Consider the following 230,686-nt stretch of genomic DNA (forward strand, 5'->3'; position numbering starts at 1 on the left):
ACCCTTGGGGGTGATTTTAAAGTTCAGCAAATAAAGATAAATAATTAGAATTCAATTTATGAAGTTATAAGACAAACTGAACGCTCCGATACAAATGATAATTGAAGATTAAATTCAGTAGATAGGTTATAATAACTTTCCAATCTATTTATATTCTAACAAAATTAGAACCATTCATTAAATAAATCGCATTATAATAAGGTGGTTTGCTTAAAATCTTTTTTCTCAGGATAGTCTGTTGTAAAATGTAAACCCCGACTTTCTTTACGCATACTTGCAGATCGCGTAACTAAATATCCAATCGTAATTAAATTTCGAAGTTCACACAATGCCGCAGAAAGTGTTGTTGTATTATAAAGCTCCTCTGTTTCTGCAAATAATAAATGTAATCTGTTTAATGCACGGGTAATACGCACATTACTTCGCACAATACCAACATAATATGACATTACTTCTTTGAGCTCTTTGATACTTTGGGTAATTAGGACTAATTCTTTTGGATGTGCTGTACCTGCAGCATCCCATTCAGGAATTTCCAAATTAATTGTAATTGCATGAATACTTCTATCAATGTCAACAGCAATTCGATATCCAAAAACAGCGCCTTCCAATAATGAATTAGATGCTAACCGGTTGGCTCCATGTAATCCTGTGCAGGTGCATTCACCACAAGCATATAATTTTTGAATACTACTACGACCATATGCATCCACTTTAATACCTCCACACATATAATGACAGGCAGGTACCACAGGAATCATTTGTAACATTGGATCAATTCCTATGCTAATACATTTGCTATAAATTGTCGGAAAATGAAGTATAAAATCTTCTTTATTCAAATGTCGACAATCCAAACATACAAAATCTTCACCTCGGGCTTTTAATTCACTATCTATTGCACGAGCTACAATATCTCTGGGTGCTAAGGATTGTCGTTCATCATATTTATGCATAAATTCCTGGCCGTCTTTAGTTTTTAAAATACCACCAAAACCACGGACTGCTTCAGAAATTAGGAACGCTGGATTATCTCCGGTAGGATTATAGAGTGCCGTAGGATGAAATTGAACAAATTCCATATTTTCTACATGCCCCTTGGCACGATATAACATAGCAATGCCATCACCCGTTGCTATAATTGGATTTGTTGTAGTGCGATATATTTGTCCGGCACCTCCAGTTGCCAGTATGGTAATCTTTGCTAGGTGCGTTTCAACTTCCAGGTTTTGTAAATTCAGTAAATAGGCTCCATAACATTCAATGTCTTGCATAATACGCGTTACATTGTATCCTAAATGATGTTGCGTTATCACATCAATTGCATAATAATATTCAAGAATTTTAATGTTCGGAAATTCTTTGGTTTTCTCTAATAAAGCTCTTTCAATTTCTGCACCTGTTAAATCGCGGTAATGTAAAATCCGATGTTCTGAATGGCCTCCTTCTCGTGCCAAATCATACTCTGCGTCATTTTCTTTTTCCTTGTCAAAACGGGCTCCCCAATCAATCAATTCTTGCACTCGTTGCGGGCCCTCTTCCACAACTAATTTGACAATACTTTCATTTGACAAATCATCACCGGCATCCATGGTGTCCAGGATATGTTTTTGAAAATCATCTTTGATCCTGTCCCATACAGCAGCGATGCCACCTTGTGCATATCGCGTATTACTTTCTTCTTTATTGGTCTTACTCACAATTGTAATTGTAAGATCACTTCTTTTTTTAGCAATTTGAATCGCTGTAGTCAATCCTCCGATCCCTGTTCCAATTATTAATACATCCGATGTAAACACGATTCTTAATTTTATCTGGTGCAAAGGTAAGACAAAAACAAGAATAGATTTTCAGGCAGTTAGCAAGTAGCTATTTTAAAATATTTGAACCTTGGATGCTGTTTATAAACAAAATAGAAATAAAATTAAATAGAAGCTTTTTAAAATTTCCTAATTTCTCAACGTTGAATGACAAGCAATCTATTTTTCGTTTTTAAAAAATTAAAAGCCCATAATTAGGTACTTTGATTTCTTGAATTAATTTGAGTTGCTTTAAGTTGCAACTCTTTATTAATTTTGTAATTCATAATTAGTTTCAAATGAAAAGCTATAACTGGGGTGAATTTATAATCCGAATTCCAATCCATTCAACAGCAGAGAAGATTTATCAGTCGTTTGCTACTCAACAGGGTATGGAATCCTGGTTTCTAAGATTAAGCGAATATTCAAAAGCGGATTTTAGTAAATACAATCCTGAAGAATTTGTGGAACCTGGCGCTAATTATCATTGGATGTGGCATGGTTGGCCGGATTCTATAGCTGAATCAGGTAAAATATTAAAAGCAAATGGTCAGGATATTTTTTCATTTACTTTTACAGGCAACGCGGAAAATGACATGGCTGTTGAAATTATTGTTACGAAAGAAAAAGGTTTCCAAGTTGTAAACCTAAGGCAGTATAATATTCCACTAGATGATTTTGGAAAATCCAATTTTCATCTTGGTTGTTCCAAAGGCTGGACCTTTTATTTAACAAATTTAAAATCCATACTAGAGGGTGGTTTAGACCTAAGAAATAAAGATTTGGAATTAAAATCAATGATTAATTGTTAAAAGAACTCCTTGAATTAGAAATTGCGGATTAATATTCGTCCTCCATGGATAGATTAAATTGTATTTCCAGTAGTTCAACTTTTAGTTTTTAGGGTCTTCAAATTGTCTCAAATGATGGTCCATATGTTTGTACATCGCAAGAGCCCATTCATCTGGTGTTAGAAATCCAAAAAACGAATGTGGAAGTGTGGTACATTTTTCTGCGCCCCCCTCATGAAATTGTCTCATGATATTCTTAAGGTTTGTTTTTTCAGCTTCAAAATTTCTAAGATCCCGAATGAGAAAGTATGGATGGGTAGGACTGTTTTTTTCAAAAGGCTCATTACTAACATATTTCTTCTTTATGAATCTGCCAATAAGTTTGCCCAAGAAGCTACGTCCTAATTTCTTTTGTCCGGTTGCCATTTCAAATGTACGAGTACAATGAGCCATCATTTGGGCAGCATTCATTTTACCCCAGTTTGGATTCCTATCCGGTACTATTTGATCTATTCGATTTAAAATAGATTGATAATTATTTACATCAAAAAGATTATCCAAATTTTCAAGTTTTGGCAAATTTAGTCAATATGGCATTTAAATCAATTTTATAGCTGAAATTTTAGCATAAAATCGGTTATTTTGACATAGAAATTCAATTGGATTTAGATTTGCAGTAAGAATTAAACAAATACAATTTATGACTTACGAAAATTTCACTATAAAAGCACAGGATGCCATTTTAAAAGCGCAACAAATAGCGGCAGGACTAGATCAGCAAGTAGTAGATACCAGTCATTTGTGTAAAGCCATTATTGAAACAGATGAAAAACTAGTTGATTTTATGGTTGCAAAACTAGGCGCCAATCTTCAAAAAATTAAATTTGAACTGGATACTGAAATGCGCAAACTTCCAAGAGTACAGGATGCCCAGAAACAATATTTATCGAATGATGCAAACAACTCTTTAATCAATGCAAAAACGATCAGCAAAGAATTTGGTGACGACTATATTTCTCTAGATTCCATGTTACTTTCAATCGTTAAATCCAATGATGCCGCTGCTAAAATTTTAAAAAGCAATAACATAACTGCAGAAGGTTTAAAAGCTGCTATTGTCGATCTGAGGAAAGGAAAAAATATTACCGATACAGGTGGTGACGAATCCTTTAATGCTTTAAATAAATATGCTATTAATTTAAATGCATCTGCAGAAAGCGGAAAATTAGATCCTATTATTGGCAGAGATGAAGAGATTCGCAGAATTTTACATATCTTATCCAGGAGAAAGAAAAATAATCCAATTCTATTAGGTGAAGCCGGTGTAGGCAAAACTGCCATCGTAGAAGGAATTGCCTGGAGAATTGTAAAAAATGATGTACCTGAAAATTTACGTACCAAAAAAATATTTTCATTAGATCTCTCTGCATTGATCGCAGGGGCAAAATACAAAGGTGAATTTGAAGAGCGTTTAAAAGCTGTTGTTAAAGAAGTACATGAGTCCAATGGTAATATTATTTTATTCATTGATGAAATCCATACTTTAATTGGAGCGGGTGGTGGTCAAGGTGCTATAGATGCAGCAAATATTTTGAAACCCGCTTTGGCCAGAGGAGATTTACATACGATTGGCGCAACAACATTGGATGAATATCAAAAATATTTTGAAAATGACAAAGCTTTAGTCCGAAGATTTCAGACTGTAATGATAGACGAACCTTCAGTAGAAGACACCATTTCAATTCTAAGAGGTGTGCAAGATAAATATGAAGTGTTTCATAAAATTGCTATTCAGGATGAAGCATTAATTGCTGCTGCAGAATTATCACACCGATATATTTCTGATCGTCAACTTCCAGATAAGGCCATTGACTTAATTGATGAAGCTGCGGCAAAATTGAGACTAGAACTTGACAGCGTACCAGATGAAATTGATGAAAAAGAGCGTAAAGTTCGACAATTAGAAATTGAACGCGAAGCGGTTAAGCGTGAAAAAGATGATAAAAAAATAAAATTAATTGAAGGGCAGTTGGCAAATGCAAAAGAAAACCTTGAATCCATTAAAGCATCCTGGAAAGCAGAAAAAGAAATTGTAGATTCAATACAAGCGATTAAAAAGAAAATGGATGAAATTAACATTCAAGCCGACAAAGCAGAACGGGAAAGTGATTTTGGTTTAGTTGCAAAATTAAAATATGGAGATCTTAAAGAACAGGAACAATTATTAAAACTAGCAGAAGAGAAATTGAATACTTTACCAGAAGAAACACGGTTCACTTCAGATACTGTTACAGAAAATGATATTGCGATAATTGTCAGTAAATGGACTGGAATACCACTTCAGAAAATGATGCAAAGTGAAAAAGAAAAACTATTACATCTTGAAGAAGAATTAGGCAAACGCGTAATCGGACAAAAAGAAGCTGTAGGTGCTGTAGCGGATGCTGTGAGAAGATCTCGTGCCGGTTTACAAGATCCCAATAGGCCCATCGGTTCGTTTATCTTTTTAGGTCCGACAGGAGTTGGAAAGACGGAATTAGCTAAAGCATTGGCCGAAGTCATGTTTGATGATGAAAAAGCCATGACCCGCATTGACATGAGTGAATATATGGAATCTCATGCTGTGAGTAGACTTGTAGGGGCACCTCCGGGTTATGTTGGATATGATGAAGGAGGACAACTTACGGAAGCAGTACGCGTAAAACCTTATTCGATTATTCTATTGGATGAAATTGAAAAAGCGCATCCCGATACGTTTAATATTTTATTACAAGTCTTGGATGATGGAAGACTTACCGATAATAAAGGTCGCGTTGCAAATTTTAAAAATACCATTATTATTATGACAAGTAATATGGGTTCAGATCTGATTTTGGAAAATTTTGAAGATCTTGAAGTTGTAGGTGATAAACATCGCGCAGAAATTATTGAAACTACAAAAATTGAAGTTTTTGAAAAATTAAAAGAAAATCTACGTCCTGAATTCTTAAATCGGATTGATGAAAAGATTATGTTTCTTCCATTAAATAAAGAAGAAATTAAAAAGATTGCAAAAATTCAATTAAAAGGCCTTACTAAAAATTTATTAGACCAGGGGATCACCTTAGATGTAACTGATAATGCTTTAACTTTAATAGCAGATTTAGGTTACGAACCACAATTTGGTGCCAGACCATTAAAACGAATTATTCAAAAAGAAGTTGTCAATGAATTAGCAAAGATGATGTTGGCCAGTGATGTTGGAAGTGATTCTAAAATTAGCATTGATACGGATGCCAAAGGATTTACATTTAATGGAAAATCTTCAGGAAATACATTAGAAATTCCTTCTGAACGACAGAAAAAAATCAATGAATTAACAAATGCTGCAAAAAATGTAGAGGATGCAACTAAGAAACTAAAAGATAAAGCATCGGATAATTAAAAATATGTATTTTAGCATTGTTTATTTCCAATTCTAAAGGCGAATGGTTGCTAAAAACGCTTTGTTACTTTTGTTAATTTTAAAAAACTTAGGATAATTTATCCCTTTGCGTTTCAATTTTTTAATATTAATCTGAAATCAAACGATGGAAGTTAAAGATAATAATGGTAACATCTTACAAGCTGGAGATTCTATAATACTAATTCAAAATCTAAAAGTAAAAGAATTTACCAAAGATCTTAAAAGAGCTACAGTAGTAAAAAATATAAGACTGAAAGAGGATGCAGAAGCTATTGAAGGAAAGGTTGAAGGAAGTGTGCTTGTTTTAAAAACCTGTTATTTAAAAAAGAAGTAAAACAACCAAAGGTTGCGTTAAAATTTCATGTAATTTATTATTTTCTTTTAGTTTTTAATGGTCGGCCATAAATAACATAATAAATCATTGCTACAAAAACACTACCTCCAATCAGGTTTCCTAAAATAACAGCTACTAGATTTTTTATAAAACCTATCCAACTAATAAATTCTACATTCAAAACACCTGTATGTTGCGTTTTTAAAAGTATAGCCATTGGAACTATATACATATTTGCAATACTATGTTCGAATCCACAAGCTACAAATGCAGAAACAGGAAAGACAATAACAATAACTTTATCAATGATACTTCTACCAGCCTGCGCCATCCAAACTGCCAGACAAACGAAAATATTACACAATATGCCACTAAAAAAAGCCTGTTGAAAAGAAATTGTACATTTTACGGAGGCAATTTTTATGTAATTTAACGCTACTTCCCCACCATTCATATCTGAATGTTTCGATACATAAACCAGGATTGCTAATCCGCTAGCCCCTAAAAAATTGGATAAACAAATGATAATCCAATTCCGAAATACTTCTCCGATTGTTAATTTACCATCTGCCCAGGCCATTACAAGCAAATTATTGCCGGTAAACAATTCAGCACCAGCCACAATTACAAGTATTAAGCCCAATGAAAACACCAAGCCTCCAAGCAATCTTGCAATTCCAAAACTTAAATTTAAATCTGAACTTACCAAAACATAAAACATTGCTCCTAATCCAATAAAGACACCAGCTAATACCCCAAGCATAATCATCGACAAAATTGGTAGCCTTGCCTTTACAACACCGACAGATTCTATTCTCGCAGCAATTTCATTAGGAGAAAACGCATCAAAACCAAAGATTTCTTTCATAACACCGCTTTGAAAATTTATGCATATTTTAATTAATACGGAAACTATACAACATATTTAGAATTCAAACTTAAATTTACATGAATTTTGAATCCAAATTCTAATTAATAATGACCCATACAGATAGAATCGACTGGAAAAGGATCTTTGCATTTCATTCCTTACTTTTTATGTGCTTGGGAGTCTTTTTTGCAGCGATTGCCTTTAAAGGATTTATGATTCCAAATCGATTTCTGGATGGAGGTGTTACCGGATTGTCTATTCTGTTTCATGAATTATTTCATATAGATATTTCTATTTTATTGATAGTATTAAATCTTCCGTTCATCTATATTGGCTATCATAAAATTGGAAAAACATTTGCCATTCAAACCTTTATGGCAATTATCTTATTAGTGATTACCATTCAATTTTTGCATATAGAACCGATCACAAAAGATAAAGTTTTAATTGCACTTTTCGGTGGTTTTTTTATTGGTTTAGGAATTGGTTTTGTAATTAAAGCAGGTGGAGTTATTGATGGAATGGAGGTAATCGCAGATTATACTAATAAAAAATGGGGCTTTTCGACTAGTGAAATTGTCATGTTTATAAATTCTGCAATAATTTTAACGGCAGCTTATAGCTTTGGACTTGAAGTCGGGATGTATTCTATCTTAACTTACTTTACTGCCATGAAAACATCTGACTATATAGTAGATGGATTTGAAGAATATACTGCGATGACCATTATTTCTCCAAAATTTGAAGAAATTAAATCTTGTATAGTAAATGATTTTGATAAAGCGATTTCTGTTTATAAAGGAGAGCGCGGTTACCTTCCTGGCAATTTTGAAATCAAACACGATTGTGATATCATCGTCACAATAATTACCCGTTTGGAAATCCATCGCATCAAAACGGCAATTATGGATATAGATCCAAATGCTTTTCTGTATATCTCAAGTATAAAAGAAGTAAAAGGCGGTGTTATTAAGCAAAAGATCCGCCGGTAATCGCGTTTTTCGTATTTAAAAGAACTTTTTCCCTCCTGGAATCAGTTCTCAGGCTTTACAGGCATTGTATATAATTGTGTTCTATCCGAATTTATTATATTTACCAAACTTTAAAGTAAGTCCTATTTTTTAGACTATTATGGATCATAAGATTACACATCAAGATATTATTAATTACTACGATGATTGTGAAGGGGATTATCGCTTGTTATGGCATCTCAATGAACAATCCGCTATGCATTATGGCTATTGGAAAGAAGATACAAAGCTCCTTCGGGATGCTTTAAAAAACATGAATGATTATGTTTTTAGTGTTTTAAATTTAAATTCAGGAGAGCGTTACCTCGATGCAGGTTGTGGAATTGGCGGCTCCTCCATGTATGCAGCTTCTAAAATAGACTGCGAAGTTTATGGCATTAGCCTCAGCGAAAAACAGATATCTACAGCTACACAAAAATCAGCTCAAAAAATGAAAATGGGGATTACACAGTTCACTGTTCAAAATTATTGCAATACAAATTTTCAGGATGGATTTTTTGATGGCATTTTCGGAATTGAAAGCATCTGCCATGCAAACCCGAAATCTGATTTTCTGTTAGAAGCTTCCAGGCTTTTAAAAACAGGCGGTAGACTTGTCGTAGCCGATTTTTTTAAATCAAAAAATCAACATCCACCGGAAGCAGAAACTTTATTATTAAATTGGGCGAATTCCTGGGCAGTACCTTCTTTTGAATATTCTGGTAGTTTTATTGACCAGGCAGCACAATTTGGCCTTAAACTTGTAGAAAATAATACCATTACCTCTGCAATCCAAAGGTCTGCTAAACGACTTTATTGGTGTTTTTACCCAGGTTTAATTTGTCATGGATTTTTATCACTTTTCGGTCTAAGAAATCAAATCCAGGGGACAAATGTTTGGTCTACTTATTACCAATATAAAAGCTTAAAACAAGGACTTTGGGACTATAGAGTCCTTAAATTTATCAAAATATAGACACATTATGTCAAAATTTGAACTTCCACAAAATCCAAAATTCGAGACCTATTCTTGTAAATTTTACGAAGTATCTCCGCCAGGTTTTGAAAACAAAATACTGGCACAGGTACTAAAAGAAATTTACCCTACTTTGGATGATATGGTATATCTCAAAAATGATTTTGAGTTAACCCAAAGTTTATCAACAACGGGTACACTCAAATCCTATGAGATGGTTCGTACCAACACCGGTTTTGTAATTTATAAAGAATATTTTGATGGTATCCCTTTAGAAAAATATTTATTAAATAAAGAATTTAGTGTTCCTCTTTTTCTACAACTAGCTATTCGATTAACAAGTTTATTAAAAGAGTTACACAATAAAAAAATTATCGTAAAAGAATTTACATTAGAAAATATTCTTATTTCTCCAGAAACGCATGAATTAAAAATATGTTCTCTTGGCTCAGCAACGAAGCTTACTCGTGAAAGACCAGAGTTTAGTTCGGAATTTAATTATTATGGTCCACTCTGGCATATCGCACCAGAACAAACAGGTAGAATCGGAAGAACTGTAGATTATAGAGCAGATTACTATTCTTTAGGAGTGATTTTTTATCAATTATTATGTTGGAGAAAACCATTTAATTATACAGATTCTCTGGAATTAATTCATGCGCACATTGCTAAAAATCCGGTTGAACCTAAAACAATAAAACAAAATCTACCTGCACCTGTAAATGATGTGGTCATGAAACTCATGTCCAAAAATGCAGAAGATCGTTATCAAAGTGAAGAAGGCATCGTCGAAGATCTTGAACAGTGTATTCGCAAATGGCAATTAAATGGTACCATAGATTCATTTGCGCTTGGTATGAAAGATCATTCCAGCATTTTTACCTTATCAGAAAAAATGTATGGCCGTAAAAATGAACTCAATCAACTCCTGAATACCTGGGAGCATATTAAACAAAATCCAATTGAGTTATTTTTGGTTACAGGATATTCCGGAATTGGAAAAACCAGACTGATAAATGAAATCCGAAAACCTGTTTTGGAATGTAATGCTTATTTTATCAATGGTAAATTTGATCAGTTTAATCGTGAAAATCCATATAGCGCTTTTGGAATTGCATTCAATGAATTATTATCCCAAATGTTATCTGAACAAGATGAACAAATTCAGATTTGGAAACAAGCAATTGAGCAAACTCTGGGTGAAAATGCATCCTTACTTATCGGAGTCATACCAGAATTGGAAAAACTTATTGGAACACAAGCAAAAGTATATGAAATCGGACCTGTGGAAGGTAAAAAACGATTTTTTAATGCCTTTATTCAGTTCCTGGCGATCTTGGATCATGCAGAAAAACCGCTGGTCATATTTGTAGACGACTTACAATGGGCAGATTCCGGATCCCTTGATTTAATTAGTGCTATCATGAATAGCCAATTGAAAAATATTCTCTTAATTGGAGCTTTTCGCGATAACGAAGTGGATGAATCACATCCGCTTATAATGACCATACATGCACTTAAAAAAGAAATATCGAATCGAATTCACACCCTGAAACTTTCCCCTATAACGGCTAAAGATGTCAATGATTTAATTGCAGATTCATTGCATTTAAATGTGAAGAATACTCAAGGTTTATCCGATTTAGTAATGACAAAAACCAGAGGAAATCCATTTTTTGTAAAACAATTTATGGAAAAACTTGTAGATGAAAAACGGATATACTTTGATCGGGATATTTTAAGCTGGATGTGGGATTTAAAATCTATCAATAGTTTAGAATTAACAGACTATGTAGTGGATTTAATTTTATCGAAGTTAAAAAAATTATCAGGTCCGGCACAGGAAGCAATAAGTTTAGCAGCTTGTATTGGAAACACATTTGACCTGGAAACATTAGCAATTATTTCAGAAAGATCAGAAAATGAATTAGCAGATTTGCTATGGGAAAATGTAAACGCTGATTTTATTAATCCCATTGGTAAATGGGTAAAATATCATCAGGACGTACTCTGGAATGAAATGATTTTAACTGAAAAATCAAATACTAATTTTCCTTTTCGCTTTCAACATGATAGAATACAGCAGGCGGCGTATGCTATGATTGAAGAAAAAGACCGCAATGCTACCCATTTAAAAATTGGACGGACCTTATTGTCAAAAATGTCTAATGAAGAATTCGAAGAAAACTTATTTGATGTACTCAATCATATCAATGCAGGCAGAGAACTTATTATCTCTCCAACTGAAAAGAAAGAACTTGCTTCTTTAAATCTACGCGCTGCAAAAAAAGCCTTCAGAAATAATGCTATTCGTCCAGCTTTAAATCATTTTGCTATTGGTATGGATTTGATTGATCAGGATAAGGATCCAGAGATTTTCAAAGATCTCTTAATTGGTAGATCTGAAAGTGAATATATTTTAGGAAATTTTAAAGCTTCTGAAGATTTATTTAATCAGGCATTAATTAATTCTAATTCGAAAATAAATAAAGCAGATATTTTATGTCGTAAAATGGCCTTATATGAAAATACACAACGACATGAAAAAGCATTGGAAGCTGCCCAGCAAGGTTTGAAATTACTTGGCATCCATTTACCATTAAATGCAAACGCATTGCATGTAATGAAAGAACTTTTGACGGTAAAGTTTTTATTGCGAAACAAATCCACTTCAGATTTGCTAAATAATAAAAATATGGAATCACCCGAAAAGATTCTTGTCATGAAAATACTGATGAATCTTTGGGGTCCCGTCTACTTATTACAAAAGCAAAATTTACTGGCATTCAAAATTTTGCGAATGGTCAATTTATCCATTCGGTATGGAAACTCTATTGAATCTGCCTTAGCATATGCATTTTATGGCTATGTTATTAGCGCCCAGCTGAAAGATTATACAGCAGGTTACGAATTTGCCAAATTGGGAATGGCGCTCAATGATAAATTTAAAGACAAAAGTTTACGTTCTAAAGTTTTAGTTATTTCTGATGGTTGTGTCGCACATTGGAAACTTCCATTTCATAGCTATTTGCAAAATCTACGGGAAGCACATCATGTTGGTGTAGAGTCCAATGATATTATTTATGCTGGATATGCCGTAACGTTTGTAAACAGGAGTCAATTTATAATGGGCGATGACCTTAACCGGGTGTATGAAAAATTATTAGGGTATATTCAATTTGCAAATAAAATTCATTCCATAATTTCATTGCATCAAATGATGCCTTGGGCTCGTGTTATTGTAGATCTTCTCGATATTACACCCACCGAAATGGTGTTTGGAGAATTTCTAAAAGAAAGTGACCAACTCAACTATATTGAAAAACTAACAGTTGATAACAAATTGTATTTGCCTCTTGTAAATTATTGTATTGCAAAATCCATTTATAATTATATCCTGGCAGATTATGAAAGTTCCTGCAAATATTCAGAAAAGGCAGAACCCATATTGGCTTCTGTTTTAGGATTACCAGAATGGGGAGAGCATTTTGTATTTACCACCTTATCTACTCTGGCATTACAATTAAATGGTACACAAATTGACAACAAGCAACTTAAACGATTTAAAAATGCATTTGCACTTCTGAAACTATGGGCGAAAGAATCTCCATCCAACTATGAATCCAAATATCTGTTAGCCCTTGCTGAACAATATTTATTAAACAATAAAATAAGTGAAGCCAGAAGTTTTTATATCCAGGCCCTTAAGTCCTCTCAAAATGCAGAGATGAAATATATGTCTGCAGCTATATATGAACGCATGGCTTTTATGAATTTCCGCTTAAAAGAAACGGAACAAGCAGAACGCAATTTACATTTAGCACTTATTGAATATCAGCAATGGGGTGCAAAAAAGAAAGTCAATGCCTTGCTTAAGAAATTCACATTTTTGGAAAGCACCAGTTCATCAAAAGAAAGTTCTAAAAAAGGGATTAGTTCATCTTCATTAGATCTACAAAGTGTTTTGCGCGCAGCATCCTCCTTATCTGGCGAAGTAGTATTGGAAAAATTATTAGAAAAATTACTCCTTATCGTAATCGAAAATGCAGGTGCGCAAAATGGTTATCTATTTAGAATTCGGAATAATAAGATTTATTTGGATGCTAACAGTAAACTAATCAATGGAAATACCTGCGAAATTAAGTCATACCCTATTGAAGACGTAAAATCTGTTTCCCGGGCTATTGTTAGAAAAGTAAACAATACGAAAGAAACGGTCATAGTTGATGATGTCAAATTAGACCTTTTGTATGCAGGCGACCATGACTTACAAGCTTTGACAAGCAAATCTGTATTATGCATGCCCATTTTAAGTAAAGGTCAAATGACTGCCATCTTATATTTAGATAATGATGTTAGTACCCATGTATTTACCAGAAACCGATTAGAAATCCTAAACTTACTGAGTGGTCAAATGGCTGTCTCAATTGAAAATGCGCAACTCTATCAAAATCTTGAACAAAAAGTTATTGAAAGAACATCTACAATTGAAAAACAAAAAATAGAACTTGAACAAGAAAAACATAAAACGGATTCCCTTTTGTTAAACATTCTTCCAGAAGAAATCGCTGAAGAATTAAAATCAAATGGCAATTCTAAACCAAGACGTCACGAAAGTGTGACCATCATGTTTACGGATTTTGAAAAATTTACAATGATGTCTGAGAAACTGACACCAGAAGAAATCGTAGAAATCGTAGATCATCATTATAAAGCCTTCGATCAGATTATTGAAAAACACAATATTGAAAAAATAAAAACTATGGGCGATGCCTATATGTGCGTAAGTGGTTTACCCAGATTCAATGAAGAACATGCAGTAAATGCTATAAAAGCGGCACTTGAAATACGTCAATTTGTAAAAACATACAATGCCTACCGGGATGAAAATGGATTGCCTTTTTGCAATATTCGAATCGGAATACATACCGGTCCTGTAGTCGCCGGAGTGGTCGGTTTAAATAAATTTGCATATGATATTTGGGGAGACTCTGTAAATACTGCATCCAGAATGCAAAGTGTGAGTGAACCTGGTAAAATCAACATTTCAAATACCACTTTTGAGCTTATTAAAAACAGATTTGAATGTTTACATCGCGGAAAAATTAAAGTAAAATACAAAGAGGATATTGATATGTATTTTATTAATACTCCCGACGAAATAATTTAAGCTATACTCGTAAAATTCAAACTTTATAAACAATAAAAACCAATTAATTTATGACAGAAACTAAATGGACCGATGCTTTTCTGGATGAAATGCGTTTAACCGGAGATCCTATTGCAGATCGCGCAGCTAAATTATTATGGGAAAACAAGAATAACAGTGAAATTATTGAAGATCTGAAATTAATTAGTAAGAATCATAATTTAGATCCTAAGAAATATCCACGAGAATTAATAGAATACTTTCAAACTACAGAAATTGTTGAGGTCACAAATAAGGACCTTGAATATTTTAAATTGTCTGCGAATATTTTTAATAATTATGGCTATCGATTTTGCGGATTATTATTTTTTAAAGCATTGCCTACTGGTTATATGTGTCCAAAACCCGGACATGTTCTTGAAAGTACTAAATTGCTCGTAAATTTTGCAGCGCGTCGCGTTATGGAAACCGCACAGTTTGTATTTATGGTAAATACAGACGACTGGTATAAACCTGGAAATCCAGGATTAGAAGCCATTCAAAAAGTGCGTTTAATGCATGCTGGAATGCGCATTGCACTTTTAAATGACAAAAGACCTGGCAAAGATTGGAAAATGATAAGAGGCATTCCTATAAATCAAGAAGATGTAGCTCTTACGAATCATTTATTTTCATTAGCAATGATAGATGGCTTAGACCAAATGGGTATCCATTTAACGCAAGCCGAACGAGAAGCGGTTTTTCATACCTGGCAAAAAATTGGACAAGCTATGGGTATCTGTAAAGAACTTATGGTCACAGATTTTAAAGATGGAATGGAGCAGTATAAGAAAATATTTCATCGTCAATCTGATGTTATAAATCACGACGGACCAAAACTTACAAATGCTTTATTGGAAAGTATGAAAGACCTATTGAAAAATAAAATTTCTTTACATAGTCTTGAAGATTTGACCAATTACTTTTTAGATGATCCTAGAACATGGAAATCTTTAGGTTTACACAAGCCTTCCATTTGGGACAACATTTTTGATAAAGTTGTACATTTTCTTACCTCACTTAAAATTTGGCAAAAACTATTTAATCATGATAACTCTGTAATTAAAGGGGGCTTTTTTACAAGATTTATCAATTATATTCTATCCAAAAGATTTAATCTTGAGGAGCATCTTAGTAAATACCCAAAGGTTAGTTTATTAGAGTCCGTTACTAAAATTATATTGGCCGAATTATCCAAAAGGGATTTACAAACCTTCAATGATTCTAGTACATTAGACCATCAAAAACAATTTTTTCTGAGTTCTACTTTATATAATGAGTGGGATCTCGGTAGTTTTGAATTGGATGTTCCTGTCGAAGAAATAGAGAAGAAATAGGTAGTTTGGCTTTTAAATGATATGTTTAGCAAGTAAATTTATTCCATCAAATAAATAACATCAGATGTCATTCAGAAAATTAAAATTATTTCTGATCACAAAATTAAAAAGTGATTTACCAGCCAATCTTACCTATCATGGCTTGCATCACACATTGGAAGTTTTGGCTGTCTGTAATCAATATATTAAAAGATTAAATATTAATAAACAGGATGCTCGTTTATTGAGAACTGCTGCATTGATTCACGATATCGGTATTATCTGGCAATATTTTGGGCATGAAGAAGCGGCTGTAGAATACGCCTATGAAATTCTTCCAAATTTTGATTATAGCATGGATGAAATTAAAATCATAGATGGTATTATCATGGCCACGAAGATACCCCAACAACCAAAAACGATCCTGGAAATGATTTTATGTGATGCTGACCTGGATTATCTTGGCACAAATAAATTTTTTAGTACCGGGGATACCCTTTATAAAGAATTTTTGGCATATAATGTGGTACAAGACGAAGTTGGTTGGAACCAATTGCAAATTAAATTTTTAAGCAATCATAGCTACCATACCGAGTTTGCTATAAAAAACCGGGAGCCAAAAAAGAAAAAATATTTGAAAGAACTCATGCTGAAATGGAATTAATAAAAAGTGTGTGGAGCTTATGTATGCATTTTTGGGTTGTACTTATTTTCCAAAAACATTTGAAAATATTTTCTTTGGACCCTGAATTATATAACGCTTGTTTGAATCATTACGCTCGTAATAATTTTTAAATTTTCATTTAAACCATTATTAATTTTATTTAAGAAAAAAAAAAGAGCCGAACAGTTTATGGTTCGGCTCAAATTTTATAAGCGTAATAATGGTATGTCAAAAACCGATTAAAGCTTTACTAATTTATAGGTATATTGTTTGTTGTTTACAAGAATAGTTGCAGAATATACACCCGTATTCATTAATGTAATTTTATGCTTATTTTTTCCAGTTGACAAATCAAGTCGACCAGAATGATAAACTGTTTTACCTTGTGTATTGGAGATAATAATTTCAACATTGGAATTTTCAATTAGATCTATTTGAATCGTAGTATACAAATCGAAGGGATTTGGATAGATTGAAATATTTGATTTTTCTAAATTGACTTTAGAACTTGAAACCGGAATTCCCAAATTATCCTTTCTTGCTATAACAAGTGCAGTACTTTTATTAAAACGAATATCTATACCAGAGGCATCTTTTAATACTACTGAATTTGCAGAAGAAGGTTCTTGTATTGAAATAAACATGTATTTATAATCTGGTGAAAAAGTCATACCCGTAGGTTCTGATCCAATAGGTGTTTGCATAAATATTTCCACTTTAGGATTAGCCTGCGTATGGTCTGGTCTAATTACCCAAACAAAATTAGAACCTCCATCTTGTAATACCCAAAGATTACCTCTATCATCAAAAGTAAGATTATCATTTCCTTGACCCCATTCTTCAGATACTACATTCTCATTTGAAGTTATCCGGTAAGAATTACCACCTACAAATGTTTCAAAGCCTTTTACTGTAGTTCCTTCATCAAGGAATCGGTAAACTCTACCAAAACCTTTTACTGCAAAATAGAGCATTCCATTAATAGGATTAATTTCTACATCCTCCACACCTGCAAATGCTGTAGCACCATTTTGTTTGGCCCATAATTTTACATCATTGCGTTCTTGTTTTGTAGAATTTGGAACTTCTAACCAAACACCTTTAGAATCTGTTGCTTCTCCATTTTGAATAGTACCATCTAATTTTAAAACATATAATTTACCTTTTGACAAATTAGTTTCCTGATCTGCAACAAATTTATAAACATTTCCATCCGGAGCATCTTCTCCTTGATATAAGGTTTTACGATCATTTTTTATAACAACATTCTCATGGCTCATACATCCTAAAGCCCATAATTTTTCTTGTCCGTTTCCATAATCTTTTACCAATCTTGTTTTAGGATCGATCTCAACATTCCAACCCAAATCTCTGTAACCATCATTATTTGCATCCAGCGGAAAATCTGTTTCTTCACAGGTAATAATCGTGTTCCAGGGTGTTACCGTGCCAGAACAATTTGCTGCAGTCATTACAACCGGCGAAAAGTCAACGGCATCAGATGCCGTGATTTGCCAAAGCTTTGTAGTAGGATTAAATTGTAGATCAAAAATTGAAACACCTCCTGGTTCTGTTTCATGATTAATCGATAAGTGACCATTCGTACTGCTTCCATTAATGGGAACAAATCCTGTAAAATCAAAATTTGTAGAAACCTTTCCATTGCTTCCAACATATGGATCATTTGCAGAAACGATGCTCTGAAATGTATGTGTTGAAGGGATTTCAATCGATTGATTCTGATTTCTAGGTAATAAACTCGTGAAACAGGCTATGTGTTGATCATTATTACCTATACAACCAAGATCTGTTGGATTACTTTGAAATTTTTGATTTAGTATTTGAAGATCAAATGACAAGTCAGAACTAAAACCTTCCCATTGATGAATTTCAGCAGCTATTATATTATTACCCTGGACAAAATATGATTTTGGAATATCCAGAACATAATAATAAAGCTCTTCATTACCTACAATTCGTTTAATTGCTTTCGTAGATGAATCCACTGCCGTTCCAGGCATATTTGATCTAAATGCTTCGACGCCGTTTATATATAATACGATACCATCATCGGCTCTTACATTAAATTCGATTTGATTTGTTAGTGAATTTGAATCTGCAATAGAAATCTTTTTTCTAAAATACGCTGTCAATATCTTATTATTATTATCTACACCAAAATTAATTTTTGTAGCAATAAAAGGATCTCCATAACCTAAAGGTGCTGAACCTGAATTCCAATTTTTATCTTGAAAACTTAAAGTATTCCAATCCTTTGGTGGTGCTTCCGCACGATCCCAATAATACCAATCCGCTTTGCGATTTAATGGGTAGGCGGTTATTGGCAGTTCAGGTTTTTCAGATTGTAAATATTCAATCACCAGTTTAACTGCATCTGCTGGTGAACCGTCATGTGATTCAGCTTCTCTTAAGCCGGAACCTTTTATAAATAATGAAATCGGATTCCCTGGATTCCAGTTTGCCTGTGCTAAAATATTATTTAATAACAATGTAATATCTGCACTTTGTTGATCCGTCGATTTTTGACCTATCGCTGTCCAACTTCCAACCGGAATATTCCAAATAATGGAATCATTGAAAACCGGTCTTTTCGTCAGATTAAACGGATCATTTGAATTATAAGACAAAGGATTTTCAGATTTTTCAGCCCAAATAGTCAAATTACATGGATCCGTATTTTTATTAGTATTATCAACCGTGAATTGCAAATACGCTTTATGAATAATTGCTTCTTTTGGAATATTGACATTTGTAAATCGCATCCCAATATATAAAGGATCAATATTATCCTTTGTTTCCATACCCAGCTCTAGATCAGAACTTCCAGCATCCATAGAACCTACCACCTTAGTTTGGTTTGCTCCCGGTAAATATTCTTCAAGATCATCTTCTGGAGTAGTTATAGAAAAGATTGATTTGGCAATCGGTATATATTCAATAATTAATTGCGGAGCATCGGCAGGAGATCCATCGTAAGATTCAGCTTCTTTAAGTCCGGTACCTTTTATAAATAAGGCCAATGCATTCCCAGAATTCCAATTAGTCTGATTTACGAGTTTTTGAACAAGGGAAGAAATATCAGTACTTTTTTGGTCTACAGATTTTTGACCAATAACAGTCCAGGAACCTGTTGGGATATTCCAGGATACAGAATCTGAAAATACAGGACGTTTTGTTAAATTAAAAGGATCGCTAGCATTAAATGCATTTGCATTTTCTGATTGTTCAGCATAAATATGAAGATTCGTTGGATCTGTATTTTTATTCGTATTGTCGACTGTAAACTGAATATAAGCAGATTTTATTAATGCGTCTTTAGGAATTAAAATATTCGTAAATCGCATGCCAACATATTGTGGATCTACATTATTGATCGTTTCCATTCCAAGTTCCAAATCTGAACTACCAACATCCATGGCACCAGGTACTTTCGTTTGATTAGGCGCTGGCAAATATTCTTCTAAATCATCTTCCGGCGTTTGAATTCTTTGAGTAAAATTTAATGCCGGGATAAATTCTATAATTAAAAGTGGTGCATCTGCCGGTGAACCATCAAAGGATTCAGCTTCTCTCAAGCCACTTCCTTTAATGAATAAAGACAAGGCATTTCCTCCATTCCAACTTTCCTGATCAACGATTCTTTGAATTAAAATGGATACATCTGTACTTTGTTGATCTAACGATTTTTGACCAATCGTTGTCCAGCTACCAACCGGAATATTCCACTCAACAGAATCATTGAAGAAATTTCTTTTTGATAAATTAAATGGTTGACTGCCGTCGAAAGAAATTGAATTTGAAGTAGACTCTGCATAAATAAATAAATTACATGGATCTGTATTTTTATTAGTGTTATCTACTGTAAATTGTAAGTAAGCTTTGGATATTAAAGAACCTTTAGGAATTGCTATATTTGTAAACCGCAAACCAATTAACATCGGATCTACATTATCTTTTGTTTCCATTCCAAGTTCAAGATCTGAACTACCAATATCCATGGATCCAAGAATTTTTGTTTGATTTGCTCCAGGAATGTATTCTTCAAGATCATCCTCTGGTGTAGAAATTCTGACAGACAAGGTTTGTTGTGAAAAGGAATCCTGTAGTTTTAATAATAGCAATGCAAAAATTAGTAAATTTAATTTCATAATTTAATTTTTGCTCAAACATAGATCATTAAACTGCCTCGCAAGTTAAATTAATATTATACTTGTTTTATGTTATCATATCCTAATTGTAAATTAATAATTTATAAATCATTAATTTAAAAATAATAATTCAACAAGTTTTTATTTATAAATTGCAAAGTATATTTTTTTAACTCAAACCTGGCTATTGAAATTATAGTATGATAATTCATAATTTAAACTAAAAAATGAAGCATTATAAATCATACATAAAATTTACCGGAAATCTTATCCATTGGCTTACAATTCAAGCATTTCGGATTAAAGAACTACTTTTGTAGCTCAAATTAATGGATCCTATTTATTTAAACCTTAAATTTATAAAATCCCAACATCCATGGAGTTAAACAACAGTAAAATATTGGTAATAGGAGGTGCAGGATTTATAGGCAGCTTTGTAGTAGAAGAATTGCTTAAGCATGCAGTTTCTGAAGTAGTAATATATGACAACTTTACAAGAGGGAAAAAAGAATATTTAGAACAGGTTTTAAAAGATCCCAGGTGTAGCATTTTCCCATTTGGAGGCGACATTCGGGATCTGGACATCCTCGATGCAGCCATGAAAGACAAAGACTATGTAATTAGTTTAGCAGCAATGTGGTTATTGCATTGCAAAGATTATCCCAGGACTGCTTTTGAAGTGAATATCACCGGTACGTTTAATATTCTCGAGGCCTGTGTACGCAATAAAATTAAAAAATTAGTCTGGTCTTCTTCTGCATCCGTTTATGGAGATGCCGTTGAGATTCCAATGACAGAATCGCATCCTTATAATAACAAAAACTTTTATGGGGCTACTAAAATTGCCGGAGAAGCAATGTGCACGGCCTATAATGATCGATATGGATTGCAAGTAATTGGATTGAGATATATGAATGTTTATGGTCCTCATCAAGATCAAACAGCGGCCTATACTGGTGTCATTCCAATCATGCTAAATAAGATTGATGCAAACGAGCAACCTATTATTAATGGAGATGGTTCTCAAGCCTATGATTTTATCTATGTAGAAGATGTAGCCAGGGCGAATTTATGTGCAATTACTTCAAATGTGGAGTTTGGATTTTATAATGTTGGGACTGAAGTTCAAACTTCCATTCGTGTTTTATGTGATACCATACTTCAATTAAAGAATTCCAATTTAACAGTACAGTACAAACCTTATTCAGCAGATGATGCCCGTGCATTAGTACAAAACCGGATAGGCTCTAGAGCAAAGGCAGAACAGGAATTAGGTTTTTTATTCAAATACTCTTTGGAAGAAGGTCTCTTAAAATTGATTGCCTGGAGAGAATCTGGTGTTTCTTAAGACTTTAAATTCCATGAATTAGGGTCTTCAATTGCTAATTTGCATAGTATAAATAATTGAATTTTAATATAGTTTGTTGATTATCAATGCGCTTTAATGTGCTTTATAGACAATAAATCAAGTCATAAGTTGACTTTTAGTATTTATAGGATAGCTATTGATTTATTTAAAATGTCTATTCTTTCATTAGTTTTCAACCGGATTCACTGTTTTTGATCAAAGGTCTTATACTTTTGTCTACGAATTATGTGTGGATTAACGGGTATTTTTCATTTTGATGGGCGAGAAGTTTCTTTAGAACTTTTAAAGAAAATGACATCACAACTAGTGCATCGGGGACCAGATGGTGAAGGATATTATAATAATGGTCAAATCGGACTTGGTCATCGGAGACTTTCTATTTTAGATTTAAGTGAAAATGGAAAGCAACCTATGTATTCTAAAGATGGAAAATGGGTTTTGGTTTTCAATGGTTGCATCTACAATTATCAAACCTTAAAGCTTAGTTTGCAAGAAAAAGGCCATCAGTTTATAAGTACCTGCGATACCGAAGTAATCTGTGAAGGTTTGGCTTCGGAAGGACCCGATTTTATAAAGAAAATGGATGGTATGTTTGCAATTGCAGCATGGAATATTCCGCAAAAAAAATTATGGCTTTCAAGAGATCGTTTTGGGGTAAAGCCCTTGTATTATTTTCAACATAACAGAACCCTGCTTTTTGCATCCGAAATTAAAGCATTTTTAGTACATCCGGAATTTAAAGTGAAAGTGCAAGCAGAAGCCTTGAACGAATACTTTACCTTTCAAAACTTATTTTCATTTAAAACTTTATTTGAAGGCGTTTATATGATACCTCCTGCAAATACAATTTGCATTGAATCGAATAAAGAACTTTTACACAATTCCTGGTGGGATTATGATTTTTCAAATCCGGATACCAAAATTAGTATGGAAGATTCAATTGAAGAAACAAAGCGCTTATTGGATTGTGCCGTAAAAAAACAAATGATATCGGATGTTCCAGTGGGATCTTATTTAAGTGGTGGAATGGACAGTGGTTCCATAAGTGTATTGGCAAGTCAAAAAGTAAATCGTTTATATACGTTTACTGCTGGATTTGAAATGAGTGAAGTATTTGGCAATGAAGTAGGATTTGATGAACGACTAGATGCAGAAATTACCGCCAATTTTATAAAAAGCGAACATTACGAACAAGTCATCAATGCAGGTGATATTAAATGGAGTTTACCAAAAGTAGTTTGGCATCTTGAAGACCTAAAAGTTGGCATGAGTTATCCAAATTATTACATTAGTAGGTTGGCTTCTAAATTTGTAAAAGTTTGTTTACAAGGTACCGGTGGAGATGAGATTTTTGGAGGTTATCCCTGGAGATATTACAGAGTTTTTAAATCCTTAAATCGCTCTGAATATTTTCAAAACTATTATGGTTTTTGGCAACGATTGGTTTCAGATGAATCAAAAGCTACGCTTTTTCAAAAAAGAATTCAAGCAGAGATGGATTTTGAATCGCCCCGTCGCATTTTTGAACGGGTGTTTTTATTTAATTCAAAACTAAAATACGATACACCTGAAGAACATATTCAGAATAGCTTATATTTTGAAAGCAAAACATTTTTACCCGGATTATTATTGGTTGGTGATAAATTAGCAATGGCCAACGGACTTGAAGAACGCTTTCCTTTTTTAGACAATGAATTAGTAAATTTTGCGCAGAAAATTCCGATCCGTTATAAGCTTGGAAATTTGGAACATATGAAACGGATTGATGAAAATACAGCCGGCAATAAGCGCGCTTTATATAGTGAATTTGATGATGGTAAAAATGTTTTAAGACAGGCCATGAAAGATATAATACCAGAAAAAATTGTCAACCGCAAAAAACAAGGATTTAGTTCGCCGGATGAATCCTGGTATCGCGGAGAAAATGCAGCCTATGTAAAAGATTTATTACTCGGTAAGAATATTGCCTGTCATGAATTTATAGAGCCTGAATTTATAAAAAATATTATTCATGAACATTGTGATAAAAGAATTAATCATCGACTTTTGATATGGAGTTTTTTATGTTTTGAATGGTGGTGTCGAATTTTTTTAAAAGGAGAGCATGAGTCCGGTTTAAAAAGTGGCTAATTCAATTTTGACTGAGCACTTCGTTCTTACGAATAAGCTTGAATCAAAAGCAATTTAATAGAATGTATGCTATCTCCACCGAGCAAATATTAGAAAAAATAATTGTGCATATTTCAAAGACTCCAAAACGATTAATTAAAAATTAATTTAAATCTATACAGGCGGATAATCTCCGCCTGCAATTTTTTAATATGAGCAAACTGAATAATATTTTAATTGCATATCTAGTTGTCTTTTCATTGAAGGCGCAAAGTACATTTAATATTACATTAAAAACAGATTTCAATAATATAGATGGAATTTATCATCCTATAATAGAATTAAATAAAGGCAGGTTAATTTCTATTACACATACTGAATACTTAAATAAATATAATAGTGGATCTCATATTACAATGCTAAGTCTAGAATGCAAAACCTAAAAAGTTGATAGTTTCATTAGCACTGCAAACGCTCCATTAATTAGTGATGCAAAAATTCTAAATAATTGCAATTATTTGTAAGGTGCAAAATTTTTAGATATTAATACTTCAATCAGAAGAGTATTGATAGAAAACACAGAAGAAGTGTCTTAACGTAAAGCAATGGATGAAAAGAAAATTGTTTTGGTAAATTTATCCAAAGGACATGTAGGAGCGGATGCATAGCATATACCTGGAGCTTTAAGTATTACCTCAATAGCTTCTGCTGCATTTAACCGAGTTGATACTCCTGAAGTAAACCGAATTCCGTTCATGGTATACATGGATGAATTTCACAACTTCACTACCTTATCATTAGTCAATATGTTTTCCGAATTAAGAAAATTCAAGGTAGGAATGACATTAGATACGTGATTCAACTCGATGACGACATTAAAAGCCCAGCGCTTGGTAATGCTGGAACTAATATTTCATTTAGAATCGGAACCGAAGATGCAATGTATAACAGAGCGTTTCCGCAAATAGGCAGCTGGAGCACGATAGTGCTGCAAATGATGGAACAGTGTGAACTGCGATAAATTAAGCTAATCAAAATGTATCCTGAATTTGATGTTGAAGATTTTATCAATCTTTCAAACTACAAGATATATTTGAAGCTTTTGATTGATGGTAAACCCAGCAGGCCATTTAGTGCATACTCTATAAAACTTAATTAAAAGATCATAGCTTTAATTTAAAATTAAAGAAAGATCTTATTCTTTTATAAACTTATCAGTCCAATAGTTTCCTTTCTGGTCTATTATTTGAATAATAAACATGCCTGGTTGTAAACCTTGTATGGGAATTTTAATTTCTTCTTGGATTAAATTGTATTGCTGAGTTAAAAGAACTTTTCCATTAAGATCTGTTAGGCGCAAACTAAATTGAGAATTAATTTTGCCTTTGAGGTCGTGTATAAATAAAACTGTACTTACAGGATTTGGATAAATTATTATATCTAAGTCTTTAAATTTATATTCATTGTCAACTGCCGTATTAAGTGGAAACGAGATGGTGCTATCACAGGGATATGGATCATCTACCCTATAATGAGGAAAATTAGGAATTGCAAAACTATTGCGTGTTGGAAGTTTTAAACCACGATTAACTAAATTACATTCTTTTCCTTTCTTATTAGGTTCCATAATAACATGTAAATATCGATTGCCTCCGTAGGTTGAAATATATATTCTACAATCTGGTGCCAGTGCCATTTGCAAATAAGTAGTAGGATAAGGATCAAAAAAGTTATCAAAAACTCCAACAGTATCTATTGAAAGACTAGGATTTTGTTCTAAAAGATCTACTTGTAAAACTTCAGTAGGATTACTAATGTATACAAAACGTGAATTTGGAGAAAAGGAACATCCACTTATAACATTTTGAGAATAAGTTAAAAAATAATGATGAAAATTACTTAGAACACCGGTACTTCTGTCGAAATCGAAAACTTGAAGTCCATTTGAACGTGTATAAATAGCATATTTTTTACCATCTGGTGAAAAAACACCTTGCCCCCCACCGTTTGAGATACTATCATTTTTGACTCCAATTTGTTGATCCAATGCTTTTTCAATACCATTTTTCGTATACAATAAAATCCAAAAACGATTAACATCTTTTTGAGGTGCGATTAACCACCAAGATAAATAGTCCTTGTTTGGAATTGAAGTAAATCCATGACCAATCAATCTGCTATATAAAATTATTTTGTTTTTTGATAAAACCGAATTAGTTCTCAAATCTATCTTTGACTCAAGGATTGCCTTTCTATTTACCTTAGGTTCAATTCCGATGGTGTCTATTATTGTATGTAGAAAAATTATTTGATCCGAATCATTCAAAAAATTTATGAATGTTCCTGCTTGAACACTAGGAAGATATTTTGGACAAGCTACAGGCCAAACTTTGCCATAACTGATAGAATCTCCTCCATTTAATATATCTGCATCTTTGTCAGCAATTGAGCATCCATTAGACATATATAATAGTTCCCCTGTATTTTTTGAAAAACTATTTGATTGATAGTTAAATTCAAATAAACGCGCTTGAGGAATAAAGCTAATTCTACCGTTTTGAAATGACATAATGACTCCTCCAAATGGATTTGTGCTATCTGGTATCCCGGTGCCATAACCAAATAACCAATTATAATCAAAATGCTTTTGGGCTTGCATTCCAAACACAATCCCAATTAGCAATATAAATGCTATGCTTAATTTTAATTTTGAATGAAAACTTTGGTTGACCATTGAGGATTATGATTAATCGAAATGATAAACATCCCTGGATCTAAAGCAAATATAGGAAGTTCGTACGTATTACTTAAACTAAATTCTTTGAGAATTTTACCATTCAGTTCAATTAATTTTCCAGAATATATTTTATTTTCCTTGGCTCCAATTAAAAATATTTTAAAGCTACTATTTGAAGGGTTAAGATAAATTAAAATCTCTTCTTTCAATGAAGTGTTGTTATGTTTATATTCGCGTATACTGCATATAATATGGTATCCATATTTATTAAGTCCTTAAATTTATTTGTAATCTGTTAAAGCCCGGAAAAAATTCAAACACTATAAATTACTAAATTTTTATTATAAACACCTGCACTTAGCTAAAATAATCCGATTCTAAAAGGCAATAAATTATAGAATCCAGAAATACTCCATTATAATAATAATTTTCGCGAAAATGCGCTTCTTTTACGAAATGATGTTTTTCTAAAATTTTCCTGGAAGCTGTATTTGCAATATTTACATTTGCTTCAATAGAATGAATTTTCAAAGTCTTAAAACCATAATGGATAATTGCTTTGATGGCTTCATCCATAATTCCTTGTCGATGATATTCCGGAAGTAACATGTATCCGATTTCTGTTCTATGGTTTGGAAAATCAAATCTCCAAAAACCTATAGTTCCAATCATAGAGCTTTCGTTTCTCAAACAAATTGCCCAGGTAATACCCTCATTGTTTATTAAAGATTCATTTACTTTATCAATAAGTAATATTACATCATTTACATCTTGTGCCATTGGACGATCAATATAACGCATCACAGTAGTATTGGATCGCAATCTGAATAGTATATCAGCATCTGTTTCTACTATTTTTCTAAGCAACAATTTATCCGTGGTAATTTCTGGAAATGGATCAAAGTTTACTTCTAGCATACCATTAATTTTTAATGAATTCAATTTATATAACGAATCCAGGTAAAAGAAAAGCCTTTACTTTCGATACCATTTTTGTATAATTTGTTCGGCTTGTTTACCCTGTGGTGTATAGTCCTTTTCAATATATCCTTCATGCCCTTCTCCATTTGGGAACCACTTCCATAAAAATCCTCCAGCCCACCATTTTTTATTCCACAAGGATTCATACATCGCTTCATAAGCATTGGCTTGCGTTTGTTGATTTATAGCATATTGTTCAATTTGCTTTTCAATCTCCCAACCCTTTCCAGCACTTCCATCAACACTTAAATACCCATATTCTGTAAAAATTATCTTCTTATTGAGTCTATTTGAATGTTTTTCCATGTCAGGAATGAAATTCTTCCATTTTTGTTTCAAATAATTTACTTCCGGCGTTTTTTCCTCCGTCAATGGAAAATAAGCACTGATTCCTATATAATCTAAAGCATCCCAAAATGGCACTTCCAGGTAATGATCCCAATTCGCACTATAGCACAATTTACCTTTATAGATTTTCCGTATATCCGAAATTAATTTTCTAAAAAAGGCTTCTCGTTTTATCACTGCAATATTATATTCAGTAGCTATGCAAACCATTTCCACCTGGGTTTCAATCGCTATTTGTATAAATTGATTTAGATAGGCTGCATATTCTTTTTCCCAAATCTGCCAATCCGCTTCCGTTGTAAAATCCATACTTCCGACCCAGGATTTATGAATGTAAACCTGCGGTTTCAATAATACTTGAATGCCTTTTTCTTTTGCAAGTCGAATACTTTCACGTATTCCTTCCGGACGTTCTCCCCACCACTGCCAATTGTTTGGTTCATATTGGACTGCTGGTTTGCCAAAGGATGAAAACGCATAAGGAATCAATGCAATCCAATTTGCACCTGTATTTGTAATTGGTTCAATCGGATTTTTTGGAAATGGATTTGGCGGAGCAACCAGAGTAATTCCTTTAATTTTTTCATTTGTGTAAAATAAATTAAAAATCCTGTCTTTATTAAAGAACAAACTTATACTTAGTAAGCCAAAAATCGATAAGGATATAAATTTCAAAATTTTTATTTCAAAGATAAACAAGCTTTTCGAATCCTATGTTTTCAAATTCAATGTTCGATATTTAATTTAATCCTATTTTTATACTCTTTTTATGTTTGTTTCTATGTTGCTCCCTAAATCTTATTTTCAAAATCAGGATGTCTTGTTTTTAGCGAAAGACTTACTTGGTAAAGTTTTAATTACAAACATTGAAGGGCAAATCTGCAGCGGGATCATCGTTGAAACGGAAGCTTATAGAGCACCCGATGATAAAGCTTGTCATGCTTATAATAATCGAAAGACAGAACGCACGAAAACGATGTTTTTGGATGGAGGACATGCATATATCTATCTGTGTTATGGTATGCATCATTTATTGAATGTTGTTACTGCAACGGAAGGGAAAGCGCAGGCTGTATTAATTCGTGCGATCGAACCTTTGGATGGAATAGAACAAATGAAAATTCGCAGAAAAACCCCGGCGTTTAATTTAAGCTTAACAAAAGGACCTGGAAACCTTACAAAAGCATTTGGAATCGATAAACGCCTCAATGAAACCAAATTTTATGAAGCTGAAAGTGCAATTCAAATCTATGATGAAAACAAACACTATAGTTTAGAGCAAATTGCTATTTCAAAACGAATTGGTGTAGATTATGCAGAAGAATGTGCACACTGGCTCTGGCGGTACTATGTAAAAGAGAATCCGTATGTGAGTTAATCCAGCTGTTTTATTCGAAATTGCAAACGATGAATAATGCAAACAAAGGCAATAATAAAACGGATGCTGATTTAGTAAATGGTTTTAAATACCCCTTCGAATCCTTATTCTAAAAAAATAGTTTTCGGTTTAGATAATACTATTTTGTGCTTGCAAACTATGGAATACAAAAATTAATAAAACCGGAATGAATTTCAAAAACGAATGAAAGCTGCTGCTTAAAATCCTGGTAAACAGGCAAGCATAAAATTTTCAAAGTAAAACCAAAAAATAAATATTAGACTTCTTTTTCAGGTTCTTTTTCTACGATCGGTTTTTCATCAGAAACATGCTGACCACTATGCGGTACAGGTTCTGAAGATTTGTCTTTATGAAAAGGAGAAGGACCAATCAATCGCTCTACATCCGATTTATGCAACACTTCTTTTTCAATAATTCGTGTGCAATAATTTCCAACTCATTTCTTTTTCTTTTAATAATTCTTGTGCTCTGCTATATTGTGCTTCTATGACAATTCTTACTTCTTCATCCATAATCCTTGCCGTTTCATCACTGTAAGGTCTTTGGAAAGCTTCTTGTGATAATCCGTAATAGGAAACGTTCCCAACTTTATCATTTAATCCAAAAACACTGATCATGCTATATGCCATTTTTGTAACATGATCTAAATCACTTTGAGCACCTGTTGAAATTTTATCAAAAACTATTTTTTCTGATGCCCGTCCGCCCATAGTCATACACATTCTATCCAAAAGTGCTTCTGTTCGGGTAATATATTCTTCCTTTGGTAAATACTGGGCATAACCCAAGGTTCCTAAACCTCTTGGCACAATGGTAACTTTTACTAAAGGCGAAGCATATTTTAAATACCAACCAATGATGGTGTGACCTGCTTCGTGATATGCTATGATTTCTTTTTCTTCAGGAGAGATTAATTTATTTTTCTTTTCCAAACCTCCGATTACCCGATCTAAAGCATAATTGAAATCATCTATATCAATTTCCTTTTTATCTCTTCTTGCAGCGACTAAAGCAGCTTCATTACAAACATTTGCAATATCTGCACCTGCAAAACCAGGTGTCATTTCAGCTAAAGCTTCAGGCGTTACGGTATTAGAAAGTTTTAAAACTTTTAAATGCACTTTAAAGATTTCTGCACGACCTTTTAAATCCGGAGGATCAATTCCAATTTGTCGGTCAAAACGACCTGGTCGCAACAAGGCTGAATCTAAAACATCCGGTCTGTTTGTTGCAGCCATTAGAATAACTCCGGCGTCTGTACTAAATCCATCCATTTCTACTAAAAGTTGGTTTAGTGTATTTTCACGTTCATCATTTCCTCCTTGTAGTGTATTTCTACCACGCGCTCTACCCACAGCATCAATTTCATCTATAAATACGATACAGGGCGCTTTTTCACGAGCCTGTCTAAATAGATCGCGGACTCTCGAAGCACCAACACCGACAAACATTTCAACAAAATCAGAACCTGAAATTGTAAAAAATGGTACACCTGCTTCGCCAGCTACCGCTTTCGCAAGCAGTGTTTTACCCGTTCCCGGAGGCCCAACTAAGAGCACCCCTTTAGGTATTTTACCTCCAAGGGAAGTATATTTTTAGGATTTTTTAGAAAATCTACGACTTCCATTACTTCTTCCTTCGCTTCTTCCAAACCTGCAACATCAGCAAAAGTTACATTGGTATTTTGATTTTTTCAAATAAGGTAGCTTTTGATTTACCAATATTAAAAATTTGTGATCCTGGTCCTGAACCACCACCACCTACCCGACGCATCAGAAACATCCAGATTGCGAGAATTATTAAAAATGGAACCACAAAGGAAAGTATCGGACCTAACCAATTTTGTTTTTCTTCGTAACTAATATTTATTTTATTCGTTAATTGATCATTGTACTTATCTATTTTTTCCTGAAATTTTTCTGCAGGTCCTATATTAAAATAATAGTTTGGTCTTACACCCAGGGACGAGGTCATTTTATCTTTATATTCATCTCTGTTTACAGCATCTTTTGAAAGATAAACATAGGCTTGTTTCATATTGACAACTTCTATCTTTTCAATATCTCCTTTAGAAGCCATTTCATTAAAACGAAGGGAGCTGATATTTCCTTTACCAGGAGATACCATATAAAATAAATTTACTCCTATGATTACTAAAAGTATAATGCCATAGATCCAATATGCATTAAATCCTTCATTACTTTTTTTAGGATTATTATTTGATGGTGGTGGTGTTTCCATAAATTTATTAATTTTCGGTAATAGAATTAAAATAACGAATAAAAGCTAAAAGAAGTTGCAAAGATTAGATATTCTTATATTCTGTAAACTTCGCATCACTCCATAAATCCTCCAGTTCATAGTATTTCCTGGTATCCTTATCGAATATATGTACGACTACATCAAAAAAATCAACTAATACCCAACGAGCGCCTATTTGGCCTTCAGAATGTGCTAATTCACCTGTTTCTTCTTTAACTCTTCGCTCTAAATTTCCAGCGATAGCTTTAATTTGTGTGCTGCTTTCACCTTCACAGATGACGAAAAAACTAGCGGGTGCATCTGGTAAATGCCTTAAGTCAAGTTGGACTATATTTTTACCTTTGATATCCTGGATACTGTCGATGACAAGTGCTAAGAATTCCGAATTTTTTTTGGCTAAAGGGGCAGTGTTTGCTTTTGTACGTGGCAATGGAATGAATAAATGGTGAAGTAAATATATAAATTTTCTTTAATATAATATAATTTTTATAGAATTCATGGATTTTGATTTTCCATATCTCTACTTACCAGAAACAGAATCAACCAATCAACTGGCTATAGATATGATATCAAAAACCAATCCAGCTGATGGTTTTATGCTAATAACTGACTATCAGACAGCAGGAAGGGGACAATATGGCAGAATTTGGCAAAGTAAAGCCGGAAAAAACTTATTAGTCAGTTTCATTTTCTACCCTAAAAACATCCCAATAAATAAGATATTCCGATTAAATCTTGCGGCAAGTCTTGCTATTATCCGTTGCCTAAAGACTTTTGATATAGCCGAATTAAGCATAAAATGGCCCAATGATATTTATATCCAGAATCAAAAAATAGCAGGTATCCTGATTCAAAATATTTTGAAAGCTTCAGAAATACAAGCTGCTGTAATCGGTATTGGCTTAAATGTAAATCAAGAATACTTTTCAACAGAACTTTCTGCAAGCTCACTTCAGAATATCCTGGGAAAAGAAATGGATATCAAAAAAATAGCATCCGACATCAGAGCGCAGTTGCTAACTTTATTAAAAACAAGGAGTACAGAAGACTGGAGCTTATTATTAGCAGAATACAATGAGGTGCTTTATAAAAAAAATAAAAAACACGTATTTAATACGGCTGCTATAAATCCAATGCTTGCAAGTATACAATATGTTACAGAAGATGGAAAAATCCATTTGTTAACTGAAAATCAAGAAATCATTTCTTTTACATTTGGGGAATTAAATTACAAATAAATTATATCCATAGATGGAATCAAATGCAGGCTATTATGCGGTTATTTTTACCAGTGTTTTATCAGAAGACACTGCCGGTTATCAGGAAATGTCACAACGAATGCTTGAATTGGCAATGCAGCAGGAAGGGTATTTAGGACACGAAACAGCGCGTTCTGAAATCGGCATCACCATAAGTTATTGGAAGAGTTTGGAAGCCATAAAAATTTGGAAACAAAATGAAGAACATCTTTTTGCTCAAGCACAAGGTAGAAAACGCTGGTATCAATCCTATCATTTAAAAATTTGTAAAGTGGAACGGGAATATAGTTTTAACAATAACTTCTAAATGTATATTCAATTTGAAATACCCTTTCGAATTCTGTTTTGATCTTTATCTGCGAATATTGAATTAAAATGAAAATACAAGATTTAAAAATTGAGATAAGTTTATAACCGACCATATATTTGATTATGAATGCAGAACAAAAACCACTTTCAAAATCTATTTTTTCGATTCCAGTCCTCGTAGCAGCATTAGGCTATTTTGTAGATATTTATGATTTACAATTATTTAATATTGTTGGAAAAGAATCTTTAGAAAAAGGTTTAAAATTAGCCCCCGAAGCCATTGCACAATATGACTATCAATTATTTCTCTGGCAGATGGGTGGCATGTTGTTGGGTGGAATTGTATTTGGAATTTTGGGTGATAAATTAGGTCGAAAATCCGTTTTGTTTTCTTCTATTTTAATTTATTCATTAGCCAATATTGCAAATGCTTTTGTAACGGATATTCATCAATACCAAATAGTGCGTTTAATCGCAGGCTTTGGATTAAGTGGAGAACTCGGAGCTGCGATTACTTTAATTTCTGAAATTATCGATAAAGAACGCCGCGGATGGGGTACTATGATCGTTGTATCGGCCGGTGCTTTGGGTGCTGTTGCCGGAAACTTAATTGCAAAGCAAACAGATTGGCAGGTATCGTATATCGTAGGGGGCGTTTTAGGTTTAGTTTTATTAGCATTTCGCGTAGGCACTTTTGAAAGTGGCATGTTTGATCGATTAAAAACGAAAGCAATTCAAAAAGGAAACTTTTTTATGTTGTTTCGGGAGCGATCGACCTTTATAAAATATATGTGTTGCATTATGGTTGGACTTCCGGTTTGGTTTGTCATAGGAATTCTGGTAAAATTTTCAGGAAAATATGCAATGTATTTAGGAATCGAAGGTCCGATTTCAACGGGCGATGCGATTATGTATTCTTATATTGGATTGTCCATTGGAGATCTGGCTAGTGGCTGGTTAAGTCAGGTGTGGAGAAGCAGAAGAAAAGTGGTATTTACCTATTTAATATTCACTTGTATACTTACCGTCATTTATTTATATGCAAGAGGCATCAGTGTCACGGCATTTTATTTTTTAAGTTTTGGTTTAGGATTTGCTACTGGCTTTTGGGCATTATTTGTAAGTATCGCTTCTGAACAATTTGGAACCAATATCAGAGCTACGGTAACGACCACAGTGCCTAATTTTGTTCGGGGTGCTGTTATTCCAATTACCTTATCCTTTAATTATTTATTGAATTTGTATGAAATTCAAACTGCTACCTGGATTGTTGGAGGTGTATGTTTATTTTTAAGTGGTATTTCTACCTATATATTAAAAGAAACTTTTGCAAAAGATCTGGATTATTATGAGACCAGTTAGTTTTTGTTGGAATGTATTAAAAAAAATTATTGAAAATTTGTAATAAATTATCCTTTGGATAAATAATAAATGAGATCAGGCTAGTTGTTTTCAATATTTTATTCCGCGAGTACAAGTATTTTATCTGCATGAAATCTTTAGGCATTTGTGCTATGTGTTTTTATTCAGCGGTATTAAAATTGGTAATTAATAAAAGAGATTAAACTCAATTCTAAAAACGGAGTATTACATTTGCAAAAATTTAATCTGTGTCTGAAGATAAAATACAGCCTGCTTTATTGTCTGCCGAACATGTTGAGCAGTGTATTTCTTTACTGCAATATTTATGTGAACATGGAGATCAATTGGTAAACATACCAGAAGATCAACAGATCGCATTGATGAAAGCTGCAGGTTTATTTTCAAGACCAGATCGCAAGGAACTTAAAAAGAGAAATAAAGGATTAAATAAACATATAAATCAGAAAATACAAGCCCATAATAAAGAAGCGAAAGCGAGCAGTGGAATTCGAAAAGTGCGAACAGAATCTATCTTTATTGCACCCCAACAATTGGCAGCAGAAACATTGCAGAATCAATCGGAAAAACAATATTTGAGTTCGCCCAGAAATTGTTATATCTGTAAAGCCGAATACCAGGAGATACATCATTTTTATGATGCGATGTGTATTTCTTGTGGCGATTATAATTATGCCAAACGATTTCAACATTGTGATTTGCGAAATCAGGTAGCATTAATTACGGGTTCCAGATTAAAAATAGGATTTCATGCCGCATTAAAAATGTTGCGTTCCGGAGCCACTGTAATTGCGACTACCCGATTTCCGATTGATTCTGCTATACGATATTCAAAAGAAACAGATTTTGAAGAATGGAAAGACAGATTGCATATTTATGGTTTGGATTTGCGACATATCCCAAGTGTTGAATTATTTTGTTCGCATATTTTAAATCATTTTTCCAGACTAGATATACTTATAAATAATGCAGCACAAACAGTGCGAAGGCCACCTGGATTTTTTAGTTATCTGATGGAATTAGAAACAACCCCATTAGAGCGATTGCCAATGGCAGCACAAACGATACTTCAGAATTATAAAAATATTGTCGATCAGATCAAACAAATTAATGTTGAAGAGCGGGGTCTTCAAAATTTGCCGGCATCCTGGGAAATCAGAGAACCCGGTATAGGAATTAGTGCTTCGGCGGCATTATCGCAGATCCCATATAAATTTGACAATACCAATGATGGAAAGCAATTATTTCCGACTGGACAGTTGGATGCAGATTTGCAGCAAGTTGATTTAAGAAAAACCAATAGTTGGCGATTAAAATTAGGAGAAATAGAAACGCCGGAAATGATTGAAGTTCAATTGGTAAATGCTATTGCGCCTTTTGTTTTAAACAACCGTTTAATTGCTTTAATGAAGCGGGAGTATACAGGACAAAAGCATATTGTAAATGTAACGGCGATGGAAGGTAAATTTTATCGGTTTACTAAATCTTCGAGACATCCGCATACGAATATGGCAAAAGCTGCTCTTAATATGATGACGCATACAGCTGCTCCCGAGCTAGCAAAAGAAGGAATTTATATGAATGCTGTAGATACTGGTTGGGTAACCGATGAAGATCCATTTGAACTAGCACAATTAAAAACCGAACTACATGATTTTCAACCCCCTTTGGATATTGTAGATGGTGCTGCCAGAATTTGTGATCCTTTTATTGATGGAATTATAACCGGGAAACACTGGTGTGGTAAATTTTTAAAAGATTATATGCCAATTGATTGGTGACTGAACGCTTCGCTACCGCGAATAAGAGTGCCAACAGGCACTCTTAAGTAAAGGAACTGCGAGCTCCCCGCGAGCAGCTAGTAAAATGTTTCTTCGCTACCGCGAATAAGAGTGCCAGCAGGCACTCTTAAGTGATGACTGACCATTTCGCTACTGCGAATAAGAGTGCCTGCTGGCACTCTTACGGGAAGGAACTGCGAGCTCCGCGAGCAGCTAGTAGGATTATATTAGGATCATGTTAATTCATCCAGAACATTTCACCCCCGCGAGCAGCTAGTAGGAAGTAATTATTGTTTTGACAGATCATTTCACCCCCGCGAGCAGCTAGTAGGATTATAGTAGGATCATGTTAATTCATTCTGTTCATTTCATCTCTCCACGAGCAGCTAGTAGGATTATATTAGGATCATATTAATTTATTCAGACCATTTCACCCCCGCGAGCAGCTTCTAAAATATTTCTTTTTTAAATATGCTAAGCTTTGCAGAAAGTATTTATTCTTACAAGATAAAATCTAATTCGAGTCAAGTTCAAAATTTGACCTTAAATTTTTTATGATCGAGGAAGACGTTCAAAATACAGCGCAAGGTGAACATTTTTCAAAGCCAAACTTTTGGAGATTCTTCTATAAAATAAACGAACGCTGTAACACCATAAAACCAAAGGCCATAGAAGAAAAATGCGATTGACAGCGATTTAAAGCAGCTGCATTAAATTTAAGAATTTGTGATCCATAAAGGAATGCTTACTTTTAAGGATTCTATTAAATTTTTAAATTTTATGATAAATACAAATATCCAACCTGCATTATTAAAACAGCTTTTTTTAATCCTGTTAATCATAGGCGTTGGTGCTGTTTTATTTTGGGAATTAAGAAGTTTTTTACCTAAGCAGTACTTGGTGCTTATACCCTGTATATATTAATGCGAAAATGGATGATCCATCTTACTAAAAAGTTAGCTGGTAGAAAGGCTGTTGCAGCCATCTTATTAATGCTTTTATCTTTTATTATTATTTTGGTACCGATAAATGCATTAATCGGGATCCTGACATCAAAAATATTACCTTATATAGAGCAATCAAAAAATTTATGGCAAAGTCTGGAAACCTGGGTGCATACCCGGAAGTTAAATATCAGGTAACAATTATTACAAAAGACAATTTAGAAAACTTAGGAAAATGGGGTGTCCAGGAGTTGCGTTTGGTATTAGGAGCAACCTTTAATAGTATTGTCACGGTGGTGGTGATGTATTTTATCTTATTTTTTATGTTGATTTCTACCCTTCAGATTGAAAAAAATCTTTATAACTGGATACCCTTGAGTGATGGCAATTCAAGGTTATTAAAAAAGCATTTAAATAATTTAATTTATTCAAATGCGATTGGCATTCCTCTGGTCGGATTATTTCAGGGATTGGTGGCCTTGATTGGATATTGGATAGTAGGTGTAGACGAACCCATTATTTGGTTTGTAGCAACCTGTATTGCGGCCATTATTCCCATTGTAGGATCTATGGTAATTTATATTCCATTATCCATCGTATTATTTACGCAGGGCGCCATCTGGCAATCTGTTTTTTTATTTTTATATGGATTTTTAATTATCGGATCGGTGGATAATTTCTTTCGCTTTTGGTTACAGCGCAAAATTGGAGATACCCATCCTTTGATTACTGTTTTTGGAGTTATCATTGGCTTAAATCTCTTTGGTTTTATCGGATTAATCTTTGGGCCAATTTTAATCTCCTTATTTCTCGTTCTGATTAGTTTGTATTCAAAGGAGTTTAATTTAGAAGCTGAACATACTCCCACTTCAAATAATTCAGATTAATACAAGATCTTATAGACAGGTGGTTTTGAAATCCACCTCAAGGGGCTGGAATCATTAGGCACTTCATTTGAAGAATAGATTTCTACCAATCTATATTCAAATTATTATAACTGGACAATAATTTTTTATAATTGCTATAATTTTGATCTGCTCTGCCATAAATACACCGCTTAATTTTTTGAGCGGGGCTCATCGGTTCTTCCTGCCACCATTCGGGATGTATCAATAATTGTAAATTCTTAATTTCTGGGTTTTTAATATACTCTGACAAACGATTATATTTCCAATAGCCATTACTATCAGAACAATAATTTACCTCATTTTGAAAATATGCGGAATATGTATTTATTAAATCAGCATAGGAATCCTTTTTACAAGTCATAATAAATGGATTTGTATTATGAAATGAAAAACAATTAATATTTACATTAAATAAATTTTCTAAAATCTGCTTTTCTAACAGAAGAATTTTTGTGATTTTATCTTCCGAATCAATATTATAGAAATGTGTATCAAAATGTATTCCTAGTTCATGCCCCATATTTAAAATCTGTACAAAGGTTTCGAAAATTCCTTTTTCAAAAATATTATAATATTCACTATGTAAATGTATAAAATAAGTAGACCGTATTCCTTCTTTATATTCAATATTTGCTATTCTTAATGCTCTTTGAGGAGAAAAATCTATATCATGTCTTAATACAACAAACTTATCTTTCTTATTGTAGGAATGAAATAGACTTACATTAAAATTAATTTTTAATACTTTTAATATTTCTTTATATTTACTAATTGTGAAATCATTAAAGTGATATTTATTATAATTATTTTGCATTATCGTTGCATTTTAAATTTTTATGGTTTTTCAATATTATCTTCCAACCACCTTGCTTCCATCGGGATATGATTTATTTATAAAACTATGAGCACCTATAATACAGCCATTCCCCAGGCTTACACCTTTTGCTATGACTGTATGAGGACCTATAAAACAATTATTTCCAATCACTACAGGAGCATATTCATAAGGCGCGACGCCGCCGCTTACAGCCCATTGTACGGTATCATGACTATAAATATGCACCGCTGCAGAAATAGAACAGTTATCTCCAATTTTTAGCCCGCCACTACCATCAAGAATTACAAAAGGTCCAATCCAGGTATTTTTTCCAACTGTAACATCTCCATACACCAAGGCGCTGTCATAAATGCTGCTTTTTTCTCCAAAACCTAAATATCTTGCTTTCTCCCAGCGGTCACTAAATAATTCATTGACCGATAAAACCCGTTTATAAGATTGGCGAAGTGCTTCGCGTTTTTTTCTAATGAACCATTGAATAAGGGTATTTAACATAAGCTTTTTTTAGGAGGCATTAGAAATTGCTTTTATCTTATTAGCTATATATTCAAAATCTTCTTGTTTCATAAGATTATGCAAAGGGATAGACATCGATTGCTGGTCGGCAATTTTGGCTATTGGATAATCCTCTGATTTAATATTATAAGTACGGCGATAATAATCGAGCATATGCACAGCATGGGTGCCCGGCCGGGTAGCGATTCCTTGTTCTTGCAAATACTCCATCAAAGCATTTCTGGATACCGGAGACCGGGATTCATCAATCCAAAGGACATAGGATTGCCAACCATGTTTCATGTTGGCTGGAAGACCGGGTGTCCGTATCCAGTTAATATCTTTTAGTGCCTGGTCATAATATTGGGCCCACTGATTGCGGTATGTTATAAAAGATTCAAGTTTTTTTAATTGTACCAAGCCTACAGCTCCCTGTAAATCAGTCATCCGGTAATTATAACCTACCATGGTAAATTCTGGTAGTATATAAGGTTTTGGACCTTTATGCCGTTGCTCTTCAGACAAGGAAGCGCCATGATTGCGAAGTTTATTTAGATGTTCAGCCAGTGCATCATCCTGTGTAGTTAACATACCACCTTCTCCGGTAGTTACCGATTTGCGGGGATGAAATGAAAAGCAAGCGATATCACCTAATCCACCGGCAGGTCTTGATTTATAATGAGCTCCGGCAGCGCAAGCACCATCTTCAATAATCTTAATACCCGGAGCTACTAATTTTATGGCGTCTATATCCGCACAAAGCCCAAATAAATGCACCGGTATGATAGCTTTTGTACGCGGGGTGATTTTCTTTTGAAGTTCTTTGACATCCATATTAAAACTTTCCAGGTCGATGTCTACAAACACTGGATGGGCACCGCAATAAATCACGGCATTAGCAGTAGAAACCCAGGTAAAAGCTGGAACGATGACTTCGTCACCAGGACCAACACCGGCGGCAATCAATGCCAGATGCAATGCGGTAGTGCAGTTTGATACTGCAATTGCATGTTTTACCTGGTGAATTTCAGCAAACAACTTTTCAAATGCAGCTACTTGTGGTCCCTGTGTCATCCAGCCTGAAAAAATAGGTGCTTTGCAGGCTTCCCATTCTTCCTGTCCCATGGAGGGTTGTGATATTTGTATATATTTTTTTGGATTCAATATTTTTGAGTTTTATATTTTTTCAATTCTTAAAGGAATAAAGGTATCTGAATTTAACAAAATCTCAAAATTAGCTATGGATTAAACTGCAGTATAAATCTAATTACTTTTTAAGTTCAATGATTGTCTATAAATATACAATGGCTACCTATATATAAATTTTTACAGCCTTAAGATGATTTAATAAACTTCAAACCATTAGCCATTCAAATGAAATATTTTTAAATAGAAGCTTCAATAAAATTACAATAATTTGTTTGTAAGTATTGTTAGTTTTCTTTGAAATAACAAATTAAGGTGTAAACTCTACCTGTACTTGGATTTAAAATATATCCATATTTTAAGCTGAAACAGGAAGGCATAATTGGCTTATTTGTTTAACATTTAGTCTTGATAATGATTTCAGGAATATTTATATTTGCAATAAGTATAAACAGATAAGAAATTGCTATCAATTTTGTTCAAAATGGAGCAAATTAAAATATTTAAAGTAGTTTTACTTGTTGTATTAGAGCGTTATGCCCTATGCTAATATTGCTTTCTAGATCAAATTATTCCAATTTTTAAAAACCAAATTTTTCTTAGTATATTTGCTTTCTAAATTAATTGCGCCACAATGAAAACTATAGACGTTGATACTACTCTTATAGAAGGTTATTCAAAAATGTTGGACAATTTAAGTCCTAGCAATAAACTTGACCTTATTTCTAAATTAACTCTTTCTGTTAAAACTGATATTACAGATAGGAAGAAATCCTTTTATAAAGCTTTTGGCGCATGGAAGTCAAAGCAATCGGCTGACAATATTATTAAAGACATTCGCAACAGCAGAACTTTTAACAGACAAACTGAACAGTTTTGAGAAAATTTCTCCTTGATACCAATATCTGTATCTATTATATAAAAGGCAAGTTTGACCTTAAGAAATATTTTGAAGAAGCCGATCCTGAAAATTGTTTCATTTCAGAAATTACACTGGCCGAATTAAAGTTTGGAGTTGAAAATAGTGAGAACAAAGAAAAAAATCAAAATACACTAGATAGTTTTCTAACAGCAATCAAAATTATTCCAATTTATCATTCACTTGACTTTTATGCTAAAGAAAAAGCAAGACTAAGAAAGTCAGGAACTCCCATCGATGATTTTGATCTTTTAATTGGAGTGACTTCTGTTACTCATAATTTAATAATGGTAACCAGTAATACTGAACATTTCAAACGAATAAAAGGAATTACATTGGAAGATTGGACTAAAAAATAAATCCTACATACCAACAAGAATAAAAAAGCATAGGGCATAACCCGACTTAGACTCTGCACCGCCAAGCATCCTATATCATTCTCTCCCGCAGTGCGGGATCTTCGCTTCGCTTCGATCTTAATTTTTTTGGTAATTAAAAATTAAATTTTTATTTTTGGCTGCTATTGAATTGGCGTTGCAGCGACTATGCCAAATCCGTTGAAATCTTAAATACTTTTACTTAACTCAGTTATTATGCGAATCTTAATAAAAAAAACCATGACTATAAAATATAATTGTATTTGCATTTCAACGATAATGCAGTTATTTGCTTCTAATTTACATTGTCAAGATACTTTGGTTTTTAATAATCACATTAATGGTATTAAAGCGGTAAATATCGGGGTAAATATTTCTGGAAATCTTGACAGAATGGGAATTAACGGAGGAAAATGGCATTTTATTGATTCTTTGGACGCCCCATTGGGCGACAATAATTATGATTATATACTTGACTTTAAGGAAGGATTAGCGGCAGTTTGTTTAGGTACGGTAATTGATGTTAAGCCATTAAAAGAAATTAAGCACTTTACAAAGGAGGAAAAAATCATCCTTGACGAGAAATCATTTTCTAAAGAAAATAATGATTATAAAAATTCAAGAACAGTTACAACAATTACCAAATATAAAACGAAGACAATAAATGAAACTAAGACATTAATTCGCAATAGGAAGAGTTTTAGAGAAGGTGGAAAATGGGGATTTATTGATATTACAGGTAAGGTAATTATAGATTTATCTTTTGAAGCAGTTAGTAGCTATTCAAATGGATTGGCTGCAGTTAGAAAGAATGGGAAATGGGGATTTATAGATACAATTGGCAATCTCGTAATTCCAAATATTTATTATAATTTTATTGATTTTCAAAATAAATTCACTTTCGTTAAAACAAGAGAAGAGTCTGATTATATGTCATGGATCATTATTGATAGATCTGGAAATAGAGTTACTAATAGATATTATGGTTCGCTTTCCGGCATTCCCAAAAGTAAATACAACAATAATAATTCAATTAATTATTATTGGAAAGAGTTCATAGATGATAAAATGGAGTTGACACTATATGATAGCTCAGGATTATTTTTAGTTGAAGATGTTAAAACTCAACTTAGAGGATATATAGACTCTTTTGGAAAGGAAATAATACCTCCAATTTATGTACAAATTTCTGCTAATAAGGATGGACTTTTTTGTGCTTTACTGCCAAACCGTGAAATGGGTTATTTAGACAAATTTGGAAAAGTACAGATTCCTTTTGAGTTTTATATAGGATCATTTGCTAAATATGATTATACACTTGATAAATGCGAGTTTAAGGATGGGTTTGCAATAGTTGAAAGAGGTAATAAAACTGGCTATATTTCTAAAGATGGTAAATTTATTTTGTATTGTAAAAAAAATAAACTTTATGACAAAGATGGTAACCTAAAATTAAAATGCGGGGATTGCCCTAATTCGTATACGAACAACAGATCTATGGGGTCTATATATTCGATGTTTAAGGGGTTTAAAAAATTCAAAAATGGCAAAGCCGAAATATGCTTAGATAGTGAAGATTATAAAACCCAAAATGTGTACATTTTGGATAGTGTAGGCAATTTAATTCCTTCACAAGGTAAATGTACTTTAGATTACACATATTATCATGATTAGGCACCACAAATTATCCAACACAACATCTACGCCTATTTGCGACAAACCCAATCCCCAAACCCAACACCGCAGCAAACAACGCAGATGTTCACGTTCGCTGAAACCATAAAAAATAAAATAAAATAAGATGAATATAATAAAATATTTATTCGGTAGTGGCTCTAACAAGCCGCAGAAATTAATATTCCGGTTAACCTGACCGTTACAAGCACTCTATTACGATAACTCGGGACAGTTACAAGCATTTCAAATCAACTGCTACGCTGGAGGTTTTCCAAACTTTCATTGGGACCGAAACGGAATACTTGCAACTTTTCCGCCACAACAGCAAGCACCATTGGACAGCATTGTTCCACTTGACACGCAACTAAAATATTTACGGCTTCTCTCACAAACAAAAAAGTTTTCAGCAGACAGTTTCGACTCTATTGTAATCGTTTATTGGAACAGGTTTATGGGCAGACAAAGTAAGCGGCTAATTCGTTTTGTTCAGGACAACAGTAAACTTGCGACAGAAAAAAAAGTGAAAATAATTTATGTAAATAATGACAATATTTTTGCAGGACAATAACAGACCGGCAGCAGGTATCATGTGTTTTAAAAAAGTGGGGCCGAGTCACTTCGCAGAAAGAGAGTCACAAATAGGAGGTTCAGTGGTACGATGGAAATCCAGTGCTAAAACTTCCCACCTATCTAAAGCACAGACTCGTTAGCCCCAATGCCAAGAATTATTGAAATAAATAAAATTCGTAGCTTTGTTTAAAATTAGTTTATGAGCACAATAATGGTAAAAACCGACAAGCAAAGCAGTAAAATTCTTTCAGAACTCGCTAAAAAGCTTGGAGCCAATGTGGTTGATATTAAAGATGAACAATTTGAAGATTTTATGTTAGGGGCTGTAATGAAATCTGTTAAAACTGGAAAAACCGTTTCTAGAAATACAATTTTCAAAAAATTAAAAAGCAAATAATTGTTGAATACGACAAATCATTTGAAAAATCTCTTGAAAAGTCTGATTCGCTGAGACAACTTAAAAATGTTACTAAACTCGTTGGATATAAAGTGTACTACAGAATAAAAATTAATGAGTACAGATTAGGTTTTGAGAAAATTGATGAGAATAAAATAAGACTAATCATTATAGCCCACCGAAAAGATATTTACAAACAGTTCCCATAATAAAAAAAGCACAGGGCATAAAACGACTTAGACTCTACACCGCCAAGCATCCTATATCATTCTCTCCCGCAGCGCGGGATCTTCGCTTCGATTTTAATTTTTTTTGGCAATTAATAAATATTTTTTTTATAACCGCTTTTGTTTTACAATGAATCCCGCTCCATCAAAATGTACCTTAGAAAACTATATTTATTGATATAAGTATGATTATTAAAAACATTACAATCAATCCACTCATAAACAAATATTCAGCAATTCTTTCATAGAATGAAGCCCTCGCACTTATATTCCGAATAGATATAAAAGATAAAATACAACTGAGCATAAAAAGTATAGCAACAAAAGCCGTCAATTCATCAATGATACTTGCTTCTGTCAGATTCTGTAATTTTAAAGCGGTCAATACTATAAAACAGAGTCCTAATAAATTTGAAGAGGTGTTTAATATATGCGCAGATTTATTTTGTTCCATAAATTAATATTAAACTTGTATTTAAATGTTTCTATAATTACTTTAATCGCAAATTCAAAGATTTAAAAATTGTAATTGAAACCAAGCATTACTCTTTTATTTGAATATGCCGTTTGAAAGCTAATGTTTTCTTTGTGTTTTTGAATCCATTTATATTGTCCCAGCTTATATGCCAGATTCGTTGCTAAAATACCAATCGCTGCTCCAGCTAATACATCCGATGCCCAGTGTTTATTATTGGCCATTCTGAATAGTCCGATCGTGGTTGCTAAAGAATATCCTGCTATACTATATAAAACACTTTCATCTCCTAATTCTTTATGTAAAAAAGTAGCTGCTACAAATGCCTGAGCCGTATGCCCCGAAGGAAAGGAATTATGATCAGAACCATCGGGCCTTTTAATATGTGTCAACTTCTTCATCGGCAACACGAATAAACCGGTAAATAATTCTGCTTTTAACAATAAAAAACTTCGGTCTAAAAAATTATTTTTCGCTTTTGCTCCAAACAAATCCGCCAGATATACAATCGCGACCGGAGCAAATTGCCCGTAATCATCTAAGTGATTATGAAATCCTGAGAACCATTTATTTCTACCCTCTGTAAATTCATGATTTCCAATGATATCATTATCTGTGAGTGCAATAATGGATGTAGAAAAAAGTAGACCCGGTATTAAAATATCACTGGACGTAATTTTTAAATTCTTGAATTTTAAAGTATCTTCATTTTGCGCAATAGAAATCGAAAGATTGATCGTAAATATTAAATAGAGTATAAAACAAAAATGAATATCCAGCATTTTCTTAATGCATCTCCTGAAATCAATTTTAATATATCTACATACCATAGCGTTCTCAATAAAAATATTAAATCCTATAGAATTAATAAATCTTCTGCACCAGTAAAGCCTTATAAAACGAAAAATCGACTTAATTATTTAAAACCATTTATCTTTCACCCTTTATTTAATATACTTTTTAAAAAAAATGCAAGCACAATATCTGTTAATTTTCTATATCCTATTCCTGTGCTCTTGTAGCAAATCTAATACATTGAAATCAAATTGTGTAGAAAATCCAAGGCCAGATTGTATCTGTACCCTTGATTATAATCCGGTTTGCGCTTGTAATCATAAAACCTATTCAAATGCTTGTGCTGCTGAATGTGCCGGAATTACAGACTATGCTCCGGGGGAATGTAAATGAATCAAAAATATAAATTGAATAGCTTTCATTTAATGTCTATTTTCTTCTTAATTTCGGAATTCAAATTAATTCTTTTATCCATTGGAACGCATTAGTGTTTTTGACATTTTTAAAATCGGTATCGGGCCTTCCAGTTCACATACCATGGGTCCCTGGAAAGCAGCTCAACAGTTTATAAATGAATTAAAACTTGCCGGTAATTTAGAATCCATAGAACGGATTCAGGTGGAATTATTTGGCTCCTTAGCAAAAACTGGAAAAGGACATGGTACAGATATCGCTATTATTTTAGGTTTACAAGGTGAAGATCCGGCAACCATTCCATTAGACGATGTACATACCAAACTTGACTATGTGCAACAACATTTAAGGCTACCCTTAAATCCAAAATATGCGATCCCTTTTAATCCTGATCAGGATATTCTTTTTTATTATGATCAAATTTTAGCATTTCATTCAAATGGTTTGCGTTTTCGTGCCTTTTTTAAAAATGAAACGGCTCAAAGTTTTACCTACTTTTCTACCGGTGGAGGCTTTGTGGTTAAAGAAGGGGATGAAAAACTTTTAGCTGCGATCCAAATGCCCTATCCTATTGATAAAGCTGAGGATTTAGAAAACTATTGTAATCTCTTAAAATTACCCATCTCTGCTGTTGTATTACAAAATGAATTAGCGCTCCGAACGGAATCTGAAATCAGACAAAAATTATTAGGACTTTGGGATGTAATGAAACAATGTATTTTTAAAGCCTGTCATACAGATGGTGTTTTACCTGGCGGTCTGAATGTGCAACGCCGGGCTCAGGGTATGGCAAGCAAACTTATGCAATCTTCAAATTATTCAAATGCAGATGCCTGGATGCAAATCATAAAATCCAGTAAACATACATTTACCAGTACTTTAAATTGGTTGAGTTGCTTTGCTTTAGCGGTAAATGAAGAAAATGCTGCATTTGGTCGTATCGTTACCGCACCTACAAATGGTGCTGCCGGTGTAATCCCAGCGGTCTTAATGTATCAACTTTGTTTTACTGAAAAAGATACAGACGATGATATTATCCGGTTTTTATTAACCGCTGGTGAAATGGGAAGTCTCTTTAAAAAAGGAGCTACCATTTCTGCGGCTATGGGTGGCTGCCAGGCTGAAATTGGCGTATCTTCAGCAATGGCTGCTGCCGCTTTAACAGAATGTCAGGGTGGAAGCTTCGAAAAAGCTATGATGGCTGCTGAAATTGCAATGGAACATCATCTTGGTTTAACCTGCGATCCGATTGGAGGGCTGGTACAAATTCCTTGTATCGAAAGAAATACGATGGGCGCCATTAAAGCCGTGACCGCTTCTCAAATTGCTATGGAATCAGATCCTTCAAAAGCTTTAGTAAGCCTGGATGCTGTTATAAAAACAATGAAAGAAACAGCAAAAGATATGAATTCTAAATATAAAGAAACTTCAGATGGCGGACTCGCAATTCATATTCCAGTTAATATTGTAGAATGCTAATCTATCCTTCTAAGCTGTTTAGAATGCTTAGCAAAAAATTAAATAAAATAAAACTTTTGCTTTTTAAAAATGTCTGAGCTCCCTTTAAACACATTTGATTTTGATGTCATTATTCTTGGTGGAGGTGCTGCTGGTTTTTTTTCTGCAATCAATTTAGCAGAACTAAAGCCGGGTCTTCGGATTCTAATCCTGGAAGCAGCAAAAGATACTTTAAATAAAGTTAGAATATCTGGAGGTGGTCGTTGTAATGTAACGCATGCTTGTTTTGATCCCGAAGTTTTAGTGAACTATTACCCACGAGGTTTTAAAGAATTACTCGGACCGTTTTACTTTTTTGGACCCGCACAATGTATAGAATGGTTTGAAAAATATGGTGTTGATTTGAAAACAGAAGCGGATGGTAGAATGTTTCCGGTTTCTAATACCTCTTTAACTATTTTAGAATGTTTTTATAAATTAATTTACAAACATCATATTGAAGTCCGCTGTAGTACCCGGGTAACTAATTTCTATTTTGATTTGGATTCTAATCGTTGGATCGTTTCTGCAAATACTCTGCAGTTAAATTGTTCTAAATTAATTGTGACCACGGGAAGTGATGCTCGTTGTTGGGAACTGTTAAAAAATCTTGGACATGATATCATTGCTCCGGTGCCTTCTTTATTTACGTTTAATGTGGTAGATAAAAAAATAAAAGAATTGATGGGTGTTAGTTTTTCAAATGTCAAATTGCAAATTGTCGGAACAAATTTAGAATCAACGGGCCCGATGTTAATAACACACTGGGGATTTAGCGGACCTGCAATTCTAAAACTATCAGCCTGGGGTGCGCGGCTCCTCGCAGAAAAAAAGTATACATTCGAAATGATTATTAATTGGTTAAACTTTAGTGAAGAGGACATTAAAAGCTGTATTCTGGATTGTAAAAACAATAAGCCAAAGAAAAAAATCGTTTCTCAATCAATTATGCAATTACCCATTCGCTTATGGCAGTATTTAATGGAGCGCGCAGGAATTTCAGTGGATTTAATCTGGAATCAAATTTCAGGAAATCAAATTAAAGATTTAATAAAAGTCTTATCAAGTTCAATATTTTCAATTCAAGGAAAGAGTACCTTTAAAGAAGAATTTGTTACCGCAGGAGGTGTGGATCTTAAAAATATTAATTTTAAAACCTTCGAAAGTAAAAAATGTGCAGGTCTTTATCTCGCAGGAGAAGTATTAAATATAGATGCTGTAACCGGTGGTTTTAATTTTCAATCTGCCTGGACCGGAGCTTATATGATTGCAGATCAGATCGCAAAATCAGATCTATAAATATTTTTTCAAGCTTCTGTTCAGAAAATATGAATTGAAATGAATATAATAAATCATATATCATTTTATTCATTATGAAATTCAATAACAATCTAATGTATACATATATATATTAAATTAGATTTCTCGTTGAATTTGAATAGATGTTACTGATTTTTAAATGGATACACATATTTATTTATAATACTAAAGATGGAGAGCGTTTGAACTAAAAATTGCTAAAAAATCAGGGTTTACCCTGATAAAAATCAGGGTTTACCCTGATTGTATATTTGAAATACTATTGTAACTTTGTGCCAATATTCTTCCCTTCCATATCCTTTTACGGCCACAGGCTAGTTTTTTTATAACATTAAATTATAAACCAATGCAATACTTCAAAAATCTTTGCATGGCATTTATTTGCCTATCTATTACTATGACTTCATTTGCTCAAGGAGTAAGTGAAATTAAAGTCAACGAACAAAATGGAATGCCTTTACCTGCAATTGCCCAAAAAGTTTATGACGCAAAAGCAACTTATGGTGGCTTCCAAAATATTCAGGCTTTACAATTAGGGAGCCAAAAGCAAACTCGTTTTACAGCAGCCCTGAATAATCAATACCAAATTCTGGAACCTATTCAATCGGTTTTAGAAAAACTGGTAAAAGAGAAACCGGATCAATTGACTTTATCTATTCCAACAAATAGTCGGGAAGTTATAAAGCTCGATTTAATTAGAGTCAACCTTTTAGCAGAGGGTTTTAAAGTGTACACCTCTTCAAATGATAAAACACCCATTGATTATGAAGCAGGTGCATATTATAGAGGTGTAATACAAGGGAAAGAAAATAATAGTATTGCTTCTATTAGTATTTTCAAGGATCAAATTCTGGGTAGTTTTTCATCTGGAGATGGCAATATGGTAATTCAGGCATTACCTGATTTTCCAGGTCAGCTCATTTTATTTAATGATAAAGACATCCAGGAGGATTTTGCTTTTGAATGTTTGACGGATGAATTACAAACAATTCAAAAACCTATACAACCTCGGGGTATTCAAGCCAGTGGTGATTGTATTCGGGTTTATATTGAATGTGATTATGCTCTTTTTCAAAATAAAGGGAGTAGCTCTGCAACGGTCACCTGGATTACCGCAGTTTTTAATAATGTGGCAACTTTATATGCAAACGAAAGTATAAATACTACCGTATCAGAAGTCTTTGTTTGGACAACCGCGGATTCTTATAGTAAAACAAGCTCCATAGATGCACTAAACCAATTTAAAGCAGCCAGACCAAGTTTCAATGGGGATTTGGCTCATTTAGCAGCTCTTGGAGGTAATAATATTGGTGGTGTTGCCTGGTTGGATGTATTGTGCTCTACCTATAAATATGCCTATAGTAACATTTCGGCTACTTATGCAAGCGTGCCAACCTATAGTTGGACCGTTGAAGTGATGACGCACGAAATGGGACATAATGTTGGTTCGAATCATACACAATGGTGTGGATGGGCCGGTGGAGCTATTGATAATTGCTATACAACAGAAGGTGGATGTCCAAAAGGACCTGCTCCAACAAATGGAGGTACCATTATGAGCTATTGTCATTTAACTGGATATGGTATTAATTTTAATAATGGATTTGGACCCTTACCAGGTGATAAAATTCGCGCAGAAGTAGTTGCAGCAAATTGTTTAGGAACAAGCTGTAGCGGCGGTGGTGGCTGTAATGCTCCAACCGGCTTAGCAATTAGTAACATCACGCAAACTACTGCAACGGCAACCTGGAATGCAGTAAGTGGAGCTACCTCTTATAATTTTGAATATAAAACGAATGCAGGTTCAACATGGACTGTAGTAACCACTACGAATCCTACTTATAATATAACCGGCTTAACAAGTAGCACCTTATACAATACAAGAGTGAAGGCTGTTTGTTCTTCAGGATCTAGTAATTACTCCGCAACTGTCAATTTTACAACAGCAGGAAGTGGCGGCGGATGTGGTACTCCAACCAATTTAACGGTAACCAATATCACACAATCTACTGCAACTGCCAGTTGGACTGCAGTAAGTGGAGCTACCTCTTATAATTTTCAATATAAGTTAGCATCCAGCGGAACCTGGACCACAGCATCTGTTACTACTACTACTGTAAATCTTTCCGGAATGACTCAGGGTACAAGCTATAATGTACGGGTTCAAGCAGTTTGTGGAGGCACTCAAAGTGCATATACTGCAACGGTGACATTCACAACACTAAATGGATATTGCGCTTCAAAAGGAAACAATTCTAATTACGAATGGATTTCACGGGTAAAACTTGGAACCATTGATAGAGTTTCAGGAAAAGATGGTGGCTATTTTGATGCAACCAGTCTCGTTACAGATGTTACAAAAGGAACTACCTATACCATGAATTATCAAACGAGTACATCTGGAAGTTCTGGAGTACTATACTGGAGAGTTTGGATAGATTTTAATAATAATAATTCTTTTAATGATGCTGGTGAACAAGTAATATCAGTTGCTTCAGCAAGTACGGCATTATTAAGTTCAAACTTTACCATACCTGCAGGTGCAGCTACCGCAAAAGTAAGAATGCGCGTTTCTCTTAGATACGGAGGTTTTGCTACTTCTTGTCAAACCTATTCTTATGGAGAAGTAGAAGATTATTCAGTAAACATAAAAGCAGTTGGAGGAATTATAGATCCAAATTCTGAAAAAGTGAATATAGATGAAGTGAATTTATATCCAAATCCATTTGCAAATTCATTTATTGTAGAGTTTAATGCAAATCAAAATCAGCTTGTAAATATTTTGGTTTTAGATGCTATTGGTAGAGTTTTAATTAATAAATCTGTTGAAGCCAACCAGGGAAGAAATTCAATGCAAATTGAAACAGAAAATCTTGCTCCAGCCGGTTATTTAATTCAAGTTAAATCTCTAAATAATAGTCATTACAGGAAAATGTTAAAGCTAGAATAAGTAAGCGTTTAAACAGGGATTTTTAATAAATTTTCCTTTATTAAGTAAATCTGTTCGTCACCAGCCGAACAGATTTTTTTTTGTTTAAAACGAAAAGAGGGTCAGGTTAAAAAAGCTGGGGAGCAAGTATCTTTTCTTTTATGAATCGGGTATCCGTTCGAAATACAGCGTGTGATGGGTATTTTTAGCCTTTGTTTTTAAGGATATTCTTTTATTCAATGAATCTGAGTTTCACTATAGTGTGTAGCAAAAAACCTTGGTATAAAAATAGGAGCTGATGTCTGGTGAGTAAGCATTGGCGACTTATTTCGAAGGCGCTTTTTGGTTCATTTTAGCGAAACATGACTGAACGGTTCGCTACCGCGAATAAGAGTGCTAGAAGGCACTCTTAAGTGAAGGAACTGCGAGCTCCGCGAGCAGCTAGTAGGATCATATTAATTCATTCAGACCCTTTCGCCTCCCGGGAGCAGCTAGTAGGAAGTTATTATTGTTTGACAGGCCATTTCGTCCCCGCGAGCAGCTAGTAGGATCATATTAATTCATTCAGACCATTTCGCTTCTGTTAGCAGCGTGGAGGAAGATGCCCTTGATCACTATACGCTCTATCGATATAAATAAATTATTCTGTAAATTCAGAATCAGATTCTAAATTTATAAAAAGGAGTATAATTTATTTTTGGTCTTAAAATTTAAAAGCGATCTGGAAAACCGATGGTCCTTTAATTACCAAATGTATTGTTTCTTATTCAATAAAAGTGCTTCTCCGGTAAAACATTGTTCGTTTAAAGTTTTATCAAAAATGGCACAATCATACAGCACCCGGTTTTTTTCTGGATAAATTTCTTTTACCGTGATAATTGCTTCATATTCTGTATCGACAAACATCGGTTTTAACCATTGCATTGTTTGTTTTAAATATACATGGCCATCTGCTTTCCAAAGTGCACCAAAAATTTTAGTAAATACGGATCCTCCAAGAAAGCCATGAATGATATTTCTGCCGAAAATACTATTCTTGCCAACTTCTGGATCAATATGAAGAGGATTTGTATCCCCGGATACTTTTGCATAAAGATCTACATCCAACTGACTATATCTGAAGGTGTGTTTAAACTGGTCTCCTATTTGTAGCATATTAATCTATATTAATAATTCCTTTACAATTTAACAATTCCTTATATCGTAATTTTGCGGTGCAATATTAAGAATTTATATAAATTTTAAATCAAGTAAAATGGCAACGAACGAAAACAATTCAAAAAAGGTGGTAGATTTAATGGCTGAAACACAAGCTAAAATAGTAGATCAAGCTATTGAAGCAACAAAAAAGTTGACGAAAGAAATTCCTTTTGTAAATGAAACCCTTGATAAAGGTCACCAATTCCTAAAGGATTCTATAAGTGCTCAGGCAGATTTTATTGAAAAAGCTACTCAAACATCTCACGATACTCAAAAAGATATGAATTCATCATCTGAAAATGCAAAGAATTATTTTGAACAGTGGTTTGAAAATCAAATGACCTGGGCAAAAACGTTTTATAATCAAAATCAAAATCCTACTGCTACCGGCTTTGGATCAAATCCTTCGGAATGGATGAACACAATGCAAAATTGGATGAATCAAAACAATTCATATTGGATGCAGAATTTAAATAAAAATCCTTCCAATCCAATGATGCAATCAAATCCATTTATGAATGATGGAATGAATCAATGGAACCAATATTCTAAACAATATTTTGATATGATGAATAATGGTTATTCTGATTGGTGGAAACAATTTCCAAATACGACTGCTGCAGATTCATTTAAAGGAATGCATCAAATGGCAGAAAGTGTTAGCAAATTTTATGAATTATGGATTCCAATGTTTAAGAGCATTCAGCATAATAATTTTAATATGGATATTTTTAAACAGAATTTAAATCCTGAAAAATATAAAGAATTTGTAGATAAATTTTTCCATTTCATGCCAGAAGGTTCCAGAAAAATAATGGATCAAATGAATCAAACATTTATTGAATCCATGAAACAAATGAGTGAAACAGGACTTGGAAATTACCATGGTTTTAAAAGTCAAATGAACTCAAATCCCTGGTCAAATACGAACCCCTTTAATCAAATGTTAGATCTTTATACAAATTGGCGTAACTCAATGTCTGAAGCCGTTTCACCATTATCAAAGTTACTTGAAGAAAACAGTAATGTAAAGAGTGCAAAAGTTTGGAATGACATCTATGATCAAATGATTCAATTCAATATAAAAAATAATGAATTGCAATATATGATGTATCAAAATGGATTGAAGGTAATGGAACGTGTTGCTGAAAATGTAGCTGAAAAAATACAAAAAGGAGAACGCATTGAAAGTATTCTAAAAGTTTACCAGGATTGGTTAATTAAAGGGGATGAAGTTTATGGCAATTTGTTTCAAAGTGATGAATATAGTAAATTGATGACGGAAGTAAGTAGTTTGCAAATGAAAATTAAGCAAGCGGTTGATAAGCAAATTGAAAAATTATTTTTTGCAAATCTTCCAATTGCTACGCGTACAGAAATGGATGAAGTATATAAATCTATTTATGATTTAAAGAAAATGGTTCGACAATTAGAAAGAAAATTAAACCCAGAACCAATACCTGTTGAAAAAAATTCTAAAAATAATTAATAAGCTAATAAAGGAAAGCCTGCATGTTTGTTCGGGCTTTTTATTTTTGCAACTCAATTAAAATTAAAAAAATGATTAATTCAGCATCCATATTTGAAGAACTTTTCTCCGTAAGTGAAAAAATGCGTAAAGGTTTTGATACTCTTAAAGAGATTGAAGAAGTTGAAGTTGGCATGACTCCTAAGGAATTGGTTTGGGAATGCGATAAAGTAAAAATGTATCATTATAAACGCGAAACACCTGCAAAGTGTAAAATTCCAGTATTAGTTTCTTTCGCAATCATGAATCGTCATGACGTATTAGACTTGCAGCCTGATCGTTCTTTAATGAAAAAATTATTAGACGAAGGATTAGATATCTATATCATGGATTGGGGCTATCCAACCCGTGCTGACCGGTATTTAACCATGGAAGATTATATTTTAGGATATATGAATGATGCGGTCGATTTTGTACGCAGAAAGCATAAGGTTCAAAAAATACATAAAATGGGTATTTGTCAAGGCGGCTTATTTAGTATGATTTATGCAGCGATCTATCCTGAAAAATTTCAAACGCTCAGCACTTTTGTAGCACCTTATGACTTTAAAGATACAAACTGCAATATGCTTTATAAATGGACAAAGTATATAGATGTAGATACTATGGTCGATAATGCAGGAGTAATTAGTGCAGAAATGATGAATAGTGCCTTTAGTATGTTGAAACCAAGTTCTGACATTGCTAAGTATTTTGGGGTTATGGATATGTTTGGTGATAAAGATAAATTAATGAATTTTCTTCGAATGGAAAAATGGAAGAATGATTGTCCTGATTTGAGTGGTGAGATGTATCGTAAATATATTAAGGATTTATTCCAGGACAATAAACTCATGAATGGCAATTTTGAAATGGATGGAAAAATTGTGGATCTTAAAAAAATGACAGTTCCATTTTTAAATATTTATGCAACTGAAGATAATATCATTCCAAATGATTCTACCAAAGCAGTTATGGATCATATTGGCAGCACTGATAAACAGTTATATGCATTTCCAGGTGGACATATTGGCGTTTTTGTTGGCGCTAAATCCCAAAAAGAACTTGCTCCAAGTATTGCAAAATGGGTTATAGAACGCTCCTAAAGATTCAGCCAGCTTGCTGACTTGTTTAAAATATTACAATTTTTTGATTTTCAGTATGTTAGAACTTACAAAATACTGATTGTACTTAGGTTTTAATTTTAAATATGCCAACTTTAACTGGAAGTGTTTTTTATGAATATTCAGTATCTATTCTAATTTAAAATATTGATTCCATTTTAATTTTAGTCCGAAATTCAAATAAATTCCAAAATTAGCGCTATCCTTTTCTTCCTGACTATATTAGCTATTTAAGGATTTTGAATTATTCATTTAGATTAATTACATTAACTAAGCTAAGAATAATGAAAGAGCTGACTTTAGAAAAATAGAATTCTAATTTTAACATGAACATTGATTCCTTTTTTTAGAGTTTTCCTTATAAATAAATCAATTTATCATTTGAGCTAAAGAATTTAAATAAACACATATTTATAAATTGTTTAGATCGCGGCTTGCTTATAATCCTGGTTGATTAACTATTAAAATTGATTTATAACCGCTTTATTCTCATCATGATTACTAGTTTACATTATTAAAGAATGATAAATGTTGAGCTTTTTGTATAAAAAGTGAAAGAATGGGTTTTTAAAGGATAAATTCAGAATTTCTCGTTCAATACCTACTTCTGTTATTTGGATAGATTAGCAATACGAATTAAAATTGTTCCACGTGGAACATTAGCCCAGGAATAAAATTCCTTCCCTGAATTAATCATATAGTTCTATAAAAACTGAGCTAAAAATTTATAAATAAATCTTTGCCATTCCTTCTGCATCTATTCTAGAAATTTAAGAATTTAGGATTAGATTAGAATGTTCCACGTGGAACATTATTAGCGGTTTATAAAGAAAACCCTTTTTTAAAAGACAAACTTAAACAGCATATACGCAGAAGTCACTCTTTTGGTTTAAGCAATACTGTGCAAAACAACAATAATGCTCAAAACAATCATAAAACTATCTCGAAGCAAATAATTACAGAGAAAAACCAATAAAACTGAAATAAGAAAACCCTAAATAAAGAAAGAACAAGGTTTTAATCAAAAGGAAATCCCAATTCAGTATACTAATAGGTAAGCTAACAACCAAAAATGCAATGCTATTGCAAAGCCTTTTTCTGGCGTTAAGTTGTTTCTTCTTTTATTATTTGTGCCTGAAGGGTTAGTTTAAGAAAAACAAATCCAATAGTCCCAGCAAGAAATGAAGCAATTAATATTGCGATTTTCGAATTGTTTATAATGTCTTCATTGTTAAACGCAAGAAGTGCTATGAAGATTGACATCGTAAAACCTATACCTCCTAAAAAACCTGCCCCAATTATATTCCGCCATTTTAGGTCTGAAGGCAATGCACAAAGTCCTAAACCAACACCGATAAATGAAAACAAACAAATTCCTAAAGGTTTTCCGATTACAAGTCCTGCAATAATCCCTAAACTGTTAGCTTGCCCTAAACCACTTTGCCAATTGTATCCAATCGCAATGCAAGTATTGGCTATAGCAAACAAGGGTAGAATAAAAAAAGCAACGGGTTTGTGTAAGAAATGTTGAAGAATATAGGAAGGAGAATTTTCTCCATGATTCCTAAATGGTATAGCAAATGCTAATAATACACCCGTTATTGTTGCATGAACACCCGAATGCAACATAAAATACCACATCACCACACCACCAACTAAATACGGAATTAAGTTGTGAACTTTTAGCCAGTTTAAAATAAGTAACACCCCGAAAACTCCTAAAGCAAGAAATAAATTCACAAACACAATTGAAGTCGTATAAAAAATAGCAATAACTATTATTGCTCCTAAGTCGTCCATTACTGCCAAAGCTGTCAGGAATATTTTTAAAGAGATCGGAACACGATTACCAAGAAGAGATAAAATGCCAATAGCAAAAGCAATGTCCGTTGCCATTGGAATACCTGCACCTGCTTGAGTGTCTGTACCTAAGTTGAGCAACAAAAAAAGTCCTGCCGGAACAAGCATGCCACCAATCGCACCAAAGATTGGTAATGAAGCATTTTTTATATCAGAAAGTTCTCCATGATAAATTTCTCTTTCTAATTCTAAACCTATAAGCAAAAAAAAGATGGTCATAAGTCCATCATTAATCCAATGAACAAGACTATGTCCACCCAAGTCAAAATTCCAAAAATTAATATAGTCTGCCTTCCATACAGAATTTGCAAGAAAAAGTGAAAGCGCTGTTACGAAAACCAAAATTAATCCGCCTGCTTTTTCGCTGTTAAAAAAATCGCTGAAAAGTCTTGTTAATTTCATGCTGTTGTAATTCAATTCCAGGCTTGCTAAACTTGCCTATAACTAAACATTAGTCGCTAAATGAAAATCATCACCTAATTCAGAAATGGATTCGTCAGTCTCTCTTGCCCAATTGTAGTGGCAGCTCCATGTCCAGGATAAATCATCACTTGATCACCTAATGGAAATAAGCGGGTTTTTATACTACTAATCAAAGTATCAAAATCACCTCCAGGTAAATCTGTCCTACCAATACTCCCATCAAACAAAACATCGCCGGCAATTGCAAAATTGTGCTCCTTAGAATAATAACTAAGACTCGCCGGACTATGACCTGGTGTAAAGACACAAATAAGTTTCTCGTTACCAAAATCAAGCACTTGATTATCAACCAAATACGTCTCATTATAAGGGGCTGGTGTAAATGGAACATCGTAAATTTGAGAAACATAACTTGCCGATTCAAGAACTTCTTGCTCCCCTTTATGTAACTCTGCCTTTAAACCATATTTTTTAAAAATATAATCTAAACCTAGTATATGATCAATATGCGCATGCGTTAGTAACAATCGGGTTAGCTGTAAATTTGAGTCCTCGAGATAGGTCTCGATTTCTATTTGCTCATCCCTATCAAAACATCCCGGATCTATAATCCAAGCTTCCTTTTCTGCGTTAGATAATATATAGGTGTTTTCATAAAATGGGTTAAAACAGAATGCCTTAATATTCATCTAATTTTCTATTTTGTGTCAACAATGAAATTTCTCCACAAGATATTGCCGCTTTTTCTTATCCTTCTTTTAATTCTTTGTAACTCAAGAATAAATTCTCAAAATGCAGGAGAAATCTTTGGTAAAAATAAAGTCCAATATAATAATGATTTGTATGACTGGTGGATCTATGAGACAAACAATTTTGTGGTTTATTGGTATGGCAAATCAAGACCCTCAGCTCAATTTTGCATAGAAATTGCCGAAACGGAAAATAACCAGGTTCAAAAATTATTTGAATATCACCTAAAAGATAAAATTGAACTTGTAATTTATGCAGATGCTTCCGACCAAGCACAATCAAATATTGACCTGGATGCAATCATAAATGATAAAAATTGGAATCTTGAACCAAAAATCAAGGGTCAGAAAATTCTTATGTACTTCGATGGAGATCATGAAAATTTACGGAATCTGCTTAGAAGTGGTATAACGAAAATCTATTTTAATTCTATGTTTTCTGGAACTGCATTGCAAGATGTAGTCCAAAAAGTAATCTCATTCAGACTACCCGATTGGTTTGAAAAAGGTTTAATTCAATATCTATCCACTGGATGGAAAGAAGAAGACCAAATCCACTTTTTTTCAAAATGGAAAGAAAGCAAATTTAAAAAATTCTCAAACCGATATCCGGAAATTGCCGGCAAGTCTTTCTGGAACTTTCTAACAAATACTTACGGAGAACAAGCGATTTCAAACTGGCTCTATATGACGCGTATCCAAAAAGATATTCAAATAGCTGCCAGGTCCGTGTTCTCACAATCATTTTCAGAACTACAATCTGACTGGTTTAACTTTTATAAAATCCAATTAAATAAATCAACTACTGAAATACTAGAAAATTTAACGACAAACAAACTGAAACTTAAAAATGAAGAAAAAATTATAAATATCAAACTTGGACTCAATTCCAATCAGAATACAATAACAACCCAACAAAATAGTAAAGGAAGAATCTATCATTTAAATAAAAATTTAAAAGACAAAAAAAGAATTTTTAAAAATGGGAGTCGATCCAAATTATATAAACCAGATTTCAATTATCCTATCTATAGTTCACTTGTAAAAGAAAACCTTGAATATTATATTTATGAAAAAAGAAATAGAGTTTACCTCCATGTTCTTAATATTAAAACTAAACAAAATTCCACTACAATCTTTCCGGAAGAAATACAAAGAGTCTATTCTGCAGATGTCTTAAATAAAGATGTCATGATTATGTCAGCAAATACAAATGGCTATTCAGATATTATACTGTACAATTTAAAATCCAGACAATTCCAAAAACTTACGAATGATATCTGGGATGATTTAGATTTAAAAATAATGGAGTCAAATAACGCTTCTGAAGTAATCTATCGTTCCAATAAACCAGAAGTCAATGACAATACTACTAAAATAGATAGTGTCTTACCTCTAGGTAGATTTAAAATTTATAGTATTGATTTAAATAATCTTCAAGAACCCTATAAACAAAAATTAATTCTCGAAATACCCAATAAATCCATTATATCCTGGACTAAACTTGATTCACAATATCTGATATCAATAACCGAAAATGATGGAATCCATTGGCTGTTATTCAACGGAACAAAAAGCTACGAAATACTAAATGACATACACCCCGAATTAATAGCTGGTTCAAACAACTCGGATTCTGTGTTTGCCGTTTTAAAATCAAATGATAAATATTTACTTGAATATTATTCTTTAAAACAACTCAATCAAAAACAAACTGAATATAAAGAGTCTTCACTAGAAATTCTTATAGATTCTTCACAATCAAATTCAAATGCAACGATTAATACAGATACAAGTTATTTCCAATCACAATTCGGGAATCCAAAAAATATAGTCGAACTATTAAATGAATTTGAAAAAAAGAAGACCCGAAAAACACCAACAAAAATTAGCACATTTACAAAATATAAAAATATAGATTACCCAAATACCATTGACTTTAATTCCAATCTTGCCATTGCATATCGAAATCGATTTCAAATTGAAGAAATTAGCTCCACAATAAATAATGAATTACTTTTTTCCGGATTAAATACATTTAGCGGAACTTCACAAAATTATGAAGCACCACCTATTGGCGTTTTACTAAAAATGAAAGTTTCAGAAATATTTGAAAATTATAGTCTTGAAACCGGAATCCGTATTCCTACAAATTTTAATGGATTAGAATCTTATCTGCTTTTCGAAAACAGAAAAAAACGGATTGACAAAACTTACGCTTTCTATTTCAAAACAAATACAGACGTACTTAATGGAAATTTTTCTACTAATTTAAAAAAACAAACAAGGGTCTACTTATTAAACAATCAATTAAAATACGCCTTTGACCATTATAAAAGCATTCGCGCCATCAGTACTCTGCGAAATGATCATATAGCTTACCTCTCTACCAATAAAGCCACGCTTGAAGATAGTATTGAGCTTTATCAGCAAAGGGTAGGAACAAGACTCGAATATGTTTTTGATAATTCCATTGATATTTCATTAAATATCAGAAATGGATGGCAAGCAAAAATATATTTAGAATTTTCTAAACGCTTTGATTTAAATCCTATAAATAAAAGTAAGTTTTATCCCGGTGCTTTATGGATTGCTGGATTTGATGCAAGATATCATATTCCTTTTTTAAAGAAATCCGTTTTTTCAACAAGAGCGTTTTCAAATATTTCTTTCGGACAAGATAGAATACTTTACCATGTAGGAGGAACTGAAAATTGGTTACTCCCGCAATATGAAAATCAGAATCCATTAGAAACTTCAGGTGAATATGTGTACTCAGCATTAGCTACAGAAGTAAGATCCTATGGTTATGGTGCTCGTAAAGCAAGCTCTGTATTTGGATTAAATACGGAGGTGAGAATTCCTTTTCTCCAATATATATTAAATCAAAATTGGAAAAACAGCATCCTTAGAAATTTTCAGTTTATCGCTTTTTTTGATGCAGCCTTTGTATGGGATGGATTTATTCCCAATTTTAAAGAAAGCAGTACCCAAAATTACCATGCAGAAAATCCGGTTGTAAAAATTGATTTAGAATATATCAGAGATCCTTACATATTTAGCTCAGGTATTGGACTCAGAACTGCATTATTCGGTTATTTTCTCCGATTTGATTATGGCTGGAAATTAGAATCATCTACTATAAAAAAACCAAATTATAGTTTTTCCTTAGGTTTAGATTTTTAATATTCTTATAAACCTATTTTAAAATTAATACCTCCGGTTAATGATACCGGTTGGTCCGGATCTACTAAATTACTTAAGGAGTTAAAATAAAAATGCACATACATTCGATCTAAAATTGTCATAGCAAGTTGTGGCCCTATATTCCAGTTTCCAAAGCCCGCAATATTTGCATTCATACCTACAAGTAAGTTTTTACTCAAGTAATAATTTAAAGACAATGCATAAAAATGCTTACTAATATCTGAATTTAAATATTGATACTTTATACCAAATTGCACTCGCTCAGGAATTATAAACTGCGACAATCCAAAGGATACTGTAAAGGGCAAAGTACTTTTTACATGATCCAATTCCCTTTCAGAAATAAAACTACTCTTGAGCTCTTCAACATTCTTTATAGCAATCGATACAGAATCTAAAACATTAGAAATAACAACGCCTTCAAAACGATACGCAGTATCAACGATACGCTCCGTAATTCCTTTATTCCATTTAATATAACCAAGACCATTTAAATCCAATGAAACCCGAGTGGATTTAGAAACATCATATCGAATTCCTCCATCTACAATCATTCCTGAACCTGATAATGAAAATAATGCAGTTGCAGCGGGACTTACATCGATAGAAGTTAAACCCAAATTTAAATCCACATACTTCCCTTCATTTGCAGTAAACAAGGAACCTTTATTTGTTTTCAAATCTAATAACCGCTGGCCTCCTGTATATCCTATACTTGCATAAAACGAAAGCGGTCCCGCTTCTTTACTTAGACTAACTTTTAAAAATAAATATTGCAATAATCTAATCTGCAAAGGATCTAAAGAAGCAAACTTGTTTTCAAAAATTTTATTTCCTTTAAATAATAAAACAAAAAGATCTCTATGCGCTTCTGTTTCATAATGCACATGCTCACCTACCTCTAAACCAAAAAAATATTTACTTTTTCCAATTCGTTTTTGATAACTCGCAGCCGTATTAAATATTTCCGCAAACTTTATCTGATCCTTACCAAAATTGGAAATGCATTTATTTTTCTCTTCCTCTGTTATAAAATTACCATTAATATAATCTAACACAAAAGAACCTACGAGTGTATTGTTTGATAAATAATTATCAAGCTTCAAACCAAAAATTCTATCTCTGCTACTAAATCGATCATTAAAATAATCAAATGATTGGCCGCTACCATCAATAGAAACAAAAAGTAATATTGTAGGAATGCAAAGAAATAAAGAGCTTCTAAAATTCATATTCTAAGAACTTAATCAACGGTATAAATAAAATCTGCAGTCATTTGAAAATCAATAGCATAACTATCAAATATTTTAACATGCTGTTCCTGTGGTTTTGAATCCAATGTAACAATGATCAACATCTTCCTGGCATTTAAGAAATGAGTCACTTTGCGATTAACCATAGGGATATCAATTCTCGTTTCCACAGCACTCTCTACTTTACCATTTCCATTGACGAATGCCGCTTGAATGAATTTGCTACCATCTAACAAGGTATCTGTAATTTCATTCAATTCATTTAAAAGATAAAGTTGCACCTTGGTTTCAAGTGGAAAACCATTATTAAAAAAAGCATGCAAGGTCCCACTTTTAATTCCACTAAGATCATTCTTTTGCAGATCCATTAATATCGTATCCGATAAACTCAATGCCGTCGCCTTAATTTCCAACGGAATTTCAAGATTCATATTTAAATTCATATACTCTCCATCATAAATAAAATCACGATGATTGCTTACGTTTCCTAAAGGATTCGTTTGCAATTGTAAGGAATAACTTAATTTATCTGGAAGATTACTGATAAAAGAGGTCATATTAGAATTTAACTCGTTGATCTCAACATGTGTCTGCGTTGCTTCAATTGGTTTAAATCCATTCTGGTCTTTAGCTCTCTCTATTGAAATTGGCTTATCAATTTCACTTCCATTCAATTCAATGATAGTATTCGTTCTATTATTAATCGATTTAAGTTCATTGATTTTTAATTCCATATCCACTCCAATTTTATTATTAATATCAATGCTCAAAGAGGCTTTATCTACTTGTAGTTTTCCGGATTTAATTCGATTAAAAAAATCAAGCTCAACGGTCTTTGGTCCGGCATATAAAATCGTATCATTCAAATATCCACGAGCATATTCCGGTCGCATATCAATAAAGCCAAGTTCAACATAGATGCTATCTTCTGTAGAAAAGGTCTTCATAATTCCTGTACTATCCACAGATGCTTTAACTACGTTAAATGCTACATTAAATGAATCTCCGTTTGCACCCGATAAATCCATCCTATAACCCGCTAAATCATCTTCTCTGATAAATCTTGAAGAGCCCCCTGGTGGTGCTGGCTCCAGAACTTTATAGGCTTCAAGAGGTACGCCATTTTTAATTGCACCTGGCAGTTTATAGGTGAATTTAATAGAATCCTGTAGCGTACTATAAAGTACAATCCTTACTTTTCCTGCAGCAATTCTTGATTCTTTTAATTCAACTGGCAATCCTTTAAGTCTGAAATAATATGCACTGTTTATTAAATTTTGAGCTGGCCAAATAGCAGTTGCTGTTGATGGATGCAAGTCATACACCTTTAATGTTGCTTGAATAGAATTTGAAGTATCAATCAATACCGGTACCCCTTTACTTCCCGGAGAAGACAAGCTGATTAACTGAGCCACCAATTTGCCATTCACTGTCTTACCAGATAAATCAAAGGTCTGACTCACCGTAGTATTTACGGGTATAAGTGGGAAGGATCCGCTAACTACAAGATTTCCATTGTCCTGATTCCTTAATTCAAACTGAGCATTTGTAATATCAATTGGCAAACCATTAAAAAGTGTTAAGTCCAATTTCCCATCCGCCAAGGTCATCGTTGTAAATAATGTATCGGCATTTATACTAACTGGACCCGGTGTAATCGGAGGAATTGCTGGAATAATCTGTGTAGTGCCGTGCAAAAAAAGCAATAATTGCCCTGTTGAACCAGCGTTTCTAGCTAAAGTACCAAGACTAATAGGGTAGTTTACAGTAGAACTATATAAAGATAAGGAATCAATTTTAAAGGTTCTCCGGGCACTCGTATCACTAAAATGAAAAAAAGAATCTATTGCCAGGTCATACAAGCTTTTATTAAAAACTAAATAAACCAAATGACTACTATCACTTCTTAAGTAAGAATTATCAACGATTTGATCAATTCGGAGGCTGGTTTTTACAAGGGGTGTTAAAATCTCTGTATCCCATGCTGATTCCTGAACTTTACAAGAAAGAATAAAGCTCAAAACGATGATCGAATAAAAAACATTTTTAAAAATAGTAACTCTCATATAATTCGTATATTCCTATAAAGGTAGTAAAATGTCAATCGAATATATAAATTGCACATTGCTGGCCATCAAAATAAAATAATGAACTTGACAACCAACGTACAGCGTTTTTTGAACGTATAGGATCTATAATGTACCTATAAAAGATTTAAAATGAAATATACTTCCATCCTATTCCTTTGCCTTTTTACCATAATTAAAAGCTTTTCAGCCTGTGAATTATATGACCTTACAGTAAGTCAATCCGATTGCAATAAAGAAAAGAAATTTTCACTCACTATCAATTTCAAATATAAAGATGTTAGCGAGTGCTTTACAATCAAAGGCAATGGGAAAACATATGGTACTTTTAAATATAATCAATTGCCTATTACATTAAATAATCTGTCAGGAGATTGTAAAACACCTTATGAATTTATAATTAGAGATTGCAAAAATGAGGCTTGTAAATTAGAATATCTATTAGGTCTTGTTTGCTGCGAAGTATCCTGTGAATTTTCAAACTTAAAAATTGAAAAAACAAAATGCGATAGTAATCAACAATTTTGCGCAATCATCAATTTTAACCATACTGGAAATTCAAGTTGCTTTAAATTATTTGGAAACGGAAAAGAATATGGTAAATTCAGTTATTCTCAATTGCCTTTAAAAATATGTGGATTAAAAGGAGACTGTGAAACAGAATACGAATTTGAAGTGAAAGATTGCGAAAACCCAGAATGCTCAACATCGGGCCAATTAGGAATTGTATGCTGTGAAAAAATATGTAAACTCTATGATTTAAAAACAGAAAAAACAGAATGCAATGAGCAAGGTCTATTTTATGTTTATTTAAACTTTAAATACAATGATACCTCTAAGTGTTTTATAGTGAATGTAAATGGAAAAAAATATGGTGTATATAACTATTACCAATTACCCATTAAACTGGGTCCATTTGAAGGAAATTGTAAAACGAATTATGAATTTACTGTTATAGATTGTGAGAATGAAAAATGTCAGGTATCTAAAAACCTTGGTATTGTCTGTTGCGAAACAAAAACTTGTAAATTATCCGAATTAAAAATTACCAAATCAGATTGTGATAAATCGAATAATTTCTTTGTATTTATTAATTTTAAATATTCCGGTACTTCAACTTGTTTTAAATTGAGAGGGAATGGCAAAACTTACGGAACCTTTAATTATTCCCAATTGCCATTGAAAATAGGCCCCCTAAAAGGAGATTGTAAAACACAATATGAATTCCTGATCACAGACTGTGAAAATGAAACATGCAAAATATCTAAAAATATAGGTAAGGTTTGCTGCGAATTTAAAAAAGACAATGAAAAAGAACTATCTGCCATAAAAAATATTAATGGTCTATCGCAATATGAATCTGTTAAAACAGAATATTCAATCCAAAATATTGGATATGATCTAATCCAGAATCAAAAAACAATCATCGTAAGATTTCATGAACCTGAATTAAGTTCATTACAATATTCAATGTATAATTTAGTAGGAAACGAATTTAAAAATACCTACATAAATCAACATGAAAACCTACTAGAAATAAAGACTGAAAATTTAACTGCAGGAATCTATATACTAAAAGTAAAACTTAATTCACAAGTACAACTCATTAAGTTTTTGATTGAATAAATTTAGAATAGAAATAATGATTGGTTTATTCTATTTCACCTTTAAGCTTTTCAGCATTATCAGCAACTTGTAAAGATTCAATAATTTCATCCAAATCTCCATTGACGATATCCGATAAATTATAAAGGGTAAGATTAATCCGGTGATCTGTAATTCTATTTTGAGGGTAATTATAAGTTCGGATTTTATCTGAACGATCTCCAGAACCTACTAATGACCTTCTTTGAGACGCTACTTCCGTTTCATATCGCATGACATTTGCTTCTTGCATTTTCTGAAGCAATCTATTAAATGCAATTTCACGATTTTTGTGTTGACTTCTACTATCTGTAGATTCTGCCACAATGCCAGAAGGAATATGTGTAAATCGCACACCGGATTCCGTTTTATTAACATGCTGTCCGCCTGCACCACTGGAACGAAATGTATCAACACGCAAATCAGCCTTATTTATATTGACCTCTTCCAATTCCATTTTTGGCATTACAACAACTGTAGAAGCAGAGGTATGAACCCTCCCTTGAGCTTCTGTTTTAGGTACTCTTTGAACACGATGTGCCCCAGATTCAAATTTTAATTTACCATAAACATTTTCTCCAGTAACTTCCAATACAATTTTATTATAACCACCTACATTCCCTTCATTCACATCCAATACTTCGTATTTTAAACCATGTGTATCAAAATATCTTGTGTACATTCTATATAAATCACCCGCAAAAATGGAAGCTTCATCACCTCCAGTGCCAGAGCGAATTTCAAAGATCACATCTTTACTATCTTCAGGATCTCTAGGAATTAATAAAACTTTTAAATCTTCTTCTAACGCTTCCAATTCTGGCTTTACTTGATCGTATTCCATTTGCGCTATTTCCATCAAGTCCACATCCGACAACATCGCTTTCGCTTGCTCAAATTCAGTGGTCTTCTTTTTATATACCAGATATACTTCTACAATCTCTTTAAGATCTTTATATTCTTTGCTTATTTTACTATAATCATCCATGTTATTTACCACAGAAGGATCAGACATACGCTCTTCAAGATATTGAAAACGTTCGTAGATGGATTGCAGCTTGTCTAATAACATATATAAATTAAATCAGCCGCAAAGCTAATTCAAATAATAAATAAATTTATTGATAGAATTCGAAACTACAGAATGAAAGGAAATGCTATTGACCTGGATACTTTCTGATTTGGTCTTTAATTTGGTCTGCCAAATGTCCCGTTCTTGTAGATTTGTGAAGGTTCACTCTTAATTTTTCTCTGATATTCTTTTCTTTCAAAAAAGATTGTTGACCAGCAGGATCCTGTTTTAATTGAGAAAGGAATTCTTGTTCGTCCTCTGTATTCAATTGATGGTCAAAATACTGAGCAATCTTTTTTGTAAATGCATTGTAAAAAGAATCTTCCATAATCAATGATTTAATAACGAATAACAAATTACTCTTCTTCCGGAGACGATTTCGATTTATCGCCTCGCTTATCTTTATATCCTATTGAAGAAGCATAGGTTTTTAACTTTTCCTTTAACATATTCCGGGCTCTAAAAAGCCTGGAACGCACAGTACCAATTGGAATTTCCGTTATTTTAGCAATTTCTTCATAACTAAAGCCTTCAATATCACAAAGCCAAATAACCGTCCGGAAATCTTCTTGTAGGGAGTTCAAGGCTATTGAAACCTCGTCACCTATCATATTATCAAAGATCTCCTCTCTTAAATCAAAATAACTACTTATCTGCCCATCCTCTTCTTCCTGATAGACAGCAACCTCATCGTAATCAACTTTAACAGGTTTCTTACTTTCCTTCCTGTATTGGTTGATATAGGCATTTTTCAATATCTTAAACAACCAAGCCTTCGCATTAGTTCCCTCCTCGTACTTATCAATAAAACGAAATGCTTTTAAAAAGGTCTCTTGTACCAGGTCATCTGCATCATCCTCATTGTAAGTAAGGTGAAAAGCAAAACTATGCAAAGCTTCTAAATGGGGCAAAAACTCTTTTTCAAAACGTTCCTGCTCTGGATTCTGATGGGCTGCCATTCAATTAATAAATGCACAAAGTAAATAAAAAAAATTGCCAATAACTTAAAAATTGTACTAATTTTAAATCTAGCTCCAAATTAAAAAATGGAAAAATAAAGCGTTTAATCGCTGTCTATCGAAAAAATAAAATTCCAGAATAGAACCTTCGTTATATAAACAAAATAGTATTAAATCAAAAATATTTACACGGACTAATGTGCTAATAATAAACTTTACAATCATTTTTAAAATGAAAAAAACTCCTATAATTCTCCTTCTCACTTTAATAACTCAAACCATTGCAATCGCAAATATCCATTTAGAACAAGATATAGAGTTAGGAAATGTACACTGGTTAAGAGATATGAATTTAGCTATAGAAAAATCCAAAGCTGAAAAAAAACCTATTTTAATATTATTCCAGGAAGTCCCCGGATGCAGTACTTGTAAGAATTATGGATCAGACATTCTAAGTCATCCATTAATCGTAGAAGCTATTGAAACTTATTTCATTCCTTTATGCATTCACAATAATAAAAGTGGAAAAGATCGACTTGCGCTTGAGTATTTTAATGAACCTAGTTGGAATAATCCAGTAATCCGTGTTGTAAATGATAATTTAAAACCTATAACCGGTAGATTAAGCGGCAACTATAGTGCCTATGGACTGGTAGAAAAAATCATAGCTTCACTGATTACATTAGATATCAAAATTCCTGAATATTTAGTACTCCTTGAAGAACAAACTAAAGCGGAATATTTTGGAATTGAAGAAATTACACTGGGTATGTATTGCTTTTGGTCTGGAGAAAAAACATATGGCAAACTAAAAGGAGTTATCGCTACCAATGCTGGCTATATGAACGGTTCAGAAGTTGTCCAAATTCAATTTAATCCTAACATAATTCCACTTCAAGAGTTATTACACATTGGTAAAATCAACAAAACTGCAGATAAATTATTCTCACAAAATAAAAATGATAAACAATATGATATTCCAATCTACAAACCAGGAATCTTTAAACTGGATCCGGAAACAAAATATTATTTACAACAGACTCCGTATAAATTTATTCCTATGACTCCTTTGCAAGCCACCCGGATAAATAGCCTGCTTTCTGAGGGTAAATCTTGCGAGTTGTTTTTATCGCCAAGACAACGACATCGATATGCTCAAATACTAAAACTGAATAAAACGAATTTAAAAAATCAAATTGGAAAAAATATATCCCTGGCATGGTATGAAAATAAATAAAAAGATACTTTAAATAACAAAAGCCAGGCTTGGCTATCTTTGCACAATACAATATTAAATGGCTACACCACGCACTGTTGCATTTCAAACTCTTGGCTGCAAACTTAATTTTTCAGAAACTTCATCTCTTGGAAAGTTATTTGCAAATGCAGGTTATCAAGAAGTAACATTCGATAGTCCCAGTGATCTATACATTATAAATACCTGTTCAGTTACGGATGAAGCGGATAAAAAATGTAGAAAAGCAGTTCGGACAGCTATCCGCCAAAATGCACAAGCACAAATAATTGTAGTAGGTTGTTATGCACAATTAAAACCAAAAGAAATTGCATCGATACCCGGTGTAAATATGGTATTAGGAGCTTCCGAAAAATTTAAAATTCTCGATTACATCCATAAAAGAGATTTTGACTCCCCGCATGCCGTAATATACTCCAATGAAATATCCAGTTTAAATGAATTTGTTCCAGCGTATTCTATCGATGACAGAACGCGGAGTTTTTTAAAAATTCAAGATGGATGTGATTACAAATGCAGCTTTTGCACTATTCCACTGGCAAGAGGAAAATCAAGAAGTGGAACCGTACAATCCATTGTTGAAACAGCCGAGGAATTGCTTCAGAAAGGCGTTAAAGAAATTGTACTAACAGGTGTTAATATCGGTGATTTTGGAAATGGAACCGATGTTTTAGAAGGAAAAACAGTCAAAAAACAAGCACTTTTTTTAGATTTAATAAAGGCACTTGACAAAATAGAAAAGCCCTGTCGATTTAGAATCTCATCCATCGAACCAAATTTATGTTCATCTGAAATTATTGATTTTGTAGCACAATCAAACCATTTTATGCCGCATTTTCATATGCCGCTACAGTCGGGTGATAATGAAATTCTTTCCTCCATGAGAAGAAGATATAAACGCGAATTATATGAAGAGCGCGTACGTTATATTAAAACCAAAATACCACATGCTTGTATTGGTGCAGATGTTATTGTTGGTTTTCCTGGAGAACAATTAAGACATTTTCAAAACACTTACCAATTTATAAACCAATTAGATATAAGTTACCTTCATGTATTCACCTATTCTGAAAGAAATAATACCGCCGCAATCCATTTTACGGATTCTGTAAATCCGAATGAACGCCATCAAAGGTCACATCAACTTAGAATACTTTCAGAAAAAAAGAAACGTTCATTTTATGAACAATTTGAAAATAGCAGACAAGAAATCTTAGTAGAAAATAAAATTGAAAATGGAAAATTAAGCGGTTTTTCAAAAAATTATTTACGGGTTGAAGTTGAAAATAAACCTGGCTATATAAACCAAACACTTTCTGTTCAACTAGATAAATTAAATCCCGAATTAAGATTTAATGCAAGCATTTTAGAAACGCAAAAACATTAAAATAAAAACCCTGCACTTAGGTAAATATAATCCGATTTATAGCCTAAATTTTTATATAATTCTGACAATCCTTTTTCAAAATTAAAATCTATTACCAAGGGTCCCAAATCTATTCCTGCCCCTATCAAAGCGCCAATTTGAGTATCTGTCATGGTATCATGATCTAAGAAAAAGTCATTATCCTGTATAGAAACCAAGTAACTAAATTGAAAACCACCCAATATCCGAAAAACAAAATTTTCAGTTTTAATTAGCCGAAGTCCTAATTGCGCTGGTACTTTTAAAAAATATGCTGATGGAATCTCACTAAATGGATTTACTACATTTTCTGAATGCAATTTAACTTTATGCAACTCTATTCCAGGTCTAAAATACCATTTATTACTTCCAAAACGACCATTTAAGCCACCATGAAACCCACTAATTAACTCTCCTGAAGGATTTGTGGCCGGATTATCCGTAAATGCCATTGTTAAGCCAACAGAAATTGTTAATCCACTTTGACAATTAACCGGACTTAAAACGGAAAGAAAAACAGATAAGAATAATATTAAGGCTTTCATGAAATTGTAAATTAGAAAAAGACTACTTTTATGCACACAAATATAAAGATAGCATCCGATATATTAAAATATTTTATAATTTGACTATTTCATAATTTTATGTGGCCAGACTTTTCTTACATACTTCATAGTTTAATTGGAACAGATCCAGATAATGCCTTTTCTGTTATTAAAACATTTGGTTTGTTCTTAGGAATTGCATTTATCGCAAGCGCCAGTCTATTACATCTGGAATTTATTAGAAAAGAATCCCAAGGCTTAATAAAAGGGAGACTAGAAAAAATTATAATTTATAAACCCCTTGACTTTCGTGAAATCCTTCTTCAGTCTTTAATTAATTTTATTTTAGCATTTAAAGTTGCGTATATCTTTAATCATTTTGATGCATTCAAAAATGACCCTGCAGCAATACTTTTTTCTACAAAAGGAAATTTTCTTTCTGGTTTGATACTTTTTGTAATAACTGCAATATGGTATTATTATAAAATGACGAAAGAAACAGAAAAAGAAATAATAACAAAAGAAGTATTTATTAATCCGCAGGAACGCGTTACGAATATAACCTTTGTAGCCGCTATCTATGGCCTTATTGGTTCTAAACTTTTTTCTGTTTTAGAAAATTTCAATTCCTTTATTAAAGATCCTATTGGAGAGTTTTTTTCAGGAAGTGGTTTAACTATTTATGGCGGTTTGATACTTGCTTTTATTATGGTTACCAGATATGTCAAATCAAAAGGAATCCGTCCTCTTCATATGATGGATGCGGCAGCTCCATCTCTGATGATAGGCTATTGTGTGGGTCGTATGGGTTGTCATTTTTCAGGCGATGGGGATTGGGGAATCTTAAATGAAACCAGTAAACCAGGCTGGTTTATTTTACCTGATAGTTGGTGGGCCTATTCGTATCCTCATAATGTATTAAATGAAGGTAAAGCAATTGCAAATTGCACCTGGAAATATTGCAATGAATTAGTCCCGAGTGTATATCCAACACCACTTTATGAAATTCTGCTTGCCGGATTCATAACGCTCATTTTATGGAATTTAAGAACCCGCATTCATAGAGCCGGTGTCCTATTTTTTGTATATTGTTTACTGAATGGAATAGAACGGTTTTTTATTGAGTTTATTCGCGTAAATCCTAGATATGATATCGGCGGTTTGCATTTATCACTGTCTCAGTTTATCGCTCTTTCTCTGATTGCAATAGGCATTATAGGCAGTTGGTTTTATTGGAAGAAAAATATTAGAGATTGATATTTTTATGCATTTAAGATGCATCCATTAAACATGCTTAGCCCCTCCCTTTTCTCCCGAAAATTAATTAAATGGTCGCTTGAGAATCCGAGAAATTACCCTTGGATCGGTGAGCAGAATCCTTATAAAATTTGGATTTCTGAAATTATTTTACAACAAACAAGATCCGAACAAGGCAAGTCCTATTATCTAAATTTTATTAAAAAATTTCCAGATATTAAAACCTTAGCAAATGCTTCTGAAGATGAAGTGTTACAGGCTTGGGAAGGATTAGGTTATTATACACGTGCCCGCAATTTACATATTGCAGCTAAAACCATAAATTCGACAAACAATGGACAATTTCCTAAAAATTATGAAACCATAAAATCACTGAAAGGTATTGGTGATTATACCGCAGCAGCAATAAGCAGCTTTGCATACAACCTACCATATCCTGTAATTGATGGAAATGTTATTCGTGTCTTTTCAAGAATTCTCGGAATATTTACAACTATTGAAACTGCATCTGGTAAAAAGTTCTTTACTGAAATCGCAAATAAATACTTACATAAATCCAAAGCTGCTATTTACAATCAAGCCATTATGAATTTTGGAGCGATCCAATGCAAACCTCAAAATCCTCTTTGTGAAACTTGTATCTTTTTAAAAACTTGTTTCGCATATAATAACCAGCAAATTCAAAATTTACCAGCTAAAAAGAAAAAAATTCAAATAAGAAAAAGATTTTTTCATTATTTTATAATTAGAAACAAGAAAGGAGAATTCGCATTACAAAAACGAATTAAAAAAGATATTTGGAAACATTTATATGAACCTCCAATGCTCGAAACCAATAAAAATATAAGTTTAAATTCTATTGAAAAAAATAAGGACTTTATTAACTTATTTGAATCTAATAATATCGTTAAATTCCAATTGGTAGCTAAAAATAAACAGAAACTTAGCCACCAGGAATTGTTTATAAAAATATATATACCTTTAATAGACAAACAAGTATTTAAAATAAAGCCCGGTTTTTCCTTTGTAAAGCCAAAAAACTTGGTCAATTTTGCTTTACCAATGTCAATTGGCTCATTTTTAGAGAAGTTTAATCAAAATAACATATGTTAAATAAAGTTACACTCATCGGTAATCTTGGAAAAGACCCAGAAATTCGGGCTCTCGAAAGTGGCGTAAGCAGGGCAAATTTTACCTTAGCTACAAATGAAAGCTATAAAGACAGAAATGGAGCCTGGCAAAAAAGTACAGAATGGCATGACATTGTAATGTGGAGATCTATGGCCGAAAGAGCTAAAGTTCTTAAAAAAGGAATGTTAGTTTATTTAGAAGGCAAGCTTACACATAGAAAGTGGACCGACAAAGAAGGTAGAGATCATTATTCTACAGAGATCACAGCAGATGTGTTACGAATTTTAGAAAAGAGAGAATACACCGCTGGAGTTGGTTCAAATACAAATTCTCCTTCAGAAGAGAAAAAATATGAAAGCCCAAATATCGAAACTGCAGAATTAGCAGATGACGATCTTCCGTTTTAGTTTAGTTGACTTATCTTGTGTTTCGTGGAATCAGATCCTTATTTACATTCAAGCTTTACCCTACTTAGTAATTTCTTATTATTTATTGTCTGGAACGACTTCTATTATCTTTTAACTTTAGTTTTATTACTTCTTTGTTCGGGTTTGTTTTCAGGTTCTGAGATTGCAATGTTTTCATTAAGTCATGATGATTTAGAAGAAATACAAGAACACGATACTCCACAGATTTCTGCACTTACATACCTTAAAAGTCATACTAAAAGACTGCTTGCATTAATATTAATATGCAATACATTTGTAAATATTGGAATTGCGCTCGTCGTTGAACAAATTTTAGAGCATTGGTTGCCTGTTGAAAAATCTCTAGCGTGGTCTGATCAAATAATTTCCTGGTTTTCAATCTTTAGTTTCTCTCGCGAACAATTAGCTAGTTTTCTATATTTTCTTATCGCTGTGGTTGGGGCAACCACCTTGATCTTGTTTTTTGGAGAAGTCATGCCAAAAATATATGGCCGCTTAAATACTCGAAAATTAGCATTAGCAATGGCAATCCCACTGCGACTTCTTGATTTTGTTTTCAGCCCCTTAACATCCGTTATGGTTGGTATGACAAATCGCTTTGAGAAAAGACTTCTGGAGCGAAAAGTTGGCTTACAATCCACCTCAAAAGAAGATCTTGATACTGCAATAGACCTTGCTGTGAGTGATGATGCAGAATCTGGTAAACAAGTAGATATATTAAAAGGAATTATAAAATTTAATGATGTTTCTACCAAACAAGTCATGACACCCAGAACACAGGTTTATGGACTAGACTTTAATTCATCATTTTCTCAAATCATTACTGTGGTACAGGAAAATGGGTTCTCAAGACTCCCTGTCTATAATGGAGATTTTGATCAGATAACTGGAATTCTATATGCAAAGGATTTAATCGGCCATTTGGATGAAGCCGAAGATTTTGAATGGCAAACTTTGATTCGAACGAATTTATTATACGTGCCTGAATCACGAAAAATAAATGAAATACTAAATGACTTCAGAGAACAACACGTTCACATGGCATTTGTAGTTGATGAATATGGAGGAACAAATGGTATTGTAACATTAGAAGATATCATGGAAGAAATTGTAGGAGAAATTAAAGATGAATTTGATGAACAACATGAATTAAATTATAGTAAAATTGATTCCCATAATTATATTTTTGATGGAAAAACTTTAATCAATGACATGTGTCGGGTACTTGGTATTGATATTTTCAGATTTGATGATGCCCGGGGTAACGCTGATTCTATTGCAGGTCTATTGCTAGAACATTCTGGCGAAATGCCTAGAAAAGATCAGGAGATGACAATTGAAGATCTAAAATTTAAAGTTATTTCCGTCAATAAAAGAAGAATCGAACAAATTAAGATTACTATTTAAATATGGATAATTTCAAACCTAAGAAATATTTCTATTTAGTGTTTATTTCTCTTTTACAAATAAGTGCCTGTAAAGAGATAATTCAAACACCAAAACCAAGAATGTATCCAAAGATTACCTATCCTGAATATACGAAAGTTACATTTGACAATACCTATTGTCCATTCAAATTCGATTTTGTTTCTTACGCTAAAATCATTAAAGACACTTCTTTCTTTGGCGAAAAACCACAAAACGAATGTTGGTTTAATTTAGATTTAGAATGTTTTAATGGAACCATTCATTGTTCCTATTATGAAATTAACCAACCGGAAAAATTAACTAAATATATAAAAGACGCATATAAATTAGCAAGAGAGCACCAAATAAAAGCAAATTATATTGACGAAATTCCAATCTCAAAACCAAATGGAGTAACTGGCATGCTTTACAATTTAGAAGGACCTGCAGCGTCGCCTTTCCAATTTTATTTAACAGACTCCATAAAACATTTCTTCCGCGCTTCATTATACTTTAACGCTCAAACAAAACCTGATTCTATTCAACCTATTGTTGAATTTGTAAAAAAAGATGTAATGAATATAATCAATAGTTTTCAATGGAAAAACTAGAAGCATTAAACATTCCTGTTTAAAACAAATATACATTCAAAAATTTCCAGACAATAAATGCTTTTATTTAATTCGGTATCTCAATCCCAAATTCATCCCAAGAAAAAGATAATTTTGACTAATTGGATTTGATGGATCTGATAATGAACGGACATAATATCTTGCCGAAGGCTCTAACAACAATAAAATTCGCTCATTGTATTTATAATTTAAGCCGATGCTACCGATCACACTCAGACCTGCATTCTTCTTAAATATTGGGGTATTTGCTTCTCCATTATTTGCCAGATCATATACTGTTTTAATATCTGGCTTGTAAATCTTACCAGACTGGCTTGCAGAAATATTTAATCCAATACCACCATTCACAGAAAGTATAAAATCTTTTAAATCTTTTTCATAACCCACTAAAAGTGGAATATCAATAAACTTATAGTGATTATAAATCTTATCCATAATCACAATTTCTTTAATTTCCGTTCTAACGAGATTACCATCTTTGTCTTTAATTTCGATCGTAATTTTTTGTCTTTCCTTTACAAAATCAAAACGCTCTTTATTATTCGAAATACTGATACCTCCACGCAGACTTAATCCATTACTTAAAACATAAGAAGCTCTAAGTCCAACACTATAGGACATAATTGGCTGCTCTGAATTAGCTCTTTCTTCAAGATATTTACTAAGGCTTGGATCCACTGTTTTCAAGGATCTGTTTGCCAATTCTGGTGCATAATAGGCGTCTATAAAGAAATGGTAATTCGTATTTTTATAAACATTACATCCATCTAATAATGCAGGTGATTTTAAGTTTGCGGATTCTTTTGTTTCCGTAGATGCCTGAATTTGCAAATTGTTATAATTTACTTCTTCGTTTACTACAATCCCAGAATCATAAAAGGAACGATCTGAAGAAACAATTAATTTATTGGCATCATCAATCGTATTTTCTGTTGTGGTACTTTGGTTTACAGCAACTGTTGGAACGAAAATATCTGTGTTAAAAGCATCTTTAACTTGATTTGTATTTGGCTTAGAATTATTAACGGATGTGCGATCTAAATTTGAATGCTCAACAGTGTTATTTTTTGTTTTTGAATAATTTATACCATCCAAATTCTTCTGATTGTGCTCTTCCTTTAACAAATTTAAAGAGGCTGTGCCAGCGTTTGTTTCGGCTTCTGTATTAAAAGGTAAATCCTTATTTTCTTGAAGTTGCAAATTGAACTGCTTGCTATATTTGTATAATAAAAAGGCTCCTGCTCCTGTAACCAGAATAACGATCAAGGTGGAAAGGAAAATAGTCCACCAGCTGCCAAAAAGCACTGGTCTTCTTTTTTGATCATCCAGTCTTTTGGCAATATTATCCCAAATATGAGATTCGGCATGCATCTCATAATTGCCTAGTTTCTTCCGGAAAATCTTATCCATCCATTTATTCTGTTCCGATAAATTCATATAATCGTTTTATGATATTTTAACAATTTTTCCTGCAATACCTTTCTTGCTTTCACAAGTTGAGATCGGGAAGTACTTTCTTCTATATTTAATGACTCGCTGATCTCTTTATGGGAATAACCTTCAATAGCATATAAATTGAAGACCATCCTATAACCATCCGGGAGTTCATTTATAATTTTCATCAATTCAATTTCGGCTAAACTGCTCAAAATATCCGGTTCTTCTGTCATTTCCGGTATATCATCACCTGCAAAATATTCGTTTTGAAAACTCTTCCTATGGCAATTTTTAATCGCATTATTGATCATAATTCTTCGAATCCATTGTTCGAATGGACCCTCAAACTTATATTGATCCAGATTTGAATATACTTTTATAAATCCATCCTGGAGTAAATCTTCTGCTTCCATTCTATGCCTGGCATAGCGGCTGCAGACCGCTAACATTTTCCCTGAAAAGCGATCAAACAAATTCTTCTGACTGATACGATCTCCCTGAAGACAACCTTGTATGATCTGTTCTAAATCCACGAGACCATTAGCTTTATATGATGACACCCTCTATAACTAAAACGCTGCTTTTTACTCAATTTATCGACTCAAATCCAAGCCTTTTCTTTAACTAATTGTTTATTTCCAAAAAATGCTCCAAAATATGATTAAAACCATCTGGCTTCTCCATCATTGGAGCATGACCGCAGTTTTCTAGAAAATGGAGTGTTGCATTCGGAATTAACTCATTAAACTTCTCCGCTACAAATGGAGGCGTAATGGTATCGTTTTTACCCCAAATAAGCAATGTTGGAACCTGTATGGTATGTAGTTTATCTCCTAAATTATGACGTATAGCTGATTTTGCGGTTGCTATAACCCGAATTGCCTTTCCCCGGTCATTAACAATATCATATACCTCATCCACGAGCTCCTTTGTGGCTACAGATGGGTCAAAAAAAGTTTCTGCTGTCTTATTCTTAATGAATTCATAGTCCCCTCTTTTCGGAAAGCTACTACCCATACCACTCTCAAATAATCCTGAACTCCCTGTTAATGTGATCGTTTTAATCCGATCAGGATCCGCTAACGCATATAATAAAGCAATATGACCACCAAGGCTATTTCCTAATAAATTGATACTTTGAAGTTCCTTAAATTTGACAAAATCAATAACATGTTCTACCAAACCACTTAAAGAAGCTTGAAATATTGGAAGTTCATAAATTGGCAAAATAGGAACCACCACATTATATTTTTTACTAAAATGACCTAAAATACCTTGAAAATTACTCAAAGCACCAAATAAACCATGTAAAAGAAGCAAGTTTGGTCCATCGGTTTTTGTTTCAATAAATCTAAACTTACCTTGCTCAAGAAGCTGAAAATCCATATTCTATATTAGATAACGACAAAAATAACTTAATTCTTTATAAAAAAAAATGCAAGTTTACAGTTTCAGATTCTTTGACTTATACTGAAGTTGAAAACTAAAATACAATTTCAATAAATACAGAAGCAAAATGATTCCTCCTATTTGATGAAGAGAACCTGACCAAACGGGTATATAACCAACACTATTTACCAAAGTCAAAACACCTAATACTATTTGAAAAAAACATAATAAAATAAGATAAAAAATGGGTCTGCAGGAATAATTCTTATATTTTCTATTAAAAATTATACATAAAATCAATATTAAAATAAAAATAATATACGCGCACATTCTATGAAAAAATTGAATTATAACAGGTCCTGTATGAGACAATTCATATTCTGAAAATAAAAACTGCGTATAAGAAGAAATCCTAAATATTTCTGGAGGAAAAAAATTACCATTTATCGTTGGCCATGTAGGCGCTATTAAAGATGCTTTCATACCAGCCATCACCCCACCCAATAAAATTTGCAGAAGGACTAATATTATAAGTACTCCTAAACTTTTATCTATAATTTTCGGCCTATCTATAATGTTTACCGGATCTTTTAATTTTAGGATTGTAACAAAAAGATAACACAATAATAATACAGCTGCTAAAAGATGAAACGAAAGCTTATACGCATTCACCCAGGGATGATTTACGAATCCACTTGCAACCATTATCCAACCGAGGGATGCTACAAAAACAGCTAATAGAAAAATAACAATCAAATTTTTGTAAAGTGATTTCGGGACCCATTTTTTGTATAAAAAATATGCTAAAGGCAAAACAAAAACAAATCCCATTAAACGTGCCCAAAGTCTATGAAAATATTCCCAAAAGAAAATAAATTTAAACGCTGACAAATCCATCTTATCATTAATTTTAAGATATTGTGGTGTTTGCTTATACAAATCAAAATAATAATTCCACTGTTGCTCAGAAAATGGATACAATACCCCTGTAATTATATCCCAATGTGTAATACTCAAGCCACTTCCAGTTAACCTGGTGATACCTCCTAAAAAAATCTGAAAAATGACCATAATGATCCCAACCCAAAGCCATTTTATAATCAAATCATTTGTTTGTTTCGATTCCATGATGCAAAAATGATCAAAACTTTCTCAAAATTGTATTCCACATAAATTCATACCCATCTATATTCATTTAATAAATATTAATAAATGAAGAATGTATATAACTGCTGTTTATAAGTTTAAAATGAATTATAATGCTATTAATTAACATTTGAAGATCGTTTTTAAACATTTTAAATAATTTAAAATCAATATATTAATTAAGTTATTAGCGAGTGTTAGTAAAGAGGACTGTTTAAAAAGTATACTCATTAAAATGTTGATAAAACTTCAAGAACATGAAACTTATGAATTGTCTATAGAGTTTAGCGATACGTTTTATTAAAATTCTATAATAAATTCTAATAACATCCAAAAAATGTTAATAAGCTAAAAGGATTCAAGGAATAATAAATATAAAGCAATCTTGATTTTCATAACTTTATGCTTTATAAATAATTGACATGTTTAAAAAATAAAGGATGCGGTGTATACTTCAAAGAGTTTTGAAAGCGAGTGTTACTATCGACAATCAACAATTTTGTGAAATACAACAAGGATTATTAATCTTTTTAGGAATAGAACAGGGTGACCAAAAAGAAGACTTAGATTGGTTAGTGAACAAGATTTTGTCGCTCAGAATATTCTCAGATTCAAATCAGCAAATGAACCTTTCTATTAATGATATTCAGGGGGAACTCCTAATAATAAGTCAATTTACACTTTTTGCCAGTACAAAGAAAGGAAATAGACCAGGATTTTCAAAAGCAGCGAAACCGGAAGAAGCAAAAGAATGGTACCTGAAATTTATATCAGAATGTGAAAAATTGACTGGAAAGCCAATAAAAACCGGAATATTTGCAGCGGATATGAAAATTCAACTTATAAATAATGGGCCAGTAACCATATACATAGATACTAAAAACAAAGAATAAATGAAAATTGAACAAGAAGCTGTAGATACTTGGATCAAAACATATGGTATTCGATATTTTAATGAAATGACAAATACCGTTTTATTAATGGAAGAAGTTGGAGAATTATCAAGGTATATAGCTCGCATTTATGGCGAGCAATCCTTTAAAAATACAGAAGACCAAGGAAACGCAAAAGAGCATATTAAAGAAGAATTAGGAGATATTTTATTTGTTTTAATTTGTTTATCAAATCAAATGGAAATTGATTTGGACCAGGTATTTAAAGACAATTTGGAAAAAAAGACAAAAAGAGATTTTAAACGGCATCTTGAAAACATTAAATTGAAATAGTTTTATATTGAAAAAAACGGTTTTTTATTTCGCAATATTTTTTTTAAGCTTTTGCTGTTTATTAGCCATTGCAGCATATCTTGTTGTGCCCGATAAGAGTCGAAATGCGAATACTCAAATCCCGGAAGTATCCCTTATGAATCCATTTTATAAGGCTTGCTTCACAAAAATTTTAATTACGGATTCCAAGCAAAATTTTTTTAATAAATCCTGGAATGGCGATAACAGTGTTTATAAATATAATTACTTAACACCAGCTCAAAATCAGGAAGGAGAATGTATCCTTTTTTTGTTTGGTACAGACAAATATGGTCGGGATGTTTTCAGTAGAATTATAATCGGATTAAGGTATACTTTAATTATAGGATTTGCATCCGTATTGTTATCCTTAATTATAGGTTTAATTTTGGGAGGATTGGCTGGATATTTTGGCGGGAAAACGGATCGAATTATTTCCATTTTTATAAATGTATTTTGGTCGTTACCTACCATTTTATTAGCATTTGCAATAATTTTAAGCTTTGGAAGATCATTTACTTCATTATTTATAGCAATCGGTTTAACCATGTGGGGAGATGTGGCAAGATTAGTTAGAGCGCAGGTATTATATTATAAAGAAATGGTTTTTGTACAAGCCTCCAGAGCTTTAGGTTATTCAAATATTAGAATTTTGTTTGGTCAAATCATACCCAATTTACTTGGACCGGTTTGGGTCTTGGTATCTGGAAATTTTGCCTTGGCCGTTTTATTGGAATCTGGATTATCGTTTTTAGGATTTGGATTACAGCCTCCTGTTCCTAGTCTTGGTAATATATTGCAAGAGCAGTATTCTTATGCTATATCAGGAAAACCATTGTTGGCATTGATTCCATCTATTGTTGTAGTTTTGCTCATTCTTGCCTTTCAGCTTATAACGAGCTATTTAAGAGACCTAGGTGATGTCAGAATGTCAGTAAAAAGATGAGTCGGGATCAAACGATATTAAACAAAATGCAAAATGAGTTGAGTTTAAAACAACTCCAAATAACTTCATTACTAAATATTACGCAAGCGATTAATGAAAACTTACCCCAAGAAGAGCTGTTTAGTATGTATAAAAGCTTTTTAACCTGGGAGCTTAGTATTGAAAAACTAGCACTTTATATAAGAGATGATCAAAACTGGCAATTAGTAATCACACATCAAGTTGACCTCACTACAGATTTAGAAAAATTGCCGCAATTATTTATTAAATACAATCGCTTGCATACAATAAAAAAAGATGACGATCCCAACTTGCAATCGTTTGAATTTATAATTCCGGTTTATCATAAAACAGATCCAATTGCTTACTCCTTAATAAGTGGTGTAAAAAAAGGAGATGACATTTTTAATAATATCCAGTTTATTACATCTATTACAAATATTGTAGCTGTTGCAATAGAAAACAAGCGATTGGTAAGACGACAAATAGAACAAGAAAAAGAATGGGAGCTTGCCAAAGATGTTACGCAGATGCTGATCCCAAACGAAATGCCATCTGGGAAAAATTTTTCAATGGCAAATGTTTATCGGCCGCATTATAAAGTGGGTGGTGATTATATTGATTACATATGGTTTTCAGAAACCAAAATTTGCTTTTGTATTGCTGATGTTTCTGGTAAAGGAATTGCAGCAGCAATGATAATGGCTAATTTCCAGGCCTTATTGCAAAACCTCGGACAACAATATAAAGATTTGGAAACACTTGTTATGGTGTTAAATCAAGCCGTTATGCGGATTACGAAAGGAGAAAAATATTTAACCTTTTTTATAGCAGTAGCAGACCTTCAAAAGAAATTACTTTACTATGTAAATGCAGGACACATACCTCCTGTTTTATATCAAAACGGAAATGTTATTGAACTGAAAGCAACAACAACAATCATCGGGCATTTTGAGCAGTTACCAGAAATTAAAGAAGGTGTAATTAAATTAGAAGAAGGAACCGTTTTGGTCGCATATACTGATGGTTTGACCGACTTAAAGAATAAATACGGCGAAAACTTTTCTCAAAATATGTTAAAGAGTTATATTTTAGACCATAAAGATTGTAAGGCAAATGAAATGTGCGATTCCATTATGGAACATATATTAAACTTTAAGGGAAATGAAGAAATCCCGGATGATATTGCAATTGTGACATTTAAATTCTCAGAGTCATGAAGAAAAAATTTGTAGCAGTACTTCTTGCAATTGTAGCTGGTGGTTTTGGTGCGCATAAGTTTTATTTGAGACAGCCAGAACTTGGAATCGCTTATATTGCATTGTTTATTTGGATTGGACGATTTTTTGGAATCCCATTAACTTCTTTTTTAGGTTGGTACGATGCTTATAAATTGATGATCATGGATGATTCAGAATTTGATCGCAAATACAATAGTTATTATTTCAGAGATCGATATGGAAGAAGATTGGAAAAAGCAAGAGAACAAACCAAAACTGGAAAGTATTTTGTATTGGATGATGATCAGGCTGAAACGAAACGAAGTACTCCTAAATATTTAGTAAACACATATAAGAAAAGAGAAGGAGAAAACTATAAACAAAGTGGAATAAAAAAATTTAAAGATTATGATACCAAGGGGGCAATAGAAGATTTTAAAAAAGCGATAGAATCCAATCCCGATGATAAATCTTTGCATTTTAATATCGCTTGTGCCTATTCCCTGGAAGAAAAAGCATATGAAAGCTTTTATCATCTTGATTTAGCAGTGACTTATGGTTTTAAGGAATGGGAAAAAATTTTAAATCAAGAAGCCTTAGCATATATTCGGATTTTACCAGCGTTTGAACTCTTTAAAAACAATCAATTTAGAATATTACCATCGATTTTAAACACACTTAAAAATAAAGATCGCGAACAGCCACAAGAAGCATTTATCTTAAAACAAGATTTACCCATTGAACTAAAGCAGGAACTTAAATGATAGCACTTAATTTTTTAGATAAAGACCTCATCCCATTTTCTGGAAAAGAAACCGTAAAAGAAGCAAAGTCCATTTTAGAAAAATATATTCTGAACGAGCTGCCTCTTTTGAATCATAAAAAATTGAAAGGAATTATTACTAAAAGTGACCTCCATAATTATAGTGACAATGTAAAAATCTCAGAACTTCCTGTGGAATTATTTGAATCTGTTGGTCCACAATGTCATTTTTTTGAAATTTGGTCAAGAATCGTTGAAAGCCATTTAAGTTGTATCCCGGTTGTAAATGACCATGATGACTATATGGGTTGCATTCGTCAGCAAACCTTACTACAATTTTACGGACAAAGTTTTGCTTTGACAGAGCCTGGATGTATCGTTGTGTTAAGTCAAAGAAGGCTCGATTATTCCTTAAGTAAAATCGCTGCAATTGTTGAAGAAGAAGATTGTATCATTTTAAGTTCATTTGTTACCGAAACATCGGATAAGGGAACCATCTTAATAACAATAAAATTAAACTGTCTGGAAGCTCAGGGGATCTTAAATTCTTTTGAAAGATATGGACTTGAAATCGTGGATGTTTTTTCGGAAGAAGCATTTAGCGATGTGTTGAAAGAGCGATTCAATATGTTGATGAATTATTTAAATCTATAATTATTCACCGCTTTTTATTAATATTTACGTTTGTTTCTATTCGCATAGTATTAGATGCTCAAAGTCTGGATAGTCTGCAAATTTCAGGTTTTGAATTTAATGGATTTGTTAAAACAAAAGCGTGGTATGCGCTTAGAGAAATAAGATATAATACAGGAGATCGGATATTGCGATCTGAATTAGATCAGGTCATTGCACGAATTACATCGGATTTAAGAAAGACGAATTTATTTTTACAAATAAATATCAAAACGGTTTTTCATTTTGAAGAAAATGCAAAAATTAAATTTATAATTGAGGTACAAGAAAACTGGTATCTGTATCCAAATATAATTTTTGAATTGGCAGATCGAAATTTTAATGTATGGTGGAACGAATACGATCGCTCTTTTAAAAGAATTAATTTTGGACTCGGAGCACAGCATGTAAATTTTTCTGGCGCAAACGACCGTTTAAAATTTAAATTTCATACGGGTTATACCAATAGATTAGAGCTATTATATTACCGGCCAGCAATATCAAAAACATCAAAATTCGGATTAAAAGTAGCATTTTATTTTTCAGAGTATAAAGAGATTGCAGTACAAACAATTCAAAACAAGCAAGTTTTTATAAAAGAAGGCAATCGGGTATTATATTCATCCAAAGAGTTTGCAGGAGGAATGAATTATAAATTGAATAAATTCTGGACCTATGATATTGGTATTAATTTATTCCGAAACCGGTTTAATGAAGATATGGCAAAGCGCTATCCTGATTTTTTATTGAATGGAAATACAGATCAAACCTACGCTTCTGCATTTCTTGCTGCCGGTTATTATGATATTGATCATCTGCTTAGGCCCACAAGAGGTTTTTCCGTTTCATGGATTGCTAAAAAAACGGGACTTGGAGTTTGGGATAAATATAAATTTTTAAGTATTGCTCAAATTGCAAAAACAGCAAATAAATTATTCCATAATTGTTATTTGCAAACAGCTGTATTAGCCCAAGTTGGAATGGATCGAAACAAAAGACCCTATAATTTATATAAATCTTTAGGTTATAGCGATAGCAATATATCGGGATATGAACACTATGTAATTGATGGCTTGGATTATATTTATTTAAACAATGAATTTCGATATTTTATTAAATCGTTTCAATGGAATTTTTTTAAAATTATCAAAAGTGAATCCAAATTGAGGATAAAATTAGATATTGATTTGTCAGGTCAACTTAATGGTGCCTATGTAAATGATCCATTTTATAGTAAAAATAACGTTTTAGTAAACAAATTTTTGTATAGCAGCGGCGCAGGGCTTAATTTTACATTAAATGATGTAATCCAATTTAATGTAATTTATAGTATCAATCATTTAAAGGAAACAGGATTTTATTTTCACACCAGGAAAGCGTTTTAATGAAAGTATTTATTTTTGGACAGAAAGCAAAACAAGATGATTATCCTCATATATCATCTCTTATATCTCATTTAAAGGAAGATAAAGCAGAGATTTATATATTCGATTTGTTTTTTGAGCAAATAATGAATGAAATTCCAGCAATCCGGAAAATGAATACCTGGTCTGGTTATTCTGATTTAATGACAATAAAACCGGATAGTTTGATTACCATGGGAGGCGATGGTACCATTTTGAGTGCACTTACCTATGTTAGAGATTCACAAGTACCGATATTAGGAATAAATTTGGGAAGGTTAGGCTTTTTAGCAAGTATTGAAAAAAGATATATAGCAGATGCTGCACATTTTTTAAATCAAGGTATGTATGAACTGGAACAGCGCAGCTTGATTCAATTGGATTGTAATTTTCCTGTATTTGGCGAAACGCCCTTTGCGTTAAATGACTTTTCAATTTTAAAGCGGGATAATTCATCCATGATTACTATACACACCTATATAAATGGTGATTTTTTAAATTCCTATTGGGCAGATGGATTGATAATTTCAACACCTACAGGTTCCACAGGTTACTCTTTATCCTGTGGAGGTCCTATTTTATTTCCACAGGCAAGAAATCTTGTTATCACGCCAGTTGCACCACATAATTTAAATGTTAGACCCGTTGTTTTGTCAGATGATGCCGTACTGAGTTTTCAAGTAGAAGGTAGAACAGATAATTTTTTATGTACGCTCGATTCAAGGTATGAAGTTATTACAGCTGAATTTGAGTTAGCGGTCAGAAAGTGTGATTTTAACATTCAATTGATACAATTACAACCTTCTAGCTTTTCAAAAACAATGCATGACAAATTGAACTGGGGCTTAGATCAAAGAAATTAATTTATGGAAATTCAATTTGAAAATAAAGGAATTTTATATCGTTGCGATTTATCAAAAGGAATCGATTTATCAATTTCATATAAGGAAGAATTTAATCAGGTTAATTGTTTTTATGCGCCGTTTTTCTCAAGTCAGGCGGTAAAACAAGGTACATTTATTGGAAGCGTTAAGGATGGTGGTCCTGTAAATTATTATAATACATTTATTAATATTCATGGAGGCGGAACACATACGGAGGGAATTGGGCATATTAATAAGCAAAGAGATTCTATAAATTCTAAATTGAAATCATTTTTTGGATTTGCGTATCTGCTTTCAGTATATCCAACAAAAATGGAAAATGGAGATCGGGTCATTACAAGCGTAAGTATGCAACTTCTTTTAGAAGAGATCGATATACCAGAATATTTAATTGTCAGAACCTTACCAAACACCAATGACAAAATGAGTTCTCATTATTCGGGAACCAATCCTCCTTATGTTTCTTTTGAAGCAATACAATGCATTAAAGAATTCGGTATAAAGCATTTATTAATAGATCTTCCATCGGTAGACAGGGAAGAAGATGGGGGAAAATTATTATCCCACAATTGTTTTTGGGAGGGTAATAGAGCTGATGATTGCACCATAACAGAGTTAATTTATGTTCCAAATCATATAAAGGATGGACTCTATTTGATGAATCTTCAAGTTGCATCAATGGAACAAGACGCTGCACCATCAAGGCCCGTAATTTATAATATTTATGAGCAGGTTGATTCAAAATAAAAAAATTACAAGTGTTTTGTTTTCGAGATTTCGAAAGATCCCGGAAAACGCATACTATGACTATTACTATTTTTATGAATATTATTTCGATCAAATTTCGCAATTAGATTATGATGAATATATTGAAATTAAATTAAATTTTATAGAAGCATTATTTAATTTAGACAAATACAATATATTATATAAACAAATAGATTTATTTGTTGCTGAACTTTTAAATGGACAAGATTTTAATGATCGACAACGTTTTATTTATAACCAGATTTTAATCTTTAAAGCGGAGGCACTAAAAAATGAAAACAAATATAAAGCTTCTTTAAAAATATATATTGAATTATATAAAATTAACCCAGAAGTAAAAACGTATCGTAAAAAGGTATTTCTTATGGTGCTTCAAGAGGAGCAATTATTTCATAAAAACAATTACAGATATATCATTGGCTTATTACTACTGACTTTATTTTTAACAGCAGTTTCTATGGTAGTCTTCGTTCCAGTGAATTCAAAATTTGAAAATTTTATTTTGTATGTTAGAAATGGTTTATTTGTAATTAGTATTTTAGGGTTTATGGGATTGCAGTTAAATCATTATCAAAAAACTATAAATCGAATAAAATCAATGGTAATAAATTAATTCTTTTATGTAAAGAAGCAGGGGTGCAAAAACACGATCGAATGGAATATAATTACATTTGATGTTCTGTAAATTCAATGTTTAGTTTTGGGTGGCGCCAACATTCGTTAAACAGATGTTAACAAAAGGACTGCCATAATGGCATTCAAATTCCTATGGTATGATTTGTGCAATAATTGAACAAATCTAGGAAAGGTTTTTGTACTCAAAGACCCTTTAAAAAGCTTAATTTTACATTTTAATCAGATTATGTTCGGGATATTAAAAAAGATTTTCGGCACGAAGCAGGAAAAAGACGTAAAAGTTTACTTACCAAAAGTAGAAGAGATAAATCATTTTGCAACGGCCTATCAAAGCTTGAATAATGATCAACTCAGGAATAAAACCCTGGAATTTAAACAACGAATCAAGGATTATTTAAATGATATTGATTTGGAAATTATTAGCTTAAAAGATCAAGCAGAACAAGAACAAGACGTTTATACCAAGGAAGATATTTACAATGTAATTGATCAAAAAGCAAAAGACAGGAATGCACAGATAGAGGAAATCTTAATGGAGCTTTTACCAGAAGCATTTGCAGTAGTCAAGGAAACAGCGAGACGATTTTTTTATAATGAAACCTTAGCTTTAACAGCGACAGATCATGACAGAAATTTAGCGGTTAACAGATCTTATATAAATTTATCGGGCGATGAAGTAATATATTCAAACAAATGGACGGCTGCCGGTGGTCAGATTACATGGAACATGATACATTATGATGTTCAATTGATCGGAGGAATGGTTTTGCATGATGGAAAAATTGCGGAAATGACAACCGGGGAAGGGAAAACATTAGTGGCGACTTTACCTGCCTATTTAAATGCTTTGGTTGGTGAAGGAGTCCACATTGTTACTGTAAATGATTATTTAGCCAGAAGAGACTCTGAATGGATAGCACCGATCTTTGAGTTTTTATTAATGACGGTAGATTGTATTGATAAGTATAAACCGCATTCCCCTGAGCGGATTAAAGCATACCATTGCGATATCACCTATGGAACCAACAATGAGTTCGGTTTTGATTATTTGAGGGATAATATGGTTCGGTCGGCAGACGAAAAAGTTCAACAAAAACATCACTATGCAATGGTGGATGAGGTAGATAGTGTTTTAATTGATGATGCCAGAACACCATTAATAATTTCAGGTCCTGTGGATGTAGATGAAGAAAGTCAAGAATACAATGTTTTAAAGACTAAGGTTGAAAGACTTGTTAATGAACAAAAAAAAATCGCTACACAGTTTTTAACAGAAGCAAGGAAATTAATTCTTGAAGGAAAGATCGGCCACAATGAAGGCGAAGGTGGTTTATCACTTTTGCGTTCCTACAGAGCATTGCCAAAATCAAGAGCATTAATAAAATATTTAAGTGAAGATGGCATTCGAAATATATTGCAAAAAGCAGAGAATTTTTACATGCAGGAGCAATCAAAACATATGCGGGTTGCGGATGAACCTTTACTTTTTAATATTGATGAAAAAAACAGACAGGTTGAGCTTACAGCACTTGGTATAGATTATCTATGCAAAGGAGAATCAGATCCTGATTTTTTTATTATTCCCGATTTATCGGAGACCATTCAACAAATAGAGATTAACCCAGGATTAAGTAAAGAAGAAATTACAGCACAAAAAGAAAAAGTATTAGAAGATTTTTCTACTAAATCAAAACGACTCCATTGTGTAAGTCAACTTTTAAAAGCGTATACAATTTTTGAAATAGACGAAGATTATGTTGTAATCGAAGGACATGTAAAAATTGTTGATGAAGGGACCGGAAGGTTACTCGAAGGAAGACGTTATTCTGACGGATTACACCAGGCAATTGAAGCAAAAGAAAATGTAAAAGTTGGTGAATTGACACAGACTTATGCAACGATAACGCTGCAAAATTATTTTCGGATGTATCATAAATTAGCAGGGATGACGGGTACAGCAGAAACGGAAGCAGGAGAGTTTTGGCAGATTTATAAATTAGATGTTGTTGTTATCCCTACCAATAAAAATATCATTCGGGATGACCGGGAAGATTTAGTATATAAAACAGCCAGAGAAAAATTTAATGCTGTAATCGATGAAATAGAATTATGTACCAGTAAAGGTCGGCCGGTCTTAGTTGGAACAACCTCTGTTGATATTTCTGAAAAATTAAGCCGAATGTTGCAATTAAGAGGTATTTCGCATAATGTATTGAATGCAAAGCAACATCAACGGGAAGCAGAAGTTGTAGCGGAGGCAGGAAACCCTGGAAAAGTTACGATTGCAACCAATATGGCAGGTCGGGGAACGGATATCAAAATATCTGACGAAGTAAAACGCGCAGGTGGCTTGGCTATAATAGGTACAGAACGACATGAATCCAGACGTGTTGACCGACAATTAAGAGGTCGGGCAGGAAGACAAGGGGATCCAGGTTCGAGTCAGTTTTTTGTATCCTTTGAAGATAATTTAATGCGTTTGTTTAACTCAGATCGCATTACCGGAATCATGGATAAATTAGGGCACAAAGAAGGCGAAGTAATGCAACATTCTATGGTTACCAAGTCCATTGAAAGAGCACAAAAGAAAGTTGAAGAAAATAATTTTGGCATCCGAAAAAGACTTTTGGAATATGATGATGTCATGAATATTCAAAGAGAAGCAATTTATAAAAAAAGAAACCATGCGCTCTATGGAGATCGGCTTTCAGTCGATTTAAGTTATATGTTTCATTCTACTGTTGAAGGTATTGTTAAAAAAAGCAAAGCAGCGAATGATTTTGAAAGTTTTGAATATGAAAGTATCAGTGTTTTAGGAATCGAACCAAATATTGACAAAGCTTATTTTAATGAAGCAAGCGAATCAGAAATTTTAAATCGATTTTTTAATGAGTTTTTTGATGCCTATCATAAGAAAGAAGGGATTATTAAGGATGTTTTAATGCCTTATATAAAAAGTTTAAATTTAAACGAAGGACAGAAATATCAACGGATCGCAATACCGTATTCAGATGGGCACAGTGAGCCGCTGCCGATAGCTGCCGAAATTGATTCTGCTATTAAAACAAATGGCGCGTCTATCATGCGGGATATTGAAAAAGGAATCGCATTGATAAAATTAGATAATGACTGGAAAGAACATCTCCGGAATATGGATGAATTGAAAGAATCTGTACAGGCTGCAAGTTTTGAACAGAAAGATCCATTAGTTATTTATAAAATAGAAGCCTATAATTTATTCGAACTTTTAGTTTATAAAATGAATACAGAAATCACCTCCTTGTTATCAAAAGGAAAATTATTGATCAATGTAAACCAGGAAGTAAAAGAAGCCAGATCTCAACGGACAGATTATAGTAAGATTAAAACAAATCGGGCTGAAGAAAATCAAAGAAGAGCAGCAGAATCAGCAGGACGTGCCGAGCAACAAGCCAGTCCACAAACATTTCGAAATGTTGGACCAAAAATTGGAAGAAACGATCCTTGTCCTTGCGGAAGTGGAAAAAAGTTTAAAAACTGTCATGGAACAGAATAATTTCAAAAAATGAAACAAATTTTAGGCGTCTTGTTTTTATTGATTGTTTGCAAACTTTCTGCATACTCACAGCAAAGCATTCAAATTCATGAGGATCCTAAAGTGAGTAAAATTATGGACCATTATTTAAGAATTAATAGGGCCATTACACATATTTCCGGATGGAGAATTACGGTGATAACTACGACGGATAGAAGACTAATGGAACAAACTAAAACAAACTTTCAACAACAGTTTAGCCACCATACTCGATGGGAATATAAAGAACCTTATTATTATTTGAAAGCGGGAGCCTTTGTATCCAGGGCAGAAGCAACATACACACTTGAAACAATAAAAAAGAAATTTCCAAATGCATTTTTGTCTGTTGATAATAAAATTTCTTACGAAGAATTTTAGTTCGCATGATTCGGCAACAACATGCAAACAATTTTGACTGGATCACTACAGGTATTTACTTTAGTTTATTAATTATTGGTTGGCTTTCAATTTATTCTGTTACGTACTCACAAAATATAAATCGGGATATCTTTGATTTATCAGTACCCATTACGAAACAGTCTGTTTATATTTTTATAGCATTGTTGGTATTTGGTTTATCACAATGGGTTGATGATAAATTTTGGCATACGTTTGCATATATTATTTATGGACTCGGTTTATTATTATTATTGTTGGTTTTGATATTTGGTACAGAAATTAAAGGAGCCAAAGCATGGTTTAATATAGGTGGATTTTCATTCCAACCCTCAGAAATAGCGAAATTTGGAACCGCACTTGCATTATCTTCTTACTTAACTTATTTTAAAACAGATTTAAAGTTTTTTAATTATCAACTGATTTCATTTGCTATCATTTTTGCTCCTGTATTATTAATTTTATTACAACCAGATGCAGGCTCAGCAATTACTTTTTTTTCTTTTTTTCTTTTATTATTTTTAGAAGGACTTAATGAATTTTATTATTTAGTGTTTATCCTGTTATTTACAATATTTATTTTTTCTTTCCTGTTTCCAATATCTTATGTTTTACTCGGCTTGATTTTATTAGCCATTTTAATCAGTTGGATCTATTTTAAGCATTTTAGATTTCAATGGTTAATTTTTGCATTGGTATTTATTGGTTTAATCGTTGCAAATTTTTATTTTCCAATTTATCAAGTTATCCTTGCTGCGATTTCATTATTAATTATTTCATTAATTTATGTTTGGAAATCAAAAGCAGAGCGAGTCAGCTTACTCTTACTTTTTGGAATCGCTATCTTAAGTTTGTTTAGTTATACAACAATTAATTTCTTTAATACACTAGAACCCCATCAGCAAGAGCGTATAAAAGTTTGGTTAAAGCCGGCTGAATGCGATCCTCGCGGATCCTTATATAATATTTTACAATCTAAAGTAGCAATTGGAGCAGGTGGTTTTATGGGAAGAGGTTATTTGAATGGAAACATGACTAAATTAAAATTTGTACCTGAACAATCGACCGATTTTATTTTTAGTTCGATTGGCGAAGAACAAGGATTTATAGGTTCTTTAACAGTGATCGTTTTATTTTTTGTTTTGATTTTCAGAATTGTTTTGATGAGTGAACATTCTGAGAAAAAGTTTTTTTCAAATTTTGCAATTTGCGTGGCCGGTTTATTTTTCATTCATGTATTAATTAATATTGGAATGACGATGGGACTGGTTCCAATTATAGGAATTCCACTTCCTTTTATTAGTAAAGGGGGATCGGCACTGATTGGTTTTTCCCTTATGTTGGGTGTATTATTAAGAATGAAAAGGAAAGGATAGATGAGTGTTTCGTTTAAATTATTACATACCGATAATCAATCTAAGGCCCGAGCCGGAGTTTTATCAACGGATCATGGGGCCATTGAAACACCGATCTTTATGCCTGTTGGAACCTCTGCAACGGTTAAAGCCGTGCATCAACAAGAATTATCAAGCGCTATCAAGGCACAGATAATTCTCGGTAACACATATCACCTTTATTTAAGACCTGGTATGGATGTAATAGAACATGCTGGTGGTTTGCATTCTTTTATGAATTGGCATAAACCAATATTAACAGATAGTGGAGGATATCAGGTGTTTTCCTTAAGTTCTACCAGAAAAATAAAAAAGGAAGGAGTCCTGTTTAATTCACATCTAGATGGTTCTAAACATCTTTTTACCCCAGAAAAAGTAGTCGACATTCAACGAATCCTGGGCTCTGATATCATGATGGCATTGGATGAATGTCCACCCTATCCATCAGATCGAGTGTACACTAAAAAGTCTTTAGTCATTACGCATGATTGGTTGGAAAAAGGAATACAACATTTTGAGAAAACGAATTCAAACTATGGACATCAACAGTGTTTCGTACCTATTTGTCAAGGATCAATTTATGAAGATCTCAGATTGGAGTCCATTGATTTTATAACCCGGTATTCAAATCCGATCTATGCAATTGGTGGTTTGTCTGTAGGAGAACCGGAATCAGAATTAAATGAATTAGTAAGAATTTCTTGCGGCGCACTTCCCACCGAAAGTGCACGATATTTAATGGGAGTAGGAACGCCACAGAATATACTTAATTGCATTGAGCGAGGAATTGATTTATTTGATTGTGTCCTTCCAACAAGGAATGCCAGACACGGAGTATTATATACCACTCAAGGTATTATTAATATAAAGAATTTGAAATGGAAAGAAGATTTTTCCCCAATTGATGAAGCCTTAGATCTTGGATCAAGCCAACAACATAGTAAGTCGTATCTTCGACATTTGTTTCTGGCTAAAGAAATTTTAGCATCTCAATTGGCTAGTTTACAAAATTTAAGATTTTTTATGTGGCTTGTTGAAGAAGCTAGAAAACAAATATTACAGAATACATTTTTTAATTGGAAAGAAAACATACTACCTGTTATTAGTAAAAAAATATAGTGAAAGATTATTTGCGGATTAAAATATTAGATAGATATATCATTGGAAAATATGTGAGAACATTTTTTTTTATCATGTTTTTATTTTCATTAATATCTGTAGTATTTGATCTGAGCGAGCGAATTGATAAATTTATTTCAAAGGGATTAAGTTTCTGGGAAGTTTTTTCAATGTATTACATAAATTTTCTTCCATGGATTAACTCCCTATTATTTCCTTTATATGCGTTAATAACCGTTATATTTTTTACTTCCAGAATGGCTGGACAAACCGAAATCATTCCAATATTTAGTTCCGGCGTATCGTTTAAAAGAATATTAAAGCCGTTTTTAATGGCAGGTTTGTTGTTTACGGCCTTGCATCTTGTTGGAAATCATATTTTTGTTCCAAAGTCGAATAAAATTCTCAGAGATTTTGATAATAAATATATTAGACCTGGAAATATTAAAGCGCGCGATAGAAATGTTCATTTATTTGTTGCACCCAATGTGGGAGCGTATTTAAGATATTATCAAAGCAGTGATAGCAGTGGGATTGATTTTCAGATGGAAAAATTTGAAGGAGAAAAAATCGTCCAAATTTTGAGAGCCAGAACTGTAAAATGGAAGCAAGAGCCAAACATTTGGACTTTAAAGGATATAGAGATTCGAAGTTTTTCTGATAGTACAGAAAGCATCCTGATTCAGAATGGAGAGCAGCTTGACACCGCTATAAATATGAATCCAAAAGATTTTGTATTTATTTCTAATCAGAAAGATATGATGACAACTACCGAATTGTCCTATTTTATTGATCGGGAGAGAGAAAAAGGTTCTGGCTTGAGTAAGTTATATGAAGTAGAACGACAAAGGCGGACTGCAGATCCTTTTACAACACTTATCCTAACATTTATTGGTGCTTGTATTGCGAGTCGAAAAGTACGAGGGGGAATGGGTTTACATTTAGCTGCTGGGGTTATTTTAGGCGTAATCTACATCTTTCTATCAAAAATGTCTTTAACCTTTGCAAATAATGATTTAATGCCTCCAGTATTTGCCATTTGGTTACCAAATTTGGTTTTTCTAGTGATAGGTGGCTACTTTTTAGAAAAAGCACAACAATAATCAGGGATACTTTCATTTTTAATTGAATGAATTTATAATTCGACAAACATTTAAATGTACTGTAAATCAGCAAATTGTGAAATCGTTTAAAAATTTATCATTTTCTTAACAAGTTTTGTTTAATCAAAACTTGAAAATGTTTAAACAAAATAATAAATTTGACAAAAAATTAGGTATGTCTACATTAGAGTTTTATAATTTGTTAGATAGGCAGACACAGACCCTTCAAAATTTTGCCTATAGCTTAACCAAGGATTCCGAGGATGCAAAAGATCTTTGTCAGGAAACCGCATTTAGAGCATTATCAAATAAAGATAAATTTCAACCGGGTACGAACTTTAAAGCATGGTTGATTACAATCATGAAAAATATTTTTATTAATAATTATCGTCGGAAAGTTAAAGGTGGAGTTATTAATGATCATAGTGATAATCAATATTACCTGAATTCTTTGAATAATTCTGTTTTAAATAGAGCGGATTCAGATATCATGATGAAAGAACTAAATGAAATGGTAGACAGTCTAGATGATAGTTTGAAAATACCATTTGTAAGATATTATCATGGATACAAATATCAGGAAATTGCAGATGAATTAAAATTACCATTGGGTACTGTTAAAAGCAGAATCTTTTTCGCTCGGAAAGCTTTAAAGAATATGATTAGTTCTCATTATGCAATTTATGAAGAAATTGTAGCCTTGGAAAACTAAGTAAGTATCTTATTTAAAAATAAAAAAGCACGTTTGAAATTTGTTTCAAGCGTGCTTTTTTATTTCGAATCCTGTTTTTAAAAAAACAAAACTGCTTTATTTCAATTCCTTATTCAAGAATAATAATTTTATTATTTGCTTCTTGATTTTTACCGATAACTTTTATATTATAGAATCCCGGATTCCAAGTTGATGAATTAATAAACATAGACTTTAAAGATGTTTTATCAGTATAAATTAATTTACCATTTGCATCAGAGATAAGTATTTTTAAATCTTGTGTAAGATCGAAAGCAGACAGGTTAATAAAGAAAAAATCACTTGCCGGATTTGGACTTACAAGAATTTCTCTTTTTAAAACCGGATCATTATTGGCGACAATAAAAGTCAAATCAGCTGAATTTGACTGAAGTACAGTTCTGTCACTTTCCTGTAACCAGGCAATAACTTCAAGATTAGCAAAATCTTCTATACTGTTTTCTGTAGCAAGATTAATTATATTCGCTGCTTGAGCATCTAATGGCAATCTATAGGAGCCTGGCGCAGTCCAACTTAAATTAATTGTTTTATTTGATTCCGCAGGAACAATGCCTACTAAGGTTCCAGCAGCATCAGGTATTAATTTTTTAAGTACATGTGGGAAATCAACTTCACCATTTGTTTTGACATTTTTTACGGTTAATTTTTCAGCAATTGCTACATATAATTTTGTAGTAGCAGAAACCGGTGCAATGTTTTTAATTTCAACACGTACATCTATTTTTTGACCATTTACAGTGCCACTTGGAATAATTTGATAGAAAGCTGGAATTTCCTGATTTTCAACAAACGTTTGTGCAGTATATCCGTTTGGATTAATATTTGTTCTGCCATCGACAAGTGTTGCAGGGATTGCATTTATCCCGCCATAATAAGTACTTCTTGTTGCACATTCTGCGGTGTAATAAGGATCCCCTGTACCAGGAAAATAAAAATGATAATTTAATTCCGTCCATAAATCTGGATAATTATTTAAAACACCGTGTAGTGTTTCATTTCCAGGTTTACAAGGTGGACAAGTAGAAGATGTAAAATTTTCATGTAGCAATTTTCTTGTTATTGAAGTATCATTTACATTGACAACAGAGCGAATCGTGTCATCAGAAACAGTTGATGAAGGTTTATCATTCACTAAACTAATCCAGGATTTAACAGTATAGCTTCCTTTACTATTAACAGTCCAAAGATCTGGATGTGTAATCTGGAAATCAGATAATGGCGCTGCATTTTGTCCGGTAATTTCCTGTGTATAAACAGGTCCATTATCAACACTATAATTGTAGGTAATTTTTGAAATATTCTCAGTACCGGTATTTCTAAAGTTTCCAACTACAGAAATTGGAAACTCTTTAACTAAATAATACTTTTTAAAATCATGATTTAATCCAAGAATATCTTCTGTTGCCTGGGTTCCTTGAATAAATTCAAAATAACTGTTATCTTCTGGTGTGAAATTATTTAAATTATCACTTTTATAATCAGGAGATCCATCCACCATTACGGCATAGGTTGAGTCCACTTGTACACCTAGTGTCAGATTTGTTTTATCCATACAAACAGCCCCACTTAATACACATTGGGTTCTTTGATCAACAATAAATATCTTATTTGTTGTTTCTTCCAAAACCACAGATGCGTATATCCATCCTGCTTTAAGGTTTTGTTCTCCAAAGGAATTAAAAGAAATCCAATATTGTCTGTTTGGTGCTTTTCCAAAAGTTTTTGTAACAATGTAATCTCCACTCGCTGCGCGGAGTCCCCAAATGCAAACGGTACTGTCGGGAATTAAAGAAGTAGGTAAAGCAACATTATTCGAATCTACTTTCATGGTAGTTTTTGAATTAAATGTAACTAGACCACTCGTTGAAGCTTTGCAACGAGTCACTAATGCTCCGTTAAAATAAAATTTAAACGGAATCGTCTGAACAGCAGACCACACACCAGATGCTTGCGGACCCGTTAGGATGGTTGCCCAACCAGTTGGCAGACCGCCGCCAGGAGGATATTCATTATCTACGTTAATGCCGCCTGGATTTTTACCAACTTTTAAGTATGGCAAATAATAGTATTGAGCTTCCAACAATTGAAAGCTTGTCATAAAAAATAATAAAAGGTAAAGTTGTTTCATTTTGAATAAATTTGTTTACAAACATAATAAAAATCCGATTCAATACAGAATTCAACAAATATAATTTCAATGTTTAACAAATCACAAATTTGTTTAATATAAAACATCCAGAATTACAATATTATATAAATATTTTTTATGGTATTTTAATTACCGGCCCTGGCATTGAAATAGAATTCTATGTTGCAGATAAAATAGGGTGTTCTTAAGGAGCGCTTTTGAACGATTGATCCTTTGCATTTTTAAATGCTCAAAAGGGATCCAATTTTTCAATAAAACAAGAAAGTCTTTGTATTAAAACCGGGAGACGAACAAACAAAATGAATCCAGACCCTAAATTAAGTAGACACCAAGAATGCTATCTACTTTAATTGGAAATGAAAAATGAATCCATTTTTCGAATGACAATTTTAGCTTTATAAAAATAAAAAAATGAAGCCACTAAAATGCAAAATGCTGCTATCGTTAAATCAAAGGGTTTTTAGATTCTAATTTTAGAATCGCAAAAAGATTAAATCCTAATTAAGCCTGAAAATTATACCATAATGTATATCCTAAAATCGAATATCCTCAGATATGTTGTAAAAACTATTTAACAAGCATAAATTTATGATGTCCTTCCTGATTGTTTCCAACAATATGTATATAATAAACTCCAGGCGCCCATGTTGAGCTATTGACAAACAATGCATTTAAATTTGTTTTATCTGCATAGACCAAGTTACCTTTTATGTCAGAAATCAGGATCTTTAAATTTTGTTGTAAATTAAAAGAAGATAAATCAATAAATAAATAATCTGTTGCAGGATTTGGATACACCGTAATCTTTTTATTTGCAACTGGATTATCATTAGAAACAAGATATGTAAGATCTGCAAAATTAGATTGTAAAATGGTGCGATTACTATCTTGTAGCCAAGCAATTATTTCAAGATTTGAAAAGTCTTCAATACTGTGTTCTGTTGCAAGGTTAATAATATTTGCAGTTCTACCATCAATGGGTAATCTATAGGCTCCAGGAACCGTCCAACTAAAATTAAAAGTTTTATTGGATGCAGCAGGAATTTCTCCAACGAGCGTTCCGGTTGCATCTGGAATAAATTTTTTCAGGACATGATAAAAGATTGTCTCCCCATTTGATTTTATATTATTCTTCGTGGTTTTTTCTGCAATTGCTATAAATAATTTAGTAGCTGCATTCACGGGTTCAAGTGTTTGGATTACAATGGAAAGGTCTATTTTCTGGCCTTTTATGGTACCTGATGGTTGTATTGTATAAAAAGCAGGAATAGATTGATTTTCAATAAAAATGGGTGAATTATAAGCTGTTGGATTAAGGTTTATTCGACCATCTATTAAGGTACTTGGAATTGTTTGTATTCCATTATAATAGGTAGCTCTGGTACCAGATTCTACAGTATAATATGGGTCTCCACCGCTCATTTGATTAAAAGGATAACTTATTTCTGTCCATAAACCAGGGTGATTATTTAAAACGGAATGAAGTGTTTCGTTTCCTAATTTACAAGCTGCTGAAGTGGACGAATTAAAGGTTTCATGTAAAAGCTTACGTGCAACGGTGGTGTCGTTTACAAAGATTTGAGATCGGATGGTGTCATCTCCAGGTGTGCCAGAAACATTATCGTTAATCTGACTTATCCAGGATTTAACTAAATAAGATCCTTTCGAATTAATTACCAAAGGTTCCGGATGTGTAAATTGAATATCATTGGAAGAAGTAACATTAATTCCTGTAATTTCTTTTGAAAAAACGGGTCCATTATTTACAGAATAATTATACGTAATTTTATGAATGGTTGAGCTACCAGTATTTCTAAAAGTTCCTTTTATATTTTGAGGAAAATCGCTACGTAAATAATATTTTTTAAAATCATGTCGTATCCCAGAAACATCTAATGCTGCTTGTGTTCCGGGCACAAACTCAAAGTAGCTATTATCATCAGGAGACGCATTATTTAAATTGTCACTTTGATAATCAGGTGATCCATTTACCATAATTGCATAGGTAGAATCAATTTGTATACCTAATGTAAGATTTGTTTTATCCGAACATTCAAGTCCATTAGAAAGACATTGTGTTCTTTGATCTACGATATAAATTTTATTTGACGTTTCTTCTAATACAACCGATGCATAAATTGCTCCGGCTTTTAAATTATGTTCATTAAATGCATTAAAAGAAATCCAGAGTTGTCGATTTGGTGTTGTTCCAAAAGTTTTAATTACGATAAAACTACCTTTTACCGCCCGCAAACCCCAAATACAAATTGTGCTATCTGGAATCCGGGATGTTGGTATCACAAAATTATTAGAATCAATTCTAGCGGAAAGTTTGGTATTAAAGGTTACCAGTCCGCTTGTAGAAGCTTTATAATTTTTAACTAAGGCTCCATTTAAATAAAACTTAAATGGAATTGCAAAGGTAGCTGACCAGTTTCCGGATGCTTGTGGTCCGGTTAAGATGGTTGTCCATCCTGAAGGTAATCCGGCATTTTGTGGATATTCGTTGTCTTGATTTAAACTACCAGGATTTTTACCAATTTTTGAAAAAGGTAAATAATAATACTGGGCATCTAATAAAACAAAACTAAATAGTGAAATTAAAATTGGTAAAAGTGTTTTCATAAAAATAGATTAGAAAGCAAAAATAGTTAATAAAGAAATCTTATTTTGTTAGAAGACTTAAACTAATAGGACTTTAACACATATAAATATATATAATATATATATTACTAATTATCAATATAAAAAATTAATTTTATGAGTTTTTCAAAAAGAAATAAATTGATTATAGATAGCTTCTGTAGTTTTTTCCCAGGAGAAAAGCGTTCTATGGATTTTAGATAAATTGATTTTTTGATTTCTATTAGGATCATTGATCACAAAGTTCATCGAATCAGAAATTTGATCAATACATGTTGGATCAAAGGTATATGCTCCGGGTCCTGCTATTTCTGGTAACGAAAATTGGTTTGAAACCAAGACCGGTACATCACAATACAGAGCTTCCAGAATTGGAACACCAAATCCTTCTAAAAAGGATGGATTTATTGCAGCAAAACAAGAAGCGGTAATATCTGCAAGTGTTTTAGTTTCCATATAAGGATACAATAAAATATCCTCTTTATAAAGACTTTGATTTATTTCAATTTCAACATTTTCGAATTGCCAGGCTTTTCTACCCACAATCATTAAAATAAAATCAGATCCTGAACTTTTTTTGAAAAGATTAAATGCTTTTACTAAGTTGACAATATTCTTCCTCGGGTGGATTGCGCCAACATACAAGAAGTAATTTTTACCATTCGAATATTTATGTTTTATATTGATGCTGTCTTCCATATTTATTGGTTTAAATTCAGATCTAACACCATTATATGCAATACTAATTTTATTTTCAGGAATTTTAAATTGAGCAACAATATCCTCTTTAGTTGCTTTTGAAACAGCAAATAGATGCTTTGCAATTTCAATTTGCCTGGGCACAAATTTTTGATAATATTTTCTTACAAAAAAGGGTATATGATTTGGAAAATGGATATAAGCAAGATCATGTACCACGACATATTGAGGCACTTTTGTAGATAAAGATGCAAACCCATCCAAACTTAAGAATAGATCTACCTTATGTTTTTTTAATGCCTTTGGAATTGCAAATTCAAACCACAGGTACCATAAAATTGGATGTCTTGCCGGAGGAAACAAAACAATGGGTGTTACGGATTTATTAAATACAAAATCCGGATCGTAGGGACGGTCGAAGAAAAATATATATTCGTGTTCAGGATGATTTTTTACTAAAGTTTGTAAAATCTGATAAGAATACCAACCGATTCCTTCCAGATTCGATTTTAATAAGAAGCGTGCATTGATTCCGATTTTCAAATTTTATTTTATTGAAACTAAATAATGGATAAAGGTAAATGATTGCTGCAAGCTATTGGTATTTTGACAAGATTTGCTGTCTATTTAGAACATTTTTGATTTATGGAACTCAATTGATTAACTTCGTGTTAGATAAATGAACAAAACTAAAAGAATATGACTTTAATTACATTTGGAATTATTTTACTTTTCATTAGTTTTCTGGTGAGAAATCAGGAGACAGGCTTAACAAAATTTAACCGAATTGCAAGGATTGCTGGGGCCGGACTTATAATAGCAGGCTTTTTATTATCCAGTGTAATCGAAATAGATGCAGGTAAAATTGGCGTTAAAAAGATGTTTGGAAAGGTCCAGTCCGATATTTTAAAAAGCGGATTACATCTAATAAATCCTTTGGTAAATGTTATTCGAATGGATACCAGAACCCAAAATTACACGATGAGTGGGGTACATGATGAAGGAACTCAAACAGGAGATGATGCAATCCGGGTATTAACCTCTGATGGATTAGAAGTAGTCATAGATTTGACGGTATTGTTTCGTTTAAAAGAAGATGAAGCTCCTAGAATTGTCCAGGAAATAGGTATTGACTATGTAGATAAAATTGTGAGACCCATTTCAAGGACCAAAATTCGGGATAATGCAGTTTATTATCAGGCCATTGAAATGTTTTCAACAAAACGGGATGAGTTTCAACAAAAAATTTATAAAAGTATAGAGCATGATTTTGATATCAGAGGCTTACAACTTGAACAGTTGCTTGTTCGGAATATTACATTGCCACAAGCTGTAAGAGGTACTATAGAAGAAAAGATTCAAGCAGAACAAGAAGCCCAAAAAATGACATTTGTTTTACAAAAAGAAAAACAAGAAGCAGAAAGAAAACGCGTGGAGGCTCAAGGAATTGCTGATTATCAAAGAATCATTAATGCTACTTTGACAGATAAACAGTTACAATATGAGTGGATTAAAACATATCAGGGTTTAGCGAATTCTGCCAATTCAAAAATCATTGTTATGGATAAAAACACGCCGGTGATTTTAGATGGAAAAAATTAGGAGTGCTTTGAAGTAGAATAAATAAAACAGGAGAAAACAATAATTTTTTTAATGTGTATAACTCCTGAATTATTATAATTTTTTACTTTCCTCCACCAGGTTTCTCAATTTTTTTATTCTGACCTTCAGTTCCTTTATTCTGAGATGGAACCGGTTTATTCATTTTATCTTTTTCCGGGTTGGTTTTTTTATTAGAATTTGTATTCGGTAAAGTTTTTTTATTATCTACTTTCGGAGGCGGTGGAATAATTTTATCTAACAAAAGTTTAATCTTATTATACTGGCTAACATAAGAAGATTTACCAGCACAATTTAAGGCCTTGTGTTTGCTATCTATATTTTCAATGCGATTACTTGGATTTGGATGGGTACTAAGCCATGAAGGAGGTGTTGGTTGGTCTTTTATCTTTTTAAAAAAAGCGGATGCTCCGTTTGCATTATAATCCGTTGGACATAAATAAATTACAGACATTGAATCTGCCTGCGTTTCATGTGCTCTGCTAAAACTTAAAGATATAAGCGCCGTAGCCACCTGTTTTACGGTTTCTTGTTTCCCAAGTGCTGCATCCGCAAGAACTTGTAAACCCAATGATTTTGTCAATTGTTTTGTACTATGTCTTTTGGATGCATGTGCAATTTCATGTCCCAATACACCTGCAAGTTGATCTTCAGAATCGAGAAATTTAATGAGTCCGGTATAAACAAATATATAACCACCTGGCGTAGCAAAAGCATTTTGTGTCTTAATATCATTAATTAAGGTAATCTTCCAGGCAAAATCTTTTGAATATTCAACTTTTCCAGAATTCAAAATTTTTTGAACGATGCCATTTATATAGCTATAAAGTTCTTCATTGCCGGTTTCTGGTACTTTCGGAAACTCTATTTGATTTGCATTTATTTCATCATACACTTGTTTGCCTAATTCTACATCCTGACTTACTGGAAACAGATTTAAATTATCCCATCCATCTTTTAAAGTTTTACAAGAAAGCGTAAGGAGCGCAATAATTCCAAAAATCAATATTTTATTATTCATGAGTACGTACTTATTTCTTAAAATAAATTTTGTGACATTGCTTGCATCCTTTTCTCATTATGGATTCGCAAACCAGCCATCAAGCCAATATATTCTGCAGTCCCAAAATGTGTTTTTAAACTAACGCCAACATATGGTTTTATGGTATTTTTGATTGAATATGGAACAATATATGAAAGATCTAATTTTGTCACAACCGGATAATCATCCAAACTAATTTTTCTTAAAAATTGATAACCAGTTCGAATCGTTAGTCCAATATTACCAAAAAGCCATTGATGTGCAAGATACGCATTCAACCGCAGACCATCTTTTGAGGCACTTTTTTTGTTGGGCTTTAATTCCGTGTAGTCACTAAAATAAGAAGCTAAATGATTCTTCTCAATATCAAGACTGAGTCTCCAGGATTTAAAATCATTATATTGATAACCGGCATCTAACATATACCAGCTAATTAAGTATTTTGGACCACCGGGGATCCGGATTTCTTTCAAAGTCAAGCCTGTTTCAACACTAAAGGAAAATTTTGTTAAATTGCGTGAAAAGTCTTCTTTTACTATTTTTCCAGATCTAAAATCATCTACAGGTCTATGGGAATCAAATGCCAGACCCAAAATTACAGATAAAAAATTAAGTCCAAGATTAGGTGCTTGATAAGCGCCATTACTAATATGAGATAGTGAAACTCCAGTATATAGCAATTTGTTTTGTAAGAATTTATGTTCAAACCGCAATTGAAAGTTTGTTAAATTATTCCATTTAGAACCAATTGCCGTTTGTAATGGATTATTTTTTATGTGAAAGGGATGATCTAAATAAGCAAGTCCGCATGCAATTATAAAACGACCTGAAAAATTGGCCCTTTGAAAAAAGCCTAAGTCAAGATAAGGATAAAAAGAAACCCCTTTTCCCAATACATTTACAGGCGCTCCAAAATCCAAATATCTAAATCCAAATCCAATTCTGGGATAATGATAATAACGCTCCCACCGTTTTTTACCCTGCGTTTGATATGCTAAATCTAGTTCCATAAATTTTGAATATCCGGATGGAATAAATTTCATTTTTTCCGAGTGTTTCAATAATTTACCGGGAAGAACAGCAAATTGCACAGACCATTTTTTGCCTTGTGCAATTCCTAAATTGCAATATAACATTATCAAAATAAAAATATATTTGTTCAAATTAATACGCTATGGATCTAAGATATAAAATAGTTTTTTCGTAATCATTCGAAGGGATATGATCTTCTTTTTTAAAAGGTATAATATCGAGATAGTTTTTATAATATTTTTCTAAATTATTTTGAAGTTTCCAATCTTTTCTAAAATTCCATGCCCGGGTTGCAGTCATCCATTCCATGGCTAAAACAAGTTCCGTTTGTTCGGCAATTTTATTGCATTTTAGTCCGGCATTTGCAGCCATACTTACATGGTCCTCCTGACCTTTAGAACTTATAATGGAGTCAACCGAAGCTGGAGAAGAAAGTTGTTTATTCATACTAACAGCAGCAGCGGCGGCATATTGAACAATCATGAAGCCGGAATTTAAACCCGGTTCATTTGTTAGAAAATCTGGCAAGCCACGCGTACCACAAATCAACTGATAAATTCGTCTTTCAGAAATATTAGCTAATTCTGTTGTAGCAAGACATAAAAAGTCTGAAGCCAAAGCTAATGGTTGTGCATGAAAATTACCACCTGAAATCACTTCGGTTGAGGAAATAAGGAGTGGGTTATCTGTTACAGAATTCAATTCATTTTCTGCAATCGTTTCGCAATATTTTATGGCATCAAAACTAGCCCCATGTACCTGCGGTGCGCAACGAAAAGAGTATGGATCTTGCACTGATTTATTGCTTCTGGTTTGAATATCGCTATCAACAAGCCAGGAAGAAATTTCATTGGCCGCATGGACCTGTCCTGACTGATTTCTAATCTCCTGAATTTTTGGATGTAAAAAAGAAATATTACAATTAAAAGATTCCATAGAAAGTGCTGCGTTTAAATTCGCTTGATGATAACAGCGTCGCGCTTTCAAAACAGCCGTAATTAATAAAGCTAAAGAATATTGTGTACCATTTAATAATGCCAAGCCTTCCTTAGCTTTTAAAAATGGAACTTTAATATTTAAATCTTTAAAAACAGTATTGGATTCAAGAATTTTATTATTGTAATTAACGAGACCTTCACCGATTGCAGATAGAGATAAATGTGCTAGCGGAGCGAGATCTCCGGAAGCTCCTAAGGATCCCATTTCAGGTATTACAGGAATGATACGATGATTATATAATAAAATTAAAAATTCTATCAATTCGGGTCTGACAGCAGAATATTCTTGTGATAGTCCGATAATTTTTAATAATAATACTAAACGGGCAAGATCTTCCGAGACATAAGCACCAAATCCACAGGCATGAGATCTAACCAGGTTTGACTGTAGTTCATGCAACTGATCATCTGGAATTTTAGTGTTACAGAGAGCACCAAATCCTGTATTAATTCCATAAATGGGCTTATCATTTGTGGAAAGTATCAAATCCAGTTTAATTCTTTGATTGTAAAGTAAAACTCTTAATTCAGGATCTAAATCTAGTTTAAGATCCTTTTCTTGAATTTCTTGTAATTTTTGAAGCGTAATAGAATTTCTACTGATCTGAAAAATTGGATTCATAGAGCAAAGATAAAAAGGAAGTGAAATTCTATTAGATTATCAAGATTTTGGCTAAAAACTTTATAACGCTTAAAAATCGGCAAATTTAATTTTTGCATTAAATCGAAAAATCTTTGTTAATTATTAGGTCTTTTTGAATGTAGGAGACTTAATATTTAGTTTGAATTAAGATAAAGGACAAAAGAGCCTTTTTGAAAGAAGAAAATCAGGATTGGGTGTTAAATATAAAATGAATTTCGGATTTTGTAATTTTCTTCTAAAATCATGAGCAATAGTTCTCCTGGGTTCAGAGTTAATTTCTGGATTAAACATTTATCTGTGCCTTCAAACTTGCATTTTAGGTTAAAACGAACACAAGGTGAAGTTAAGTTCAGGTTAAAAATGCAATTTAAAAAAATTTTACAGCAATAGATAGGGTTTACAAGAGAGCAGGAATACCTGAATATAAAAACAAAGCCTTACTTTTGGGCACTTTTTAAAGCAGTTATACGTTTGTACTGATTCATTGAATAAAATTTAAAAACATGAAAATCAAGTTTTTCTTCATTTTGACTTTATTAATCTGTTTTGTTGGGAGCAGCTATAGCCAGCGTTTTGCCTTAGTCGATGTCAATAAGGTTTTAGATAATATGGATGATTATAAAAAGGCACAAGAGGAGTTGGATAGGGTGGCGGCAAGTTGGAAACAGGAAATTGCAATTGAATATGACCGAATTAAAGCAATGTATAATAAATATCAGGCAGAACAGGTGTTATTAACGGAAGATCAAAGGAAGCAAAAGGAAGAGGAAATTACAAATAAAGAAAAAGAGGTTCGCAAACTCCAAAAAGATAAATTTGGTGAAGAAGGAGAACTTTTTCGGAGAAGACAAGATTTAGTTCGTCCAATTCAGGATCGGGTATATACTGCAATTCAGGATTTTGCATTGGCAAACACCTTAGATGCAATGTTTGATACAAGTGGTTCAGCTGGAATCATCTATTATAATAAAGATTTAGATAAGACCGAAGCAATTATAAAAAAATTAAAATCTAAGTAATTTCTTTTTTAAATAAGATCCTATATTTGCAAACAAAAATTTTATAATTAAATGAAAATCAACATTTTATATTTAACCGTATGTATTTTCGGTTGTTTTTTAACTACAATTTCTGCTCAGAAATTCGGATATTTAAATTCTCAAGCATTACTTGCAGAATTACCAGAAGTTAAACAGGCTGATGCTAATTTACAAGCCTTACAAACACAACTTGAGAAAAAAGGGCAAATGATGGTCCAGGAGTTGGAAGGTAAATATAAAGAATTACAAAGAAAGGAGCAATCCGGAGAAATAAGTCCAAAGGCCTTAGAAGAAGAAGCAAGAAAATTAAAAGAACAAGAAGGAGAGCTTGCAAAATTTGAACAAGATGTCCAAAAACAGTTGGGAAGTAAAAGGCAAGAAATGTTACAACCATTAATCGACAAGGTAAATAGTGCAATCAAACAAGTAGCTACAGAAGGACAGTTCGTTTACATTTTTGATTCAAGTGCCGGGATGCTTTTATATGCTCAGGAATCCTTAGATGTTACTGCCATTGTAAAAGCTAAACTGGGCATTTAAATTTAGTGAAAGCAGAAGCCAGAAGGCCCATAGGAATTTTTGATTCAGGCATTGGAGGTCTGACGGTAGCTTCTGCAATTCATAAATTATTACCTCAAGAAAGTTTCATTTATTTTGGTGATACTGCACATTTGCCATATGGTGAAAAATCACATGATGCCATTCGATATTTTTCATTGCGAATCTGTAAATTTTTATTGGAGAAAAACTGTAAGGCAATCGTTGTTGCATGTAATTCAGCATCCACTGCAGCATATGAAGTGTTATTAGATTTTTTTAAGGAAAAAGCAATTTTTGTAAATGTAGTGGATCCTCTTGTAGACCATTGTTGTAGCTTTTCTTTTACGAATATCGGATTAATAGCAACGCATGCAACCGTGCAATCTGGTGTTTATGATAAACAATTCAAAAAAAGAAATGCGCAACTTAAATTAAAGTCATTGGCTACGCCATTGTTAGCACCCATGATAGAAGAAGGATTTGTAAATAATACGATTAGTCATTCTGTAATTGAGAATTATTTATCCGATCCAATTCTTGATGGTATTGAAGCTTTACTATTAGCGTGTACGCACTATCCCTTAATTAAACAAGAAATTGCTGAATTTTACAATCCTAAAATACCCGTTCTTGATTCCACAAATGTTACTGCAATAGCACTGAAAACAGCTTTGAAAAATAAAGATCTGCTATGTGAAGAAAAAATTGGAGAAGATCAATTTTTTGTTTCTGATTATTCTGAAAATTTCTTGAAAACAACTAAATTGTTTTATCCCGAAGCAATTGATTTGAAGCGGATGAACATTTGGGAGTAGTTCAAGTTTTAATCTTTATAAAAATTGGCTCCTGCCTTTTTCTTTAAAGTCACCACGCTCTATGAATAAAATATTTAACTTTTAAAAGAATGGATATTTCCTTCAGTTTCATTTCTAAAATCATTGATTCTTCGTTTAAAAAACGGAATTGAATATCCCTGGTTTAAAATCATTTTTTAATTTTAATAGATTTATATTTGTAATATTGTATTCATTAAATGGATGTGTTTATGATATCTAAAAATACACAAACGGAAATAGATGCTTATTACTTATATCATAAACTAGCAGAAAATGAAAAAGACCCTGTAATAAAGGATGTTTTTTTTCAGATGAGTGAAATTGAAAAAGGACATGCAATTGCATTTTTAAAGAATCAAAAGCTTTCCTTAGAACCCTTTCCAAAACCATCTAAAAAGGCGCTAGTGATAAATCAAATTGGGCGTTGGTTTGGATATGACTTTGTATTGGGGATTTTAATGGATACTGAAAAAAGTATCTCAAAAGCCATGATTTCTGCCAAGATTAAAAACAAAATGGAAATTAGCGGCAGTGAAACCAACCATGTAAAAATTTTACGGAACATACTTGATAGTGAAGCAAAAATTGGGGGTGGTTCTTTTGCAAGATTTGAGAAAAGACATCGATCTGTAGGTGGGAATGCAATCCGAGCAGCAGTGTTAGGTGGGAATGATGGTCTCATATCAAATTTTAGTTTAGTCATGGGTGTGGCAGGTGCAACGGGAGGCCAAAGTACCGTTTTATTAACCGGGATCGCAGGCCTTCTTGCAGGTGCTTTGTCGATGGCATTAGGAGAATGGATCTCCGTTAAAAGTTCACAAGAACTTTATGAAAATCAAATGCAGTTGGAAATGGAAGAGCTGGAAATAAATCCAGCAGGTGAACAGCAAGAAATTGCTTTAATTTATATAGCTAAAGGGATTCCTTCGGAACAAGCAAAAGTAATGGCAGAAGAAATTCTAAAAGACAAGAAGAAAGCGCATGAATTTTTAGTTAAAGAAGAATTGGGTATTAATGCAGAAGAATTAAAAGGATCTGCAATGGAAGCAGCATTTTTTTCTTTCATACTTTTTGCAATTGGGGCCATCATTCCCGTAGCACCATTCTTTTTTACTTCCGGTATGACTGCTATCTATTTAAGTGTAGGATTTAGTGCCTTGGGTTTATTTATAATTGGAGCAGCAATCACCTTATTTACCGGAAAGGCGGTACTTTTTTCAGGATTTCGTCAAGTATTTTTTGGATTGTCGGCTGCAGCAATAACGTTTTTAATTGGTAAATTAATTGGTGTATCCATGATTGGATAATTGTATTTGAATGCATTTATTTTTTGCAATTTACTATTGGTAAAGACATTAGAGTTAATGAAGAAGAATCACTAATTTGAAATAGGAACGGAGTGGCTAAGTAAAAGAGTATCCTAAATTAATTCAGTTACTATTTAATAGATTATTTTGATATTTTTATTGTCAATCCAACGACTCCATTTTTTATTATAGCCATGAATTGAAAATGTTATTTCTGCATTATTATTGTATAACGGAAGATTTAGATTTGTCCATTCAAATATACTTCCATATAAATTATGAACATTTTTATAGCCGTTTTGAATTAACTTCTTAGCTATTTTTTCACTTCTATATCCAATTGAACAATAACAAACAATGGCTTTATCTGTTGGTAGATCTTTTATTAAGGAGAGCTTAAAGTTGTTGTAATCAATCCATCTTGCATTTTTTAAATGACTCAAATCAAATTCTTCTTTTGTGCGTGTATCTAAAAGAATATAATTTTCAAAATTTGCCGATAATTCTTTGCAGCTCATTTCAGGAACAGCATGTGAAAGAAATTGATTAAGCATTTTGCCATAATCCGGATTTAATATATGTATATCAGTTTTAGATTGGCAAAAAATTAAGCTAGGAAAAATAAATAAAAATAAAAATAATTTCATCCATAGCCTGGTTTGATAAAATTTATTTCTAATGATTATTTTGCTCAATGGAGAATTATTTTAATAGTATTTAAATGATTCTTTCTGGTCCGAGTCCTACAGAGTCAAAAATGATTCGATTTTCTATTAAATATCCTGGTAATGATTTTTGGATCCAGCTGTCAACTTCTTTTTTAATACTTTTAGGGAAAAGCATATGTATATTCGGTCCGGCATCAATTGTAAATGTTATTGGTAATTGTGTAAGGTTTTGGAATGCTTTTATTTCATTGATCAACCAAAGAGATTCCGGTTCAAGTAATATATATCCAGGCCTTGAACTCATCATTAAGCCATGCAAGGATAAAGCTTCTTCTTCGCAGATCATAGCAAATTCTGGAAATGCACCGGTGGCTAGGGCTGGAATTAATTTACTTATATTTTCATTTGCTTGTTGGATTCTTGACGCTCGATATGGATGATTTTCCATGAGTTGATGCCCTCCTGACGAGGAGACTAATTTTTCATTTTTATTGATGATGAAAATATAGTCTTGAAGTTCACGAAATATAGGGTGAATATTATTTATAAACGGAATTGCATAATCGTTAGCGCTGGATTCAACAGGAATTGATTCACCCCACAAAGCAGCGACTGGAAATACAGATCTTGCAGCAGAACCAGAACCCAATCGGGAAATTCTAGAGGCTGTTTTGTAAAACACGTCTTCGATATATGGTTGCTTGTTTATTTCGTTTTCTATAGAAACTAAACAAAGCGCAATAGCACTCATAGCGGAAGCAGAGGATGCGATGCCAGCAGAATGTGGAAAGGTATTCTTACTATTTATTTCTAGGTGTAATGATTTTAACCAATTATATTCGACTTCCAGTTTTTTAAGAAAATTACTAATTTTTGTTTCGAATGAGGGCTTTGGTTTTCCATCATAAAAAAAATTAAAACTACAAGTTTCTTGGTTTGGTATTACCTCCCATGTTATACTTGTATCTGTTTTACTTTCGGAGAGTGTAAAGCTTAATGAGGGATTCATTGGAAGCTGGTTTCCAAATTTTCCCCAATATTTAATAATTGCAATATTGGAAGGACTTATCCAGCGAATAGATTGGTTTTTCATTAATTTAAATCTTTTTTTAAATCAAATTCTTCTAAAACAGAATCCAGGAGTTCATCATCACCTGCATGATATTGGTCTTTAAGTTTATAGCCATTCATTTTTCCGAGTTGATTCCAATAAAAGGCAGTAAAACCACCTTTCAATTCTTTTATTATGGAATAAAATGGTTTATCTAATTCCCTTTCAATCATTTTTGTTAGCAAAAAACCTTGTGTTTTAGTTAGATTTTTGAGAGGCTTCTCAAATTCTTCTTCCAGTGTATAACTTATATTTTTAACAAATTTTCTTCTTTCTTTTTCAGATTGTCCTGTTGTTGCGGTTTGTAATTGATTGTATAATCGAACGGCATGAACAGCATATGGATAGACAACGGCAGCATATCGTTTATATTTTAAATAGCGTTCCTGTTCTTTTTGTTCCGTATAAAATTTAACAGGTTTTACAACAGCTTTTTCTAATTCAGCAAAAATGGTAGTATCTCCATTTCGAATCTGTACAATCACCGGTATGCCATCAATAATCGTTTGATATTCTTTATCTTCAACCTGAGCATTTACGCAATAGGGTAAAATTAATAGAATATAAAATAGTAGAAAATGCATGGTTTGATAACGCAAAATTGGGTTCTCTTATCACATGAAGGTAAGCTAAAAATTATTTATTTCAAAAAACAAGGTCTCCTGGGCTTCCATTGGTATGGTGTTAAAAGCGGGCAATGAATTTCAAATTAAGGGGGCGATGATTTTTATTAATTTGGATGATATTTTGACCAAAAACGCCGGTAAAGTTCTTTTTGTTTATTATCCAGATCGATATCACGGCCTTGAATAAATGCTCGGGTGACATGATTGCTTCTTATATCTAAGGCATCTCCATCGCTGATAAAAAGCGTAGCATCTTTTCCAATTTCAATACTGCCGGTTTGTTCTTCAATTCCCATTATTTTTGCAGCATTCAAAGAAATAGAAGCAACGGCTTGTTCGTATTCTAATCCATATCCTAAAGCATGTCCTGCCTGAAAAACTAAATTGCGTTGTTGCCAGAAGCCATTCATACTTAAACAGAATAGAATGCCTTGATCTTGTAGGATTTTTGGATTTTTATAAGGTTGATCAATGTCATCATCTTCCCGAAGCGGTAAACTATGAAGGTCTGTAAGAATTATGGGAATCTGGTTTTGTTTTAAAAAATCAGTAATTCTCCAGGAATCTGAAGCTCCTACTAATATGGGTGTAATGCCATAATTTTTAGCAAATTGAACGGCTTGTATTATTGCTTTTGCTTGATGTGCTCTGATGTAAAGCTTTTTTTTGGAAGTCCAAAGTAATCTTAATGCTTCAAATCCGAGGTTTTTTTCGAAATGTTGGCTTTGGTTTGCATAAGCAAAGGCTTCATCAAAGTAGTTTTTTATACTATTTAATTCTAACTGATATCTATCCTGCGTTTGTTGTTTTTCAGTATCAGAAGTATAATTTCTAAAGGACAAGCCAGGCCAATTTAAAAAAACACCATCATCTGCTTTGATTACGGCATCTTCCCAATTCCAGGCATCCAGTTGCAGGATGCTGGATTGACCAGATATAATGCCACCTTGAGGAATTATTTGAGCTAAAAGCATTCCATTACTTCTTACGGTTGGTATTATTTTGCTATCGGTGTTATATGCAGTTAACGAACGTACGTTAGCATTTAAGCTACCAATTTCCCGATCGTCCAGCGTTGCTTTAACCTGTTCTATTTCAGCTAAACCCAGATTGGTTGCCGGACAAATAAATCCCGGATATATATGTTTTCCAGAAGCATTAATTTTTGTTTTTACACCTTTACATTGATTGGAATCGATTCCAACATAGATTATTTTATTTTTTTCAAAAATAATTATTCCATTCGGAATCAGTGTTCCATTTCCAACATGAATGGTACCACCTTGAATACAAATTATTTCCTTTTGCACAGGGGCTGGAGCTGGTTGTGCCGAGGCATTTATGTAGAAAAGTATTAAATTCAGGAAAGACAATAAGAATTTATAGTTCATATACATTATTGAAAAAACGCTTTTAAAAATTGAATGATAGTTTAAATTTGATAAGCTTACGGTCATGCAAATATAAAAATATTCAGTTGGAAGTTTTTAGGAAAATGACTTATATTGTTTGCAGCCATATTTTTAAATTGAGAAAATCTTAATGTAATACCCGGTGAAGCTTATAGAAAGATAAATGCTAAACTGTTTTGAAACACTTGCTTCCTAATTGAGCTAATACTAAATTTGGCTTTTTCAAGATGTCCTCCGAAAGTATTGCCGGCACTCTTTGCGATTCCAGAATAATTTTCGATCTAGTATAAAAAAGAGAAGTACAAGGTATAAAGTTAAGTAATTCATTAGGTAAATCAGATTTCAAAAACTTTGCTTACGGAAAGAGAATTAACCTTGATGGTAATAACTTCATTACAATCACGAAAATGATTTTGTAAATTTATAGTTAAAATTTACCGAAGTCAAGTTTTAATTGCGCTTACTATAAAAATCGAGATAAACCGAAACATATTTAAAATTTTAAAGGCTTTTAATTCCAGTCCTTATCTTTAAACTTCTAATACCGAAAAAATAGCATGTAAATTAATAGACAAGGATATAGGAGTTATTAATTCAAAGGAATTGTGATATTATGGGATTTAAATATTGTTTGTAAATAGGATTTAATACGAATTGCCAGTAAAACACAATATAAATGAAAAAAGTATTTTTGGGAGGAACCTGCAATGATAGTAACTGGAGAACAGAAATTATTCCAGCTTTAGAAATTAATTATTTTAATCCCGTAGCGGATGTTTGGAAAATAGAAAATCAAATAGAGGAAATTAAACAACGAGAACTATGCGATTTTTTACTTTATGTAATTACCCCTAGAATGGAAGGATTTTATTCTATTGCTGAACTCGTAGATGATAGTAATAAGCAACCACTAAAAACAATTTTTTGTTATTTAGAAATGGATCCTGATGGTAGTATATTTTCAGCAGACCAATTAAAATCTTTAGAGGCTGTTGCAATATTGATTCGTAAAAATGGAGCCTTAGTTTTTAATAGTTTAGAGGAGATTGTTATTTATTTAAATTCAAAAAAATAAATTTAGGAGTTCTTATATAAATTCTGTTATTTGAATTCTTTTACTGCATTGGTAATTTACATTTTGCTAAAATGTAAAGATTTATTTTATTTGGATTGAAGTATATACTGTATAATGATTGAAATTGGAATTCAATAAATTTAGTTAGCATCCCCAATCCAAGGTCCATTTTTTAAAGTTTTATCCCAGGCTCGTAATGGATGTCTTGATGGATTTAAATTTTTATCTGTATCCCAGGGTTCAAATGCATTTTTGATATTTCCAAGACCTGAATTCGCTAATTCTGGATAATGTCTAAGGATGATAGTTTTCAAATCGGAATTGTCGATCCAAGCCATGCCTTCCTTTGTATAATATGCTTCCGTATAGCAATCTGTATAAAATCTATCTGATTGTAAGCGTCTGGTAGCATTCAAAATAAAAATTTGAAACATGGTTTCACCAAAACCGAAACCATCCGGTCTATGGCCTTCACTTAAAGTACCAACTAGTAAGTCTAATAATTCTACAGCTTCTGAATGAGGTCCATAAACATCTTTTAATTCCTGAATAATTTTAGGATCTTCTGTGAGGTCTTCAAATGTTTTAATTGGTAACAAGCCAAGTTGTCTTCTAAATTCATTATATCTGGGTACACCGCGTTCCCGTGCTCGAATAATATCTACCGCACCCATATCAAAAACGGGGTTAAAGGGTATGCTTAATTCCTGCATAAATTGAGGATAATTATGAAGTACTAATTGACCGGGATGTTGATTTCCAAACGAATAAAATAGGTCGACTAAAGGTACCTGTTTTGTAAGTTTAGCTGCACCGGACTGTCGGGTCTCCGGAAAGGGAAGATCCATTATTTTTTCTCCCGTACTGAATTTTTTAAGTTGTAGTTTTTCTGGAAGTAAAGAATGTAAACGATATACCTCTACAAATTCTTGCGTGAATGCAAAATGAACACCATGTTTATTAATCGGATTTCCAACGACGCCCCCTAATTCTGGATTTCTTACATTTATTTGAGAAACCGTTTTTAATTGTTTTCCTTTGGTAAATAAATTTGTAAGAATTCCATACCAATTTGCATTTAGGGCCGTATCTAAACCTTGATTTGCAAGAATAGCAGGCGTCCATTCGACGGAATGAATTTTTGCCATAGTGGCTGCATTTATTAATCTGGCAACATTAAATATTCTGGTATCATCCCAATCTGCATAATGCAATTTTAAGTGATCACAAATGGCATTATGTTCTCTGGTAAATAGGGTATGAAGTAAGGTCATACCAACCCACCAATTTCTTACAAACCCGGTTTGCTCTATTCCTTTCTGGTCTAATGGAAGTGTTCCATCCGGATTTACATTCAGTTTCCCATCAACTCCGCTTCGAAGTCGATCTACAGTCTCCTGATCGCTTCCATAAATTTGTGAACCATCCCACCAATGTGTAACTTCATTTATAAAACTTGTTGCAACTTCTTCTTTACCTTCCATACGAGTTGGATCCGCTTGTGTTCTCGGAATGAACATTTTTGTTTGAAGGAATTTTTTTCTTGCAGGGTCATTTTCAGAAAGTGGAACTTCAATTAATTCATTTAAATTATTTTCACCGTGATTAATCCAATCTGCATTTTGGAATTGTATCCAACAAGCTGCAAGCATATTTAAAAAAGGAACTTCTTTCATTTCCCCTTCGCGGCTCAATAACTTAAGCGATATTTCCCTGGGATTTGGAGTCAGTAAATGACTTCCTGTTTCTGGTATAACAGCATCAATTTGAATGTTTCTAGCAAAGCGTGTTCCAGCTGCGCCTTCCTTCGGATTTTCAAGGTTATTCCAACTGCCATCTGCGGTTCGATAATATTGTACGCCTTCCGGAGGCTTTTGACCAGCTTCTTGAAATCCTACTAAGCTACCTTTTGGATAGGTAGATTTAAGATTATTTTTATTTAATTTTTCTCGCATATAAGCAAGCGTTAAGATTCCTAACATCAAAGGTCTTCTATACCAATTTGTCCAGATTTTACCGCTTGTACCTACAAGTGATCCCCAGGTCTTAACTAAAAGTTCAAAGAAAAATGTTGAAATAGATCCACTTGCTTGTCCTAAAAATAATTCTATGTTTTTTAAGCGGGGATTTGCTACATGCGCTGGCAATGGATCTATAGGAATAGAACCAATACCTACAATGGGTTTCATTAAAAGTTTTTCACGTTCAAAATGATATACATCCGGAATCGGTATATTTACTTCTGTCAAGGCATTCGCTCTAAGTTTTTGAAGCATTTGATTCCATTCTATATTTGAAGGATCCGTATCCAATGCCTTTTGATATGCTTCCATTGCGAGTGGATACTGCTCATTGTGAAAATATGTTAATCCAAGTAATGCAAACATTTCAGCATTTGGCTCATGTTCAATTTGTAGTTTTAAAGAATGAATTGCATCTAAATATCTTTTTTGGTCTATTAAGGAGATGCATTCTTGCATAGCCTTTGAAATCTGAGAATTATTCATTCGTTTATTGTTTTAATTTTAATTTTATGGAATACAAGTTTACGAAATCAATTTGAATTCAAATTTTATGTTTTATTTCGCTCCTGAAGACTTGCTTCATATACTTTTTTACGAGCGCGATTCATACTTCCAAGAGGTTTGAAATTTGTTAAATCTAAATTCCAGGGATTAAATGAAATTGAATCTACTTCATTTTTTTTGTTTTCACTATTTTGGGGTATTACTAATTCTGCCACGGGTATAAAACTAGTATCGTCACCCCAGGATACGGTGGCATTTTCTATAGGAGTTGTTTCATTATTAATAAAAAATTGGACTTCAAAAATATATTTTATATCTGAAACACGCAGTTCATTTGCAAATTTTGTAGCTAAATCCTTTTCTCCTAATTTCAATTGTTCAATAGCTGGTTTTACTTTGGTCGGTCGCAAGCGGTATTTAACAGCGATCGTATTTTCTGGTTTGTTCATATTTCCAATAGCGATTGGAGCTCTGCTCCAAAAAGTTTCGGAAGACAAACTTTCAACTTTTAAGTTCATTTGTTTTTTAAGTGTATTTGCAATATGCCAAGCAGTTTTTAATCCAAGATGTTTTATTAAAAATGGGAGGGCTCCAATAAATCCTGCGATTTGATCTTCTAATGGAAATCGATCTGGAATTAAATCGGCTATTATATCTTTTTCTACACCGGCTTTGATCGCTAACATAGCTTCTCTGGCATCTTTTGCATGGTGAAGTTCGGCATTTGTCATCAGGAAATCATGATTGCCAGAAGCGGTTTCAATACGAATAGCGAGTCCGCGTAAATCGGGTTTAGAATCATCTTGAGTAAGCTCGCCACTGGCATTTGAAAAACGAAGTATACATTTATATTCTTTACCTGGCTGCAAAAAACCAAAGGAAAGATCTTGCGGGAAAACAGAAGTTGGAAGTATCTTAAAATAAGCATCTGTAATGCCGATCAAAATTTGTGCATGATTTGCCCTTCTGGATATGTTTTCATTGTCATTTTTGTAATGATTTACTATTTTCCGAATGTCAATTGCCAGTTGGTCAAAGAAAATAGATTCTTTTTCCGGACTTCCATTTTCAAATAATCCTTCTTCGTTTAAATATTCTTCTTTCCAATTATCGTTGTTAATCATGGTTTTAGATTTTTAGAAATTAAGGCTTATGGTCAAAGTTAAGAAATACCAAATGCAAAATATAAAGAATTTATGTACTCAATATTTTCAATTCTTAGGAATGGATTTGGATCTCAATTTATTTTATAGAATAAAGGGTTTATCCCAATTAAAATTTTAGCAATTCAATTCTAAATTCTGGACATGTATCTTAAATAAATTGGAACCTATAATTTTGTATTTTTAATCTCCTTTAATTGAAGGTTGTATTTCTAACGATTCTAAGGTCGTAGTAAAATGCTGTCTATACCTTTTGTTCAAATGATTTCAGGTAAGCCGAAAGTGAAGTGTTCATAATGTGATTCCAACCTTCTTTAAAGTTTCCGATAGCAAAATCAAGATTTTCTTTTGGAAAACTTTCAATTCCACGATGTGTAAGCCTTAAAAGCGTTTTGTTTTCTTGTTCAAAGAGTTCAAAGCTGACATAGGATATACCAGAATATCCTAAATAAGACCAACTATAGCTTAATTTTTTTTCATGAATCATTTCCGTAATTTCACAAAGATGTATGTATTCTTTTTCGGGACTTGGTCCGCCGGAAAATTGAAATTTAAATCCAATTTCAGCTTTAAATTCTGGCAAATCAAAATACCATTTTTTCATTTCATTTTTATCTGTAAGGGCATTCCAAAGCTTAGCTGGTGTGGCATTAAAAAGTCGTTCTAGTATAATTGGTGAATTTTCCATGATTTAATTTTTTATCGTTTATTTTTCTGTTAAATGTATTTCAAGGGCATCTAATTTCAAGTTCCAGAATATTTTGTATTGTTCTATCCATGTTGAAATCAATTGAAGGGATTCTAAGTGTGCATGACAATACCGTTCTCCACCCTGCTTCGTAATATGGATTAAACCACATTCTTCCAGAATTTTAATTTGTTGAGAAATCGCTGGTCTGGTAATTTGAAAATAATCTGCTATAGTATTCAAATTCAACGATTTATGGGTAACTAGTTGAATTATATTTCGTTTAGGAGGATCTTGTATCATTTTAAATGCAGCTCACCACAGGTGGAATATTTATATATGAAGGTATTTATCTATAAATATAATTTGATTCTTAAAGTTTTCAGGTTTTTTCTAATCTGACGAATTCAAACTGAACTATTGAATGTAAAAGGTATATCATGGTGTTAAGCTTTTATAATTTATGAGCGGGATGCTTCAATTATCTAAATTAAATGGTTACCTTGATGGTTATTAGCTTCAATAACCAAATTGGATCTATGATAAACATTGAACGACCCCTTTAGTATTCTTATTGATAGTTTTATAGAAAACAAGGTAGGGCTCGTAGAAAATTTTATTAGTGGTTCTCTAGCAACTCATCTCAAAGTAAATTTAGAGGAATTATTTTCTGCCCAGAAGTTTCAATTGGCCGGAACCGGAAATGCATTAGATATAACGCATAATAAATTAGTGCGAAGTGATTTAATTTATTGGTTAGATAAGACACATAATAATGCAGCAGAGGATGCATTTTTCAAACTCATGGAAGAATTTATTAGATATTTAAATAGTACTTGTTATACTGGAATTACAGATTATGAATTTCATTATGCCTTGTATCCAATGGGGACATTTTATAAGAAGCATAGAGATCAATTTCAAAATAATAGGAGTCGACAATTCTCTATGATTGTGTATTTAAATTCAAATTGGAAGGAAGAGGATGGTGGAGAATTATGCATTCACCATGTAAATCATTTGCAACGAATTAGTCCAATCAATAGAACGGCAGTATTTTTTAAAAGCAGCGAATTGGAACATGAAGTTTTATTGACGAATGTTCCGAGAATGAGTATTACGGGTTGGTTAAAAACAAACGTTTAGCAGCAGGCCAATAATACGTTAAAACAATTCACAGTAGAGAACTCTTAAGCATACAAAATATATTATACTTTTATAAAAGGGCGGGCACTCACTCGCCAACGCTATCACAATGATATAATTTTTTTGGTTTTGAGTTAAAGTTTTCAGTAGTCTCCCCTGCTGTTTTATATTTGATCAATTTTTGAAGAATGCGATTGCGTTCTAATTGAATTTCAGATCGAAGTTTTTGATCTTCTTCTTTATCAAAGAATTTTATACCATCAATAAACGTAAAATCTGCAGAAGCCTTCATGGATAATGGATGGTCATTCCAAAGCACCAGATCTGCATCTTTACCTATTTTAACACTACCGACACGATCTTCAATATGTAATAATTTTGCCGGATTTAGAGTTACAAATTTAAGCGCTTCCTCTTCCGGTACATTTCCATACATAACCGCTTTTGCAGCTTCCTGATTGAGCCTCCTGGCCATTTCAGCATCATCGGAGTTAAAGGCAGTAACGACGCCTTGATCATGTAAAATGGCACCATTATATGGAATGGCTTCATACACTTCAAATTTATATGCCCACCAATCTGAAAATCCTGCTGCACCAGCACCATGTTTTTTTAATTTATCTGCTACTTTATATCCTTCCAGTATATGCGTGAATGTATTTACTTTAAAATTGAATTGTTCAGCGACCTTCATCAGCATATTAATTTCGGACTGCACATAGGAATGACAAGTAATAAAGCGTTTGCCATTTAGAATTTCAGCAAGCGCATCTAATTCTAAATTCCGGCGAGTTTCAAGTGGTTTAGTCTTTCTCAACACATCATAATCACGAGCTCTCGAAAAAGCATCTATATAAACTTGCTCTACACCCATTCTGGTATCTGGAAAACGATTATTGTTGTTACCACCACTTCGTTTTACATTTTCTCCAAGCGCAAATTTTATAAATCCATCGGCATTTTTATATTTCATTTCTTCCGGAGTAAAGCCCCATCGCAACTTAATTAAAGCGGTTTGACCACCAATTGCATTGCAGGAACCATGTAAAATATGTGAAGTTGTTACACCACCTGCTAGTTGACGATAGATATTAATATCTTCAGAATTAATGACATCTCCGATACGAACTTCTGCAGTGGAAGTTTCAGTACATTCATTTACACCACCATGTACAGCTATATGAGAATGCTCATCAATAATTCCAGCAGTCAAATGTTTATTTGTAGCATCAATTAATATTACATCTTTTGCTTTTAAATTTTTACCAATATCAACAATTTTACCGTTTTTAATCAGCACATCCGTTGCTAATAAAATTCCTTCTTTTTCATTTGTCCAAACGGTAGCATTTTTAATTAAATAGTTTTTGGCAATCGGTTTTTGTTTCCAACCATAGGCAATGAATGGATAAATTACATCTCCGATGACATCCGTTTTTGCAAGTACACTAGTATCTTTTTTCGATATGTCTTTATTTAAGAAAGATATACGCTTAAAGGAAATAGGAATCCAGGTTCCATTTTCTAATTGTGCTTTTCCTTCCCAATCTTGCCCTGCTAAATAAGTTGAAAAGAGGATTTGACCTTGAGGATTACCACGATTCAATTTTCCTGAAAAATAACGATCTGAAACTTTCCCACTGAACGTTACTTTTGACGAATCTGTAGCTTTTAGTTTAATATCTATAAAATCAATTTTGGTTGTAATCGTTAAAATATAATTTATACTATCCAATAACATTTGATATTCTCCGGCAATAGCAGAATTTGGATTTTGTTTTGTAAAATTAAATCGTGTACCCTGGATCCAGTTTTCTTTAATATTTGTTTTTTCTGTAAATAACAATCCATCAGTCACAATAAAATTTGCAAATTTTCCAATTCCTAAAGTTCCTGCTTTATCTTGTATATTGAGATAGCGAGCCGGTCCCATCGTTAATGCATGCAATGCTTGAGATTCTGTTAAACCGCGTTTCAATGCCAAACGAACGTTTGTTAGTAATTCGGATCTATGTTTAAGTTCCTGGCTGGTAAGGAGGAAAGGGATTCCTTGTTTTGCGAGTATTGCCAGGTTTGAAGCTGCCATTTCCCAATGTTTGAGATCCGCAAGATCAATTTGCAGATTTTCATAAGGATCTTCAATATTATAGGCCGTTGGAAAGCGCAAAGGCACAATAAAAGGGCTTCCTACCGAGGTCATTTCAGTTGCTCGTTGGTATTCATTGCCCGCAGTTTTTATGATATATTGAATATTAAATTCTTTAGCTATGGCATGAATTCGTAAAATATCGAGCGGTGATCCGGCTATAAATATTTGGGGTAATGCTTGTAAGCGATTCCATTCTTCAATAGAAAAATTAACTTCCTTTTTCTTTATTGCTGTTTGATATAATTGGCCATCCAGATAGGATTGTCTCAATAAAGCAATCGAACCCATTAAAGAACCAGGATACTCTTGTGCTGAACTTCCTTTATTAAAACTTAAAACATGGGCAGACTCTGGGATCAAGATGAGCTCGTGTTCATTTGCACGATTTAAACTTACAACCGTAGCTGAACCCCTTGAAATTCCATCTGGCATATGGGTTTGTACGATACCATAACCGGCTTCCCTATATTTGTTTGCTTCTTCTTCTTTATAATTAAATAATTGACTCGCTTTTGTTTCTGAGCGGAGTGCTTCATTCCATGAAAACGCACCCTCTTTAGCACTGAGCGTTGCATTATTCGAAACGTATCGTTTTGCTTCAGGCATCCCATAATCACAAAGTGGTTCGATAAAGGATGGATATACATGCATGCCTTGTAAATCCACTTCCAATGCTTCTTTTGGATGATGAACGATTTTTCCGATTTCTTCAATGATGCCATTTCGGATTAATAATTCTCCAGAAATAGACGAATTACTCGTATCCGGATGCAGCATAGCATTTTTTATAAGAATCAGCTGATTTACTGGATTTCTAACACCATTCACAGGGAATGTAATTTGTGCATGCAAACAAGGACATATACTAATGAATACTAGAAAGGAGAAGAACAAACGCATGAAAATAGCTTTTAAAAGATCAAAATTCGTTAAAAAAATCCAGACTTAATCGAATAATTTGAATTTTTAAGAAGGAAGCAAAACACGCTTTATAGATTGGAAATTAGAACTAAGAATGGAGTATTATATTATTTAATAGTCAATGGTTAATAGTCAAGAGTTAATGGTTAATAGTCAAGAGTTAATGGTTAATAGTCAATAGTTAATGGTTAATAGTTAATAGTTAATGGTCAATAGTTACCTGCAACCGTATGACGACAGTGCAAACATTAACCGACAATACTAAAACAAACTTTTCTGGGCTAAAGTTGGACAACAACCGACACCGCTTTGAAAGGCAACCACAAAAAAAATTAAAAAAAATACCAGCCCACAAAAAATTCTATGCCACCCACATTGCACACATTTGCCTTTGCTTGCTTTCGCACAATGCCGACCCCAAAGCAAAGTCAAAAGAGTGCAATCGCCAACGCTTTAATCGCTTCGTAGAAAGTGTATCGGTAATTTTAAAAGAAATCAAACAAAAAAAGAAACTAAAAGATGGGGCTTTGCCCCATCTTTTAGTTTGCTGCTAACTTTCCTAACAACTTCAAAGCACCTTCTACTTTATCACTCCAAACCAAACCGCAATTTAATTTCAAACAATTGTTGTATTGATTTTGTAAGGTAAACATTCTTCCTGGGGCAATACTGATGCCGTTAGCCATTGCAGTATTGTATAATTCAACTGTATCTGTTTTCTTATTTAACTCTACCCACAAATGCAAGCCACCTTGAGGTATTGTAACTTTTGCGTCATCAGGAAAATACTGACTAATGCATCGCAAAAACTGCAATGAGTTTCTATGTAGTGTGTGCCTCAGTTTTCGTAAATGATTTTCATATCTATCATTTTCCAAAAAACTTCCAACGGCTTCGTGAGTAATAGAAGCGGTGTAAAGCGAATGGTAATATTTTGTTCGGGCAACTTTTTCTTTGAACCTACCCGGAACCATCCAACCCACACGATAACCCGGTGCTAATGTTTTTGAAAAAGAACTGCATAATAAAACGATACCACTTTCATCATAAGTTTTGCAACAAGTAGGACGATGATTTCCAAAATACAAATCACCAAATAAATCATCTTCAATTAATGGAACATTATGTTTCTCCATTAATTTCACTACAGCCTTTTTATTTTCATCGGGCATACAACTTCCTAATGGATTGCTGAAATTGCTTACCAACAAACACAACTTTACTTTTTTCTTTTCTAATGCTTGTTTCAAAGCGTCTACTTTAATGCCTGTAATTGGGTTGGTAGGTAATTCTAAAACATTCAACCCAAGACTTTTTGCCAAATGCAAAATCCCAAAGTACACAGGACTTTCAACGACAACGGTATCCCCTCTTTGTGTTAACGAAAGCATACAAAAGGAAATGGCATCAATGCTCCCTGAAGTGGTAATTACATCTTCCGCTTTTAATTTTCCACCCCACATTAATGACCTTATTGCAATCTGTTTTTTTAAATTCTGATTACCGTATTTATCGTAGTTCAATCCACCACCATGTAAAGTACGAGTAGCATTCACTATGTCTTTGTTCATTTTAGCCACTGGCAGCAATTCAATAGCAGGAACACCAGTCGACAATTCAATTTTTGCTTTACTAATATTTTGAGAAACAGTAAAAATAATTTCCTCGGTATCATCTTCTACTTTAGCAACTATAGGCTGACTGGTTTGCGGAACATTTTTAAAATGCTTGTGAGCATACGAAACATAATAACCCGACTGTGGACGAGATTCAACCAAACCCCTACTTTCTAACTCAAAATAAGATTGTTGAGCAGTAGTTAAGCTAACACCTTTTTCAAGTGCAACTGTTCGTAATGATGGGAGCTTATCTCCAATTTTTAAAACATCATTTTTGATCTGATGTTCAATAGTATTTGCAATCTGCAAATAGAGTAGTTCCTTTTTATTCATTTGGCAAATATAACTGTACTGGTTAAAATAAACAAATTTGTATCTGTGCTAATTAAAATTTTTGATTGACTTTTGCAGCCGTTAGTTCAATATTTCAAACCAAAATAAATAGCACATGGAATTTAACAAAGTATTACGAGGAACAAAAAGAGAAATGAATGATGTAGAAAATGTTCATGCGATTTTAGATGCAGGTTTTCTTTGCCATGTAGCATTTCAACATCAAGGCCAAACCATGATGATTCCTACTGCTTATGGCAGAGAGGAAGATGATTTATATCTCCATGGCTCAACCAAAAATTTTATGCTAAATCAAATATTAGACGGGCAAATAAGTTGCATTTCTGTAACTCATTTAGATGGAATTGTTTTAGCCAAAACATTATTTGATACTTCTGTAAATTATCGTTCAGTAGTTTTATTTGGCAAAGCTATTTTATTGACTGATGAAACCGAAAGATTGAAGGGGATGAAGATCATTACTGAAAATATTGTGAAAGGAAGATGGGATGAAGTGAAGATCGGTGATGAAAATCAATTGAAAGCAACTATGGTTATAAGATTCACTATTGAGAAAGCATCAGCAAAAATTAGAACCGGTGCACCCATGGGTGATGTGGAAATAAAAGATGACGTGTGGAGTGGTGAAATTCCACTGGCAATGAAAGCCTTGCAACCAATGCAAGACAGCAAGTTTGGAGTTGTGTTAGAAATGAGCAGAAGTGTGAAAGATTACTTTGAAAAAAACAAATAAGATTTATGAGTTGGATTAACCCTAATACAATTTTAAAAGGAGAATTAGTTGAACTCATCCCATTGGAAGAAAAACATTTTGCCGAATTAGAAATTCTGGCAAGAGAAAAAAGTATTTGGGAATTTCTTCCCGTAGACATGAGTAATAGGGAAAGGTGCATGGCCGCTTTTAGAAATGCCATCAGTGAAAGAGAAAAAGGGGCACAATTTCCATTCGTAATTTTTCTTAATAACGAAAATAAAATAATTGGTAGCACAAGACTTATGAATATTGAAAAAGCACATAGAAAATTAGAAATAGGTTGGACGTGGATGCATCCAAATTATTGGTCGACTGCAATAAATTTAGAATGTAAACTGTTATTGCTCACGTATTGTTTTGAGCATTTATCGACCCTACGAGTGCAACTAAAAACAAGTGTGGAAAATTTGCGCTCCAGAAAAGCAATTGAGAAGATTGGTGGTCAATTTGAAGGAATTCTAAGATATGACATGATAAGAGATAACGGAACAAAAAGAAACTCAGTCTATTATAGTATTATAGAAGATGAATGGGACAATGCAAAGAAAAATTTAGCTAATCTACTTAAAAATAAATTGACTGCATGAAAACTTTAGGACTTATAGGCGGCATCAGTCATCATTCAACCGGTGTTTATTACAACTTAATAAATAAACAAGTTAACGAAATATTGGGTGGTAACAATGCAGCCAAATTATTATTGTACTCAGTAAACTACAGTGATTTTAAACAACTTCAAACTAAAAATGATTGGAACGGAATTGAAAATATGTTGAGTGACATTGCAATGAATCTTGAAAATGCTGGTGCAGATTGTATAATGCTTTGTTGCAACACGGCTCATTTAATAAGTGGCGAGTTAAAACAAAAAATAAAAATTCCATTCATACATATTGCAGATGAAACAGCGATAGAAATTGTAAAACACAAGATTAAAAAAGTAGGATTGCTTGGAACAAGATTTACAATGGAGAATCCTTTCTTTATTAAATGTCTGTCGGATGCAGGGATAGAAACGATCATCCCAAATACCATGGAACGAACCTTGATTCATACGGTTATTCTGGATGAATTATCAAAAGGAAGATTATCGCATAAATCAAAGGAAATGTTTCAAATTGTAATGCATAATCTGAAGGAACAAGGAGCAGAAGCAATAATTTTGGGATGCACCGAGATTGGAATGTTTATCAAACAATCGGATTGTGAACTCCAACTATTTGACACAACAACTATTCATGCCAAAGCAGCAGTTGATTTTGCACTCACTTACCGTGTAAATGCTGACGATAGCAGGAATTTCAAAATAAATTCATTAGGAAATATCTCGCATCTATTCCGTCAAAAGAATATTTTCACCTTTCAAAAGGCTGTGGATTTTGTCCGTCAGCTTCCTTATGGTAGAAATATCAACAAAGCTGATTTAACCACATTGTTTGTAGAGGAATGCGGAACATGCAGCTCAAAACATGCTTTACTTAAACAATTGGCAATTGAACATGATTTTAATGAGGCTAAACTTATGGTGGGCCTCTTTAGAATGAATGCTGTAAATACACCTGGAATAAAGGCAAGACTTCTACAATACAAAATTGAATACATTCCCGAAGCACACTGCTATCTAAAAATTTACAATGAAATTATTGATGCAACAAAATCAAATTCAAAATCTGAAGATTTTGTTAATGATTTGATTGAAGAAATAGAAATTGTGCCGCATCAAATAGTGCATTACAAAGAGGCATATCATAAAAAATACTTGGAAAGCTGGCTTAAGGAAAATAATCAAATAAAATTTACGCTAAATGAATTGTGGATGATAAGAGAACAATGCATTCAGGACATCGCAAGAACCATTTAAAATGAAAATAGAAGTTAGAAAAGCTAAAACAAGTGACTTCGATGAAATACATTCATTGATAAAAGAATTTGCTGCCTTCATAAAAACACCTGAAAGAGTTTTAATAACTCCTGAGCAGATGTTGAAGGACAAGGACTTTTTCAATTGTTTGATAGCACTTGATGATCGAGTAATTATTGGTTTTGCTACCTACTTTATAGCATATTATTCCTGGTCGGGCAAAGCCATTTATTTGGATGATTTATATGTAGTGCCAACATTTCGTGGACTTGGAATTGGCAGTAAACTGTTTGAACATGCAATTGAAACTGCAAAAGCCGCAAACTGCAATAAATTAAAATGGCAGGTATCCTATTGGAACAACAAAGCAATTGCGTTTTATGAAAACCTGGGGGCAACAATTGATACTGTTGAGATAAATTGTGAGTTACCTATTTACTAAAACTATCAAAATGACAAAGTCCGAAATCCTTCATCTTTTACAAGACACAAAATCATTTACAATTCAATGTTTCGATTTGTCAGATAATGAATTGAATAAAACTTATGGAGAAGGGAAATGGAATGTTCGGCAAATTCTTCATCATTTAACTGACACCGAATATTTATTTGCTGGAAGACTAAAAAAAATAATTGCCGAACCCAAACAAGTGATTTGGGCTTTCAATCAAGATGATTGGAACAAGGCTTTTGATTATTTGAATGAACCTCTGACGGGCAAAAAGGAACTTTATTCAATATGCAGAGAAATGAATTACAAACTTATTGAGAAGTATTATGATGAATACAATCAAAAAGAATTTGTGCATAATGAAACAGGCTTAAGAACCTTACAGATAGAATTTGAGAAGGTTGCATTGCATAATAAATCTCACAACGTACAAATGAAAATAGCTTTACAAAACCAAAAGAAATAATGACAAAGATTAGAATATTTCAAGTTGATGCATTTGCCGATAGATTATTTTCGGGCAATCCTGCTGCTATATGTATATTGGATAAATGGCTAAGTGATGGCTTGATGCAGTCCATTGCAAATGAAAATAATTTGGCGGAAACAGCATTTGTAGTTCCCTATGAAAGGAACTTTGAAATAAGATGGTTTACTCCAACAGTAGAAGTTGATTTATGTGGTCATGCTACATTAGCCTCAGCCTTTGTTTTATTCAACATATTTAACCATCCCGATTCTGTAATTAGATTTCATTCTCCGAGAAGCGGATTCTTAAGTGTAGAAAAGAAAGATGATATACTTTATTTAGATTTTCCATCCGATACATTAGAACCAATAAGTGAATTGAAAGACGTTTTAATAGAAAAATGTATTGGTATTAAACCATTGGAATTATACAAAGGAAAAACAGATTATATCGCATTAATTGACAATGAGATTTCATTACAACATCTTCAACCTGATTTAGAAGAGATAGCTAAATTAAAAGCTAGAGGATTAATTGTAACAGCAAAAGGAAATACCGTAGATTTTGTTTCTAGATTCTTTGCTCCTCAATCTGGGATAAACGAAGATCCTGTAACGGGTTCAGCACATACATCATTAACACCCATTTGGGCAAAAAAATTAAATAAAAATAAGATGATTGCAAAACAGTTGTCTATTCGTGGAGGGCAGCTTTTGTGTGAATTTAATAATGAACGATGCATTATTGGAGGTAAAGCCCGATTGTATTTAACAGGAGAAATAAATCTAAATTGAAATGAAAATACTTGCCATAGAAAAGGAAATTGAAGGAGTAACATGGGACAATATAGAAGGCCTCTTGGAACAAGAAGCAAAGTATGTTTTTCAACTGTATCTTTCGGATAACTTAAGAGAAATCTATTTTACAGAAAATAAAAATGCGGTTTTAATTCTTGAAACGGTGGATGGAAAAACAGCTAAAGAATTGCTTGATTCTTTGCCATTGGTAAAAAACAAAAAGATACGATTTGATATGATGGAGTTGAAACCTTATACCGGCTATGAAAGAATAATAATTAAATAACTGAGACTAAAACTAGCCATACAAAAATGGAAACATACAACTTCAATAACAAAACTTTTTCACTCGTTGAAAATTCTGAAAATGGAAAAGCAAATTCTGAAACAAGATTTGAATATAAACAGGAAGGCAATTTAGTTACAGCCGACTATTTTGGTGGAAGTATAATTTATGGAAAAATAATTTCTCGGTTGGAGGAAGATAAACTGATAATGCTTTATCAATGCCTAACAAACCAAAACGAATTAAAGGCAGGAAAAGCCATTGCCTTAATAAGTTTAGTTGAAAATAACAAAATAAAACTCAAATTAAACTGGGAATGGTTGGGCGATAAAAGCGAAAAGGGAGTTTCTGAGTATCTTGAAAATTAAAATTATGAATACAAAATACACTTTCAGAAAAGGAAATATTGCTGACCTGGAACAAATAAAAAGTATAACATGGATGGCATACAGTCAATTCAAAAATATTTTCTCTGAAGAAAATTTTCAAGGATGGAATGAGATATTGAACAAGGACGAAACCTATTTAAATTTATTTGAAACTGCTGTGTGTTTTGTTTGTGAAAAAGAAAATAAAATTATTGGTTCTGCATTTTTAGTCCCTCACGGAAATCCATTTAAATGGTTTGAAGCAGATTGGTCGTATATTCGTCTGGTAGCGGTTCACACAGAATATGAAGGAAATGGAATTGGAAAAAAGTTGACGCAAATGTGCATTGACAAAGCAAAAGAAATGGATGAAAAAATAATTGCATTGCACACTTCCGAATTTCAAAATGCAGCACGACACATTTATGAAAGCATGGGTTTTGAAAAGCAAAAAGAATTTGAATTGTACGAAAAGAAATATTGGATATATTTATTGAATTTATAATGGAAAAAAATATTACTTACAACAAAGCCACGATTGATGACACTTCAACATTAGTTGACAACAGAATTTTGTTTGCACTTGAATTATCAGGCGAACAATCGCAGGAAAAAACAATAGCGTTAAGAAAGCAAATGACAAACTATTTTTCAAAAGCTACAGCCGACAATAGCTGCATTTCTTATATAGCAAAATACAATGGAATAGTTGCTGGGATTGGTTCTGTTCATTCTAGAGAAATGCCTGGCAATTTTAAAAATCCATCAGGTAAATGGGGCTATATTATGAATATGTACACAGTTCCCGAATTTAGGAGAAAAGGAATTTGCAAAGCGATATTAGAGATATTAGTTGAAGAGGGAAAAAAGTTTGGTATCACAGCATTTGAATTACATGCCACCAAAGACGGAGAAAATGTTTATAGACAAGAAGGATTTATTCAACACAATGAACCAACATTGAGAAAATTTATTTGATATGGAAATAAAATTAACCACAAACGAAGGCGAATTAAACCAATGTGCTGAATTAATGAGCCAATCAGAGCCATTCACATCACTCAAATTTGACATCGAAAAATGTAAATTAGCGGTAAGAAGTGATTATAAGGAAGTTTACTTGGCATTAGAGGGAAATGAATTTGCAGGTTTTGTAGTGCTGCAATATTATGGTCTGCTTCGGGGTTACATTCAAACTATTTGCATTCAGCCCAACCACCGAGGAAAAGGAATTGGAACAACTCTTTTGAAATTCAGCGAAGAAAAGCTTTTGAAAAAATTCCCAAATGTGTTTATGTGTGTTACATCTTTTAATCATCAGGCACAGAAATTGTATTATCGTTTAGGGTATGAAAAAATTGGAGAATTAAAAAACCATATCATTGAAGGAGCAGATGAGTACATTTTAAGAAAACAAGGAAGTCCTACTTCAGAATTTAAACCAACCGTTTAAAATTGGAACAGGAAAAAGAATGGGTATAACAACAATCTTAATAACATCAAACGAACAGATGATAGCAGATTTAAACCGTTTGAAACTATGAACTACTTTACTCCACATACAGCAGCTGACAGGTATTCAAAAGGAAGACCCAACTTTCACAATACCACTATTAATCACATTAAGAGTTATCTGAAACTTGAAAACAAATTACATTCAGCACTAGACATTGCATGCGGCACAGGGCTTTCTACACAAGCATTATTAAACATTGCTACCCATGTTTACGGCACTGATGGCTCACAAGCCATGTTAGATTTTGCGTTGAAAAAGGACAAGATAAATTACCAAATAGCAAGAGCAGAAGTACAGCCTTTTGCTAACCAGTTTTTCGATTTGATTACGGTGTGTTCAGGTGTTCATTGGTTTGATATTGATAAGTTCTTAATGGAAGCTAATCGTTTGCTGAAAAGTAAATCTTATTTGGTTCTATACGACAATTTCTTTCTTGGTGAAATGGAAAGTAATCCTGAATTTCTAAAGTGGTACAATTCTGTTTATTTAATAAATTTTCCGGCACCTGCAAGAAATGACAACTACAATTGGATAAATAAAAAATTGAACGAAATGAATTTTGACTACGTTAAGGAGGAAATATTTACCAATGCTGTTTCATTTAATAAAAATGAGTTACTACTTTATTTCACAACCCAAAGCAATATCATTTCGGCAGTTGAAAAGAAACTAATTACATATCCAGAAGTGGAAGTGTGGCTTGATAACGAACTTTCTATTCATTTTGCTAATGAAAATAAAAACGAAACTGTACATTTTAGTAACTGAATAAAATACCTAAAAAATACTAAATGATAATCATCACAACAAAAATACTCACAGAACTTCAATTTTCACAAATCAATCAATTGTGGAATGATGAATACCCATAAAATTGAAAGACAGATTTCCGATTTTGTTGGATGGTGCAGTAAACTATAACCATTATATTATTGAAGATGCAGAGCAAAATGTATTGGGTTGGGCAGTTGATTTTGAAAAGGAAAGTGAAATTCGTTTTTCAATCATTGTAGATTCAAAACATAAAGAAATAGGTTTAGGAAGTTTATTAGTTGAAAAATTGAAATCAGAAAATGATTTGTTTTTCGGTTGGGTAATTGACCATGATAACGATTTAAAGTGCAGTGGAGAACTTTATCAAACACCCTTGCCATTTTATCTGAAACATGGGTTTGAAATTTTACATGATGTGAGGATTGAAAGCGAAATGATAAGAGCAGTAAAAATTAAATGGATTAAATAAAATGAAGAAATTAATTTTCTATTTTAATTGGGTTCCAATTTTGTTGGCAAATACTACCAATGCTCAAAACATGGATGAAATAAATCGTGTAATTGACAGTACCTATTCAAGTTCGCAATTCTTGGCAATATTTTAATTACCAAAAACAACAAAATTGTTTTTGAAAAAAGTTATGGCTATGCCGATGATGTAAATAAAATGCCGTTGACAAAGGAAAATTCTTTTCAAGTTGCATCCATCTCAAAACAGTTTACGGCATACGGAATAATAATTTTGAAAAGCAAAGGTTTGTTGAATTATGATAGTTTGGTTTGCAAATACATTCCAACTTTCCCTTACAAACAAATTACGGTTAGACATTTGCTAAATCATACATCAGGGCTACCCAATTTTTGGGATTACATCAGACCAAACTTAGATACAACTATATCAAATGGAAACAAAGAGGTGTTGGACTATTTAATTCAACATAAACTTCCATTGCAATTTGAGCAAGGAACAAAATTTCAATATGCCGATATTGGCTATGATTTTTTAGCAACTATTATTTCAACTATTTCGGATTTGAGCTATCAAGAATTTATGAATCTAAACATTTTCAAACCATTAAAAATGAAAAACACTTTCGCTTACATGGTCACTGATATTCGAAGAATACAAAATAAAAACTTAGCTATCGGACACATATTTGAAAATGGAAAGTTTGAGTATGCACACCTGCAACCAAAATGTAATTTCGTTTACTATTTAGGCGATTTTTATGGTGATGGTTCGGTAGTTACAACCGCAAGAGATTTAGCAATTTGGGACAAAGCACTTAGTGAATGTAAACTGTTGCCATGTGAAATGCAAAACGAATCTATAAACGAAGCAACATTTAATGGACAAACAATTTATGCCAAAACAAACCCAAACATCAGTTATGGTTTTGGTTGGTTTATAAAAAATACACCATTAGGAAAATTAGTTTATCACAGTGGCGGACATCCTGGAAACTCTCATGTGATATATCGTTTGTTAGATAAAGACATAACTTTTATTTTCTTATCAAATGCAGAAACATCAAACTTGAAGGCTTTAAGAAACAGGATACTTCAAATGCTACAATAATTAGCCAGCCCATACTAAAAAATACACTCTTAAAAAACGCTACAAGCCAACGCTAAAGACTATTTTTTTAAGTGAGTTTTTTTTCGCCACCCAAGACAAATTTTTTGCCAACGCTTTTTTTTTAATTTATTTTTTTTTCCACCCAATGCTAATTGCAAACTTGCACCGACATCGCTTTGAATATTAATTGCTTCTACTTACCTTCGTGCAGACATTAAACGACACGGCTTCACATGGAGTAAACGGCAGCAGGTAACACGGGTTTGGCAAAAGTGGCGGTTCAGTGCTCCTCAGACACATTTGTGGTTAATCAAAGTTTGGTTCTCCTCACCAACATTTGTGGTGAAAATCGCCACCTTCGCCAAGCCCGAAAACGTTAGTGGTCAATAGTTAATGGTCAATGCTCAAAAGCCAATGGTCAATAGTTAATGGTCAATAGTTAATAGTCAATAGTTAGTAGTCAATAGTTAATAGTTAATGGTTAATAGTCAAGAGTTAATGGTTAATAGTCAATAGATAATAGTCAATAGTTAATGGTTAATAGTCAATAGTTAATGGTTAATAGTCAATAGTTAATGGTCAATAGTTAATAGTCAAGAGTCAATTTTTAAAAGCCAATTGTCAATATTTTATGGCCAATTGTCAATTTAGAAATCTTGAATCTAAAATATTTATTATATTTGAAATTAAATATTAAACATGAGAATTCAACACAATCGTTTACTAATTAATTTATTTAGTGTATTATTATTTTGCATTTTTATTAATTCTTTATCTGCGACAAGCTATCATGTAAGGAGTACCGGAAATGATAATTTTAATGGACTTACATTCAGTACCTCATTTAAAACAATTCAAACGGCAACCAATAAGGTTGTAGCTGGCGACAGTGTTTTAGTATATGACGGAAATTATAAAGGATTTGATCATTTTTATAAAAATAGTGGAACTGTAAATAATCCAATTGTTTATTTTGCAATGGGCAGCAATGTTATTATTAATCAAAGTTGTGGAAGAGGATTTGACGGATTGAATATTGAAGGTTCTCATTTTATTGAAGTCAATGGATTTAAAGTTTACAGAATTGCAGATCAAAATGGAAGTGGTGAAGATGGAATACGCGCAGTTCTTGCAAATCACATTACAATTCGAAATTGTGAAGTGGATAGTTGTTATAGAGGAATATTTACAGGATATACGGATGACTTTTTAGCAGAAAATAATATTTGTAAACGATCTTATGGTGAACATGGAATTTATGTATCTAATAATAGCGATCGGGTTATTGTTCGAAATAATATTTGCTTTGGAAACACAAAGGCTGCAGGGATTCAACTGAATCCAGATTTGGGTAGTGGCGCACCAGGAATTTCAGTGGATGTTAAAATTTATAATAATCTATGTTATAATAATCGAATAGGCTTAAATCTACAGGGAATATATAATTCCTTAGTATATAATAATCTAATTTATAATAATGGATTATCCGGAGGAGGAAATGGAATGACTTTTTTCCATGGTGATGCTGCAACCGGATGCAAGAATGTAAAAGTGTACAATAATACAGTGGTAGTGCCATCGGCTTCTCAGTGGTGCATTCTGGCAATAGAAAGTGATAGTTTAGAAGTAATCAATAATATTTTATTAAGTGCATCTACTAAGGGTAGTTTAGATATTGAAACTACCTGTACTAATTATATAGGGAATTATAATTTGTTAAATGATAGAATTACTGTAAATCAAGGAAGTTCATATATCAACTTTGCAGAATGGCAGCGTTTGGGAAATGATTTGAATTCTATTTTAGTAAAGGACAACGCAACGGTATTCACTAGTTTATTAAATCATGATTATCATTTGGCTCAGAATTCGGTTGCTTTAAATTCTGGAAGTGCAGTTGTTTTTTCTGTCGTTCTCAAGGATTTGGACGGAAACCTACGTCCACAGGGAACTTCATACGATATCGGATGTTACGAAACAAAAGGTGCAACAGGTTTAAAAGAAAGTTTTCAAGATCCTATTTATAAACCCATTTTTAATGGTTCTATTATGAGCTTTAGTAATTTGAAAGAAGGATACCTTGTTGAACTCTTTAATTTAAAGGGTCAAAGGATAGGGAGCGGTCTGCAATTTGAAACAAATTCTTTCGAAACGGGAATTTATATTTATCATATTATTTCTTTAAATACAAGACAAAGAATGGGTAGTGGGAAGTTATTTTTGGTAAGTTCAAATTAATTTATTCATTCGGTAGATCTGTTCTGATTCAATTGCAATATTATTTTTTAAATTATTTTTAGTTTCAATTTATGCAATTCAGAAAATTGATTTTAAATCTTGCATCCAGTTAAAGTTTATTTTATTTGTCAATAAGATTTCTAAACCTCCTCCAAAGGAAACTTTATTTATCTGGACTATTGGACTTATGTTTGTTTGGATAATCGTGGATTCTTCTATAATTCGTATCTTTGCAGTTTAAGAACAGAATGAAATTTCTATTTTGTAAAAATTTAATTTAGCAAAGTACATGTATAATTATAATGACATTCAAAATTGTTTAAAAGATAGTTTTAAAATACTTGGCGATCCTCAACATATCCAATTTGATAATGCCAAATCTTTGACGGATGCAAATTCCTTTTCAATTTGCTGGTTAAGACCTGGAATTTCAAATCGTGAAACACTTATTGATGAAAATCAATGTAAAGTATTTATATGTTCTGAACAAGAAGAGTTCAGAGAAAGGAAAGACAAAGTAATCATTTTAGTTGATAATCCGCGATTGCGATTTCTTCAATTGGTCAGACAATTATTTGTAAAGCCGAATACTTATGGAATTCATCCAACAGCAATCATTCATGAGGAAGCTCAAATTTCTTCTAAAGTTTATATTGGTCCGAACTGTATCATTGGAAAATGTATTATAGGTGATGATGTTGTTATATATGGAAATTGTTATTTGTTTGATGATGTGCAAATCGGAAATCATACTACGATTATGCCAAACAGTACAATTGGTGGAATTGGATTTGGGTATGAACGAAATGCAGATTCTGAATTTGAATTATTTCCACACTTAGGTGGTGTAATTGTAGAAGATCACGTAGATATTGGTGCAAATACCTGTATCGATAGGGGGACTTTGGGGAATACAATTATTAAAAGTGGTACTAAGATTGACAATTTGGTGCATATTGCGCACAATGTAGTAATCGGTAAAAATTGCGCTGTAATTGCATTGGCTATGATTGGAGGTAGTACTGTAATCGGAGATAATTGTTGGGTCGCACCAGCATCTACATTAAGAGATGGCATTAAAATCGGTACCGGATCTACCATTGGGATTGGGGCATTAGTATTAAAAGAGATCCCAGACAATGAAACCTGGATAGGTGTTCCAGCTAAAAAGTATATTTAGATGATTTCAATTTTAAAATTCTAAATTATCAAAAGACGAACAGTAGCGAATGAAAAATCGATTGCTAATTAAACTATTATATGCTCCTTATAATATAGCTTCTATGCCTGCTGTTACCATGGATTATCTTAATCAAAGAGATGACATTCTGGCAAAAGGAGTTTCTATTGAAGATCATCATTTTACAAATTACGGTAAGGATAAAAAAAAATATTGGAAGACATTTAATGTATATACAAATTTATCGAACCCAATTTCCTTTATACGTAATTTACTGAAAGCTGAATATTATTTAATCAAAAGAATATTATGGGCAGATATAATCATTTGGCAATGGGATACTAAAGTTTATCTACCGCATTACTTTTTAATTTGGATACTTAAAAAACCTATTTTAATCGAGTGGGTTGGAAGTGATATTCGAATTCCTGAAATTGTTATTGCGAATAGCCCGTTTTACAAAAGCGAACTAGAAAATGGCAATTATACATACACTAAAGAATCGTATAAGCGAAGTTTATCGATTCAAAGAAAATTTAAATTTTTAAATGCAATTCCTCTGGTAGCACCAGAAATGAGTTTGTTTTTGGATCGAAGTTTATTTCCTGAATTTTACCTAATGTACCAACGCATTCGTGTTGAAGACTATCAAGTGAAGTATCCGGATTTAAATTGCAAAATACCTGTCATCGTTCATGCACCAAGTGCAACTGGTGGAAAAGGAACTCGTTTTGTTAGAATCGCAATTGAGAATTTAAAATTAAAATATGATTTTAAGTATATAGAAATTATTAATAAAACACACGAAGAAGCAATTCTTGCAATTGCCGGAGCAGATATTTTTTTAGATCAGTTTTTAGTAGGTTCTTACGGAGCCGCTTGTTGTGAAGCGATGGCTATGGGAAAACCTGCTTTTTGTTATTTAATTGAACCGGTTATTGAATTATTACCTAAGGAATGTCCGATAGTGAATGCAAATCCGGATACACTTGAATCCATATTGAAGGAATATTTGATGGATTCTAATTTAAGGTATCAAACAGGAGTTCGATCCAGAACGTATGTTGAAAACTATCACGAAGCAGGACGTGTAACAACGAAGTTAGTAGCGCTCATAAAAAAAATACTTTATTAATAAGTGCTAAATTTTTTTAAAATATACATATAGATGTTATTTAGCTGGATATACAATCGTTTATTTTCCTATCATAAGATCTCTGGAAGAAATCAATTTATGATCTAAAAATAACCGAATTTGATAAATTCCATTTGCTAGATTTATTGCATTTAAATCTATACTTTCTATATATTTACCATAGCCTCGTTTTTGGCCAGAAATAATATCTACTACTTTAATACCTTGTGAATTGTAAATAGACAAATCGACAGTTTTAGATTCGTGAAGTTTAAAAGAAACAAACTCGATATAATTTGCAGGATTTGGAAAATTTTCAAATTCTAAATTTGAATTCGATAATACCGTTTGAGTTGTTTCTGTAATAAGTTCATTTGCATTTATTAAATGAGTCCAAATACTTAAACTTCCATTATGTAATCGCGTCCAAATGGGTCTAATAATTCCATTAGATACTGTAATATTATTATAGTCTCCAAAAAAAATATTTTCATTTGGTATAAATGGTGATTCGCTAATTCTTTTATTTATAAATGATTTTCCACCATCTTTGGATACCGCTAAATAAACATCGGTTGATAGATCATTATAGGCTCTTCGATCATAAAAAACAAAATATAAATATCCTGTAGTTTGATCAATGGTCATCCAAGTAAAAAATTGGTGTTTCTGACTTGCATCAGTGTTTACTTTTGTTGGAGTTGACCAGTTTTTTCCTTGATCTGTCGATTTGGATAGCCAAACATCTGTATTTCCAATACCATTTCGTTGATCTGTCCAATTTATATAGATAGTCCCTTTATTCGGACCATCACTTAAATCACATGCAGTAATTGGAAGTCCGTTGCAACGATAGATTCCTGGAATTACATAATCCCAACCGCCAGGTATTGAGTCAACAAATAAATCATTCGGAAGCCAGGTATTTCCTGCGTCTTCTGATTTGTTGAAACGGATACCCTGTGGTCCTGCCCAAGCTACATAAACCTCTCCATTTGGTCCAACACAGGGGACTGCACCTTCTACGGTTTGATCCCTATCCAAACAATCTCCTGCTACTGTATTAATTCGTTTTGGTGTAGACCAGCTAATTCCATTATCTATAGATTTGGAAAACAAAATGATACTGCTATCTTTTGGATTGGTACTTGAATAGGAATCAAATTGTGTCCAGGTCATATAGATTGTATTATTCCTAGGATCCAAGGCAGTCCAATGTTTATCCTGATCTTTATTTCCATTTAAACCAGTAAAGGAACCATCAGACCAATTCAATCCGGCATCTGTTGTTTTCTGACAAACAATACGGTCAATCCAGTTGCCCGAAGGTGGATTGGATAAATGAAAAAAGTAAAATGCACCTGCTGTATCTACTAATAAAACGGGATCTCCCCAAACGCCATGGCTTGATGTAAGTCTATGCGTTGACCAGGTTCTTCCTGTGTCCTTACTTATAAAGTAATTATTGAGATTGGATGCAGCAAGGATTACATTAGGTTTTTTTGGATCTATTATAATAGTTGGTTCGTTTGGATTATTTTCATTGCTGATCAATATATTTTGTCCAAAACACCATTCTCCCAAAATTAAAATTAATAAAAATAGACCTGTTGATTTCATAACCAAAATAATCGTGAAGGTCAAAATTAATCAATAAAGTGATTTAAATAATTAAATGCATTTAGTCAAAGAGATTTAGTTGTTTTGCAAATGATTGTTCGTGTTCCAGCAACCATTTTTTTCTCCATAATCCGCCTCCATATCCTGTCAATTGTCCATTCGAACCAATAACTCGGTGACAGGGAATAAGAATAGCAATTTTATTCATACCATTCGCATTGGCTACAGCCCGAACGGCATCAGGTTTCATTAAACTATTTGCTTGTTTCTGATAGGATCTTGTTGTTCCGTAGGAGATCGTTTGTAAAAGTTTCCAAACTTCTTTTTGAAATTCAGTTCCATACAAACTTAAGGGTACATTAAAGACTTTTCGCTGACCTTCAAAATATTCTTTTAATTCCTGACGAAGAAATGGAAAATAAATGTTTTCACCATATATAATTGTCGCATTAAATTTTTTAGTAAAATTTTTAAATTCCGATTCTAACATTTTGCGATCTGAAAATTCTAACAAGCAGATACCTTTATCATCTGCACCTGCAAATAAGGTTCCAAGTGGGGAATCTATTCTACATATATCAATAATCATTTGCCGTTTAGTTTGTGATGGTGACACGCCAAAAATAGATTTGAAACGATCATTAAAGCCACTGATTGATTCGTATCCAGAGGAAAATGCTGTATCTGTGATCGGATTCCCTTTTTGAATTTTCTTAAATGCAGAATTTATTCGATGCATTCGTTGATAAGCATGAAATGTTATTCCATGATTTTTTAAAAACCAACGTCGAATAGTATTAGGATCAAATCCTTTTTGCTTCAAATCCCAATCTTTAAATTTTATACCTGGATCTTTATGAAATACCTCCAACAATTCCTTGATTTTAAAGGGAGTCTTATCTAAACACTCTAAAGGATTACAAATTTTGCAAGGTCTATAGCCATTTAGGATTGCTTCTTTAGTATTTTGGAAGTATTCCACATTTTCTGATTTCGGCTTTTTGGCTGTGCAAGATGGGCGACAAAAAATTCCAGTCGTTTTAATTGCAGCAATAAAGGACCCTTCAAAAGTGCGATCTTTCTCGACTAAAGCTTTATACATTCTGGTTTTTGTGAGCATTTTTTACTGCAAAATTAGAAGGTATGATCACCGAAAGCAACCGAAAAATTAACAGGTATTTTTTAATTAAAACCCCAGGATTCAATTTTTGAAGGTTTATGAGATTTTAAGTGCTCGTACATGATTTCAAAATTAGTTGTTTTTATTTTTAAATTCTTTCCCAGCTTCACAACATATCCTGTAAGTGATTCTAATTCAGTTTGATTTCCATTTTGAAAATCTGAATGCATGGATGATGTTGCTTCTTTTGGTAAGGATTTTATTCTTTTTAAAATAGTATCATTGATATCAAGTGAAATCGGTATACCTTTTTGATTTGCTAAGAGTTTCAATTCTTCAACTAATAAAAACAAGGTATCGATATTTTTTGATTCTGTGCAAAATTCACCAATAGTTTTATTTAAAAAAGAAGTTAGTGTTGCAACTGGTGAAATGAATAGAAATTTTTCCCAAATTTGTTGGTCTATTTGGCTGGTATATTTTGCGTTTATATTGGCATTTACTAAAATCTGTTCCAATGGATTCAAGGATTCTTGATTTCCATTCTGCGTACCAAAGAAAATATTATGAAAACCTCCGGATTCCTTAACTATACCAGGAGCAATTAATCGGGAAACAATATAGATACAAGCTTTACAAATTTCTGAAGCCGGGTAAGCGGATTTAAGTTTTTCATAACTATCAAGTCCATTTGAAAGCGATAGTAATTTGGTATTTTTATTAATATTGTTTTTTAGAAGTATTAAACTTTCATTTAAATGATATGATTTTGTACAAAATAGAATTATATCAAAATAGCCTAAACCAATCGGATCATCGGTTATCAAATGAGGATTTACAAGGAAATTTTCATGTTTTGTTTCCAATTGCAAACCGGTTTCTTGAATTCTTTTTTTATGCTCACCCCTACAAATAAATGTAATTTCAATATTTCCGGAATTTTTATATTTATGAGCCAGGAGTCCACCAATAAATCCACCAACACCACCTAAACCAACAATAGCAATTCGAATCATAAAATGGAATTGTATTTTACTTCAAATATTTTTCTAACCATGCATGTACTTCCTGATAAAAAAAGCGACTGTTTTCGGCTTTTAGAATCCAATGATTTTCTTCTGGAAAAACGATTAATTTGCTTGGTACTTTTTGACGTTGTAAAACATGCCAATTTTCAATAGAATTGTTGAGTGGAACACGATAATCTAATTCACCCACGGTAACTAACATAGGCGTTTTAAATTTGCTGGCATAATAGTATGGATTTTGTTCTTTCCAGATTTTAGAGTCCTGCCAAGGTACTCCCCCATTCATTACCTCCCTACCAAAAATAGCATCACTCGTTCCCCATTGAGATATACTATTTACTAATCCGGCATGACTGATCAGACATTTATAATGAGTCGTTGTGGCTTGTAGCCAGTTTGCAAGGTGACCTCCATAACTTGCTCCACCAGCAGCTTGTAAAGTTCCATCTATAAATGGAAACCTGGTTATTGCATCTTTTGCGGCTTCATTTATTTCAAGACCAGGACCATTAAAAGGATCATATTGTATTTCTTGTGAAAACTTTTCCCCGTAGCCAGTTGAACCTGTGAAATCGGTTAATAATAATACATAGCCAGGTTTAGATAATAATTGATAATTCCAACGATACGACCAGTTTTCTTTCCATGAACCCGCGGGTCCTCCATGAATGACAACAAATAGAGGGTATTTTTTATCTGAATTAAATCCAGCTGGTTTTACTAATAGACTTCTTATTTTTTTTCCACGAGATGAATTAAACCAAATGGGTTCTGCTTCCTTTAAATCAAGTTTTGATAATTTATCTGTATTGAAGTTAGTTAAAAAATTAAAACTGCCATCTTCATTCAGTTTAACGATTTCAGGAGGCATCATACTAGATTCATGGCTTGCTATAATCAAGGGTTTATCATTCGTAGAAACGCTTATATTATTGAAACAGCCAGTCGGCGTTTTGGTCAATAATGTCATTGAGGAACCATCTAAGGAAAACGAATAAAGTAAATCCCGACCTTGGTTTTCTGCACTTATAAAAACTTGAGTTTTAGAAAGGACTACATTGTTAATTGGCCGATCTAAGTTTTCGCAAATATTTCTTTTATTTATCATTTTAGGAAAATCAAATCGCACCAAATTATTTTGATTATAAACCTTGTTATTATTATTTGTGCTGCTAAAACAAAATAAATAGTTACCATCTAAACTAACTATAGGATTTCCATAATCAAGTTTGTCTGAAGTTAATTGAATGGCATCACTTCCATTTATGGAAACGGAATACAATTGAGAAATGGGTTCTTGATATGCACTGGTATTGCTTTGAGTAGTAGCGGAAAAAATAATAGATTTACTGTCTGCAGTCCAGCAAGAGCCAGCATAACTAAAACCTTCTAATTTACTAATACTTACCTCCGTGAAAATATTTCTTGCTGTACTATCTGGTGAAAGGTTTTGAATATAGAGATGATTTTGTTTTTCATCATTCCATTTATCCCAGTTTCTTATCGGGAATGAAGTATAAACTCTGGCCTTATATTTGATTTTCTTTTTTTCTTCTATCATTTTTTTATTGGTTGAATCCGCATAACATTGCGGATAAATTGAACTTGAGAATAGAATATAATTTCCATCCGGACTCCATTTTGGTGATGAAGCACCACTAGATAGCTTTGTTAGTTTTTGAGCTTCGCCACCATCCTTAATGTTTAAGATATAAATCTGAGTTTCTTCTTCTCCATCGCGCTTAGCTGAAAATGCAATTTTTGAACCATCCGGACTCCAGGTATATCCATTTTCTCCAGTTTTACCAGCTGTAAGTTTACGAGCTGTTAATGCACCAGATGTGGAAACGATCCATAAATCATTAATCTGTTCTTTTTCATCATAGGAAGGTTCTGTTACATTAAAAACCGCCCATTTCCCATCAGGACTGATGGCAGGTGCGCCAACCCGTTTTAACAGCCACATATCTTCATGTGTAATAGGTTTTTTCTCTTGCGCTTTCACATTTAGAACCAGGAGCTGGCATAGAATTAAAATAGAATATATTTTCATATTTATAAAATTGATATTAATTTATTTTTTTATTTAATGCTGCGAAACTACTTACAAAATTCATAATGATGCTTCCTAAATTAGTATTGAACAGATAGATTCTTGATTGATATTTTACATGTGCTGAATTTATTTGTTTAATTCCCAAATTAGGATTCGGTTTTCAAATATTTTATTTATTGAATATTGAACTTTTATTTTTTCAAAAAATATACCCGGAGGAATGGGTTCCATGAGTACTATAAATCTAGGTTTTGTATTTAGGATTTTATTTATTTCTTGTTCAAGGTCAATTTGCAAAGCGTGAATATGGTCAGGATTCCAAAGCAATGAAGAATGAATGTATGCTGTGGGACTTTTTAAATTTAAAAGGAAATAGAGGAGTTGTTGGTAGTTTCCCGTGTAAATGGTTTCTCCTGATTTTAATTCCGTTGCTAAATAGGCTTTTACATCTCTTAAGATTTCCGGTTTATCATAATATGCATTTTTTTGAAAATGTAAAATTAATATCAAAAAAATATAGGAAGCGATAATCGACCATTTTCTGGAAAAATTATGAACCTGATTTTTAACAGATTCAATCGAAAAAAAGGCTCCAGATAAAAGACTCATCGGTAGTAATAATTGTATAAAATAATGTTCAAAATTTTTGCCGGGTATTGAAATCACAAGGATATCTAAAAAGATCCAAACTATAAATAAAAATTGAAATTTATGAAGGAATGAATTATTTGCCTTTAAAGCGAAGATCCCCATTATAAGAAGTGGAAGAAATCGGATTATAAAATCACCATAAAATTGCAAAACATCAAGTATCCTAAAACTGGAGGGATATCTACTCGTCACCTGGAAGGTGAAGTGGTATAAAAGATTCAGTGCTTCATTTTGGTAGTAATAATAAATTACAATGATTAAAGGCAGAAGGAATCCTATAAATATTGGAACTAATTTTAATAAACCATCTTTTATAAGTTTTCTATTTACAAAGGCTAGGGAGAGTAAAAAAAGACTAATTGCTAAAATGTCTGCAAGTATGACATATTTTATTATAAATCCAAAGCCGAAAGAAACACCCGCAAATACTTTTGATATTGTTGATGTGTTAAATAATATAAGATAAAATGAAAGGATGGTAAATAAATTGAAGAAAATTTCTGTATTTGGGCTAACACCCCAACGTTTAAACACTGAAATACTTACAAGGTAAATAACTGCGGATGCCCATGCTGAAAACTTATTTTGTGTCCATTTTGAACTGAATTTGAAGACAAAAATTGCAGTCAAACCGGTTACTAAAGCGCACAAGAATCGGATCCAGAAAATGCTATTGTTGGTTAAAATTTCCAACAATGCATAGATCCAAAAAATGCCAATAGGTTTTGTATCAATGACCTCTTTAAAATATAGATTGTTGTTTAAGAGGTCTCTGGCAATTACAATATATGTTGATTCATCATGGTCAATGACGAATGGGAAAAACGAAAAAAAGCGCAAAACGATTGAAAGAATTGGCAATAAGGTCCATGGAGAATATAGTATGGATTTAAAATTCAATGCGTCTAATTTATGTAAATGTAAATTTTGTTTAATTCAAAAGCGTTTTTTCTGGTTTGATATAACTCCACCAACGTTTTCCTATAGTTGTCATTAGCAAAATATGGATAATGGCAAGTATCATTGCACCTGGTAAAATATTTATGCAAATAATATCAAATATATGTTTTATTGGAGAATCTACATCTCTTAGGTTTAAAAGAACAGTGTTATTTGTAAGACTAATTTTGGTAGCAGTCAGTAGGCAAATGGATGCAAAGTGAAAAGAATTCGTAAATAGGTGGATGATGTATTCCCAACGCGGTAAACCACCCATAAAAAGCCTGCTGTCGGTTTCAGAATAAGCATCAATGCCTAATACAATTAAATCTAATATTATAAGTGAAATGCCAATATAGAAATATAAAGTAGAACTCCCTCCTAAGAAATAGAATGCAATAATAAGTGGAAATAAAATAGCTCTCATGGTATGTGTCTTATGTTCGAGGAGACTTTCTTTTCTTTTGAATAATTCAAAACACCAAAGATGAAGATAAAGACCATCATATACAGCTAAAAGAATAAAAAGCAATAAAAAGATGGAGGTTAAGATATAAAGAATTTCCATTTAAGTGAACTTAGTATGTTTTTTAATTTTATTTATATTTTAGTTTTCAAGGAGTTATAATATTCAAGAATATAATTATTAAAAGTATACGCATGGTTTTTACAAAATTAAGCTTTTATAAATGGACATTAATTTATCTGAAACAATTTTTTCAGAGAAGTTAAGTTTAGCATATTTTAGTCCGTTTTCAATAGCAATTTTTCTTTTCGTGCTATCGGTTAGTGCAGTGATAATGGTTTCAGCCAATTCTACTGGATTTAAGGGATTAAAGTAAAAACTATCAGGTCCGGCAGCTTCTGGTAAGGAAGAACAATTGGATGTAATTACAGGTGTTTTACTATAAAGGGCCTCAATTATAGGAATTCCAAATCCTTCATATAATGATGGATAGATAAAAACAGCCGCCTGCTGATAAATAGAAGCTAGCTGTTCATTGCTTTCCAAATTTTCAATCCAAATAATCTTGTTTTTTAAATTGAGTTGTTGTATCTGATTAAATATTTTTAGTTTATATGATTTTCCTTTACCAATAATGACTAGGGGTAATTGAAATTCTAAAGGTAAGTATTGATAGCTATTAATAAGTGTACTTAAATTTTTTCGTGGTTCTACACTGCCAACATACAAAAGGTATTCTTTTGGGAGCAAATATTTAGTATTCGCTGGATGATCCATTTTAGATTCTGCACCATCTATAAAACAAGAATTACAAGTTTGATAGACCACTTCAATTTTATTTGGTTCAATATGATAGTGATGCACAATATCCTTTTTTGTATGCTCGCTTATGGCAATAATTTTGTCAGCTTTCATACAACTATTTTTAAATTTATAATTGTAAATAAAGCGGTCTATTAAGTTATAGGTATTTGGATATATTTTAAATATTAAATCATGTATCGTGACAACGGATTTAATTTTCAAACCAAAGGGCAGCTCGTTACTTAAACCATGATAAAGTTCGATACCATCATTGTCTAAGTCCTTATTAATTAAATGTGCTCTCCATAATTTCTTAGATATTCCATTTGCCAAATGTATTTGAAATTTAGATTTATCTAGAAAAGCATTTGAAAAAGGTTCCGGTTTTATGCTTGGCGTATAAAGGTGAAATTCATTTTGAGGAAACCTATTTTGTAGATTAGCAACAAGGGTCCGGCTGTAATTTCCTAATCCGGTTTTATTATAAAACAACCTTTTGGCGTCAAATCCAATTTTCATAGTTTCGCTTAATTATAACCACACACAAGCTAAGGTACAGCTTTAAAAATTTATAATTTATAGATCGAATAATTTTCATTCTCAAAAACCAAAGGATACGTTAAAGAAATATTTGTGCCGAACACCTTTTTCAACACAACTAGGTATTTTAAACCTTTATTTTTAAGACTTTCAAGGTACATAGCCTTTTGAATATTTTCATTCGTGTCAACCCACCCTTTACGGTGTGCAAAATACATTGGAGTTGGATAATTTCCACTATTAATTAAAATAAGATCTTCCCGTTTTGAAACCAAGTCTAAATCCTTTTCTAAGTTTTCGATAGCCCGATATTCAGGTTTAATAAAAAAGTCATGTTGTTGTGTTAAAACACCTTCAATTCCAATAGAGAATAAGAGAATTATTGAAATTTTATTATTTTTTATTTGATCTAGTCCATAACCACAAATGAGGGCCATAATGGGTACGAATGGAATGACATAATAATTATGGTGATAGAAAGTGAATCCTGATTTAAGTATAATAAAAGTAAAACCTATTATGCTAAGTGAGAAAAGATAAATTAATTGGCGGTTTTTATTTCTGACGAATTGTATTATGCCAAAAAGAAAGACCAAAAACCCAATATATTTAATGGCAGAATCATAAAATCTTTTTAAGGTTTCTGGAATATTATGTAGAATTTCTTCAAGTCCAATAAAAAAAGATTTTCCCATGAAAAAATGCCAAAAGCCAAAATTTTGAACAAGAAAAGGAACCCAATATTGATACCATAAGAGTGTTATAAAGACAAAGATAAATCCGGTTAAATAGAAGACTATTTTTCTTGTAAGTGGAATATATTTCTTGAACAGTAGTGAAATGTATAGAATTAAGAGATATGCTGCAGTCAATTTTGACAGCATTCCAAAAAGGCTGAATAAAAAGAAAAATAGTAAATTTTTGAACCCGTTTTTGTTATCTAAATATTCTGTACCAAAGTACATTCCAATGATTACAAATGACACGGAGAATGTATCTGGCATTATTTTTCTCGAAAAACTAAACCATATAGAGACAAGTAAAACGATTGTTGAATTGAAAGCAATTTCAATCGTGAAGTATTTTTTGATCAGCTTATAGAAATAGTATATTCCAATACTGCTAAGGATGAGGTTAATTAATCTGCCATACCAATGTTGATAATCAAATATTTTTGAAATTAAATAGATAGTATAATTTAGAAGCGGAAACTCCATGCCTGTAATCCCTGACTTTTCTCCGGCAATATCTATCTGTGGGTAAAAGATATTTGAATTATTTTCAAAAAAGTTACGCGCAACCATGGTTACCGTGGTTTGTCTCCAATTATGCGAAACTTCAAGAGGAGGTAACTTTATACCATATAATCTGATTATAAATAGCAGAATGATCCAGAATCGAATATCTTTTAGGTAGCGTATTAAAGGACTCTGCATATTTTACTGGAGATAATTTGTAATTAATTGACAGGTCTGTATATTTTGATTTTACCCTTGACTTTTGTTGATAGATACAATGGACTTATGCCTACTTTTCTTCCAGAATATTCGTTATTTTGATGTGCAATCCTATAATTACCAGGACCTATTGTTTCAAATATAATAGCGGTATGGTGATCCATATGTTCATTATAATTCTTTCCATCTTTAGTATATTTTAATAGTACATCTTCGAATTGTATAATATCACCAGCGTAAATGGAATCTGTTTTAGAGTTTAATAATTTACCAAATTTCATCTGATGATCCCATTTGGCGTTTACTGCATTCAGCGCTTCAGCGGCAAGATCCCAACATTCTCCTCTACCAACTTTCTTATTTATTTTTAATTTTACAAAATCAAGTATAGACTTATTGAGTTCTGGAATGCTATCTAATACTTTCGTTATAGGCTCTAGTTTTACGAAAACAGGTGCATTCGTTAGCCTACTTATTTGCGTTGAATTTATAAGCATGAATGCGTAGAATGCTATTTGTATCATATTTAATTTCAGATTATTTTAACCGTATGGTATTTCAAATATATATTTAATTCGTTTTTAATAAAAATTGGAATTATTATTTTTCACATTGGTAAGTATAATTTCCTTAGCAATTTTCGCGGTTTCACATGTCCAAAGACTTTAACAAGGTTTCATTACTTATTATTTTATGTATTAAAAGGTAAATAGCTGAAACATGCCCATTGCGCAAAATAATATATTATATCATTTTTGGATTTCTTTAATTTATAAGCAAATTTTGACAGATTTGATAAGATTGAAAGATAGGGTTTTAGACCTTTTATTTTATGAAATTGAGAACTCTTAGAATTCTTTACCGATTTATTACAAATCAACTGAAAAACAGGTTCCATTAATTCATAAAATTGTGATATTTTGTTTAATTTCTTGGTAGTCAATACATTATTTTTAATATCGAAAGTTATTATAGGAATCACCAAAGTCAAATAATTTAAGTTGAGCAATATTTTAATTTAACTCGTTATTTCTTTAATATTTCCCGCTACTTCAAGTCCTGCATTTCTTCCAAAGTCATGAAAAATTTGTTGATTTGATTTTAGATCTACAAGTTTAACTTCAAGTATAGAGGTCATGCTTTCTTCAATTCTCCCATCCATTAGGCCTCGGATTGGTGAAGCTAAAGCGGTTGCATTGTTTCGAGAGGCATTCACGTGAAGGCGATATTTATTATTTTCTAAAATAATTTCGACCTTATGATTGTCAATGTGGCAGGTTCGCAAATGGGATTGATTATAAGTAGTAAATTTAATAAGTTTATTTTGCAACCAAAAGCCAGCAATAAAACCTACAAACGAGCTTCTTATCCATGGAATTTTTGCTACAGAAGCTTTAAATGAAACTCCAGGTAGTGTAAAGTGGTTAGATTGCATCCATACATAGGCACTTGGAAACGAACGTCCCCAATCTTTTTCTATATAGCCCCTTCCATTATTAAAATCAATGTGTTTATTATTTAAAAGGACATGGCCCGTAATGGAGAGGTCCATGCTTACGATTCCGTGATAGCATTCCATAAAAGGAACAAATGCAAAAGGCCCCATGATACCAGGTGAATACCAAGGTTTGGGCCAGGGTACATTTCCTGAAAACTTTAATGCTGCTTTAATATCAGGAAGATTCAGCTCGATACTTTGTTCGGAAAAATAACTGTTTCCGATTTCAATTTGAAACTGATATGGAGTTGCTTTAAAATCTTTTGCATCAAACCTATAATAATTAGCATTTTCATTTTTACCATCTAATATTTGAATAAATGCTTGTTGGTTTCCAGCTTCATCCATTGCGATCCCCGGAATAAATGCAAAAGCAGCAGTCTCTGAGGCATTTATAATTTTGTAATACCACCCTTCAAAGTAATTTCGATTTTTACCCCAACCTTGAAATTGTTCGGGATTAAAAAATGCTTTAATTTTGGGAAGAATCATGTATTGACATTACTTTAAATGGAATATGCGAATTTAATAAAATTATTTATAATTCAGTCTTGTAATTTTTTCTCGATATTATCCCTATAAAAATTATCTGCATCTAAAAGTATAATTAAAATATAGCTTGGATTGTAATAGAATCGTTGAAATAGAAGACAAGTTTTTTAAATGTCAAGACCAAGAAGGTTCTCCTTGGTTTTCGAACTATAGCTTAGTTCATGAATTCTTAATAGATGTTGGGTTCTGCAATTATTGCAATTTGAGTTTTGTGATTTTCTAATTCATCCTTCGTGTATTCTTTTGATTTTTTGTTAGCAATTTTTAGGCTCCATGAGCATATTATGTTAAAATAATACTTCTTTAGTTTTTATTGCATCTTGATTCCTTTAGTTACCTTTAATGCTTAATTTAAAAAATGAAGATAATTTATTACATTTTAGTTTGTTTTTTTGTCAACTTATATTTTTTGAGTCCGCTTAGCGCTCAAAAAATGAAAACCGGAGAGCCACCTCTAAAATCATTTGAGGTTGCTGCAGAATCTTTTGGCGACCTTCAGGTATTAAGGTATGAAGCTCCTGGGTTTAATGAGTTAAGTTTAAAGCAAAAGGAATTGGCATATTACCTCTATGAAGCATCCTTATCAGGAAGAGATATCATATATGACCAAAAGAGCAAGTATGGCATTTTACTAAGAAAGACTATTGAAATAATATATACCAGTTATAAGGGTAATAAAACAACAGCAGCGTGGAAACAATTCAGGGATTATGCTGGACGATTTTGGTTTAGCAATGGAAATCACCATCATTATGGCAATGAGAAGTTTATTCCAGAATGTAGTAATGCATATTTTAAATCATTAGTATTAAATTGTAACACAAGTAAATTACCAAAAAATGCAAAAGAAAGCACTGTTGCATTTTGGAAGCGAATTGAACCTCTATTATATGATTTAAAAGTTGAACCAAAATGTGTCGACTTAAGATCTGGAATCGATAATATCGTAGCCTCAAGTAATAATTTTTACGAAGGTGTAACGCAAAAAGAGGTAGAGGACTTTTATGCTCAATTTCCAACATCAGGAAATTCACCAAGCTGGGGACTTAATTCAAAACTGATTAAAGAGAATGGAAAATTAGTTGAAAAAGTATGGAAAGCAGACGGTATGTATGGAGCGGCAATACGTAAAATTGTGTATTGGTTAGAAGAAGCTGCAAAAGTTGCAGAAAACTCGCAACAAAAGTTAGTTATACAAAAACTAGTAAACTATTATCGAACTGGAAATTTAAAAGATTTTGATGATTATACCATTGAATGGGTAAAAGATACAGCTTCCAGAATTGATTTTGTGAATGGCTTCACGGAAGTTTATTTAGACGCAATTGGTAAAAAAGGAAGCTATGAAAGTATCGTATCATTAAAAGATCTTGAAGCTACAATAAGGATTAAGACAATTGCAGATTATGCGCAATGGTTTGAGGATAATTCACCTTTAATGCAAGAGCATAAAAAGAAAGAAGTAAAAGGAATTACTGCAAAAGCAATTACCGTTTTAGTTGAAAGTGGTGATGCTTCTCCAAGTACACCAATAGGAATTAATCTGCCAAATGCAGATTGGATTCGCAGGGATCATGGAAGCAAATCAGTGTCCTTAAGTAATATCATAAAGAGTTATAATTTAATGAGTGCAAGAAAAGGAACATTAGATGAATTTGCTTATAGTGATGAAGTCATGAGCCGGATTAAAATGTATGGAGCGCTTTCAAGTGATTTACATACAGATATGCATGAATGTATTGGACATGCATCCGGACAAATTAATCCGGGAGTAGAAACTACAGACAAAACATTAAAGAATTATGCAAGTTGTCTGGAAGAAGGGCGTGCAGATTTAGTTGGGCTGTATTATATTATGGATAAAAAACTTTTAGAGATTGGTGTTAGCCCTTCATTGGAGGTCGCAAAAGCGGGTTATGATAATTATATTATGAATGGCTTAATGACACAATTAACACGCATAAAGTTAGGAGACAATATTGAAGAAGCGCATATGCGAAACCGACAGATGAATGCAAACTGGGCATATCAGAAAGGTAAGAAGGACAATGTTATTGAATTTGTCAAAAGGAATGGAAAAACCTATGTAAAAATTAATGATTACGATAAATTGCGCAATTTATTTGGTGATTTATTGCGAGAAATTCAACGGATAAAAAGTGAAGGTGATTTTAAAGCCGGACAAGAACTTGTAGAAAATTATGGTGTAAAAGTAGACCCAGAATTACATAAGGAAATTCTGGAACGTTTTGCAAAATTGGAGTTGAAACCGTATCGTGGGTTTATTCAAGCGAAATTAATACCGATAAAGAAAGGAACTAAAATCATCAATGTAAAAATTGAATATCCTAGCTCTTTCTTTCGTCAAATGATTGAATATGGAAACAAATATGGATATTTACCAGTGCAGAATTAATTGTATTTTAATTTGAAAAAACTTTTTCAAAGAGTCTTTACTTCGATTCCAATTTTCTGATCGTCTAGCCAATCCATTTGATCGTTTAATTTTTCAGAAGTAAATTCAATTGCATCGGCAAGTACTTCATTGCAGATCATTTGTTGGTAATTATTTAAAGTCGCAGATAAGTTTTCAATTTTTTCAACTTTAACCTGTATTCGATCGGTTACATTAAAATTTCGATCTTTCCGGATATTTTGGATTCTATTAATTAATTCTCTTGCATACCCTTCTGCTAATAATTCGTCTGTAATATTAATATCGAGCGCAACTGTAATTTCACCATCATGACTTACTAACCAACCTGGAATATCCTCTGATAGAATGTCGATATCGTCTTTTTGGATTAAATAAATTTGTCCATCAAGTTCAAGAGATACTTCGCCACCTTGTTCAATAGTTTGGATTGTTTGAGCTTCGAAATTTAGAATCATTTCTGAAGCTTCTTTCATATGTTTTCCTAATTTCTTTCCTAAGGTTCTGAAGTTTGCTTTGGCTTTCTTTTTCACTAAACCTGTATCGCCAGAAATATAATTGATTTCTTTTATATTTACTTCTGATTTAATTAATTCTTCTACTTTTTGAATGTCTGATTTTACAGTTTCGTCGAGTATTGGGATTAAAATTTGGTGTAATGGTTGGCGTACACGGATCCGTTGAGCCTTTCTCAAAGACAAAGCTAAAGATGATATTCGTTGTGCGAGATCCATACGTCTTTCTAATGCAAGGTCAATTAAGTTTTCTTGGACTTCAGCTAAATCTGAAAGATGTACAGATTCTTGTGTAAGGGAAAGATTCTTGGATGTAGGATTCTTGCGTAAATTTTCATTTAAATTTCGGTATAACCAATCCGCCATAAAGGGCGCAAGTGAAGCCATCAATTGGGAAGTTCTAATGAGACATTCGTAGAGTGTTTCAAAAGCTGCTTGTTTATCGAAGGATGATTCTGATTTCCAAAATCGTCTTCTGGATAAACGTACAAACCAATTTGAGAGATCATCCGAAACAAATTTTTCGATGAGTCGTGTAGCTTGAGTTGGTTCGTAATCATCCATAAATATTCGATAGGATTTAATTACGTTTTGAAGTCTTGAAAGAATCCATCGATCTAATTCAGTTCGTTGATCAATAGGAATACAGTTTTCTTCGTCGAATGTAAAATTATCTATATTGGCATAAATAGCAAAAAATGAATAAGTATTAAAAAGGGTACCAAAAAATTTATTTCGAACTTCTGTAATTCCTTCCAAGTCAAATTTTAAATTTTCCCAAGGATCTGCATTACTAATAAGGTACCAGCGCGTTGCATCTGCGCCATAATGATTCAGCGTAGTAAATGGATCAATTACATTGCCTTTGCGTTTAGACATTTTTTCACCATTTTTATCTAATACAAGGCCATTTGAAACTACTGCTTTATAAGCCACGCTATCAAAAATCATAGTGGAAATCGCATGTAATGTGTAAAACCAACCTCTTGTTTGGTCAACACCTTCTGCAATGAAATCAGCAGGGAACAAGCCCTTTAAACTTTTCGTATCAAAAGGATAATGTATCTGTGCATAAGGCATGGAGCCAGAATCAAACCATACATCTATAAGGTCTAATTCACGCGTAAGTGTTTCGTTGTTTTCATCAGAAACTAAAACAATCTCATCTATATACGGCCGGTGAATATCTATTGGTAGAATTTGATTTAAATTTAAAACTTGATTTGCTTTTTCAAGTTCAAACTTTAGTTCTTCTAAAGATCCGATACATTTTTCAATACTTCCATCTGAATTTCGCCAAATTGGCAAGGGGATTCCCCAATATCTGGAACGCGATAAATTCCAATCCTGAACATTTTCCAACCAATTTCCAAAACGGCCTGTTCCGGTGGATGCTGGTTTCCATTGAATCGTATTATTTAATTCAATCAATCGATTTTTTACAGCAGTTACACGAATAAACCAACTATCTAATGGATAATATAAAATTGGCTTATCAGTCCTCCAACAATGTGGATAATTATGGGTGTATTTTTGAGAATTTAAGAGCTTTCCTTCCTTTTTTAATTTAATGACAATGCGTTCATCAACAGATAAATATTTGTCTAATCCCAGGCGTATTTTTTCTTTTGCTTTTTCTTCCGGACTTAGATAATCTTCCTTTACATATTCGCCTGAAAAATCATAAACTTCTTTAGTAAACCGTCCTTGTTTATCAACTAAAGTTAAAGCGCCAATTCCATATTTTTTTGCAACGCGCATATCGTCTGCTCCAAAAGAAGGAGCGATATGAACAATTCCTGTACCATCTTCAGTTGAAACAAAATCACCTAGTAAAATTTTAAAAGCATCTCCTTCTTCGGGTGTAGCATAACCGAATAATGCTTCATATCGGATTCCTTCAAGTGCTTTTCCTTTGATTACAGGAATCAAAATTCTGAAATGAACTTTTTTATCTTCATTTGCAGGAATTAAATGATCAAATACTTCGTGTTCTTGTTTAAACCACTTATAAACTAAGTCTTTTGCAAGAATTATTTTATTCAGTTCATGGGTGTAGGGATTATAACATTCAATTAATGTGTAGTCAATATGCTCGCCAACAGCTAAAGCAGTATTACTCGGCAAGGTCCAAGGTGTTGTAGTCCAGGCTGCAATAAGAATTTGTTGAGAATTAAAGAGTTCATTCTGTGGTGTTGAATAACTTTCAGAACGCAATTTAAAAAGTGCCACAGCAGAAACATCTTTGACCTCTCGATAAGCTCCAGGTTGATTTAATTCATGTGAGCTCAATCCAGTACCCGCAGCGGGTGAAAATGGTTGTATTGTATAACCTTTGTAGAGGTATCCTTTTTTATAAATTTCTTTTAGAAGATACCAAACAGATTCAATATAATTATTTTCGAAGGTGATATATGGATGATCCAGGTCAACCCAATAACCCATTTTTACGGTTACATCATCCCATTCCGTTTTATACCGCATGACTGTTTCCCGACATTTATGATTATAGTCATCAATGGAAATTTTAACCCCGATATCTTCTTTTGTTATTCCCAATTCTTTTTCTACACTTAATTCTATTGGAAGTCCGTGTGTATCCCAGCCGCCTTTTCGATGAACCTTTTTACCTTTTAATGTCTGATATCTACAGAATAAGTCTTTTACAGCACGGGCCATAACGTGATGAATACCCGGTTTCCCATTTGCAGAAGGTGGCCCCTCATAAAATACAAAAGATTCAGCATCTTGCCGATTACTGATACTTTTCTTAAAAATATCCTGTTCTTTCCAAAAACTGAGTATTTCTTTATCTATCTCTGGTAAATTAAGCCCTTTTACTTCCCTGTAAATCATCTGATATCATTTTGAGCCGCAAAGATAAAAAGAATAGGGTTTCTTGAACAAGGTCTTCACTTTCATAACCCTGCAATACATTAGAACGGCATTCCGAAGAAGTCCAAAGAGCTTGGCTTTATAGATTTTAAGTATACATATTATGCTGTAGGCGCATTGAAAACAAGAATACTTTTAGAATTTTATCAATTACATTTCTTTTTTTATAAAAGAATAAATATTCGTACTAAAGCCAATCTGACTAGTACCACCAGCAAGGTGATAGGATGCATAAGAATAATCAAATTTGAATTTATAAATTTTCAAACCAAAACCAAAAGACAAGCCTGAGAAACTACGGTAGTCTACAAGAGATAAATCTTTCTTACGAAGGTGATTATAAGCTAATCGCAAGGAAAAATTTTCTTTTTTACCTAAATTCAATTCTGCACCAATAACAAAATGTCTTAAAAAATTTCCTAAAGCATCTTCGAATTTATTTTCTTTCGGAGTATCACCAAAGAGGACACTTTCGTTTGCAATGTCTGGATCATCATAGCGTAAATTCCATTTTTCAAGATGTTGAAAAGTTATATGGTATATGAGTGGAAGGTGTTTTAATTTCTTAGCGAGTCCCAATTGAATTTCAAAAGGTAAAACTTCAGATTCATTATTGTATTTACTTAATTGAAATCCGCTGTTTTTAAAAACAAGACTTAGATCAAAATTTTTATCTGGATTATGGTACTGAACTCCGGTATTCATTGCTAAACCTTGAGATGTATAGAGGCCTAATTTTGAAGAAATATATTGTAGACTTACGCCTAAGGTTAATCGTTCTTTGATGGTTTTCGAAGCAGCCACATAAAAATCACTTTCTTTTGCATTAAAAGAGCCATTGGTGTTACCATAGACATCGGCGTTCACGATATCCCCATGGTTAATATAGTGAATACCGAATTGAGTATTTAAGTTTAACTTCGAAATATTATGGTTATAAGATACATGACCACTTCGTATGTCTGCAAAATAATATTGATGAGAAAACTGAATTTTTCCATCCATTTTATCAGACAATAAAGAAGGGTTTAAAAAGGCTGCAGCCGGATCATCGCCTTTCCAGGCAATGGGCATACCTCCGAGCGCAGAAACTCTGGCGCCTGGAGACAGATTCATAAATTGATAGATCTCCCGACCGCCTGTTTGTGAAAACAAACCAAGCGTAAACATCAAGAATGTTAATGTAAAGTAGTACTGTCTTTTAACCATTTCGTAGAACATTTGCCCAGGTCACAATTCATAATTTTAATTAAAGTCCCGGTGGTATCATATAATTTAAGTTCTCCATCTTCAACAGGACCATCCAATTGTTTGTAGATCCCTTCTGCTTTCAGTTTTCCATTTTCATAAAACTCTACAAAAGGTCCGTCTTCTACACTATCTGCAAACCTAACAATTTCTTTCAATTGGCCAGAAACATAATAGACTTTTACATCGCCCGTCATAACATCATTTGTATAGTTTGCTTCAAGTTGAAGATTGCCATTTGGAAAATAAGCTTTATAAGGTCCATGAAATTGGTCATTAAGCCTAAATTCTTCACTTTGAAGCTTAGAATTCATGTAAAGTTTACGGATTCCATTCAATTTTCCATTTTTAAAAATGCTTAATTCTATAAGATTACCGGATTCGTCATATTTTTGGAAATACCCATCTTTAAGTTCGTTTCCATTTTGCTTTATGAGTTGAAACCGCTCTGTTACTATACCTGTGTTGTTTTTGATCTCAACGAGTCTCTTCTTTTCACATGCAAAAAAGCAACAAATTAAAAAGGCAAATCCAACCAGGGCACGGAATTTCATTTTCATAAAACGGATAGTTTGAAAAATCATTGTTAGCGGCCCTGGTGATTTATAAAAAATTTCAATTTTTAGCAGATTAAAGTACAAAAAGGTCAAAAAAAAAGCTTGGTTTAAAACCAAGCTTTTTTGTTCTTTATTATTTCGTTTAGAAAAATTTACTTCTGTTATCTTTAATTTTAAATTGTTTTTTCATAGCGGTCATAAGATAAGTCATTGCTACATTTTTAGCAGGATGAATATAAAAGTGTCTAAATGCTTCAATTGTAGTAGGAGCAGGTGGAATATCTTTCTTAATCAATTTGCAAATAAACGCACCTTTTTCACCCATGAGTGCTTGACTTGATTGGCCTTCATTTAATTTTACAAGAGAGGAAATAACTTTTGTTTCATCTCCAAGGTTCGTTATATAACCACTATAAGGAGAAACTCCAAGTGCAGTATCAATTTTGTAGGTATAACCACCTAAGCCTAAAGTGAGTTCTGCAATTTGACCTAAGGTTGCTTTTATTTTCTCAAATTTTTTATTCTTAAGAATTTCGCCTTTCAAAATATCTTTGAACGGTTCATAAGATCCAATGCCTTTTGGTTTTATTTCAAAAAGACTAGCAACAACATATTTATTTACATATTTTTTTTCGTCCTCCTGAAGACTATAAATCTCCGTGCTTACATCTCCTTTTTTAGTGTCTTTTGAAAACGCCCAACGCACAATATCTCTACAAGTGCTGCTGGCTTTTGCACCTAATTTAGAAATTTGATATGAATTGATAAATAAATTTCCAGCCAAGTCGATTTTATATTTACCACCATCTTTAACAGCTTTTTCCAATGCATCCAGACTCCGATTTTCTTGCACTAGGTTTTGTGCTTCATCATAAATTAAATTAGAAATACTTTCTCCTGGTAATATGGTTTCTCCGATAATTGCAAGATGAACGCCTAATTGAGCATTGTCATAAATGGCATCTGTTACTTGAATTAAATGAAGACCAAATTGTGTGATAACTAATTTCATTTCGCCTTTTGCTAATTCATAAAAAATAGCATCATTAAAAGGCTTTACCATTCTTCCGGTAGCTACAAATCCGAGGTCACCCCCTTTCACAGCAGAACCTGGATCTTGACTATATTTTGTAGCTAAAGAATCAAAACTAGCCCTTCCAGTTTTTACTTGATTCATAAGACTATCGAGCAATTTAACAGCAGCCTGATATTGTTCGCGAGTTTGTACTTGAATTAAAATGTGTCTTGATTTAACAGAATCAGGAATCACTTTTTTATCAATTACTTTAGCAATTCTGTATTCACCATTATCTATATAGGGTCCGTAAACCATTCCTTTTTCTAATTTATAGATCGTATCTTTTAGAGCAGGACTAATTTCGAATTCCTTCTGATAAGCATCTTCCCATTTCCCTAAATTGCTTACTACAAATGTTGAATCATCTGTAGACGTTTTAAGTCCTTCTATTTTAGAGGAGATGGAAGTTTTTATTTGAGCACTATCTTCTGCTGTAGGAATGATATCGAGAATAACATATTTTACAGATCTTGTTTCTTCATCTGTTTTTAATAATGCTTCCTTTTCTTTAGCCTGAGCTTCATAATCAGAATCTTCAATTATAATGTCCGAATCATTGACAATATCATAAGGAATTATGGTATAAAGGAAATCAAGTTTTAAATTACTTTCATATTGATTTCTTTCGATCATAAAATTTGGCATATATAAAGACTTAACAACCAATGCGTTTAATTTAGTGGATAGGCGGTCTTTAATTATTTCTTGCTCCTGGACCATCCAAAAATCTTTAAGTCTTGGATCTAAGTTTTCATCTTCAATACCTTGTTTAAAGGTATTTAATTGTTCCCTGTTAATTTGACCAGTATTTGGGTCGCGAAAGTTTCTTTGGACAATTGGAGAGAGGTTATACCCAAATTCAAGTTCTTTAATTTCGGCAGGGCTTACACCAGTTCCATTGCATTTTGCATCTTTTTCAAGAATCGTTTTTTCAACAAATTGGTTCCATAGGTAGTCTTTCCGACCAAAATAATCGACCTCTGAATTTGAATAAAGGATTCTTTCTGTATTTTGGAAATCTTTCCAAGTTAGACTTTCTCCGCCAACAGAACCCACAGTATCAGGGTTTCCTAATAAACTAGAAGACTTTCCTGAAGTCATATCCATGACAATAAAGCCCACCAAAGCAAGAGCCATTAACACAGTAACAACCCAAAGTCTTTTCCGGATGCTCGAAATCATTCCCATAATCTACGTATTAATTATTTGAATATCAATTAACTATAATTAAAAAACTAAGCCAACGAGGCTTTTTTAAAGGAATGCAAAGGTAATAGGATTCGAGTTTATTTTCAATGTTAAAAATTGAAAATCTGTGAATTAGCAAAATTTATGCACTAGCGAATCCTATATAACATGAAATTTTAGATTGGCATTTCCTAATAATTAGGTAGTTACATATATAAAATTTATGTTTTAACTTAAAAGACAACCATTAGAAAAAACAGAAATCAAGGTTCATAAATTCAGAAATTATTAAAACTTATACCTAAATGGCAATTCAATAAGAAAGTTAGCCTATTCAATAAAATAGTTCAAAATAGGGGATCTAAAATTATTGCAACTCTTGAATCCTTGTTTTTTTTGAAGTGTTATTTGAGAAGCGCTAAAATGCAATTTCAAATCGCAGGTGTCCAACTGCGTGAACAAGGATTTTATTTTTATTTTTTTAATTAACTACTATGAAGCATTTATTATTTATTTTTTTAGCAATTGCTAGTTTAGCAATGTATTCTTGTTCAAAAGAGACAGAACAATCCCAGTTTATACAACAGGCAGTTACTTCCGTTCCTACACACTATAGACTTCTTGGAGGCAATGGTTTTGTGGTGCTTTTAAAGCAGTATGGAACCGTGGCTGATAATATTTATATTTTAAGAACAAATCAGTTTCATGATGTGAACAGAGATGTTTATATAAGTCGTTTAAACGAGTTCAATGAAGGCCTTGATATTAAAGAAGCAAATGGAAGGCAGTTAATTTTTTCTTTAGCATCAAGTATGCATGCCGATTTTTATGGATATAGTCTTTCCATTGTAAGTGGACTTGAAAATTTTACACTTTTTTATAATAATGGAAATCCAAAATCAAATCCAGATGTAGATGCCGTAAAATGTTCTTGCAAAGGAATCAATTCAGTTAGTACCTGTGATTCAGGAGGTAGTGGAGCCACGGACTGTTCTATTGAAACTACTGCTAATGTTGCTGGGACTGGCATAACTGATAAATGTACTGTCAAATGTGGAGATGGATATTATGCCTGTTGTAAAAAATGAATTTTATCCATTAATTTCTAAATTTATTAATATGAGAACCATTCAAAAGATTTTATTATTTTTCATTTTATTGTTTGGTAGTTCCTGTGACAAAACAAATTTAACGTTTGTTAATCCGCAAGAAATCAAAGCTTCAGGAAGCCTTTATTCAATAATTCAAAAAGAGCATTTTATTTTATTTATACCAAATAGCTATCACCCTGATAACGAACTTTATTTATTAAAAGGCAATTATGTTGCAGCGCCGATGCAAACAATTTTGGTAAATCGAATTGTAGAATTTGCGGATAGAATTGAATTTTATCAACCAGGGAGTGCAAAATTAATTTTCAGTATTAATTTGGATCAGGCAGCAACATGGTTTGGTAATAGTTTAATCCAGGTAAGCGGAGAGGGAAATTTGCATATGTTTTATTCTGATGGATTACCAAAGCCAGATCCAGATGTTAGTTACATCAGTTGTTCTTGCATCCAAAATGGTGCTTCTTCTAATTGTAAGAATGGAGGAGCTGGTTCATCAGAATGTTCAGTAGAATCTAATTATTTTATTCCAGGTGGCAACCAGGTTGGTCAAAAATGTTCAGTCAAATGTGGATCTGGACATTATTCTTGTTGTAATAAGTAAATTCTTTTTTGGAAAGCCATCCCTCCTCAATGATTTGAGGAGGGATCGTTTTTTAAATCTATAATCGAATAGTTTTTGATAGATATTATTAAAATAAGACAAAACACATGACATAATTGTATGGATGCTATTTCGCAAGATGTATCTGTCTAGTATTTTTCTAATTTTATATTTAGTTCTGCGATTTTCATTTATTACTTGACAATTTTATTTTTATCTTTTTTTATAAAGTATTTAATTGTATTAATTGTAAGCAGTAAATATTTTGAATATTAGAATACTAAAAATGACTTATAAATGCAATTTTTGAAGTTTGACTATACCGTTTAAGACATTTTGAATCAACCCTATTCATGTAAAATAGATTTAACAAAATGGATTCAAAAAAGCTTTCTAATTTAGGCCTTTTGAATCTCAATTTTCTTTGCGTTAAATGTATTCATTGTATTTTGGATTCCTGCAAAGCAAAAACTCAAAGCAGCATCTGCAGCAAGCATATTAATTTGTTTCAAATATTTTATTTCTTCTGGAGTCCATTTACCCAATACATAGTGTACTTGTTTTCCTTTTGAAAAATTATTACCAATTCCAATACGGAGTCTGGCATAATCGTTTGTCATTAAATTTTCCTGAATATCTTTTAATCCATTGTGGCCACCAGCAGTTCCATTTGATCGAATTCGGATGGATCCGAAATCAAGATTTAAATCATCAGAAATTACAAATAAATTTTCAATTGGGATATTTTCTTTTAAAAGCCAATGTTTTATTGCCTTTCCGCTGAGATTCATATAAGTTGTAGGCTTTAAAAGAATGATTCTTTTTCCTTTATAAGAACCTTCTGCAATATGAGCAAGACTAGAATTTTTAAAATTTATTGACAACATGTTTGCAAGTTCATCAACTACTTCGAAACCGATATTATGCCTGGTACCAAAGTATTCAGTATCCATGTTCCCGAGTCCGGCGATCAAATATTTCATAAAAGAAGGATGTTTAAGCCCATATTCGTAATCCTAAATTAGATAAAATGGAAACCAAAGTTGAAAATAGAAAGGTTCTTTGAATATCCAAAAACATTAAAATTTATTTAAATGTGCAAGAACGAGATTATTGTTTGAATTTTGTGCTAATTCTTTACAATTGAAATTTCAAGAATTTAAATTAGTCATTAGAAAGCTAAACTTTAGCCGTTTATTAAATGCGGCAAAAGTTCTCAGTTCCTATTATTTGTCAAAAATATTTAGAACACCCATCCAATGGGGTTTACCAATAAGTTTATCGATAGAACCAACCACAGCATGCAACTTAAGGTGTCCAGAATGTCCTTCTGGTTTAAGATCGTTTACACGTCCAACAGGAAATTTGAAATTAAAAGAGTTTAAGAAGTGGATTGAACCCTATAAAAACAAAATTTGGTCCATAACATTTTATTTTCAAGGAGAACCTTTTATCCATTCAGAAATCACTGAAGCCATAAATTATGCCCATAAATCAGGTATTTATACAATGAGTTCGACAAATGGTCATTTCCTGGATCCAGGTTTATCCGAAAAAATTGTTCATTCAGGATTAGATCGATTGATTATTTCAATTGATGGAACAGATCAAGAAACCTACCAAAAATATCGGGTGGAAGGAAATTTGGCAAAAGTTTTAGATGGGGTTCAAAATCTTGTTGAAGCTAAAAGTAGATTGAAAAGTAAGACACCTTATATGATTTTTCAGTTTTTAGTGGTGCGGCATAATGAACATCAAATTCCTGCAATTTACAAGCTCGCTAAAGCTTATAAAATAGATGAAGTTAAGCTAAAAACTGCCCAGATTTATGATTATATTAATGGATCTTCTTTAATACCTGAACAAGAGGTATATTCTCGTTATAAGAAAAAGACAGATGGTACTTACAGGTTAAAAAATAGATTAAATAATTATTGTTGGAAGCTATGGCATGCTCCGGTAATTACATGGGATGGTCGGCAGGTACCCTGTTGTTTTGATAAAGATGCCAGTCATCAGTTTGGAAATTTATCTGAGGAAAATATAGAAACCATCTGGAGCAATGAAAAATATTCAAATTTTCGAAAACAATTGATGAAATCTAGAAAATCGATCAATATTTGTCGAAATTGTACTGAAGGAACCAAAGTTTGGGGTTAGATCCAATGGAAGAGAAAGGAATTATAAATTAATTTTCACATTTTTAAAATTAGCACGGTTTTACATTCTAAATCCTAAAGTCTAAGTTCCTGACAATGAAATAGTTAAACTAAATGTTAATTTCTAAGTTTTAAGAATTCAGTTGAATCTATTTATAAATGTATAACATTTTAGAGTTCACCAAGATACGTATATAAAAAAATTAATTCTTTGATTCTTAAACATTTAGCTAGAGTTTTTATTGTATTTTCATATCAAAGTTCCGATCTTTGTAAGATGCTTTGATTTCAAGAAGATACACATTTCAATATTTTATATTCCGGAAAATTCTACATTAATTAAAGTCCGCAAATTTTAATTTTATATTCTTGAGATAATTGGAATCAATTATTTCAAAATTTCCGGAAAAGCTTATAGTTAAACAAAACCAAGTATATGCTACACGGCACATTTTACAAGGTCATTATTCAAGGACGGTTTGAGTTTGGATCGGAGCGTTCTTTTCAGAAGGTTTATCAATTATATCTTCAACGATACGAAACTTTATACAAGAAAGAAATCTTGTTTAAATTCCCTGAAGCCATCTTTAAACCTGAAGAAAATAGTCTTCATATAGGTCGGTTTATTGGCAATTCTAATGAAAAGCTTTGGAAAAACACAATTAGCTTGATCGAGTATTGTGCACAGTTTTCATTATCTGGAAGTATCAATGCCTGGATGACTGATAATGGAAAAATATTACAGCATTATCATATTGAGCCACTTGGTGAGAAAACATCGATTATGTTATATCAAGAGGGCAAGAAAATGGCTGAATTAGAGGGAAAGGAAAAGGAAGCAATGCAGTTATTAACCGAATCGATCGAAAAATATGATCGACATTCACAAGCCTATGAAAAAAGAGCCTATATAAATTTTCATTTAAAGAATTATGATGATGCAATTTATGATTTCAGAAAAAGCATCAATTTTGATTTTATGAATGCCTCCTCGCATTATGGATTGGCTAGAACCTTAATGATTAAAAATGATTTAGAAGGTGCCATTCTTTCATTAGAGGAAGCAACAAAACAATCTATCGCATTGCAACCACTTTATTGGGCTTCACGAAGGGTAAAAGGAAATTGTCATTTAGAATTAAATCAGTTTGAGAAGGCTGCATTTGAGTATAAACTTTTTACCACACGCAGTTTTGCTATAGATGATCCAAACCATAAATATCTTTCTAAAACTTGGTTTAATTATGGTAAAACTTTATTTGCATTGGGACAATTGGATGCAGCTTTAGATGCTTTTGATAAAAGTATTTCATATTTAGAAAAAGCACAGGAATCAAGTCAGGCAGAAGTATTTATGCATAGAGGAATGGCTAGAAAAGCCGCGGGAAAAGCAGATTATATTCTGGATCTTAAAAAAGCCGCCGAGCTAGGATTAGATTCTGCTTCCATTTTACTTGCAGAACAAGCTAAATAATATATAATTCCTAAGATTTTTTTCGTTTAAGTGAAAAAGAAAATGCGATTCTTTTGTTTTCTTGGGATCTATTTATTAATAATTAATCCGTTATGGACGCAAATTCTAATTACGAAGCAGAATGTTCCTAAATCTGTATTAAATCTCTATGAAAAAGGAGTGAAGCATTATCAAGCCAATGAATTTATCGATGCTATACAATATTTTGAAAAGGCATTAATAAAATCACCCACATTTATTGATGCAGCATTACAAATGGCTTCTGTATGCTTTGATATGGAAAATTACAGTTGTGCAGAGATACATTTTGAAAATGTACTCAAAATGGACTCCAACTATAATCAAAAAATTTATTATACGCTTGCATTAAGCCAATATAAATTAGACCATTTTAAGAATGCAAAAGAGAATATGCGTTTATTTTTAAATCTTGAAACTACAAATCAAGATTTGCTTAAAAAGGCAAAAGATTTACTCCCAAAAATTGAGTTTGCAGATTCTGCAACACAACATGCTGTGAATATTGACCCAAGCTTGATTCGTTCGTTACAGACTGATTTTTCTGAATATTTGCCCTCTATTACCGCGGATGGAAAAACGGTTGTTTTTACCAGAAGAACTTATCAAAATGATGAAGATTTGTATATTTCCTTTTTAAATAATAATGAATGGTCACAAGCCATTCCAATCCTTGATTTAAATACTCCATTAAACGAAGGATCACCTGCAATTTCTCCAGATGGTAAGACTTTGGTTTTTACATCTTGTGATCGCAAAAACTCCTACGGTGGTTGTGATTTATATATTTCAAAATGGCAAGATGATCAGTGGAGTGAACCGGTCAACATGGGTGATAAAATTAATTCTGCAGCCTACGAATCGCAAGCTTGTTTTGCAGAGAATGGCCAAATGATATATTTTACAAGTAACCGAAAAGGAACTCTTGGTGGGCGCGATATCTGGTATAGTAAACGAAAGCAAGATCATTCCTGGACTATAGCCAAAAATCTTGGTTCTGAAATAAATACAATTGGGAATGAAGATTGTCCATTTGTACATCCGAATGAAATGGTTTTGTATTTTTCATCAGATTTTCCTCCTGGAATGGGTGGTAAAGATTTATTTTATTCTTTACAAAATGAAAAAGGCCATTGGCAAACGCCAATGAACTTAGGTTACCCAATAAATACAAAAGGGGATGAATCTTCTTTTATTGTTTTTCCTGATGGTGTGCAAGCGTGGTATGCAAGTGACCGACAACATTATCAGAATAAACGCATAGCGTTGCGTTATAACTTAGATTTGTATAAGATTTATCTACCTTTGGAATTACAAATTAAACCAGCCACTTCAATCGAGATTAGCATCCGGGATAAAATCACAAAAGAGCTGGTCTCAGCAGATATCCGAATTTTTGATTTAAGCAATAATAAAATTTATTTTGAAAAAAATGCAGTCCTTACAGAGCGTATTTTAATTTCATTACCAACCGGAGTTGATTATGGATTACATATTTATAATAAAGATTATTTATTTGTACCAGATCAATTTAATTGTTCTAAACCTAATAAGAAATATAATCCATTGGTGATTGAAAAATGGATGGAAAAAATATCTTTAGAAAGCGCAGTACCGATTACCTTGAAAAACATATTTTTTGAATCCGGTTCTGCAATTCTAAAAGAAGAAAGTTATTTTGAATTAAAACAACTACTTCAATTTTTAAAAGATCATACATTTGTTAGCTTGCTTGTGACTGGATATACCGATAATATTGGTTCAGAAACAGACAATATCGTATTATCTGAGAAACGTGCATTATCTGTAATTGCGTATTTAATTCGAAGTGGTATTCAGACTGAGCGATTAAATTTTAAAGGTAAGGGAGAATCAGAACCCATTGACAATAATGATACAGAAGAAGGAAGAACGAATAATCGTAGAATTGAATTTTTGATACAAAGTAAATGAGTCGTAAAAAGCAAAAAACCGCAGAGGTTGAATTTAAGGGAATTGCACACAAAGGAACATCTGTGGGAAGAACAGATGAAGGCTTAGTGGTATTTGTGCAAGGTGCATTGCCGGGAGAACGCGCAGAAGTGTTGTTTACAAAGAAAAGAAAAGGTGTATGGCAAGGAAATTTGATAAGAACGATTCGACCATCAGAATATAAAGTTACCGCTGTTTGTAATCATTTTGGTATCTGTGGTGGATGCAGCTGGCAAAATTTGGATTATCGTGAACAATTGAAACAAAAGGAATTATTAGTAAGAGATGCATTGGTTCGCATTGCTAAAATTCCGGATGCAATTATTGAAACCATTTTACCAGCAACAAATACTGAATTCTACAGGAATAAACTGGAATTTACATTTTCAAAACACAAATGGCTTACAGAAGAAGAATTGGGTCTTGAATTAGTGGAAGAAGAAAAGCTAGCACTCGGATTTCATCGCCCTGGAAACTTTAATAAAGTCGTAAATATTAGTAGGTGTTTTTTGCAATCAGAAAGATCCAATGATATTCGAAATTTTGTAAAAGAATTTGCAATCAAAAACAAAGTTGATTTTTATGATATTAAGAAGCAACAAGGTTTTTTAAGAAACTTAATTATTAGAAGCAATACGCAAAATGAATATTTATGTATTTTAAGTATTGCATATTCAAATGATGAATTTACAAAGGCATTGAAGGAGGAATTAGTTCATGCGTTTAAAGAAATCAGTAGTATTTATATTGTAATTAATCCAAAAAAGAATGATACACTTTTTGATTTGGATTTTCAAAAAATATATGGAGATGACTATATAACAGAGTATTTGGATCATGCAAAATTTTTAATAGGTCCAAAATCTTTTTTTCAGACGAATAGTCAACAAGCAGCTAAATTGTATCAATTAATAGCAGCGTATGCAGATTTAAAAGGAGATGAAATTATATATGATTGGTATTGTGGCGTAGGAAGTATTGGTATCTACCTTGCTAAAAATGCTGCTAAAGTAATTGGTGTTGAAGAAATCCAGGAAGCCATTGAAGATGCCCGATTGAATGCAGCTTTAAATCAACTTAAGAATTGTCATTTTTATATTTCTGATGCCAAAGCAGTTCAGATTGAGTCGATAATTCAAGATCATGGCTTGCCAAACCTGATTATTGTGGATCCGCCAAGAATCGGATTGCATGAATTGGTTATTGAGCAATTGAAATATTTGAAAGCTCCGAAATTGATCTATGTTAGCTGTAATCCTGCCACACAGGCAAGAGACCTAGATTTGTTAAAAGAAAGCTATGAGGTCATAAAAATCAAACCCGTAGATATGTTTCCACACACAAATCACATTGAAAGTGTAGCCTTATTATCTTTGTTGACATGAATGAGCCATTTGAAAAATATTTACAATTAGAGGATGATTTAAGGCGATATCGCAAAGCCTTGAATGAAGCTATAGAAATTATGCTTGACCAAGAGGTCAGTAATTATCCAATTTTTATTGTTCATCAGCAAGAATTGGAAATGGGTATTAAAATAATTGAAGCTGGGGAGAAAACTGGAATTTGGTCTGTCCATGCTTCTAGTTTGGAAGAATTTGTTGTGAAAAGTTTAATAGAAAATGATAAAGTTGAAGAATTTATAAGAGTTTATAAAGAGCATCCTGATAATTTTTGTTTATTTGTTTTGTCTGAATTAGGTGCCAAGTTTATTTTTTATCCAAGAACAGATCATCTTTATACGGAATATGGAAATCTCAATTGATTTAAAGTTAATGCGAGAAATTGTTTTTAAAGATGAGCTTCTTTTAAAGGAGATGCTTGATGAATGGAAAATCGATTCGAATTCTAAAATTACAGAAATTAAGAAACGGTTTATGGAGCAAGATAATAAAGGACTATATAATAAAATACATGAATTGAAAACTAATTTTTCAATGCTTCATTGTGGGGAAGCAATTCGATTTTGTGAATCGATTATAAAGAAAATTGAAACAGAAAATCCAGTTGTTGAAAATGAAATTCGAGAATTAGATGCCATCGTTTTAAAAGTCAACAGCCAGTTAAATATTTGAAACTACAATCCATTACAAAATGAAAGGAATTATTCTCGCCGGCGGTCAAGGAACTCGCTTATATCCGCTAACACTTGCAATGAGTAAGCAATTAATGCCAATTTATGACAAACCGATGATTTATTACCCATTGTCTACTTTAATGTTGGCTGGAATAAAAGAGATCTTGATTATTTCCACGGTAAAAGATTTACCATTATTCAAAGAATTATTTAAAGATGGAAGTCAATTAGGTATTAAAATTTCTTATAAAGAACAATTCGTTCCAAATGGATTGGCTCAAGCATTTGTATTAGGCAAAGAATTTATTGGGAAAGATTCTGTTTGTTTGATATTAGGGGATAATATATTTTATGGTCATAAATTGCCAGAACTTTTAAAATCAAGCACCGAACCACAAGGTGGGGTTATTTTTGCTTATCCTGTGGCGGATCCTGAACGATATGGTGTAGTAGATTTTGATGCAGACTTAAACGTTTTATCGATTGAAGAAAAGCCCGTAAAGCCAAAATCAAATTACGCAGTTCCCGGGATTTATTTTTATGACAACTCGGTTATTAAAATTGCGGAAGAATTAAAACCATCTGCAAGAGGAGAATATGAAATCACAGATGTGAACATAGAATATTTGCAAGCGAAAAAACTTAAGGTAGGTGTTTTAGGCAGAGGGGTTGCGTGGTTAGATACCGGGACGCATGAATCTTTAATGCAGGCCTCCCAGTTTATACAAGTGATTGAACAGCGACAAGGTTTAAAAATAGGCTGTATTGAAGAAATCGCATTTCTTATGGGCTATATTAGCTTAGAACAACTTAAAGAGCAAGCCCAATTGTTGGGTAAAAGTATTTATGGTGAGTACTTGATGAAATTGGTAAAAATGGCAAGCCACGAAACGATATAATATAATTTAATAAATCCTTTTGCGTTTTTAGTATATATTTTATAATCAAGATAACTTTGGTTTTATTGAAATTATTTTGGAGCATTAAGTGTTGTTGAATATTTATAGAGGAAGGGAGTATCGGATTTTGTTTTAAATTCCAAAGGAGCGATTTTATACTGAATCAAAAAGTTTAAAAATACTAATATGAAATTATCAAATTTCTCAATTCCAGTAATTCGTGATTCTTTTCTTGCCGCAAGTTCGCGTTTTCCTTTAGCCGTCTTAAGTGCAGTAGGCTTTGCTATTATTGCAATTTATCAAATCCATACAGGGGTAAAGGATTCTGAACCGGAATTGCAACGATTTATGTTTACCCTGGCGATAGCAGTACCATGCATGATTGGTTTGCATTTAGTAGTGGAAAAGTATGCTGCAATTTCGAATATTAAAATGATTGTATTTGGTGTTGGTTTTCTTTTTTTAGCAATGATCTATTTATATATTGCTCCGGATTTTGAACTAGAAAGACTTGAGCGACCTGTTCGGTTCTTTTCGTTTTTTCTTATGGCTCATTTTTTTGTAGCCATAGTTCCTTTCAAAGAAAAAAATAATTTGGCTGAATTTTGGGAGTATAATAAGAATCTTTTGATAAATTGGTTTGTAGGAGCATTTTATGTACTCATCATTTTTTCTGGATTATCAATCGCATTATTGGCAATTGATAATTTGTTTGATATTCGCATTGATGGTAAACTTTATTTATATATATTAATATTCGTGGGATGTATTGGGCACCCAGTTTATTTTCTCTTTAATTTTCCAAATTTATCAGAAACTGTAGATTCTAAAATTGAATATACTAAGGCTATTCGAATTTTAGTATTTTATATTTATATTCCAATGTCTATTTTATATTTTGTTATACTTTATGCATATGGAATCAAAATTTTGATTTTATGGAATCTTCCAAAAGGTTGGGTTTCTACCTTGGTTTTAGGTTTTTCTGCAGTTGGCGTTTTTACCTATCTATTGAATTATTGTTTAACAGAACTAGAATCAAATACACTATCTAAAATATTTAAAAAATATTTTTTTATAGTTTTGGCGCCTTTAGTGCTCTTATTATTTTCAGCTATTTTCAGGCGTTTATCAGATTATGGATTTACACCACCCAGATATTTTATTCTTATTACAGGTATTTGGTTATTATTTATAAGTATCTATTTTATAATTTCAAAGTCTGATAATATTAAATGGATACCAACCAGCTTAATCTTATTTTTATTGGTTGGTACTATGAGTCCCATGGATGCTTTTCATGTTTCATCCAGAAGTCAAAAAAATAGACTTTATTCAAAGTTGGAAACGCTCGGTGTAATGAATAATGGACGTATTGGAAAGAGTTTAACAAGTCTCAGTTATGCAGAAAAGGAATCTATAAAAGACATGCTTATTGTTTTGGATGAATCTGGTTATTTATATAAGATACATCCTATTTTACCAGATTCTATTTCTGTAGAGTCCTTACTGGGAAAGGAATCACGAAACATTTTATTTGAAAAACTGGGCCTTACCATCGCACAGGAATTTGGAAATCAAACGGAAACGATTTATTTGAATGCTCCCGAAACAAACGCAATTTCTATAGATGGTTATGCGTGGATGTTTTTATTTAATTTGAATGCTGGTGGTGAAGATGATCATGTGCGGTTGGAGCAAGGTGTAAACCCACGATTGATATTTAAACGAGATATTCAGGATACGATTTTACTACATGATTTAATGATTAAAATAGAAGATCAGGCAAAGATAACTGGAAATGATGCGGTATTAAATACAGTGTTTACCATGGAAACGAAAGCATTTAGTTATCGATTTTTTATAAAACAATTGAATTATAGAAAGAATGAAATTCCTTTAGATATAGACTATATGCATGCAATTGTATTATGTAAGAAAAGAATTTAGTCAGTCCGAATTTTATTGCGGTCTAGATTTTAGAATTCGAAGTGATTTCTTTTTGCAATTCCAATTTTTCTAGATTATTTGGAGTTGGATATTCATATAAATGAATTTTCTTCAATGTCAACGAAAATTGAATAATCCTCAAAACCAGCAATTAGGAATAGACTTTTTTTAGTAAGCTCTTACATCATTATGCTGCATATAATTGATGAATGCAGTATTTACAACCTTAACACCACCGGGGGTAGGATAATTGCCTGAAAAGTACCAATCTCCAGTATGATTTGGACAGGCTTTATGCAATCCTTCGAGTGTCTGAAAGATAATTTCAATTTCCACATTGTATTCTAAGGGAGTCAGCATTTGACCAATTTTTTTAGAAACTTGTTCATAGGTAAAACTATCGTATAAGGCAATCAGGTGATTTTCCATTTTTTCGGCAGGAAGATGTTTTTGAGCTAAACATTTTTCGAGTGTTTCTTCTAATAAATGCTCTTTGTTATGATCCTGTAATAATTCTACTAATGCCTGAAAAGCAACAAATTTATCTAGCTGTGACATATCAATGCCATAACAATCTGGATACCGAATTTGCGGTGCTGATGAAAGAATAACAATTTTTTTAGGATGTAAAGTGCAAAGTATATGAATGATACTATCTTTAAGAGTAGCACCTCTTACGACCGAATCATCTAGTACAATCAGGGTGTCTTTACCAGGTTTCACAACACCATAGGTTACATCATAGACATGTGAAATCATTTTACCTCGGACTTTGTCATTAGCAATGAACGTACGCATTTTATCATCTTTTACTACCAATTTTTCGAATCTTGGTTTTACAGATAATATTTTTAGTATTTCAGCAGGACTTAAACTAGTTTCTTTGTTAAGAATACTCTTAACTTTTTGACTATTAAGATGATCGTGAATGGCTTCTGTTAAACCCATGAATGCAGTTTCAGAAGTATTTGGAATAAAAGAAAAAACGCTATGTTCTAAATCGCCTTCTAAAGAATCAAGAACAGCTGGGGCTAATTGTCTTCCAAGATTTTTTCGTTCTACATAAATATCTGAATCATTACCACGAGAAAAGTAAATTCTTTCAAAACTACATGATTTTTTTTCTTTTGGCTCCAGGCATAATTCTTCCTTAACCTCTCCGTGATATTTAATTATTAATGCATTTCCTGGTTTAAGTTCTTTTATTTCCTCTACGCCAATTTCAAAAGCAGTTTGCAAAGCAGGTCTTTCTGACGCCATAGCAACAACTTCGTCATTTTGGTAATAAAATGCTGGTCTGATACCATTTGGATCTCTTAATATAAATGCATCACCATGACCAATCATGCCTGCTATTACAAAACCTCCGTCAAATTTTTTAGCCGCTTTATTGAGTACATTACAGACATCCAAATTTTTAAAAATTAACTGGTTAATTTCTTGTTGGCTATGTCCTTCCGGCTTATACCAGTTAAATAGATGTTGAACTTCTTCATCTAAGAAATGCCCGATTTTCTCCAAAACAGTTATGGAATCTGATTTAATTTTTGGATATTGACCAAGGGATACCAATTTTTGAAATAATTCCTCCACATTGGTCATATTAAAGTTACCAGCTAAAACCAGGCTCCTGCTAATCCAATTGTTTTCCCGAATAAAAGGATGGACGGTTTCAATAGTATTTTCTCCATGGGTACCATAGCGAAGATGGCCTAAAAGTAATTCTCCCATAAAAGGTTTATGCTCTTTAAGCCAAGCCCCATCATTCATTTGCTCTTCCGTGAGGTCATCAAAATGTTGCATTACCCCTTCAAACAAGGATTGTAAATAATTAGAGGAGTTGCTTCTCCTCCGTGAAATATATTTCTTTCCAGGCTGAGTGTGCAGTTTAATCGTGGCAATTCCTGCACCATCCTGGCCTCTATTACGTTGCTTTTGAAGAAGTAAATGCAATTTTTGCAGGCCATAGAAACAAGTACCATAGGTTTTTTGATAATAATCTAAGGGCTTTAACAAACGAACCATGGCTAGGCCACACTCATGTTTGATTTGATCACTCATATTGAAAAAATGTAATACAAAGATACGACTAACAAAGTCAGTCAAAAGACTGAAAATGCATAATAAATTGTCAAATACAAAGCCTTTTTATTAAAACCGTTTTAGAATCAGCTTTAATTTAATATAAGTCAATATTAAATTTAAACATTCATATGATATTCTTTGGTTTTCAATGAATTTTTCATATTTGGGTCATTCCAGGTTTAAAAGAGCAATCTGGAATTACAAAAATCCAATTTTATAAGTAATGATCCTATTCTGAAACCTTTTACATTTGTGGCGTATTACTAAATAATACATACCCTATGCCGGATATCATCCATTTACTAAGTGATCATGTGGTCAATCAAATTGCCGCTGGTGAGGTAATTCAAAGGCCTTCTTCAGTTGTAAAGGAGTTAATGGATAATGCTATTGACTCTGGTGCTACGGAAATAAAATTAATAATAAGGGATGCAGGAAAATCATGGATACAGATAAATGACAATGGTTGTGGTATGTCACCAAGCGATGCGCGAATGTCTTTTGAAAGACACGCTACTTCAAAAATTAAGTCAGCAGAGGATCTATTTCAAATATTGACCAAAGGATTTAGAGGAGAAGCCCTTGCATCGGTTGCAGCGGTTGCTCAAGTTGAGTTAAAGACTAAACCACATGGTGATCAAACGGGAACAAGAATACAAATAGCAGATTCCAAAATAAAATCTCAGGAACCTTGCGCCTGTCCATCAGGTACACAAATTCAAGTCAAAAATCTGTTTTACAATGTACCTGCACGAAGAAAATTTTTAAAAGCAGATACCGTAGAATTAAGACATATTCATGATGAATTTATTTATCAGGCACTTTCATTTCCAGAAATTGCGTTTACATACCATCATAATGATAATCTTATTTATCAATTAATACCGGGTAATCTTAAACAACGAATCATTCAGATATATGGTAAGAAGTATCAGGATCATTTAATTCCGGTAAGTCCACAAACAGATGTTATCGAAATTAGTGGATTTATTGGAAAACCAGAATTAGCAAAAAAGGGAAAAGGGGAACAAATAATATTTGTAAATCGCCGTTTTATTCGCAGTCCATATTTACAGCATGCTGTGAAATCTTCTTATGAAAATATTATTCACCCGGATAGTCAGCCATTTTATATTTTGTTTTTAAATATTGATCCAACTAAAATTGATATCAATGTGCATCCAACAAAACATGAAATTAAATTTGAGGACGAAAGGTTAATTTATCAATTTTTAAAGGCAGCAACTCGCTATAGTTTAGCTCAATTTTCTTTAACACCGCAATTAAATTTTGAAGATTCAAATCCTGGAATTGAGCGCATGATGAGTGGTGTTGAATATTCAAGAAATCCAAATCATGTGAATCAAAATCCAGGGAGTCAGGCATCCTGGTTACAGTTGGCAAAGCCTGGTCAGCCAAATGATTTTGAGTCCCCAAAAAATTCGTCGGATATCCAATTCGTAAATAATACGGAACTACTTACAATGCAGGAAGCGGAAGATAAATTCCGGGTAGTGCAATTCCACGCATCTTATTTAATTGTCCAGCTTAAATCAGGAATTACAATTATTGATCAACAATATGCACATGAACGTATTTTGTATGAATTTTATAAAGCAAATTTAAAAACAGAAAATAGTCAAACTCAAAAATTACTTTTTCCACAAACATTACACCTAAGTTATCCAGATGCAATACAACTAAAACAAATTTTGCCGGTTCTTCAAAAAATTGGATTTGAAATTGAAGATTTTGGTTCTGATTCATTTATTATTCATGGTGTACCAGCGCTCCTGGAAGGCAAGTATTCTGAACAAGAACTTATTCTTAAAATGTTAAATCAATATAAAGCGAATCTTGAGTTTGAATTATCCCTTGATGAAAATCTGGCAAGATCATTGGCAATAAGTAGTTCCATAAAAAGAGGCAAGACCTTAAATCACGAAGAATCAACTGCTTTGGTGGAGCAATTGTTTTTATGCGAAATTCCATATGCAAACCCTTTTGGAAAAAAGTGTTTGTTTCATTTGAGTTTAGATGATTTACACAAAAAATTTATTTAAATACTATGTATCAAATTACAGAAGCCGTAAAACATATAATTATAATTAATGTAATCCTTTTTTTAGGAGCCATGACTTTAATGGGAGACTATAAGTATTATTTATATTTATTTTATCCAGAAAGCCCTTATTTTAAACCCTGGCAAATTATTACGCATATGTTTATGCATGGGAATATAAACCATATTTTATTTAACATGCTTTCTTTATTTTTTATTGGTCCAATGATGGAAAGTGATTTAGGAACAAAACGTTTTTTAAGTTTTTATTTTGGATGTGGATTAGGAGGTGCCATTTTGCATATTATTTCCAAATTTATTTTAATTCAGTATTTTGGTCACGCAGAAGAAATCAATATTCCCGTAGTCGGAGCATCTGGAGCTATCAATGGATTGTTCATTGGATTGGCGTATTTATATCCAAATATGCCAATGAGTTTACTTTTTATCCCAATTCCTATAAAAGCAAAATATCTTGCATTTTTATTAATTGGAGGTGATCTTATTTGGGGTGCAAGTGGGTATCATACCGGCATTGCACATTTTGCACATTTAGGCGGTGCATTATTCGGCTTTTTAATGTTATATTATTGGAGACATAAGCGCTAATCCATGTTTGAATCTATTTATAAAGATATTCGATATAAAATACAAACAGGAAACTTTTGGGTCCGGAGTATTGTATTGTGTACGGTTATTTTTATTTTAGTAAATCTTACGAAAGCTTATTTTACGTTTAGTAATGCTGGCTTTCCGGGAGCGCTATACTATGATGTGATTCAGGGTATAAGTTTGTCCTCTGAATGGAAACACAACCTGTTATATATATGGGTATGGATTACACATATTTTTTTGCATGAAGGATTTTTTCACTTACTTTGGAATATGCTGTGGCTATATTGGTTATCGGCTATTGTGGAAGATTTAATTGGAAAAAGACATGCTATTCTCATTTTTTTTGAAGCTGCAATTTTTGGAGGGATATTTTTTATAATTAGTACCCATTTTATTCCTTGGTATGAGGGAATGGAAATTCATGCTTCGGGTGCTTCTGCTGCTATCTGTGGCTTATTATTTGCTGCAGCTACAATTTCACCAAGTTATGGTATTCGCTTATTTTTAATTGGAAATGTTGAGATCAAATATATTGCAATTTTTGTGCTCATTATGGATTTAATTCTTGCAGGGCAGGTTACGAATTCTGGAGGTCATTTTGCACATATTGGTGGCGCCATTTGGGGTTGGCTTTACATTTTGTTATTGCGGCAAGGAGTAGCAATGGATGGATGGTTGGATTATTTTATTTCAGACAATACACCCAGTAAATATCAAAAACCAAAGGAAACCAGAGTACGTCAAACTAAATTTAAACAAACCCCCTCTAAAGAAGAAAAATTAAATGGGATTCTGGATAAAATTAAAACGCAGGGGATAGAAAAACTAACCCCAGAAGAACGGGAATTCCTGGATCAAATGAGCAAAGAATAAAGATGTTGCGTTTTTTACTTTCTGTAAATATTGTTTGGACAATAATTTGTCTTGTTATTTATGCCATTGTAGGTTTAGATCCTGCAAGGTTTTGGATGTTTTCAATTTCAAGTTTATTTATACCGATTCTCTTTCTAATTAATATTTTATTTGTTTTATTTTGGTTAGTGTTTCATTGGAGATATGTTTGGTTACCCATTCTAACGCTTCTAGCAGGTTGGTCATCTTGGAATTTATTGTTTTCGTTTGGTGAGGAATTTAAATCGAAAAAGTGTCAACAAGAATCTTTTACGATCATGAGTTATAATGTTTATGGTCTTAAGCAATTGAAAGATACGTCTCAATCTAAAATGTTGATTAAGAAATCTAAATTTACCGCTTTCATAAGAGAGCATGAACCGGATATTATATGTGCACAAGAAAATAATTTCTTTTCTGATGACATTATTAATAAAACCGGACTGTATCCCTATTTTCATTATATGATTCAACATGGCGCAGCCATTTACTCCCGCTTTCCTATATTGGACAAAGGTTTAGTCGAGTTTGGCACAAAAACAAATAGTTGTTTGTGGGTTGATATTTTAGTCCAGGGAAAAAAAATTAGAGTATATAGTGTCCATTTACAAAGCAATCGAATCACCAAGGAGGTAGAAACCATTACAGATGAGCAAGAAGAGAAGAATCAGGAGAAAATTAATGTGATCCGAAAGATGCTAAGAAAGTACAGGAATACAGCAATCGTGCGTTCAAAACAAGCTAAATTGTTATCTGATCATGCAAGTCTTTCTCCTATTCCCTGCATTATTGCTGGTGATTTTAACGATACCCCATTTTCACATAGTTATAAAATACTTTCAAAAGGAAGAAATGATAGTTTTATTAAATGTGGAAGTGGTTTAGGTACTACCTATATCGGAGCACTTCCGGGTTTGCGAATTGATTATGTTCTTGGTGATGAAAACATTTTAAATTTTTGTTCACATCGGGTTTTGCACACAAGTTATTCTGATCATAACCCTATTTTGGTAAAGTGTTATGCTAAATGGTAATGAAAGAGGTTTAATTAAGAAGTAGAATTATAAATCTTTTGTTTTAAGACTATTTAGAGAGGACAATAATTAATATGTTTTCAGTTCTTTTTATTCGAAATTTAGATTCTATTTCATAATTGAAATTAGTAATAATTATTGCCCTAAAGAGTACTTATCATTAAAATTTGAACATCGAAAAATCATGGCATCCTACAAATTTTATAGTCTGAAATAAAAGAAATTTAATTCTTCATTTTTAACTGTTAAAGGACATTATAAAGCGTTGAAGGTATTCCAGATTTTTTGTAAGTATGCTTTAGCAATGTTCATATTTGTTTTTGGATTGTCTTGGCTAAGGATAATTTTCTTATTATCATTTGAAAACACCTGCACTCCTCCATTGTCGACCCATCCAAAACCATTGTTAAATGCATAGTAAGCTGTTTGCTTGTGATTCAATGAAAAAATGTTTTGACTAAAATCAAATGCTTCATTAGAGACTCCGAATTGATGCAATATACTTGGTGCTATATCATTTTGGCTAATGACATTTGTGATTGTACTATCCATTGTAATGGCGCCACCACCAAACCATATTGGAATATGAAATTTTTCTGGGACATGATACAAATCGTTTCCTGGAAATCTGCAACCATGATCTGCCACAACAAGAATCATTAAATCATTCCAAATAGGTAAAGCTGCGAGTTTATCCAATATAATACCTAAATGTTTATCTGTATAATGTACCGTATTTAAGAATAAAACTTCTTCCTGATTTTCATTCCAGTAATAATCTTCTGGTATATCATAGGGAGGATGACTACTAAGACTTAAGCAAATTTTTAGGAACTGGGAACTATCTTTTAGAATATCATCATACACTTTTTCAAATAAAATATGATCATGGACACCCCATTTAGCATTATAGGTTTTGGGTGAGAAGCTGGATTTATCAATGATTTTGTCGATCCCACTATTGTAAATGAAACTACTCATACTGGCAAAACTGATGTCTCCACCATAGTAAAATGTGGAATTATAATCTAATTGTTTCAAAGAGCGAATCAAGGATGGTAATTTCTCTGTTTTCTTTGGAAAATGTACAATGGAAGACTGGGGTTGTGCTGGAAATCCACTTAAAATGGAAGCCAATCCAATTTCCGTGCGATCACCGGTGCTATATGCCTTTGAGAAGTAGATACCTTTTTTAATCCATTCATTGAGTCGCGGTGTGATTTCTTTTTCTTTATATTTTTTATTTATTAGTTTCGCTGTAAAGCTCTCCATAATAAAAATTAAAACCTTTGGCCTGGTGTCTTTCAATATATTTAGAACGTTTTCATTTTTATCTTGAAATAAGGAATCTACAATCTCATCCGCTTGTTTTTGTGACATGAATTGAATGTTTGTATTTATCTTCTTTACTTGTAATGCGGTATAAAGTATATTCCAGGGAGCGTTTAAAGCAATATGGTTTGCATATGGTAAATTTGAAAAATAGACTTTTCCAGGATTCATTGGGATAATGCTAAATCCACCACGCATCGGAATTATTAATGCAGGAAAAAGCAGGATATTTAGAACATATGTATAATAACTATTTGTAGGATTAAATTTAAATTTCATTAAAAGAAAATACCCAAGCCAAACGAAAAGAAAAAACAGAAGAATACAGGAAATTATATTAAATCCAGAAATAAAACTACCAGCTTCTTGAAACGCTGTTAAATAGAGAAACGCTGTTTTATCCAATCGAAATCCCCATTCTCTATATAAGGTAATGTCGGCAGCAGTAATACCTGATAAAATTAATATTAAAGTAGAATGATAAATGAAAAGTATTTTTTGAAAGGGTATCCATTTATTTATAAAATATACGAATAAAGGCAAGGCAATTAAATAAGCAGTCATAGATAAATCCATATAGACTCCATAGCATAAAGATTTTAATAAAAATTCAAAGTTTATTTTATAACCAAACAGGAATTGATACCCAACAAATAGGATTCTAATAAGAAGAAAAAACAGTAGCCAAAATCCAAATAGACTCAAAACAAACTTTAAATAATTTTTCATGTTTAAATTGACAGATGAATGCACAAAAGTATTAATTTAAAGCGTTAATTATGAGTGATCTTTCAAGATGGAAATTGGTGTTGGGTGCGTTATCTGATCAGGACAATACCGTTAAGTTTAATAAAGAACAGCAAGATGTCGAAAATCTGTTGGAGGAAATTTATGGAAATCATGGAAAAGAAGGTCGGGGTCGATCTACCCGTAAGATTAAAAATTGGTTAGATGGAATTCGATTAAATTTTCCATCTGAAGTTGTGCAGATTATGCAAGAGGATGCTCTTGAAAGACAGGGAATAAAGGAAATGTTGCTAGAGCCAGAACTACTTGAGAAAATTGAGCCTTCTATAAAGCTCGTTGCTTCCATCCTACAATTGCAAAATTTATTACCTGAAAGGACCATTTCGACAGCACGAGCGCTCGTTTTTAAACTGGTTACAGAAATTGAGCGCAAATTGACGCCAAGCTTGCAATTTGCTGTACAGCGAGCAATTAAAAGGCATTCAAAGCCAACCAGTCCTTCCAATTCAAATATGGATTGGAAAAAAACCATTTATAAAAACTTAAAGAATTACCGGCCTGAATTAAACACGATTATTCCAGATCGCTGGTTTGGATATAAAAAAGGATACAAATTACCTCAGGTATTTATTTTAGTAGATACGTCTGAGTCTATGATACATAGTATGATTTATGCCGCTATCATGGGTTCTGTTTTGGCTTCCATGAAATCTATAAAAACGCATCTGATTTTTTTTAATACAGAAGTAACGGATCTTACAGATGCATACCTAGACCCTGTGGATATATTATTTAGTGTGCCCTGTGGAGGTGGCACAGATATAGCCTTAGCGCTGGAGTACACCAGGCAACAAATTAAAATTCCGAATCAAAGTTTAATTTTTTTAATAAGTGATTTGTATGAAGGAGGAAACAGAAATGATTTGATACAAATTTGTAATCAACTTGTTGATCAAAATTCAAAATTGATCTGTTTATTAAGCTTAAGTAACGATGGTAAACCGGATTATGATATTCAATTGGCCAAAACGATATCAGGATTGAATATCCCTTGTTTTGCTTGCCCTCCTGAACAGTTTCCAGAGCTTATAACAAATCATTTAAATGCGGTTCAAATCTAATCGGAAAAAAATTTATTTTAATTTTATAATGATTTTTCATTTTGCCTGGCAGCCATTTAATTGTAAGTATTTAGACAATTTTTATAATTGTGAATGGAAGATAATTTCTGCTAGATAATTTTTAGGGCAATCTAAAGATTTAAATGCCATACTGTTTTAATTTACCTTTGGTATATAATTTGAAATTATGAGTTTATTAGATTTAAAAGTACCAACTATTGGGGAATCTATAACGGAGGTGACACTCTCTAAATGGTTAAAACCAAATGGAGCCTTTGTTAAATTGGATGAAGCTTTGTGTGAATTTGAATCAGACAAGGCAACGCTTGAGTTTCCTTCAGAGGCAGCAGGTACACTAATTCATATAGCAAAAGAAGGGGATGATTTAGCCATTGGGTCTATTGTAGCACAAATTGATACAGCGGGTGTTGAGCTTGTTGAAAAGCAAGCATTAAAGGATCTCTCTAAGCCTGCATTACAAGAGTTTAAAGAAAGCCATTATGCTGCAGGATTACCATCACCATCAGCAGCTAAATTACTCCATGAATCTGGTTTACAGGCAGATTCTATAAAGGGTACTGGAAAAGAAGGCCGTATCACAAAAGAGGATGCTATTCTTGCCATAACAAATAAGCAAAATGAAATTCAAGAGGAAATAAAAACAGCAGATACTCTATTAAGTAAAGATTCTATTGTTAAGGCTTCCAGATCAAGCAGAAGAGAAAAGTTGTCCAGAATGCGAAAGACCATTGCAAAACGCCTGGTTGCTGTAAAAAACGAAACAGCTATGTTGACAACTTTTAACGAGGTTGACATGAGGGCTATCGTGGAGTTGCGTTCTAAATACAATGATTTATATCAAAGCCGGTACGGAATCAAAATCGGATTTATGTCTTTATTTGCGAAAGCTGCAAGTTCAGTATTATTGCAAATGCCTGAAGTAAATGCCCATTTAGACGGTGAAGAAATAGTGTATCATGACTATGTTGATATTTCATTGGCAATTTCGACATCAAATGGATTGGTCGTTCCTCCTATTAAAAATGTAGAATCTTTAAAATTATTTGAATTTGAACTACAATTGAAAGTCTTGGCCGAAAAGGCAAGAACCGGAAAACTAAGTTTAGATGAAATGACAGGTGGCACGTTTACTATTACGAATGGAGGGGTTTTTGGTTCTTTACTCAGTACCCCAATAATTAATGAGCCCCAATCTGCAATACTTGGTATGCATGCAATTAAAGACCGACCTGTCGTTGTGAATGGTCAAATTGTAATTCGTCCCATGATGTACATTGCATTATCTTATGACCATCGGGTAATAGATGGCTCTTCTTCAGTAAGCTTTTTAGTAAAAGTTAAAGAACTTTTAGAAGATCCAATTAAATTATTTCTTGAAATCTAATGTACTATTGATATGACCTTGCAGCAATTTTTTGAATGGGTTCAGATGCGGCCCTTATTTATTGTTTACTATTTTACAATTCTTTTTGGAATTACATTATTAGCAAGCTTTTTTTCAAAAGAAGAGGCTCATTTACCTCCGTGGAATGGATTATTTTCAATACTTATTTATGCTGTTTGTATTCCTGGAATTTTTGCATTTACCTTGAGTATTTATTTTTTTCTATTTGAAAAACGAAGTATCCTGGATACTGAACTTGTATTGCAGGTTTTACCTATCTTTATGATGATTCTGATCCTGTATATTATTAAGCGAAATGTAGATCTTGATGCAATTCCAGGTTTTGAAAAACTCAGCGGATTGATGTGGATTATAGGGATTGTGCTATGTCTAATGTGGGTAATAGATCGAACACACCTATATGCGATTAGCTTTGTGCCATTTTATTATGTTTTATTCTTATTGTTGGGTGGTATTCTTGCGATGCGATTTGCATTCAAAAAAATAATCCAATAAAACATCCTTTATTACTGCCATAGCAAAGAAAACGATGGAACTGAATTCTTTGTCGAACGATTCATTATGAATTCTTGAATAGATTTATTTATGATGCATTATCTGATCATAAAATACCCTATTATAAAAATCTTTTAGACTTTTATTTTCTGGTTCTAAACTCATTTGTTCCTGACCATAAAGAATCATATAGTTAATTAAATTTTCTTCTTCCAAGGCACAAAAAACACTGATCATTTGAGAAGTGGTAGAAATATATGGATTATTTTTTCTAAATGATTTTTCAAGTTTAGAAATTTTAGTATCAAATTCTTTTGGGCTGCTAACTGTAAAGGATTGATATTCAGATTTTATATCTGTATTTTTTATTTCAACAGACCAGAAGTATTTTTTATTTAGGGACAATAACTTTTCAGGATTTTTTAATTTATACTGATGTTTATTTGTTTCTTTTTTAAATACAATCTCTTTACTTTCAAAATCCTGAATAAGTAGTTTATAAAAACAGGTATCGCATTGAATACCCCATGAAAAATTTAATTCTTCATTAATTAATGGAAGCGGACCACTAAATGGAAATTCAAGAATAGGATTGGTCAACTCACCTCTTGAAATTGCAAATATTGAATTTTTATAATATTCTTTAGATTCAGAACTCGGGTGCGCAACAAAGAATGATTTGAAGTAGTTGACAAAACTATTTAAAGTTGATTTTTCTTCCGTTTTTTCAAACTCTAATTCCTTCACTAGAAAACTGCCTTGCTCTGTAACTTCGCAGTGAAATCCATCTTCCTTAATTAGTTTCACAACACCATTTTTGGGAATAATAATTTTTTGATCAAGGGCAACCGGACCATAGGGTAAGCTAGTTACTTTTTTATATTGGCTTGCAGCCGTGGAACTTTTAACATCACCTTGAATAAAAATAACGATAATATCCTGAGCTGCAATAGTAAACGTATTAAAAATTAATACTAATGAGAGTCCAAAATAAATAAAATATTTCATAGAAATTAATCTTATAGGTTAAAAGGAAAGCATGGTATTACTAAATATTTGGTCAATTCTGTAAAGATATATACCCAAATTGGTATTTAGGTTATCGCTTGCGTTACGAAAAAGCTAATATTTGCTTTTTTTTGTTATAAGCTTCGAAATACCACGTTCAATCAGATCATCTAATTTTCGTTCATAAATTTCGTAAAGCTCATAAGACAAAATAATAGCCGTTGCAATAAAAAAGAAACTTAGCTTCCAACTCCAGAAAACTAATAACAAGATAGCCAATGTAAAGAGTATTACAAATTCAAAAATTTGAAACAGACGTATAAAAATACGCTGCATAAAATTATATTTTTTTATGATACGTTTAAACGTTAAATAGTTAATAAAGAAAATTAGGAAGCCTAGAAAATATATAATAGAACTTGGTATATCTTCAATAAAATCTTTGTCGAGTAGCATTGAAATAATATTTGCATGAATCATGATTCCATACATATCCGGTAAAGAGCGACCGGTATATTGTTCATTTAGAGGAGTGAAATAGCGATCATTCATGGAAAATGAGTTTTCCGTTTCTCCGCAAAAACCAATTAACACAATTTTATTTTTTAAAAATGTTGAATCATATAATGCTGAATCTGCCAGAAATTTATCAATGTCGAGCAGCATATAATGAGACGCTTTACCACTGTTAATTGGGAATTCCATAGAACGAGGTCCAGGTTGTACTCTTCTAAAATTTATCCATTCTGATGTGTGCTTACGATTTTTTAAGATGGGGATAATACTGGTATCTACTTTTGAAACCAGATGCGTTGAAAACGCTAGATTTAAATTCTTTTCAATTTCAATAGAAGGTACAAAAGCACGCACACTAAAGCCATCATTTGTTGCAAGATTTACATAGCCATTCGCAATCCCAGCACTAAAAAATGGGTGCGTATTTAAATTTATGCTAGGTGTTTGATTATTAAAGTCTTTGTTTAAAGTATAACCCAGAATAATTTTTGTAGAAGCTTTTTGGATTGCTTCCTTAAGTAAAGTATCTGCTTTCGTTTGATAAAAAGTATCAATTAAAATATCTAAACCAATGGATTGTGCCCCTTTTTCATTTAATAAATTTATGGTTTGCGCTAATTTTTCTCTATTGGTTAATCCGGAGTTCACAACAAATATTCGATTATCAAATAAATGTGTTTTATTATGATTTCTGAATTTTGAAAATGCAATATCCATAATGTCGTGTTGCTTGATGGCTTCACTAAATGGATCAATAAAAAGTTGATTTACGGGTAGATGATGCAGAAAGTACATCAAGCCTACACAAAGCATTGCAAAAATACCGGCATGAATGGAATGACTGCGTTTGGACATAATCGTGAGATACCTTGGCTAATCTTAAATTATAGTACGAGAATGAAAGTTCAAATATAGAATTTGAAATTGGATAATTTTAGAATCTTTGAATAGAAATACTTTTATAATTACGTTTAGCCATCCAGGTAAAAAGAGTAATATTTTAATTTTGCGAATTTATGGAGCAATTTATGAATCAATGTTACAATTATTATAATATCAATCCAATATAATGAGGGATTGTATTGCTCCACAATAGGTTAATGTATAACTAACAAGAATTCTTTGGTTTTTATTCACTTTTTTAAAATTTACTGATAATGTTTTTTAGATTTGGCTATATTATAGAAGGACAATTCGTATAAGTGAATTATCAAAATTCATATTATAAAAATGTTATTAATTAATGATGTGCAAATGAGGGAGTTACGATTAGTTTTATACAAATGTTGGGCTTATAGGTTCTTTTTTTTACGGAAAATCATTTATACATTTTTGTTTTATCACTTTTTAGGATTTGATTCTTTATTTTCACAGGAGAAAGGAATCACGCCGAAATTAATAGTCAAGGATCAGAAGACATTAGTCAATAATCAAAAGTCAATAGTCAATAATACCTACGCTGTTGTAGTCGGAATTTCAGATTATCAAGATCCGGGTATTCCCGATTTGCGTTTTGCAGATAAAGATGCACAAGCTTTTGCAAATTATTTAAGATCGGATGCGGGAGGTAGATTAGAAAATGATCATTTAAAAGTATTGATCAATGAGCAGGCTACAATGGCACAATTTGCCAATGCCTTAGATTGGTTGATGGAATATGCAAAAGAAGGAGATCAAACGATTATTTATTTTTCTGGACATGGAGATGTAGAGAAGAAAACAATAACGCAACCCGGATTTTTGTTGTGTTGGGACGCACCTGCAAGAGTATATATGGCTGGTGGTGCTTTTAATTTACGAGACGTGCAAGAGGTAGTGTCTACACTATCGATACAAACAAAAGCAAAAGTAATCGTAATAACGGATGCATGCCGTTCTGGCAATCTAGCAGGAAATTCAGTTGGTGGTTCGCAAGCCACAAGTGCTAATCTTGCAAAACAATATGCAAATGAAATAAAAATATTATCGTGTCAACCAAATGAATATTCAATTGAAGGAGAACAATGGGGTGGAGGTCGCGGTGCCTTTTCATACAATCTTGTAAATGCATTATATGGCTTAGCAGATAATAATAAAGATCTTTCAATTACGCTGCAGGAAACTGGCCGGTATTTGGAAGATCATGTTACCGCTGAGGTTGCACCAATAAGTCAAGTTCCAATGATTATTGGAAATCGCATGGAAAAAATTGCTACTGTTGATTCTGCAACGTTGGCTTTAATTAAATCTGGTAACTCCAATCAAGTAGTTGGTTTATCCTTTATTGATACACGTGGATTCGAAGATGAAATATTAGCTAAAGCAGATACTACCACCAAGCAATTATACCAACTTTTTAAAAAAGCAATAAAAGATAAAAAATTATTAGAACCTATTGAAGCTTGTGCAGATAAATATTTCGAGCAGTTGATTAAAATAGAGCAACTTGCAAAATTGCATTCCATGTTGCGTCGAAATTATGCTGCGCTATTGCAAGATGAAGCTCAACAAGTTATTAATGTCTGGTTAAGAGCAGATATACAACAAATGGAATGTATTAGAAAATCATTAAATACATCATTACTTTCTAGGCAACTTGAACGTGCAGCTGAACTGTTAGGTGAACAACACTATATGTATAAAGTACTTAAAAGCAGAAAATATTTATTTGAAGGAAGAGCACTAAATGAAAAAATCAGAAATAGGTTAGTAGACTCTGTTGCAAGGAAAGTCATCGAATTATATCAAAAATCAATTTCCTTTGAGGCCAATTCTGCAAATACCTATCAATTAATGTCAAGGACATATGGATACAATTTGCGCAATTTAGATTCTGCATTGATATCTATGCGCATTGCAAATCAACTTGCGCCTAAGTGGATTCTGCCTTATATCGATTTAGCTTATATAATTATGAATGTGTATCCCGAAAAAATGGAGATTGCGAAACAATTAATTGATGAGGCATTGGCTATTGATTCTACACATGGATATATTTGGAGTCATTTAGGAACATATTATATAAAGAAAAAACAATTTGACAAAGCGTTCTATTATTTAAATAAATATGAAACATCTGAAGGTGAAAAATTCCCATGTTGGTACAATGAAGTTGGACAATATTATTATAAAACGAAAAAATTTGCTGAAGCAGAGTCGTACTACAAAAAGGCTTTAGCATTGGATTCAACACGAGAGGGAATATGGGTAAATCTTGGAGTTACTTATTACAATACAAAAGATTATTCTGCTGCTGAAAAATGTTATTTAAAAGCGCTTTCCATAGATTCAATGAGTTATATAGTTTGGGGAAATCTTGGCAATCTATACAAAAAAATGAATCGATTCGAAGATTCTGAAAAATCACATTTAAGATCGATTGCTTTAAATGAGAAAGACATTTTAGCATGGTATAATTTAGGAAATTTGTATAAACTTACAAATCGATATTTAGATGCAGAGCGCTGTTATCAAAAAGCACTTGCTTTAAATTCCTTAGATGGACCCACACTTAATAATTTGGGAGATCTCTATGAAATAATGGATCGTAATGATGAGGCCATTGTTGCATTTTTAAAATCTAGTACCTTAGATTCGATGGATAAAAAAACCTGGTGTAATCTGGGAATCGTCTATCTTAAAGAACAGCAATTTCAAAATGCTGAGAAAGCAATCCGTAAAGCATTAGTTATTGATTCAACGTATAGTTATGCCCACTTTTATTTAGGAAAATTACTATATGAATTAGGCAAATTCGAAGAAGCAGAAATAAAGTTTTATACCGCTAATATACTGGATCCAGAAAGCCCAGCTTCATATATCGGATTTGCTTACACGGCGCTGCAAAAACACAAAATGCAAGATGCTATAGCTTTTGTTGAAGAAGCCATAAAGAGAAATTGGTCTTATGATTCTATTGCTAAAGATAAGTATCTATTGAAATTAAAAGAAATGCCTGAATGGGGTGTAATTATGAAGAAATATTTTCCGGATAAAATTGAATAGTACAATTTTAAATTTTTAAATCGGCATTTAAATTCGCAACTATGATTTTTGCAAATAGTAAATTAAATAAAATTGATAAATTAAAATTTTTAGTGTCTCTAATAGGAATATTTGTACTCACAAGCTACCTTTTTGCTCAGCAAAAAGGTATAAAACCAGCAGGTAATGGACAACAGTCAATAGTTAATAGTCAACAGTCAATAGTTAATGGACAACAGTCAATAGTCAATAACACTTACGCCGTCGTTGTCGGCATCTCCGATTATCAGGATCCTGGCATACCTGATTTGCGTTTTGCAGATAGGGATGCCAAAGCCTTCGCTGATTGGCTCAAAAGTCCAAATGGAGGAGCACTCAAGTCGACCGAACTTATAACTCTATTCAATGAGGAATCAACAACTGGTAAAATTATTGCTGCGCTAGATTGGCTGATTTCCACAACCAAATCGGGGGACAAAGCTATCATCTATTTCAGCGGCCATGGTGATGTAGAGCGCGTGACCAAATTCCAGAGAGGATATTGGTTGACCTGGGATTCGCCTCCTGCTGTTTATGCTGCTGGTGCATTCTCTCTTGTGTTTTTGCAAGATGTCATTTCGACCCTGGCAGATGCCGGTGTGCAGACTTTGATCGTCAGTGATGCTTGCCGGGCCGGCAAACTAGCAGGCAGCGAATTTGGTGGGGCTCAAGCTACAAGTGCTGCTCTTGCCAAACAATTCGCCAACGAAATTAAAATTTTGAGCTGTCAGCCCGATGAGTTCTCTCTTGAAGGGGAGCAATGGGGCGGTGGTCGTGGCGCATTTTCCTTTCATTTGATTGATGCACTTAATGGTTTGGCAGATGCAAACGGAGATGGCACAGTCAATTTGATGGAAGCTGGGAGATATTTAGAAGAAAAAGTACCTGCCGAAACAGCACCACATTCACAAATTCCAATGACGGTCGGCAGCAAATTAGCACAGATTTCAACAGTTAATGCGACTGGATTGGCAGAAAGGAAAAAAATGAAAATTGACGAGCCTGTAGTTTTCCAGAAAACAGATTCGCGAGGCTTGGAAGATCTTGCATTGGCTAAAGCTGATTCGAATCTCCGAAAAAAATACAAGGATTTCATTGCTGCCATCGATCGCGGTGATTTAATGACCGCTGCTGATTCGAGCAGAAATTCAGCTAATGAACTTTATGAAATGCTGAAAGATGAACCTACACTGGCTGATTTGAAAGGTGTGATGACAAGAAATTTTGCAGCTGCACTGATGGATAACGGGCAGCAGTTTATCAACAAGTTGCTGAAAAACGATGCCAAAACGATAGATAAATTTTGGCGAGGTAAAATTAAAGCCGGATTTATCGCACAACAATTAGAGCGCGCAGCCGAACTACTTGGGAAAAAACACTATGCATACAAAACCACAAAGGCAAAAGAATATTATTTCAAATCGATCGATTTGAGCCGGACCCGTACTAAAGAAACCTCCAATGTCGAATTTAAGCGGTTAAAGCAGGAACTTGTTTACAAAGGATTGAGTTTTGACCCGGATGCACCTTACCTGATTTACTCTCTGGCTGGTTATTCTCCCACTGATAGCATTGATTATTATATAGAAAAATTGACTGAGACCGCTCCGAATTGGGTAATATGGTATCGTAGCATGGCGGTTAAAGCGCAGTATCAAAAGAATGATTTGGATCTTTCTATACGTTTGTACCGAAAGGCAATAGACATAGACTCTACCTTTTGGTCGACACTGAATTGGATTGCTGGTCCATTGGATGAAAAGGGAGAAGCCGAAACCGCAAAAAGTTATCGCGAACAAACTGTTAGGACATTGTACCGGAACATAAGGGCAGATACCTCCAGGAAAATCCCGGACGAACTTACCGTTCTCGGGAATGCTCTTTGGCGATTGCGTAGATTTGAAGAAGCAAAATGGGCCTTGAACGAAGCAAATAAAGTCGCAGGCGGGTATTATTATTATTCATATGTTAATCTCTTACCTTTATTATGTGATATCGGCCAATTCGAAGCGATAGACTCAATCGTTTCCATTCAAAATACGGCCAGTCAGAAACTTTTTCAGGCAGTACAGGGTTTTGTCTACTTGTATGTAAAAAAGGATTTCAAAAAAGCAGAAGCCGCCTTATTGGCCTGCGCAAATGAGGGAGATATTCTTTATTTGGTAGACCTATATATTAAAATGGAACAATTTGATAAAGCTATTGCTGCAATAGATTCATTCCCGGAAAATCCGGATAATGATTTTTTTCTCAAAAGCTGGATTTGGTTTTTAGAAGGAAAAAAAGAGGTGAATAGTCATTTTTGCGATAGTTTTCTAATGAACTTAAAAGTAAAATATATAAAAAACGACTTCTTTAATAATGGGCAATACTTACAAAAGGCACTTGTGCAATATTGGATAGGAAATCATAAGGAAATGAATGAAACGCTTCGCAATGCCAACCAAATCCTAACTAGCGATCCCTGGCACCATTACAGGTTAGCTTGTTTTTATGCCCAAACAGGAGAACCCAGTAAAGCTTTTACACAATTAGATCTTGCGGAAAAGGCCAACTGGCACCCAAACCCATTTATATGGCTATACGGCACGGTAAATGACCCCTTCCTTAACCCGCTGCGCAAGCTCCCCGAATTTCAAGCTTGGGAAAAACGTTGGTCGCCTCCATATAAAGATAATTCAATTGGCAGTAATTCAATAAAATGAGAAAATTAAACATCTTTCTTTCCAGCTTTTTATTTTCAACTACCCTGCTTTTTGCCCAATTTGAAAAAGGTATAAAACCAGCTGTCAATGGTCAACAGTTAATAGTTAATAGTCAGCAGTCAATAGTTAATGGTCAACAATCAATAGTTAATAATCAAAAGTCAAAAGTCAATAATACCTATGCGGTAGTTGTTGGAATTTCAGATTATCAAGACCCAGGTATTCCTGATTTGCGTTTTGCAGATAGGGATGCCGAAGCATTTAAAAATTATCTTCGATCAAATGCAGGAGGTAACTTAGATGGAGATCATTTGAAAGTGTTGATCAATGAAAAAGCCACTATGGCGCAATTTGCAAATGCATTGGATTGGTTGATAGAGAATGCAAAAGAAGGAGATCAGTCGATTATTTATTTTTCTGGACATGGAGACGTTGAGAAAAAAACATTGACACAACCCGGATTTTTATTATGTTGGGATGCGCCAGCGAGAGTCTACATGGCTGGTGGTGCGTTTAATTTGAGAGACATTCAGGAAGTCATTTCTACACTTACCATTCAAAATAAATCGAAAGTAATTGTCATCACAGATGCATGTCGTTCCGGAACGCTTGCAGGAAGTTCAGTAGGAGGATCACAAGCAACTGCAGCAAATCTTGCCAAACAATATGCCAATGAAATTAAAATCATGTCTTGTCAACCCAATGAATACAGTATAGAAGGCGAACAATGGGGGGGAGGCCGAGGTGTATTTTCATTTCATTTGATCGATGCATTATATGGATTGGCTGATAAAGATGATGATCAGTTCATTACGCTGCAGGAAGTTGGTCGGTATCTTGAAGATCATGTTTCTGAAGAAGTAGCACCTATAAGACAAGTACCAATGATTTCGGGGGATAGATACCAGAAACTGAGCATTGTGGATACATCTATTGTAAATACATTAAAATCCGGAAAGACAAATCAATCGGTTATGTTAGTGTCGATTGAATCGAAGGGTATAGAAGAACAGATTTTATCAACAGTTGATACAAGTATCAAAGAACTGTATAGGCTTTTCAAAAAATCATTAAAAGATAAAATATTTTTAGAACCTAAAAGTGCATGTGCAGATACTTATTATGAAAAACTAATTGCCGTGCCTAAGTTGGAACATCTGTTTTCTACCATGCGACGTAATTATGCTTCAGCGTTGCAGGATGATGCACAACAGGTGATTAATAAGTGGCTAATAAGTGATCCTAATGAAATTGCACTTTCAAAAGTCAATCAGATTTTAAAATACCAGCTTTATCCAAGTTATCTGGATCGGGCAATCGAATTGCTTGGAAAGCAACATTATATGTACTCCAACTTGTATGCCCGAAAACTTTTTTTCGAGGGTTATTTAAAGCATATTTATTTATTAAATCTGAAAGTTACGAATCGGGAATTTGGTGAGAGTGTCTTAAAAAAATACCGCGAAGCACTGCAGTTACAACCTGAATCGCCACATATTTATTCTTGCATGATGAATGTATACTTCAATCAATTTCAACAATTGGATTCGGCAGAGTATTGTGCACGTCGGGCTACTGAACTTGCTCCGAGATGGTTTCTACCGTATTCCATTCTGGGTGGGTTATACGCTCAAAATATTATTACTTTCGGGAAAATTACAACAGATCTGGAAAAAGCCAAAATTTTTATAGAATTGGCTGAAAAAACGGATTCATTCTTGACTCAAATAAATGCTATTCATCTAAACTGCAAAGTGTCATATTATCTAGCTTCCAACCAAGTATACAAGGCGGAGATGCTAATGAAAGAATTAATACAATTGGATTCAACAAATTCAACTTATTATGATGCTTTAGGAACTACTTACTTGTTAAGTAAGCGGTATGAGGAAGCAGAGGAGTTTATGAAGAAAGCAATTTTAAAAGATTCAACAGCTGTTGATTTTTATTACAACCTTGGAATTGTCTATTTTGAAACCTTCAAATATAAAGATGCTGAAAGACTTTACAAAAAAGTGATTCAAATGGATTCTAATTATGTAAATGCATATTACAATCTTGGAGTTCTCTATTCTAATCAACAACTTTGGATTGACGCGGAAAGGCAATTAAAGAAAGTTCTTAAACTCGATTCGACGGATGCATTTACCTATAACCAACTTGGATTTATTTACGAGAAAGTGGCAAGACATACCGAAGCTGAAAAGTACTTATTGAAATCCATTTCACTGGATTCTACTAACCTGAATACACAAACGAATCTTGGCATGCTTTATATCCAAATGAACAGAATATCCGAAGCAGAATGGCAATTTAATAAGATTCTTACCGTAGAACCGGGCTATTCAATCGGTATGATCCATCTTGGAGAAGTTTATTTAAAATTGAATCGTGTAATAGAAGCAGAAAAACTATTCAGTAAAGCCATACAACAAGATTCTGATAATTCTTTAGCATTCTTGCATCTGGCAGTGGTTTATAGCAATTTAAAAAGTGAAGTACAATCCTGGAAATATTTAGAAGAGGCATTGAAAAAATCCTCGATTAGTTTTGAAATGTTGCAAATTGATTTGGATGTTAAAATATTTCGGGAACAGAAAGAAAAATGGGATGTATTGATGAAAAAATACTTTCCGGATAAAATAAAGAATTGATGAAAGTAAAGCTATTTAATTCAAATTTTAAACAAGAATTTTAATAATTTATATGGATTTAGTAATAAGAAATATTGTCTTTTTTCTTTTTTTTGTTTCAACAATTATAGCACAGAATAAAGCTGTCTCACAATCCGAAAAAGGAATATCACCTTCAAAAATAGTCAATAATCAAAAGTCAATAGTCAATAATACCTATGCAGTTGTCGTCGGCATCTCCGACTACCAAGACCCCAGCATTCCCGATCTTCGTTTTGCAGATAAAGATGCAGAAGCTTTTGCAAATTATTTAAGTTCTGATGCGGGTGGTAAATTGGATGTTGATCATTTAAAAGTATTATTAAATGAAAAAGCAACGGTAGCACAATTTGCAATTGCATTAGATTGGTTGATGGAAGTAGTAAAAGAAAATGATCAGGTTATTATCTATTTTTCAGGTCATGGAGATGTAGAAAAAAAGACGATTACCCAACCCGGATATTTACTATGTTGGGATGCACCGGCAAGAGTATATCTGGCAGGTGGAGCCTTAGCACTTCCTATGTTTCAAGATATCATCACAACACTCTCAGCGCAGAATAAAGCAAAAGTCATTGTTGTAACAGATGCATGTCGATCTGGAAAATTAGCTGGAAGTAGTGTTGGAGGTTCACAAATTACAGGCGCCAATCTTGCCAAACAATATTCCAATGAAATTAAAATACTTTCCTGTCAACCGAATGAATATTCTATTGAAGGAGAACAATGGGGCGGTGGTAGAGGTGCCTTTAGTTATCACTTGGTAGATGCATTATATGGAATGGCTGATAACAATAATGATCTGATTGTAAATCTTCAGGAAGCAGGAAGATATATTGAAGATCATGTAAGTGCTGAGGTTGCGCCAGTGAGTCAGGTTCCGATGGTATTAGGCAACAGAAACGATGTTTTGTCTAAGGTAGATCCAAGTCTACTTGCTTCCATTAAATCAGGAAAGTCAAATCAGATGAGTTTTTTATCTTCAATCGATTCTAGAGGAATAGAAGAAGATGTGTTGTCAATGGTAGACACTTCTGTAAGATTGACTTATCGATTGTTCAAACAAGCTTTAAAAGACAAAGCATTTTTAGAGCCAGTTAATGCATGCGCTGAAACTTACTTAAACCAATTAATTCAAGAGCCAAAATTTGAACGATTGCATTCCACAATCAAGCGAAATTATGCAGCTGCGTTGCAGGATGATGCACAGCAAATGTTGAATAGGTTATTAATTTCTGATCCGACAATATATGGTTTGTCTGTTAAATTGCAAACAAATAGATACGAACTATTTCCTAAGTATTTGGAAAGATCTGCAGAATTGCTTGGGGAAAAACATTACTTGTACTACATTTTAAAGGCAAGAATGAATTTTTTTAAAGGATATTTATTACAATTATCAAATGTCAATTTTAATAAGAATATAGGACTTCGATCCATAGAATATTTTAATAAGGCTATTCTTTTTCAAGCAGATTTTCCATTGCCTTATTGGCAACTATGTAATGTATATGGTCGAATTTTTAATAAATTGGATTCTTCAAAATATTTTGCAAAACGTGCTATGGATCTACAACCAAACTGGCTTCTTCCTTATTTGTCAATGGCCATAATCATGTACAATTCATTCAAACAATTTGAAGCTGCTGATCAATATTTTGAATTAGCTAACCAAATTGATTCAAATTCAGCGGTCATTTTAAATGGCATAGGTGTAAAGTACTTTGAACAAAAAAAATATACTAAAGCTGAAGAGTATTATAAAAAAGCTGTACTGAAAGCTCCGCTATTTGTATACCCTTATAGAAACCTCGGTGATTTATATTTGGAAAGTAGAAGATTCATTGAATCTGAAGAAATGTTTAAGCTTGCCCTTCAATTAGACCCAATGAATGAGTATTCAATTTCATCACTTGCAAATTTATATTTAAAAACAAAACAATATACCAAATCTGAAATATATTATGTCGAAGCTCTAAAAATTGATTCAAATGCAATTAATTTTCAAAATTTAGGTTTTTTCTATACTAAAACTAAAAAGTATAAGCAAGCGGAACAATATTTTATTAAAGCAATACAACTTGATTCAAGTCTTGCTATTGCTTTTTCAAATCTTGGGTATATTAAAATGGAAACCAAACGGTTAAATGAAGCAGAACAAAATTTTATTAAAGCAATTCAACTTGATCCAAGTCTTGCTATTGCTTTTTCAAATCTTGGGCATATTCAAAAGGAAACCAATCGGTTTAATGAAGCAGAAAAAAATTTGAAAACAGCAATTCAACTTGATCCAAATCTTGCTGTAGCTTATTTAAATTTAGGCTGGATGCAAAAGTATACCAAACGGTTTAATGAAGCAGAGCAAAATTTTAAAAGAGCCATTGAACTCGACCCTAATTCAGACAATTATAATGGATTAGGATCATTGTATGTAGCAAATCAAAAATTCAATAAAGCAGAAATGGTTTTGAAGAAAGCTTTTCAACTAGATTCATTACATCAAAGTTCTATTAATAGCCTTGGATATCTTTATTACATAACCGGTCGGTTAAAGGAATCATTGGAATTTTTTCAATTGTCATATAAAATTGATCCAACTGATAATTATGTACTGAATAGTCTTGCGTGTTTATACGGACACCTCAATCAAGTAGAGAAGGCATTTACATATTTGAATCTTGCATTGGAGCAAGGATGGAATAATATTGAGCAGTTGGAAAACGATGATGATTTATTGCTTTTGCGAAATCAAAAAGAAAAATGGAAGGCACTGATGAAAAAATATTTTCCCGACAAGATGAAAAATGAAAAATAATCCCGATGGGACCCATTATTGGCAAAGCAATACTGAAAATACTTTACAAAAAATAGTCAAGAAATAATCCACAATAAAAAATGAAAAGTAGTGTCATTCAATCAGTCCTATTTCTATTTTCCATTTGTCTTTTTTCGCAGCAAAAAGGAGCAAGTCCTCTTCCACTTATAGAACAAAAACTATCAAATACAAACACATATGCTGTCGTCATCGGTATCTCCGATTATCAGGATCCCAACATACCTGACCTGCGTTTTGCGGATAAAGACGCCGAAGCATTTGCCAACTATCTTCGGTCAAATGCAGGGGGAAATTTAGATGTTGATCATTTAAAAGTATTACTCAATGAAAACGCAACCGTTGCGCAATTCGCCATTGCATTAGATTGGTTGATGGAAGTGGTAAAAGAAAATGATCAAGTCATTATATATTTTTCAGGACATGGCGATGTCGAGAAGAAAACCATTACACAACCAGGTTATCTCTTATGTTGGGATGCACCATCCAGAGTTTACTTGGCAGGCGGAGCTTTAGCGCTTCCCATGTTTCAAGATATTATTGCAACACTTTCCACACAGAATAAAGCAAAAGTGATGGTCATTACTGATGCTTGCCATTCTGGAAAATTAGCGGGAAGTTCAGTTGGTGGATCACAAATCACAGGTGCGAATCTTGCCAAGCAATATGCGAATGAAATTAAAATATTATCCTGTCAACCCAATGAGTATTCCATCGAAGGGGAACAATGGGGCGGAGGACGTGGAGCCTTTAGTTATCACTTGATCGATGCCTTGTATGGAATGGCAGACAACAACAATGATCTCATTGTAAACCTTCAAGAAGCTGGAAGATATATAGAAGATCATGTGAGTTCAGAAGTTTCGCCAATCAGTCAGGTTCCAATGGTATTAGGAAACAGAACTGACCCGCTGTCTAATGTGGATTCAAAAATGCTGGCTTCCCTTAAATCAGGAAAGTCAAATCAAATGTCATTTTTATCTGCCATTGACCCGAGAGGAATGGAAGAGGATGTTTTGGCCAACGTAGATACATCAGTTCTATTGATCTATAAATTATTTAAACAAGCCCTCAAGGATAAAGTGTTTTTAGAACCCATGAATGCTTGTGTAGAAACTTATTACGCTCAATTGATAATTGAACCCAAATTAAAGCGATTGCATTCAACGTTGAGACGAAATTATGCTGCTGCTTTACAGGATGATGTGCAACAGGTTATCAACAAATTGATGACAATGGAGAATACAGAAATCCTCCTCTATCGCCTCGAACGGCTCAAAAAGTATTCATCCTATCCGCGCTTACTAGAACGTGCTGCCGACTTGCTAGGATCAAACCATTATATTTACCCAACTTTGAAGGCGAGGAAATCATTTTTTGAAGGATGGCTCCTGCAACTGGAAAGCCCACTTAACCCAGATTCAATACTAGCCAATAGAATTTTAGAAAAATACAGACATTCAGTTACGTTGCAACCTGATTTTGCATTAGCATATTTTCAAATGAGTAGTGTATTCAATAGACTTTCCCCAAATTTAGATTCCTTGTTGTTTTACCATTACAAGTACATCGAATTGGCACCTACTTGGACTTGGGCAATAAACCAAACATCCACCCTTCTTATCAAATCCAAAATTAAATTTGACGTTGCAAAAAAACTCCTTGATCAATCGTTATTAATTAATTCAACTAATGCAGATACTTGGACAAAAGTGGGAATGTTTTATTATCATTGGTTTGAAACTAATAGAGACTATAGACATTTGGATAGCATGGAGGCATGCCTTCAAAAAGCATTGGGCATAGATTCCTTAAATTATGATACCTGGAATTGGCTCGGAATATTGCATTTCAATGGGCGAAATGACGAATCAGGTTCATTGCCTTTTTTTCAAAAAGCTATAGAGATGCACAATCCATCAGCCAATGTTTATATGTACATTGGTGCAGTTCATGCTAATGCTGGGAACCTTAAGGAAGCAGAAAGTTTCTATAAAAAAGGTTTATCCATTGAGCCTTACCATGATTTATGTTTAATTTATTTGGCACGCATCTATATGAAAACCCATCGAGGGGAAGAAGGCAAAGTATTGCTTCAAAAAGCTATGGCATACGATTCAACAACCACAAGGGTCCAATCTAACTTAGGGTATACTTTTTATAATAATGCCTATTATCCCGAAGCAGAAATAGCTTTCAAAAGAACAATTGCATTAGACTCTTACAATATCGGTGGTTGGTTAGGGCTTGGAGATGTTTACTGGAAGACAAAGCAGTATGCAGAACTGGAGCAAGTGTATTTAAAAGCCACTACAATAAACCCTAAAAATGCAGTTTTATTTAGATATCTAGGCGATTTCTATCTCTTTACCAATAGAGACAATGAAGCTAAATTTGCTTATAAAAAAGCATTGCATTTGAACTCAAAAGCTTATAACTCATTAATGGGTTTAGCAACCGTTTATGCCAGAATACAAGATATTCCTTTATCATTTAAATATCTCAGACAATCATTGGAAGCTGGCTTTTCTGACTTCAAATCGCTCGATAAAAAACCGGAATTTGCTCTGCTCCGCACAAAACCAGAGTGGATGGCATTGATGAAAAAGTATTTTCCGGAAAAAATTAAAAATTAATAAATATGAAAATTACGAATTACAAGATTGAAAATAACGGAATGCAATTATTATTTACGAAAAGATAGTACGAATTACGGAAAGAAAAATTGATAATTACATGAAAATAATTACATGAATAAATTACGGATTTTTTATGCAATAGCTGATTGAAAATAATTGAATATTTTAACTTCAAATGCAAAGAATGAAAAACCACATAATAATAATTGTATTGACTCTTTTTGTTTCTGCAACGGTTGCGCAACAATCTAATACTAAAACGCAATCGGAAAAAGGAATAGCCCCTTTAAAAGTCGTCAGTAATCAGTCGTCAATCGTTAGTAACACTTACGCCGTTGTTGTTGGCATCTCTGACTATCAGGATCCTGGAATTCCCGACCTGCGATTTGCTGATAAAGATGCAGAAGCTTTTGCAAATTATTTAAGTTCTGATGCGGGTGGTAAATTGGATGTTGATCATCTGAAAGTATTGTTAAATGAAAAAGCAACTGTGGCGCAATTTGCAATTGCATTAGATTGGTTAATGGAAGTTGTAAAAGAAAATGATCAGGTAATAATTTATTTTTCAGGTCATGGAGATGTAGAAAAAAAGACGATTACCCAACCTGGATATTTATTATGTTGGGATGCACCGGCAAGAGTATATCTGGCAGGTGGAGCCTTAGCACTTCCTATGTTTCAGGATATTATCACAACACTCTCAGCGCAAAATAAAGCAAAAGTCATTGTTGTAACAGATGCATGTCGATCTGGAAAATTAGCTGGAAGTAGTGTTGGCGGTTCACAAATTACAGGCGCCAATCTTGCCAAACAATATTCCAATGAAATTAAAATACTTTCCTGTCAACCGAATGAATATTCTATTGAAGGAGAACAATGGGGCGGTGGTAGAGGTGCCTTTAGTTATCACTTGGTAGATGCATTATATGGAATGGCTGATAACAATAATGATCTCATAGTGAATTTGCAAGAAGCAGGAAGATATATAGAAGATCATGTGAGTGCCGAGGTCGCACCTGTGAGTCAGGTTCCAATGGTATTGGGCAATAGAACGGATGTATTATCAAAAGTAAATGTAGAAATACTTGCTGCAATAAAATCCGGAAAGTCAAGTCAAACTATGATGTTGTCGGCAATTGATACAAAGGGAATGGAAGAAGATGTTTTATCAATGGTTGATACTTCTGTTAGAATGACCTATAAATTATTCAAACAAGCATTAAAGGATAAAATATTTTTAGGTCCGGACAATGCATGTGCAGACACCTATTATGAACAATTGATTAAGGAGCCAAAATTGGAAAGATTGCATTCCACTATAAAAAGAAATTATGCCGCTGCTTTGCAAGATGATGCACAGCAGGCAATTAACAAATACATGAAAGCAGATGTGCGTGAGATTAGTCTATCACATAAAGCAAAAGTCGTCCGTTATAACGATTTCCCTCGGCAATTAAACCGCGCTGCAAGTTTGCTTGGGCAACAACATTATCTATATCGAACCTTACAGTCTCGAAGAGCATATTTCGAAGGATTTCCGTTGATTTATGGTGGAGAATTCACACAAGATATGCTTAAAAACGCAGCGGCAAATTTTCATGAAGCACTTGCATGGAACCCTGACATGCCGCTCGCACATTTGGGGATGGCATGGATCCATGGTTATGGATGGGCACAATCCGATTCTGCAGAATATTACATTAAATTGGCTACCCAGAATTCTCCTACTTGGATATGGCCTTATGTGCAACTGTCGAAAATCTATTCAACTATGATTTTCGATTTTCTTAAGGCAAAGGAATACCTTGACCTTGCTGCTCAGATAGATTCTACCTCACCACTATACTGGGAAGCAGAAGGCAGCTATTTTTTTCAACAAAAAAGATACAGTGAAGCTGAACTTGTATTAAAAAAAATCATTGAAAGTGCTTCCTCCACAATTTGCCTGCCTTGTTCTCAAAATATGCTGGTACAAATTTATCTATCAACCGAAAGATTGAATGAGGCGATGGACCTTGCTCAAAAATTGGTTTCAGGAGATTCCTCAAATTTCTCTTCACACAATATGATGGGGGTTGTTTTGACTAAAATGGGAAGGTATAAAGAAGCTGAAAACGAATTCAGAATATCTGTGGAACTATCTTACAATAATACTAATCCTGAAAGTTTAATGTATTATTGGAAGGCATATATTTATCAAGAACAAAAAGAAGTAGCTAAAGCATTTGAGGCATTTGAACAATCTATAAAACTTGGTTACGACGATTATACTTGGATGCAAGTGGACCCGGATATCGCCCCATTGCGCAAAAACACTGAGGAGTGGAATGCATTGATGAAAAAATATTTTCCTAAAGAAATTAAATAGTACAATCCTATAATTCTATTATAAATATATGTTGTGTTTAAATAAAAAAAAATGAAAATGAAATTTGCAAATAGTAAATCAATTAAAATTGGGAATATAAAAACAGTATCGTCTATACTTGTAATATTTTTATTTCCATTTTTTGTTTTTACTCAACAAAAAGGAATATCACCTTCAACAATAGTTAATAATCAAAAATTAATAATCAATAATAACTACGCCGTTGTCGTTGGTATTTCGGATTATCAAGATCCTGGTATTCCCGACCTGCGGTTTGCGGATAAGGATGCAGAGGCATTTGCGAATTATTTAAGATCTCCTGCAGGTGGCTCATTGGATAATGATCATATGAAAGTATTGCTTAATGAAAAAGCTACGATGGCACAATTTGGAATTGCACTGGATTGGTTGATGGAATCCGCAAAGGAAGGAGATAAGGTTATTATCTATTTTTCAGGTCATGGAGATGTTGAAAAAAAGACACTCACTCAGCCGGGATTTTTATTGTGTTGGGATGCACCCGCAAGAGTCTATATATCGGGAGGTGCATTTGCACTGCCCATGTTGCAGGAAGTAGTATCTACTATTTCCATACAAAATAAAGCAAAAGTAATGGTGATTACCGATGCCTGTCGATCAGGAAAATTAGCAGGTAGTTCAGTAAATGGGTCTCAAGCAACCGCATCCAATCTGACTAAGCAATTTGCCAATGAAATTAAAATTCTTTCTTGTCAACCCAATGAATATAGCATTGAAGGTGAGCAGTGGGGAGGAGGACGTGGTGCTTTTTCATATCATCTTCTTGATGCATTGTATGGAATGGCAGATAGTGATGCGGATCAATGGGTAAATTTATATGAAGTGGGTCGCTATTTAGAAGACCACGTTGCTAAAGAAGTTGCACCTATTAGCCAATTGCCAATGGTACTTGGAAATCGCAATGAAAGAGTGACGAATGTTGATCCAACTTTATTAGCATCCATCAAGTCTGGAAAAAAGAATCAATTAGAAATTTTTACTTCGATAGAATCTAGAGGGATAGAAGAAGAAGTCTTGACTGAATTAGATACTTCCTTAAATAATTTGTATAAACTTTTTAAAAAATCATTGAATGATAAAAAATATATAAAGCCAGAGGACGCTTGTGCTGATTTTTATTATGAAAAATTAATTGCAGAACCTAAATTAACAAAATTGCATTCTACCTTAAAAAGAAATTATGCAGCTGCGTTACAAGATGAAGCACAGCAGGTGATGAATACCATGCTAAAAAACGGATTTACTACAGAAATAACTTCAGGAATTCCTGTAACAGAATTATATAAAAATTATCCTGCATATCTGGAGCGTGCATCAGAATTATTAGGAAAATCACATTATCTCTATTCAAGTTTGCAAGCGCGAAAATATTTTTTTAATGCTAAAATTCAAAAAACACGAATATTGGCTAAAGAAAATTATTTGCTTGCAATACAAAAGCAATCAGATCTACCGCAAGCTTATGTAGAATTAATTTCAACTTGTTTGCCTACTGAAGAAGATAGCGCTGTAATTTATGCAAGTAAAGCTATCGGGCTTGTTCCTAATTGGGTCGTTCCAAACATTAAACTTTCTAGATTTTATATGAACAAGTTAAAGAACAGATTGAAAGCTGAAGAATTATTAAATGCTGCAGGAATATTGGACTCTAATTCCTTATTAGTATGGTATCAAAAAGGCTTTTTTTATTTTATGCAGAGAGATTATCAAAAGTCAGAGTATTGGTTAAAAAAGTCAGTTGCCAGCAATGAGGAAGGAATCTGTTTTCCATGTGCATATAATTTAATGGGAAACATTTACATTGAGACACGTCAATTTGATAAAGCCGAAGCTCATTTTCTTAAAGCGATTCAATTGGATTCGAATTATGCAAATGCTTTAAACCGGCTTGGGAAAATCTACTACCGTACGGGAAGATTTAAAGAAGCTGAAGAAATTTTTAATAGAGAACTTAAGGTTGCCCAAAATGAGAGAGAGAAAGCTTCACCATTTAATGAATTAGGCAATCTATATTGCGAATCAAATAGAATTAAAGAAGGTGCCGAGTATTATAAAAAATCAATGCAAGCGGATTCAACTTATGATGATCCAATATTTAATTTATTGCACTGTTATCCTATTGGAATAACTATTAAGGAAGGAAATGAACTTTGCAATAAGTTGCTATATCTTGATTCAATGAATACAAATAATATTGAAAATGTAGCTTATTTCTATGCAAGATCGAATAACTTAGGTCTTGCAGAATATTACATTAATAAATTTGTATCATCGAGTAAGACTAGCGAATCTTTCTACTCTTTAACCTGTGTTATGAGTTTACTTGGCAAACTGGATAATGCTTTTGATGCCTTAGAACAAGCCGCAAAAATGGGGTATGATTATCATTGGATGCAAAAGGATGAAGACCTCGCACCATTAAGAGAACTTCCAAAGTGGACAGAAATAATGAAAAAATATTATCCGGATCAAATGAAAAGTAAATAATTACGAATGAAAGATTGCATTTTTCTTCTGGTAGTAACTTTTTATACTTTAGTTGTTTCTGGTCAACAAAAAATGCAGAACTTTCAGAATGTAAGTATTGCTACAGAAAAAAATGTGGACCAGCATACAGAAGAATATTATTTGAAGGAAATAAAATCGAATCCAGAGAGCCCGGTCGTGTATTACAATATGGGTTTATATTATTCGATAAAATATCAATTCGATTATGCCGAAGCGCAATACAACAAAGCATTACAACTGGATTCAACTTTTGCTCTAGCTTATACAAGGTTGGCTGCTTTGTTTTTGGTATCAGGACAGATGGAAAGAGCAATTGCTGCTTGTGAGCAAGCCTTACAAATGGATACTTTATCTGCTCAAAATTATTTAAATATTGGTGTCGTGCAATTTCAAAATATGAAATTTGATGAAGCTGAATTGAGTTTCTTAAAAGGCATAACATTGGATTCCATGAATGCAGAAATATATTTGAATTTGGGAACACTTATGATGCAAGTCAATCGACAAACAGAAGCTATTTTTTATTTGAAAAAAGCATTACAACTCAATCCAAAAGATCCTGGATCCCCATATAGTTTAGCAAGTATTTATAGTTCTCAAGATAATATAGAAGAAGGATTCAATTATCTTGAAATAGCTTTAAAAAACGGAATATCATTTTATGATATGTTACAAGTAGATGTTACACTGACATCATTAAGAAAGAACAATATTAGATGGAAAGCATTAATGGAAAAACACTTCCCAGATAAACACAAAGACTAAAAAAGCAAAACAATGAAATACATCGTCCTCTTTCTGTTGTTGCCATTTTTAGCTTTTTCGCAAATCAAACCTGCCTTGCCGGCAGGCAGGGGAGTTTCACCAATACTCAATAGCCATAATGGATCCTCTGGAAATACCTACGCCGTAGTCGTCGGCATCTCCGACTACCAGGATCCTGCAATCCCCGATCTGCGTTATGCAGATAAAGATGCGGAGGCATTTGCTAATTATTTAAGATCACCAGCAGGTGGTAGTTTGGATAAAGATCATTTGAGATTGTTGACCAACTCAAATGCAACTGCAGGTAAAGTTGCCTCCGCATTATATTGGCTGGTTGATGAAAGTAAGGAAGCGGATCAGGTAATCATATATTTCAGTGGACATGGAGATGTTGAACGAAAGTTTATCGGACAGCCAGGTTTTTTGCTTTGTTGGGATTCTCCTTTCAATGTTTATATGGCCGGAGGTTCTATTGAATTGGGTATGTTACAGGCAGTAATATCCACACTTACGATTGAGAAAAAAGCCAGAGTTTTGATGATATCCGATGCTTGTCATTCTGGTAAACTGGCAGGGTCAAACATTAATGGTTCGCAAATTACAAATGCCAATCTTGCCAGACAATTTGGAAATGAAATAAAAATACTATCCTGCCAATCCAATGAGTATAGTCTTGAAGGAAATCAATGGGGAGGCGGGCGTGGAGTTTTTTCTTACCACCTTGTAAATGGATTGTATGGTTTGGCAAATCATAATAATGATGACAAATTAAATTTAAAAGAAATCAGCAGGTATTTGGAAGATTACATTCCAAAAGAAGCAGCTCCTGAAAAGCAAAATCCAGTCATCGTTGGAGATAAGGAAACAAATGTATCCAAAATATTCCCAGAATTACTTGTGACCCTTAGTCAAAATATTAGCAGAGAGATGCCATCATTTTTACCAACTGAAAATCGCGGTTTGGAAGAAGATGTACTTGCTGGACTAGATACCAATTCTCGTAAAATATATTTCTTGTTTAAAAAATCTTTGGAGAGTAAAACATTTTTCGAACCTGCAAATGCGTGTGCAGATTATTACTACGAAAAACTATCAAAAGATGATAGATTAAGTAGGTTGCACAATTCTATGAGAAGAAATTACGCTGCTGCTTTACAGGATGATGCTCAACAGGTCATCACGAAGTTATTAAAGTCTGATATAAGTGAAGTAATGCGTATATCAATTCAAAAATACAAGTTTTATCCTCATTATCTTGAAAAAGCATCCCAATTGCTGGGGGTAGAACATTACATGTATCCTGTCTTGCAGTGTAGGAAAGAATTTTTTGAAGGCTACCTTTTAGCAAGAACGTTTTCAAAACTTAGTCCGGCAAAAAGCAGAATGGCATTGTCCCATTACCGAAATGCCCTTCAATGGCAAGCTGATTTTCCATTGGCAAAATTAATGATGGGTGAATTATTTAGATACAAACTAATAGCACTTGATTCTGCATTATTTTATACAAAAAGTGCACTGGAATTTAACCCTACCTGGTTGGTGGCTTGCACAAATTTGGCTAGTTTGTATTTAATTGAATTCCGCGATTTTGAAAAAAGTAAACTGTATTTGGAGCAGGCAAGAAATATAGATTCCAGCTCAGCTCTTGTTCCTTTTTATTGGGGTTTTTATTTGAATTGGCTTAATAAATTAGCAGAGGCTGAACAACAATTTAAAAATGCTATTCACCTGGATTCTACATTTTTCTCAGCTAGACTTAATCTTGGTGGTTTATATACTAACACTAATCGTTATTCAGAGGCAGAACAAGAATTTCTAAAATGCATTCAAATTGATTCGAGCATTTCATCTAGTTTTATTAGCTTAGGGTATCTTTATAAAGTCTCTGGACGCTATGCAGAAGCAGAGCAGGAGTTCAAAAAAGCTATTCAAGTTGATTCAACTGAATATTTTCCATACCGTTACTTAGGAGAAATTTGCAAAGTTGCTGGACGCTATGCAGAAGGGCAATTCAAAAAAGGTGTCCAAGTTGATTCAAACAATGCGCGAGCTTATTATTATCTTGGAAAATTTTACCAGGACACCCTCCGGTTTACAGAGGCAGAGCAGCAATTCAATAAAGCAATTCAACTCGATTCATCTTGTAGTGGGTGCTACTCTGCACTGGCAAATATTTACAAAGACACACGCCGGTATACAGAGGCAGAGCAGCAATTCAATAAAGCAATTCAACTCGATTCATCTTGTGCTATGTGCTACTTTGCAATGGCAAATATTTACAAAAACACACGCCGTTTTTCTGAAGCAGAACTATATTATAAAAATTCCATCCAACGTGGTAATAAGAATGCGCTGCGGTATTTAGGTGATTTATACCTCGAAACAAAAAGAACAGAGGAAGCAAAAATGAGCTATGAAGAGCTATTGATAGAATCAGCAAAAGCGCCCAACTCTTTACTTGGCATGGCAATCGTTTATTCTCGAAAAGGTGATATTCCAAAAGCATTTGAATATCTTCAAAAATCATTAGAGGCAGGTTTTACTAATATTAAGAGACTCGAAGAAGATACTGACTTTTCACCACTCCGCGATTTACCGGAATGGAATGCATTGATGAAGAAATATTTTCCTAACATGATGAAAAATTAGTTTTTTTATTCATTCAAAAAATCGAAATAGTTTTCCTGATGAATAAGGTGGGTAACTGCTTCAGGGTAAGCTTTAAGGAATGGTTTGGGGAATGTGACTTTTCGATCTGGATTCCACTTGAATTCAAAAGCAAGGAGTTTGCCATCAAACTCTTCGAGGTAATCAATTTCGCGGCTTTCGGTGGTTCGCCAAAAATAGCGGAGTGTGTAGGATCGATTTCTTTGCAACCATTTCATTCTTTCACTGATGAGGAAATTTTCCCAAAGCTTACCAGTGTCTGTTCGTGATGGAAGTAATGCATAATTTCCAAGAATGGCGTTTCGGATTCCATTATCATAAAAATAAATCTTGCGGCTTTTGGTCAGTTCGTTTCGAAGGTTTCTGCTATAAGCAGGCAGACGAAAAACCACGAAGGACTTTTCAAGTAAATTCAGATAACGCTGCACGGTCAACTGATCACTTCCAATAGTTTTCGCTAATTCATTGTATGACACCTCATTGCCGACCTGAAGGGATAGCGCTTTGAGAAGTTGCTCTATCATTTCGGGTTTTCGCACATCATGAAATGTGAAAATATCTTTGTACAAATAACTATTGGATAATCCCTTTAGAAGTTCGACTTCTTTACCTGGATTGCTTACTACTTCCGGATACATACCAAAAATAAGCCTGTTATAAAGCAATCGTTTTTCATCTAGAATGCCATGATGCCTTGCCATTTCGGTTGTTGAAAGAGGAAGCATCAGGTATTCAAACTTGCGACCTGTTAGAGGTTCATTGATTTCATTTGACAACTCAAATGCCGAAGATCCAGTGACCACGATCTGTACATCTTTGATCTTGTCAGCAAATAGCTTGAGTGTAAGTCCGATATTTTTAACGCGTTGCGCTTCGTCAATTAGAACCAGGGTGGCATCTCCAATCAGGTTCTTCAGAGCAGTTGATGTGGTATTTGTCAACAGTGAACGTATGTCTGACTCATCGCAATCCAGGAGGATATACTTTCGGTCGGTTTGCTTTGCCAGTTGAGCCAACAATGTAGATTTCCCTGCTTGTCTGGGCCCCATGATTATGATTGCCTTTCCATGTCCAATTTTGGATTGGACTTCCTCAATTAAGATTCTGTTGATAAACATGAGGCTTAAATTTTGTACAAATATAGCATTTTATCGAGTATAATCAGAAAATATGGATATAATATATGATTATAATCTAATTAAATTGATTAAAATACAAGGAATTAAAATTTGGTATTTTGGAATTACCTTTAATTTTGACCATTAATCACTGATTTTCAACTTTCCACTAAATATAAATTTTCGATTTCAAATCAATGGTAACCTAATCCCATTCTAAGTATTTGTAAAACATATAACTAGAAAATATTAAAACTTCAATCAAGGATAAAAAAGGTCAATCTTATTTAGGAATCTACATTCATTGGTACAGGTGGATTATCTTGTGAAGAGTTTTTAAAAATCAAACCGATTGAATTGTTTTGAAAAATGGCATTTCAATAAACAATGGTTTGAACATTATTATCAATGAAAGTTGCCAGCGAACTGATGATAACTTTGAAATGTACTTTTAAATAGAAATCTTTTTTTAAACAATTAACAACTAAAAGTTCGACTAGCTTATTATAAAACAACTGATGACTATTTTTTTACTTTAAGGATAAAAAATGAAAAACAAGATTTTAATTTTCACAATTACTTTTTTTGTTTCTGCAATTTCAGCACAACAACCTGTCCCGAATTCGAATTCGGTAAAAGGTGCAACTCCCATCCAAACTCAAAACTCATCCAGCAACTTCGTTGGGGACAGGAAACTCAATACTCAAAACTCCATTATGCTGTCGTTGTCGGCATCTCCAATTATCAAGATCCTGCCATTCCTGATTTTCGTTTTGCAGATCAAGATGCAGAAGCGTTTGCGAATTATTTAAGATCGAATTCAGGATGTAAATTGGATGTTGATCATCTAAAAGTATTATTAAATAATTGTTTCGTTTTAAACAAATTGTAACGATTTAATATAATTGGAAAGAGCTAAATTTTATGCTTAAAGAATGTAGTACTATAAAAAATGGATTAAAATTTATTAATCCATTGATTTTTTAGTCAAAAATGTACCCCATTTAATTACTTCATTTTCTTTACCAAGTATAAAAATTAATTTGTCATAAATCAAGATACTTCCTTGAGCGGTTTCTACCATTTTTTGTGGATTTCCATATTGCATTTCAAGCTCAGACAAATTACTTCCGATTCCAATTTTTTATTTGTTTGAACTTTGCAAGTTGGTTTGGTCATCATAAAGTAATTAATGTCTCTGGAATCATTGTTCATATTAAATAGTATAGTATAATCCAAACTGTCTTCATAAAATTGATAAAGCGTGTATTTTGGATTTAGTTTTATAACTTTTTCTGAATTAAAAACAGGTTCACTTGAAAAAGAATTTAAATTTTGTTTTTGAATCGAAATGAATTCTTTTGATAAATTTCGTTTAACAATAATCGAATCTATTTTACCAAAACGCAATATATTTAAATTGTCCGTTGCAAGTTTACTACCTACTCGTATAGCACTTTCAAATAAAGCTACTGCTCGATTCGTATCTCCGGCATTTGATTTCAGAATTCCCAGTAAAATATTTGCATCTACTGCAGTTTTTGCAAATTTATTTTGTTGTGCTTTTAGCATAGCTTCTTGTTCGACAAAAAAGCTAGCCCGAATAGTATCACCCAAGAGTGCTAATGCAGCTGCTTTATTAAGGTATGCAGGTGCATAATTTATATCCATACTGATTGCAGCATCAAAATGACGGATCGATTGTTGCAACAATGCCTCCCGTGCTTTTTTACTATTGGCATCCCGCGAACCCATGGATTCTAATTCTAATTCGAAGACGTATTTAAATTTAAGTTCTTTTGAATCAAAATATTGCAATGCATTTTGTAATGCAACAACACCTAAATTGTTAAAAATCTCCCGACTTTGAAATTGCATCAAGATAAATGTATAATATTCTGCCGCCTCTTCATATTTTCCAATAGCAGAAAGCAAATTTGCCATTTCAAACACCTCCACGAGTGCTGCGATCTTTTTTGTACTTCTTTTTGCTAATTCGATTCGGTCTTGTAATGAGGGGTATCCTTTCAATTGGTCTGAAAGTTTGTATTCCTTATATAGCTGAATAATAATTGAATCTGCTTTTTCAAACATACCATAACCAGCAGAATAAGCAAGAAAGCCACCTAGATAATCCGCTTCGGTTTCATTTGCTGTTTGATCATGAAATTTTTCCATTTCTTGTCCGATCTGTAAATCGGAATAAGCATACGCGAAATTATTTCTCCATGCATGCTTTTCATAGTAATGTGTTAATTCATGTCCTAGTAGAAATGCAATCGCAGCATCTCCATATTGTAAGCATGCTTTATAGGCTTTTTCTTCAATAACTATTTCAAGTTTATTGTAATCTATACTTGCTACTCTGGATACTTCTTTTCTTAGAAATAGTTTTGGTACAGGATATCTAAAATCACCTCGTGCATTTACAAGTTTATTATATATTTTAAGAATTCTTTCAAAATCTTCGTTTCGTATATTGTTTGTTGAAGAAGTTGGTACATTTTGTTCTGTTTGAACTATAGGCAATGTGGATAATGTAGATTCCTGAGCAAATAGTAGTATATTCCATAGGCAAATAAAGCATATAATGGTAAATTTAATTTTAGTATTTAGCAAATTTAAATGCATTAAATTTTCAAAGTATTTTTTCATTTAATTCATAATTTTGAATGATTAAACGCGCAATTTTAAATTCTCTTTGTAAACTCCGGGTGTAAATTGTTAAATTATTTTTCTATCAAAAAATGTAAGGAAAAAATGTTTACCTGTCCTGCCGGTAAACTAGCGTTTGTTGCACCCCGTGTTTTAGACTCATAAAAGCTTTGGCTAAACAATTTTTCAAATGGGTCCTGGTCTTTATCAGATCCTTGTGTAATACTTCTTCGTTGAGCAAGCGGTCTTAAATTTATTGGATTTCTTGTAGCTATTAATTTAAATAATTCTTGTCCTAACGGTGGTTCAATTATAAATGAAGTGGGTATTATAAAGTTTGATCCTGGACTTAAATAGTAGTCTGCTGGAGATTCATTTGCTTTAGGAAACAAAACATTCGTTTTATTATTTGGTTGTATGTCTAGTAAGGTATAATATGCAGGTTTCGTACCTGTATTTGTCACTTGAATTTTTACAACATCCCCAAGTTTTAATTTAATATTTCCTAAATGGTCTTTAAGGCTATCTCTTGAAAATATTTCCGAAACTTTAATTCCTCCTCTAGAAACTAGCAATAGATCAAAAACTAATTTTATTTGTTTATTTTCCTGTGTTAACTTTCGAATATATTGAGATTGACCAAATTGTGTTATGGCTGCGTTTAATTTATAAAAAAGGTCGTTTCTTGATGATGTTTTTTTGATTCGTGTAATTTGTATATCGTGTTTGGTAATCAGCGCAAAGTCATTGTTGTCTTCAATTAAAATTAGATCCGGATTCTCTGAAACTTTATTAAGATAGGGCAATGCAAATAGTTCCTCGAAAAGTGTTGAGTCAATGAAAGTAAATTCACCTTTTAGTTGCAGGTCGATTTTAAGATCTCCAAAATTTTCTTCTTTTACTATAACCCAGGCTTGTTGGCAATCTTCAGAACGAAGGCCATCGGGAATTTCTACTTTTGAACTGCTGCCAGAGGATTCTTTTACAGTCCCAATTGCAATAGGTCTTGCATTTTTTGGGTCTCTGGTTTCCGGAGGATAAAATCCAACAATTGTGCCAGGTGTAATGCCATTTAAAAATCCTGCATCTACAATAACATTATTATTATTTTGCCATTCTTTAACTAAATAGTAATTAGGGGTTCCAAGAAATTTTCCACCTAATATGGGCTGGTTTAATTGTCCGGAGGCCTCCGGTATTTGATTATTTATATGCATTCCAATGATGATGCGGATTCTATCAAATAATTGTTGGTAACTTGAGCCAGCACTGATTGAATTCATTGCTTTGCTAAATGCATAACTTAATGCGCCATAATTTTTGCCGTCTTCTGCTTGGATTTCGTAATTCAGTTGAGATGCTATCGAACCAAAAAACGAGACCATGGATGCCATTTTAGTTTCATTTACAATGCTCGATTCCGATTGATTTTGGTCTTGCTTTGCTAATTTTAATTGTTTTTTATAGCCTTCTTGCTCTAACGGAAAATCAGTGCCTCTGGCACAGCCAATATGACGAGTTGAAGTTCCCGAGTGACAGGCATCGATAGTTGTTAGTAAATGTCCTTTCGAACCAAGCTTTAAACGAATTTTTGAAAATATTACCTGTATTTCATCATCTAGTAAATGGTTTTCACCTTCATATAGGCCCGGAACAAATTCCATAAAAGCATCGTATGGAACCAGGGCTTCATCGTATCCATCCAATTCATCGCTATTTAAATCTTGAACTTGCTGACCATGTCCTGAAAAATGGAAATAGGCAATATCACCTGGTTTAAGTGAATTTAAAAAATCATCTTCAAGAGTACTTACTATCTTTTTCTTAGTGGCAGACTCCTCTTTTATAATTTTAATATCCGATTCTTTAAAGCCAAGTTTCAATAAGGCATTTTCAATTAATGGAAGATCATTTACCGAATTTATACTCCTGAATCCTGAATTCTGTGGATAGTTTGAAATTGCCACTACCAACGCTTTTTTTTGTTGTGCGGTTCCATTTAAAAGTGGGAATAGAAAGCTCCCAAAAAGTAGAAATCTATATAAAACATGAAATCGCATGGGATCTATATTGTGAAGCAGATAAGAACTACTTTAGCTGTCAAAATTAGTAAAATTATTCATCAAAAGGTAAACAAATTTGAATTTAAAAAAAGGGAGGTCTCATAGTTTTAAAAACCCGGTTTAGAAGCGGTATCTGATTTTCTTAAAGAAATACCTTAATTCAGGATTCGTTATCAGAAGTAAGTTCCTTATTTATGGATTGAATTTAAAATACCTGGCTGAATTTATTTCTGCTTACCAAATTTTATATCATTTAACTGATAACAAAATGCCTGTTTTTAGATTCATAAATGGGATTTGTAATTTTTTAATAAACTTATAGATTTCCTAAATAATTATGTAGTTTTGTTCTTAACGCAATGCCAATGTATAAGATTTATTCTTTGCTATTCTTATTTGTTTTGAGCAGTGCGATTTCTTTTTTCTTTGAATCCTGGAATCCAATAGTAGCACAAACTAAAGAATCCATAGGTGCAAGATATGCATTGGTTGTTGGGATTTCCCATTATCAAGACCCGGAAATTCCCGATTTGACTACAGCACATCGGGATGCAGAACTATTTGCTAGCTACCTGCGCAACCAATTGAATGTAAGAATAGAAGATGAAAATTTATTATTAATTACAAACGAGCAAGCAACTGCAGCGAGGGTTGCAACTGCTTTGGATTGGCTATTTGAGAACAGACGTCCGAATGATACTGTGATTCTTTATTTTGCAGGATATGGAATGGAGCGCAATCAAACTACCATACCGGCTTCAAAACTTTATTTTTATGATACGCCTCTGGGTATGAACCAGGTCGGTTCGTTTGATTTGTTTTTTCAATTTCAATCCTTTATTAAAAGCAGAAAATCAGCATTTCAATTATTTGCGAATTTTTATCCTTTGGTAGTGTCTTCTGAGCTTAGAAATGATTCAATCCCGTTTTTAGGAATTGATAAGCTTGAGAAACCTTTTAAAAATTCAATTTACTTGAATACGATTCATGAAAAAACTTTTCATCTAAGTTTTAAAGAACTTTCAGATGCTAAACTTAGTATGAATGATTTAGTTTTGGATGGACTCCTTGGTTTAGCTGATAAAAATATGGATCGAGTTGTTACTTTAAAAGAACTGGATAGCTATTTAAAGCAACAAACAATTATTGAAGAATATTGGCCTGGTTTATTATTTGTAGCCTGTTCGCCAAAAATGAAATTATTAAATGTGATCCAAGCTAAGAATGCCACTAAATTGAAAACTGCGAGTACGTATCTACCATCTATGTTGCAATTTGAAATTAGTTCAAAAGAGAATGTAGTATTACAGAAAGTCTCTGATAAAAACCGTTTGCTTTTTCAAGATTTTATTGTGGCTATAAAACTGGGTCATTTACTGGAGCCAAAGGATCGCAATGCCGCCAATTTAGCAGATGCATTGTTAGCACAGCAAGAATTTGCTTCCATTTATACTGACATCCGGAGGAAATTGAGTGCTGCTTTTCAAGATGAATCGCAACAGGCTTTAAATGCATATTTGAATTCGGATTCCAGAGAATTAATTAAAAGACAGAAAGGAAGCGAGCTTTATAAATTATATCCTGAATATTTAAAACGAGCACTGGATCTTTTAGGTAAACAACATTTTATGGGTCCGATTTTAAAGGCAAAGCAACTCTATTTTGAAGGACTGATAAAGCGATTTGAAGGACAGCGCAGTAAGGATTTCAGTTTGATTGAGGCGGCCTTAGAGTTGCAGTTACATGCAAGGTCATTTGAACATGAAGCAGCATTTATTTACAATGAAATAGCCATTAATTTCCGAATTTTAGGCAAGAAGGTAGAAGCGCAAAAGAATTTTGAATTTGCAATTGAGAATGCACCCAATTGGAGTATACCCTTTTCCAATTATGCACAGCTTTATATTGAGGATGACCTTTCAAAAGCATTGCGTATTGCAAAGCATGCTATTCGCTTAAGCCCGAGAAATAGTTATGCTTACAATGTTGAAGCTTTAGTTTATTTAAAATCCAAGGATTATATAAGAGCGGAAGCATCCTTTTTGCAAGCTATTAAATTGGACCCTTGTTACATTGATGCGTTTTATAATGTAGCCTGTATTAAATCACTTAAACAAGATTATAAAGCTGCGAAAATATATTTGGAAAGTGCCATTAATTGTGGGTTTTCAGATATAGATTTTGCACGTGAAGATCCAGATTTAGAATTATTTCGAAATCAAGTGGAATGGAATGAATTGTTGGGTAGTGTATTATTAAAAGATAAAAAATAAAATGGCTTTCCTGATTTAAGCTTCTCTTATATTGTAAATCGTCAGCATAAAGTTGCAATTGTTTGGCATGCGAGCTAAGGTTTTGATATTCGGCGACTTCGAACTTGAAGTGAATCTGATCGGCCTATAGAGTGTTTTGTTTTGTGTTTATTAATTATTTCTAAATTTGGTCAAACGTATGAATACGAATAAAAAGAATATAAAGAACATCCAATCATTTACGCCATAAATAGCGTAAAATATTCCAGCCATTTTATCTTTTGTAAAAACATCTGAAACATTATTATTTAGCATCCATTTTATCCAGCTAAAACCATAGATAAATTTTTCAACAGCAAAAATGCCAACGAGCCATTTTACATGATGATAATTTTTTGCAACGGATATATAGACTAAGCCCCAAAGAACAATCATTAATAATCCAAAATTTGACATCACAACTGGATCAAATTCAGGAATAACAGAATTTGTAAAGAATCTTGAAAAAACGAATACTGTCATATTCATGAATCCAGCTATAACAAACCCTTTTGAAATTGTTTCACTTTTTATATTCATAGTCAATTAAATTTTTGTTTATATTTATTTTATTTACATTAAACCATTGGTTTTTACAATATAACTTCTATTTTAAAGTATCAAACTGGCATTAAGTATTCAAATTCAGTATGCTTACTGAATTTATTAAAGCAAGATGGAGTTATTTTATTCATGAATTTTAAATCGAATATTTATTTTTATGCAATAAGTTGTATTGTTATACAGGGTATCGGAAATATTTTTGCGAAAATTATTTTTAATTGGTGTAGCATTCTGTATAGATTGAATATTTTATTTTTTCACCGTTGATGGCATTCATAATATTTTACAATCGGATTCATTTTAAAGAATAGAGTTCAAATTTAAACAGCTGATTTTGTAGCTACTTTATTTGTGCATTAAACAAAACAAATGTTTTTTTATACTTTTTAAAAAATAATTAGAATTTAACATCCTTTAACGATAGCTCTAAATTCATTAAAAGCGGATGAAGTCTGTGGGATTTACAGGTCGGCCTTTGTACCATAATTCGAAATGTAAATGGGGTCCATTTGTTAAAGTACCTGTATTTCCAATTATGGCAATTGCTTCTCCGGCTTTGACTCTAGCACCTGTTTTCTTGAGCAAGGCAGAATTGTGTTTATATATACTAACAAGATTATTACCATGCTGAATGGCAATTGTATGTCCATTTTCAATGGACCAATCTGACTGAATAACGGATCCGGCAAGCATAGATTTGATCGGAGTATTTTTTGCTGCCATAATATCTACTCCTAAATGTCCTTTTTCGAGATTATAAGCGGCTCCCAGAGGTCCTCGAATTGGGGAAGTAAACTGTAGGTCTTTAAAACTTTCACTATCTGACGATTTAAAATTGGACTTAGTTTGTTGAAACGAAGGAGTTTGGATTGCCGATTTGGATCGATTTTCCATGGCCTGGTTAGCTTCAAATTCAGCCCGTAAAAGACTATCTTCCTTTACTTTTGGCATAGGATCTGGTCGTTCTTGCTTAATTTGAATATTTTTAGTGACGTCTGCGCTAGTTTCTGGATTTCCAGTTAGAATGCGTTTTACACTTGAAATATAGGTTTCCCGAGCCTGAAGTTCTTCTTCAAGTTTTGTTACTTTTTGTTCTAATTTAATAAAATCGCCCTGTGATCTTATATCGCCATAACCCGGAACATATCGTTTTAAGGGTGTAAAAGCTATCAATAAGAACAGAAATAAGCCTAAAATAAACACTATAGTACTTGCTAAAATGTAAATATTTTGCAGTGTTAAGCGGTAACTGGCTGTTTCTTCAAAGGATTCTTCATTTCTAATAATAAATAGAAATTGTTTTTCCAAGTGCTCCTTAATCCACTTCTTCTTCTGGTTCCAGTCAAAAGCCATCCTTAAAAATACTATATTTTATAATAAATTTGCGCGATTTTAGTTATTATAGACATTCCTTAGCTTTTCATGAAAATTACAGTCAGAATCCTATTTTTAGTAGCCGTATCCAGTGTTTTCTTGTTTGATGCCTGTGTAACTCACCGCAAAAAAGGTCAAACTTCTGCTTTTGGCCAGTTTTATCATAATACCACCGCAAAATACAATGGTTATTTCAATGCCAACGAAATAATGCAAGAAAGTATTACGGCTTTAGATCAATCCTATAAAGATAATTTTAATAAGATCCTCCCAGTTTTTACTTATAATGCCAGTGAAAATACGGATGCGCAGAAACCAAAATTAGACAAGGCTATTGAGAAAGTTTCCAATGTTGTTTTGGCTCACCGGGTGAGTCATTGGTCAGATGACTGTTATTTAATTTTATGTAAAGCACAGTATATTAAGAAAGATTATGAAACAGCTGAAAGTTCATTTCGCTTTTTTTTGGATGAATTTGATCCGCTTAAAAATAAGGTGAGTGCTAAAAAAATAAAAACGAAAACTGCAAAAGAGAAGAAGGAAACTGCTGAAGATGTAAAAAAAGAGCGTAAAAAAGCTGCCGAGCAAAAAGCAAAGGAGCGTAAGGAAATGCAAAAAGCAAGGGAAAAGGCAAAAAAGAATAAACAAAAATCTAAATCACCACCAACAGAAGCAAAAAAGGAAACAAGTGTTCCAGAATCAAAAACTAAAACAACCACCAATATAGTTCAGGAAACCAAGAAAGACAATTCAAAAATTACAAATGAAGGGTCCTGGTTATTTCCACATTATCCGGCATTTTGGGAAGGCGCTATTTGGGCAGGTAAAAATCTTATAGAACGGGGCAAACCTTATGAGGCTGAACAATTATTTAAACGGGTGGATAATGATCCGCTGGCTCCTAAATCTTTGAAAGGCGAACTCTACGCTTCTTTTGCAGATTTATATGTTAAAACCGGAAAGTACGAACAAGCAATTCAGTCTTTAAAATTGGCAATTGATAATACAAAATCAAAAAAAGTAAAATCCAGATACGCTTATATCGTTGGTCAATTATATCAACGAGCAGGAAGAATTGAATCATCAAATCAATATTTTGCTCAATGCATAAAATGGAAACCTGGTTATGACCTAAGCTTCCATGCAAAAATGAATTTATTTTTAAATGATGCGACAGAAGGAGCTGCATCTGAACAAGTAATTGCGAATATTCAGAAATTGTTAAAAGATCCAAAGAATAAAGATTATCAAGGGGAACTGTATTATTCCTTAGCGATCATCAGTTTAAACCAGAACAAAAAAGAACAAGCTGTTGATCAATTTAATTTATCTCTACAATCTCCAAATGTTACCAATTCACAAAAAGCGGACTCTTATTCAAAATTAGCAGATTTGTATTTTGATCAACAGGATTATCTTAAAGCAAAATTATATTACGATAGTACTTTAAATGTATTGACCAAAAATGATGAGCGAAGAGGAAGTATTTCAAGAATTTTAGCAAATCTGGAAGAAATTGCTCAACACCTTCAAAATATTTCTTTACAAGATAGTATGTTGAAAATTGCTGCTTTATCTGTGAAAGATAAACGAGCTTATGCCATTCAATTAAAAAATGCTAAAAAAGCAAAAGTAGCAGAACCTAATATGGGTAAAGATTTGCGGTCAAAGTTTATGGAACTTGATGCAGAATCTGCCAATCCTTTTGGACGTGAGTTAGAGAAAAGGCAGGACGCTAAAAAAGCAAACAGTAGCTTTTTTGCATATGACCAACGTTCCGTTAATAGAGGTCGTTCTGAATTTGAACAGAACTGGGGAAATCGGCCATTAGAAGATAATTGGCGAAGGAAAAATAAAAACTCATTTGCAATCAATGAGATTAAAGTGGAGCGAACAGAAGAAGATCAGGATACCCTAGAATCTGATTTAGCACAATTTTTAAGTGGCGTGCCGGATACACCAGAAGAGATTGCTGAGGCTAAGAAAAAATCTCAGAATCAATGTATGCTATCGGTATACTCTATCGTGAAAAACTTGAAAATTATACAAAATCTACAAGTACTTTAAAAAATTTATTGGATCAATATCCGACAACTGAACGCAAAGCGGATGCACTCTATTATTTATATTTGAATTGTATAGATTTAAAGGATTTAGCCTGTGCTAACTCCTATAAGGATAAAATTATTTATGAATTTCCAAATAGTCATTATTCAAAAATATTATCAGATCCTGAATATGTAAAAACAATCCTGGCAAAGCGGGATGAAATTTCAATTGACTATACCAATGCTTATAATTTATATGCTTCGAATAAATTTAATGAAGCGTTTGAAGCCTTGCAGATTTTAAAGAATAAAATCAGGCCTCCACATATTTTGCAGGCAAAAGTGGCCTTGTTAGCAGCTATGTGTCTAGGCAATACCCAAGGGAAGGATGTTTATATAAATGCACTAAGAGATGTTGTTGCAAATTATCCTTCCACAGCGGAGGAAGTAAAAGCGAAGGAAATTTTGAGATTTCTAAAAGGAGATCAGGATGCATTTATTGAAATCAGCCAAACTGAATTGGATAAAACCAATTTTAAAATGGAAGATGATAAATTGCATTTTATTTTAATTGTTATGTATGATCCTCCAGAGAAAGCTGTTGATAAAGCAAAGATTGCAATTTCTGATTATCATCAAAATTATCACAAACCTGAAAATTTAAAAATGACCAGTGTGGATCTTGATGTAGATTCCAATCAACCTTTAATTTTAGTTCGCAAATTTGATAATAAAGCGGCTGCCATGAAATATTATAATGGTATTCAAAGAAAACCAAAGGAATATATTACAGGATTTGATAATTGGGAAGTATATGCTTTAACTCAAAATAATTACAGAGAAATACTTCGTATAAAAACATTAAGTGAGTATAAATCTTTCTTTAAGAAGAATTATCTTGATGGAAATTGATTCGATTTATTTTTAATCTTTTAATTCAGATTTGATTGAATTGCAATTTCCACTAAACATCTTATTATAGTTGACTTGGGTTCAATAATTTAATATTTCTATAATTCCAAATCAGTGTTCATAGCAAGACCCCTTTAATATTTAATTTGATCAAGTAGCGATAGCAAGAGTAGCCATCGATATTTTTACAGATTTTGCTTTCTTCAATACAGATGCACAAGCTTCTAAAGTAGCTCCAGTAGTTAGAATATCATCGACCAGTAAAATATGTTTTCCTTGGATCTCAGCTGCTTTATTTAATTCAAAGACAGACTGCATATTTCGCAGACGTTCTTGTCGGTTTTTCTCGGTTTGAGTAAAAGTTTCTTTTTTGCGTGTTAAGATATTTTCTTTCCAGGGAATATGCATTGAACTTGAGAGTCCTTGAGATATCATAGCACTTTGATTATAGCCTCTTTGAATTTGTCGTTTTGGATGGAGTGGAACGGGAATAATCAAATCGACGGATCTATAAGGTTCAAAATCTCTTAAAAGCATTCCATAAAATGCACCTAAGCGCAAACCAATATCAGCACGATTTTTATATTTAAGCAATTGAATGGCTTGTTGAAATCTACCACCTTTGATGTAATAATATAATGCTGCACCAGATTCCAGTTCAGTTCTACCCATAAAATGAGCAGTAAATTCATTTTCTTTATGCTTATACATTCCAGTAGGATGCAATTGGTATTGACAATCCATACAATACAATTCTGTGGCAGAATGGGTGCGATGACCACAAACGATGCAAAGTACAGGATAGAATATATCTAAAATTCGCTCCCAATAAAAAAGCAAGTCCTTCCGGAGTTTAAAGGTGTCCATAGTTGTTCTCCCAACAAAAATAAAGAAGTTGTGGAATTTTACCAGGAATTTATGTGAGTTGGTGAGAAAGCGCAGTTATTTTTTAAGACAAAAAAAAATCCCGGCCAAAATTGACCGGGACCTTCAAACAAAACGAAAAACCAACTTTATAGAAAGCTACAAATGGCTACTATACAATTTATATCATTTTTTTAATTTTGACGGGTATCTCTTTAGGTTGACCATCTCGGATGATCTTGGTGTAAAGTGTCTCGCCAATCTTGGTCAAAGCTACAACTTTTTGTAAATCCTCCACAGTTTTTATCGGTTTATTATTTATTTCTATGATAATATCATTAGGTAATAATCCGGCAAATTTTGCAGACCCTTTGTCTTCAAGTTCTGTAATTAGAACGCCATTATTTATATTTAAGTTCATTTCTTTCTTTAATTCTTCATCAACATTTACAACCCCTACTCCAAACCGTCCTCTATCAAATGAACCATGATCAATTAATTCCTGAATTATTTTACGCATCAGATTTGAAGGAATTGCAAAAGAATATCCGGCATAATATCCTGTTTTTGAAGCAATCGCTGAGTTAATGCCTACCAATCTACCCATGACATCTACCAAAGCGCCTCCACTATTGCCTGGATTGACTGCAGCGTCTGTTTGAAGATATTCTTCAATACCCTGTATTGGACGATTATTTTGCATTCCATATGGATTATAATATTCACTATCTTCTTGATTATCAAGTAAATTTAAATCACGTCCTTTTGCACTTATAATACCTGCGGTAACAGTTGATGTTAAATATCCAAATGGATTTCCAACTGCCAATACCCATTCACCTACTTTGATCGCATCGGAATTTGCAAGCGGAAGTACCAGTAAATTGCTTGCTTCAATTTTTAATACCGCTAAATCTGTTCTTGGGTCAGTACCAATTTTTTTTGCTTTAAATTTTCTGCCATCTTTCAAAATAACTTCTACATCGTCTGCAAATTCAACCACATGATTATTTGTAACGATATATCCATCATTAGAATAAATAACACCACTACCGCTCCCTTTTTTCTGTTGTTGGTAAGGATTTAAAAATCCAAAACCTCGAAGTTCAAATTCCCTAAAAAAAGGATGATTTCCAAAAGGGTTGTTTTCCTCCATTTTTTGCCTTGCCAGCTTTTCACTTTCCTGAGCGTTAATCTGGACCACTACATTGAGTGCTTTTTCAGCGGCAATTGAAAAATCTGGACCTACAGTAACAGGAATTGCTTCATTAACTTGATGTGTATAACTGCGATCGGAGATGGAATGGGTCGTATTGGAATGATACCATAAAAAACTTCCCAAAACCAAAGCTCCTCCTGCAATACCCGGAAGTAAATTAGAGATGAAATTTTTCATAGATTTTTTATTTTAGATAACAAATTTAAAACGGCTTGTTCGAACTTAGAATGCAATCAAATTTGAGTTTAACATGGATTTAACTATTGCGGTTGAATAGGCATCAGCCGACAAGGAGGATATTCTTAAATACATATAATAAATTTTAATAATTTATAAAATGTTGTATCTTTGTTCTTAGATTAAAAATTAGCCATAATGAAAAACTTAATTCGAATTCTTTTATACCTTCTATTGGTACTCCTGGTAGTTGCCATTGCATATATGATTTATAAACGCAGTAAAACACCCGTTGACGACATTCCGCCAACTTCAGAAATGACCGATAGTTTGTTTATGGATCAACATCAGCACAATCAAACAGCCCTCACATCGGAAGATAGTATGGTATTAGATCTGACCGGACAATTGCCAGATAAAGTAGGCGCTCCTGCTGAAAATCAATCGAATACACAAGGCGAATCTGTGAATTCTACGAACAATATGCCTTCAAAAGGAACGATCGATTACAGTAAGCCAGTTCCTGCTACAGAGCAATCTGCTGCGGTAAATACGAATCCAAAAGCCCAGAAAGTATCAGAAAAAGTGAGCAGTCCGAAAGCAGAAACCAGTACCTCAAATAAAACAGCATCGACAACTAAAAATCGTCCGTCTTCTAGCACAAAACCGGCAACAGCTGCAAAAACTTCCATGAAACCTGCTGAAAAGAAGGCAGATACAAAAAAGCCAATTGCAAAGCCTGCAGCAAGTTCTACTAACGGATTTTATGTAATTTCAGGAAGCTTTATTGTTCCGGCACATGCTGATGATCAGGTAAAGAAGTTAAAAAAGATGGGATATACTACTGCAATGAAAAAAGTATTCGGATCGTCTGAATATTATTCTGCAGTTGTTGGTACTTATAACAGTCGCCAGGATGCTGAAAAAATAGTTAATAAACTAACTGGAAAAGGCGAAAAAGCATTTTTAAAAGCAAAGTAATTTATATTATTCGATTGCTATGTGCGGCAGGGGTTCGCTAACAAAAGTTGAATCCGAACTGGAAGAACGTTTTAATGCTACGTTTTATTCAGAAGATCTGGAAAGGTATAACCCACTTCCAAGTTTTAATATTGCACCAACACATTTTCACCCTGTTATTCCTCAGGAAGATGTACTTCATTTTCAGTATTACAAATGGGGATTAATTCCATTTTGGGCAAAGGATCAAAGCATTGGAAGTAAAATGATCAATGCTCGTATCGAAGGATTATTAGAGAAACCATTTTTTAAATCTGGTTTACAAAAGCGTCGTTGCCTGGTGCCGATGGATGGATTTTATGAATGGCAAAAAACGAATGGAAAACAAAAAATTCCATTGCGTATTGGAGTTAAAAACCAGGAAATATTTTCTATTGCAGGTTTATATGACAATTGGAAAGATCCGAATGGTAATATTATTCGAAGTTTTACAATAATTACACAAGCTGCAAATCAATTCATGTCCACTATCCATGATCGGATGCCCTCAATTTTATTACCTGAAGATGAAAAGAACTGGTTGGAAGAGGACTTGTCTATTGAACAATCCATGGCATTGTTACAAGCTTATCCCAATGAATGGATGACTGCTTACGAAGTTTCGGATGCCGTCAACAATGTGCGTAATAATGATAAAACCCTGATTTTGCCACGCTAAAGCTTAGCTCGTTTTATTAAATTTATTAAATAAATATATTATTAACATTACTTTTATATTGCAGTGCTATTTGTATTGTAAATAAATATTCTTCATTTTTCTATTCGTAAAAGACGTTATTATGAAATATCGTATTTCAATCTCAATTTTATTTTTTAGCTCCTTTCTTTGTTTTGGACAGAACCGGATGATAAGCGGGAAGGTATATTCGGCAAAAGATAAAGCTTCCCTTATCGGAGTCAATGTATTTAATAAAGTTAGCAAACAAGCTACGGTAACTGGTGAGGATGGTCACTATAATTTGGAAGCTGCGCCAAATTCTGTTTTCATTTTTAGTTATTTGGGTTATAGTTCTAAAGAAGTAAATATTGGAAATGATATGAATTTTAATGTTCAATTAGCAGAAGATTTGCAATTATTATCTGAAATTATTGTAACAGGGTATGGTTCACAAATTAAAAGGGACTTAACC

At 32.9% G+C, this 230,686-nt stretch carries 180 protein-coding genes and 1 pseudogene (1 of these 181 running past the window's edge); 111 read left to right on the plus strand and 70 right to left on the minus strand.

Annotated features, from left to right (window positions below):
- Nucleotides 1-191 precede the first annotated feature (191 nt).
- Nucleotides 192-1,799, minus strand: coding sequence for an L-aspartate oxidase (gene nadB, locus IPO86_02280; GenBank protein MBK9726923.1), 1,608 nt, complete (start codon nucleotides 1,797-1,799; stop codon nucleotides 192-194).
- 299 nt (nucleotides 1,800-2,098) lie between these two features.
- Here nadB and IPO86_02285 point away from each other — a divergent pair, with 299 nt between their 5' ends.
- Nucleotides 2,099-2,611 carry an SRPBCC domain-containing protein gene (locus tag IPO86_02285; GenBank protein ID MBK9726924.1) on the plus strand — a complete coding sequence of 171 codons (513 nt, stop codon included), beginning with the start codon at nucleotides 2,099-2,101 and terminating at the stop codon, nucleotides 2,609-2,611.
- Between the two features lie 81 nt (nucleotides 2,612-2,692).
- Here the strand turns inward: IPO86_02285 and IPO86_02290 are convergent, their stop codons facing one another.
- A complete protein-coding gene (locus IPO86_02290; GenBank protein ID MBK9726925.1) occupies nucleotides 2,693-3,151 on the minus strand; it encodes a DUF1569 domain-containing protein in 459 nt (152 codons plus the stop codon).
- A 139-nt stretch (nucleotides 3,152-3,290) separates the two neighbouring features.
- Here IPO86_02290 and IPO86_02295 point away from each other — a divergent pair, with 139 nt between their 5' ends.
- Both IPO86_02295 and IPO86_02300 read left to right on the plus strand, forming a co-directional pair.
- Complete coding sequence (locus IPO86_02295) at nucleotides 3,291-6,014, plus strand: AAA family ATPase (GenBank protein ID MBK9726926.1); 2,724 nt, start codon at nucleotides 3,291-3,293, stop codon at nucleotides 6,012-6,014.
- 145 nt (nucleotides 6,015-6,159) lie between these two features.
- A complete protein-coding gene (locus IPO86_02300; GenBank protein ID MBK9726927.1) occupies nucleotides 6,160-6,369 on the plus strand; it encodes a PhnA domain-containing protein in 210 nt (69 codons plus the stop codon).
- A gap of 37 nt (nucleotides 6,370-6,406) precedes the next feature.
- Here the strand turns inward: IPO86_02300 and IPO86_02305 are convergent, their stop codons facing one another.
- Nucleotides 6,407-7,237, minus strand: a complete 831-nt coding sequence (locus IPO86_02305) for a formate/nitrite transporter family protein (GenBank protein ID MBK9726928.1) — start codon at nucleotides 7,235-7,237, stop codon at nucleotides 6,407-6,409.
- A gap of 110 nt (nucleotides 7,238-7,347) precedes the next feature.
- On the opposite strand from IPO86_02305, the gene IPO86_02310 reads away from it, so the two are divergent.
- From IPO86_02310 to IPO86_02330, 5 genes are all read left to right on the plus strand, one after another.
- Complete coding sequence (locus tag IPO86_02310) at nucleotides 7,348-8,232, plus strand: YitT family protein (GenBank protein ID MBK9726929.1); 885 nt, start codon at nucleotides 7,348-7,350, stop codon at nucleotides 8,230-8,232.
- A gap of 139 nt (nucleotides 8,233-8,371) precedes the next feature.
- Entirely contained in the window at nucleotides 8,372-9,226 is an 855-nt protein-coding gene (locus tag IPO86_02315) for a class I SAM-dependent methyltransferase (GenBank protein ID MBK9726930.1), read from the plus strand.
- Nucleotides 9,227-9,233: 7 nt separating this feature from the next.
- On the plus strand, nucleotides 9,234-14,396 hold the full coding sequence (locus tag IPO86_02320; GenBank protein MBK9726931.1) for an AAA family ATPase: 5,163 nt from the start codon (nucleotides 9,234-9,236) through the stop codon (nucleotides 14,394-14,396).
- Between the two features lie 50 nt (nucleotides 14,397-14,446).
- Nucleotides 14,447-15,751: a DUF2236 domain-containing protein gene (locus IPO86_02325; GenBank protein MBK9726932.1), complete on the plus strand. Its 1,305-nt coding sequence runs from the start codon at nucleotides 14,447-14,449 to the stop codon at nucleotides 15,749-15,751.
- 64 nt (nucleotides 15,752-15,815) lie between these two features.
- Nucleotides 15,816-16,394: an HD domain-containing protein gene (locus IPO86_02330; protein MBK9726933.1), complete on the plus strand. Its 579-nt coding sequence runs from the start codon at nucleotides 15,816-15,818 to the stop codon at nucleotides 16,392-16,394.
- Between the two features lie 239 nt (nucleotides 16,395-16,633).
- Here the strand turns inward: IPO86_02330 and IPO86_02335 are convergent, their stop codons facing one another.
- A complete protein-coding gene (locus IPO86_02335; protein ID MBK9726934.1) occupies nucleotides 16,634-20,563 on the minus strand; it encodes a DUF839 domain-containing protein in 3,930 nt (1,309 codons plus the stop codon).
- A 376-nt stretch (nucleotides 20,564-20,939) separates the two neighbouring features.
- Here IPO86_02335 and IPO86_02340 point away from each other — a divergent pair, with 376 nt between their 5' ends.
- The 3 genes from IPO86_02340 to IPO86_02350 all read left to right on the plus strand — a co-directional run bounded on the left by IPO86_02340 (nucleotide 20,940) and on the right by IPO86_02350 (nucleotide 24,484).
- The gene (locus IPO86_02340; protein MBK9726935.1) at nucleotides 20,940-21,911 is read left to right on the plus strand and encodes an NAD-dependent epimerase/dehydratase family protein; all 972 of its coding nucleotides are present in this window, start codon (nucleotides 20,940-20,942) and stop codon (nucleotides 21,909-21,911) included.
- A 246-nt stretch (nucleotides 21,912-22,157) separates the two neighbouring features.
- Nucleotides 22,158-24,062 carry an asparagine synthase (glutamine-hydrolyzing) gene (asnB, locus tag IPO86_02345; GenBank protein ID MBK9726936.1) on the plus strand — a complete coding sequence of 635 codons (1,905 nt, stop codon included), beginning with the start codon at nucleotides 22,158-22,160 and terminating at the stop codon, nucleotides 24,060-24,062.
- A 191-nt stretch (nucleotides 24,063-24,253) separates the two neighbouring features.
- Complete coding sequence (locus tag IPO86_02350; protein ID MBK9726937.1) at nucleotides 24,254-24,484, plus strand: hypothetical protein; 231 nt, start codon at nucleotides 24,254-24,256, stop codon at nucleotides 24,482-24,484.
- Between the two features lie 149 nt (nucleotides 24,485-24,633).
- On the opposite strand, the gene IPO86_02355 is transcribed toward IPO86_02350, so the two are convergent.
- Nucleotides 24,634-24,798: a hypothetical protein gene (locus tag IPO86_02355; GenBank protein MBK9726938.1), complete on the minus strand. Its 165-nt coding sequence runs from the start codon at nucleotides 24,796-24,798 to the stop codon at nucleotides 24,634-24,636.
- Between the two features lie 96 nt (nucleotides 24,799-24,894).
- Here IPO86_02355 and IPO86_02360 point away from each other — a divergent pair, with 96 nt between their 5' ends.
- On the plus strand, nucleotides 24,895-25,062 hold the full coding sequence (locus IPO86_02360) for a hypothetical protein (protein ID MBK9726939.1): 168 nt from the start codon (nucleotides 24,895-24,897) through the stop codon (nucleotides 25,060-25,062).
- Between the two features lie 174 nt (nucleotides 25,063-25,236).
- Here IPO86_02360 and IPO86_02365 read toward each other — a convergent pair whose 3' ends face one another.
- From IPO86_02365 to IPO86_02380, 4 genes are all read right to left on the minus strand, one after another.
- On the minus strand, nucleotides 25,237-26,775 hold the full coding sequence (locus IPO86_02365; protein MBK9726940.1) for a T9SS type A sorting domain-containing protein: 1,539 nt from the start codon (nucleotides 26,773-26,775) through the stop codon (nucleotides 25,237-25,239).
- Nucleotides 26,745-26,987, minus strand: coding sequence for a T9SS type A sorting domain-containing protein (locus IPO86_02370; GenBank protein MBK9726941.1), 243 nt, complete (start codon nucleotides 26,985-26,987; stop codon nucleotides 26,745-26,747). The genes IPO86_02365 and IPO86_02370 overlap by 31 nt, the downstream gene beginning before the upstream one ends.
- A 148-nt stretch (nucleotides 26,988-27,135) precedes the next feature.
- Entirely contained in the window at nucleotides 27,136-27,696 is a 561-nt protein-coding gene (locus tag IPO86_02375; GenBank protein MBK9726942.1) for a GNAT family N-acetyltransferase, read from the minus strand.
- A gap of 57 nt (nucleotides 27,697-27,753) precedes the next feature.
- Nucleotides 27,754-28,782, minus strand: a complete 1,029-nt coding sequence (locus IPO86_02380; GenBank protein ID MBK9726943.1) for a hypothetical protein — start codon at nucleotides 28,780-28,782, stop codon at nucleotides 27,754-27,756.
- A 106-nt stretch (nucleotides 28,783-28,888) separates the two neighbouring features.
- On the opposite strand from IPO86_02380, the gene IPO86_02385 reads away from it, so the two are divergent.
- Nucleotides 28,889-29,485 carry a DNA-3-methyladenine glycosylase gene (locus IPO86_02385; protein MBK9726944.1) on the plus strand — a complete coding sequence of 199 codons (597 nt, stop codon included), beginning with the start codon at nucleotides 28,889-28,891 and terminating at the stop codon, nucleotides 29,483-29,485.
- Nucleotides 29,486-29,762: 277 nt separating this feature from the next.
- Here the strand turns inward: IPO86_02385 and ftsH are convergent.
- Both ftsH and rsfS read right to left on the minus strand, forming a co-directional pair.
- Nucleotides 29,763-31,747: pseudogene (ftsH, locus tag IPO86_02390) on the minus strand (ATP-dependent zinc metalloprotease FtsH).
- A gap of 64 nt (nucleotides 31,748-31,811) precedes the next feature.
- Entirely contained in the window at nucleotides 31,812-32,198 is a 387-nt protein-coding gene (rsfS, locus tag IPO86_02395) for a ribosome silencing factor (GenBank protein MBK9726945.1), read from the minus strand.
- A 67-nt stretch (nucleotides 32,199-32,265) separates the two neighbouring features.
- Here rsfS and IPO86_02400 point away from each other — a divergent pair, with 67 nt between their 5' ends.
- The 5 genes from IPO86_02400 to IPO86_02420 all read left to right on the plus strand — a co-directional run bounded on the left by IPO86_02400 (nucleotide 32,266) and on the right by IPO86_02420 (nucleotide 38,328).
- Entirely contained in the window at nucleotides 32,266-33,006 is a 741-nt protein-coding gene (locus IPO86_02400) for a biotin--[acetyl-CoA-carboxylase] ligase (protein ID MBK9726946.1), read from the plus strand.
- Nucleotides 33,007-33,019: 13 nt separating this feature from the next.
- Complete coding sequence (locus IPO86_02405; GenBank protein MBK9726947.1) at nucleotides 33,020-33,334, plus strand: antibiotic biosynthesis monooxygenase; 315 nt, start codon at nucleotides 33,020-33,022, stop codon at nucleotides 33,332-33,334.
- A 125-nt stretch (nucleotides 33,335-33,459) separates the two neighbouring features.
- Nucleotides 33,460-34,698: an MFS transporter gene (locus IPO86_02410; protein MBK9726948.1), complete on the plus strand. Its 1,239-nt coding sequence runs from the start codon at nucleotides 33,460-33,462 to the stop codon at nucleotides 34,696-34,698.
- Between the two features lie 248 nt (nucleotides 34,699-34,946).
- The gene (locus IPO86_02415) at nucleotides 34,947-36,497 is read left to right on the plus strand and encodes an SDR family oxidoreductase (GenBank protein MBK9726949.1); all 1,551 of its coding nucleotides are present in this window, start codon (nucleotides 34,947-34,949) and stop codon (nucleotides 36,495-36,497) included.
- Nucleotides 36,498-37,587: 1,090 nt separating this feature from the next.
- Nucleotides 37,588-38,328: an AI-2E family transporter gene (locus IPO86_02420; protein ID MBK9726950.1), complete on the plus strand. Its 741-nt coding sequence runs from the start codon at nucleotides 37,588-37,590 to the stop codon at nucleotides 38,326-38,328.
- Nucleotides 38,329-38,410: 82 nt separating this feature from the next.
- Here IPO86_02420 and IPO86_02425 read toward each other — a convergent pair whose 3' ends face one another.
- From IPO86_02425 to IPO86_02435, 3 genes are read right to left on the minus strand one after another with little or no spacing between them, the layout of a single operon-like run.
- Nucleotides 38,411-39,163 carry a hypothetical protein gene (locus IPO86_02425; GenBank protein ID MBK9726951.1) on the minus strand — a complete coding sequence of 251 codons (753 nt, stop codon included), beginning with the start codon at nucleotides 39,161-39,163 and terminating at the stop codon, nucleotides 38,411-38,413.
- Between the two features lie 36 nt (nucleotides 39,164-39,199).
- Nucleotides 39,200-39,682, minus strand: coding sequence for an acyltransferase (locus IPO86_02430; GenBank protein MBK9726952.1), 483 nt, complete (start codon nucleotides 39,680-39,682; stop codon nucleotides 39,200-39,202).
- Nucleotides 39,683-39,691: 9 nt separating this feature from the next.
- A complete protein-coding gene (locus tag IPO86_02435) occupies nucleotides 39,692-40,807 on the minus strand; it encodes a DegT/DnrJ/EryC1/StrS family aminotransferase (GenBank protein MBK9726953.1) in 1,116 nt (371 codons plus the stop codon).
- Between the two features lie 655 nt (nucleotides 40,808-41,462).
- Between IPO86_02435 and IPO86_02440 the strand changes: the two genes are divergently transcribed.
- The 4 genes from IPO86_02440 (at nucleotide 41,463) to IPO86_02455 (ending at nucleotide 44,768) form a co-directional block, all read left to right on the plus strand.
- Nucleotides 41,463-41,708, plus strand: a complete 246-nt coding sequence (locus tag IPO86_02440; protein MBK9726954.1) for a hypothetical protein — start codon at nucleotides 41,463-41,465, stop codon at nucleotides 41,706-41,708.
- Nucleotides 41,705-42,106 carry a type II toxin-antitoxin system VapC family toxin gene (locus IPO86_02445; GenBank protein MBK9726955.1) on the plus strand — a complete coding sequence of 134 codons (402 nt, stop codon included), beginning with the start codon at nucleotides 41,705-41,707 and terminating at the stop codon, nucleotides 42,104-42,106. Before IPO86_02440 ends, IPO86_02445 begins: the two co-directional genes overlap by 4 nt.
- 234 nt (nucleotides 42,107-42,340) lie before the next feature.
- Complete coding sequence (locus IPO86_02450) at nucleotides 42,341-43,798, plus strand: WG repeat-containing protein (GenBank protein MBK9726956.1); 1,458 nt, start codon at nucleotides 42,341-42,343, stop codon at nucleotides 43,796-43,798.
- Nucleotides 43,799-44,570: 772 nt separating this feature from the next.
- Nucleotides 44,571-44,768, plus strand: a complete 198-nt coding sequence (locus tag IPO86_02455; protein MBK9726957.1) for a hypothetical protein — start codon at nucleotides 44,571-44,573, stop codon at nucleotides 44,766-44,768.
- A 743-nt stretch (nucleotides 44,769-45,511) separates the two neighbouring features.
- On the opposite strand, the gene IPO86_02460 is transcribed toward IPO86_02455, so the two are convergent.
- Nucleotides 45,512-46,252: a phosphatase PAP2 family protein gene (locus IPO86_02460; GenBank protein ID MBK9726958.1), complete on the minus strand. Its 741-nt coding sequence runs from the start codon at nucleotides 46,250-46,252 to the stop codon at nucleotides 45,512-45,514.
- 187 nt (nucleotides 46,253-46,439) lie between these two features.
- Here IPO86_02460 and IPO86_02465 point away from each other — a divergent pair, with 187 nt between their 5' ends.
- The 4 genes from IPO86_02465 to IPO86_02480 all read left to right on the plus strand — a co-directional run bounded on the left by IPO86_02465 (nucleotide 46,440) and on the right by IPO86_02480 (nucleotide 52,446).
- On the plus strand, nucleotides 46,440-46,658 hold the full coding sequence (locus tag IPO86_02465) for a hypothetical protein (GenBank protein MBK9726959.1): 219 nt from the start codon (nucleotides 46,440-46,442) through the stop codon (nucleotides 46,656-46,658).
- 81 nt (nucleotides 46,659-46,739) lie between these two features.
- The gene (locus tag IPO86_02470; protein MBK9726960.1) at nucleotides 46,740-48,158 is read left to right on the plus strand and encodes an L-serine ammonia-lyase; all 1,419 of its coding nucleotides are present in this window, start codon (nucleotides 46,740-46,742) and stop codon (nucleotides 48,156-48,158) included.
- Nucleotides 48,159-48,227: 69 nt separating this feature from the next.
- Nucleotides 48,228-49,475, plus strand: a complete 1,248-nt coding sequence (locus tag IPO86_02475) for an NAD(P)/FAD-dependent oxidoreductase (protein MBK9726961.1) — start codon at nucleotides 48,228-48,230, stop codon at nucleotides 49,473-49,475.
- Nucleotides 49,476-49,866: 391 nt separating this feature from the next.
- Nucleotides 49,867-52,446 (plus strand): fibronectin type III domain-containing protein, encoded by a 2,580-nt coding sequence (locus IPO86_02480; protein ID MBK9726962.1) that lies wholly within the window; start codon nucleotides 49,867-49,869, stop codon nucleotides 52,444-52,446.
- Between the two features lie 723 nt (nucleotides 52,447-53,169).
- On the opposite strand, the gene IPO86_02485 is transcribed toward IPO86_02480, so the two are convergent.
- Nucleotides 53,170-53,580, minus strand: coding sequence for a MaoC family dehydratase (locus IPO86_02485; protein ID MBK9726963.1), 411 nt, complete (start codon nucleotides 53,578-53,580; stop codon nucleotides 53,170-53,172).
- A gap of 100 nt (nucleotides 53,581-53,680) precedes the next feature.
- On the opposite strand from IPO86_02485, the gene IPO86_02490 reads away from it, so the two are divergent.
- Together IPO86_02490 and phaC are read left to right on the plus strand one after the other, a co-directional pair.
- Nucleotides 53,681-55,114: a hypothetical protein gene (locus IPO86_02490; protein ID MBK9726964.1), complete on the plus strand. Its 1,434-nt coding sequence runs from the start codon at nucleotides 53,681-53,683 to the stop codon at nucleotides 55,112-55,114.
- A 71-nt stretch (nucleotides 55,115-55,185) separates the two neighbouring features.
- Nucleotides 55,186-56,238 carry a class III poly(R)-hydroxyalkanoic acid synthase subunit PhaC gene (gene phaC, locus IPO86_02495; protein ID MBK9726965.1) on the plus strand — a complete coding sequence of 351 codons (1,053 nt, stop codon included), beginning with the start codon at nucleotides 55,186-55,188 and terminating at the stop codon, nucleotides 56,236-56,238.
- Between the two features lie 1,122 nt (nucleotides 56,239-57,360).
- Here phaC and nhaA read toward each other — a convergent pair.
- Both nhaA and IPO86_02505 read right to left on the minus strand, forming a co-directional pair.
- On the minus strand, nucleotides 57,361-58,518 hold the full coding sequence (gene nhaA, locus IPO86_02500) for a Na+/H+ antiporter NhaA (GenBank protein MBK9726966.1): 1,158 nt from the start codon (nucleotides 58,516-58,518) through the stop codon (nucleotides 57,361-57,363).
- Nucleotides 58,519-58,592: 74 nt separating this feature from the next.
- Entirely contained in the window at nucleotides 58,593-59,228 is a 636-nt protein-coding gene (locus tag IPO86_02505; GenBank protein MBK9726967.1) for an MBL fold metallo-hydrolase, read from the minus strand.
- Between the two features lie 24 nt (nucleotides 59,229-59,252).
- Here IPO86_02505 and IPO86_02510 point away from each other — a divergent pair, with 24 nt between their 5' ends.
- On the plus strand, nucleotides 59,253-62,474 hold the full coding sequence (locus tag IPO86_02510; GenBank protein ID MBK9726968.1) for a hypothetical protein: 3,222 nt from the start codon (nucleotides 59,253-59,255) through the stop codon (nucleotides 62,472-62,474).
- Nucleotides 62,475-62,479: 5 nt separating this feature from the next.
- Here the strand turns inward: IPO86_02510 and IPO86_02515 are convergent, their stop codons facing one another.
- Nucleotides 62,480-63,727 (minus strand): hypothetical protein, encoded by a 1,248-nt coding sequence (locus tag IPO86_02515; protein ID MBK9726969.1) that lies wholly within the window; start codon nucleotides 63,725-63,727, stop codon nucleotides 62,480-62,482.
- Nucleotides 63,728-63,738: 11 nt separating this feature from the next.
- The gene (locus IPO86_02520) at nucleotides 63,739-65,814 is read right to left on the minus strand and encodes a hypothetical protein (protein MBK9726970.1); all 2,076 of its coding nucleotides are present in this window, start codon (nucleotides 65,812-65,814) and stop codon (nucleotides 63,739-63,741) included.
- 153 nt (nucleotides 65,815-65,967) lie between these two features.
- Between IPO86_02520 and IPO86_02525 the strand changes: the two genes are divergently transcribed.
- On the plus strand, nucleotides 65,968-67,461 hold the full coding sequence (locus IPO86_02525) for a T9SS type A sorting domain-containing protein (GenBank protein MBK9726971.1): 1,494 nt from the start codon (nucleotides 65,968-65,970) through the stop codon (nucleotides 67,459-67,461).
- A gap of 25 nt (nucleotides 67,462-67,486) precedes the next feature.
- On the opposite strand, the gene prfA is transcribed toward IPO86_02525, so the two are convergent.
- From prfA to IPO86_02540, 3 genes are all read right to left on the minus strand, one after another.
- Nucleotides 67,487-68,551 carry a peptide chain release factor 1 gene (gene prfA, locus IPO86_02530; GenBank protein ID MBK9726972.1) on the minus strand — a complete coding sequence of 355 codons (1,065 nt, stop codon included), beginning with the start codon at nucleotides 68,549-68,551 and terminating at the stop codon, nucleotides 67,487-67,489.
- Between the two features lie 85 nt (nucleotides 68,552-68,636).
- Nucleotides 68,637-68,879 (minus strand): hypothetical protein, encoded by a 243-nt coding sequence (locus IPO86_02535; protein MBK9726973.1) that lies wholly within the window; start codon nucleotides 68,877-68,879, stop codon nucleotides 68,637-68,639.
- Nucleotides 68,880-68,907: 28 nt separating this feature from the next.
- On the minus strand, nucleotides 68,908-69,510 hold the full coding sequence (locus IPO86_02540) for a sigma-70 family RNA polymerase sigma factor (GenBank protein MBK9726974.1): 603 nt from the start codon (nucleotides 69,508-69,510) through the stop codon (nucleotides 68,908-68,910).
- Between the two features lie 232 nt (nucleotides 69,511-69,742).
- Here IPO86_02540 and IPO86_02545 point away from each other — a divergent pair, with 232 nt between their 5' ends.
- Both IPO86_02545 and mtaB read left to right on the plus strand, forming a co-directional pair.
- A complete protein-coding gene (locus tag IPO86_02545; GenBank protein ID MBK9726975.1) occupies nucleotides 69,743-70,747 on the plus strand; it encodes a peptide-methionine (S)-S-oxide reductase in 1,005 nt (334 codons plus the stop codon).
- Nucleotides 70,748-70,805: 58 nt separating this feature from the next.
- The gene (mtaB, locus tag IPO86_02550; GenBank protein ID MBK9726976.1) at nucleotides 70,806-72,152 is read left to right on the plus strand and encodes a tRNA (N(6)-L-threonylcarbamoyladenosine(37)-C(2))-methylthiotransferase MtaB; all 1,347 of its coding nucleotides are present in this window, start codon (nucleotides 70,806-70,808) and stop codon (nucleotides 72,150-72,152) included.
- Here mtaB and IPO86_02555 read toward each other — a convergent pair.
- Nucleotides 72,149-72,715 (minus strand): outer membrane beta-barrel protein, encoded by a 567-nt coding sequence (locus IPO86_02555; GenBank protein MBK9726977.1) that lies wholly within the window; start codon nucleotides 72,713-72,715, stop codon nucleotides 72,149-72,151. The genes mtaB and IPO86_02555 overlap by 4 nt on opposite strands.
- A 99-nt stretch (nucleotides 72,716-72,814) precedes the next feature.
- On the opposite strand from IPO86_02555, the gene IPO86_02560 reads away from it, so the two are divergent.
- The 5 genes from IPO86_02560 to IPO86_02580 are packed head-to-tail and all read left to right on the plus strand — an operon-like array spanning nucleotide 72,815 to nucleotide 77,549.
- Entirely contained in the window at nucleotides 72,815-73,972 is a 1,158-nt protein-coding gene (locus IPO86_02560) for a prolipoprotein diacylglyceryl transferase (GenBank protein ID MBK9726978.1), read from the plus strand.
- Between the two features lie 33 nt (nucleotides 73,973-74,005).
- Complete coding sequence (gene mutY, locus IPO86_02565) at nucleotides 74,006-75,085, plus strand: A/G-specific adenine glycosylase (GenBank protein ID MBK9726979.1); 1,080 nt, start codon at nucleotides 74,006-74,008, stop codon at nucleotides 75,083-75,085.
- Nucleotides 75,079-75,510: a single-stranded DNA-binding protein gene (gene ssb, locus IPO86_02570; protein MBK9726980.1), complete on the plus strand. Its 432-nt coding sequence runs from the start codon at nucleotides 75,079-75,081 to the stop codon at nucleotides 75,508-75,510. Before mutY ends, ssb begins: the two co-directional genes overlap by 7 nt.
- A 24-nt stretch (nucleotides 75,511-75,534) precedes the next feature.
- A complete protein-coding gene (gene gldE / locus IPO86_02575) occupies nucleotides 75,535-76,938 on the plus strand; it encodes a gliding motility-associated protein GldE (protein MBK9726981.1) in 1,404 nt (467 codons plus the stop codon).
- 2 nt (nucleotides 76,939-76,940) lie between these two features.
- Nucleotides 76,941-77,549: a hypothetical protein gene (locus IPO86_02580; protein ID MBK9726982.1), complete on the plus strand. Its 609-nt coding sequence runs from the start codon at nucleotides 76,941-76,943 to the stop codon at nucleotides 77,547-77,549.
- Nucleotides 77,550-77,612: 63 nt separating this feature from the next.
- Here the strand turns inward: IPO86_02580 and IPO86_02585 are convergent, their stop codons facing one another.
- From IPO86_02585 to IPO86_02600, 4 genes are all read right to left on the minus strand, one after another.
- On the minus strand, nucleotides 77,613-79,007 hold the full coding sequence (locus IPO86_02585; protein MBK9726983.1) for a hypothetical protein: 1,395 nt from the start codon (nucleotides 79,005-79,007) through the stop codon (nucleotides 77,613-77,615).
- Nucleotides 79,004-79,540 carry a sigma-70 family RNA polymerase sigma factor gene (locus IPO86_02590; protein MBK9726984.1) on the minus strand — a complete coding sequence of 179 codons (537 nt, stop codon included), beginning with the start codon at nucleotides 79,538-79,540 and terminating at the stop codon, nucleotides 79,004-79,006. Before IPO86_02590 ends, IPO86_02585 begins: the two co-directional genes overlap by 4 nt.
- Before the next feature lie 91 nt (nucleotides 79,541-79,631).
- A complete protein-coding gene (locus tag IPO86_02595) occupies nucleotides 79,632-80,393 on the minus strand; it encodes an alpha/beta fold hydrolase (protein ID MBK9726985.1) in 762 nt (253 codons plus the stop codon).
- 57 nt (nucleotides 80,394-80,450) lie between these two features.
- Nucleotides 80,451-81,524, minus strand: coding sequence for a COX15/CtaA family protein (locus IPO86_02600; GenBank protein ID MBK9726986.1), 1,074 nt, complete (start codon nucleotides 81,522-81,524; stop codon nucleotides 80,451-80,453).
- Between the two features lie 458 nt (nucleotides 81,525-81,982).
- On the opposite strand from IPO86_02600, the gene IPO86_02605 reads away from it, so the two are divergent.
- The 16 genes from IPO86_02605 to IPO86_02680 all read left to right on the plus strand — a co-directional run bounded on the left by IPO86_02605 (nucleotide 81,983) and on the right by IPO86_02680 (nucleotide 98,358).
- Complete coding sequence (locus tag IPO86_02605; protein MBK9726987.1) at nucleotides 81,983-82,435, plus strand: D-tyrosyl-tRNA(Tyr) deacylase; 453 nt, start codon at nucleotides 81,983-81,985, stop codon at nucleotides 82,433-82,435.
- Nucleotides 82,436-82,768, plus strand: coding sequence for a nucleotide pyrophosphohydrolase (locus tag IPO86_02610; GenBank protein ID MBK9726988.1), 333 nt, complete (start codon nucleotides 82,436-82,438; stop codon nucleotides 82,766-82,768).
- Nucleotides 82,769-82,775: 7 nt separating this feature from the next.
- Nucleotides 82,776-83,732: an ABC transporter permease gene (locus IPO86_02615; protein ID MBK9726989.1), complete on the plus strand. Its 957-nt coding sequence runs from the start codon at nucleotides 82,776-82,778 to the stop codon at nucleotides 83,730-83,732.
- On the plus strand, nucleotides 83,729-84,952 hold the full coding sequence (locus tag IPO86_02620; GenBank protein MBK9726990.1) for a PP2C family protein-serine/threonine phosphatase: 1,224 nt from the start codon (nucleotides 83,729-83,731) through the stop codon (nucleotides 84,950-84,952). The genes IPO86_02615 and IPO86_02620 overlap by 4 nt, the downstream gene beginning before the upstream one ends.
- Nucleotides 84,949-85,716: a TM2 domain-containing protein gene (locus tag IPO86_02625; protein MBK9726991.1), complete on the plus strand. Its 768-nt coding sequence runs from the start codon at nucleotides 84,949-84,951 to the stop codon at nucleotides 85,714-85,716. The genes IPO86_02620 and IPO86_02625 overlap by 4 nt, the downstream gene beginning before the upstream one ends.
- The gene (locus IPO86_02630) at nucleotides 85,713-86,369 is read left to right on the plus strand and encodes a CBS domain-containing protein (protein MBK9726992.1); all 657 of its coding nucleotides are present in this window, start codon (nucleotides 85,713-85,715) and stop codon (nucleotides 86,367-86,369) included. Before IPO86_02625 ends, IPO86_02630 begins: the two co-directional genes overlap by 4 nt.
- 167 nt (nucleotides 86,370-86,536) lie before the next feature.
- Complete coding sequence (locus IPO86_02635) at nucleotides 86,537-87,772, plus strand: hypothetical protein (GenBank protein MBK9726993.1); 1,236 nt, start codon at nucleotides 86,537-86,539, stop codon at nucleotides 87,770-87,772.
- Nucleotides 87,772-88,653 (plus strand): NAD kinase, encoded by an 882-nt coding sequence (locus tag IPO86_02640; protein ID MBK9726994.1) that lies wholly within the window; start codon nucleotides 87,772-87,774, stop codon nucleotides 88,651-88,653. The genes IPO86_02635 and IPO86_02640 overlap by 1 nt, the downstream gene beginning before the upstream one ends.
- Before the next feature lie 3 nt (nucleotides 88,654-88,656).
- Nucleotides 88,657-89,421, plus strand: a complete 765-nt coding sequence (locus tag IPO86_02645; GenBank protein MBK9726995.1) for a cyclase family protein — start codon at nucleotides 88,657-88,659, stop codon at nucleotides 89,419-89,421.
- A complete protein-coding gene (locus tag IPO86_02650; GenBank protein MBK9726996.1) occupies nucleotides 89,399-90,055 on the plus strand; it encodes a hypothetical protein in 657 nt (218 codons plus the stop codon). The genes IPO86_02645 and IPO86_02650 overlap by 23 nt, the downstream gene beginning before the upstream one ends.
- Nucleotides 90,056-90,304: 249 nt before the next feature.
- A complete protein-coding gene (gene secA, locus IPO86_02655; protein MBK9726997.1) occupies nucleotides 90,305-93,613 on the plus strand; it encodes a preprotein translocase subunit SecA in 3,309 nt (1,102 codons plus the stop codon).
- A 9-nt stretch (nucleotides 93,614-93,622) separates the two neighbouring features.
- Entirely contained in the window at nucleotides 93,623-94,012 is a 390-nt protein-coding gene (locus IPO86_02660; protein MBK9726998.1) for a hypothetical protein, read from the plus strand.
- Between the two features lie 5 nt (nucleotides 94,013-94,017).
- Nucleotides 94,018-95,406, plus strand: a complete 1,389-nt coding sequence (rodA, locus tag IPO86_02665; GenBank protein ID MBK9726999.1) for a rod shape-determining protein RodA — start codon at nucleotides 94,018-94,020, stop codon at nucleotides 95,404-95,406.
- The gene (gene tgt / locus IPO86_02670; protein MBK9727000.1) at nucleotides 95,407-96,543 is read left to right on the plus strand and encodes a tRNA guanosine(34) transglycosylase Tgt; all 1,137 of its coding nucleotides are present in this window, start codon (nucleotides 95,407-95,409) and stop codon (nucleotides 96,541-96,543) included.
- Nucleotides 96,543-97,646, plus strand: coding sequence for an LptF/LptG family permease (locus IPO86_02675; GenBank protein MBK9727001.1), 1,104 nt, complete (start codon nucleotides 96,543-96,545; stop codon nucleotides 97,644-97,646). Before tgt ends, IPO86_02675 begins: the two co-directional genes overlap by 1 nt.
- Before the next feature lie 175 nt (nucleotides 97,647-97,821).
- Nucleotides 97,822-98,358 carry an RNA polymerase sigma factor gene (locus IPO86_02680; protein ID MBK9727002.1) on the plus strand — a complete coding sequence of 179 codons (537 nt, stop codon included), beginning with the start codon at nucleotides 97,822-97,824 and terminating at the stop codon, nucleotides 98,356-98,358.
- 109 nt (nucleotides 98,359-98,467) lie between these two features.
- Here IPO86_02680 and IPO86_02685 read toward each other — a convergent pair whose 3' ends face one another.
- From IPO86_02685 to IPO86_02695, 3 genes are all read right to left on the minus strand, one after another.
- On the minus strand, nucleotides 98,468-100,525 hold the full coding sequence (locus IPO86_02685; protein MBK9727003.1) for a T9SS type A sorting domain-containing protein: 2,058 nt from the start codon (nucleotides 100,523-100,525) through the stop codon (nucleotides 98,468-98,470).
- 588 nt (nucleotides 100,526-101,113) lie between these two features.
- Nucleotides 101,114-103,171, minus strand: a complete 2,058-nt coding sequence (locus tag IPO86_02690) for a T9SS type A sorting domain-containing protein (GenBank protein MBK9727004.1) — start codon at nucleotides 103,169-103,171, stop codon at nucleotides 101,114-101,116.
- Nucleotides 103,172-103,315: 144 nt separating this feature from the next.
- A complete protein-coding gene (locus IPO86_02695; protein MBK9727005.1) occupies nucleotides 103,316-104,431 on the minus strand; it encodes a glycosyltransferase family 4 protein in 1,116 nt (371 codons plus the stop codon).
- 156 nt (nucleotides 104,432-104,587) lie between these two features.
- On the opposite strand from IPO86_02695, the gene IPO86_02700 reads away from it, so the two are divergent.
- Nucleotides 104,588-105,490 carry a prohibitin family protein gene (locus tag IPO86_02700; protein MBK9727006.1) on the plus strand — a complete coding sequence of 301 codons (903 nt, stop codon included), beginning with the start codon at nucleotides 104,588-104,590 and terminating at the stop codon, nucleotides 105,488-105,490.
- A gap of 82 nt (nucleotides 105,491-105,572) precedes the next feature.
- Here the strand turns inward: IPO86_02700 and IPO86_02705 are convergent, their stop codons facing one another.
- The 3 genes from IPO86_02705 to IPO86_02715 all read right to left on the minus strand — a co-directional run bounded on the left by IPO86_02705 (nucleotide 105,573) and on the right by IPO86_02715 (nucleotide 109,202).
- The gene (locus tag IPO86_02705) at nucleotides 105,573-106,529 is read right to left on the minus strand and encodes a M48 family metalloprotease (protein ID MBK9727007.1); all 957 of its coding nucleotides are present in this window, start codon (nucleotides 106,527-106,529) and stop codon (nucleotides 105,573-105,575) included.
- A 17-nt stretch (nucleotides 106,530-106,546) separates the two neighbouring features.
- Complete coding sequence (locus tag IPO86_02710; protein MBK9727008.1) at nucleotides 106,547-107,593, minus strand: acyloxyacyl hydrolase; 1,047 nt, start codon at nucleotides 107,591-107,593, stop codon at nucleotides 106,547-106,549.
- Between the two features lie 121 nt (nucleotides 107,594-107,714).
- Nucleotides 107,715-109,202, minus strand: coding sequence for a histidine ammonia-lyase (locus tag IPO86_02715; GenBank protein ID MBK9727009.1), 1,488 nt, complete (start codon nucleotides 109,200-109,202; stop codon nucleotides 107,715-107,717).
- Nucleotides 109,203-109,726: 524 nt separating this feature from the next.
- Here IPO86_02715 and IPO86_02720 point away from each other — a divergent pair.
- The 4 genes from IPO86_02720 to IPO86_02735 all read left to right on the plus strand — a co-directional run bounded on the left by IPO86_02720 (nucleotide 109,727) and on the right by IPO86_02735 (nucleotide 112,946).
- Nucleotides 109,727-110,242, plus strand: a complete 516-nt coding sequence (locus IPO86_02720; GenBank protein MBK9727010.1) for an OmpH family outer membrane protein — start codon at nucleotides 109,727-109,729, stop codon at nucleotides 110,240-110,242.
- Between the two features lie 51 nt (nucleotides 110,243-110,293).
- On the plus strand, nucleotides 110,294-110,803 hold the full coding sequence (locus tag IPO86_02725; GenBank protein ID MBK9727011.1) for an OmpH family outer membrane protein: 510 nt from the start codon (nucleotides 110,294-110,296) through the stop codon (nucleotides 110,801-110,803).
- Nucleotides 110,804-110,808: 5 nt separating this feature from the next.
- Nucleotides 110,809-111,618 carry a glutamate racemase gene (gene murI, locus IPO86_02730; GenBank protein MBK9727012.1) on the plus strand — a complete coding sequence of 270 codons (810 nt, stop codon included), beginning with the start codon at nucleotides 110,809-110,811 and terminating at the stop codon, nucleotides 111,616-111,618.
- A 230-nt stretch (nucleotides 111,619-111,848) separates the two neighbouring features.
- A complete protein-coding gene (locus IPO86_02735) occupies nucleotides 111,849-112,946 on the plus strand; it encodes a VIT1/CCC1 transporter family protein (GenBank protein ID MBK9727013.1) in 1,098 nt (365 codons plus the stop codon).
- A 134-nt stretch (nucleotides 112,947-113,080) separates the two neighbouring features.
- Here IPO86_02735 and IPO86_02740 read toward each other — a convergent pair whose 3' ends face one another.
- The 4 genes from IPO86_02740 to IPO86_02755 all read right to left on the minus strand — a co-directional run bounded on the left by IPO86_02740 (nucleotide 113,081) and on the right by IPO86_02755 (nucleotide 116,742).
- Entirely contained in the window at nucleotides 113,081-113,500 is a 420-nt protein-coding gene (locus IPO86_02740; GenBank protein ID MBK9727014.1) for a rhodanese-like domain-containing protein, read from the minus strand.
- Between the two features lie 163 nt (nucleotides 113,501-113,663).
- Complete coding sequence (locus IPO86_02745; protein ID MBK9727015.1) at nucleotides 113,664-114,707, minus strand: diphosphomevalonate decarboxylase; 1,044 nt, start codon at nucleotides 114,705-114,707, stop codon at nucleotides 113,664-113,666.
- On the minus strand, nucleotides 114,707-115,309 hold the full coding sequence (locus IPO86_02750) for a DUF4294 domain-containing protein (GenBank protein MBK9727016.1): 603 nt from the start codon (nucleotides 115,307-115,309) through the stop codon (nucleotides 114,707-114,709). The genes IPO86_02745 and IPO86_02750 overlap by 1 nt, the downstream gene beginning before the upstream one ends.
- Before the next feature lie 146 nt (nucleotides 115,310-115,455).
- Nucleotides 115,456-116,742: an amidohydrolase family protein gene (locus IPO86_02755; GenBank protein MBK9727017.1), complete on the minus strand. Its 1,287-nt coding sequence runs from the start codon at nucleotides 116,740-116,742 to the stop codon at nucleotides 115,456-115,458.
- Between the two features lie 697 nt (nucleotides 116,743-117,439).
- Between IPO86_02755 and IPO86_02760 the strand changes: the two genes are divergently transcribed.
- The gene (locus IPO86_02760; protein MBK9727018.1) at nucleotides 117,440-117,838 is read left to right on the plus strand and encodes a hypothetical protein; all 399 of its coding nucleotides are present in this window, start codon (nucleotides 117,440-117,442) and stop codon (nucleotides 117,836-117,838) included.
- Between the two features lie 140 nt (nucleotides 117,839-117,978).
- Here the strand turns inward: IPO86_02760 and IPO86_02765 are convergent, their stop codons facing one another.
- The 4 genes from IPO86_02765 to IPO86_02780 all read right to left on the minus strand — a co-directional run bounded on the left by IPO86_02765 (nucleotide 117,979) and on the right by IPO86_02780 (nucleotide 122,520).
- Nucleotides 117,979-120,345: a peroxidase gene (locus IPO86_02765; GenBank protein ID MBK9727019.1), complete on the minus strand. Its 2,367-nt coding sequence runs from the start codon at nucleotides 120,343-120,345 to the stop codon at nucleotides 117,979-117,981.
- Between the two features lie 65 nt (nucleotides 120,346-120,410).
- Nucleotides 120,411-121,490 carry a catalase gene (locus tag IPO86_02770; GenBank protein MBK9727020.1) on the minus strand — a complete coding sequence of 360 codons (1,080 nt, stop codon included), beginning with the start codon at nucleotides 121,488-121,490 and terminating at the stop codon, nucleotides 120,411-120,413.
- Nucleotides 121,491-121,773: 283 nt separating this feature from the next.
- Nucleotides 121,774-122,217 carry an SRPBCC domain-containing protein gene (locus IPO86_02775; GenBank protein ID MBK9727021.1) on the minus strand — a complete coding sequence of 148 codons (444 nt, stop codon included), beginning with the start codon at nucleotides 122,215-122,217 and terminating at the stop codon, nucleotides 121,774-121,776.
- 18 nt (nucleotides 122,218-122,235) lie between these two features.
- Complete coding sequence (locus IPO86_02780) at nucleotides 122,236-122,520, minus strand: helix-turn-helix transcriptional regulator (GenBank protein MBK9727022.1); 285 nt, start codon at nucleotides 122,518-122,520, stop codon at nucleotides 122,236-122,238.
- Nucleotides 122,521-122,766: 246 nt separating this feature from the next.
- Here IPO86_02780 and IPO86_02785 point away from each other — a divergent pair, with 246 nt between their 5' ends.
- Nucleotides 122,767-123,363, plus strand: coding sequence for a 2OG-Fe(II) oxygenase (locus IPO86_02785; protein MBK9727023.1), 597 nt, complete (start codon nucleotides 122,767-122,769; stop codon nucleotides 123,361-123,363).
- 88 nt (nucleotides 123,364-123,451) lie between these two features.
- Here the strand turns inward: IPO86_02785 and IPO86_02790 are convergent, their stop codons facing one another.
- Nucleotides 123,452-126,412, minus strand: coding sequence for an amidohydrolase family protein (locus IPO86_02790; GenBank protein ID MBK9727024.1), 2,961 nt, complete (start codon nucleotides 126,410-126,412; stop codon nucleotides 123,452-123,454).
- A gap of 251 nt (nucleotides 126,413-126,663) precedes the next feature.
- Between IPO86_02790 and IPO86_02795 the strand changes: the two genes are divergently transcribed.
- Entirely contained in the window at nucleotides 126,664-126,987 is a 324-nt protein-coding gene (locus IPO86_02795) for a hypothetical protein (GenBank protein MBK9727025.1), read from the plus strand.
- On the opposite strand, the gene IPO86_02800 is transcribed toward IPO86_02795, so the two are convergent.
- Complete coding sequence (locus tag IPO86_02800; GenBank protein MBK9727026.1) at nucleotides 126,973-128,385, minus strand: PLP-dependent aminotransferase family protein; 1,413 nt, start codon at nucleotides 128,383-128,385, stop codon at nucleotides 126,973-126,975. The two genes, IPO86_02795 and IPO86_02800, sit on opposite strands and share 15 nt — an antisense overlap.
- Nucleotides 128,386-128,500: 115 nt before the next feature.
- On the opposite strand from IPO86_02800, the gene IPO86_02805 reads away from it, so the two are divergent.
- The 17 genes from IPO86_02805 (at nucleotide 128,501) to IPO86_02885 (ending at nucleotide 141,814) form a co-directional block, all read left to right on the plus strand.
- Complete coding sequence (locus IPO86_02805) at nucleotides 128,501-129,139, plus strand: pyridoxamine 5'-phosphate oxidase family protein (protein ID MBK9727027.1); 639 nt, start codon at nucleotides 128,501-128,503, stop codon at nucleotides 129,137-129,139.
- Between the two features lie 5 nt (nucleotides 129,140-129,144).
- Nucleotides 129,145-129,747, plus strand: a complete 603-nt coding sequence (locus tag IPO86_02810) for a GNAT family N-acetyltransferase (GenBank protein MBK9727028.1) — start codon at nucleotides 129,145-129,147, stop codon at nucleotides 129,745-129,747.
- A complete protein-coding gene (locus IPO86_02815) occupies nucleotides 129,744-131,021 on the plus strand; it encodes an aspartate/glutamate racemase family protein (GenBank protein ID MBK9727029.1) in 1,278 nt (425 codons plus the stop codon). The genes IPO86_02810 and IPO86_02815 overlap by 4 nt, the downstream gene beginning before the upstream one ends.
- Nucleotide 131,022: 1 nt before the next feature.
- Nucleotides 131,023-131,463 (plus strand): GNAT family N-acetyltransferase, encoded by a 441-nt coding sequence (locus IPO86_02820; protein ID MBK9727030.1) that lies wholly within the window; start codon nucleotides 131,023-131,025, stop codon nucleotides 131,461-131,463.
- Between the two features lie 10 nt (nucleotides 131,464-131,473).
- Nucleotides 131,474-131,938 (plus strand): DinB family protein, encoded by a 465-nt coding sequence (locus IPO86_02825; protein MBK9727031.1) that lies wholly within the window; start codon nucleotides 131,474-131,476, stop codon nucleotides 131,936-131,938.
- Entirely contained in the window at nucleotides 131,938-132,735 is a 798-nt protein-coding gene (locus IPO86_02830) for a PhzF family phenazine biosynthesis protein (protein MBK9727032.1), read from the plus strand. The genes IPO86_02825 and IPO86_02830 overlap by 1 nt, the downstream gene beginning before the upstream one ends.
- 1 nt (nucleotide 132,736) lies before the next feature.
- Complete coding sequence (locus IPO86_02835; GenBank protein MBK9727033.1) at nucleotides 132,737-133,024, plus strand: superoxide dismutase; 288 nt, start codon at nucleotides 132,737-132,739, stop codon at nucleotides 133,022-133,024.
- A gap of 26 nt (nucleotides 133,025-133,050) precedes the next feature.
- Nucleotides 133,051-133,392, plus strand: a complete 342-nt coding sequence (locus IPO86_02840) for a n-acetylglutamate synthase (GenBank protein MBK9727034.1) — start codon at nucleotides 133,051-133,053, stop codon at nucleotides 133,390-133,392.
- 4 nt (nucleotides 133,393-133,396) lie between these two features.
- On the plus strand, nucleotides 133,397-133,897 hold the full coding sequence (locus IPO86_02845) for a GNAT family N-acetyltransferase (GenBank protein ID MBK9727035.1): 501 nt from the start codon (nucleotides 133,397-133,399) through the stop codon (nucleotides 133,895-133,897).
- Nucleotides 133,897-134,370, plus strand: a complete 474-nt coding sequence (locus IPO86_02850) for a GNAT family N-acetyltransferase (protein ID MBK9727036.1) — start codon at nucleotides 133,897-133,899, stop codon at nucleotides 134,368-134,370. The genes IPO86_02845 and IPO86_02850 overlap by 1 nt, the downstream gene beginning before the upstream one ends.
- A gap of 1 nt (nucleotide 134,371) precedes the next feature.
- Nucleotides 134,372-134,845, plus strand: a complete 474-nt coding sequence (locus tag IPO86_02855; GenBank protein MBK9727037.1) for a GNAT family N-acetyltransferase — start codon at nucleotides 134,372-134,374, stop codon at nucleotides 134,843-134,845.
- A gap of 87 nt (nucleotides 134,846-134,932) precedes the next feature.
- Nucleotides 134,933-135,676, plus strand: a complete 744-nt coding sequence (locus IPO86_02860; GenBank protein ID MBK9727038.1) for a methyltransferase domain-containing protein — start codon at nucleotides 134,933-134,935, stop codon at nucleotides 135,674-135,676.
- A 106-nt stretch (nucleotides 135,677-135,782) separates the two neighbouring features.
- Nucleotides 135,783-136,151 (plus strand): GNAT family N-acetyltransferase, encoded by a 369-nt coding sequence (locus IPO86_02865; GenBank protein MBK9727039.1) that lies wholly within the window; start codon nucleotides 135,783-135,785, stop codon nucleotides 136,149-136,151.
- A 117-nt stretch (nucleotides 136,152-136,268) separates the two neighbouring features.
- Nucleotides 136,269-137,261 carry a beta-lactamase family protein gene (locus IPO86_02870; protein MBK9727040.1) on the plus strand — a complete coding sequence of 331 codons (993 nt, stop codon included), beginning with the start codon at nucleotides 136,269-136,271 and terminating at the stop codon, nucleotides 137,259-137,261.
- Nucleotides 137,262-137,960: 699 nt separating this feature from the next.
- The gene (locus IPO86_02875; protein ID MBK9727041.1) at nucleotides 137,961-139,499 is read left to right on the plus strand and encodes a right-handed parallel beta-helix repeat-containing protein; all 1,539 of its coding nucleotides are present in this window, start codon (nucleotides 137,961-137,963) and stop codon (nucleotides 139,497-139,499) included.
- Between the two features lie 289 nt (nucleotides 139,500-139,788).
- Complete coding sequence (locus IPO86_02880) at nucleotides 139,789-140,679, plus strand: UDP-3-O-(3-hydroxymyristoyl)glucosamine N-acyltransferase (GenBank protein ID MBK9727042.1); 891 nt, start codon at nucleotides 139,789-139,791, stop codon at nucleotides 140,677-140,679.
- A 49-nt stretch (nucleotides 140,680-140,728) separates the two neighbouring features.
- Nucleotides 140,729-141,814 carry a glycosyltransferase gene (locus IPO86_02885; protein ID MBK9727043.1) on the plus strand — a complete coding sequence of 362 codons (1,086 nt, stop codon included), beginning with the start codon at nucleotides 140,729-140,731 and terminating at the stop codon, nucleotides 141,812-141,814.
- 60 nt (nucleotides 141,815-141,874) lie between these two features.
- Here IPO86_02885 and IPO86_02890 read toward each other — a convergent pair whose 3' ends face one another.
- The 10 genes from IPO86_02890 to IPO86_02935 all read right to left on the minus strand — a co-directional run bounded on the left by IPO86_02890 (nucleotide 141,875) and on the right by IPO86_02935 (nucleotide 154,485).
- Nucleotides 141,875-143,434 (minus strand): T9SS type A sorting domain-containing protein, encoded by a 1,560-nt coding sequence (locus tag IPO86_02890; protein ID MBK9727044.1) that lies wholly within the window; start codon nucleotides 143,432-143,434, stop codon nucleotides 141,875-141,877.
- A gap of 61 nt (nucleotides 143,435-143,495) precedes the next feature.
- Nucleotides 143,496-144,554 carry a methylated-DNA--[protein]-cysteine S-methyltransferase gene (locus tag IPO86_02895; protein MBK9727045.1) on the minus strand — a complete coding sequence of 353 codons (1,059 nt, stop codon included), beginning with the start codon at nucleotides 144,552-144,554 and terminating at the stop codon, nucleotides 143,496-143,498.
- A gap of 62 nt (nucleotides 144,555-144,616) precedes the next feature.
- The gene (locus IPO86_02900; protein ID MBK9727046.1) at nucleotides 144,617-145,570 is read right to left on the minus strand and encodes a 2-dehydropantoate 2-reductase; all 954 of its coding nucleotides are present in this window, start codon (nucleotides 145,568-145,570) and stop codon (nucleotides 144,617-144,619) included.
- 16 nt (nucleotides 145,571-145,586) lie between these two features.
- Nucleotides 145,587-147,635 carry a S9 family peptidase gene (locus IPO86_02905; protein MBK9727047.1) on the minus strand — a complete coding sequence of 683 codons (2,049 nt, stop codon included), beginning with the start codon at nucleotides 147,633-147,635 and terminating at the stop codon, nucleotides 145,587-145,589.
- A gap of 129 nt (nucleotides 147,636-147,764) precedes the next feature.
- On the minus strand, nucleotides 147,765-149,189 hold the full coding sequence (locus IPO86_02910; GenBank protein MBK9727048.1) for a glycosyltransferase family 39 protein: 1,425 nt from the start codon (nucleotides 149,187-149,189) through the stop codon (nucleotides 147,765-147,767).
- A 31-nt stretch (nucleotides 149,190-149,220) separates the two neighbouring features.
- Nucleotides 149,221-149,796, minus strand: a complete 576-nt coding sequence (locus IPO86_02915) for a hypothetical protein (protein MBK9727049.1) — start codon at nucleotides 149,794-149,796, stop codon at nucleotides 149,221-149,223.
- Between the two features lie 99 nt (nucleotides 149,797-149,895).
- Nucleotides 149,896-151,017 (minus strand): glycosyltransferase family 4 protein, encoded by a 1,122-nt coding sequence (locus IPO86_02920; GenBank protein MBK9727050.1) that lies wholly within the window; start codon nucleotides 151,015-151,017, stop codon nucleotides 149,896-149,898.
- 50 nt (nucleotides 151,018-151,067) lie between these two features.
- Nucleotides 151,068-152,474 carry a glycosyltransferase family 39 protein gene (locus IPO86_02925; GenBank protein MBK9727051.1) on the minus strand — a complete coding sequence of 469 codons (1,407 nt, stop codon included), beginning with the start codon at nucleotides 152,472-152,474 and terminating at the stop codon, nucleotides 151,068-151,070.
- Nucleotides 152,475-152,497: 23 nt separating this feature from the next.
- A complete protein-coding gene (locus IPO86_02930; protein ID MBK9727052.1) occupies nucleotides 152,498-153,019 on the minus strand; it encodes a hypothetical protein in 522 nt (173 codons plus the stop codon).
- 494 nt (nucleotides 153,020-153,513) lie between these two features.
- Entirely contained in the window at nucleotides 153,514-154,485 is a 972-nt protein-coding gene (locus tag IPO86_02935; protein MBK9727053.1) for a hypothetical protein, read from the minus strand.
- Between the two features lie 418 nt (nucleotides 154,486-154,903).
- On the opposite strand from IPO86_02935, the gene IPO86_02940 reads away from it, so the two are divergent.
- Nucleotides 154,904-156,961 carry a dihydrofolate reductase gene (locus tag IPO86_02940; GenBank protein MBK9727054.1) on the plus strand — a complete coding sequence of 686 codons (2,058 nt, stop codon included), beginning with the start codon at nucleotides 154,904-154,906 and terminating at the stop codon, nucleotides 156,959-156,961.
- Between the two features lie 26 nt (nucleotides 156,962-156,987).
- Here IPO86_02940 and IPO86_02945 read toward each other — a convergent pair whose 3' ends face one another.
- The 4 genes from IPO86_02945 to IPO86_02960 form a co-directional block, all read right to left on the minus strand.
- Nucleotides 156,988-160,350, minus strand: a complete 3,363-nt coding sequence (locus IPO86_02945; GenBank protein MBK9727055.1) for an isoleucine--tRNA ligase — start codon at nucleotides 160,348-160,350, stop codon at nucleotides 156,988-156,990.
- 189 nt (nucleotides 160,351-160,539) lie between these two features.
- Nucleotides 160,540-161,598, minus strand: coding sequence for a type IX secretion system protein PorQ (porQ, locus tag IPO86_02950; GenBank protein MBK9727056.1), 1,059 nt, complete (start codon nucleotides 161,596-161,598; stop codon nucleotides 160,540-160,542).
- Nucleotides 161,568-162,197 (minus strand): toxin-antitoxin system YwqK family antitoxin, encoded by a 630-nt coding sequence (locus IPO86_02955; GenBank protein MBK9727057.1) that lies wholly within the window; start codon nucleotides 162,195-162,197, stop codon nucleotides 161,568-161,570. The genes porQ and IPO86_02955 overlap by 31 nt, the downstream gene beginning before the upstream one ends.
- A 139-nt stretch (nucleotides 162,198-162,336) precedes the next feature.
- The gene (locus IPO86_02960; GenBank protein MBK9727058.1) at nucleotides 162,337-164,460 is read right to left on the minus strand and encodes a peptidylprolyl isomerase; all 2,124 of its coding nucleotides are present in this window, start codon (nucleotides 164,458-164,460) and stop codon (nucleotides 162,337-162,339) included.
- 494 nt (nucleotides 164,461-164,954) lie between these two features.
- On the opposite strand from IPO86_02960, the gene IPO86_02965 reads away from it, so the two are divergent.
- Nucleotides 164,955-165,548: a hypothetical protein gene (locus tag IPO86_02965; GenBank protein ID MBK9727059.1), complete on the plus strand. Its 594-nt coding sequence runs from the start codon at nucleotides 164,955-164,957 to the stop codon at nucleotides 165,546-165,548.
- A gap of 31 nt (nucleotides 165,549-165,579) precedes the next feature.
- Nucleotides 165,580-166,173, plus strand: a complete 594-nt coding sequence (locus tag IPO86_02970) for a hypothetical protein (protein MBK9727060.1) — start codon at nucleotides 165,580-165,582, stop codon at nucleotides 166,171-166,173.
- Between the two features lie 398 nt (nucleotides 166,174-166,571).
- On the opposite strand, the gene IPO86_02975 is transcribed toward IPO86_02970, so the two are convergent.
- Nucleotides 166,572-167,156 carry an aminoacyl-tRNA hydrolase gene (locus IPO86_02975; protein ID MBK9727061.1) on the minus strand — a complete coding sequence of 195 codons (585 nt, stop codon included), beginning with the start codon at nucleotides 167,154-167,156 and terminating at the stop codon, nucleotides 166,572-166,574.
- Nucleotides 167,157-167,316: 160 nt separating this feature from the next.
- Between IPO86_02975 and IPO86_02980 the strand changes: the two genes are divergently transcribed.
- The 8 genes from IPO86_02980 to IPO86_03015 all read left to right on the plus strand — a co-directional run bounded on the left by IPO86_02980 (nucleotide 167,317) and on the right by IPO86_03015 (nucleotide 176,721).
- Complete coding sequence (locus IPO86_02980) at nucleotides 167,317-168,333, plus strand: SPASM domain-containing protein (protein ID MBK9727062.1); 1,017 nt, start codon at nucleotides 167,317-167,319, stop codon at nucleotides 168,331-168,333.
- 435 nt (nucleotides 168,334-168,768) lie between these two features.
- Nucleotides 168,769-169,806, plus strand: coding sequence for a hypothetical protein (locus IPO86_02985; GenBank protein MBK9727063.1), 1,038 nt, complete (start codon nucleotides 168,769-168,771; stop codon nucleotides 169,804-169,806).
- A 42-nt stretch (nucleotides 169,807-169,848) separates the two neighbouring features.
- A complete protein-coding gene (locus tag IPO86_02990; protein ID MBK9727064.1) occupies nucleotides 169,849-171,777 on the plus strand; it encodes a PD40 domain-containing protein in 1,929 nt (642 codons plus the stop codon).
- Entirely contained in the window at nucleotides 171,774-173,180 is a 1,407-nt protein-coding gene (gene rlmD / locus IPO86_02995) for a 23S rRNA (uracil(1939)-C(5))-methyltransferase RlmD (protein ID MBK9727065.1), read from the plus strand. Before IPO86_02990 ends, rlmD begins: the two co-directional genes overlap by 4 nt.
- Complete coding sequence (locus IPO86_03000; GenBank protein MBK9727066.1) at nucleotides 173,177-173,560, plus strand: hypothetical protein; 384 nt, start codon at nucleotides 173,177-173,179, stop codon at nucleotides 173,558-173,560. The genes rlmD and IPO86_03000 overlap by 4 nt, the downstream gene beginning before the upstream one ends.
- Nucleotides 173,544-173,870: a hypothetical protein gene (locus tag IPO86_03005; GenBank protein ID MBK9727067.1), complete on the plus strand. Its 327-nt coding sequence runs from the start codon at nucleotides 173,544-173,546 to the stop codon at nucleotides 173,868-173,870. Before IPO86_03000 ends, IPO86_03005 begins: the two co-directional genes overlap by 17 nt.
- A gap of 19 nt (nucleotides 173,871-173,889) precedes the next feature.
- The gene (rfbA, locus tag IPO86_03010) at nucleotides 173,890-174,771 is read left to right on the plus strand and encodes a glucose-1-phosphate thymidylyltransferase RfbA (GenBank protein MBK9727068.1); all 882 of its coding nucleotides are present in this window, start codon (nucleotides 173,890-173,892) and stop codon (nucleotides 174,769-174,771) included.
- Between the two features lie 186 nt (nucleotides 174,772-174,957).
- Nucleotides 174,958-176,721: a DUF4153 domain-containing protein gene (locus tag IPO86_03015; GenBank protein MBK9727069.1), complete on the plus strand. Its 1,764-nt coding sequence runs from the start codon at nucleotides 174,958-174,960 to the stop codon at nucleotides 176,719-176,721.
- Between the two features lie 168 nt (nucleotides 176,722-176,889).
- Here IPO86_03015 and IPO86_03020 read toward each other — a convergent pair whose 3' ends face one another.
- A complete protein-coding gene (locus IPO86_03020; protein ID MBK9727070.1) occupies nucleotides 176,890-178,782 on the minus strand; it encodes an amidophosphoribosyltransferase in 1,893 nt (630 codons plus the stop codon).
- A gap of 305 nt (nucleotides 178,783-179,087) precedes the next feature.
- Here IPO86_03020 and mutL point away from each other — a divergent pair, with 305 nt between their 5' ends.
- Genes mutL through IPO86_03040 form a run of 4 tightly spaced genes read left to right on the plus strand, consistent with a single transcriptional unit; the run spans nucleotide 179,088 to nucleotide 183,408 of the window.
- Nucleotides 179,088-180,869: a DNA mismatch repair endonuclease MutL gene (gene mutL, locus IPO86_03025; GenBank protein MBK9727071.1), complete on the plus strand. Its 1,782-nt coding sequence runs from the start codon at nucleotides 179,088-179,090 to the stop codon at nucleotides 180,867-180,869.
- A gap of 5 nt (nucleotides 180,870-180,874) precedes the next feature.
- Nucleotides 180,875-181,477: a rhomboid family intramembrane serine protease gene (locus tag IPO86_03030; protein MBK9727072.1), complete on the plus strand. Its 603-nt coding sequence runs from the start codon at nucleotides 180,875-180,877 to the stop codon at nucleotides 181,475-181,477.
- A 3-nt stretch (nucleotides 181,478-181,480) separates the two neighbouring features.
- Entirely contained in the window at nucleotides 181,481-182,356 is an 876-nt protein-coding gene (locus IPO86_03035; GenBank protein ID MBK9727073.1) for a rhomboid family intramembrane serine protease, read from the plus strand.
- A gap of 2 nt (nucleotides 182,357-182,358) precedes the next feature.
- Nucleotides 182,359-183,408 (plus strand): endonuclease/exonuclease/phosphatase family protein, encoded by a 1,050-nt coding sequence (locus IPO86_03040; GenBank protein MBK9727074.1) that lies wholly within the window; start codon nucleotides 182,359-182,361, stop codon nucleotides 183,406-183,408.
- Between the two features lie 255 nt (nucleotides 183,409-183,663).
- On the opposite strand, the gene IPO86_03045 is transcribed toward IPO86_03040, so the two are convergent.
- Complete coding sequence (locus tag IPO86_03045) at nucleotides 183,664-185,469, minus strand: sulfatase-like hydrolase/transferase (protein MBK9727075.1); 1,806 nt, start codon at nucleotides 185,467-185,469, stop codon at nucleotides 183,664-183,666.
- 50 nt (nucleotides 185,470-185,519) lie between these two features.
- On the opposite strand from IPO86_03045, the gene IPO86_03050 reads away from it, so the two are divergent.
- From IPO86_03050 to IPO86_03060, 3 genes are all read left to right on the plus strand, one after another.
- Nucleotides 185,520-186,608, plus strand: a complete 1,089-nt coding sequence (locus IPO86_03050; GenBank protein ID MBK9727076.1) for a VWA domain-containing protein — start codon at nucleotides 185,520-185,522, stop codon at nucleotides 186,606-186,608.
- A gap of 187 nt (nucleotides 186,609-186,795) precedes the next feature.
- On the plus strand, nucleotides 186,796-188,013 hold the full coding sequence (odhB, locus tag IPO86_03055) for a 2-oxoglutarate dehydrogenase complex dihydrolipoyllysine-residue succinyltransferase (GenBank protein MBK9727077.1): 1,218 nt from the start codon (nucleotides 186,796-186,798) through the stop codon (nucleotides 188,011-188,013).
- Between the two features lie 45 nt (nucleotides 188,014-188,058).
- On the plus strand, nucleotides 188,059-188,529 hold the full coding sequence (locus IPO86_03060; protein ID MBK9727078.1) for a hypothetical protein: 471 nt from the start codon (nucleotides 188,059-188,061) through the stop codon (nucleotides 188,527-188,529).
- Nucleotides 188,530-188,613: 84 nt separating this feature from the next.
- Here the strand turns inward: IPO86_03060 and IPO86_03065 are convergent, their stop codons facing one another.
- A complete protein-coding gene (locus IPO86_03065) occupies nucleotides 188,614-189,537 on the minus strand; it encodes a hypothetical protein (protein ID MBK9727079.1) in 924 nt (307 codons plus the stop codon).
- 114 nt (nucleotides 189,538-189,651) lie between these two features.
- A complete protein-coding gene (locus IPO86_03070) occupies nucleotides 189,652-190,908 on the minus strand; it encodes a CHASE2 domain-containing protein (GenBank protein MBK9727080.1) in 1,257 nt (418 codons plus the stop codon).
- A 477-nt stretch (nucleotides 190,909-191,385) separates the two neighbouring features.
- Here IPO86_03070 and IPO86_03075 point away from each other — a divergent pair, with 477 nt between their 5' ends.
- The 9 genes from IPO86_03075 to IPO86_03115 all read left to right on the plus strand — a co-directional run bounded on the left by IPO86_03075 (nucleotide 191,386) and on the right by IPO86_03115 (nucleotide 213,233).
- A complete protein-coding gene (locus IPO86_03075; GenBank protein MBK9727081.1) occupies nucleotides 191,386-194,037 on the plus strand; it encodes a tetratricopeptide repeat protein in 2,652 nt (883 codons plus the stop codon).
- Between the two features lie 41 nt (nucleotides 194,038-194,078).
- Nucleotides 194,079-196,760 carry a caspase family protein gene (locus tag IPO86_03080; protein MBK9727082.1) on the plus strand — a complete coding sequence of 894 codons (2,682 nt, stop codon included), beginning with the start codon at nucleotides 194,079-194,081 and terminating at the stop codon, nucleotides 196,758-196,760.
- Entirely contained in the window at nucleotides 196,757-199,414 is a 2,658-nt protein-coding gene (locus tag IPO86_03085; GenBank protein MBK9727083.1) for a tetratricopeptide repeat protein, read from the plus strand. Before IPO86_03080 ends, IPO86_03085 begins: the two co-directional genes overlap by 4 nt.
- A gap of 52 nt (nucleotides 199,415-199,466) precedes the next feature.
- On the plus strand, nucleotides 199,467-202,247 hold the full coding sequence (locus tag IPO86_03090) for a tetratricopeptide repeat protein (GenBank protein ID MBK9727084.1): 2,781 nt from the start codon (nucleotides 199,467-199,469) through the stop codon (nucleotides 202,245-202,247).
- Nucleotides 202,248-202,327: 80 nt separating this feature from the next.
- Nucleotides 202,328-204,901 (plus strand): caspase family protein, encoded by a 2,574-nt coding sequence (locus tag IPO86_03095; GenBank protein MBK9727085.1) that lies wholly within the window; start codon nucleotides 202,328-202,330, stop codon nucleotides 204,899-204,901.
- Nucleotides 204,902-205,088: 187 nt separating this feature from the next.
- On the plus strand, nucleotides 205,089-207,272 hold the full coding sequence (locus tag IPO86_03100) for a caspase family protein (GenBank protein ID MBK9727086.1): 2,184 nt from the start codon (nucleotides 205,089-205,091) through the stop codon (nucleotides 207,270-207,272).
- 51 nt (nucleotides 207,273-207,323) lie between these two features.
- Complete coding sequence (locus IPO86_03105; protein ID MBK9727087.1) at nucleotides 207,324-209,798, plus strand: tetratricopeptide repeat protein; 2,475 nt, start codon at nucleotides 207,324-207,326, stop codon at nucleotides 209,796-209,798.
- Nucleotides 209,799-209,804: 6 nt separating this feature from the next.
- Nucleotides 209,805-210,584, plus strand: coding sequence for a tetratricopeptide repeat protein (locus IPO86_03110; protein MBK9727088.1), 780 nt, complete (start codon nucleotides 209,805-209,807; stop codon nucleotides 210,582-210,584).
- Between the two features lie 12 nt (nucleotides 210,585-210,596).
- Entirely contained in the window at nucleotides 210,597-213,233 is a 2,637-nt protein-coding gene (locus IPO86_03115; protein ID MBK9727089.1) for a tetratricopeptide repeat protein, read from the plus strand.
- Nucleotides 213,234-213,238: 5 nt separating this feature from the next.
- Here IPO86_03115 and IPO86_03120 read toward each other — a convergent pair whose 3' ends face one another.
- The 3 genes from IPO86_03120 to IPO86_03130 form a co-directional block, all read right to left on the minus strand.
- Nucleotides 213,239-214,369: an ATP-binding protein gene (locus IPO86_03120; protein MBK9727090.1), complete on the minus strand. Its 1,131-nt coding sequence runs from the start codon at nucleotides 214,367-214,369 to the stop codon at nucleotides 213,239-213,241.
- 1,077 nt (nucleotides 214,370-215,446) lie between these two features.
- A complete protein-coding gene (locus IPO86_03125; protein MBK9727091.1) occupies nucleotides 215,447-217,024 on the minus strand; it encodes a hypothetical protein in 1,578 nt (525 codons plus the stop codon).
- Nucleotides 217,025-217,098: 74 nt separating this feature from the next.
- Entirely contained in the window at nucleotides 217,099-219,084 is a 1,986-nt protein-coding gene (locus IPO86_03130) for a caspase family protein (GenBank protein ID MBK9727092.1), read from the minus strand.
- 368 nt (nucleotides 219,085-219,452) lie between these two features.
- On the opposite strand from IPO86_03130, the gene IPO86_03135 reads away from it, so the two are divergent.
- On the plus strand, nucleotides 219,453-221,360 hold the full coding sequence (locus tag IPO86_03135) for a caspase family protein (GenBank protein ID MBK9727093.1): 1,908 nt from the start codon (nucleotides 219,453-219,455) through the stop codon (nucleotides 221,358-221,360).
- 150 nt (nucleotides 221,361-221,510) lie between these two features.
- Here the strand turns inward: IPO86_03135 and IPO86_03140 are convergent, their stop codons facing one another.
- Together IPO86_03140 and IPO86_03145 are read right to left on the minus strand one after the other, a co-directional pair.
- Entirely contained in the window at nucleotides 221,511-221,918 is a 408-nt protein-coding gene (locus IPO86_03140) for a hypothetical protein (GenBank protein ID MBK9727094.1), read from the minus strand.
- 459 nt (nucleotides 221,919-222,377) lie between these two features.
- Nucleotides 222,378-223,250, minus strand: a complete 873-nt coding sequence (locus IPO86_03145) for a M23 family metallopeptidase (GenBank protein MBK9727095.1) — start codon at nucleotides 223,248-223,250, stop codon at nucleotides 222,378-222,380.
- A gap of 114 nt (nucleotides 223,251-223,364) precedes the next feature.
- Between IPO86_03145 and IPO86_03150 the strand changes: the two genes are divergently transcribed.
- Both IPO86_03150 and IPO86_03155 read left to right on the plus strand, forming a co-directional pair.
- Nucleotides 223,365-225,383 carry a hypothetical protein gene (locus tag IPO86_03150; protein ID MBK9727096.1) on the plus strand — a complete coding sequence of 673 codons (2,019 nt, stop codon included), beginning with the start codon at nucleotides 223,365-223,367 and terminating at the stop codon, nucleotides 225,381-225,383.
- Nucleotides 225,317-226,276: a hypothetical protein gene (locus IPO86_03155; GenBank protein MBK9727097.1), complete on the plus strand. Its 960-nt coding sequence runs from the start codon at nucleotides 225,317-225,319 to the stop codon at nucleotides 226,274-226,276. The genes IPO86_03150 and IPO86_03155 overlap by 67 nt, the downstream gene beginning before the upstream one ends.
- Nucleotides 226,277-226,426: 150 nt before the next feature.
- Here IPO86_03155 and IPO86_03160 read toward each other — a convergent pair whose 3' ends face one another.
- Together IPO86_03160 and IPO86_03165 are read right to left on the minus strand one after the other, a co-directional pair.
- Nucleotides 226,427-227,143 carry a ComF family protein gene (locus IPO86_03160; protein ID MBK9727098.1) on the minus strand — a complete coding sequence of 239 codons (717 nt, stop codon included), beginning with the start codon at nucleotides 227,141-227,143 and terminating at the stop codon, nucleotides 226,427-226,429.
- A gap of 178 nt (nucleotides 227,144-227,321) precedes the next feature.
- Complete coding sequence (locus IPO86_03165; protein ID MBK9727099.1) at nucleotides 227,322-228,536, minus strand: trypsin-like peptidase domain-containing protein; 1,215 nt, start codon at nucleotides 228,534-228,536, stop codon at nucleotides 227,322-227,324.
- Nucleotides 228,537-228,734: 198 nt separating this feature from the next.
- Here IPO86_03165 and IPO86_03170 point away from each other — a divergent pair, with 198 nt between their 5' ends.
- The 3 genes from IPO86_03170 to IPO86_03180 all read left to right on the plus strand — a co-directional run.
- Nucleotides 228,735-229,517: an SPOR domain-containing protein gene (locus IPO86_03170; GenBank protein MBK9727100.1), complete on the plus strand. Its 783-nt coding sequence runs from the start codon at nucleotides 228,735-228,737 to the stop codon at nucleotides 229,515-229,517.
- A gap of 19 nt (nucleotides 229,518-229,536) precedes the next feature.
- On the plus strand, nucleotides 229,537-230,214 hold the full coding sequence (locus IPO86_03175) for an SOS response-associated peptidase (protein ID MBK9727101.1): 678 nt from the start codon (nucleotides 229,537-229,539) through the stop codon (nucleotides 230,212-230,214).
- A gap of 121 nt (nucleotides 230,215-230,335) precedes the next feature.
- Nucleotides 230,336-230,686, plus strand: the 5' portion of a protein-coding gene (locus tag IPO86_03180) for a TonB-dependent receptor (GenBank protein MBK9727102.1). It continues 2,724 nt past the right edge of the window; the window shows 351 of its 3,075 coding nt (coding positions 1-351); its start codon is at nucleotides 230,336-230,338; the stop codon falls past the right edge of the window.

It is taken from the genome of Saprospiraceae bacterium (genome assembly GCA_016717265.1).
GTDB lineage: Bacteria > Bacteroidota > Bacteroidia > Chitinophagales > Saprospiraceae > Vicinibacter.

Excerpts from the sequence above, each read along its gene's own strand:
- IPO86_02285 (MBK9726924.1), top strand. The coding sequence starts at position 2,099 with ATGAAAAGCTATAACTGGGGTGAATTTATAATCCGAATTCCAATCCAT.
- IPO86_02295 (MBK9726926.1), top strand. The coding sequence starts at position 3,291 with ATGACTTACGAAAATTTCACTATAAAAGCACAGGATGCCATTTTAAAA.
- IPO86_02300 (MBK9726927.1), top strand. The coding sequence starts at position 6,160 with ATGGAAGTTAAAGATAATAATGGTAACATCTTACAAGCTGGAGATTCT.
- IPO86_02305 (MBK9726928.1), bottom strand. The coding sequence starts at position 7,237 with ATGAAAGAAATCTTTGGTTTTGATGCGTTTTCTCCTAATGAAATTGCT.
- IPO86_02310 (MBK9726929.1), top strand. The coding sequence starts at position 7,348 with ATGACCCATACAGATAGAATCGACTGGAAAAGGATCTTTGCATTTCAT.
- IPO86_02315 (MBK9726930.1), top strand. The coding sequence starts at position 8,372 with ATGGATCATAAGATTACACATCAAGATATTATTAATTACTACGATGAT.
- IPO86_02320 (MBK9726931.1), top strand. The coding sequence starts at position 9,234 with ATGTCAAAATTTGAACTTCCACAAAATCCAAAATTCGAGACCTATTCT.
- IPO86_02325 (MBK9726932.1), top strand. The coding sequence starts at position 14,447 with ATGACAGAAACTAAATGGACCGATGCTTTTCTGGATGAAATGCGTTTA.
- IPO86_02330 (MBK9726933.1), top strand. The coding sequence starts at position 15,816 with ATGTCATTCAGAAAATTAAAATTATTTCTGATCACAAAATTAAAAAGT.
- IPO86_02335 (MBK9726934.1), bottom strand. The coding sequence starts at position 20,563 with ATGAAATTAAATTTACTAATTTTTGCATTGCTATTATTAAAACTACAG.
- IPO86_02340 (MBK9726935.1), top strand. The coding sequence starts at position 20,940 with ATGGAGTTAAACAACAGTAAAATATTGGTAATAGGAGGTGCAGGATTT.
- asnB (MBK9726936.1), top strand. The coding sequence starts at position 22,158 with ATGTGTGGATTAACGGGTATTTTTCATTTTGATGGGCGAGAAGTTTCT.
- IPO86_02350 (MBK9726937.1), top strand. The coding sequence starts at position 24,254 with ATGAGCAAACTGAATAATATTTTAATTGCATATCTAGTTGTCTTTTCA.
- IPO86_02355 (MBK9726938.1), bottom strand. The coding sequence starts at position 24,798 with ATGAACGGAATTCGGTTTACTTCAGGAGTATCAACTCGGTTAAATGCA.
- IPO86_02365 (MBK9726940.1), bottom strand. The coding sequence starts at position 26,775 with ATGGTCAACCAAAGTTTTCATTCAAAATTAAAATTAAGCATAGCATTT.
- IPO86_02375 (MBK9726942.1), bottom strand. The coding sequence starts at position 27,696 with ATGCTAGAAGTAAACTTTGATCCATTTCCAGAAATTACCACGGATAAA.
- IPO86_02385 (MBK9726944.1), top strand. The coding sequence starts at position 28,889 with ATGTTGCTCCCTAAATCTTATTTTCAAAATCAGGATGTCTTGTTTTTA.
- IPO86_02400 (MBK9726946.1), top strand. The coding sequence starts at position 32,266 with ATGGATTTTGATTTTCCATATCTCTACTTACCAGAAACAGAATCAACC.
- IPO86_02405 (MBK9726947.1), top strand. The coding sequence starts at position 33,020 with ATGGAATCAAATGCAGGCTATTATGCGGTTATTTTTACCAGTGTTTTA.
- IPO86_02410 (MBK9726948.1), top strand. The coding sequence starts at position 33,460 with ATGAATGCAGAACAAAAACCACTTTCAAAATCTATTTTTTCGATTCCA.
- IPO86_02420 (MBK9726950.1), top strand. The coding sequence starts at position 37,588 with ATGGCAAAGTCTGGAAACCTGGGTGCATACCCGGAAGTTAAATATCAG.
- IPO86_02425 (MBK9726951.1), bottom strand. The coding sequence starts at position 39,163 with ATGCAAAATAATTATAATAAATATCACTTTAATGATTTCACAATTAGT.
- IPO86_02430 (MBK9726952.1), bottom strand. The coding sequence starts at position 39,682 with ATGTTAAATACCCTTATTCAATGGTTCATTAGAAAAAAACGCGAAGCA.
- IPO86_02435 (MBK9726953.1), bottom strand. The coding sequence starts at position 40,807 with ATGGGACAGGAAGAATGGGAAGCCTGCAAAGCACCTATTTTTTCAGGC.
- IPO86_02440 (MBK9726954.1), top strand. The coding sequence starts at position 41,463 with ATGAAAACTATAGACGTTGATACTACTCTTATAGAAGGTTATTCAAAA.
- IPO86_02450 (MBK9726956.1), top strand. The coding sequence starts at position 42,341 with ATGCGAATCTTAATAAAAAAAACCATGACTATAAAATATAATTGTATT.
- IPO86_02455 (MBK9726957.1), top strand. The coding sequence starts at position 44,571 with ATGAGCACAATAATGGTAAAAACCGACAAGCAAAGCAGTAAAATTCTT.
- IPO86_02460 (MBK9726958.1), bottom strand. The coding sequence starts at position 46,252 with ATGCTGGATATTCATTTTTGTTTTATACTCTATTTAATATTTACGATC.
- IPO86_02465 (MBK9726959.1), top strand. The coding sequence starts at position 46,440 with ATGCAAGCACAATATCTGTTAATTTTCTATATCCTATTCCTGTGCTCT.
- IPO86_02475 (MBK9726961.1), top strand. The coding sequence starts at position 48,228 with ATGTCTGAGCTCCCTTTAAACACATTTGATTTTGATGTCATTATTCTT.
- IPO86_02480 (MBK9726962.1), top strand. The coding sequence starts at position 49,867 with ATGGCATTTATTTGCCTATCTATTACTATGACTTCATTTGCTCAAGGA.
- IPO86_02485 (MBK9726963.1), bottom strand. The coding sequence starts at position 53,580 with ATGCTACAAATAGGAGACCAGTTTAAACACACCTTCAGATATAGTCAG.
- IPO86_02490 (MBK9726964.1), top strand. The coding sequence starts at position 53,681 with ATGGCAACGAACGAAAACAATTCAAAAAAGGTGGTAGATTTAATGGCT.
- phaC (MBK9726965.1), top strand. The coding sequence starts at position 55,186 with ATGATTAATTCAGCATCCATATTTGAAGAACTTTTCTCCGTAAGTGAA.
- nhaA (MBK9726966.1), bottom strand. The coding sequence starts at position 58,518 with ATGAAATTAACAAGACTTTTCAGCGATTTTTTTAACAGCGAAAAAGCA.
- IPO86_02505 (MBK9726967.1), bottom strand. The coding sequence starts at position 59,228 with ATGAATATTAAGGCATTCTGTTTTAACCCATTTTATGAAAACACCTAT.
- IPO86_02510 (MBK9726968.1), top strand. The coding sequence starts at position 59,253 with ATGAAATTTCTCCACAAGATATTGCCGCTTTTTCTTATCCTTCTTTTA.
- IPO86_02515 (MBK9726969.1), bottom strand. The coding sequence starts at position 63,727 with ATGAATTTTAGAAGCTCTTTATTTCTTTGCATTCCTACAATATTACTT.
- IPO86_02520 (MBK9726970.1), bottom strand. The coding sequence starts at position 65,814 with ATGAGAGTTACTATTTTTAAAAATGTTTTTTATTCGATCATCGTTTTG.
- IPO86_02525 (MBK9726971.1), top strand. The coding sequence starts at position 65,968 with ATGAAATATACTTCCATCCTATTCCTTTGCCTTTTTACCATAATTAAA.
- prfA (MBK9726972.1), bottom strand. The coding sequence starts at position 68,551 with ATGTTATTAGACAAGCTGCAATCCATCTACGAACGTTTTCAATATCTT.
- IPO86_02535 (MBK9726973.1), bottom strand. The coding sequence starts at position 68,879 with ATGGAAGATTCTTTTTACAATGCATTTACAAAAAAGATTGCTCAGTAT.
- IPO86_02540 (MBK9726974.1), bottom strand. The coding sequence starts at position 69,510 with ATGGCAGCCCATCAGAATCCAGAGCAGGAACGTTTTGAAAAAGAGTTT.
- IPO86_02545 (MBK9726975.1), top strand. The coding sequence starts at position 69,743 with ATGAAAAAAACTCCTATAATTCTCCTTCTCACTTTAATAACTCAAACC.
- mtaB (MBK9726976.1), top strand. The coding sequence starts at position 70,806 with ATGGCTACACCACGCACTGTTGCATTTCAAACTCTTGGCTGCAAACTT.
- IPO86_02555 (MBK9726977.1), bottom strand. The coding sequence starts at position 72,715 with ATGAAAGCCTTAATATTATTCTTATCTGTTTTTCTTTCCGTTTTAAGT.
- IPO86_02560 (MBK9726978.1), top strand. The coding sequence starts at position 72,815 with ATGTGGCCAGACTTTTCTTACATACTTCATAGTTTAATTGGAACAGAT.
- mutY (MBK9726979.1), top strand. The coding sequence starts at position 74,006 with ATGCTTAGCCCCTCCCTTTTCTCCCGAAAATTAATTAAATGGTCGCTT.
- ssb (MBK9726980.1), top strand. The coding sequence starts at position 75,079 with ATGTTAAATAAAGTTACACTCATCGGTAATCTTGGAAAAGACCCAGAA.
- IPO86_02580 (MBK9726982.1), top strand. The coding sequence starts at position 76,941 with ATGGATAATTTCAAACCTAAGAAATATTTCTATTTAGTGTTTATTTCT.
- IPO86_02585 (MBK9726983.1), bottom strand. The coding sequence starts at position 79,007 with ATGAATTTATCGGAACAGAATAAATGGATGGATAAGATTTTCCGGAAG.
- IPO86_02595 (MBK9726985.1), bottom strand. The coding sequence starts at position 80,393 with ATGGATTTTCAGCTTCTTGAGCAAGGTAAGTTTAGATTTATTGAAACA.
- IPO86_02600 (MBK9726986.1), bottom strand. The coding sequence starts at position 81,524 with ATGGAATCGAAACAAACAAATGATTTGATTATAAAATGGCTTTGGGTT.
- IPO86_02605 (MBK9726987.1), top strand. The coding sequence starts at position 81,983 with ATGCGGTGTATACTTCAAAGAGTTTTGAAAGCGAGTGTTACTATCGAC.
- IPO86_02610 (MBK9726988.1), top strand. The coding sequence starts at position 82,436 with ATGAAAATTGAACAAGAAGCTGTAGATACTTGGATCAAAACATATGGT.
- IPO86_02620 (MBK9726990.1), top strand. The coding sequence starts at position 83,729 with ATGAGTCGGGATCAAACGATATTAAACAAAATGCAAAATGAGTTGAGT.
- IPO86_02625 (MBK9726991.1), top strand. The coding sequence starts at position 84,949 with ATGAAGAAAAAATTTGTAGCAGTACTTCTTGCAATTGTAGCTGGTGGT.
- IPO86_02630 (MBK9726992.1), top strand. The coding sequence starts at position 85,713 with ATGATAGCACTTAATTTTTTAGATAAAGACCTCATCCCATTTTCTGGA.
- IPO86_02640 (MBK9726994.1), top strand. The coding sequence starts at position 87,772 with ATGAAAGTATTTATTTTTGGACAGAAAGCAAAACAAGATGATTATCCT.
- IPO86_02645 (MBK9726995.1), top strand. The coding sequence starts at position 88,657 with ATGGAAATTCAATTTGAAAATAAAGGAATTTTATATCGTTGCGATTTA.
- IPO86_02650 (MBK9726996.1), top strand. The coding sequence starts at position 89,399 with ATGAGCAGGTTGATTCAAAATAAAAAAATTACAAGTGTTTTGTTTTCG.
- secA (MBK9726997.1), top strand. The coding sequence starts at position 90,305 with ATGTTCGGGATATTAAAAAAGATTTTCGGCACGAAGCAGGAAAAAGAC.
- IPO86_02660 (MBK9726998.1), top strand. The coding sequence starts at position 93,623 with ATGAAACAAATTTTAGGCGTCTTGTTTTTATTGATTGTTTGCAAACTT.
- rodA (MBK9726999.1), top strand. The coding sequence starts at position 94,018 with ATGATTCGGCAACAACATGCAAACAATTTTGACTGGATCACTACAGGT.
- tgt (MBK9727000.1), top strand. The coding sequence starts at position 95,407 with ATGAGTGTTTCGTTTAAATTATTACATACCGATAATCAATCTAAGGCC.
- IPO86_02680 (MBK9727002.1), top strand. The coding sequence starts at position 97,822 with ATGTCTACATTAGAGTTTTATAATTTGTTAGATAGGCAGACACAGACC.
- IPO86_02685 (MBK9727003.1), bottom strand. The coding sequence starts at position 100,525 with ATGAAACAACTTTACCTTTTATTATTTTTTATGACAAGCTTTCAATTG.
- IPO86_02690 (MBK9727004.1), bottom strand. The coding sequence starts at position 103,171 with ATGAAAACACTTTTACCAATTTTAATTTCACTATTTAGTTTTGTTTTA.
- IPO86_02700 (MBK9727006.1), top strand. The coding sequence starts at position 104,588 with ATGACTTTAATTACATTTGGAATTATTTTACTTTTCATTAGTTTTCTG.
- IPO86_02705 (MBK9727007.1), bottom strand. The coding sequence starts at position 106,529 with ATGAATAATAAAATATTGATTTTTGGAATTATTGCGCTCCTTACGCTT.
- IPO86_02710 (MBK9727008.1), bottom strand. The coding sequence starts at position 107,593 with ATGAAATTTATTCCATCCGGATATTCAAAATTTATGGAACTAGATTTA.
- IPO86_02715 (MBK9727009.1), bottom strand. The coding sequence starts at position 109,202 with ATGAATCCAATTTTTCAGATCAGTAGAAATTCTATTACGCTTCAAAAA.
- IPO86_02720 (MBK9727010.1), top strand. The coding sequence starts at position 109,727 with ATGAAAATCAAGTTTTTCTTCATTTTGACTTTATTAATCTGTTTTGTT.
- IPO86_02725 (MBK9727011.1), top strand. The coding sequence starts at position 110,294 with ATGAAAATCAACATTTTATATTTAACCGTATGTATTTTCGGTTGTTTT.
- IPO86_02735 (MBK9727013.1), top strand. The coding sequence starts at position 111,849 with ATGATATCTAAAAATACACAAACGGAAATAGATGCTTATTACTTATAT.
- IPO86_02740 (MBK9727014.1), bottom strand. The coding sequence starts at position 113,500 with ATGCTTAATCAATTTCTTTCACATGCTGTTCCTGAAATGAGCTGCAAA.
- IPO86_02745 (MBK9727015.1), bottom strand. The coding sequence starts at position 114,707 with ATGAAAAACCAATCTATTCGCTGGATAAGTCCTTCCAATATTGCAATT.
- IPO86_02750 (MBK9727016.1), bottom strand. The coding sequence starts at position 115,309 with ATGCATTTTCTACTATTTTATATTCTATTAATTTTACCCTATTGCGTA.
- IPO86_02755 (MBK9727017.1), bottom strand. The coding sequence starts at position 116,742 with ATGAACTATAAATTCTTATTGTCTTTCCTGAATTTAATACTTTTCTAC.
- IPO86_02760 (MBK9727018.1), top strand. The coding sequence starts at position 117,440 with ATGAAAAAAGTATTTTTGGGAGGAACCTGCAATGATAGTAACTGGAGA.
- IPO86_02765 (MBK9727019.1), bottom strand. The coding sequence starts at position 120,345 with ATGAATAATTCTCAGATTTCAAAGGCTATGCAAGAATGCATCTCCTTA.
- IPO86_02770 (MBK9727020.1), bottom strand. The coding sequence starts at position 121,490 with ATGATTAACAACGATAATTGGAAAGAAGAATATTTAAACGAAGAAGGA.
- IPO86_02775 (MBK9727021.1), bottom strand. The coding sequence starts at position 122,217 with ATGGAAAATTCACCAATTATACTAGAACGACTTTTTAATGCCACACCA.
- IPO86_02780 (MBK9727022.1), bottom strand. The coding sequence starts at position 122,520 with ATGATACAAGATCCTCCTAAACGAAATATAATTCAACTAGTTACCCAT.
- IPO86_02790 (MBK9727024.1), bottom strand. The coding sequence starts at position 126,412 with ATGCGTTTGTTCTTCTCCTTTCTAGTATTCATTAGTATATGTCCTTGT.
- IPO86_02795 (MBK9727025.1), top strand. The coding sequence starts at position 126,664 with ATGACGACAGTGCAAACATTAACCGACAATACTAAAACAAACTTTTCT.
- IPO86_02800 (MBK9727026.1), bottom strand. The coding sequence starts at position 128,385 with ATGAATAAAAAGGAACTACTCTATTTGCAGATTGCAAATACTATTGAA.
- IPO86_02805 (MBK9727027.1), top strand. The coding sequence starts at position 128,501 with ATGGAATTTAACAAAGTATTACGAGGAACAAAAAGAGAAATGAATGAT.
- IPO86_02810 (MBK9727028.1), top strand. The coding sequence starts at position 129,145 with ATGAGTTGGATTAACCCTAATACAATTTTAAAAGGAGAATTAGTTGAA.
- IPO86_02815 (MBK9727029.1), top strand. The coding sequence starts at position 129,744 with ATGAAAACTTTAGGACTTATAGGCGGCATCAGTCATCATTCAACCGGT.
- IPO86_02820 (MBK9727030.1), top strand. The coding sequence starts at position 131,023 with ATGAAAATAGAAGTTAGAAAAGCTAAAACAAGTGACTTCGATGAAATA.
- IPO86_02825 (MBK9727031.1), top strand. The coding sequence starts at position 131,474 with ATGACAAAGTCCGAAATCCTTCATCTTTTACAAGACACAAAATCATTT.
- IPO86_02830 (MBK9727032.1), top strand. The coding sequence starts at position 131,938 with ATGACAAAGATTAGAATATTTCAAGTTGATGCATTTGCCGATAGATTA.
- IPO86_02835 (MBK9727033.1), top strand. The coding sequence starts at position 132,737 with ATGAAAATACTTGCCATAGAAAAGGAAATTGAAGGAGTAACATGGGAC.
- IPO86_02840 (MBK9727034.1), top strand. The coding sequence starts at position 133,051 with ATGGAAACATACAACTTCAATAACAAAACTTTTTCACTCGTTGAAAAT.
- IPO86_02845 (MBK9727035.1), top strand. The coding sequence starts at position 133,397 with ATGAATACAAAATACACTTTCAGAAAAGGAAATATTGCTGACCTGGAA.
- IPO86_02850 (MBK9727036.1), top strand. The coding sequence starts at position 133,897 with ATGGAAAAAAATATTACTTACAACAAAGCCACGATTGATGACACTTCA.
- IPO86_02855 (MBK9727037.1), top strand. The coding sequence starts at position 134,372 with ATGGAAATAAAATTAACCACAAACGAAGGCGAATTAAACCAATGTGCT.
- IPO86_02860 (MBK9727038.1), top strand. The coding sequence starts at position 134,933 with ATGAACTACTTTACTCCACATACAGCAGCTGACAGGTATTCAAAAGGA.
- IPO86_02875 (MBK9727041.1), top strand. The coding sequence starts at position 137,961 with ATGAGAATTCAACACAATCGTTTACTAATTAATTTATTTAGTGTATTA.
- IPO86_02880 (MBK9727042.1), top strand. The coding sequence starts at position 139,789 with ATGTATAATTATAATGACATTCAAAATTGTTTAAAAGATAGTTTTAAA.
- IPO86_02885 (MBK9727043.1), top strand. The coding sequence starts at position 140,729 with ATGAAAAATCGATTGCTAATTAAACTATTATATGCTCCTTATAATATA.
- IPO86_02890 (MBK9727044.1), bottom strand. The coding sequence starts at position 143,434 with ATGAAATCAACAGGTCTATTTTTATTAATTTTAATTTTGGGAGAATGG.
- IPO86_02895 (MBK9727045.1), bottom strand. The coding sequence starts at position 144,554 with ATGCTCACAAAAACCAGAATGTATAAAGCTTTAGTCGAGAAAGATCGC.
- IPO86_02900 (MBK9727046.1), bottom strand. The coding sequence starts at position 145,570 with ATGATTCGAATTGCTATTGTTGGTTTAGGTGGTGTTGGTGGATTTATT.
- IPO86_02905 (MBK9727047.1), bottom strand. The coding sequence starts at position 147,635 with ATGAAAATATATTCTATTTTAATTCTATGCCAGCTCCTGGTTCTAAAT.
- IPO86_02915 (MBK9727049.1), bottom strand. The coding sequence starts at position 149,796 with ATGGAAATTCTTTATATCTTAACCTCCATCTTTTTATTGCTTTTTATT.
- IPO86_02920 (MBK9727050.1), bottom strand. The coding sequence starts at position 151,017 with ATGAAAATTGGATTTGACGCCAAAAGGTTGTTTTATAATAAAACCGGA.
- IPO86_02925 (MBK9727051.1), bottom strand. The coding sequence starts at position 152,474 with ATGCAGAGTCCTTTAATACGCTACCTAAAAGATATTCGATTCTGGATC.
- IPO86_02930 (MBK9727052.1), bottom strand. The coding sequence starts at position 153,019 with ATGATACAAATAGCATTCTACGCATTCATGCTTATAAATTCAACGCAA.
- IPO86_02935 (MBK9727053.1), bottom strand. The coding sequence starts at position 154,485 with ATGATTCTTCCCAAAATTAAAGCATTTTTTAATCCCGAACAATTTCAA.
- IPO86_02940 (MBK9727054.1), top strand. The coding sequence starts at position 154,904 with ATGAAGATAATTTATTACATTTTAGTTTGTTTTTTTGTCAACTTATAT.
- IPO86_02945 (MBK9727055.1), bottom strand. The coding sequence starts at position 160,350 with ATGATTTACAGGGAAGTAAAAGGGCTTAATTTACCAGAGATAGATAAA.
- porQ (MBK9727056.1), bottom strand. The coding sequence starts at position 161,598 with ATGGTTAAAAGACAGTACTACTTTACATTAACATTCTTGATGTTTACG.
- IPO86_02955 (MBK9727057.1), bottom strand. The coding sequence starts at position 162,197 with ATGAAAATGAAATTCCGTGCCCTGGTTGGATTTGCCTTTTTAATTTGT.
- IPO86_02960 (MBK9727058.1), bottom strand. The coding sequence starts at position 164,460 with ATGGGAATGATTTCGAGCATCCGGAAAAGACTTTGGGTTGTTACTGTG.
- IPO86_02965 (MBK9727059.1), top strand. The coding sequence starts at position 164,955 with ATGAAGCATTTATTATTTATTTTTTTAGCAATTGCTAGTTTAGCAATG.
- IPO86_02970 (MBK9727060.1), top strand. The coding sequence starts at position 165,580 with ATGAGAACCATTCAAAAGATTTTATTATTTTTCATTTTATTGTTTGGT.
- IPO86_02975 (MBK9727061.1), bottom strand. The coding sequence starts at position 167,156 with ATGAAATATTTGATCGCCGGACTCGGGAACATGGATACTGAATACTTT.
- IPO86_02985 (MBK9727063.1), top strand. The coding sequence starts at position 168,769 with ATGCTACACGGCACATTTTACAAGGTCATTATTCAAGGACGGTTTGAG.
- IPO86_02990 (MBK9727064.1), top strand. The coding sequence starts at position 169,849 with ATGCGATTCTTTTGTTTTCTTGGGATCTATTTATTAATAATTAATCCG.
- rlmD (MBK9727065.1), top strand. The coding sequence starts at position 171,774 with ATGAGTCGTAAAAAGCAAAAAACCGCAGAGGTTGAATTTAAGGGAATT.
- IPO86_03000 (MBK9727066.1), top strand. The coding sequence starts at position 173,177 with ATGAATGAGCCATTTGAAAAATATTTACAATTAGAGGATGATTTAAGG.
- IPO86_03005 (MBK9727067.1), top strand. The coding sequence starts at position 173,544 with ATGGAAATCTCAATTGATTTAAAGTTAATGCGAGAAATTGTTTTTAAA.
- rfbA (MBK9727068.1), top strand. The coding sequence starts at position 173,890 with ATGAAAGGAATTATTCTCGCCGGCGGTCAAGGAACTCGCTTATATCCG.
- IPO86_03015 (MBK9727069.1), top strand. The coding sequence starts at position 174,958 with ATGAAATTATCAAATTTCTCAATTCCAGTAATTCGTGATTCTTTTCTT.
- IPO86_03020 (MBK9727070.1), bottom strand. The coding sequence starts at position 178,782 with ATGAGTGATCAAATCAAACATGAGTGTGGCCTAGCCATGGTTCGTTTG.
- mutL (MBK9727071.1), top strand. The coding sequence starts at position 179,088 with ATGCCGGATATCATCCATTTACTAAGTGATCATGTGGTCAATCAAATT.
- IPO86_03030 (MBK9727072.1), top strand. The coding sequence starts at position 180,875 with ATGTATCAAATTACAGAAGCCGTAAAACATATAATTATAATTAATGTA.
- IPO86_03035 (MBK9727073.1), top strand. The coding sequence starts at position 181,481 with ATGTTTGAATCTATTTATAAAGATATTCGATATAAAATACAAACAGGA.
- IPO86_03040 (MBK9727074.1), top strand. The coding sequence starts at position 182,359 with ATGTTGCGTTTTTTACTTTCTGTAAATATTGTTTGGACAATAATTTGT.
- IPO86_03045 (MBK9727075.1), bottom strand. The coding sequence starts at position 185,469 with ATGAAAAATTATTTAAAGTTTGTTTTGAGTCTATTTGGATTTTGGCTA.
- IPO86_03050 (MBK9727076.1), top strand. The coding sequence starts at position 185,520 with ATGAGTGATCTTTCAAGATGGAAATTGGTGTTGGGTGCGTTATCTGAT.
- odhB (MBK9727077.1), top strand. The coding sequence starts at position 186,796 with ATGAGTTTATTAGATTTAAAAGTACCAACTATTGGGGAATCTATAACG.
- IPO86_03060 (MBK9727078.1), top strand. The coding sequence starts at position 188,059 with ATGCGGCCCTTATTTATTGTTTACTATTTTACAATTCTTTTTGGAATT.
- IPO86_03065 (MBK9727079.1), bottom strand. The coding sequence starts at position 189,537 with ATGAAATATTTTATTTATTTTGGACTCTCATTAGTATTAATTTTTAAT.
- IPO86_03070 (MBK9727080.1), bottom strand. The coding sequence starts at position 190,908 with ATGTCCAAACGCAGTCATTCCATTCATGCCGGTATTTTTGCAATGCTT.
- IPO86_03080 (MBK9727082.1), top strand. The coding sequence starts at position 194,079 with ATGATTTTTGCAAATAGTAAATTAAATAAAATTGATAAATTAAAATTT.
- IPO86_03085 (MBK9727083.1), top strand. The coding sequence starts at position 196,757 with ATGAGAAAATTAAACATCTTTCTTTCCAGCTTTTTATTTTCAACTACC.
- IPO86_03090 (MBK9727084.1), top strand. The coding sequence starts at position 199,467 with ATGGATTTAGTAATAAGAAATATTGTCTTTTTTCTTTTTTTTGTTTCA.
- IPO86_03095 (MBK9727085.1), top strand. The coding sequence starts at position 202,328 with ATGAAAAGTAGTGTCATTCAATCAGTCCTATTTCTATTTTCCATTTGT.
- IPO86_03100 (MBK9727086.1), top strand. The coding sequence starts at position 205,089 with ATGAAAAACCACATAATAATAATTGTATTGACTCTTTTTGTTTCTGCA.
- IPO86_03105 (MBK9727087.1), top strand. The coding sequence starts at position 207,324 with ATGAAAATGAAATTTGCAAATAGTAAATCAATTAAAATTGGGAATATA.
- IPO86_03110 (MBK9727088.1), top strand. The coding sequence starts at position 209,805 with ATGAAAGATTGCATTTTTCTTCTGGTAGTAACTTTTTATACTTTAGTT.
- IPO86_03115 (MBK9727089.1), top strand. The coding sequence starts at position 210,597 with ATGAAATACATCGTCCTCTTTCTGTTGTTGCCATTTTTAGCTTTTTCG.
- IPO86_03120 (MBK9727090.1), bottom strand. The coding sequence starts at position 214,369 with ATGTTTATCAACAGAATCTTAATTGAGGAAGTCCAATCCAAAATTGGA.
- IPO86_03125 (MBK9727091.1), bottom strand. The coding sequence starts at position 217,024 with ATGAAAAAATACTTTGAAAATTTAATGCATTTAAATTTGCTAAATACT.
- IPO86_03130 (MBK9727092.1), bottom strand. The coding sequence starts at position 219,084 with ATGCGATTTCATGTTTTATATAGATTTCTACTTTTTGGGAGCTTTCTA.
- IPO86_03135 (MBK9727093.1), top strand. The coding sequence starts at position 219,453 with ATGTATAAGATTTATTCTTTGCTATTCTTATTTGTTTTGAGCAGTGCG.
- IPO86_03140 (MBK9727094.1), bottom strand. The coding sequence starts at position 221,918 with ATGAATATAAAAAGTGAAACAATTTCAAAAGGGTTTGTTATAGCTGGA.
- IPO86_03150 (MBK9727096.1), top strand. The coding sequence starts at position 223,365 with ATGAAAATTACAGTCAGAATCCTATTTTTAGTAGCCGTATCCAGTGTT.
- IPO86_03155 (MBK9727097.1), top strand. The coding sequence starts at position 225,317 with ATGTATGCTATCGGTATACTCTATCGTGAAAAACTTGAAAATTATACA.
- IPO86_03160 (MBK9727098.1), bottom strand. The coding sequence starts at position 227,143 with ATGGACACCTTTAAACTCCGGAAGGACTTGCTTTTTTATTGGGAGCGA.
- IPO86_03165 (MBK9727099.1), bottom strand. The coding sequence starts at position 228,536 with ATGAAAAATTTCATCTCTAATTTACTTCCGGGTATTGCAGGAGGAGCT.
- IPO86_03170 (MBK9727100.1), top strand. The coding sequence starts at position 228,735 with ATGAAAAACTTAATTCGAATTCTTTTATACCTTCTATTGGTACTCCTG.
- IPO86_03175 (MBK9727101.1), top strand. The coding sequence starts at position 229,537 with ATGTGCGGCAGGGGTTCGCTAACAAAAGTTGAATCCGAACTGGAAGAA.